225 protein-coding genes, 2 tRNA genes and 5 pseudogenes (2 of these 232 only partly in view) are annotated in these 221976 nt (G+C 64.8%); 109 read left to right on the top strand and 123 right to left on the bottom strand.

Features of this window, described 5'->3' with window-relative positions; genetic code table 11:
* Positions 1-834 (top strand): annotated as a pseudogene (locus KDC96_RS13170) (long-chain fatty acid--CoA ligase) (it extends 854 nt beyond the left edge of the window).
* Positions 835-864: 30 nt separating this feature from the next.
* Here the strand turns inward: KDC96_RS13170 and KDC96_RS13175 are convergent.
* Together KDC96_RS13175 and KDC96_RS13180 are read right to left on the bottom strand one after the other, a co-directional pair.
* Positions 865-1284, bottom strand: a complete 420-nt coding sequence (locus tag KDC96_RS13175) for a polymer-forming cytoskeletal protein (RefSeq protein WP_212448855.1) — start codon at positions 1282-1284, stop codon at positions 865-867.
* A 4-nt stretch (positions 1285-1288) separates the two neighbouring features.
* On the bottom strand, positions 1289-2386 hold the full coding sequence (locus KDC96_RS13180; protein ID WP_212448856.1) for a peptidoglycan DD-metalloendopeptidase family protein: 1098 nt from the start codon (positions 2384-2386) through the stop codon (positions 1289-1291).
* A gap of 323 nt (positions 2387-2709) precedes the next feature.
* Between KDC96_RS13180 and KDC96_RS13185 the strand changes: the two genes are divergently transcribed.
* The 8 genes from KDC96_RS13185 to KDC96_RS13220 all read left to right on the top strand — a co-directional run bounded on the left by KDC96_RS13185 (position 2710) and on the right by KDC96_RS13220 (position 9420).
* Positions 2710-3987 (top strand): glutamate-5-semialdehyde dehydrogenase, encoded by a 1278-nt coding sequence (locus tag KDC96_RS13185; RefSeq protein WP_212448857.1) that lies wholly within the window; start codon positions 2710-2712, stop codon positions 3985-3987.
* 12 nt (positions 3988-3999) lie between these two features.
* Entirely contained in the window at positions 4000-4647 is a 648-nt protein-coding gene (locus KDC96_RS13190; protein WP_212448858.1) for a nicotinate-nucleotide adenylyltransferase, read from the top strand.
* Positions 4648-4725: 78 nt separating this feature from the next.
* Positions 4726-5139 carry a ribosome silencing factor gene (gene rsfS, locus KDC96_RS13195; RefSeq protein ID WP_212448859.1) on the top strand — a complete coding sequence of 138 codons (414 nt, stop codon included), beginning with the start codon at positions 4726-4728 and terminating at the stop codon, positions 5137-5139.
* Between the two features lie 94 nt (positions 5140-5233).
* On the top strand, positions 5234-5656 hold the full coding sequence (locus KDC96_RS13200) for a 23S rRNA (pseudouridine(1915)-N(3))-methyltransferase RlmH (RefSeq protein WP_212452703.1): 423 nt from the start codon (positions 5234-5236) through the stop codon (positions 5654-5656).
* Positions 5625-6926, top strand: coding sequence for a murein hydrolase activator EnvC (locus tag KDC96_RS13205; RefSeq protein ID WP_249171800.1), 1302 nt, complete (start codon positions 5625-5627; stop codon positions 6924-6926). The genes KDC96_RS13200 and KDC96_RS13205 overlap by 32 nt, the downstream gene beginning before the upstream one ends.
* A 158-nt stretch (positions 6927-7084) precedes the next feature.
* Complete coding sequence (locus tag KDC96_RS13210) at positions 7085-8422, top strand: S41 family peptidase (protein WP_212448860.1); 1338 nt, start codon at positions 7085-7087, stop codon at positions 8420-8422.
* 18 nt (positions 8423-8440) lie between these two features.
* Positions 8441-8902, top strand: a complete 462-nt coding sequence (locus KDC96_RS13215; RefSeq protein WP_212448861.1) for a disulfide bond formation protein B — start codon at positions 8441-8443, stop codon at positions 8900-8902.
* On the top strand, positions 8899-9420 hold the full coding sequence (locus tag KDC96_RS13220) for a demethoxyubiquinone hydroxylase family protein (RefSeq protein WP_212448862.1): 522 nt from the start codon (positions 8899-8901) through the stop codon (positions 9418-9420). Before KDC96_RS13215 ends, KDC96_RS13220 begins: the two co-directional genes overlap by 4 nt.
* A 124-nt stretch (positions 9421-9544) precedes the next feature.
* Here KDC96_RS13220 and KDC96_RS13225 read toward each other — a convergent pair whose 3' ends face one another.
* On the bottom strand, positions 9545-10888 hold the full coding sequence (locus KDC96_RS13225) for a nucleotide sugar dehydrogenase (protein WP_249171801.1): 1344 nt from the start codon (positions 10886-10888) through the stop codon (positions 9545-9547).
* A 173-nt stretch (positions 10889-11061) separates the two neighbouring features.
* On the opposite strand from KDC96_RS13225, the gene KDC96_RS13230 reads away from it, so the two are divergent.
* Complete coding sequence (locus tag KDC96_RS13230; RefSeq protein WP_212448863.1) at positions 11062-11724, top strand: hypothetical protein; 663 nt, start codon at positions 11062-11064, stop codon at positions 11722-11724.
* Positions 11725-11730: 6 nt separating this feature from the next.
* On the opposite strand, the gene KDC96_RS13235 is transcribed toward KDC96_RS13230, so the two are convergent.
* Positions 11731-12744 carry an NAD-dependent epimerase/dehydratase family protein gene (locus tag KDC96_RS13235; RefSeq protein WP_212448864.1) on the bottom strand — a complete coding sequence of 338 codons (1014 nt, stop codon included), beginning with the start codon at positions 12742-12744 and terminating at the stop codon, positions 11731-11733.
* 95 nt (positions 12745-12839) lie between these two features.
* Here KDC96_RS13235 and KDC96_RS13240 point away from each other — a divergent pair, with 95 nt between their 5' ends.
* Positions 12840-13331 carry a hypothetical protein gene (locus KDC96_RS13240; protein WP_212448865.1) on the top strand — a complete coding sequence of 164 codons (492 nt, stop codon included), beginning with the start codon at positions 12840-12842 and terminating at the stop codon, positions 13329-13331.
* An 8-nt stretch (positions 13332-13339) separates the two neighbouring features.
* Here the strand turns inward: KDC96_RS13240 and KDC96_RS13245 are convergent, their stop codons facing one another.
* From KDC96_RS13245 to pseB, 38 genes and pseudogenes are all read right to left on the bottom strand, one after another.
* On the bottom strand, positions 13340-14569 hold the full coding sequence (locus KDC96_RS13245; protein ID WP_212448866.1) for a hypothetical protein: 1230 nt from the start codon (positions 14567-14569) through the stop codon (positions 13340-13342).
* Positions 14569-16782 carry a polysaccharide biosynthesis tyrosine autokinase gene (locus KDC96_RS13250; RefSeq protein WP_212448867.1) on the bottom strand — a complete coding sequence of 738 codons (2214 nt, stop codon included), beginning with the start codon at positions 16780-16782 and terminating at the stop codon, positions 14569-14571. Before KDC96_RS13250 ends, KDC96_RS13245 begins: the two co-directional genes overlap by 1 nt.
* A 15-nt stretch (positions 16783-16797) precedes the next feature.
* Complete coding sequence (locus KDC96_RS13255) at positions 16798-17520, bottom strand: polysaccharide biosynthesis/export family protein (protein WP_249171802.1); 723 nt, start codon at positions 17518-17520, stop codon at positions 16798-16800.
* Complete coding sequence (locus KDC96_RS13260) at positions 17517-19019, bottom strand: O-antigen ligase (protein ID WP_212448868.1); 1503 nt, start codon at positions 19017-19019, stop codon at positions 17517-17519. The genes KDC96_RS13255 and KDC96_RS13260 overlap by 4 nt, the downstream gene beginning before the upstream one ends.
* Before the next feature lie 4 nt (positions 19020-19023).
* A complete protein-coding gene (locus KDC96_RS13265) occupies positions 19024-20154 on the bottom strand; it encodes an NAD(P)-dependent oxidoreductase (protein WP_212448869.1) in 1131 nt (376 codons plus the stop codon).
* Positions 20151-21059: a hypothetical protein gene (locus KDC96_RS13270; protein WP_212448870.1), complete on the bottom strand. Its 909-nt coding sequence runs from the start codon at positions 21057-21059 to the stop codon at positions 20151-20153. The genes KDC96_RS13265 and KDC96_RS13270 overlap by 4 nt, the downstream gene beginning before the upstream one ends.
* A complete protein-coding gene (locus tag KDC96_RS13275; RefSeq protein WP_212448871.1) occupies positions 21056-22102 on the bottom strand; it encodes a Gfo/Idh/MocA family protein in 1047 nt (348 codons plus the stop codon). The genes KDC96_RS13270 and KDC96_RS13275 overlap by 4 nt, the downstream gene beginning before the upstream one ends.
* A 109-nt stretch (positions 22103-22211) precedes the next feature.
* Entirely contained in the window at positions 22212-23003 is a 792-nt protein-coding gene (locus tag KDC96_RS13280; RefSeq protein WP_212448872.1) for a WecB/TagA/CpsF family glycosyltransferase, read from the bottom strand.
* An 18-nt stretch (positions 23004-23021) separates the two neighbouring features.
* Positions 23022-23992, bottom strand: a pseudogene (locus KDC96_RS13285) (GDP-L-fucose synthase family protein).
* A gap of 4 nt (positions 23993-23996) precedes the next feature.
* On the bottom strand, positions 23997-25067 hold the full coding sequence (gene gmd / locus KDC96_RS13290) for a GDP-mannose 4,6-dehydratase (RefSeq protein ID WP_212448873.1): 1071 nt from the start codon (positions 25065-25067) through the stop codon (positions 23997-23999).
* Between the two features lie 36 nt (positions 25068-25103).
* Positions 25104-25832, bottom strand: a complete 729-nt coding sequence (locus tag KDC96_RS13295) for an FkbM family methyltransferase (RefSeq protein ID WP_212448874.1) — start codon at positions 25830-25832, stop codon at positions 25104-25106.
* An 85-nt stretch (positions 25833-25917) separates the two neighbouring features.
* Entirely contained in the window at positions 25918-26361 is a 444-nt protein-coding gene (locus KDC96_RS16630; RefSeq protein ID WP_212448875.1) for a DapH/DapD/GlmU-related protein, read from the bottom strand.
* Positions 26358-27326 carry a hypothetical protein gene (locus KDC96_RS13305; RefSeq protein ID WP_212448876.1) on the bottom strand — a complete coding sequence of 323 codons (969 nt, stop codon included), beginning with the start codon at positions 27324-27326 and terminating at the stop codon, positions 26358-26360. The genes KDC96_RS16630 and KDC96_RS13305 overlap by 4 nt, the downstream gene beginning before the upstream one ends.
* Positions 27327-27345: 19 nt before the next feature.
* Positions 27346-28635, bottom strand: a complete 1290-nt coding sequence (locus KDC96_RS13310) for an O-antigen ligase family protein (protein WP_212448877.1) — start codon at positions 28633-28635, stop codon at positions 27346-27348.
* A complete protein-coding gene (locus KDC96_RS13315) occupies positions 28632-29228 on the bottom strand; it encodes a DapH/DapD/GlmU-related protein (RefSeq protein WP_212448878.1) in 597 nt (198 codons plus the stop codon). The genes KDC96_RS13310 and KDC96_RS13315 overlap by 4 nt, the downstream gene beginning before the upstream one ends.
* A 30-nt stretch (positions 29229-29258) precedes the next feature.
* The gene (locus tag KDC96_RS13320) at positions 29259-30509 is read right to left on the bottom strand and encodes a lipopolysaccharide biosynthesis protein (RefSeq protein WP_212448879.1); all 1251 of its coding nucleotides are present in this window, start codon (positions 30507-30509) and stop codon (positions 29259-29261) included.
* A 141-nt stretch (positions 30510-30650) separates the two neighbouring features.
* Positions 30651-31415, bottom strand: coding sequence for a hypothetical protein (locus tag KDC96_RS13325; RefSeq protein WP_212448880.1), 765 nt, complete (start codon positions 31413-31415; stop codon positions 30651-30653).
* A 16-nt stretch (positions 31416-31431) separates the two neighbouring features.
* Entirely contained in the window at positions 31432-31953 is a 522-nt protein-coding gene (locus KDC96_RS13330) for a DapH/DapD/GlmU-related protein (RefSeq protein WP_212448881.1), read from the bottom strand.
* Between the two features lie 30 nt (positions 31954-31983).
* Positions 31984-33393: a hypothetical protein gene (locus KDC96_RS13335; protein WP_212448882.1), complete on the bottom strand. Its 1410-nt coding sequence runs from the start codon at positions 33391-33393 to the stop codon at positions 31984-31986.
* 26 nt (positions 33394-33419) lie between these two features.
* The gene (locus KDC96_RS13340; RefSeq protein ID WP_212448883.1) at positions 33420-34493 is read right to left on the bottom strand and encodes a Gfo/Idh/MocA family protein; all 1074 of its coding nucleotides are present in this window, start codon (positions 34491-34493) and stop codon (positions 33420-33422) included.
* Positions 34490-35497 (bottom strand): zinc-binding alcohol dehydrogenase, encoded by a 1008-nt coding sequence (locus KDC96_RS13345; protein WP_212448884.1) that lies wholly within the window; start codon positions 35495-35497, stop codon positions 34490-34492. The genes KDC96_RS13340 and KDC96_RS13345 overlap by 4 nt, the downstream gene beginning before the upstream one ends.
* Positions 35494-36741, bottom strand: coding sequence for an N-acetyl sugar amidotransferase (locus KDC96_RS13350; protein WP_212448885.1), 1248 nt, complete (start codon positions 36739-36741; stop codon positions 35494-35496). Before KDC96_RS13350 ends, KDC96_RS13345 begins: the two co-directional genes overlap by 4 nt.
* A complete protein-coding gene (locus tag KDC96_RS13355; protein ID WP_212448886.1) occupies positions 36738-37514 on the bottom strand; it encodes a HisA/HisF-related TIM barrel protein in 777 nt (258 codons plus the stop codon). The genes KDC96_RS13350 and KDC96_RS13355 overlap by 4 nt, the downstream gene beginning before the upstream one ends.
* On the bottom strand, positions 37511-38119 hold the full coding sequence (gene hisH / locus KDC96_RS13360; RefSeq protein WP_212448887.1) for an imidazole glycerol phosphate synthase subunit HisH: 609 nt from the start codon (positions 38117-38119) through the stop codon (positions 37511-37513). The genes KDC96_RS13355 and hisH overlap by 4 nt, the downstream gene beginning before the upstream one ends.
* Complete coding sequence (locus KDC96_RS13365; RefSeq protein ID WP_212448888.1) at positions 38119-38859, bottom strand: hypothetical protein; 741 nt, start codon at positions 38857-38859, stop codon at positions 38119-38121. The genes hisH and KDC96_RS13365 overlap by 1 nt, the downstream gene beginning before the upstream one ends.
* Positions 38859-39290 (bottom strand): hypothetical protein, encoded by a 432-nt coding sequence (locus tag KDC96_RS13370; RefSeq protein WP_212448889.1) that lies wholly within the window; start codon positions 39288-39290, stop codon positions 38859-38861. Before KDC96_RS13370 ends, KDC96_RS13365 begins: the two co-directional genes overlap by 1 nt.
* A 112-nt stretch (positions 39291-39402) precedes the next feature.
* Positions 39403-40149 (bottom strand): GDSL-type esterase/lipase family protein, encoded by a 747-nt coding sequence (locus KDC96_RS13375; protein ID WP_212448890.1) that lies wholly within the window; start codon positions 40147-40149, stop codon positions 39403-39405.
* A 12-nt stretch (positions 40150-40161) separates the two neighbouring features.
* Complete coding sequence (locus KDC96_RS13380; RefSeq protein WP_212448891.1) at positions 40162-41130, bottom strand: hypothetical protein; 969 nt, start codon at positions 41128-41130, stop codon at positions 40162-40164.
* Positions 41105-42550, bottom strand: a complete 1446-nt coding sequence (locus KDC96_RS13385; RefSeq protein WP_212448892.1) for an MBOAT family protein — start codon at positions 42548-42550, stop codon at positions 41105-41107. Before KDC96_RS13385 ends, KDC96_RS13380 begins: the two co-directional genes overlap by 26 nt.
* Positions 42551-42598: 48 nt before the next feature.
* Positions 42599-43474: a hypothetical protein gene (locus tag KDC96_RS13390; protein ID WP_212448893.1), complete on the bottom strand. Its 876-nt coding sequence runs from the start codon at positions 43472-43474 to the stop codon at positions 42599-42601.
* A complete protein-coding gene (locus tag KDC96_RS13395; RefSeq protein ID WP_212448894.1) occupies positions 43455-43982 on the bottom strand; it encodes a GNAT family N-acetyltransferase in 528 nt (175 codons plus the stop codon). The genes KDC96_RS13390 and KDC96_RS13395 overlap by 20 nt, the downstream gene beginning before the upstream one ends.
* 2 nt (positions 43983-43984) lie before the next feature.
* The gene (locus tag KDC96_RS13400; RefSeq protein WP_212448895.1) at positions 43985-45262 is read right to left on the bottom strand and encodes a DegT/DnrJ/EryC1/StrS aminotransferase family protein; all 1278 of its coding nucleotides are present in this window, start codon (positions 45260-45262) and stop codon (positions 43985-43987) included.
* Complete coding sequence (locus KDC96_RS13405; RefSeq protein WP_212448896.1) at positions 45259-46257, bottom strand: Gfo/Idh/MocA family protein; 999 nt, start codon at positions 46255-46257, stop codon at positions 45259-45261. Before KDC96_RS13405 ends, KDC96_RS13400 begins: the two co-directional genes overlap by 4 nt.
* A gap of 7 nt (positions 46258-46264) precedes the next feature.
* Positions 46265-47308, bottom strand: coding sequence for a pseudaminic acid synthase (pseI, locus tag KDC96_RS13410; RefSeq protein WP_212448897.1), 1044 nt, complete (start codon positions 47306-47308; stop codon positions 46265-46267).
* Between the two features lie 13 nt (positions 47309-47321).
* Positions 47322-48839: a UDP-2,4-diacetamido-2,4,6-trideoxy-beta-L-altropyranose hydrolase gene (gene pseG, locus KDC96_RS13415; RefSeq protein ID WP_212448898.1), complete on the bottom strand. Its 1518-nt coding sequence runs from the start codon at positions 48837-48839 to the stop codon at positions 47322-47324.
* Between the two features lie 4 nt (positions 48840-48843).
* Positions 48844-49542 (bottom strand): pseudaminic acid cytidylyltransferase, encoded by a 699-nt coding sequence (pseF, locus tag KDC96_RS13420; protein WP_212448899.1) that lies wholly within the window; start codon positions 49540-49542, stop codon positions 48844-48846.
* A 1-nt stretch (position 49543) separates the two neighbouring features.
* Complete coding sequence (pseC, locus tag KDC96_RS13425) at positions 49544-50707, bottom strand: UDP-4-amino-4,6-dideoxy-N-acetyl-beta-L-altrosamine transaminase (RefSeq protein ID WP_212448900.1); 1164 nt, start codon at positions 50705-50707, stop codon at positions 49544-49546.
* Positions 50708-50723: 16 nt separating this feature from the next.
* Positions 50724-51734, bottom strand: a complete 1011-nt coding sequence (pseB, locus tag KDC96_RS13430) for a UDP-N-acetylglucosamine 4,6-dehydratase (inverting) (protein ID WP_212448901.1) — start codon at positions 51732-51734, stop codon at positions 50724-50726.
* A 335-nt stretch (positions 51735-52069) separates the two neighbouring features.
* Here pseB and KDC96_RS13435 point away from each other — a divergent pair, with 335 nt between their 5' ends.
* Positions 52070-53368, top strand: a complete 1299-nt coding sequence (locus tag KDC96_RS13435; protein ID WP_212448902.1) for a sugar transferase — start codon at positions 52070-52072, stop codon at positions 53366-53368.
* A gap of 95 nt (positions 53369-53463) precedes the next feature.
* Here the strand turns inward: KDC96_RS13435 and fabI are convergent, their stop codons facing one another.
* From fabI to KDC96_RS13450, 3 genes are read right to left on the bottom strand one after another with little or no spacing between them, the layout of a single operon-like run.
* Positions 53464-54270: an enoyl-ACP reductase FabI gene (gene fabI / locus KDC96_RS13440; RefSeq protein WP_212448903.1), complete on the bottom strand. Its 807-nt coding sequence runs from the start codon at positions 54268-54270 to the stop codon at positions 53464-53466.
* On the bottom strand, positions 54267-55331 hold the full coding sequence (locus KDC96_RS13445) for a YihY/virulence factor BrkB family protein (protein WP_212448904.1): 1065 nt from the start codon (positions 55329-55331) through the stop codon (positions 54267-54269). The genes fabI and KDC96_RS13445 overlap by 4 nt, the downstream gene beginning before the upstream one ends.
* 11 nt (positions 55332-55342) lie before the next feature.
* Positions 55343-56311, bottom strand: a complete 969-nt coding sequence (locus KDC96_RS13450; RefSeq protein ID WP_212448905.1) for a DnaJ C-terminal domain-containing protein — start codon at positions 56309-56311, stop codon at positions 55343-55345.
* Positions 56312-56543: 232 nt separating this feature from the next.
* Between KDC96_RS13450 and pdxH the strand changes: the two genes are divergently transcribed.
* Genes pdxH through KDC96_RS13465 form a run of 3 tightly spaced genes read left to right on the top strand, consistent with a single transcriptional unit; the run spans position 56544 to position 58955 of the window.
* Positions 56544-57209, top strand: coding sequence for a pyridoxamine 5'-phosphate oxidase (gene pdxH / locus KDC96_RS13455; RefSeq protein ID WP_212448906.1), 666 nt, complete (start codon positions 56544-56546; stop codon positions 57207-57209).
* 13 nt (positions 57210-57222) lie between these two features.
* Positions 57223-58152 carry a cation diffusion facilitator family transporter gene (locus tag KDC96_RS13460; protein WP_249171803.1) on the top strand — a complete coding sequence of 310 codons (930 nt, stop codon included), beginning with the start codon at positions 57223-57225 and terminating at the stop codon, positions 58150-58152.
* Positions 58152-58955: a PhzF family phenazine biosynthesis protein gene (locus KDC96_RS13465; RefSeq protein WP_212448908.1), complete on the top strand. Its 804-nt coding sequence runs from the start codon at positions 58152-58154 to the stop codon at positions 58953-58955. Before KDC96_RS13460 ends, KDC96_RS13465 begins: the two co-directional genes overlap by 1 nt.
* 63 nt (positions 58956-59018) lie before the next feature.
* On the opposite strand, the gene KDC96_RS13470 is transcribed toward KDC96_RS13465, so the two are convergent.
* Positions 59019-60158: a serine hydrolase gene (locus tag KDC96_RS13470; protein ID WP_212448909.1), complete on the bottom strand. Its 1140-nt coding sequence runs from the start codon at positions 60156-60158 to the stop codon at positions 59019-59021.
* A 32-nt stretch (positions 60159-60190) separates the two neighbouring features.
* Between KDC96_RS13470 and KDC96_RS13475 the strand changes: the two genes are divergently transcribed.
* Positions 60191-60529 (top strand): hypothetical protein, encoded by a 339-nt coding sequence (locus KDC96_RS13475; RefSeq protein ID WP_212448910.1) that lies wholly within the window; start codon positions 60191-60193, stop codon positions 60527-60529.
* 3 nt (positions 60530-60532) lie between these two features.
* On the opposite strand, the gene mnmA is transcribed toward KDC96_RS13475, so the two are convergent.
* The gene (gene mnmA / locus KDC96_RS13480; RefSeq protein WP_212448911.1) at positions 60533-61705 is read right to left on the bottom strand and encodes a tRNA 2-thiouridine(34) synthase MnmA; all 1173 of its coding nucleotides are present in this window, start codon (positions 61703-61705) and stop codon (positions 60533-60535) included.
* A gap of 166 nt (positions 61706-61871) precedes the next feature.
* Between mnmA and KDC96_RS13485 the strand changes: the two genes are divergently transcribed.
* The 8 genes from KDC96_RS13485 to KDC96_RS13520 all read left to right on the top strand — a co-directional run bounded on the left by KDC96_RS13485 (position 61872) and on the right by KDC96_RS13520 (position 70370).
* A complete protein-coding gene (locus KDC96_RS13485) occupies positions 61872-62243 on the top strand; it encodes a hypothetical protein (RefSeq protein ID WP_212448912.1) in 372 nt (123 codons plus the stop codon).
* A complete protein-coding gene (locus KDC96_RS13490; RefSeq protein ID WP_212448913.1) occupies positions 62240-62539 on the top strand; it encodes a DUF1153 domain-containing protein in 300 nt (99 codons plus the stop codon). The genes KDC96_RS13485 and KDC96_RS13490 overlap by 4 nt, the downstream gene beginning before the upstream one ends.
* 102 nt (positions 62540-62641) lie before the next feature.
* Positions 62642-62908 carry a GlsB/YeaQ/YmgE family stress response membrane protein gene (locus KDC96_RS13495; protein ID WP_212448914.1) on the top strand — a complete coding sequence of 89 codons (267 nt, stop codon included), beginning with the start codon at positions 62642-62644 and terminating at the stop codon, positions 62906-62908.
* 252 nt (positions 62909-63160) lie between these two features.
* Positions 63161-64360: an efflux RND transporter periplasmic adaptor subunit gene (locus KDC96_RS13500; RefSeq protein ID WP_212448915.1), complete on the top strand. Its 1200-nt coding sequence runs from the start codon at positions 63161-63163 to the stop codon at positions 64358-64360.
* A 69-nt stretch (positions 64361-64429) separates the two neighbouring features.
* Entirely contained in the window at positions 64430-67954 is a 3525-nt protein-coding gene (locus KDC96_RS13505) for an efflux RND transporter permease subunit (RefSeq protein ID WP_212448916.1), read from the top strand.
* 120 nt (positions 67955-68074) lie between these two features.
* Positions 68075-69295, top strand: a complete 1221-nt coding sequence (locus KDC96_RS13510) for a DUF445 domain-containing protein (protein WP_371815561.1) — start codon at positions 68075-68077, stop codon at positions 69293-69295.
* Positions 69296-69359: 64 nt separating this feature from the next.
* A complete protein-coding gene (locus KDC96_RS13515) occupies positions 69360-69842 on the top strand; it encodes a hypothetical protein (RefSeq protein ID WP_212448918.1) in 483 nt (160 codons plus the stop codon).
* 138 nt (positions 69843-69980) lie between these two features.
* Complete coding sequence (locus KDC96_RS13520; protein ID WP_212448919.1) at positions 69981-70370, top strand: hypothetical protein; 390 nt, start codon at positions 69981-69983, stop codon at positions 70368-70370.
* 58 nt (positions 70371-70428) lie between these two features.
* On the opposite strand, the gene KDC96_RS13525 is transcribed toward KDC96_RS13520, so the two are convergent.
* Positions 70429-71361 carry an electron transfer flavoprotein subunit alpha/FixB family protein gene (locus KDC96_RS13525; protein ID WP_212448920.1) on the bottom strand — a complete coding sequence of 311 codons (933 nt, stop codon included), beginning with the start codon at positions 71359-71361 and terminating at the stop codon, positions 70429-70431.
* Positions 71362-71390: 29 nt separating this feature from the next.
* Positions 71391-72137 (bottom strand): electron transfer flavoprotein subunit beta/FixA family protein, encoded by a 747-nt coding sequence (locus tag KDC96_RS13530; RefSeq protein ID WP_212448921.1) that lies wholly within the window; start codon positions 72135-72137, stop codon positions 71391-71393.
* Between the two features lie 461 nt (positions 72138-72598).
* Here KDC96_RS13530 and KDC96_RS16485 point away from each other — a divergent pair, with 461 nt between their 5' ends.
* Positions 72599-73321, top strand: a complete 723-nt coding sequence (locus KDC96_RS16485) for a DUF6265 family protein (protein WP_249171804.1) — start codon at positions 72599-72601, stop codon at positions 73319-73321.
* Between the two features lie 70 nt (positions 73322-73391).
* Here KDC96_RS16485 and sucC read toward each other — a convergent pair whose 3' ends face one another.
* Positions 73392-74591 carry an ADP-forming succinate--CoA ligase subunit beta gene (gene sucC, locus KDC96_RS13545; protein WP_212448922.1) on the bottom strand — a complete coding sequence of 400 codons (1200 nt, stop codon included), beginning with the start codon at positions 74589-74591 and terminating at the stop codon, positions 73392-73394.
* A 143-nt stretch (positions 74592-74734) separates the two neighbouring features.
* Between sucC and KDC96_RS13550 the strand changes: the two genes are divergently transcribed.
* A complete protein-coding gene (locus KDC96_RS13550; RefSeq protein ID WP_212448923.1) occupies positions 74735-75514 on the top strand; it encodes a 3'(2'),5'-bisphosphate nucleotidase CysQ in 780 nt (259 codons plus the stop codon).
* Between the two features lie 25 nt (positions 75515-75539).
* Here KDC96_RS13550 and KDC96_RS13555 read toward each other — a convergent pair whose 3' ends face one another.
* The gene (locus KDC96_RS13555; protein WP_212448924.1) at positions 75540-76235 is read right to left on the bottom strand and encodes an OmpA family protein; all 696 of its coding nucleotides are present in this window, start codon (positions 76233-76235) and stop codon (positions 75540-75542) included.
* Positions 76236-76432: 197 nt separating this feature from the next.
* Between KDC96_RS13555 and KDC96_RS13560 the strand changes: the two genes are divergently transcribed.
* Positions 76433-77746: a hemolysin family protein gene (locus KDC96_RS13560; RefSeq protein ID WP_212448925.1), complete on the top strand. Its 1314-nt coding sequence runs from the start codon at positions 76433-76435 to the stop codon at positions 77744-77746.
* 108 nt (positions 77747-77854) lie between these two features.
* Here the strand turns inward: KDC96_RS13560 and KDC96_RS13565 are convergent, their stop codons facing one another.
* From KDC96_RS13565 to KDC96_RS13605, 9 genes and pseudogenes are all read right to left on the bottom strand, one after another.
* Positions 77855-78265: a DUF3035 domain-containing protein gene (locus KDC96_RS13565; RefSeq protein ID WP_212448926.1), complete on the bottom strand. Its 411-nt coding sequence runs from the start codon at positions 78263-78265 to the stop codon at positions 77855-77857.
* A gap of 2 nt (positions 78266-78267) precedes the next feature.
* A complete protein-coding gene (gene lspA, locus KDC96_RS13570) occupies positions 78268-78810 on the bottom strand; it encodes a signal peptidase II (RefSeq protein ID WP_212448927.1) in 543 nt (180 codons plus the stop codon).
* Positions 78807-81947, bottom strand: coding sequence for an isoleucine--tRNA ligase (locus tag KDC96_RS13575; RefSeq protein ID WP_212448928.1), 3141 nt, complete (start codon positions 81945-81947; stop codon positions 78807-78809). The genes lspA and KDC96_RS13575 overlap by 4 nt, the downstream gene beginning before the upstream one ends.
* A complete protein-coding gene (locus KDC96_RS13580) occupies positions 81940-82881 on the bottom strand; it encodes a bifunctional riboflavin kinase/FAD synthetase (RefSeq protein ID WP_212448929.1) in 942 nt (313 codons plus the stop codon). The genes KDC96_RS13575 and KDC96_RS13580 overlap by 8 nt, the downstream gene beginning before the upstream one ends.
* A complete protein-coding gene (locus tag KDC96_RS13585; RefSeq protein WP_212448930.1) occupies positions 82881-83402 on the bottom strand; it encodes a dihydrofolate reductase in 522 nt (173 codons plus the stop codon). The genes KDC96_RS13580 and KDC96_RS13585 overlap by 1 nt, the downstream gene beginning before the upstream one ends.
* A pseudogene (locus tag KDC96_RS13590) lies at positions 83399-84471 on the bottom strand (5-(carboxyamino)imidazole ribonucleotide synthase). The gene KDC96_RS13585 and the pseudogene KDC96_RS13590 overlap by 4 nt, the downstream one beginning before the upstream one ends.
* A complete protein-coding gene (purE, locus tag KDC96_RS13595; RefSeq protein ID WP_212448931.1) occupies positions 84468-84947 on the bottom strand; it encodes a 5-(carboxyamino)imidazole ribonucleotide mutase in 480 nt (159 codons plus the stop codon). Before purE ends, KDC96_RS13590 begins: the two are co-directional and overlap by 4 nt.
* 14 nt (positions 84948-84961) lie before the next feature.
* Complete coding sequence (gpmA, locus tag KDC96_RS13600; protein ID WP_212448932.1) at positions 84962-85648, bottom strand: 2,3-diphosphoglycerate-dependent phosphoglycerate mutase; 687 nt, start codon at positions 85646-85648, stop codon at positions 84962-84964.
* Between the two features lie 38 nt (positions 85649-85686).
* Positions 85687-85836 (bottom strand): hypothetical protein, encoded by a 150-nt coding sequence (locus KDC96_RS13605; RefSeq protein ID WP_212448933.1) that lies wholly within the window; start codon positions 85834-85836, stop codon positions 85687-85689.
* A 90-nt stretch (positions 85837-85926) separates the two neighbouring features.
* Here KDC96_RS13605 and KDC96_RS13610 point away from each other — a divergent pair.
* From KDC96_RS13610 to KDC96_RS13640, 7 genes are all read left to right on the top strand, one after another.
* Positions 85927-86001, top strand: a tRNA-Thr gene (locus KDC96_RS13610).
* Between the two features lie 105 nt (positions 86002-86106).
* Complete coding sequence (locus tag KDC96_RS13615; RefSeq protein ID WP_212448934.1) at positions 86107-86796, top strand: hypothetical protein; 690 nt, start codon at positions 86107-86109, stop codon at positions 86794-86796.
* Positions 86797-86863: 67 nt separating this feature from the next.
* Entirely contained in the window at positions 86864-87628 is a 765-nt protein-coding gene (locus KDC96_RS13620; RefSeq protein WP_212448935.1) for an SDR family NAD(P)-dependent oxidoreductase, read from the top strand.
* 33 nt (positions 87629-87661) lie between these two features.
* On the top strand, positions 87662-88630 hold the full coding sequence (locus KDC96_RS13625) for a thiamine pyrophosphate-dependent dehydrogenase E1 component subunit alpha (RefSeq protein WP_212448936.1): 969 nt from the start codon (positions 87662-87664) through the stop codon (positions 88628-88630).
* 1 nt (position 88631) lies between these two features.
* Entirely contained in the window at positions 88632-89618 is a 987-nt protein-coding gene (locus tag KDC96_RS13630) for an alpha-ketoacid dehydrogenase subunit beta (protein WP_212448937.1), read from the top strand.
* A gap of 12 nt (positions 89619-89630) precedes the next feature.
* Entirely contained in the window at positions 89631-89861 is a 231-nt protein-coding gene (locus KDC96_RS13635; RefSeq protein ID WP_212448938.1) for a biotin/lipoyl-containing protein, read from the top strand.
* Positions 89862-89865: 4 nt separating this feature from the next.
* Positions 89866-90252 (top strand): nuclear transport factor 2 family protein, encoded by a 387-nt coding sequence (locus KDC96_RS13640; RefSeq protein ID WP_212448939.1) that lies wholly within the window; start codon positions 89866-89868, stop codon positions 90250-90252.
* A 163-nt stretch (positions 90253-90415) separates the two neighbouring features.
* Here KDC96_RS13640 and KDC96_RS13645 read toward each other — a convergent pair whose 3' ends face one another.
* Both KDC96_RS13645 and KDC96_RS13650 read right to left on the bottom strand, forming a co-directional pair.
* Positions 90416-91168 carry an SDR family NAD(P)-dependent oxidoreductase gene (locus KDC96_RS13645; protein ID WP_212448940.1) on the bottom strand — a complete coding sequence of 251 codons (753 nt, stop codon included), beginning with the start codon at positions 91166-91168 and terminating at the stop codon, positions 90416-90418.
* Positions 91169-91313: 145 nt separating this feature from the next.
* Entirely contained in the window at positions 91314-92744 is a 1431-nt protein-coding gene (locus KDC96_RS13650; RefSeq protein ID WP_212448941.1) for an SRPBCC family protein, read from the bottom strand.
* 100 nt (positions 92745-92844) lie between these two features.
* Here KDC96_RS13650 and KDC96_RS13655 point away from each other — a divergent pair, with 100 nt between their 5' ends.
* Positions 92845-93378: a VOC family protein gene (locus KDC96_RS13655; RefSeq protein WP_212448942.1), complete on the top strand. Its 534-nt coding sequence runs from the start codon at positions 92845-92847 to the stop codon at positions 93376-93378.
* Between the two features lie 249 nt (positions 93379-93627).
* Here the strand turns inward: KDC96_RS13655 and KDC96_RS13660 are convergent, their stop codons facing one another.
* Positions 93628-94437, bottom strand: coding sequence for a LuxR C-terminal-related transcriptional regulator (locus KDC96_RS13660; protein ID WP_212448943.1), 810 nt, complete (start codon positions 94435-94437; stop codon positions 93628-93630).
* A gap of 137 nt (positions 94438-94574) precedes the next feature.
* Between KDC96_RS13660 and KDC96_RS13665 the strand changes: the two genes are divergently transcribed.
* A complete protein-coding gene (locus KDC96_RS13665) occupies positions 94575-96194 on the top strand; it encodes an AMP-binding protein (protein WP_212448944.1) in 1620 nt (539 codons plus the stop codon).
* A 186-nt stretch (positions 96195-96380) separates the two neighbouring features.
* Here KDC96_RS13665 and KDC96_RS13670 read toward each other — a convergent pair whose 3' ends face one another.
* The 13 genes from KDC96_RS13670 to KDC96_RS13725 form a co-directional block, all read right to left on the bottom strand.
* Positions 96381-97280 (bottom strand): SDR family oxidoreductase, encoded by a 900-nt coding sequence (locus tag KDC96_RS13670; protein WP_212448945.1) that lies wholly within the window; start codon positions 97278-97280, stop codon positions 96381-96383.
* Between the two features lie 136 nt (positions 97281-97416).
* Positions 97417-98625 carry an acyl-CoA dehydrogenase family protein gene (locus KDC96_RS13675; protein WP_212448946.1) on the bottom strand — a complete coding sequence of 403 codons (1209 nt, stop codon included), beginning with the start codon at positions 98623-98625 and terminating at the stop codon, positions 97417-97419.
* Positions 98626-98641: 16 nt separating this feature from the next.
* Positions 98642-99397 carry a ThuA domain-containing protein gene (locus tag KDC96_RS13680; RefSeq protein WP_212448947.1) on the bottom strand — a complete coding sequence of 252 codons (756 nt, stop codon included), beginning with the start codon at positions 99395-99397 and terminating at the stop codon, positions 98642-98644.
* A gap of 4 nt (positions 99398-99401) precedes the next feature.
* Entirely contained in the window at positions 99402-100172 is a 771-nt protein-coding gene (locus KDC96_RS13685; protein WP_249171805.1) for an SDR family NAD(P)-dependent oxidoreductase, read from the bottom strand.
* Entirely contained in the window at positions 100173-101333 is a 1161-nt protein-coding gene (locus KDC96_RS13690; RefSeq protein WP_212448948.1) for a thiolase family protein, read from the bottom strand.
* The gene (locus tag KDC96_RS13695; protein WP_212448949.1) at positions 101330-101755 is read right to left on the bottom strand and encodes a Zn-ribbon domain-containing OB-fold protein; all 426 of its coding nucleotides are present in this window, start codon (positions 101753-101755) and stop codon (positions 101330-101332) included. Before KDC96_RS13695 ends, KDC96_RS13690 begins: the two co-directional genes overlap by 4 nt.
* A 10-nt stretch (positions 101756-101765) precedes the next feature.
* The gene (locus tag KDC96_RS13700; protein ID WP_212448950.1) at positions 101766-102848 is read right to left on the bottom strand and encodes an acyl-CoA dehydrogenase family protein; all 1083 of its coding nucleotides are present in this window, start codon (positions 102846-102848) and stop codon (positions 101766-101768) included.
* Complete coding sequence (locus KDC96_RS13705) at positions 102845-104098, bottom strand: cytochrome P450 (protein WP_212448951.1); 1254 nt, start codon at positions 104096-104098, stop codon at positions 102845-102847. Before KDC96_RS13705 ends, KDC96_RS13700 begins: the two co-directional genes overlap by 4 nt.
* Before the next feature lie 89 nt (positions 104099-104187).
* Positions 104188-104568, bottom strand: coding sequence for a limonene-1,2-epoxide hydrolase family protein (locus KDC96_RS13710; protein ID WP_212448952.1), 381 nt, complete (start codon positions 104566-104568; stop codon positions 104188-104190).
* Positions 104565-105329: a ThuA domain-containing protein gene (locus tag KDC96_RS13715; protein ID WP_212448953.1), complete on the bottom strand. Its 765-nt coding sequence runs from the start codon at positions 105327-105329 to the stop codon at positions 104565-104567. Before KDC96_RS13715 ends, KDC96_RS13710 begins: the two co-directional genes overlap by 4 nt.
* Entirely contained in the window at positions 105329-106063 is a 735-nt protein-coding gene (locus KDC96_RS13720; protein ID WP_371815562.1) for a zinc-binding dehydrogenase, read from the bottom strand. Before KDC96_RS13720 ends, KDC96_RS13715 begins: the two co-directional genes overlap by 1 nt.
* Positions 106063-106338 (bottom strand): hypothetical protein, encoded by a 276-nt coding sequence (locus KDC96_RS16725; protein ID WP_371815491.1) that lies wholly within the window; start codon positions 106336-106338, stop codon positions 106063-106065. Before KDC96_RS16725 ends, KDC96_RS13720 begins: the two co-directional genes overlap by 1 nt.
* A 28-nt stretch (positions 106339-106366) precedes the next feature.
* Positions 106367-108505, bottom strand: coding sequence for a molybdopterin-dependent oxidoreductase (locus KDC96_RS13725; RefSeq protein WP_212448954.1), 2139 nt, complete (start codon positions 108503-108505; stop codon positions 106367-106369).
* A gap of 132 nt (positions 108506-108637) precedes the next feature.
* Between KDC96_RS13725 and KDC96_RS13730 the strand changes: the two genes are divergently transcribed.
* Positions 108638-109639, top strand: coding sequence for an NADP-dependent oxidoreductase (locus KDC96_RS13730; protein WP_212448955.1), 1002 nt, complete (start codon positions 108638-108640; stop codon positions 109637-109639).
* A 113-nt stretch (positions 109640-109752) separates the two neighbouring features.
* Here the strand turns inward: KDC96_RS13730 and KDC96_RS13735 are convergent, their stop codons facing one another.
* Genes KDC96_RS13735 through KDC96_RS13745 form a run of 3 tightly spaced genes read right to left on the bottom strand, consistent with a single transcriptional unit; the run spans position 109753 to position 111034 of the window.
* Positions 109753-110310 (bottom strand): molybdenum cofactor guanylyltransferase, encoded by a 558-nt coding sequence (locus tag KDC96_RS13735; protein ID WP_212448956.1) that lies wholly within the window; start codon positions 110308-110310, stop codon positions 109753-109755.
* Complete coding sequence (locus tag KDC96_RS13740; protein WP_212448957.1) at positions 110276-110617, bottom strand: putative quinol monooxygenase; 342 nt, start codon at positions 110615-110617, stop codon at positions 110276-110278. The genes KDC96_RS13735 and KDC96_RS13740 overlap by 35 nt, the downstream gene beginning before the upstream one ends.
* Positions 110618-110629: 12 nt before the next feature.
* Entirely contained in the window at positions 110630-111034 is a 405-nt protein-coding gene (locus KDC96_RS13745; protein WP_212448958.1) for a nuclear transport factor 2 family protein, read from the bottom strand.
* A gap of 121 nt (positions 111035-111155) precedes the next feature.
* Between KDC96_RS13745 and KDC96_RS13750 the strand changes: the two genes are divergently transcribed.
* A complete protein-coding gene (locus KDC96_RS13750; protein WP_212448959.1) occupies positions 111156-111968 on the top strand; it encodes an SDR family NAD(P)-dependent oxidoreductase in 813 nt (270 codons plus the stop codon).
* Here the strand turns inward: KDC96_RS13750 and KDC96_RS13755 are convergent.
* Together KDC96_RS13755 and KDC96_RS13760 are read right to left on the bottom strand one after the other, a co-directional pair.
* The gene (locus KDC96_RS13755; RefSeq protein ID WP_212448960.1) at positions 111965-112234 is read right to left on the bottom strand and encodes a ribosomal protein L7/L12; all 270 of its coding nucleotides are present in this window, start codon (positions 112232-112234) and stop codon (positions 111965-111967) included. The genes KDC96_RS13750 and KDC96_RS13755 overlap by 4 nt on opposite strands.
* Positions 112235-112246: 12 nt before the next feature.
* The gene (locus KDC96_RS13760; protein WP_212448961.1) at positions 112247-113035 is read right to left on the bottom strand and encodes an SDR family NAD(P)-dependent oxidoreductase; all 789 of its coding nucleotides are present in this window, start codon (positions 113033-113035) and stop codon (positions 112247-112249) included.
* 106 nt (positions 113036-113141) lie between these two features.
* Between KDC96_RS13760 and KDC96_RS13765 the strand changes: the two genes are divergently transcribed.
* A complete protein-coding gene (locus KDC96_RS13765) occupies positions 113142-114761 on the top strand; it encodes an FAD-dependent oxidoreductase (protein ID WP_212448962.1) in 1620 nt (539 codons plus the stop codon).
* Between the two features lie 115 nt (positions 114762-114876).
* Here KDC96_RS13765 and KDC96_RS13770 read toward each other — a convergent pair whose 3' ends face one another.
* Positions 114877-116154, bottom strand: coding sequence for a cytochrome P450 (locus tag KDC96_RS13770; protein ID WP_212448963.1), 1278 nt, complete (start codon positions 116152-116154; stop codon positions 114877-114879).
* An 89-nt stretch (positions 116155-116243) separates the two neighbouring features.
* Between KDC96_RS13770 and KDC96_RS13775 the strand changes: the two genes are divergently transcribed.
* Entirely contained in the window at positions 116244-116756 is a 513-nt protein-coding gene (locus KDC96_RS13775) for a nuclear transport factor 2 family protein (RefSeq protein WP_212448964.1), read from the top strand.
* On the opposite strand, the gene KDC96_RS13780 is transcribed toward KDC96_RS13775, so the two are convergent.
* Both KDC96_RS13780 and KDC96_RS13785 read right to left on the bottom strand, forming a co-directional pair.
* Positions 116753-117106, bottom strand: coding sequence for a nuclear transport factor 2 family protein (locus KDC96_RS13780; protein ID WP_212448965.1), 354 nt, complete (start codon positions 117104-117106; stop codon positions 116753-116755). The two genes, KDC96_RS13775 and KDC96_RS13780, sit on opposite strands and share 4 nt — an antisense overlap.
* Positions 117107-117129: 23 nt before the next feature.
* Entirely contained in the window at positions 117130-118722 is a 1593-nt protein-coding gene (locus KDC96_RS13785; protein ID WP_212448966.1) for a fatty acid--CoA ligase, read from the bottom strand.
* An 88-nt stretch (positions 118723-118810) separates the two neighbouring features.
* Between KDC96_RS13785 and KDC96_RS13790 the strand changes: the two genes are divergently transcribed.
* On the top strand, positions 118811-119227 hold the full coding sequence (locus KDC96_RS13790; RefSeq protein WP_212448967.1) for a PaaI family thioesterase: 417 nt from the start codon (positions 118811-118813) through the stop codon (positions 119225-119227).
* Here the strand turns inward: KDC96_RS13790 and KDC96_RS13795 are convergent.
* Together KDC96_RS13795 and KDC96_RS13800 are read right to left on the bottom strand one after the other, a co-directional pair.
* Entirely contained in the window at positions 119224-119763 is a 540-nt protein-coding gene (locus KDC96_RS13795; RefSeq protein ID WP_212448968.1) for a nuclear transport factor 2 family protein, read from the bottom strand. The two genes, KDC96_RS13790 and KDC96_RS13795, sit on opposite strands and share 4 nt — an antisense overlap.
* Complete coding sequence (locus KDC96_RS13800; RefSeq protein WP_371815492.1) at positions 119760-120788, bottom strand: NADP-dependent oxidoreductase; 1029 nt, start codon at positions 120786-120788, stop codon at positions 119760-119762. The genes KDC96_RS13795 and KDC96_RS13800 overlap by 4 nt, the downstream gene beginning before the upstream one ends.
* A gap of 131 nt (positions 120789-120919) precedes the next feature.
* Between KDC96_RS13800 and KDC96_RS13805 the strand changes: the two genes are divergently transcribed.
* Positions 120920-121867 (top strand): SDR family oxidoreductase, encoded by a 948-nt coding sequence (locus tag KDC96_RS13805; RefSeq protein WP_212448969.1) that lies wholly within the window; start codon positions 120920-120922, stop codon positions 121865-121867.
* 247 nt (positions 121868-122114) lie between these two features.
* Here the strand turns inward: KDC96_RS13805 and KDC96_RS13810 are convergent, their stop codons facing one another.
* From KDC96_RS13810 to KDC96_RS13825, 4 genes are all read right to left on the bottom strand, one after another.
* Positions 122115-123311: a DUF418 domain-containing protein gene (locus KDC96_RS13810; RefSeq protein ID WP_212448970.1), complete on the bottom strand. Its 1197-nt coding sequence runs from the start codon at positions 123309-123311 to the stop codon at positions 122115-122117.
* 208 nt (positions 123312-123519) lie between these two features.
* Entirely contained in the window at positions 123520-124752 is a 1233-nt protein-coding gene (locus KDC96_RS13815) for an aromatic ring-hydroxylating dioxygenase subunit alpha (RefSeq protein WP_212448971.1), read from the bottom strand.
* 132 nt (positions 124753-124884) lie between these two features.
* Positions 124885-127347 carry a TonB-dependent receptor gene (locus KDC96_RS13820; protein WP_212448972.1) on the bottom strand — a complete coding sequence of 821 codons (2463 nt, stop codon included), beginning with the start codon at positions 127345-127347 and terminating at the stop codon, positions 124885-124887.
* Between the two features lie 225 nt (positions 127348-127572).
* A complete protein-coding gene (locus KDC96_RS13825) occupies positions 127573-128874 on the bottom strand; it encodes an aromatic ring-hydroxylating dioxygenase subunit alpha (RefSeq protein ID WP_249171807.1) in 1302 nt (433 codons plus the stop codon).
* A gap of 133 nt (positions 128875-129007) precedes the next feature.
* On the opposite strand from KDC96_RS13825, the gene KDC96_RS13830 reads away from it, so the two are divergent.
* The gene (locus tag KDC96_RS13830; RefSeq protein ID WP_212448973.1) at positions 129008-129787 is read left to right on the top strand and encodes an SDR family oxidoreductase; all 780 of its coding nucleotides are present in this window, start codon (positions 129008-129010) and stop codon (positions 129785-129787) included.
* On the top strand, positions 129759-131054 hold the full coding sequence (locus KDC96_RS13835; RefSeq protein ID WP_212448974.1) for an MFS transporter: 1296 nt from the start codon (positions 129759-129761) through the stop codon (positions 131052-131054). Before KDC96_RS13830 ends, KDC96_RS13835 begins: the two co-directional genes overlap by 29 nt.
* Here KDC96_RS13835 and KDC96_RS13840 read toward each other — a convergent pair.
* Complete coding sequence (locus tag KDC96_RS13840; protein WP_212448975.1) at positions 131051-131818, bottom strand: SDR family NAD(P)-dependent oxidoreductase; 768 nt, start codon at positions 131816-131818, stop codon at positions 131051-131053. The two genes, KDC96_RS13835 and KDC96_RS13840, sit on opposite strands and share 4 nt — an antisense overlap.
* Positions 131818-132162 carry a glutathione binding-like protein gene (locus KDC96_RS13845; protein WP_212448976.1) on the bottom strand — a complete coding sequence of 115 codons (345 nt, stop codon included), beginning with the start codon at positions 132160-132162 and terminating at the stop codon, positions 131818-131820. Before KDC96_RS13845 ends, KDC96_RS13840 begins: the two co-directional genes overlap by 1 nt.
* Before the next feature lie 431 nt (positions 132163-132593).
* Here KDC96_RS13845 and KDC96_RS13855 point away from each other — a divergent pair, with 431 nt between their 5' ends.
* Genes KDC96_RS13855 through KDC96_RS13875 form a run of 5 tightly spaced genes read left to right on the top strand, consistent with a single transcriptional unit; the run spans position 132594 to position 137922 of the window.
* Positions 132594-133787, top strand: a complete 1194-nt coding sequence (locus KDC96_RS13855) for an acyl-CoA dehydrogenase family protein (protein ID WP_212448977.1) — start codon at positions 132594-132596, stop codon at positions 133785-133787.
* 39 nt (positions 133788-133826) lie between these two features.
* A complete protein-coding gene (locus tag KDC96_RS13860) occupies positions 133827-134357 on the top strand; it encodes a PH domain-containing protein (RefSeq protein ID WP_212448978.1) in 531 nt (176 codons plus the stop codon).
* On the top strand, positions 134354-135937 hold the full coding sequence (locus tag KDC96_RS13865) for a PH domain-containing protein (RefSeq protein ID WP_249171809.1): 1584 nt from the start codon (positions 134354-134356) through the stop codon (positions 135935-135937). The genes KDC96_RS13860 and KDC96_RS13865 overlap by 4 nt, the downstream gene beginning before the upstream one ends.
* 42 nt (positions 135938-135979) lie before the next feature.
* Positions 135980-136999 carry a low specificity L-threonine aldolase gene (locus KDC96_RS13870; RefSeq protein WP_212448979.1) on the top strand — a complete coding sequence of 340 codons (1020 nt, stop codon included), beginning with the start codon at positions 135980-135982 and terminating at the stop codon, positions 136997-136999.
* Complete coding sequence (locus tag KDC96_RS13875; RefSeq protein ID WP_212448980.1) at positions 136996-137922, top strand: DMT family transporter; 927 nt, start codon at positions 136996-136998, stop codon at positions 137920-137922. The genes KDC96_RS13870 and KDC96_RS13875 overlap by 4 nt, the downstream gene beginning before the upstream one ends.
* Before the next feature lie 95 nt (positions 137923-138017).
* Here KDC96_RS13875 and KDC96_RS13880 read toward each other — a convergent pair whose 3' ends face one another.
* Both KDC96_RS13880 and KDC96_RS13885 read right to left on the bottom strand, forming a co-directional pair.
* Positions 138018-138800 carry an NAD-dependent epimerase/dehydratase family protein gene (locus tag KDC96_RS13880; protein ID WP_212448981.1) on the bottom strand — a complete coding sequence of 261 codons (783 nt, stop codon included), beginning with the start codon at positions 138798-138800 and terminating at the stop codon, positions 138018-138020.
* Positions 138797-140044, bottom strand: a complete 1248-nt coding sequence (locus tag KDC96_RS13885) for a M48 family metallopeptidase (RefSeq protein ID WP_212448982.1) — start codon at positions 140042-140044, stop codon at positions 138797-138799. Before KDC96_RS13885 ends, KDC96_RS13880 begins: the two co-directional genes overlap by 4 nt.
* Before the next feature lie 184 nt (positions 140045-140228).
* On the opposite strand from KDC96_RS13885, the gene pepN reads away from it, so the two are divergent.
* The 8 genes from pepN to KDC96_RS13925 all read left to right on the top strand — a co-directional run bounded on the left by pepN (position 140229) and on the right by KDC96_RS13925 (position 150041).
* Positions 140229-142883, top strand: a complete 2655-nt coding sequence (gene pepN / locus KDC96_RS13890) for an aminopeptidase N (RefSeq protein WP_212448983.1) — start codon at positions 140229-140231, stop codon at positions 142881-142883.
* A 4-nt stretch (positions 142884-142887) separates the two neighbouring features.
* The gene (pgeF, locus tag KDC96_RS13895; RefSeq protein WP_212448984.1) at positions 142888-143643 is read left to right on the top strand and encodes a peptidoglycan editing factor PgeF; all 756 of its coding nucleotides are present in this window, start codon (positions 142888-142890) and stop codon (positions 143641-143643) included.
* A 241-nt stretch (positions 143644-143884) separates the two neighbouring features.
* A complete protein-coding gene (gene petA / locus KDC96_RS13900) occupies positions 143885-144469 on the top strand; it encodes a ubiquinol-cytochrome c reductase iron-sulfur subunit (protein WP_371815493.1) in 585 nt (194 codons plus the stop codon).
* 59 nt (positions 144470-144528) lie between these two features.
* Complete coding sequence (locus KDC96_RS13905; RefSeq protein WP_212448985.1) at positions 144529-145896, top strand: cytochrome b/b6; 1368 nt, start codon at positions 144529-144531, stop codon at positions 145894-145896.
* 50 nt (positions 145897-145946) lie between these two features.
* Positions 145947-146795: a cytochrome c1 gene (locus tag KDC96_RS13910; protein ID WP_212448986.1), complete on the top strand. Its 849-nt coding sequence runs from the start codon at positions 145947-145949 to the stop codon at positions 146793-146795.
* A gap of 82 nt (positions 146796-146877) precedes the next feature.
* Positions 146878-147429, top strand: a complete 552-nt coding sequence (locus KDC96_RS13915; protein ID WP_212448987.1) for an adenine phosphoribosyltransferase — start codon at positions 146878-146880, stop codon at positions 147427-147429.
* A gap of 87 nt (positions 147430-147516) precedes the next feature.
* Positions 147517-149424: a sodium:proton antiporter gene (locus tag KDC96_RS13920; RefSeq protein WP_212448988.1), complete on the top strand. Its 1908-nt coding sequence runs from the start codon at positions 147517-147519 to the stop codon at positions 149422-149424.
* Positions 149425-149435: 11 nt separating this feature from the next.
* Positions 149436-150041, top strand: coding sequence for an OmpA family protein (locus tag KDC96_RS13925; RefSeq protein ID WP_212448989.1), 606 nt, complete (start codon positions 149436-149438; stop codon positions 150039-150041).
* Here the strand turns inward: KDC96_RS13925 and KDC96_RS13930 are convergent.
* The 4 genes from KDC96_RS13930 to KDC96_RS13945 form a co-directional block, all read right to left on the bottom strand.
* Positions 150021-150758, bottom strand: coding sequence for a 3'(2'),5'-bisphosphate nucleotidase CysQ (locus KDC96_RS13930; RefSeq protein ID WP_371815494.1), 738 nt, complete (start codon positions 150756-150758; stop codon positions 150021-150023). The two genes, KDC96_RS13925 and KDC96_RS13930, sit on opposite strands and share 21 nt — an antisense overlap.
* Positions 150759-150769: 11 nt before the next feature.
* A complete protein-coding gene (cysN, locus tag KDC96_RS13935; protein WP_212448991.1) occupies positions 150770-152695 on the bottom strand; it encodes a sulfate adenylyltransferase subunit CysN in 1926 nt (641 codons plus the stop codon).
* Positions 152695-153645 (bottom strand): sulfate adenylyltransferase subunit CysD, encoded by a 951-nt coding sequence (cysD, locus tag KDC96_RS13940; protein WP_256439013.1) that lies wholly within the window; start codon positions 153643-153645, stop codon positions 152695-152697. The genes cysN and cysD overlap by 1 nt, the downstream gene beginning before the upstream one ends.
* A 65-nt stretch (positions 153646-153710) precedes the next feature.
* Positions 153711-153784 (bottom strand) — tRNA-Gly (locus KDC96_RS13945).
* Positions 153785-153999: 215 nt separating this feature from the next.
* On the opposite strand from KDC96_RS13945, the gene KDC96_RS13950 reads away from it, so the two are divergent.
* Together KDC96_RS13950 and KDC96_RS13955 are read left to right on the top strand one after the other, a co-directional pair.
* Positions 154000-155064, top strand: a complete 1065-nt coding sequence (locus KDC96_RS13950) for a bifunctional nicotinamide-nucleotide adenylyltransferase/Nudix hydroxylase (protein ID WP_212448993.1) — start codon at positions 154000-154002, stop codon at positions 155062-155064.
* Between the two features lie 58 nt (positions 155065-155122).
* Positions 155123-156505, top strand: a complete 1383-nt coding sequence (locus KDC96_RS13955) for a nicotinate phosphoribosyltransferase (RefSeq protein ID WP_249171810.1) — start codon at positions 155123-155125, stop codon at positions 156503-156505.
* On the opposite strand, the gene panC is transcribed toward KDC96_RS13955, so the two are convergent.
* Positions 156502-157356, bottom strand: a complete 855-nt coding sequence (gene panC / locus KDC96_RS13960) for a pantoate--beta-alanine ligase (protein ID WP_212448994.1) — start codon at positions 157354-157356, stop codon at positions 156502-156504. The genes KDC96_RS13955 and panC overlap by 4 nt on opposite strands.
* A 121-nt stretch (positions 157357-157477) precedes the next feature.
* Between panC and KDC96_RS13965 the strand changes: the two genes are divergently transcribed.
* The 8 genes from KDC96_RS13965 to KDC96_RS14000 all read left to right on the top strand — a co-directional run bounded on the left by KDC96_RS13965 (position 157478) and on the right by KDC96_RS14000 (position 166714).
* A complete protein-coding gene (locus tag KDC96_RS13965; RefSeq protein ID WP_212452726.1) occupies positions 157478-158287 on the top strand; it encodes a division plane positioning ATPase MipZ in 810 nt (269 codons plus the stop codon).
* Between the two features lie 4 nt (positions 158288-158291).
* Positions 158292-158618, top strand: a complete 327-nt coding sequence (locus KDC96_RS13970) for a J domain-containing protein (protein WP_212448995.1) — start codon at positions 158292-158294, stop codon at positions 158616-158618.
* Positions 158619-158695: 77 nt separating this feature from the next.
* On the top strand, positions 158696-160123 hold the full coding sequence (pgmG, locus tag KDC96_RS13975; RefSeq protein WP_212448996.1) for a phosphoglucomutase/phosphomannomutase PgmG: 1428 nt from the start codon (positions 158696-158698) through the stop codon (positions 160121-160123).
* Positions 160113-161489, top strand: coding sequence for a hypothetical protein (locus KDC96_RS13980; protein ID WP_212448997.1), 1377 nt, complete (start codon positions 160113-160115; stop codon positions 161487-161489). Before pgmG ends, KDC96_RS13980 begins: the two co-directional genes overlap by 11 nt.
* A 93-nt stretch (positions 161490-161582) precedes the next feature.
* The gene (locus KDC96_RS13985) at positions 161583-162431 is read left to right on the top strand and encodes a DUF2059 domain-containing protein (RefSeq protein ID WP_212448998.1); all 849 of its coding nucleotides are present in this window, start codon (positions 161583-161585) and stop codon (positions 162429-162431) included.
* 27 nt (positions 162432-162458) lie between these two features.
* Positions 162459-163391: a DUF2059 domain-containing protein gene (locus tag KDC96_RS13990; protein ID WP_212448999.1), complete on the top strand. Its 933-nt coding sequence runs from the start codon at positions 162459-162461 to the stop codon at positions 163389-163391.
* A gap of 34 nt (positions 163392-163425) precedes the next feature.
* Entirely contained in the window at positions 163426-165915 is a 2490-nt protein-coding gene (locus tag KDC96_RS13995) for a ligase-associated DNA damage response DEXH box helicase (RefSeq protein WP_249171811.1), read from the top strand.
* Between the two features lie 127 nt (positions 165916-166042).
* Entirely contained in the window at positions 166043-166714 is a 672-nt protein-coding gene (locus tag KDC96_RS14000; RefSeq protein ID WP_212449000.1) for a CPBP family intramembrane glutamic endopeptidase, read from the top strand.
* A gap of 69 nt (positions 166715-166783) precedes the next feature.
* On the opposite strand, the gene KDC96_RS14005 is transcribed toward KDC96_RS14000, so the two are convergent.
* The 5 genes from KDC96_RS14005 to KDC96_RS14025 all read right to left on the bottom strand — a co-directional run bounded on the left by KDC96_RS14005 (position 166784) and on the right by KDC96_RS14025 (position 170099).
* Positions 166784-167254 carry a biopolymer transporter ExbD gene (locus KDC96_RS14005; RefSeq protein ID WP_249171812.1) on the bottom strand — a complete coding sequence of 157 codons (471 nt, stop codon included), beginning with the start codon at positions 167252-167254 and terminating at the stop codon, positions 166784-166786.
* 183 nt (positions 167255-167437) lie between these two features.
* Positions 167438-167905, bottom strand: a complete 468-nt coding sequence (locus tag KDC96_RS14010; RefSeq protein WP_212449001.1) for a biopolymer transporter ExbD — start codon at positions 167903-167905, stop codon at positions 167438-167440.
* A gap of 33 nt (positions 167906-167938) precedes the next feature.
* The gene (locus KDC96_RS14015) at positions 167939-168469 is read right to left on the bottom strand and encodes a biopolymer transporter ExbD (RefSeq protein ID WP_212449002.1); all 531 of its coding nucleotides are present in this window, start codon (positions 168467-168469) and stop codon (positions 167939-167941) included.
* Positions 168470-168559: 90 nt separating this feature from the next.
* Positions 168560-169354: a MotA/TolQ/ExbB proton channel family protein gene (locus KDC96_RS14020; protein ID WP_212449003.1), complete on the bottom strand. Its 795-nt coding sequence runs from the start codon at positions 169352-169354 to the stop codon at positions 168560-168562.
* Between the two features lie 70 nt (positions 169355-169424).
* Positions 169425-170099, bottom strand: coding sequence for an energy transducer TonB (locus KDC96_RS14025; RefSeq protein ID WP_212449004.1), 675 nt, complete (start codon positions 170097-170099; stop codon positions 169425-169427).
* 362 nt (positions 170100-170461) lie between these two features.
* Here KDC96_RS14025 and KDC96_RS14030 point away from each other — a divergent pair, with 362 nt between their 5' ends.
* Together KDC96_RS14030 and KDC96_RS14035 are read left to right on the top strand one after the other, a co-directional pair.
* The gene (locus tag KDC96_RS14030; RefSeq protein ID WP_212449005.1) at positions 170462-171352 is read left to right on the top strand and encodes a hypothetical protein; all 891 of its coding nucleotides are present in this window, start codon (positions 170462-170464) and stop codon (positions 171350-171352) included.
* Positions 171353-171437: 85 nt separating this feature from the next.
* A complete protein-coding gene (locus KDC96_RS14035; RefSeq protein ID WP_249171813.1) occupies positions 171438-172778 on the top strand; it encodes a homoserine dehydrogenase in 1341 nt (446 codons plus the stop codon).
* A 29-nt stretch (positions 172779-172807) separates the two neighbouring features.
* Here KDC96_RS14035 and KDC96_RS14040 read toward each other — a convergent pair whose 3' ends face one another.
* Both KDC96_RS14040 and KDC96_RS14045 read right to left on the bottom strand, forming a co-directional pair.
* Positions 172808-173356, bottom strand: coding sequence for a hypothetical protein (locus KDC96_RS14040; protein WP_212449006.1), 549 nt, complete (start codon positions 173354-173356; stop codon positions 172808-172810).
* Positions 173357-173415: 59 nt separating this feature from the next.
* Positions 173416-174060 (bottom strand): hypothetical protein, encoded by a 645-nt coding sequence (locus tag KDC96_RS14045; protein ID WP_212449007.1) that lies wholly within the window; start codon positions 174058-174060, stop codon positions 173416-173418.
* 61 nt (positions 174061-174121) lie between these two features.
* On the opposite strand from KDC96_RS14045, the pseudogene glpX reads away from it, so the two are divergent.
* The 3 genes and pseudogenes from glpX to KDC96_RS14060 all read left to right on the top strand — a co-directional run bounded on the left by glpX (position 174122) and on the right by KDC96_RS14060 (position 176622).
* A pseudogene (gene glpX / locus KDC96_RS14050) lies at positions 174122-175131 on the top strand (class II fructose-bisphosphatase).
* 91 nt (positions 175132-175222) lie between these two features.
* Positions 175223-176158: a ribose-phosphate pyrophosphokinase gene (locus tag KDC96_RS14055; protein ID WP_212449008.1), complete on the top strand. Its 936-nt coding sequence runs from the start codon at positions 175223-175225 to the stop codon at positions 176156-176158.
* A 113-nt stretch (positions 176159-176271) separates the two neighbouring features.
* Positions 176272-176622, top strand: coding sequence for a ribose-phosphate pyrophosphokinase (locus KDC96_RS14060; protein ID WP_212449009.1), 351 nt, complete (start codon positions 176272-176274; stop codon positions 176620-176622).
* Positions 176623-176635: 13 nt separating this feature from the next.
* Here KDC96_RS14060 and KDC96_RS14065 read toward each other — a convergent pair whose 3' ends face one another.
* Entirely contained in the window at positions 176636-177559 is a 924-nt protein-coding gene (locus KDC96_RS14065) for a helix-turn-helix domain-containing protein (RefSeq protein WP_212449010.1), read from the bottom strand.
* 161 nt (positions 177560-177720) lie between these two features.
* Between KDC96_RS14065 and KDC96_RS14070 the strand changes: the two genes are divergently transcribed.
* The 14 genes from KDC96_RS14070 to KDC96_RS14135 all read left to right on the top strand — a co-directional run bounded on the left by KDC96_RS14070 (position 177721) and on the right by KDC96_RS14135 (position 190765).
* Positions 177721-178497 carry an inositol monophosphatase family protein gene (locus KDC96_RS14070; RefSeq protein WP_212449011.1) on the top strand — a complete coding sequence of 259 codons (777 nt, stop codon included), beginning with the start codon at positions 177721-177723 and terminating at the stop codon, positions 178495-178497.
* Positions 178498-178658: 161 nt separating this feature from the next.
* Entirely contained in the window at positions 178659-178862 is a 204-nt protein-coding gene (gene rpmI / locus KDC96_RS14075) for a 50S ribosomal protein L35 (protein ID WP_212449012.1), read from the top strand.
* Positions 178863-178885: 23 nt separating this feature from the next.
* On the top strand, positions 178886-179245 hold the full coding sequence (rplT, locus tag KDC96_RS14080) for a 50S ribosomal protein L20 (RefSeq protein WP_212449013.1): 360 nt from the start codon (positions 178886-178888) through the stop codon (positions 179243-179245).
* 125 nt (positions 179246-179370) lie between these two features.
* Complete coding sequence (locus tag KDC96_RS14085; protein WP_249171814.1) at positions 179371-180261, top strand: AraC family transcriptional regulator; 891 nt, start codon at positions 179371-179373, stop codon at positions 180259-180261.
* 10 nt (positions 180262-180271) lie between these two features.
* The gene (locus KDC96_RS14090) at positions 180272-181180 is read left to right on the top strand and encodes an AraC family transcriptional regulator (protein WP_212449015.1); all 909 of its coding nucleotides are present in this window, start codon (positions 180272-180274) and stop codon (positions 181178-181180) included.
* A gap of 100 nt (positions 181181-181280) precedes the next feature.
* A complete protein-coding gene (gene pheS, locus KDC96_RS14095; protein WP_212449016.1) occupies positions 181281-182435 on the top strand; it encodes a phenylalanine--tRNA ligase subunit alpha in 1155 nt (384 codons plus the stop codon).
* Positions 182432-184843 (top strand): phenylalanine--tRNA ligase subunit beta, encoded by a 2412-nt coding sequence (pheT, locus tag KDC96_RS14100; RefSeq protein ID WP_212449017.1) that lies wholly within the window; start codon positions 182432-182434, stop codon positions 184841-184843. The genes pheS and pheT overlap by 4 nt, the downstream gene beginning before the upstream one ends.
* A gap of 18 nt (positions 184844-184861) precedes the next feature.
* Positions 184862-186394 carry a peptide chain release factor 3 gene (locus KDC96_RS14105; protein WP_212449018.1) on the top strand — a complete coding sequence of 511 codons (1533 nt, stop codon included), beginning with the start codon at positions 184862-184864 and terminating at the stop codon, positions 186392-186394.
* Positions 186395-186431: 37 nt separating this feature from the next.
* A complete protein-coding gene (locus KDC96_RS14110) occupies positions 186432-187301 on the top strand; it encodes an alpha/beta fold hydrolase (RefSeq protein ID WP_212449019.1) in 870 nt (289 codons plus the stop codon).
* Positions 187298-187663, top strand: coding sequence for a GFA family protein (locus tag KDC96_RS14115; protein ID WP_249171815.1), 366 nt, complete (start codon positions 187298-187300; stop codon positions 187661-187663). The genes KDC96_RS14110 and KDC96_RS14115 overlap by 4 nt, the downstream gene beginning before the upstream one ends.
* Positions 187663-188232, top strand: a complete 570-nt coding sequence (locus KDC96_RS14120; protein ID WP_212449020.1) for a pyridoxamine 5'-phosphate oxidase family protein — start codon at positions 187663-187665, stop codon at positions 188230-188232. The genes KDC96_RS14115 and KDC96_RS14120 overlap by 1 nt, the downstream gene beginning before the upstream one ends.
* A gap of 46 nt (positions 188233-188278) precedes the next feature.
* Positions 188279-188953, top strand: coding sequence for an endonuclease/exonuclease/phosphatase family protein (locus tag KDC96_RS14125; protein ID WP_371815563.1), 675 nt, complete (start codon positions 188279-188281; stop codon positions 188951-188953).
* A gap of 148 nt (positions 188954-189101) precedes the next feature.
* The gene (locus tag KDC96_RS14130; protein WP_034955711.1) at positions 189102-189440 is read left to right on the top strand and encodes a P-II family nitrogen regulator; all 339 of its coding nucleotides are present in this window, start codon (positions 189102-189104) and stop codon (positions 189438-189440) included.
* A 65-nt stretch (positions 189441-189505) separates the two neighbouring features.
* Positions 189506-190765 (top strand): ammonium transporter, encoded by a 1260-nt coding sequence (locus KDC96_RS14135; RefSeq protein ID WP_212452737.1) that lies wholly within the window; start codon positions 189506-189508, stop codon positions 190763-190765.
* 141 nt (positions 190766-190906) lie between these two features.
* Here the strand turns inward: KDC96_RS14135 and KDC96_RS14140 are convergent, their stop codons facing one another.
* The 3 genes from KDC96_RS14140 to KDC96_RS14150 are packed head-to-tail and all read right to left on the bottom strand — an operon-like array spanning position 190907 to position 193871.
* Positions 190907-192490: a GMC family oxidoreductase gene (locus KDC96_RS14140; protein WP_212449021.1), complete on the bottom strand. Its 1584-nt coding sequence runs from the start codon at positions 192488-192490 to the stop codon at positions 190907-190909.
* Between the two features lie 24 nt (positions 192491-192514).
* The gene (locus KDC96_RS14145; RefSeq protein WP_212449022.1) at positions 192515-193462 is read right to left on the bottom strand and encodes a sterol desaturase family protein; all 948 of its coding nucleotides are present in this window, start codon (positions 193460-193462) and stop codon (positions 192515-192517) included.
* Positions 193455-193871: a hypothetical protein gene (locus tag KDC96_RS14150; RefSeq protein ID WP_212449023.1), complete on the bottom strand. Its 417-nt coding sequence runs from the start codon at positions 193869-193871 to the stop codon at positions 193455-193457. The genes KDC96_RS14145 and KDC96_RS14150 overlap by 8 nt, the downstream gene beginning before the upstream one ends.
* Before the next feature lie 73 nt (positions 193872-193944).
* On the opposite strand from KDC96_RS14150, the gene KDC96_RS14155 reads away from it, so the two are divergent.
* Positions 193945-195369 carry an amidohydrolase gene (locus KDC96_RS14155; RefSeq protein ID WP_212449024.1) on the top strand — a complete coding sequence of 475 codons (1425 nt, stop codon included), beginning with the start codon at positions 193945-193947 and terminating at the stop codon, positions 195367-195369.
* A gap of 6 nt (positions 195370-195375) precedes the next feature.
* Here KDC96_RS14155 and KDC96_RS14160 read toward each other — a convergent pair whose 3' ends face one another.
* Positions 195376-195807, bottom strand: a complete 432-nt coding sequence (locus tag KDC96_RS14160) for a TIGR01244 family sulfur transferase (RefSeq protein ID WP_212449025.1) — start codon at positions 195805-195807, stop codon at positions 195376-195378.
* Positions 195804-196619 carry a TerC family protein gene (locus KDC96_RS14165; protein WP_371815495.1) on the bottom strand — a complete coding sequence of 272 codons (816 nt, stop codon included), beginning with the start codon at positions 196617-196619 and terminating at the stop codon, positions 195804-195806. The genes KDC96_RS14160 and KDC96_RS14165 overlap by 4 nt, the downstream gene beginning before the upstream one ends.
* A gap of 232 nt (positions 196620-196851) precedes the next feature.
* Here KDC96_RS14165 and KDC96_RS16635 point away from each other — a divergent pair, with 232 nt between their 5' ends.
* The 7 genes and pseudogenes from KDC96_RS16635 to KDC96_RS14200 all read left to right on the top strand — a co-directional run bounded on the left by KDC96_RS16635 (position 196852) and on the right by KDC96_RS14200 (position 203724).
* Positions 196852-197619: a cold-shock protein gene (locus KDC96_RS16635; RefSeq protein WP_212449026.1), complete on the top strand. Its 768-nt coding sequence runs from the start codon at positions 196852-196854 to the stop codon at positions 197617-197619.
* A 119-nt stretch (positions 197620-197738) separates the two neighbouring features.
* The gene (locus tag KDC96_RS14175) at positions 197739-198938 is read left to right on the top strand and encodes an aspartate aminotransferase family protein (protein ID WP_212449027.1); all 1200 of its coding nucleotides are present in this window, start codon (positions 197739-197741) and stop codon (positions 198936-198938) included.
* Positions 198938-199881, top strand: a pseudogene (gene argF / locus KDC96_RS14180) (ornithine carbamoyltransferase). The gene KDC96_RS14175 and the pseudogene argF overlap by 1 nt, the downstream one beginning before the upstream one ends.
* Before the next feature lie 58 nt (positions 199882-199939).
* A complete protein-coding gene (locus KDC96_RS14185; protein WP_212449028.1) occupies positions 199940-200848 on the top strand; it encodes an Hsp33 family molecular chaperone HslO in 909 nt (302 codons plus the stop codon).
* Between the two features lie 85 nt (positions 200849-200933).
* Positions 200934-201347: a hypothetical protein gene (locus tag KDC96_RS14190; RefSeq protein ID WP_212449029.1), complete on the top strand. Its 414-nt coding sequence runs from the start codon at positions 200934-200936 to the stop codon at positions 201345-201347.
* A gap of 55 nt (positions 201348-201402) precedes the next feature.
* The gene (gene queC / locus KDC96_RS14195; RefSeq protein ID WP_212449030.1) at positions 201403-202086 is read left to right on the top strand and encodes a 7-cyano-7-deazaguanine synthase QueC; all 684 of its coding nucleotides are present in this window, start codon (positions 201403-201405) and stop codon (positions 202084-202086) included.
* A gap of 57 nt (positions 202087-202143) precedes the next feature.
* Complete coding sequence (locus KDC96_RS14200; protein ID WP_212449031.1) at positions 202144-203724, top strand: MFS transporter; 1581 nt, start codon at positions 202144-202146, stop codon at positions 203722-203724.
* A 366-nt stretch (positions 203725-204090) separates the two neighbouring features.
* On the opposite strand, the gene KDC96_RS14205 is transcribed toward KDC96_RS14200, so the two are convergent.
* The 4 genes from KDC96_RS14205 to KDC96_RS14220 all read right to left on the bottom strand — a co-directional run bounded on the left by KDC96_RS14205 (position 204091) and on the right by KDC96_RS14220 (position 206739).
* Positions 204091-205233 (bottom strand): OmpA family protein, encoded by a 1143-nt coding sequence (locus KDC96_RS14205; protein WP_212449032.1) that lies wholly within the window; start codon positions 205231-205233, stop codon positions 204091-204093.
* 183 nt (positions 205234-205416) lie between these two features.
* Entirely contained in the window at positions 205417-205770 is a 354-nt protein-coding gene (locus tag KDC96_RS14210; protein ID WP_212449033.1) for a DUF2793 domain-containing protein, read from the bottom strand.
* Entirely contained in the window at positions 205703-206266 is a 564-nt protein-coding gene (locus KDC96_RS14215; protein ID WP_371815496.1) for a terminase large subunit domain-containing protein, read from the bottom strand. Before KDC96_RS14215 ends, KDC96_RS14210 begins: the two co-directional genes overlap by 68 nt.
* Complete coding sequence (locus tag KDC96_RS14220) at positions 206263-206739, bottom strand: hypothetical protein (protein ID WP_212449034.1); 477 nt, start codon at positions 206737-206739, stop codon at positions 206263-206265. Before KDC96_RS14220 ends, KDC96_RS14215 begins: the two co-directional genes overlap by 4 nt.
* Before the next feature lie 220 nt (positions 206740-206959).
* Here KDC96_RS14220 and KDC96_RS14225 point away from each other — a divergent pair, with 220 nt between their 5' ends.
* Positions 206960-207616, top strand: coding sequence for a YqaA family protein (locus KDC96_RS14225; protein ID WP_212449035.1), 657 nt, complete (start codon positions 206960-206962; stop codon positions 207614-207616).
* Between the two features lie 20 nt (positions 207617-207636).
* A complete protein-coding gene (locus KDC96_RS14230; RefSeq protein WP_212452748.1) occupies positions 207637-208290 on the top strand; it encodes an MIP/aquaporin family protein in 654 nt (217 codons plus the stop codon).
* A gap of 82 nt (positions 208291-208372) precedes the next feature.
* On the opposite strand, the gene KDC96_RS14235 is transcribed toward KDC96_RS14230, so the two are convergent.
* Both KDC96_RS14235 and KDC96_RS14240 read right to left on the bottom strand, forming a co-directional pair.
* Complete coding sequence (locus KDC96_RS14235; protein ID WP_212449036.1) at positions 208373-208885, bottom strand: rhodanese family protein; 513 nt, start codon at positions 208883-208885, stop codon at positions 208373-208375.
* A gap of 13 nt (positions 208886-208898) precedes the next feature.
* The gene (locus KDC96_RS14240) at positions 208899-209219 is read right to left on the bottom strand and encodes a helix-turn-helix transcriptional regulator (protein WP_212449037.1); all 321 of its coding nucleotides are present in this window, start codon (positions 209217-209219) and stop codon (positions 208899-208901) included.
* A gap of 67 nt (positions 209220-209286) precedes the next feature.
* Here KDC96_RS14240 and KDC96_RS14245 point away from each other — a divergent pair, with 67 nt between their 5' ends.
* Entirely contained in the window at positions 209287-210165 is an 879-nt protein-coding gene (locus KDC96_RS14245) for an MBL fold metallo-hydrolase (protein WP_212449038.1), read from the top strand.
* A gap of 13 nt (positions 210166-210178) precedes the next feature.
* Here KDC96_RS14245 and KDC96_RS14250 read toward each other — a convergent pair whose 3' ends face one another.
* Entirely contained in the window at positions 210179-210859 is a 681-nt protein-coding gene (locus tag KDC96_RS14250) for a Crp/Fnr family transcriptional regulator (RefSeq protein ID WP_212449039.1), read from the bottom strand.
* 49 nt (positions 210860-210908) lie between these two features.
* Between KDC96_RS14250 and KDC96_RS14255 the strand changes: the two genes are divergently transcribed.
* On the top strand, positions 210909-211748 hold the full coding sequence (locus KDC96_RS14255) for a sterol desaturase family protein (protein ID WP_212449040.1): 840 nt from the start codon (positions 210909-210911) through the stop codon (positions 211746-211748).
* Between the two features lie 49 nt (positions 211749-211797).
* Here KDC96_RS14255 and KDC96_RS14260 read toward each other — a convergent pair whose 3' ends face one another.
* The 3 genes from KDC96_RS14260 to KDC96_RS14270 all read right to left on the bottom strand — a co-directional run bounded on the left by KDC96_RS14260 (position 211798) and on the right by KDC96_RS14270 (position 213801).
* Complete coding sequence (locus KDC96_RS14260; RefSeq protein ID WP_212452751.1) at positions 211798-213030, bottom strand: aminotransferase class I/II-fold pyridoxal phosphate-dependent enzyme; 1233 nt, start codon at positions 213028-213030, stop codon at positions 211798-211800.
* A 25-nt stretch (positions 213031-213055) separates the two neighbouring features.
* Positions 213056-213298, bottom strand: coding sequence for an acyl carrier protein (locus KDC96_RS14265; RefSeq protein ID WP_212449041.1), 243 nt, complete (start codon positions 213296-213298; stop codon positions 213056-213058).
* A 128-nt stretch (positions 213299-213426) separates the two neighbouring features.
* Complete coding sequence (locus KDC96_RS14270; protein ID WP_212449042.1) at positions 213427-213801, bottom strand: response regulator; 375 nt, start codon at positions 213799-213801, stop codon at positions 213427-213429.
* A 55-nt stretch (positions 213802-213856) separates the two neighbouring features.
* On the opposite strand from KDC96_RS14270, the gene KDC96_RS14275 reads away from it, so the two are divergent.
* The 5 genes from KDC96_RS14275 to KDC96_RS14295 are packed head-to-tail and all read left to right on the top strand — an operon-like array spanning position 213857 to position 217092.
* Positions 213857-214144 (top strand): DUF3572 domain-containing protein, encoded by a 288-nt coding sequence (locus tag KDC96_RS14275; RefSeq protein WP_212449043.1) that lies wholly within the window; start codon positions 213857-213859, stop codon positions 214142-214144.
* Positions 214141-214770: an HAD family hydrolase gene (locus KDC96_RS14280; RefSeq protein ID WP_212449044.1), complete on the top strand. Its 630-nt coding sequence runs from the start codon at positions 214141-214143 to the stop codon at positions 214768-214770. Before KDC96_RS14275 ends, KDC96_RS14280 begins: the two co-directional genes overlap by 4 nt.
* A complete protein-coding gene (locus KDC96_RS14285; protein WP_212449045.1) occupies positions 214767-215225 on the top strand; it encodes a RidA family protein in 459 nt (152 codons plus the stop codon). Before KDC96_RS14280 ends, KDC96_RS14285 begins: the two co-directional genes overlap by 4 nt.
* Positions 215222-215950: a glycerophosphodiester phosphodiesterase family protein gene (locus KDC96_RS14290; RefSeq protein WP_212449046.1), complete on the top strand. Its 729-nt coding sequence runs from the start codon at positions 215222-215224 to the stop codon at positions 215948-215950. The genes KDC96_RS14285 and KDC96_RS14290 overlap by 4 nt, the downstream gene beginning before the upstream one ends.
* Positions 215947-217092 carry a GNAT family N-acetyltransferase gene (locus tag KDC96_RS14295; protein WP_212449047.1) on the top strand — a complete coding sequence of 382 codons (1146 nt, stop codon included), beginning with the start codon at positions 215947-215949 and terminating at the stop codon, positions 217090-217092. Before KDC96_RS14290 ends, KDC96_RS14295 begins: the two co-directional genes overlap by 4 nt.
* A gap of 9 nt (positions 217093-217101) precedes the next feature.
* Here the strand turns inward: KDC96_RS14295 and KDC96_RS14300 are convergent, their stop codons facing one another.
* Positions 217102-217431, bottom strand: coding sequence for a sel1 repeat family protein (locus KDC96_RS14300; protein WP_212449048.1), 330 nt, complete (start codon positions 217429-217431; stop codon positions 217102-217104).
* A 319-nt stretch (positions 217432-217750) separates the two neighbouring features.
* On the opposite strand from KDC96_RS14300, the gene dksA reads away from it, so the two are divergent.
* The 6 genes from dksA to kynB form a co-directional block, all read left to right on the top strand.
* The gene (dksA, locus tag KDC96_RS14305; protein ID WP_212449049.1) at positions 217751-218209 is read left to right on the top strand and encodes an RNA polymerase-binding protein DksA; all 459 of its coding nucleotides are present in this window, start codon (positions 217751-217753) and stop codon (positions 218207-218209) included.
* A gap of 186 nt (positions 218210-218395) precedes the next feature.
* On the top strand, positions 218396-218770 hold the full coding sequence (locus KDC96_RS14310) for a PilZ domain-containing protein (RefSeq protein WP_212449050.1): 375 nt from the start codon (positions 218396-218398) through the stop codon (positions 218768-218770).
* A 71-nt stretch (positions 218771-218841) separates the two neighbouring features.
* Entirely contained in the window at positions 218842-220308 is a 1467-nt protein-coding gene (locus tag KDC96_RS14315; protein WP_212449051.1) for an ABC transporter substrate-binding protein, read from the top strand.
* A 44-nt stretch (positions 220309-220352) separates the two neighbouring features.
* Positions 220353-220742 carry a DUF4112 domain-containing protein gene (locus tag KDC96_RS14320; protein ID WP_212449052.1) on the top strand — a complete coding sequence of 130 codons (390 nt, stop codon included), beginning with the start codon at positions 220353-220355 and terminating at the stop codon, positions 220740-220742.
* 36 nt (positions 220743-220778) lie between these two features.
* Complete coding sequence (locus KDC96_RS14325) at positions 220779-221570, top strand: tryptophan 2,3-dioxygenase (protein ID WP_212449053.1); 792 nt, start codon at positions 220779-220781, stop codon at positions 221568-221570.
* Positions 221567-221976, top strand: partial view of an arylformamidase gene (gene kynB / locus KDC96_RS14330; protein WP_212449054.1) — the 5' portion only. Its footprint extends 217 nt past the window's final position; the window shows 410 of its 627 coding nt (coding positions 1-410); its start codon is at positions 221567-221569; its stop codon lies beyond the right edge, outside the window. The genes KDC96_RS14325 and kynB overlap by 4 nt, the downstream gene beginning before the upstream one ends.

Here is a 221976-nt window from a genome sequence, read left to right on the forward strand (position 1 = left end):
CGGTTCGACGCGGCGCAGGTGCTGGAGACGATCGAGAAACACCGCGCGACCGGTTTCCCTGGGGTGCCAACCATGTTTCAGGCGCTGCTTGACCATCCCGACCTCGCCAGGACCGACCTGTCATCGCTCAAGGTCTGCATTTCGGGCGGAGCGCCGATGCCGGCGCAGGTCCATGAGCGGTTCGAGGAAGCGACCGGCGTGCGCCTGGTCGAAGGCTACGGCCTGACCGAAAGCTCGGGCGTCGTCTCGGTCAACCCCTATGCCGGGACCCGCAAGCGCGGGACGATCGGGCAGGTGCTGGCCCGGACCGAAGTGATCCTGCTCGACAAGGAAGACCCGTCGCGGCTTGCGCCCGACGGCGAGCCCGGAGAGCTGGCGATCCACGGACCGCAGATCATGCGCGGCTACTGGAACCGGCCCGAGGCCGCCGCCGAGGTCTTTGTCGAGCGCGACGGAAAGCGATACCTGCGCACCGGCGATGTCGCGGCGATCGATGCGGACGGGTTCCTGTCGATCGTCGACCGGATCAAGGACATGATCGCGGTCGGCGGGTTCAAGGTGTTCCCGAGCGTGGTCGAGGATGCGATCCTCAAGCACGAGGCGGTGAAGGAAGCTCTGGTTATCGGCGTGCCCGACGCATATCGCGGCGAAAGCCCGCGCGCCTATGTCACGCTCGAGGACGGCGCCGATATCGCTGCCGAGGCCCTCAAGGGCTGGCTCAACGAGCGGGTCGGCAAGCACGAACGGGTTGACCGGGTCGTGATCCGCGAAGAACTGCCGAAAACGATCATCGGCAAGCTCGATCGCAAGGCGCTGCGCGCCGAAGTGCTGTGAGGTGATCGCTGCCGGTTCGTCGGCTGCGGATCAGGTCGCGATCTTCAGCTGCGCCTGATCACCGTTTTCGGGCTTCTGTTCCGCCGGACGTGCGGCGGGGTTGGGCGCGGTCGCCGCTTTGCGCTGCGCATTCGGAGCGAAGCGCCCGTCGACTTGCGCACCCTGCTCGATCGTCAGCGCGTCGTAATGCACGTCGCCCTGGATCTCGGCGGTCTTCAGGATCACCAGTTCACGCGCCGTGATCGAGCCGTTCACCCGGCCCGAGAAGCGCGCGCTCTCGGCGTGGACGCCGCCCATGATCTGGCTCGATTCGCCCTGGACGAGCGAGGCGCACTTGATGTCGCCCTCGATGGTGCCGTCGACATGCAGATCGGCGGAGGCGGTGATGTCGCCCTTGATCTTGATGTCGGAGCCGATGACGGAAAATGTCGAGTTGGAACCGTTTGGCATGGCTTTACCCTGCGATCGCTGTGGTGGTGGGGCGGGCCGATCCGGCTCCGCGGACTTCTTTGAGAACATCGGGGGCGGCCTCCAGGAATTTGCGCGGATTGACGGGGCGTTCGTTGATACGGACTTCGAAATGCAGGTGCGGGCCGGTCGAACGGCCGGTGCTGCCGATCCCGCCGATGGTCGCGCCGGCCTCGACCGACTGGCCGACCGCGACCGAGAAACGCGACATGTGCGCGTAGCGGGTCATCATGCCGTTGCCGTGGCGAATTTCGATCACCTTGCCATAGCCGGATTTCCAGCCGGCAAAGGTCACCACACCCTTGGCCGCGGCATAGATCGGCGATCCGACCGGACCCTTGAAATCGATCCCGCTGTGCATCGCGCCGCCGCCGGTGAACGGATCGCGGCGATAGCCGAAGCCGGACGAAATGTTCTGCCCTGCCGGGACCACCTGCGGAATACCTTCGAGTGCACGTTCAAGCGCCGCCATGCGCGCCAGGCTAAGGCCGAGCCGCTCGAAACGCGGATCGAGATCGCCATTGGTCGAGGTCGCCAGCACTTCGAGCGGACCACCGATCGCGGCGCTGGCGTTGCGCGTCATCGCGCGAGGATCGAGGTCGAGCTTGCGCATCGCCTCTTCGGCTTTCCGGGCGCGATAGTCGGCGAAGCGGGTGATGCGCTCGACAAAGGCCAGCTGTCGCGCTTCGACTTCGGCAAGTCCGCGCGCCTGCGGAACCATCGCGCCGACTTTCTTGACGGTCTCGGTGGTTTCCTGGGACGAATCGGTGACGTTTACGCCGGCGTCGCGAATTTCCTCGGGCAGCATCGGCAGCATCGCGTCGAGGAACTTCTGGCGTTCGTCGAGCTCGTCGATCACGCGCTCGAGATCGTTGCCGTAGGCATCGATCCGTTCCTGGGCCGAGGCAACCTTGGCCTTGTCCTGCTCGAACGATGCGAGCTCGGCTTCGGCCTGATACTGGCTCCAGGCCATGACGCTCATCGAACCGGCCCAGCCGAGCAACAGAGCCGCTGCGCAGGCGGCACCGGTCATCTGGATCTTCGACGAAATCTTGATGAAGCGAACCTGACCCTGGGAGCGCATAAAAAATTCGCGATCGGGAAACCAATCGCGAACGCGCTCGATCCACGGTCGTTTGGTGGATTTATCTGACAAAGCGGCCCCGTCCATTTCTTATCTTGTGAGGGGAGGCGCTACCAATCACCGACCTGCGCGTCGAATCGATGCGTTAACGGAACCGCCGAGTCGATACGGAATCGCGGTGAAACGTTCTCAACCCCGGAACGAATCCCGGAATCGCCGGAGAATCGCGGGAAACCGCCGGTTCTGACCCCTTCGAGAACGTTAACAAATCCCGCGATTCGGAGCACCTGACAGGCCCTTTCATCGCTGCTAATGCGCAGGTCATGACGCTGCATTCCCCCGTTTCTGCCGAAGACCCGATCGCGCTGGTCGCGAATCTTGCGGGTGCCGGCCGCGCGGCCCAGCGCAGGCTGGCGGCGATGTCGAGCGCGGCCCGCGCGGCGGCGCTTCGCCGCGCTGCAAACACCCTGCGCGCGGCATCGACGACGGTGCTCGAGGCGAACGCGCGCGACATGGCTGCGGGCGAGGCGCGCGGCCTTACCGCAGCGATGCTCGACCGGCTGATGCTCGATGCCGGGCGGATCGAGGGGATCGCGACCGGAATCGAGGCGGTGGCGGCGCTGCCCGATCCGGTCGGCCAGGTGATCGACCGGACCGAACCGCCCAACGGCCTCAAGCTCAGCCGGGTGCGGGTGCCGATCGGGCTGATCGGGATCATCTACGAAAGCCGCCCCAACGTCACCGCCGACACCGCCGCGTTGTGCGTGCGCGCGGGCAATGCGGTGCTGCTGCGCGGGGGCAGCGAGGCGGTCCATTCCAACCGCGCGATCCACGCCGCGCTGGTCGCCGGCCTGGTCGAAGGCGGAGTGCCCGAGGCTGCCGTCCAGCTGATGCCGACGCAGGATCGCGCGGCGGTCGGCGCGATGCTGCAGGCGCACGGGGCGATCGACATGATCGTGCCGCGCGGCGGGCGCGGACTGGTCGAACGGGTTCAGGCCGATGCCCGGGTCCCGGTGCTCGCGCATCTCGACGGGCTGTGCCACACCTACATCCACTCTGCGGCGGATCCTGCAATGGCGAGGGCGATCGCGCTCAACGCCAAGCTGCGCCGCACCGGCATTTGCGGGGCGATGGAAACGCTGCTGATCGATGCCGGGTTCGCGCAGGCGGGCGAGATCGTCGGCGCGCTGATCGATGCGGGCTGCGAGGTGCGCGGCGACGCCCGGATTTGCGCGCTCGATCCGCGCGTGATCGCCGCGAGCGACGCGGACTGGGACACCGAATATCTCGATGCGATCCTGTCGGTGGCGATGGTCGACGATCTCGAAGGCGCACTGGCGCACATTGCCGGACATTCGTCCGACCACACCGAGGCGATCATCACCGAAGACGCCGCTGCCGCGGATGCGTTCTTCGCCGGGGTCGACAGCGCGATCGTGATGCACAACGCCTCGACGCAATTCGCCGACGGCGGCGAATTCGGGCTCGGCGCGGAGATCGGGATCGCCACCGGGCGGCTGCACGCGCGCGGGCCGGTCGCGCTCGAAGGGCTGACGACCTACAAGTGGCTGGTGCGCGGCACCGGTCAGTCGCGGCCCTGACGCCGCGCGCCGATGGGCACCCGCACCGGACTTCTCGGCGGCAGTTTCAATCCCGCGCACGGGGGGCATCGCCGCATCACCCGGTTCGCGATCGACGCGCTGGGACTGGACGAGGCGTGGTGGCTGGTATCGCCTGGCAACCCGTTGAAATCCGGCAAGACCATGGCCCCGCTGACCGCGCGGCTCAGATCCGCAGAGCTCCAATCCCGGCGCGCGCCGATCGTCCCGACCGCGATCGAGGCGCAGCTCGGCACCCGCTACACGGTGGATACGCTGCGTCAGCTCAGGCAGCGCTATCCCAAGCGCGATTTCGTGTGGCTGATGGGCTCAGACAACCTTGCCCAGTTCCACCAATGGAAGGATTGGCGCGGCATAGCGCGGACAATGCCGATTGCGGTCATCGCCCGGCCCGGCTATAACGCGGAAGCCATGACGAGCCCCGCCATGGCCTGGCTGCGACGCTATCGAGTGCCGCTCGCCAGCTTTCGGAAACGGGGGCAAAGGAGCGCACCGGCACTGGTGTTCATGCGTTTCGATCCGGACCCGAGATCGGCCACGGCCATCCGCCGTGACAACGCCGATTGGGCTTCCCGCTATCACGACGCAGCGGTGCGCGATCGGCTGACATTTCGTCGGATTACCGCCAGGGAGGATGCATGAGGCGCTTGTCTCGCGCACCTTGCTCCCTATTTGCTGACCAGCAACACTTCCCCGCAAATCGGAGACTATTGCTTGCCTATGACTCAGGCACAGACGGCGTCGGCTTCGGCTGGTGCGACAGAAAACGCGGCCATCATGGCTGCTAGGATGACCGCCGAGGATCTGCACGAACTGGTGCTGAGCCAGCTCGACGACGATCAGGCGCAGGATGTCGTCTCGATCCCGCTCGAGGGCAAGAGCTCGATCGCCGATCACATGGTGATCGCGAGCGGGCGTTCGACCCGGCAGGTCGCAGCGATCGCGCAGAAGCTGGCGGAGAAGGTCAAGCAGGCCGGGTTCGGACCGGTGCGGGTCGAAGGCCTGCCCGCCGCCGACTGGGTGCTGATCGACGCCGGCGACGTGGTGGTCCACCTGTTCCGCCCGGAGGTGCGCAGTTTCTACAACCTCGAACGGATGTGGTCGTTCGAGGGCGGGGAAGCGGCGGCTTCCTAGATTCGCGCACCCTGTCCGGGGTGAGCGCTCCGCAGGCCACGCCCCGCTGCGGCCAGCTGCGCCGGTCGAGGTCCGAGCATGGGGGTTATTCACGATTCTCCTTCACGTCATCGCCCGCGGAAAGATTGCCCGATCGCCCGAGGCGGCGCTGGTCGACCGCTACGAAAAGCGGCTGACCTGGCCGGTCAGGCTCACCGAATTGCCCGAGACGGGCGGGAAGACTCCCGATCCGCAAACCCCGTGCAAAACGGTGCTGCTCGACGAACGCGGGCGGACGCTGACTTCGGAAGATTTTGCCGCACTGCTGGAGCGGTGGCGTGACGATGGCGTGCGCGAGGCGCGCTTCGTGCTGGGCGCGGCGGACGGCCATTCGCCGCAGGAGCGCGCCGACGCCGACCTGCTGCTTGCCTTCGGCCCGGCGACCTGGCCGCACCTGCTGGCCCGCGCGATGCTGATGGAGCAGCTTTATCGTGCGACGAGCATTCTTGCCGGGCACCCCTATCATCGGGCAGGGTAGCGGCGTGAACCATCGCGCGATTTTCCTTTATGCAATCACAGCGGCGGTGCTGGCTCCGGTTGCGATCGGCATCTCCGACAGCATCGCCCAGCGCGATGTGTCGGTGATCGAACCCGACCAGGCCCAGGCCGAGTTGCAGCGCGCCACGCGCGAGAGCCAGCGCGCCGAAGCGCGTGCCGAGCGTTTCGAGCGACAGGCCGAAGCTGCGACCGAGGCCGCCGACAAGACCGCGCGCGAGGCCGCAGCGCTCGCCGCCCGGATCCAGAGCGCCGAGGCCGATATCGTCGCCGCCCAGGCACGCTATTCGCTGGCGCAGTCGGCGCGCGAACGGCTGTCGGCGCGGTTGTCCGAGCGGCGCAGACCGCTGGTGCGGCTGACCGGGGCGCTGCAGACCACCGCGCGCCGCCCGCTCGCCCTCTCGGCGCTGCAGCCGGGCTCGCTGAAGGACGTCGTCTATGTCCGTGCGGTGCTCGCCAGTGCCGTGCCCCAGATCCGCGAGCGCACCGCAGCCCTGCGCGGCGAGCTCGAACAGGGGCGGCGGCTCGAGCGGCAGGCGCGCCTGGCGCTCGTCTCGCTGCGCGAGAGCGAGACCGACCTGCAGGCGCGCCGAGCCGAACTGGCCCGGCTGGAAACCCGGCAACGGCTGGCATCGCGCGCGGCACGCGGTACCGCCGTGCGCGAAAATGAGCGCGCACTGGCGCTGGCCGAGGAAGCGCGCGATCTCGACGGGCTGATCGAGCAGATCGATGCGGCGGCGGGCCTGCGGCGCGAGCTGGCGGCCTTGCCGGGCCCCGTTCCGCGTCCCGCAGGGCTGAAACCGGCGGATCGGGCGGCAATCGCGGAAGCGGCATCGGTGACTGGCGATCAGGCCGACGGTGCATCGCGGGAAACCGCCAGTGCGGCGCCTCCTGGCGATTTCCAGCTGCCGGTGCAGGGCCGCACACTCACCGGTTTCGGTGAAATGCGGGCCAGCGGGCTGCGCAGCACCGGGCTTTCGCTCGCCCCGGCTCCGGGGGCGCAGATCGTCGCTCCGGCCAGCGGTCGAATCGCCTTCGCCGGACCGTATCGCGGATTCGGACAGATCGTCATCATCGAACACGACGGCGGCTGGACCTCGCTCGTCACCGGCCTCGCCCGCAGCGAGGTGGCGGTGGGCACGCGGGTGTTCGGCGGCAGTCCGCTCGGCGTCGCCGCACGGGAGAATCCGGTCATTTCGGTCGAATTGCGGCGTGCCGGGGAGCCGGTCAACCCGCTGCGATTCATCGGCTAGCGGCGCCGCCGTCGAGACAATCGGGCGCTTCGACGAAATTAGCGCCCGCCCGCTCGCGTGCCCCGCTACGGGACGCCGGATGCGTGCGCTGCGCCAATCATCTGGCGTTAAGCCGCGCAAAGCTATACGAACGGGTTCGAAAGGAGCCTCTCTTTCCCATGAAAATCGCCGGATTTCTGCGCAGCGCAGCGCTCGTGACCGCAGTCGCCCTGATTCCCGCCACCACCGCTTCGATGGCGCAGATCGATGGCCGTGCCGGTCCCGAATTCTCGAAACTGTTCGCCACCTACCAGCGGATCAAGGCGAGCTATGTCGAGGACGTGAAGGACGAAGTGCTGGTGCGCGGCGCGATCGACGGGATGCTGGCCGCGCTCGATCCGCATTCCGCCTATCTCGACGGCAGCGACCTGCAGCGGCTCGAAACCATGATCGACGGCAATTATTCCGGGCTCGGCCTGTCGGTCGTGATGGAAGACGGCGCGGTCAAGGTGATCTCGCCGTTCCGCGGCAGCCCGGCCGACGAGGCCGGTATCAAGGCCGGCGACTTCATCACCCATCTCGATGGCGATCTGATCTATGGCGGCAGTCTCGACGATGCGGTGGCGCGGATGCGCGGTCAGGCCGGGACGTCGATCACGCTGACGATCTTCCGCCCCGGTCGCGACGAACCGCTCGAAGTGCCGGTAACGCGCGGTGTGATCGAGCTCGAGCCGGTCACGTATTCGCTCGAAGCGGGCAATATCGGGGTGATCTCGGTCAACGAATTCTCCGCCGATGTCGGCGCCGATGTCTACAACGCGTGGACCGACATCCAGAAGGAGGCCACCGGACGCGTGAGCGGACTGGTGCTGGACCTGCGCTCCAACCCGGGTGGTTCGCTCGACGAGGCGGTGGCGCTGTCCGACCTGTTCCTCGACAAGGGCCGGATCGTCTCGCAACGCGGCCGTGCGCGGGGCGAAACGCTGCTCTACGATGCGGAAACGGTGTTTCGGGGCGACATGGCCGAAGGTGTGCCGGTGATCGTGCTGATCGATGCCGGCTCGGCTTCGGCATCGGAAATCGTCGCGGGCGCGCTTCAGGATCATCGCCGGGCGCTGATCATGGGCGATCGCAGCTTCGGCAAGGGCTCGGTCCAGTCGCTGCTGCCGCTGGGCGCGGATGCGGCGCTCAAGCTGACCACCGCACGCTATTTCACGCCCATGGGCAAATCGGTGCAGGAAGGCGGGATCAAGCCCGACATCAAGGTACCGCAGCTGTCCGATCCCGATCTCGCGCTGCGGCAGAAATACCTGACCCGCGAATCCGACCTGCGCGGCCATCTCATCAACGAGCTCGGCGTGAAGGACGAGGAGATGGAGAGCGACAAGGTCGACGATCCGCGCTTCCGTCTCACCGCCGAACAGCTCGAGGAGCAGGGGATCGAGGATTTCCAGCTGCACTATGCGCTCGAAACCCTGCGCCGGACCACCAGAAGCTCGGTGGCGCTGCGCCGGTAAAGCGCGTAGGGGCGCGACATGGCTGGATCGATCAAGGCCCGCCTCCTCGCGCTAGCCCTTCCGGCGGCGCTGCTGGGCGGGGCCTATATTTCGCAATACGTGTTCGGGCTGTACCCGTGCGAGATGTGCTGGTGGCAGCGCTGGCCGCATTTCGCTGCGCTGGGCTTCGCGCTGCTCGGCCTGGCGATCCCGCCGCCACGTTTGTGGACCGGTCTTGCGGCGCTGGCGATCATCGCCTCCGGGCTGATCGGCGGTTTCCATGCCGGGGTCGAATATGGCTGGTGGCAGGGGATTACCGGCTGCGCGACCACCCAAATCGGCGCGATCGACGTGATGGATCCGACGGCCGCCCCCCTGATCCGCTGCGACGTCGCGCCGTGGACCCTGTTCGGGATATCGCTGGCAGGGTGGAATTTCCTCTTTTCAACGCTTGGCGGGCTCACCATCTTGGCCCTGATGCTGAAACAGGAGCGAGCATGAACCGCGATGAACTACACCGGATGATCCGGGTCGATCAGGCCGGAGAATTCGGTGCGACGCGGATTTACGAAGGCCAGCTCGCGGTGATGGGCGATCGCGGACCGCATTCCGCCGAAATCCGCCACATGGCCGAACAGGAAGAGGGCCACCGCGCCAAATTCGATGCCTTGATGGCCCGGCGCGGCGTGCGCCCTACCGCACTGCAGCCGTTCTGGTCGGCGGCGGGCTATGCGCTGGGAGCGGGAACGGCGTTGCTCGGCCCCGAAGCCGCGATGGCCTGCACCGCGGCGGTCGAGGAAGAGATCGACAGGCACTATTCCGAACAGCTCGATCGGCTGGTGGAATCCGGCGAAGATCCGGAACTGGCCGAAATGATCGAGGATTTCCGCGAAGACGAGCGCGAGCATCGCGATGCCGCGCTGGCGCACGGGGCCGAGAAAGCCCCGGCCTATCCGCTGCTGTCGGGCGCAATCCGGCTCGGCTGCCGGATCGCGATCAAAGTCAGCGAACGCTTGTGACATTCAGTGATTTGTGGTGATCGGCGTCAGAGACGCCGCAAGGCCGACTGGCCGCCCGCAGCGACGCGATCTTTGATCGCATGAGCGAGGAAGTCGCGCGCCCGGATGGGCGTGCGGAAACAGATCAAAGCGCCCAGTAGTTTAGCTCTTTTGGAAGCTGATTCCGATCCAGAGCCGACTTCACGTCGATCAGGACTCCGCTGGACTTGATCCGCTTGGCGAGCTTTGCCCCTTCAGCGACGTAGTCGGCGTGATCGACAGCGAGGATCAGCGCGTCCAGATCGGTCAGCGTCTCCATTTCGCTCAACTCGATCCCGTATTCATGCATCGCTTCCGCCGGGTCGGCCAAGGGATCGGCCACCGTCGGCCCGATCCCGTATTCGCGCAGCTCGGCGATGATGTCGGGCACCTTGGAGTTGCGGATATCCGGAACGTCCTGCTTGAAGGTCAGCCCGAGCACCCCGACCCGCGCCTCGCCTAGCGGGGAATCCAGCGATTTGAGCAGCTTGATCGTCTTCTGCGCGACCGCCTGTCCCATCGAATCGTTGATCCGGCGCCCGGCGAGAATGACTTCGGGGCGGTAGTTCAGGCGTTCGGCGGCGGCCGTCAGGTAATACGGATCGACACCGATGCAGTGCCCGCCGACGAGGCCGGGCGTGAACGGCAGGAAGTTCCATTTGGTCCCCGCCGCCGCGAGCACGTCGCGGGTCGGGATTTCCATCCGGTCGAAGATCAGCGCGATCTCGTTCATCAGCGCAATGTTGAGGTCGCGCTGGGTGTTCTCGATCACTTTCGCCGCTTCGGCGACCTTGATGCTCGGCGCTTCGTGCAGTCCGGCATCGACGATCGCACCGTAGATCGCGCGCATCCGCGCCAGAGCTTGCGGGTTTTCCGCCGCGATGATCTTGGTAATGCTTTCGAGCCGGTGGACCGTGTCGCCGGGATTGATCCGTTCCGGGCTGTAGCCGAGCGCAAAGTCGCGCCCCTGCTGCAGGCCCGAATGCTGCGCGAGCAGCGGTCCGCAGAATTCCTCGGTCGCGCCCGGGAAAACGGTCGATTCGAACACCACCAGCGCGCCTTCGCCGAGCCGCGGGCCGATGGTTTCGCAGGCCGAGCGCAGCGGCGCGAGATCGGGGCGGCGTTCCTCGGTAATCGGAGTCGGAACGGTGACGATGATCGTGCTCGCCCCGGCCAGCGCCTCGGGATCGTCCGACACGTCCAGCCCGCATTGCGCCAGCCGATGATCGTCGATTTCGCGGGTGTAATCGTGCCCGGCGCGCAAGCTTTCAATGCGGCGCTGCGAGATGTCGAAGCCGACGATGCGTCCGCCCGTCTTCCCCAGCCGTTCCGCCAGCGCCACCGCGACCGGCAGCCCGACATAGCCGAGCCCGACGACCGCGATCGTTTCCGTGATCGCGGCTCCGTGCGCCACCGGCATGGCGTCGTTCTTGCGGAAAGGTGCATTCATGCCAGCCCCTTAACCCCCGGATGCTCTACATTTCGCTAACCATTCGGCGCGCGGCGATTGACATGGAGCAATGACGCGGCTTCACACCCGGTTCACTCGCCCGTGCGTATCGCCGCACACGTGGAACAGCGCCCGGCGCATACGCCGCCGCAGCCGATTTGAGAGGTAGGAAGATGCAGCCGTCCCGGTTCAAGACATGGACAAGCGCCCTCGTTGCCGCGGGGTTTGCGCTCGCCACGCCGCTTGCGGCGCAGGACGATTCGCTCACCGACAACCGGCCCCCGCTCAGCGACGACGTGCAGATCGCCTATGTCTATGGCGACGACGAGGCCCCGCCCTGCCCCGAAGGCGATATCTGCGTGTTCGCCCGACTGCCCGAGAACGAACGGTTCCGGATTCCGCCCGCGCTGCGGTTTTCCGACAGCCCGCAGAACAACGCCTGGGCGCGCCGGGTCGAAAGCCTCGAACTGGTCGGTGCCTTTGGCGCTTTCTCGTGCAGCCCGGCCGGAGCGGGTGGGTTCACCGGCTGCACCCAGCAGCTGATCAACGACGCCTATCGCGACCGCAAGGAAGGCGAGGACGTGCGGTTCAGCCAGCTGATCGAGCAGGCGCGGCGGGACCGGCTTCAGAGCATCGATGCCGATGCCGCAGCCGAACAGGAGCGGGTCGAGCAGATCGAGCGCGAATATCTGGAGCGGCTGGAGCGCGAACGCGCCGGAGCGCTTCCGGGTGAGGTGGAAAACGCGGCGGGTCCGCCATCGCTGAATGACGACGAGGAAACGCCGTCCGACACGGCAGAGCCCGACGGCAATCCCGACGACACCCCGCTGCGCTAGGGCCGGTCAGACCGCGTAATAATCGCGGTACCAAGCGACGAACTGGCGAATGCCCTCGCGCACGTCGGTTTGCGGGGCATAGCCGGTCAATTCCTTCAGCAGCGTCGCATCGGCCCAGGTCGCGGGCACGTCGCCCTTTTGCATCGGCATGAAGTTCCTGATCGCCTCGCGCCCGCATTCTGCTTCGATCGCTTCGACGAAGTCCATCAGCCGCACCTTGTCCGAATTGCCGATATTGACGACCCGCCACGGCGCGACCGGTGACAGGCTGTCCCATTCGGGAATATCGTCCTTGCTTTCGGGCCTTTCGGGCGCAGCGTCGATCAGCAGCCGGATGCCGCGCACCAGATCGCTGACATAGGTGAAGTCGCGGAACATCTCGCCCTGGTTGTAGATGTCGATCGGCGTCCCTTCGAGGATGCCGCGCGTGAACTTGAACAGCGCCATGTCCGGCCTGCCCCACGGGCCGTAGACCGTGAAGAAGCGGAACATCGTGGTCGGCAGGTTCCACAGATGGGCATAGGAATGCGCCATCGCCTCGTTCGCCTTCTTGGTCGCGGCATAGAGCGTCAGCTGCGTGTCGCACTTTTCGCGCTCGTCGAACGGCATGTCCTCGTTCGCGCCGTAGACCGAGCTGGTCGAAGCCATCAGCAGGTGATCGACCTCCAGCTCGCGCGCGCATTCCATCACGTTGAACGTGCCGATCAGGTTGGCATCGACATAGGCACGCGGATTCTCGAGACTGTAGCGCACCCCCGCCTGCGCGGCGAGGTGGACGATCACGTCGGGCTGTTCCGCCATGGCGAGCGCGTGCAGCGTCTCCATGTCTTCGAGCATGCCGACCGTGCAGGAAAAGTTCGGGTTCTGCAGCAGCATCTGATGCCGCCGCTGCTTTAGCCTTACGTCGTAATAGTCGGTGATCCCGTCATACCCGACCACCCGAAAGCCCTCGGCGAGCAGCAGCTGCGCGAGGTGGTAACCGATGAACCCGGCCGAACCGGTGATGAGAACCGTGCGCATTGCCCCGTGGGCCTCCCGTCGCTGTGCCGCGTCCAGTGGGCGCGGGCGTCGCACAAGTTCTGGACAAAGAAAAGCCGCTGCGACAAGAGCGCGCCATGACTATCCCCCTTTCGCGCCTCCCGATTTCGCTGTTCGCTCCGTGCCTGATCGCGCTCGCCATGACGGCCTGTTCATCCGGCGGAGGGGGCGCTGCCGTGCCCGAGCCGGAAGCGAGCGATCCACCCGGTGCCGCGCTGCCGCTGTCGATCGGCGGGCAGGCGGCAGCCGAAGGCGAGGGCACGTTCGAGATCGCGGTGAACTGCGCCGCCGCGCTCGATCTCACCGCAGAGCGGCTGGCGCAGATGTCGGCCAATCCGCAATCGCGCGAGATCGCGCTGCTCGGCCGCGCCGAGGATCATTTCGAAACGCGCGCGCAGGCGGCGCAGGCGGCGGATCCCGACATTATCGTTTCGCCCGCCGCAGCGATCGCACGGCGGCGCACCGAAAAGGCCGAGAGCACCACCGAGCAGGCGCAGCTGGCAATCGCGTGCCTGCGGCGTTTTGGTGACGATGTCGGCGCCACGACCGGCGTGCAGGCCGCGTCCTAGCCTGCCGATCAGGAGGCCGGAACCAGGCGCGCTTCGGCAAGGACGAGCGTGACGTAGCCGCTGCGCACCATCGTGGCGGCAGACACCAGCACCAGCTGCACCGGGCATCCGGCCGGGACCGTGAAGCCGGCACCGATCTCGATCGTCTCCTCAAAGTCGAACTCGGCATCCACCAGCGGTGCGGCACCGGTTGAGGCGGGGCAGACGATCCGCCAGCTCCCACGGTCCTGCGTGCCGAAATCGTCGGACCGCAGATTGGCGGTAAAGGCGTAGCGACCGGGTTTCAGAGCGATCAGCTTGCGCGCCACGGGGCCGCTGTAGCCGGCTTCCATTTCGGCTTCGATTTCGACCCTGCCCTCGCCTGCGGGTGAGGCGAGCACGAACGGTTCGATCCCCTCGATCGAAAACTGCTGCCAGGTGATCGGACTGTAGGCTTCCGAGGTCGATTCGCCGGTCAGCGCAAGCGTGCGCGGAACGCTCTGATCGGCCGCCCCTATCCGGGCATAATGCGCGATCGCCGCCTCGTAATCCTCGCTCGCGACCAGCTGGGTCAGCAGTTCCCGGTCGAGCGAGGAATAGGCCGCACCGTCGGGAAACCCGCCCGAAAGCCGCGCCAGGTCGGCGACGGCGACCGGGTCCCTGGTGTTCGACACCGCGAACCGCAGGAAACTTTCGAGCCACGGGGGCGGGGCCTGCATGTAGGGCACGAAGCGCTCCCGGATGGTCTCGCTTTCGAGCGCGTCGGTCAGCACCGGGTAGAGCACCGCGCGGGTCGACTGTTCGATCCGCAGCGCGGTGTCGTAGTGCCGCAGCGCTGCGGCGACATCGTTGCGCTGCACCGCGTCCTCGATCAGCCACAATTGCGCGGCGGCGTCGCGCCGCTCCATCCGCTCGGAAACCGCCATCTGCTCGCGCACGCCGGGCAGGTCCGCGTTGGTCGCGCTGGCGAGGCCGTAGAGCCGGAACGCGGGTGCATTGATCGGCTGGTCGGAAACCGACCGGCGGACGATCCCGAGGATCGCATCGTTGCCCCCGGCTGGCATGTCGCCCGCGGCGAGATCGATCTGCGCATTGCGGACCAGCGCAACCGGATCGTCGCTATCGATCGACAGCGCGACTGCGGGAAGCTTGGTATGAAACACGTTGACCGCCGCGCTGGTGGCCGCGCCATAGGCGACCAGCAGGGTGCCGGCGATGAAGCCAAGCAGACGTCCCGAAGGACGGGGCAGGCGGGCCATCAGTCCTCTTCCCGGTCGCGCCCGTAGCCATAGCCGTAGCCATAGCCATAGCCATAGCCTTCGAGCCCGGTGCCTTCGAACTTGGTGAAGATCGCCCCGACCAGCGGCGCCTTGCCCGAGCGCAGCCGATCAAGCGAATTGTTGATGCCGCGCGCCGCGACACCGCGCGCTTCGACGACGAACACCACCCCGTCGACCGCCTGGGCGAGCAGCGGTGCATCGGCGAGGCCGAGCAGCGGGGGTGCGTCGACGATCACATGGTCGAACCGTTCGGTGAGCGACTGGAACAGCGCCTTGACCTGATCGCCGCTGAGCAGTTCGGCCGCGCTCGGCGGGATGCCACCGGCGGAAATCAGGCTGAGATTGGTGAACGCGGTCGGCTGGATCACGTCCTCGGCCCGCGACTGACCGGCGAGGACGTTCGAGAACCCGGCCGCGTTGGGCAGGTCGAGCAGCTTGTGCGCCGATGGCGAGCGCATGTCGGCATCGATCATCACCACGTTCTTGCCCGTCCGTGCGAGCACCGAAGCGATCGCGAACCCGGTGGTGCTCTTGCCTTCGGCGGGGCGGGTGCTGGTCACCATCAGGGTGCGGGGAATGCCGTGCGAGGTCGCCAGCGCGAGGTTCGATCGCACGGTGAGATAGGCTTCGGACACGTCGGATTTGGGATCCTGCACCATGTCGATCACGTCGTCGTGATGCGGCGTGGCCGGAATCACCCCGAGCAGCGGCAAGCCGGTCAGCGGGGTGACCTGCGCCGGATCGCGGATGCCCTCCTCGAACTGTTCGAGCGCGAACACCGCAGCGCCCGCGACCGCGAGTCCGCCGAACAGCGCTACCAGCAGGTTGAGCGGCAGCCTCGGCGAGGACGGACCGCCGGGCACCTGCGCTTCGTCGACGAGCGTGATGTTGCTGGCCGAGACACCGGCGACGCCGATCTCCTTGTAGCGCTGGAGCAGCCCGTCGTAGAGCTCGCGGTTGGTGTCCACCTCGTTCTGGAAGATGGTATACTGGATGCGGTCGCGTTCCTGCAGGTTGAGCCGGTCGGTCAGCGCCGCCACCTTGCCGCGCAGGTCGCGCTCGCGATCGAGCGCAGCGCGGAAATCGGCCTGGGTGCTGCCGCGCACCCGCGATTCCTCGCGTCCGATCGCCCGTTCGAGCTCGGCGATCTGGACTTCGAGCGCACGAGCGGCGGGATAGCCGGGCTCGAACTGCACCATCAGCTTGGCGTATTCGGCTTCGGCAGCCGATTTTTCCTGGCGGAGCGCGTTGATGGTCGAATTGTTGACCAGATCGGCGTTGGTTCCGCCTGCGGCGCGGGCGCGCGCCTCGAGCTGGACGCGCTGTTCGGTCGCTTCGAGCAGCGCCTGGTTCATCGCCTGCAGATCGACCTGGACGAGAGTGGGTGCGGCCACCGTACGGCCTTCGCGTTCGACCCGGTCGAGCACGACGATGCCCTTTTCATTGGCGTAATTGACCAGCTGGGTCTGCGATTCCTCGACCCGTTGGCGCAGCTCGGCCAGGCGGCGTTCGAGGAAGCTGCGCGCATCGGCGGTCGATTCGAACCGGCGGTCCATGCTGTCGGCCATGAACTGCTTGCCCCATTCGTTGGCGACCTGCGCCGCCAGCGTGGGATTGGCGCTGGTGTAGCTGATATCGACCAGCGCCGAGCGCGGGATGGGCGAAATCGCGATATGGCCGAGCAGCAGGCCGACCGCCGCCTTGCGCCGCGTCTCGAGCGTTTCGCGGCTGGTCGCAGCGTCGGGCGAGCCCAGCCACGGGGTGGTTTGCGGATCGATGCCGTGGGCTTCGAAGAACGCGAAATTGTTGGCGAGCCGCAGTTCGCGCGCCACCCGTTCGGCGACGCTGCGCGCGCCGAGCAATTCGTACTGGGTGTCGTAGAATTCCTGGTCGAACCGCCGATCGGTGTCTTCCAGTCCTTCGACATTGGTGACGCGCTGATCCTGCCGGCTGATCTCGATCCGCGACGTGGCGGTGAATTGCGGCGTCATCATCAGGGTGCTGACGAGTCCGGCGAGCAGCGCCACCGCGACGATCCCGAGGATCACCCATTTGCGCCGCTCGAGAATGCCGAGATACTCGCGCACCAGCGGCAGTTCGCGTCCGGCTTGCTCGTAGCCGCCACCGGAATCCGAGGCGGAGAAGATCGCGTCGCCCTGATCGGCGGGTGCGGCGGGTTGAATGGCGTTCACGGGTTCCAGCCTGGCTTAGCGGTTCAAGAGGATGGTCAGCGGGGTGACGAGGATCGTGGCCACGCCGACCACGTCGTCGAACAGGCGGCGGGCGTCGGAATCGCCGACCACAACGGTATCGTTGGGATAGATCCGGGGATCGTCATACGCCCCGCGACTGATGGCATCGAGGTTGTAGAGCGTCGCCATGCGTTGCCCGCCGACGGTCCGGAAAACGATCACGTCGCGGGCATTGCTGTATTGCGACAGCCCGCGCGCGGTGGCCACCGCTTCGATCAGCGTGGCTTCGCCTACCACCGGGAACACGCCGGGCTGGTTGACTTCGCCATAGACCGTGAAGGTGCGGTTTTCCGAGGACACGAGGTTGGTGGTGACCTGCGGATCGCGGATGAAGCGACCTTTCAGACGACCCTCGATAGCCTGCGAAATCTCGGCCGTCGACAGGCCCGATACGCCGATATTGCCGATCAGCGGAAAGCCGATTTCGCCGTTGGCATCGACCCGGACCCGGCGATTGCTGAGTTCGGGAATGCCGAACACGTCGATCGTCAGCGTGTCGAACGGGCGAATGCCGCCGAAATCGGCGCTGGCATAGAGATCGGCGGGGGTAGGAGGCGGCAACTCGCCCTGCACCACCTGCAGGTTGGGCGAGCCGCCAAGCGGACCCGGCCCCGATTTGCAGCCAGCGAGCGCCAGCGCGCCGAGCGCCAGGATTGCCGTATTGCGAATTGCCCTCATCCTACCCGCGTTCCTTCGTTTGCTCTAGTTGACGGGCGCGTGGCGAACGACCCTTCGGATGACATAAACACAGGCTTTCCAGCGCTTTGTCCAGATTGTGCCCTGCCCAAGCCCTGTAGCGCCTGATTGGCACGAGGGAAAGCCATCCACACCGATGCCAGAGCGGCGACGACAGCCAGCGCCGGGACGCGCAGGGGGTAATCGACCGCGCTCCAAAGGCCAAGGACAAAAAGGATGATCGCGCCCGCCAGCCCCAGCTGCACCCCGAACCGCCCGGTATGTGCGAGCGACAGCAGCGCGAACGCACCGCGCACGAACGCGACCAGCGCCACGATCATCAGCAGGACGGCGGGAATCCCGCCTTCGAGCGTCCATTCGAGCCAGTCGTTGTGCGCGTGGTTCCAGTAGCTCGTGCCGAGCATCGCGCTGGGTTCGTGCACCTGGAAGATCTCCACGAAGGATCCGATCCCTGAACCGAACGGCAGATATTGCGGCAGGAATTCCACCATCGTCTCCCATACGAGGAACCGGTATTCCTCGACCGGGCTGGTGCCGGATATCCGTTCGAAGCTTTGCGAGCGGGTCAGCAGCAGCGCGAAACCGCCCAGCATCGCCGCGCCGAACCCGGCAAACGCGAACGGCACCCAGCGTTGCCGCTGGTCGCGCCGCCGCAGCGCGTTGTTGTGGCGCGGGCGCGCATTCCAGACCAGCCAGCTTGCCGCGAGCGCGACCAGCGCCAGCGCGATCCCGGCGCGCGATCCGGTTGCCGCCGCCATCATCACCGCGAGCACCGCGATGGCCGCGCAGGCCGTCTGGATCAGCCGCATGCGCGGCCCCTTGGCGCGCGCGGCGATCAGCGCCAGCAGCGGCAGGATGCAGACCTGCATCGCGGCCATGTGGTTGCGATTGGCGAAGAAGCCGGTGGGCGAATCCGAATTGGTCACGTCGTAGAAATACAGGCCCGGCCCGAACCCGCCGATCGCCTGGACCATGCCCCACAGCGCGCTGGCGATAGCTGCCGCGATCAGGACATAGAGCAGCTTGCGATGATCCTCGCGGTCGATCTGGACCGCCAGCACCATCGCCGCCGCAGGGACGAGCATCGCGTAGAAAGCATTCCACCCGCGATAGGGCACGAGGCTCAGCTCGCGCCACGGCTGGATGCCGCCGGCCGCTTCGCCTGCCGCAATCGCGAGTTCCCGTCCGGGGATGGCTTGCCAGATTGCAGGCGGCAACGGGATCAGGTGAAGCAGGATCAGCCCGATGATCGCCGCCATCATGCCGAGCGGGAGTCTGAACGCCCGCCATTGTTCGCCGGTCAGGCCGTAGAGGCCGATGCCGAGGCAGATCACCGCGATCGGGCGCAGCGCGATCAGCGAGACGATATCGTCGCGTGATCCGCCGCCGAGCAGGAACGCGCTCGCGAGCAGCACGGCCAGCGCAACGAAGGGCACATGCGTGCGCAGATAGGCAACGGGGGAGGGGCGCGATCGGGGCATCGGATTACTTCAGCAGGCCCTTTTGCCGCATTTCATCGAGGCTCGCTTCATAGGCGCTGGCTTGCGGTCCCGACGCCTTGGCCCAGGCGACCAGTTCGGCGATGCCGCGCTCGAAATCGTATTCGCATTCGAAGCCGAGCGCCGCCTGAATCTTTGCCATGTCGGCGTAATTGTGACGGATGTCGCCGAGGCGGAAATTGCCGGTCACTTCGATCGGCACGTCGGCTGCGAACAGCCGCGCGAGCGTCTGCGCGACTTCCATCACGCTGACGGGCACGCCGGTGCCGACATTGAACACTTCGTTCGCGGCTGCCGGATGGGTCAGGGCGAGGGCGGTGGCGCTCACCACGTCCTCGACGAACACGAAATCGCGGCTTTCGGTGCCGTCTTCGAAAATGTTGATCCCCTTGCCCTGCATGATCAGGTTCGAGAAGATCGAGAGGATGCCAGTGTAGGGGTTGGACAATGACTGACCCGGCCCGAACACGTTCTGGTAGCGCAGCGCGACGCCCTCGATGCCGATCGAGGGACAGACCGTCATCACCAATTGCTCCTGCACCTGCTTGGTGATGCCATAGACCGAGCTGGGGTGGATCTTGCTGTCTTCGTCGGTGGCGACGAGTTCGAGTTCGCCTGCGACTCCGGGATATTTCACCGCGAAATCGCCCGCCTCCATGTCCTCGCCGGAGCGTTCGGTGGGATAGACATATGTGCCTTCGGGCGTGCGATAGCGACCTTCGCCATAGATCGAGCGCGAGCTTGCGACCACCACGCGCTTCACGCCGTGTTCCTGGTTGGCAAGGATATCGAGCAGCAGCGCCGTGCCGCCGATATTGACCGAATTATACCGCTCGATCTGGTACATCGATTGCCCGGTGCCGGTTTCGGCTGCGAGGTGAACGATGGCGTCGTGGTTGGGGACCAGCTGTTCGAGCGCGGCGCGGTCGGTCACGTCGCCGCGCACGAGGTTGGTCGAGGCGGCGAGCTTCGCGTAGAGTGCGGTCTCTTCGGGCGCATCGCCGTGGACCTGCGGCAGGAAGTTGTCGAGCACGGTCACCCCGTGCCCTTCGCCCACGAGGCGAAGCGCCAGCCGCGAGCCGATAAAGCCCGCACCGCCGGTGATCAGGACGTTCATTCAGCCGCTTCCTTCGCCGCCGGTTCGATCAGCGACACGGTCTGCTTGATATTGCCGGGCGAGGAAGCGCCGAACACCACCGACTGGATGTTGAGCCGGTTGATGTAGTCGTAAGCCTCAGGGGCAGGGACTGCACCGCTCGCAAGCGTCGACATCGCCATCACCGGGTATTTCGACCCGTCATTGGTCGCGAGCAGCGCCTCGTATTCGGGCACTCCGGGCGACATCAGGTAGCCGATCTTGTTGATCGAGGCGCAGATCACCACGCCTTCGATGCCCCATTCCTCCAGCTTGGCGCGCAGGAACGGCAGGTTCTGCGTGATCAGCCCCGGCCACGCGCCGTAGCGCTCGCGGATATACGCGCAATAGGCGACGAACGGGTCGGGTACGTCGTAGCCGAGCATCAGGTCGACGATGATGTTCTGGAGAAACACGACCCGGGTATCGAGCCCGTCATAGATCGCCATTTCCTCGTCGATCAGCATCTTCATCAGCTTGAACGGGTCGAGCGTCAGGACCGCGCTGGCCCCGCGCGCCATCTTGCCGAGCGCCGATTTCGCGCCTTTCGCGAACAGGATTTCCTGCACCGCGCCGACCATCCCCTTGTCGTTGACCATGGCCGCGTATTTGTGCGGGTAGGGGATCGAGGGATACCATTTGAGGTGGCCGTATTTCGCCGGATTCGCCCGGAACGCGTCGCAAATGCCCTTCGCGCGATCGTTGCTGTTGAGCATGATCGCGTCGATCCCGGCATCGATCGCGTGGTCATACACCGCCATCACGTTTTCGAGCTTGGCGAAGCGTTCGGCGCGTTCCTGCGCCTTATCCTGGCTCATGTGGTTGATGCCGAAGAACTGGTTGTCGCCGAAAATGATCCGGTCGATCGGTTGGTCATACGCGCTCATGCCGCTGCTCCCGCGCGGCGTATCGCGGCATCGTCGGCGAAGATCTGTTCGATCACGCGCAGGTTCGCGGCCGCATCGGCAAAGGTGCAGCGCACCGGAGCCTTGTCGCGGATCGACGCGGCGAAATCGGCCAGCTGCGCGGTGTATTCGATCCCGCGGACGTAGAACGGCACGGAGGAATGCACGTCGGTGATGTAGAGCTGGTTCCAGCCCTCTTTCAGCCCGTGCTTTTCGTTCGCGGCCTTGAGATGAATCTTCGCGCCGTGCTGGTCGACCTGGAGCTTGCCTTCGCTGCCGAACACTTCGAACTTGTTGGTCGGCTTGCGGAAGCTCGCATCGGACCAGTTGACGTACATCGTGCCCGCTAGCCCGCCGTCATAGAACAGCGACGTGCTGACGATATCCTCGACCTGCTTCGAATAGACCTTGGACAGGCTGGTGCCGCCGACCCGGTCGGGCGCGCCGAAGAAATAGGCGATCAGGTCGATCGCGTGGCTCGCCATCTCGAACACTGCGCCGCCGCCATTGGCGTGGCTGGCGCGCCATCCGGCATCGCCGACATCGCGGATGATCGTGGGCGAGAACATTTCGCTGCGGAATCGCAGCGGCTTGCCGATCAGCCCGTCCTCGACGAGCCGCCTGGTGTGGGTGAACATGTCGTTCCAGCGGTTCACATAGCCGACCTGGTTGACGAGGCCCGCCGCGTCATAGGCCGCGGCAAATCGCGCTCCGTCGGCGGCGTTCAGCACGAACGGCTTTTCGCAGAAGACGTGCAGGCGACGTTCGAGCACCGCGTCGAGGATTTCCGGATTGAAGGCGGGCGGGGTGCAGACCAGCACGCCGTCGAGCTCCTCGCCTTTCAGCAGGCCCTTGTAATCCTTGTAGGTCGAGACCTTGGCATATTTGCCGAGCATCGTCGTGATCAGCTTCGACGGGTCGGCAACCGACGTCACGCTCACGCCATCGAGCGCGTTGGCGATCGAGAAATGGGTAATTCCCATGCGCCCGGCGCCGATAATGCCGAGTTTGAGCGGAGTGGTCATGAAGATGATCCGAGTGAAACGATGTTTGTCGGGCGCGATGCGGCCCGCAGATGCAACTCTGGAGCGCTCTCTAGCGTCCTACCGGGGCAAGTCAAAGCCGTGAAATCGCTCATGAGCCGATCCGTTTTTTGCCACCGCCGAGCCGCCGTGCGAAACCGCGCCCCATCGCGCCGAACATCCACGCGAACGACCAGTACAGCCGCTTGGCGCGCGCCTTTGGCTGGACGATCAGGCGGAACAGCCATTCCATGCCGGTCTTGCGGATGATCCAGGGCGACCACGGGATGCGGCCCGAATGGTAATCGAACGCCCCGCCAACGCCGCTCATCCACGGCACCTCGAGGTCGTCGATGAGGTCGGCAACCATCGCTTCCTGCTTGATGAGGCCGAGGCCGACCCAGACGATATCGGCCTTGCTGCGCTTGATATCGGCGATGACTTCGGCGCGCTCTTCCTCCGTGAGCGGGCGGAACGGTGGTTCGTAGATCCCGGCGACGATCATTCCGGGAAACTGTTCCTGCAGGCGCTTGCCCATCTCCGCCGCCGAACCGTCCGCCCCGCCGAGATAATAGTGCCGCCAGCCGCGCGAAGCGCCGTAGCGCGAGGCATCGAGCTGCAGGATCGGTCCGTTGTAACGGGTCACATCATCGCCCGCCGCTTTCGCCGCGATGATGACACCCACACCGTCGCACAGCGAGAAATCCGCCCCGCGTATATACTCACCGTGCGAGGTAATGCGGCGCGCGTGATAGATGCTTTCGGTGTTGGTGATCGAGATATAGTGCCCGGTCGAGCGCTCGCGGATCGCTGTGTCCATCGCCGCCAGCACATCTTCGTGATCGTCGACGTCGATGGGAAAGCCATCGACCATCACCCGCTTTTCCGGCGTCGCCTTACCCATTTTCCTGGCCCCAGGGCATCAGCCCACTTCGCGCATCGCGCCCGCTTCGAGGCTTGCGCGGAACCAGTCGTAGGTTTCGGCGATGCCCTGTTCGAGCGGGATCGACGGGGTCCAGCCGATTGCGGTGAGCTTGCTGGTGTCGAGCAGCTTGCGCGGCGTGCCATCGGGCTTGGACAGGTCGTGCTCGATCGTCCCTTCGAAGCCGACGATACGGTTCACCAGCTTGACGAGATCGAGGATCGAAATGTCCTCGCCGCAGCCGACATTGACGTGTTGCTCTCCGGAATATGCCTTCATCAGGAACACGCAGGCATCGGCGAGATCGTCGACATGCAGGAATTCGCGCTTGGCAGAGCCCGTGCCCCACAGTTCCATGCTCGGCGCGCCGGCCAGCTTGGCTTCATGCGCCTTGCGGATCAGCGCGGGGAGGACATGGCTGGAGGTGAGGCTGAAATTATCGCCGGGCCGTAGAGGTTGGTCGGCATGGCGGAGATGAAATCGCGCCCGTGCTGCTTGCGATAGGCCTGGCCGAGCTTGATCCCGGCGATCTTGGCGATCGCGTACCATTCGTTGGTGGGTTCGAGCTCGCCGGTCAGCAGCGCGTCCTCGGTCATCGGCTGGGCGGCGAATTTCGGATAGATGCACGACGAGCCGAGGAACAGCAGCTTTTCGACATCGTGGCGGTGCGCCGCTTCGATGACGTTCGCCTCGATCATCAGGTTGTCGTACAGAAAGTCCGCCGGATAGCTGTCGTTGGCGAGGATTCCGCCAACCTTGGCCGCGGCGACGAACACCGCATCGGGCCTTTCGCGCGCGAACCATGCGCGGGTCGCGGTCTGATCCATCAGGTCGACGTCCTGCCGGGTCGCAGTGAGGATCTCGCAATTCTCTTGTCCCAGCCGCCGCGCGATAGCAGAGCCTGCCATGCCGCGATGGCCCGCGACGAAAACGCGCTTGCCGGACAGGTCGTAGGTTTCGCCGAGGGCCATGGCCTTATGCGTCCCCGTTGGTCGGGTCGGTGCCCTTCATCACGATCATGTCGGCTGCGACCATTTCGCGCGCCAGTTCGCGCGGGCCGGTTTCGTGGACCCAGCCGAGCTTTTCCCTGGCCTTGGTCGGATCGCCCAGCAGCAATTCGACTTCGGTCGGGCGGAAATAGGCCGGGTCGACCTCGATCAGGCAGCGACCGTCGGCTTTCGCATAGCCCTTCTCGTCGATGCCTTCGCCCTTGAACTCGACCGGGATGCCGGCGTCCTCGAACGCCCAGCGCACGAATTCGCGCACTTCGGTCGTCTCGCCGGTGGCCAGCACGTAATCGTCGGGCTCATCCTGCTGCATCATCAGCCACATGCCGCGCACATATTCGCGCGCATGGCCCCAGTCGCGCTTGGCATCGAGATTGCCGAGATAGAGCTTGTCCTGCTTGCCCAGCGCGATCGCGGCGGCGGCGCGGGTGATCTTGCGGGTGACGAAGGTTTCGCCGCGCAGCGGGCTTTCATGGTTGAAGAGGATGCCGTTGGAGGCGTGCATGCCGTAGGCTTCGCGGTAATTGACCGTGATCCAGTAGGCGTACAGCTTGGCGGCCGCATAGGGCGAGCGCGGATAGAACGGCGTCGTCTCGCTCTGCGGGACTTCCTGCACCAGCCCATAAAGCTCCGAGGTCGATGCCTGATAGAACCGGGTTGTCTGCTCCATGCCGAGGATGCGGATCGCCTCGAGCAGGCGCAGCGTACCCACCGCGTCGGCATTGGCAGTGTATTCGGGGGTTTCGAAGCTGACCGCGACGTGGCTTTGCGCAGCGAGGTTGTAGACCTCGTCGGGCTTCACTTCCTGCATGATGCGGATCAGGTTGGTGCTGTCGACGAGATCGCCGTAATGCAGCACGAAGCGCTGGTTGTCGGTGTGCGGATCCTGGTAGATATCCTCGATCCGGCCGGTGTTGAACGAGGACGAGCGCCGCTTCACCCCGTGCACCTCGTACCCCTTGTCGAGCAGCAGCCGCGAAAGATACGCGCCGTCCTGCCCGGTAACGCCGGTGATGAGGGCTTTCTTGCCAGTGGTCATGAGAAGCTATTTCCGAACTTGTTGGGGTTGGGGCGCTTAGCCCTTGAAACTGTCGCTGGCAAAGACGGGATCGTCCTCGCGTGCGAACATCAGGTCGATCTGCCACAACGCCCCGTCGCGCGGGCGGTTGAGCACGTCGACGAGATGCGTGACGCGGAAGCCCTTGGTCGCCATGAACGCGATCATCTCGTGGAACAGCAATGTTTCGGGCGTGTGGCGGAAATTGTAGGCTTCCATCACGACATAGCGTGTTTCGGCGAGCACCTTCTCGGCGCTGCGCAGGATCGGCATTTCGAAGCCGTGGGTGTCGAATTTGAGGAAGTAGGGGCCGTTGAGACCCTTCATTTCGGCAATGGCGTCAACCGAATGGACCGGGACGGTGCGGCTTTCGCCTTCGCTGCCATGCACGCTCGATCCGTCGAGATCATCGGTGACTGCAAGCTCGACCATGCCGCCATCGTCCTCGCCCGCGACCGCCGATACGAAATCGAACCGGTCGTTTTCGCGCTTGAGCTGTTCCAGATAGGGCAGTCGTTCCTTCAGCGGGTCGACACCGACGATACGTGCCTGCGGGAACATGCCGAGCGCCATGCGGCTCCAGTCTCCGCGCGCCGCGCCGAGGTCGAAGATGCTGGCGATCGCGTGGTCGCGCCCCGCCAGCCAGCCGAGCGCGTATTCCATGTCGATTCCCGCGCGGTAAAGCTGCGCCCCGGTCGGGGCGAGCACGCGGTTGGCGGCCTGCAGGATTTTCTTCTTTGCGCTCATGATTTTCGATCGTTCCCGGTCCGCGCGCGGCCCTACACTCGGGCGGCGGACCTGACAATCCGCATCGTGTTGCGACTGCGAACGACTAGAGATGGATACCTTCCATCTCGATCCCTTCGCGCACCACTCGCGCCGGATTGCCCGCGACGATCGTGCCCGAGGGGACGTCCTTCGTCACCACCGCGCCCGACCCGACCACGCATTCGTCGCCGATTCTCACGCCGCCCATGATCACCGCGCCGATCCCGATGACACACCATTCGCCGATGTGGGTGTGGCACTTCTCGCCATCGTAGCGTCCCAGGCTCTTGCGCGGGATCAGCTTGTGGCTGAGGATCGTCACCCGGCTGGTCAGGATCGTGTGCGCCCCGACATGGATTCCCTGCGGGAAATAGCGGTCGAGGTTAAGCCCGCGTTCGAGCTCGCAGCTGGGGTGGATGTCATAGCCCGCCAGCTTGTAGCGATACCAGCGCAGCCACTGCACGCGCCGGGCGACGAATTGCCGCAGCCCCCTGGTCTCTTCGCTCATGCGGCTGTCACCTTTTCCCGCTCGACCAGTTGCCGCGCCCAGCTGTCGATGCTGAAGGCGTGGACGTCGAGCTCGGACGTAATCGGGCGGGCGAGGAATTCCGGCACCTGCGAAAAGTCATGCCCGTCGACCAGCAGGAAGCGATCGTCGCGATAGAAAGGCTCGTCGAGGATGCGCGGGTTCTCGGTCACGATCTTGCGGCCCGCGCACATGTTCTCGATCAGCCGCATCGTATAGCCGGACTGCCTGTGATTGGCGAAATCGAAGGTCCCGCGCGATGCCTCCAGCATGTCGACGATCTGATCGAAGCTCAGGCTCTTTCCGGTCACGCCGGGCAGCGACTTGCGTTCCCTGAGCAGGGTTAATTGCATCACCGGCGAGCATTTGAGATGAAACCGCGTGGTCAGCCCGTTCGCTTCGCAAAAGGCATGCAGCCGCTCAAGCGCCTCGAAGCGGTGCAGGGTTCCGATCGCCCCGACGAAATAGAGGTCCTGCGCCATTGGTCGCGCATGGTCGATTGCGAAGAAGCGCGGAATCGCGAACAGCGGCAGATATCCGATGCCCAGCGCCTCGGCATCGGCCGGATCGAAAGTCGCGGCGTGATCGAAATGGTCGAGCCATGGGCGGTAATCGTGGGTGCCGAGCGAATCCCAGTTGTACAGCACGAAGCGCGCCTGCGGATGTAGCGCGCGCAAACGCTCCAGCGCCGCATGCTGCATATGGTGACACTGGATGAACAGGATCGTGTCGTAACCCTTGCCCGCGCTCTCCGCGATCACCCGGTCGTGATAGGCCGCGAGCCTGCGGGCATAGGCGCCACCGGCGAATTTCTTGGCCGTCTTGCTGGCGAACCCGGCATTTTCGATCGGATGATAATCGACCGCGTGGCCCAGCCGCTCGAGCGCGGCGCAGATTTCCTTCGCGTAGGCGAAATAGTTGATACCGATGAACAGGATGCGCGACACGCGTTGTGGCTCCGATCCGTCAGGCGCTCTGCGGCCGGACCGGAGCGGTCGCGGGTCTGCGCCTAAGCAGCCGCGCGATGCGTCGCGGCTGGATCAGCAATCCGCTGAATGCGATCATCAGCACGATCGGCGTGAAAAACAGCGATTCGGCTATCAGCGACAGCAGGATCAGCGCCGCGAACAGCAGCCGCGGGCGGAACATCCGCTGGAACACGATGCCGAGAAGGAAGATCAGCGACAGCGGAATGCCGACGCTGAACAGCAGCACCACGATCCCGTTGGTGTTGCCGCGTTCCGTGATGTTGTCGCGCGACAGGTTGGCTTCACGATAGCCGACCCGGGCCGACACATCGAAATACTTCTGGTAGTCGAATCCGATCCCGGTCACCGGGTGCTCGAGCGCCACGCTGATCCCGGTACGCAGATCGTATTCGCGCGCCTCGGCGGAACCGCTCAGCGCGCCGTAGAATTTCTGCGACAGGTTGAAGCTCATGTACGCGGCAAGCGGCAGCAGCAGGATCGGCACGAACACGAACACCCCGACCTTCTGCCGCCGGCTGGCGGTCTTGAGCCACTGGAAATAGGCCACCGCGAACTGCAGCATCATGATGACGACCCCGGTAGTCGACTGGGTCGCCACCACCGCCAGCGCGGCCAGCACGATATCGAACAGCCTCTGCTTGCGGACGAACAGGCCGATGAACAGCAGCATGTTGAGGTAGATCTGGAACACGCCGGGTTCGAAGAAGAATCCGTCGGGGCGCTTGAGGATCGATCCGGTGTCGACCAGTTCGTGATAGGTGAAGACGTACAAGAGCGTGTGATAGGTCGTGTCGTAGACCTGGAAGGTGGTGAACAGCCCGCTCGCGAATAGGTAGGCGAACGGGGTCAGGATCGCCTGAAACGCCATCAGTTTGAGTATCGGGAACAGGTCGTTCGCGAGCGTCGTCCGGCTTTCGCCGACATACACCAGCAGCAGCGCCAGCCCCGCAATGAAGTTCGCATAGCGAATGGTCATTGGCAGCAGCTGGAAGCTCTCGCCCCCGACCAGCGCCATCGCGCCGGTCGCGAACAGCAACAGCCAGACAAGCAGGAATTCGGCGCGGAGCAGGCGCAGCGGATTGTTCAGCATGAAGCACAGGACGAGCACCATCACGATCAGCGGTTCGCGCGGGATCGAGAGGATGCCGCCCGAAATCAGCATCGCTGCAAACAGCGCGAGCTGCCGCAGCCGCTCGCGCAGCACGGGATTGGTGATCTGTCCGGCCTTGCGCACCGGCGGGCGGGCATGTGCCGCAGAGCCGTTCATTCGCTGAATTCTCCTTCCGGATCGGTGCGATACCATCCCTTGCGGCTCTCGCAATAGCGCTTGACGATCCGCGCCGGCGCTCCAGCGGCGACGCACAGGTCGGGGATGTCGCGGGTGACGACGCTGTTGGCCGCGATGACGCAGTGCCGTCCGATCGACGCGCCCGAAATGCAGACGTTCTCGCCGATCCAGCTGCCGTCGCCGATCCGGACTTCCGCAAGCTGGGTCAGGCCCTGATCGCGGATTGGAATCGCGGGATCCTCGAACGTATGGCGATTGTCGGCGACGAACAGCCGGTCCGCCGTCAGTACGCTCTCACCGAACTCGACCTTGCGGGTGACGACGATATGCGCGTGGTTGCCGATCATGGTGCGCGCCCCGACCTTGAAGACGGGCGGCTCGTCATGCTCGTTGAGCGCGGCGATATAGGCCCCGAACTGCAGCACCGCCTCGTCGCCGAAATGGCAGTATCTCGCGCCGAAAATCCGCAGCGGCCGCACGATCCGCACCCCGCGTCCCATGCTTGCGAAGAAGCCGCCGATCAGCCGGTAGAACAGGATCGAAAGGAAATCGCGAATGCGGAAATGCAGCATGGGCTCGCCGTTGGTGGTGCGGTTGCGCGCCTACACGCTGTTCCGGCTGCCAGCAAGCGGGCGAAACCCGCGATGGTTGCGGCTCAGGCGCCACCACCCGGCCACCAGCAGGACTGCCATCAGCGCGTAAATGCCGCTGCGCAGCATCACCACTCTGTCGAGGCTGAAGGCCTGCCCGGAAAGCAGCGCGGCTGCAAAAGCGATCACGGTGGCAACCACGCTCGCGCCGTAGCCGATCACGTACCAGCGATAGTCGATGATGACGTTGAACATCAGCGCGAACGGGGCCGACAGGGTGAACACGATCAGGCCCGGCGCGAGCAGATAGACCCAGCGCAGGTCCGGCACGTATTTGGGCAGCACTAGCTCCAGCAGCGGCGGCGCGATCAGCCACAGGGCGAGCGCCGCAAGCGCGCAATAGCCGACCACCAGCATTATCAGGTTGACCATTTCGGCGCGCACTGCGCTCTCCTCACCCGCCTTGTGAGCCTTGACGATGCTCGGCAGGAACACCTGTTCGAGCAGTGTCGGCACCATCTGGAACAGGTTGAGGAACAGGAACGCGAGATACAGCCGACCGAGCGGTTCAAGTCCCAGCTCGTTCGAGACGTAGCTGCGTTCGAGCAGGCTGTTGAACTGGATCGCGATCCCGGTGAGGAACAGCACGAACCCGGTCCGGAAGATCACTTTGACCAACCGCTTCGGCATGCGCAGCCTGCTTGGTCGCAGCACCGCACCCGATGCGAGCGCGACGACAACGAACACCACCGGCTGCGCGACGATCGATCCGACCGCAACCAGCGTCGGCGCCAGCGGCAGCAGCGCGAGCAGGCCGAGCGAGACACCGATCGACACCGCGTTGGTGAGGTTGGCTGCCTTCAACCTTCCGGCGGCAACCATCTCGTTCATCGTCCATGCCCGCAACAGCGTCGCCAGCGCGCCGAGCGCGGTCATCCCGGCCACGGCGCGATACTCTCCGGTGTCGAGCTGGCTGGCATAGACCAGCGCGAGCGCGACGAAGATCGCGGCGAGCGAAGCGAACGCGGTGTAGGCGAGATCGATGATGCGCTGCCGGTGCCGGGGGCCCGCGTTGCACAGCAGCCGGTAGCCGCCGTTGAGCAGGCCGAAATGCAGCAGCCCGCCGAACAGGATGTAGGCCTGCACCAGCGCAACGAGGCCCAGCCCGTTATAGTCGAGCACCAGCATCAACAGCACGCCGCGCCCGAGGACGAGGAAATTGATGGCGAGGCCGATCACCACGAAGGCGAGGCGTGAATTCATGGATTCTTCGCGTTAATGGGTCCGGCGCCGCGTTGCAGCGTCAAATCCCCAGCACCGTGTCGATATAAGCGCCGGGCAGGTCGGGACGCACCTTGCGCGCTTCCGCTGCGGCCTGCCTGCGATTGCCCGACAGCGGCTCCATCATCCCGGTATAGGGGTGTTGGTGTTGAAGGTGATGAACACCGCCGTACGCGGCGTCTTGCAGCGGCTGCCGAAATGATAGCAGACCGCCGGATCGACCAGCACCGCCTCGCCCGACTTGCCGTAGAACGTCTCGAACCGGTCGTGCCCGATCTCGGCGGCGATCTGCGCGTCGGTCAGGCGCCGGATGAACGGCGAGCGCTTGACTGTGCGGCTGGTCGCCTTGTCGATGAACACGAACGGGCCGCCCTCGTCGTCGAGCACGTCGTTCACATACATGACGAAATGCAGCGACTTGCTGTCGCCGTAATCGCGGTGCCAGAACTGGCTGGCGCGCAATTCGCCCTCGGTCGGGAAGGAATGCAGCACCTGCATGCTGTCGAACAGGAACCGCCCGCCGAAATAGGCTTCGGCTGCGCCCAGGATCGCGTCGGAAAAGGCGAGGCGGAACACCGGGTTGTCGGCGGTGAAATCCTCGGCGCGCATGATGTTTTCGAACGGATGGCCGCCTTCACGGGGGACGACCTGTTCGCCGCGCGGCAGATAGATTTCCCTGATCTGTGCCACCGCGTCCGGATCGACCGGTGCAGCCATCGTGTAGCCGTCACGCTCTACTGCCTGCGCCCGCCCGCGGTCGAGCGTGAGCGCCGCTTCGGGCGTTGGCGCGGGGCCTGCCAGCACGCTCTTCAGCTTGCCGAGCATGCGCACGGGCACCAGTCGCCAGCGCAGGAAACCGACCGTGTCACGCAGGTAAGCCGTCGCCATCACTCAAATCCTCGTTTCAACCCGCCACCCACGCATCGTTCGGCACCTCGGCGTTGATGCGCTTCGCAGGAATGCCGACATAGGTGCCGGGTTCGGTGATCGACCGGTTCACCAGCGACATCGCGCCGATTACGACGTTGTCGCATATCTCGACCGGGCCGACGACCACGCTGTTGGCCCCGATAATGACATTGTCGCCCAGCCGGAAGACGTCGCCGGTCGCGTGACGCGCGAGATAATCCGGATCGTCGGGAGCGGGGCCGACGAACTTGACCCCGGCCATCACCGCGACGCGCCCGTCGGATACGATCCCGTTGCCGCCCAACAGAATTCCCGCCGGGTGCGAAATCTTCAGCTGGCGCACCTTGATCCGGTAGGACGTGACGTCGAGCGAAAAGCGCGTCAGCAGGCTGCGATCGAGCAGCATCGCGACATAGCGCCCGATGCCCGGCACGCGCGTGTGCCACCAGGTCGACCACCGGATCGTGCGCCGGATGCTCGGCTCGACCATCCACCAGGACAGTAGCAGGCGTTTCATCGCGCGGTGGTTCCCATAATGCCGCGCGCTTTAGCCGACCGGTTCGGCTGGCACAATTCCGGCGCCGATCGCGACCGCGTTGCGCACCCGCTGGATATTCGTGCGCGAATAAAGCTCGGGATAGGGAAACGGGTTTCCGGGGAAGGAATTTTCGACCATCGCCGCCACAAATCGGCGGGCGGTCTCCGGCTCGACCCGCTCCATCGCCTCGATCGGTGTGCGTAGCGCCTCGCGCAGTTGCGGCCAGGTCTCGATCCGACGGATCCCCGGCAGCCGATCGTAGAATATCTCGCCCATCACGCACACGCTCTTGCCGATCAGCGCCGCTTCCCAGCCGACCGTGCTGGTAAGGGTGACCACCCGCTCGCAGCGCGACAGCACCTCGCGCCCGTGCACTTCGGCGGGCAGGAACCGCAGCGCCGAATAGCTTTCGCGCAGCACACGGAACTTGGGCCGCAGCAGCGCGCCCTTGTCGACCGGGTGCTCCTTGACCACCAGCACCTGGTGCGGGCCGAGGCACTTCATGATGTTCTCGATCGTCGCGACCTGGTTGGCGTTGAATTCGCTCATGTAATTGAGCGTCGCCTCGGGTTCCTGGTGCAGCGGGTAGAAGACGATTTCGTAGCTTTCGGGAATGTCCTCGAGCTGGTCGTATGCGTGCCGGAAGCTGGCGGCGAAGACCTGTCCGCGCTTGGAATATTCCTCGGTGTAGGTCTCGTAGCGGAACGATGCGGCCCGTGCCGGGTCCGCAGAGCGCCAGTCGCGCCAGCGCCAGAGCGCGGACTTGGCGAGCCCTGCCAGCAGCGGTTTCGCCGCGCGCCGACCGGCGAGATTCTTGACGTAGAAGGGGCGGTAATCCTTCTGCTTCAGCTCGGCGAGATAGGCATCGGCCAGCGCCAGCGACGCCTCGCTCGGCTCGGGCAGGTCGAAGGTCCCGCCCGAAATCGTCATCGGATCGGGCAGCCAGTAGAACCAGTCCTCGACCACGCAGTTCATGCCCGCGAGGTAGGGAATCCCCGCCGCGCGCGCTTCGATCAGCAGCACTTCGGAAATCTCGATCGCGACCAGTTCGTTGAGCACGGCCGCCGGCTGGAACCGCGCGATCAGGTCGCGCCAAAAGGCGATTTCCTTGCCGAGGATGGTGAGCCGGGTCGCCTGATCGTAGCGTCCGAGAAAGCGTTCGGACATGAACGAGGTGATCAGGTAGTGCTCGGGCACATCGGCGGGCTCGATCGTGTCGAAATCGCGCTCGAAGCAGGCGACCACGTCCTGCCCCTTGGCCCGGACCTGCTGCGCTTCGGCCTCGGTCATGGTGACGAACACCGCTTCGTAACGATCGTCGACCAGTTCGGGGAAGAACTCCGCCTGGTAGCCGCGCGCGAAAGCGAGGATGCGCGGGCGCTCCGGATTCGTTTCGGCGGGGGATGCGGGGGCGCTCATGGTCAGGTATCCGTCGTCTTCACAACCTAGGCGTAGAACTGGCCGGTGCGGCCCTCGATCACCATCGCCGGGTCGATATCGTTCAGGGAAACCGCCCGCCCGCCTTCGAGATGCGATTGCACCATCGCGAACAGCGCCTTCTGGCCGCGGAGGATATCGCGTTTCAGCGCGGAATTGGCGGCCCTCGCGGTCTCGTTCCCATTCAGGCACGCCACAAGTTGCAGGATCGGAGCCAGCGCGCCCTGCGGCACGTCACCGGCGTCGAACTCCTGGCGCTGCGGCTCGGGATAGGGATTGTCGCCCGCTTCACCACCGCCCGATTGCCACAGCGCATGCCCGTCATTGAGCACCGCGACGCTGCCGAGCGAGCCGGAAAGCGTGAAATCGGTGCCGAACCCGCGCGCGAATTGGCCGACGAAGCCGTCGTCGAATTCCAGCGTGGCCTGCAGCACCACCGGGTCGTTGCGGATCACTGCCCCGTCGCGCCCGACCTCGCCGAGCCGTGCGCTGACCGAAACGAGCTCGCGCTCTCCTGCCGCCAGCAGCAGCAGGTCGACCGAGTGCGGGTGGGTCCACAGCAGCGCGCCCTGGCCCATGTCGACCCGGGCCTCGAACAGATTGCCGATCGTGCCATCGGACGCCCGCCGGATCGCCTCGCCGTAGATCGCGAAATGTCGCCGCACCGCGCCGAGCGTCGCAAACACGTCGTCGCGCGCGAACAGCGCTTCGAGGTCGTCGAGTTCCGCCATTGAATTGCAGATCGGCTTTTCGATGTGGAGCGCGCGCGTCCCCGCTGCAGCGCAATCGGCGATGATCGCGGCTCGGCCCAGCGTGCGGGTGGCGATACCGACCAGATCGGGCGCGCCCTCGGCGAGCATCGCTGTATGATCGGCATAGGTCCGGCCTGCGCCATAGAGCTTCGCCGCTTCGGACAGCCGGTCGGGATCGGGGTCGACCAAAGCTTCGAGCGAGACGCCTTCAGCCGCGACGATCGCTTCGGCATGCGCGAGCGGGAACCACGCACGGGGCGCGTATTGGCGTACGCCGTCGCTGGTGAACGCGCCCATGCGTCCGCACCCGATCACCGCCGCGTGGATCATTCCGACCATTCCAGCAGGTAGGTCAGGGCATCGTCCTTGCGCGCATCGAGATCGGCATAGGCCTGCGCGATATCCTCGCCGCGATAGCGACCCGACAGGATCGGCGCGGGATCGAGCCGCCCATCCATGATCGCGCGCGCGATGAAGGCGATGTTGGCGCGTTCGTTGAAGCGGTTGAAACCGCGGCTGTCGTCGTGCTCGGGCGACCAGCCGACCGCCTCGATCCGCAGCTGCTTCATGTAGAAATGCTCGCTCGCCAGCGGGTTGAAGTCTGGTGCCGGTTCGCCGCGCCCCGGAAAGCCGAGCGTCGCGATGACCCCGTTCTGCCCCGCAAGCCGCAGCGCCATGGCGAAATCACTCCAGCCATTGGTGGTGGAGACCACCACGTCGGCACCGAAGGCGAGCGCGGCTTTGAGTTCTTCCTCTTCGTCGCGGGCAAACACGCCGCGCGCGGCATAGCCTTTGGCGATTGCGGCGGAGCTTGCGTGCCCGGACACCGCCCAGACTTCGGCTCCGGCCAGCGCGGCCATCGCCACCGAGGTCAGTCCGAGCACGCCGAGCCCCTGCACCAACACCCGGCTTCCTGCCCGCACATTGCTGCGCAGCACCGCGTTGTAGCCGAGGTGGAACAGATAGGCTGCGACCACTCTGTCGGCGTCGGCCTCGGCAGGCAGGCGGTAGAGCGCATCGCTTGCCGGCATTACGAGGTGGCTGCGATGCGAGGTGAAACTGAGAACCCGGTCGCCGACAGCGTGGCCTTCGACCTGCTCGCCCACCTCGATCACGCGCGCGACGTTGCAGTATCCCTGCAGCCGCGGATAGGCGACGCCCGGGCGCAGCGGCGGCAGGCCGCGCCATGCGGCCAGCTCAGTGCCAGGCGAGATTGCACTGACGATGGTTTCGCACACGAGGTCGTGCGGGCCGGGCGCGGCGAGGCTTTCCTCGCGCAGCGCGAGCTTCCCGGGCTCCTCGAGCCAGACGACCTTGGCGGTCCGCTCGCTCACAGTGGGTAGCCCTTGCCGATGGTGATGTAGCCGTGCTCGCGGTCGCGGTTGAGCGGGGCATGCGCTGCAAAACCGAGCGCTTCTTCGGCAGCTTTCACCGCTGCTTCGTCCGCTTCGGCGACGTTCCGACGTCGGAAACGATTGGGCTGCACCTCTTCCCAGATGACCGGGTTGCGGTGCTGGTTGACGATGAACTCGAGCCCGCCGCGCTCGACCCCGAGCCATTGTTCGAACAGCTCGAGATGCTGCAGCGGCTGCTCTTCGTAATGCGCCACCAGCGCCTGCGCCGCCTCGCGGGTCAGCCGCCCATGGCGGATTTCGCGGCAGGCGTGGTCGGTCACCTTGGAATAGCCGTGTTTCACCAGCTTCAGGTGATCGTGCAGGTCCATGTAGTTGTAGCAGTCGACATAGTCGTAAGTGTCGAAGGTCCGGGCGAAGCGCGCGCCCTGATAGCCGTGGCTCTCGACCATCTGTTCGTGCTGCGCTTTTGGATCCCAGCGAACGTAATTGCCGAGATAGATCCCGCGCACCCCGACCCGCGACAGGTCGGCATCGTCGGGATAGCGGTATTGCCACACATCCTCTTCGCCCAGCGTATCGAAGATCGAGAGGATATCGTCCGCCTCGTGCCCCATCAGATCGTGATCGCGGCGATAGCGGCGGGTCATCTCGACTTCGTGCTCGTGGCTGAACATGCCGACCTGTTCGAGCCCCTGATGCGCGCCCCAGATTATCAGTGGCACCTCGTAGCGCACCGCTGTCTGCACCGGGAAAACCGTCTGCCCGGCAAGGCACGGCCAGTAGGCGCTGCCGAACATGCGCAGGGTTGTGCGGGTGATGTTCTTGACCGACACCGGGTTCACGTTCTGGACCAGGATGTCGCAGTCGAACTTGATCCGCAGGTTGGCGAGATTGCGGATGCCCAGCGGCGTGTTGAAATACTTGTTGTAGGTCACCAGCAGCGGGTTGAGGCCCAGCCGCTCCTTCGCGACGTGCACGATAAAATGCGAATCGTGCGCGCCGGTGACGGGGATGATGCAATCGTAATTGCGCCCGCTTTTGGAACGATAGGGCTCGACCAGTGCTTTCAGCCGATCGAACCGCTCGTCGAAATCGAGCTGGTCCTTCTCCTCGTGAATGCGGCAGCCCGAGCAGATGCCTTCGTCATCGATCACGAGGCCGAGCGCGTGGCCGGTCGAATAGAGGCACCGCCGGCAGGTTTGCGGGTTTTCTGCGGCGCTCATGAATACACCGTCCGGTGATATTGCGCGGGGCGGACCGGGACTTCGAACAGCGCCTCTTTGTAAGCCTGCACCGCGTGTTCGCGATAGCTGAGGAAATTGCCGACTGCGACCGCGGCGACCTGCGAATGCTTGAGCAGCGATGCCATCGCCTGCACCTCGGAGATGCCGCCGAACGCGATCAACGGAACTTCGCTGGCGAGCCCGCAATCGAGAATCGCGGGATCGAACGCGCCGGGATGCCCTTCGTGGCGGTGGTCGATCAGCATCGCTTCGGAGATCGTCCCGTCATTGAGCGCCGCAACGACATCGCCTGGCAGATCGGCGTCCTTGCCGGTGCGATAATCGCGCCACAATACCGCGCCGTCGTCACCGACGCCCAGCGGCAGCGAGGCGATCACGGCCTGCGCGCCGAGCTGGTAGCCCATCTTCACGACCTCGCCGAGATCGTCGTGCAGCAGCGCGTCGACCGCGATCCGGTCGGCGCCGATATTCACCGCTTCGCGCGCCTGGTCCGCGCTCGTCACCCCGCCGGCATAGATCAGCGGCGTGGCGATCCCGAGCGTCGCCACCCGGTCGAGCAGCGCGAAATCCGGTCCTTCGCCCGAGCTACTCCGATCGATGCATTGCAGCAGGATCTCGTCCGCGCCCCAGCGATCGAGGTTCTGCACCAGCACTTCGGGCCGGCCAAGCGGCAGGTAGCGGCCATAGCCGAACGATTGGACCGCCCATCCGCCGCGCACGGTGACCACTCCGACAAGGCGTTTCTTGATCATCGGCACAGGCCCTCGACCAGCGAGCGTAGCAGAGCGCGCCCCGCCTCCTGGCTCTTTTCCGGGTGGAACTGCATGCCGACAAGGTTGCCGCGCCGCACGCCGACCGGGAACACCGCGTCGGTGCGCGCGGCATAGACCTGGTATTCGCGCGGCGCGCGGAAGATGAAGCTGTGGTTGAAGTACATCGCCATGCCGTCGCAGGCGGCGAACAGCGGATCATCGCCGATCCGCTCGATCGCGTTCCAGCCGATATGCCAGCCGCCGCCGTCGAACGGCACGACTTCGCCCGGGATCAGCCCCAGCCCGGCGGTGAGGCCGTGTTCGTGCGAGCGTTCGGCCAGCAGCTGCATGCCGAGACACAGGCCGACGAACGGCTTGCCGCCATGCGCCGCCTGCTTGAGATAGCCGACCAGATCGTGCGCATGCAGCTGTTCCATCGCCGCCGGGAACGAACCGACGCCGGGCAGGAAGAGGATATCGGTCTCGTCGAGCTTGGCCGGATCGCTCGACACGCGGCAGCGATAGCCGAGCTGGTGCAGCGCGCGCCAGACCGAGGCCTGATTGCCCACGCCGTAATCGACGATGCCGATCGTGCGCCGCGGCATTACAGCCCGACCCCGACTGCGAACTTGCGCTCGATCCGGCCATCGTTGTGGACCGTGAACAGGTCGCGGTTCACCGAGGAATGGACCTGGTTCCAGAACTGCTCGGTGTCGATCCCGATATAGTCGCAGAATTGCGCGATATATTCGGGCGAGCAGCTGTCATCATAGGCTTCGACCAGCGCAATCCCGTCTTCGCGCTTCATGTTGCCGTGGCGGATTTCCTCGTTGCAGTAATCGGTCACACGCCCGAACCCGAACTTGTAGTACTTGATCATCTGGTTGAGCGTCACCCAGTCCTCGTCGAGCGAGGTCACGCCTCTCAGGTCCCCGGTGTTCTCGACCGCATCCTCGCGGATTCTCAGCCCGTTGGCGGCGGAATACATGCCGTTATTGGTCAGCGACCAGTCGCCGAGGAACCAGCCAAGATAGACGATCTGCAACTGGTGCCGGTCGAACTCGTCGAGCGTCGGGTACTGGTAGGGGATCACCTCGTTGAGATCGACACCGCTTTCCAGCATCCAGTCGAGCGCCGCGCCCGACAAAGTGTTCATGTTGCGCAGGTTGTTGCCGTCGTACCCGGTCTTGCCCAGCGTCTTGAGATCGCCCAGCTGCAGGCCCGGATTCTCGCCCCACAGGATCAGCGGGATATTGTAGCGGATCGCCAGTTGCGGGACCGAGCTGAACAGCGCGAGCTCGGTCGATTTCGCCCAGTTGGTGAAGCGGTCGAAGGCGCTGCGCATCAGCTTCTGCCACACGCCAGGCGCGGGGCGGACATAACGAGGTCGAAACCGTGCTCGATCAGGGTCGAGACATTGTCGACGCCGCGCTCGGTCACTTGTTCGGGCGGATAGGTCAGCGTCACCAGCAGCGGGCGCAGGCCCAGCTTGTCGCGCACCCACAGCGCCTGCCGGGTCGAATCCTTGCCGCCCGACACGCCGATGATGCAGTCCCAGTGCTGCCCCGGTCGGCGCGGATAGTTGGACAGCAGGTCTTCGAGGATCTCGTAGCGCTCCTGCCAATCGACATCGCGCAGCCGGTCCCAGTAATCGCACGCAGGGCAGATTCCCTCCGGTGTGAACACCGTGTTGGGCCGCGTGTCCGGCTGGAGGCAATTGCTGCAATACTTCATCGAAAATCCGGGACCTTTGATCGCCTGTGCGCCCTTCACCACGCGTCCGACAAATTCAAGACATAATCAAAGCGATGCCGGGGCTTCGCGGCACCTCGCGCTGCCCGAAACCTGTTGCTCGCCGAGAGCGCCAGGACCCGCAGCGGGTGGCAAATCAGTCTCGGTCGCGTTGCACTTCGTCGATATACGGGGCGAGCAACCCCCGCCAATGCGCGAATCCCGCGCTGCCGGGATGCACGCCATCGAGGCTGTAACGGGCGAGGAACCCGTTGGTATCGGCCATGCTGGCGGCGAGATCGATATATCCGACCTCGCTTTGCGCAGCCATCGATTCCAGCTCGCGGTTGAGCGCGAAGGCCTGGTCGCGCATCGCCCGAGTGCACGATCCGAGCGGATGATCGCGGCAGGGGAGCACCGATTGCACGAACACCTGCGCGCCGCCCGATTTCAGCGCATCGACGATCCTGCGGTAGCGTTCGACGATCTGCGCATTGGTGTTTCCCGCCGCGATATCGTTGATCCCGATCATCACGAACACCGCCTTCGGCTCGGCGCGCAGGATCGCATCGGTGCGCCGCTCGAGACCGCCGACGAGATCGCCGTTGACGCCGCGATTGACGATCGAGACCTCGGGAAACAGTTCGTCCCAGCGCCCGCTGGCGGTGATCGAATCCCCCGCCATGACGATCTCGGCCCGGGTTTCGAGCGCCGCATAGCGCTCCGCCGAAATCACCGGAATTTCGGTCATGGAATACGGGCGTGCGCCCGGCTCCTCAGGTCCGAACACCCCCTGCTTGGCCGCGCGCAGCTGCGGGTAGGGGAACAGATCGTACGCCCCGGCGGCGAGCCCCCAGCCGAAGGCGGCGCATACCAACGCGGCAAGTCCAATCCATCGAGCCATCCGCGCGCTCTGTCAGTTTGTCGCCGGACCGGCAACCGCCTGCTCCAGCACGCTGCGCACATTGGCGGTCTGGATCACGCGGCCTTCGCGGTTGAGGTGGCCCGCTCCGTCGAAGAACAGCTCGGCGGGCAGGCAGAAGCGCGCGAGTTCGGGCGGAGCGGCATCGACGGTGCTGAGCGCGCTCAGCTGCGCGGCAATTGCGTCCACCTCGCGCCAGCGGCACGCGGGTTCGGGCATCGCGGCGGGGACATAGAGCACGTCGAACCCGCGCCCGATCAGCTCGTCCTTCACATAGGTTTCGAACCGGTCGAGCTCTTGCGGGGTGATGTCGGGCAGGCGGTATTCGCCGAAGTCGGGCGGCGGTCGGTCGATCGCAAGGTGCGAGGTCAGGTCGCCGACCGCGTTGAAGCCGGAACGGCGATAGACCGCGTCGACGGAAGTGTTGCCGGTGAGGTGATAACGGACTTCCTCGTAGGTGCGATGGATTACGTTGGGGAGGCAGCGCGGCTGTCCGATCAGCCGTTTCAGGTCCTTGCGAAGGTAGACCACATCGCACCACGTCGCCGAATAGCGCGCGTCTTCGGCCAGCAATTCGAGCTCGGGCAGCAGCACGATCAGGTCGTTCTCCGGGTCGAGATGCGGGGCGTAGAGGTCCATCAGGTTGCGGAATCCGATCCCGGCCTGAATGCCGCCGTTGAAGACCGGGCGACCGAGTTCTTCGCCGAGCGCTTCCGCCGAGATCGAGAATGCCGCGCCCGACCCGCCGATCAGTATCACGCGCCCTTCCTGCCCCTTGCTGCGCTCCAGCATGGCAAGGTGATCGTCGACCGCCGCGAGATAGCGTCCGGTGCTGACCGGGGTGAGCGGGATCGCCTGCCACAGCACGAGCGCCGCCGCGTTGAGCAGCGCGAATGCGCCCGCCAGCGCGAACAGCGCGCGTTTGGCCGCCGAGCCGTCAGAACTGGAAGTAGATGAAGGCACTGGCTTCCTGACGGGTAGCTGCGTTGACCAGGACGAGGATCAGCGCGGCGGCGAACAACAGGGTTTCGGCAATCTCCTTGCCCGCGCGGCCCAGCCACGCAAGCCTCAGGCCGGAATCGAGCCGGGTCTGCCCGCGCCACAGCGCATCCATGGCGAAGGCGAGCGCGACGAACAGCAGCCCGAACCGCTCGCCTTGCGGCAGGCCGAATTCGGTGATCGAGCGCGCGTACATCGTCCACGCGGTGCCGAAATCTGGGCTGCGGAACAGCGCGGACAGCACCACGAACAGGCCGAACGTGTAGACCCAGCCCGACAGCTTGAGCCACGCCTTCTCGCCCAGGGTCACCGCCGCGCGCCAGCGCCGTTCGAGCACCAGCAGCACGCCATGCGCGGTGCCCCAGACGATGAAGGTCCAGTTGGCCCCGTGCCACAGCCCGCTGACGAAAAAGGTCGCGATATTGGCAAAGGCGATGCGGCTTTCGGTGCGCTTGCCCCCCCTCTTCGTAGTGCGCAATTCGGCATAGACGTAGTCGCGGAAGAACAGGGTGAGCGTGATGTTCCAGCCACGCCACAGCGCGCTGATCGAACTGGCCAGGAACGGTGTCGCAAAATTGGTCGACAGACGCACGCCCATCATTGCGGCCAGTCCTATGGCGATCGAGGAATAGCCCGCGAAATCGGCGTAAATCTGGATCGAGAAATACAGCATCCCGAGCAGCAATTCGCCGCCCCCCAAGGTCGCATGCGCGGTCCAGATGCGATCGACGAAGGGCGCGAGATTGTCGGCGATGACGACCTTCAGGAACAGGCCCGCGATAATCAGCCGCACGCCCTGATTGATCGAAACCCAGGTCGGCGCGGCAAGCACCGCGAATTGCGGGATCAGGCTTTTTGCCCGCTCGATCGGTCCGGCGACCAGTTGCGGGAAAAACGCGACATAGGTGGCGTAGCGCAGCAGGTTCCGCTCGGCTGGAGCGCGCTTGTAGTAGACGTCGATCGAATAGCTCAGCGTCTGCAGCGTGTAGAACGAGATCCCGACCGGCAGGATGATATCGAGCGTGGTCCAGTTGGCTTCGATTTGCGCTGCCGTCAGTCCGCGCCTGAGTTCCTCGGAGAAGAACCCGAAATACTTGAAGAAGCCCAGGATCGCGAGGTTGGCGAACACCGACAAATGCAGCCAGCGTTTGCGCGCGGGGCTGTCGCCGCTGCGCTCCATACCCAGCGCGGCGACATAGTCGATCAGGGTCGAAACGACGATCAACCCGAGAAACCGCCAGTCCCACCAGCCGTAGAACACGTAGCTCGCCGCCAGCAGCAGTGCGTTCTGCACCGCGACCGAGCGCAGCGTCAGCCGGTTCGCCGCCAGCAGCGCGAGCACCACCGGGAAGAACAGCCAGAATGTGCCGGTTGAGAAAAGCATCGACCCCCGCCTTGAAGCGCGCGCTTTGGCGCAATCCCTTGGGAAAGGCTAGATGTCGCAGAGCCTTGTGATGGCGGATTGCGGCAGGACGCAGGGCGGGGCGTGCGGCGGAAGCGCGCTGATGACGGTGCGGCCCGCCTCGAGTGCGACAACCAGTCCGGCGGAGTTCATGCCCACCACCCAGCGCGCTTGAGCGAGGGCGCTGCCCATGGCGCGCGCGGTGTCGAGCGCGGTGCCCGGATGTTCGGCAATCCAAGGATCGAACTTGCCGGCCGGATCGGAGGGGTGCGGGCGGAGGCGGATCGGCGTGTTTGCTGGAATGCCTGCCGCCTTGCGCCGCTCCATCAGGTAGTCGAGCGCCTGGAACTCGCCCGGCCTGTCCTTGCCCCAGTCGCTGCGCGCGGGTTCGAGCAGGAACAGCACGTCCCCATCCTCGGGAACCGGTCCGGCCGCGTGGGCCTGTTCGGCGAGGTAGTGGTTGGGTTGCTGTTCGACCGTGACGGTGGGGAACTCCACGCGCGCAATAGCAACTGCATCATCGTCGCCGACCCAGATGCAATCGGGCAGTTCCACCGCGCCATCGCGTTCGAAGCGCATCGCGTAGTTCACCCAGTGATCGATCACCGCGACCGAGTGGATCTCGACCTGCGCCGCTGCAACTCGCGCCCGGTGCTCAACGTCGCTGGCCCAGCCAGTGCCGCTGAGCAGGCAGGCCATCCCGTCGAGCGCATCAGCATCGTCGCTGAGCGCCACGTCCGCGCCGAACCGCGCGCGCCAGATCGCCGCTGCCGGACCCGCCGCGATCACCCGCTCGGGCGGCGCGCTGGCCGCCGCTACCCACGCAGCGATCATGTTTGCTGCGCCCGCATCGTGCATTGCCACGGCTAGCGGGCGGGGCAGGGTATCAATCGGCGAACTTGGCATAATGCACGATGTCGACCGGTTCGCCGTCGACCAGTTCCTGGGCCTTGCGCACGCCATCGGGGACCATGCCGGAGCGCTCCATCAGCTTCACCATCCCGCCATTGGTGGCGAGGCAGCCAGCGGTCAGTTTACGCGCGCCAGCAACGTCGATCAGCCAGCCGGTCAGCAGGTTCCACGCCTCCTGCCCGTATCCTCCGCCCCAATAGTCGCGCTCGCCGATCATGATTCCGACATCGCACGTGCCGTGGTCGAGGTTGCGATAGGCGGTCATGGTGCCGATCGCCTTGCCGCCCTGCCGCTCGCGCACGTTGACGAACAGGTTCCGCGTGCCCGCAAAGCTCGCGAGATAGGCCTCGCAGCTTTCACGCGTGTGCGTCCGAAACCGCTGGTTGGAATAGCGCGTGACTTCGGGATCGTTCAGCCAGCCGAGATAGGCATCGGTGATGTCGCCCGAACCGAACGGTCGCAATGTGACCTTGTCGCCGGAGAGTTCGAGGAACTCCGCCACGCTCAGCCCCGCAGCGAGTCCATATTGGCCCAGACTCTCTGGAAGCCCTCGACAATCTTGGCCACGTCCTCGCTCGGCAGCTGGTGGACGCAGACCGCAAGCCCGAGGAAGCTCGCATCGTGCAACTCCTCCGCCACCGGGCAAGTGCCGCTGCCATAGGCGAAGTTGCGGTCCTCGCGCAGGGTCCAGGGGAAGCCCTTGGTTCCGTAGGCGATCTGCTCGGTGAAGACCGGCAGCCGGTGGATGTTCTGGTAGCCGGGCATCAGCGCGGGCACGCCCTCGGCCTTGAGCGCTTCGACGATCTTGGCACGCGACACGCCGAGCGCCCCGGTGTCGAGGGTCATGCCGTAGACGTAGTAGACATGCGTCGCGCCCTCGGCGACCTTCGGCGTGGTCAGACCTTCGAGCCCGGCCAAGCCTTCGTTGAGTTCCGCCGCCACGCGCTGACGGTCGGCAACCCGCTCGGCCAGCTTGTCGAGCTGCACGCTGGCAATCGCCGCCTCGATCTCGCCCATCCGGAAGTTGTAGCCGATCATGTTGGCGAGCTGGTTGCGATCCGTGGGTCTGAGCACGCTTTCGGCATGGTTGCGGATCAGCGCAAGCCGCTCGGCCAGCGCATCGTCATTGGTGACGAGAATCCCGCCTTCGCCGCAGTGGATGTGCTTGTGATAATTCAGGCTGAAGCCGCCGATATCGTAGCCGGTGCCGGTGTGGCTGCCGCCGTTGAGCGCGCCCGGGGCCTGCGCGGTATCGCCCAGCAGCTTGAGCCCGTGCTCGTCGGCAATCGCACGCAGCGCGGCGACGTCGGCGGTTTGCCCGAAGATATCGACCGCCATGATCGCCTTGGTGCGCGCGGTGATATTGGCGCGCACGCTTTCGGGATCGAGGTTGAAGCTCTGCCGGTCGATATCGGCGAAGACGGGGATGGCGTTCCAATGCAGGATCGCCATCGCCGTCGCGCTCATGGTCCAGGGCGAGGTGATGATCTCGTCCCCCGGCTCGACTCCGATCGCGCCGACTTCGGCAATCAGCCCGCTGGTCCAGCTGTTGACGCCGAGCGCGTGCTTGACCCCGAAATACTCCGCTGCCTTCTTCTCGAACGCGCGCACTTCGGTGCCGCCCATGAACAGCTCACCCGGAGCGCCGATATAGGCCGAGAGCACGCCCGAGCGCACAACGCGCGCCGCGGCTTCTTCTTCGTCGCGTCCCATCGATTTGAACGCATCTAATTCGCGGCTGATGACAGGGGTGCCGCCGTGAAGGGCGAGTTGATCGGTCATTCTTGGTACTTTCTGAGATATTGGAGTCCGGCCGCGCGGATTTCTTCGCAAATGGCCTGTGTTTCTGCCGCACTTGAGCCACTCACTTTTGGATAGGCTTTGCGGGCAATCACTTTCGCAAGATTCTCATAGGCAAGGGTCATGGCTTCTGAATAGCGACCGGGGATGCTTTCGGGCGCACCTAGTTGGCGATAACCCTTGAAATGCGGATTTTCCTCTACTCGTCGTATTTCGATCCGCATCCCGCCATCGCGCATTGCGATCTCACCTAGATCATAATTCAACACCAGCTCAAACTGGGTCACCGCTTGAGCATCGCCGCTAACCAGGTGCAGCGGCTGGCCCATATCATTGGCGGTGAGAATGGCCGAAACTGACGGATCGTCATCCCAACAATCAAGTAACGCTGGCCCAGCGCTGTGAAGCCGGACTGGGCCGACAAACATCTCCATGAGGTCGACCATGTGAGAGCCGTTATGCACGGCGCCCTTTGTATAGGTGCCGACTGCGCCAATAAGTTCTCCCCAGTCTTCATTTTCGATCTCTTCGACGAGTCTGTTGAGGTCTGGTGCCCATCGGCGGGTAAAATTCACGGCAAGCGGGGTTTTTGCAGTTTGATAATCGAGCGCCAGTTTGCGTGCTGATTGCGCGTTCTCGGCGAGCGGCTTTTCGCAGAAGACCGCTCGTGGCTCCATGGTAAGCGCCCATTCGAGATGTTCGGCATGGTGCTGGGTGGGAGAGGCTATGACGATCAAGTCGAAGTCACCAGGTTTTGCTGAGAGCCCCTCAAGCGAGGCTTCGGCTACTGACGCATTCCAACGTTCTGCAAATCGCTTTCGCGTCCCTATCACCGGGTCGACGCAAGCGACCAGCTCAAACCGTTCATCCCGCGCAATCGCCCCGGCATGGCTCAGCGGCCAGTCGTCAGGGGAGCGCTCGGCATCGTAACCGCCCGCAATGGCTCCGCAGCCGATGATGAGGACTTTATACGCCATCAACGCCTCAGGCGATCAGATCCCAGCTGACCGGGGTGCCCTTGGGGCATGCGCGGTTCACGCGCTTGCCGAGCAGCACGTCGTAATGCCGCGGCGGGAGGCCGAAGCCGGGACGGACCGAGCGCAGGTTCGTCTCGGTGAAGACGTCGCCCTCGGCCATGTCCTGCGCAACATAAAGCGAGCGGCGGAACTGGCGCGAGCCTTCCTCGGCCATGGTTCCGCCATAGGTGACCTGACCCAAGGCCTGCCACGCGCGCTCGGTCTCGTCGCGCAAGGCCTGGAATTCTGCGGGTTCGAGGCTGAAGGCGCTGTCCACGCCGCCATCGGCGCGGCGCAGGGTGAAGTGCTTCTCGATCAGCACCGCGCCCAGCGCCACCGCGCCGACCGCGACGCCGGTGCCCATCGTGTGGTCCGACAGGCCGACTTCCACCCCGAACGTGTCGCGCATGTTGGCGATGGTGCGAATGTTGGTGTTCTCCGGCGTCGCCGGATAAGTGCTGGTGCATTTGAGGATGCAGAGCTGTTCGTTGCCTGCTTCCTGCGCAGCGCGGATCGCTTCGCCGATCTCGACCACGCTCGCCATGCCGGTCGAGATGATCATCGGCTTGCCGGTCGCAGCGACCTTGCGGATCAGCGGCAGGTCGATGCTTTCGAAGCTGGCGATCTTGTAGGCAGGGACGTCAAGGCGTTCGAGAAAGTCGACTGCGCTGTCGTCGAAGGGCGAGGAGAAGCAGTCGATGCCGTGTTTCCGCGCGCGCTCGATGATCGGGCCGTGCCAGTCCCACGGCGTGTGCGCCTCGTCGTAGAGTTCGTGCAGCCGCCGCCCATTCCAGAGCGAGTTTTCGTCCTCGATGACGAAGCCCGGCCCGTCGCAATCGAGCGTGATCGTGTCGGCGGTGTAGGTCTGCAGCTTGATCGCATCCGCGCCGCTCTCCGCCGCCGCGTCGACGATCTCCAGCGCGCGGTCGAGCGAGTGATTGTGGTTCCCGCTCATCTCGGCGATCAGATAGGGGCGGGCGTCGAGGCCTATCGGGCGTCCATTGATCTGCATGATGCGCAGGCCTTTACAGCGTGGCCTCTGGGCTGGGCAAGCGGTGCTTTTCGTAAGCGGTCGGGCCGGTCCTGGTGTAGCCGCACCTTTCGAACAGCCGCTGCGAGGCGCGGTTGCCCTCAAGCACCGTCGCATCGACGATTGCCGGGTTGGCGGCTGCTTCGCCTGCCAGCAGCAGGTGCGGGCCGAGGCCAAGCCCGTGCAGCGCCGGATCGAGGTAGAGCGACACTTCAGCGCGGGCGTCGGTCGAGAAATCGAACCGGATCACTCCAACGGGTCGCCCGCCGATTGCGCCGACGAACAAGTTCCGCGACGGGTCGTCGAGCACGCGGGAGAGCCATGCGACGTGATCGTCCCACACGAGCTCGTCGGAATCGAGCGAGACAGCGCGGGTGGCCGGATCGCCGCGCCAGTCGAACATCATGCGCGCGTCGGCTTGCGTTGCGGGGCGGACGGTGAGGCTGCTTGCGAGGATGCCAAGCGCGGCGCGGGTCGCGCCAAGCCCGTCGACAAGTTCGCGCGACTTTTCGGCAAGCGCCCGGCGGCGCGCGGCATCGTCGATCAGCGTGACGATATGGCCGGCGAGCGCTTCGGGCGCGGGGTCGGGCGCGAAGGCGGCGATCCCTGCTTCGGCCAGCAGCGGCGCGACCGATAGCTGGTTGGGCGCGACCACCACCAGCAGGGTCGGCACGCCGATGCAGCAGCGCTCCCAGCTCGCCCCGCCGCCCGCGCCGACTTGCAGGTCGTGCCGGGCGAAGAACGCGGCGAGATTGGGCAGGTCGAGCGATAGCTTGGTGTCGGCGCGCCCGGCGATCCGTTCGCGCAAGTCGCCGAGATGCGGATTGGCCGTGGTCGCGACCACTTCGACCGCACCCTCGAAGCCGATCGCGTCGAGCGCATCGAGCACGCCGAGCGAATGCCCGCCCGCATCGACCCCGCCCAAGAACATCCCGATCGAGCGCACGTCGTCGTGGAATTCGTAGCGCGGCGCATCGGCATAGGCGGGGCCTAGCAGGGCATAGCGAGGACCGCCCAGCAGCCGCGCCGAGCGCGGCAAGACGGCGGCGTATCTGGCGCGATGATCGGGCGCATAGGTGTGGTCGATCAACAGGTCGCACGCGAGTGTGCGGTCGGCGAGGTCGTCGATCTGCGCGATTTGGCAACCTAGCCCCGCGCGCACCCCTTCGTGCCACTTCGCGTCGAAGGCGTAACTGTCGAGCACGACCCAGTCGGGCGCGAAGGCGCGCAGCGCCTCGACCGTTTCACCCACATCGCGGGTGCAATCGACCTGCGCCCAGTCCGAATGCGGCACGTCGCGGTCGGGGGTGAAGACGTTGCCCGGCGGGCCGAGCAGACTGGTGTGATCGAAGCCCGCGCCTGCCATCATTCCGACGCTGTCGACGCCGAGCGAGCGAGTGACGAAGCGCACGTCGCCGCCCAGCGACCGCAACGCTTCGGCCAACGCAAGCGAGCGGCGAACATGCCCGGTGCCGATCTGCGCCGAAGCATCGACCCGGATGGCAATCCGCATCAGATTATCCTGCTGCGTTGATGGCGCGGTGTAGCGCCTCGGCGCGGTCCCAGTCCTCGGGCGTGTCGATATCGACCACGCGCCATTCGGGCAGCACGATGGCGCGGCCATTGGCGTGGATGTTGGCCCCGCTCAGCCAGGTCTCGGCGCGGCCCCAGTAGAATTGGCCGGCATCGAAATAGGCCGGTTCGAGATCCTGCGTGCGGGTGTTCACATGGCTCGGATCGAACGGAGCCACGCCCCCGCTCGCATCGCGTTTCAACGCGCGCTGGATCGGGGAGGGGAAGCCGGTGACCGGGAAGGTGTATCCCTCGCCGCCGTGTTCGATCAGCAGCGCGAGCGCCTCGGCAAGGTCCTCGGTGCGGATGAACGGCACGCCGGGATAGATGCAGCAGGCATACTCGAATGCGAACCCGCGCGTGCGGCAGGCCTGGATTGCGTGCTGGATCACCGGGACAGTCGGCGTGATGTCGTCGGCTAGCTCAGCCGGGCGGCGGAACGGGACTTCGGCGCCGAAGTCCTCAGCAATCGCGGCGATCTCGTCATCGTCGGTGGTGACCACGACGCGCCCGATTGCTTCGCAGGCCAGCGCCGCCTCGATCGCGTAGCCGATCATCGGCTTGCCCGCGAAGGCCCTGATATTCTTGCGCGGGATCCGCTTCGATCCGCCGCGCGCCGGGATGATGGCGATGTTCTCGCTCATCTCAGGCCGCCAGCGTCATCATGGTCTCGACCACGCGGTCCTGCTGCGCGGCGGTCATCGCCGGGAACAGCGGGATCGACATGGCGTGGTCGTAATAGGCGACCGAGTTGGGGAACTGCTCGCGCGCGAAGCCGAGCTTCTCGTAGAACGGCTGGGTGTGGATCGGGATGTAGTGGACGTTCACGCCGATATTGGCCGCGCGCATCGCCGCAAACATCTCGGCGCGGCCCATTCTGGCGTCCTGGGTGAGCTCGACCGCGTAGAGGTGCCATGACGACACCCGATCGTTGAACCGCGCCGGGCGCTTGAATGGCCCGTCGGCCAGCAGCACGTCGTAGCGGTCCGCCAGCCGTTCGCGCGCCTCGCGCCATTCGTCCATCCGGGTCATCTGCGACAGGCCGAGCGCCGATTGCAGGTCAGTCAGGCGGTAGTTCCAGCCGAGATCGACCATCTCGTAATACCACCCGCCTTCCGAGACGCGCTGCAACAGCGCATCGTCGCGGGTCACGCCGTGCGAACGCAGCAAGCGCAGCTTTTCGGCGAGAGCATCGTCCTGCGTCACGATCATCCCGCCTTCGCCGGTGGTGACGATCTTGACTGCGTGAAAGCTGAACACCGTCGCATGCGCATGGGCCGAGCCGGTCGGTTCGCCCTTGTAGCTTGCGCCGGTCGCATGACTCGCGTCTTCGAGGATCTTGAAGCCGTAGCGGTCGGCCAGAACGCGCATTTCGGCGAGGTCGCAGGGCAGGCCCGAGAAATCGACCGGGATCACCACGTCGGGCAGTCTGCCGGACCTGTCCGCTGTTTCGAGCTTCGCGGTCAGCTCGTCGAGCGACATGTTTCGGGTTGCGGGATCGGTATCGACGAAATCGATCTCCGCCCCGCAGAACACCGCGCAATTGGCGCTGGAAACGAAACTGTTGGGGCTGGTCCAGACGAGACTGCCGGGGCCGACGCCCATCGCGAGGCAGCCGATATGCAGCGCCGCGGTCGCGTTGGAGACGCCGATTGCGTGCCGGACGCTGTGCCGTTCGGCGAAGACCCGCTCGAATTCGCCGCCGACCGGCCCCTGTGTCAGGAAATCGGAGCGCAATTGTGCGCTCACGGCGGCGATATCGGCGTCGCTGATGTCCTGTCGGCTGTAGGGGATGAATTCGTCTGCCATCGTCCCGTTCGGCAAATTAGTCGATCGTCTGCCCGACGACATGCTCGTCGATCAGCGCGCGGATCTGTTCGACGTCGAGGAAATCGGGGTTGCTGCCGGAGGAATAGGCGAATCCCGGTTCGACCGGTTCGCCGCCGTGTTGCCTGCAGTAATCCTCGATCGAGTATTCGGCGCTGACCGGCAGGATCGCGTAATATTCGCCCATGTCGACCGTGTTGAAGCTGTCCGAAGCGGTGATCATTTCTTCGTGGATCTTCTCGCCCGGGCGGATGCCGATGACCTTCTGTTCGGCCTCGGGCGCAATCGCGGTGGCGACGTCGCCGATCCGGTAGGACGGGATCTTGGGCACCAGCACTTCGCCGCCGATCGCGTTCTCGATCGACCACAGCACCATCTCGACCCCGTCCTGCAGCGAGATGTTGAAGCGGGTCATGCGCGGATCGGTGATCGGCAGCACGCCATCGCCCTTCTTCGCCATGAAGAACGGGATAACCGAGCCGCGCGAGCCCATGACATTGCCGTAGCGGACCACTGAAAACCGGATATCGCGCGCGCCCTTGATGTTGTTGGCGGCGACGAACAGCTTGTCGCTGCACAGCTTGGTCGCGCCGTACAGGTTGATCGGCGCAGCGGCCTTGTCGGTCGAAAGCGCGACCACCCGCTCCACCTTGCTGTCGAGGCATGCCTCGATCAGGTTCTGCGCGCCCAGCACGTTGGTCTTGATGCATTCGAACGGGTTGTATTCGGCCGCCGGCACCTGCTTGAGGGCCGCCGCGTGGACCACCACGTCGATCCCTTCGAGCGCGCGCCGCAGCCGCGCCTCGTCGCGCACATCGCCGAGGAAATAGCGCAGCGCCGGATAATCGGAGCGCGGAAAGACCTGCGCCATCTCGAACTGCTTGAGCTCGTCGCGCGAGTAGATCACCAGCCGCCTGATGTCCGGATAGCGGGCGAGCACCGTGCGCACGAACGCCTTGCCAAAGGAGCCTGTGCCCCCGGTTACGAGAACGGATTTGTCATTGAGCATGTCGAAAATGGGCTCGCCAAACGATTGAAGACGCGGACGATCGCATGCCGCGACCGGATTGGCGGCCCCTCTACAGCCCGGCCCCGCGCCAAGGCAACCGCATAATTGGCCCCGGCTCGGCTGCGGCGTGCGGTGCGGGAATGCTCCGATTCGGCGCAAATGATCGCCGTGACGGGGTGTCGCAGCCGCGCTATCCGCGCGGTTTGCAAGGGTTTCTCCCGCCTCTGCGCCGCCGCTGCCTTCGCCTATCGCCGCCCTTGCCCGCCCGTTCGGCGGGTTTAAGGGCGGTTTCGGGGCCTGACCGGATTGTCGGGGAACGCGCAGGTATAACAATAATGATATTCGAACCGATCACTTCGGCAGCGCGCATGCGCGGTCGCAACGATCCTATCACCTCCATCATCCGGTACGGAGTGGCGTGGACCGTCGTCGTGTTCGCGCCGCTGATGCTGTACGACCTGCTGGGCATCACCGAAGCCTTCATCGATCCGACCATGATCAACACCGGCGTGGCGGCGACCGTGGCGCTGTTTTTCGGCATGTACCTCGCTGGTCGGGTGCTCGATTTGCCGGGAACGCGCGGGACGGTGCACGGCGTGCCGATCATGTGGACGAGCTTCATCATCGCGGTGATCGTGATGTTCGCACTGCGCACCGACTACAGCCGTGTGATGTTCGGCTATTCGGCGGCGGTTTCGACGCTGATCGCGATGCAGCTGCGCTGGAGCAACCGCACAATGCGCCAGCAGCCGTTCTATCTCGTCCCGTTCGGCAAGGCGATGCTGATGGAGGAGATCGAAGGGTTTCCGGTGCGCCGGCTGTCGCGGCCCGAGATTCCCAACGATCGCGCCGCGAATATCGTCGCGGATTTCCGCGCCGACCTGCCCGACGAATGGGAGCGTCTGCTGGCGCAGGCATCGCTCGCCGGGGTGCCGGTCTATCATTACAAGCAGCTGACCGAATCGCTCACCGGGCAGGTGAAGATCGAGCACCTGTCGGAAAACTCGCTCGGCTCGCTGGTCCCGAACCAGTCCTACACCCCGGTCAAACGGCTGGTCGACATCATCGGCAGCCTCGCCGCGATCGCGCTGACACTGCCGGTCATGTTCGCGCTGGCGCTGGCGATCTGGCTGGAAGACCGCGATTCGCCGTTCTTCGTCCAGAGCCGCACCGGCATGGGTGGCAAGCCGTTCCGGATGTACAAGTTCCGCTCGATGTCCAATCGGGCCGCACCGGAATGCGACGACAGCGCGCGTGAGGACGCCATCACCAAGTCCGAAGATGCGCGCGTCACCCGGATCGGCAAGTTCATCCGCAAGTTCCGGCTCGACGAGCTGCCGCAGCTGTTCAACGTGCTGAAGGGGGAGATGAGCCTGATCGGCCCGCGTCCCGAAGCCAACGCGCTGGCCGAATGGTACGAGGACAACCTCGCGTTCTATTCGTACCGCAACATCGTGAAACCGGGGCTGACCGGCTGGGCGCAGGTCAACCAGGGCCACGTCGCGACGCTCGAGGACATCGACATCAAGCTGCAGTACGATTTCTACTACATCAAGTATTTCTCGTTCTGGCTCGACGTGCTGATCGTGATGCGCACGATCCACACCATCGCGACCGGATTCGGCTCGAAATAGAAGGTGGTGCCACCGCCGTTCGTGTCGAGCGCGGTCGAGACACATGTACGCGGACGCCTCTCGACTTCGGTCAAGGCGAACGGAGAAGTGGTGGGCTACGTCTCCAGGGTAAGGTCGGGCGCGTCGACCTGCTTCATGCCAACCGTGTGATAGCCGGCATCGACATGGTGGACCTCGCCCGTCACGCCCGAGGACAGGCCCGACAGGAGGTACAGCCCCGACCCGCCGACATCGTCCAGGGTGATCGTGCGGCGCAGCGGCGAGTTGTACTCGTTCCATTTGAGGATGTAGCGGAAATCGCCGATCCCGCTCGCCGCGAGCGTCTTGACCGGCCCGGCGCTGATCGCGTTCACCCGGATGCCCTGCGGGCCAAGATCGTTGGCGAGATACATGACGCTGGTCTCCAGCGCGGCCTTGGCGACGCCCATCACGTTGTAGTGCGGCATGACCTTTTCCGCGCCGTAATAGGTCAGCGTCAGGATGCTGCCACCATCGGGCATCATGTCCGCCGCGCGCTTGGTCACGGCCACCAGCGAATAGGCCGAGATGTTCATCGTCAGCAGGAAATTGTCGAGGCTGGTATCGACGTATTTCCCGCGCAGCTCATTCTTGTCGGAAAAGCCAATCGCGTGGACCACGAAGTCGATCGTGTCCCAGCGCTGCTTCAGCGCCGCGAATGCCGCGTCGAGCGACTCCATGCTCGACACGTCGCATTCGAAGGTGAAATCGCTGCCGAGCTGTTCGGCGAGCGGCTTCACGCGCTTGGCCAGCGCCTCGCCCTGATACGAAAACGCCAGCTGCGCACCGTGTTCGGCGAGCTGCCTGGCGATGCCCCAGGCCAGCGACTTGTCGTTGGCGAGCCCCATGATCAGCCCGCGCTTGCCTTCCATCAGACCGCTCATGACGCACTCCCTTCCTGCATTTCGCCCTCACGTGCGAGGGCCCGTTCCATGGTTTCTTCCTTGCACGGTTCCGGTTCGGCCAGCGCCGCGTTCAGCTCCGCCCCGATAACGAGGCCGAGCCCGACGAGCCAGAAAAAGAACAGCGCGATGATGATCCCGGCGAGGCTGCCGTACGTCAGGTTGTAGGCAAAGACGCTGCGCAGGATCGGGGGCATCGCAGTGGTCACCCCCAGCCACCACACGGTCGTGAACAGCGCGCCGGGCCATTTCGGATAGCCCCGCTTGCGATATTCCGACGGCGTCAGCGTATAGAACAGCATGTACAGCGACAGGCCGAGCCCGATCGCGGGGATGATCCGCGAGACCTGGAGGACGGCGATCGCTTCGGAGAGCTGCGGCAGTGCCGCATCGATCACCTGCTGCGCGGTGCCGATCACCACATGCGCAAAAAGCGATGCCATCAGCAGCACCACCGCGCCCAGGATCAGCCCGGCCGACAGCAGGCGGTATTTCCAGAAAGCGTAGATCGACCGCGTGCCATAAGCGCGGCGCAGGATGTCGCGAATCGTTTCGACCAAGCTCGATACGGTCCACAGCGCCACCGCCGCGCCGAACCACAGCAGCCAGCCCTCGCGCGCGCCCATCACGTCCTGCGCCACCGGAGCGATTGCGCTGGCGACCGTGGGCGGCATCGCCATCACCACGGTATCGACCAGCGCGTTGGTTTGTTCGCGCCCTCCGATCAGTTCGAACGCCGCCGCGCCGAGGATGAAGAACGGGAAGATCGCCAGCATCGACAGATAGGCGAGATTTCCGGCGTGGATGAAGCCATCGTTATAGGTGCCGACGGCGGTGCGCTTGACCACTTCGAAAGCCCGGGTGCCCGGCCCGGCGAGAGCGACGAGCCGTTCGGCGAGGGTGCGCCTGGCGGGGCGCTCCGGATCGATTCCGCTGCCGACGAGCGCGTGAATGCGCGAGCGGGAATGCCGCCGGCGCGCTTCGGGTGTGAGCGAGATGACCTCGCGCTCGTCGGGGGGAGGAATGGTGGGGGGAACTTCCATGACGCCGGGCGTCAAAGCCCGAATTTCTCGCGTGGTCTTGCCGGATCGACCCAGTCGCCTAGCTGTTGTTCGAGCTTTTCGAGATCTTCGGGCAGCTGGATTTCGAGCGTGACCAGCTGGTCGCCGCGCTCGACGCCGCCGGGCCCGGTCTTTCTGGTCCAGCCCTTGCCCGCGAGCCGCATCACCGTGCCGCCGCTGGTGCCGGGCTTGATCGTCAGCATCACCGGGCCATCGACGGTCGGGCATTTGACCTTCGCGCCGCGGATTGCCTCGCTCAGCGTGATCGGCAGATCCATGCGGATATTGTCGCCGTCGCGGTGGAAGAACGGGTGCGCGCCGATTTCGATCACCACGATCCCGTCGCCGGGCCCGCCGGGCCCGTCGTGACCCTTGCCGCGCAGCCGCATCTGCGTCCCGTCGGTCACGCCGACCGGCAGCTTGAGATTGATCGCCTTGCCATCGGCCAGCGTGATCCGCTGATCGCGACCGGCGGCGGCATCGACGAACGGCACGGCGAGCCGGTACTGGATGTCGGCCCCGCGCCGGGGCGGGGGAGGCGGTGGTCGCTGGCCGAACCCGCGCCGGGCCCCGTTGCCGCCCGTGCTGCGCGCCTTTCCGCCGCCGAACAGTCCTTCGAACAGGTCGCCGAGATCCATCTCTTCGGCCCCGAACCCGCCGAAATCCTGCTGACGATAGCCGCGCGCGCCCGACCCGCCGGCAAATCCCCTGCCGCCCATTCCCGCGAACGGGTTGAGCGGATTGCCATCGGCATCGATCTCGCCGCGATCGAACTGCGCGCGCTTGTTCTTGTCCGACAGCAGGTCGTAGGCCTTGGTCACGTCCGAGAACCGCTCGGCCGCGTTGGGCTTGTCCTTGTTGCGGTCGGGATGCAGCTCCTTGGCGAGCTTGCGATAGGCGCTCTTGATGTCGGCCTCCGAGGCCGTGCGCGCTACACCAAGGGTGCCATACGGGTCTGCCATGGTGTTTTAGCTAGGTGAGGCAGTGCGCGGGTGCAAGCGTGCGATGCAATGTGCAAACAGTCGGGTTAAGGTGCGGGGCGGTTTCCTATGGCGTTCCAGAGGCGTAGGAGAACGCGATGTGCAGCGGTTTCGTCAACTTGGCCCTTGCCAAGCCCGCGCTCTTGCCGCTTGGCAGTCTGAGCGTTTCAGGACTGTGTTTCATGTGTTCCAACCCTGCATCAGGTGCCACGAAATGAGTGAATCGACCCACCGTCCCGCCAGCCTCGATGAGGCGCAGCTGGCCGATAGCCACATCCCCGGCGGAGCCGATCCCTACGTCCTGTTCGACGAATGGTTCGCGCTGGCGCAGGAAAGCGAGCCCAACGATGCCAACGCGATGGCGCTCGCCACCGCAACGCCCGAGGGTGCGCCTTCGGTGCGGATGGTGCTGCTGAAGGGGCATGGCGCGCACGAAGGCGGCTTCACCTTCTTCACCAATGCCGAAAGCCGCAAGGGCGAGGAGATTCGCGCCAACATGCAGGCCGCGTTGCTGTTCCACTGGAAGAGCCAGCGCCGCCAGATCCGCATCACTGGCCCGCTGGTGGAGGTCTCGCCCGAGCGCGCCGATGCCTACTTCCATTCGCGCCCCTACAAGTCGCAGGTCGGTTCGGCAGCGAGCGACCAGTCGCGTCCGCTGCCCGACCGCCAGACTTATATCGACCGGGTCAAGGCGCTGTGGGCGCAGCATCAGCGCGCGGGCGAGGTCCCGCGTCCGGCGCACTGGACCGGCTTCACGCTGCGGCCCGAGCGGATCGAATTCTGGATGGACCGCGACAACCGCCTGCACGATCGCCGCCTGTTCACCCTGTCGGGCGCGGGCGATGCGCTCGAGTGGACCGATACGCTGTTGTACCCGTGATCGGGCTGTTTCCTTGAGCGACAACGCCAGCCTGACGCGCAGCGCCGCCTATGCGTCGATCGCGACGGCGCTGTTCCTTGCCGCGATCAAACTGTGGGCGACCGCGCGCACCGGCTCGACCGCGATGCTCGGCAGCCTCGCGGACACCGCGCTCGATCTCGTCGCCTCGATCGCGACGCTGATCGGCGTCACCATCGCCGCGCAGCCGCCCGACAAGAAACACCGGTTCGGCCACGGCAAGGCGGAATCGCTCGCGGCGATGTTCCAGGTGATCCTGATCGCGCTGTCGGCGGCGGGGATCGGCTTTCGCGCGATCCTTGCACTGATCGAGGGGCAACGCACGACCGCGGCGCAGGAGGGGATCGCGGTGTCGCTGGTCGCGATCGTCGCCACGCTGGCGCTGCTGGCATGGCAGCGCCACGTCGTGCGCAAGACCGCATCGGTCGCGATCAAGGCCGATCACGTTCACTACCAGTCGGACCTGCTGCTCAACCTCGCGGTGATCGCCGCGCTGGTGGCCGACCAGATGCTCGGCATTCCGGGAGCCGATCCGTTGTTCGGCCTCGCTATCGCCGGGTGGCTGCTCTGGGGGGCATGGGGCACGGCGCGCGAGGCGGTCGATCACCTGATGGATCGCGAATGGCCCGAGGACAAGCGCCGCAAGCTGGTCGAGCTGGCCGCCAAGCACCCGGAACTGGAGAGCCTCCACGACCTGCGGACGCGCACCAGCGGGACGCGTGATTTCGTGCAGTTCCACGTCGACCTGCCGGGCGACATGACGGTCGCACAGGCGCACGACATCATTGAGCGCGTCGAGGCAGATCTCGAAAGCCACTTTCCCAACACCGACCTGCTGATTCACATCGATCCCGAAGGCCATGTCGACGAGCCGGGCAACCCGCTGCAGGAAGCCGACGAGTTCGACAAGCTGGAGGACGAGTGATGCCCGCCATTCCCTACTGGCATGTCGATGCCTTTGCCGCGCAGCCCTTCGGCGGCAATCAGGCGGCGGTGATGGTGCTGGACGCGTGGCTGCCCGACGATGTGCTGGTAAAGATCGGGGCGGAGAACAACTTCGCCGAGACCGCCTTTCTGGTGCGCGACGAGACGGGTCAGGCGGATTGGGAATTGCGCTGGTTCACGCCGACCAATGAAATCCGCCTGTGCGGCCATGCGACGCTCGCAAGCGGGCACACGCTGTTGACGCACTTTGCGGAATATGCCGATTCACCGAACGTCACCTTCCTCACCCGCAAGTCCGGTTTGCTGGAGGTGCGCAGCGAGGGGGATGCCTACGAGGTTGGTCTACCCGCCATCCCCACCGAGCGCGAAGACTGGGCTGACGCGGCCGATGTGCTCGGCGGGAACCCGGACGAGGCATGGCGCAATCCGCTCGGCTACAACCTGTTCCTGTACGAAGACGAAGCGGCGATCCGCGCGCTCGCGCCCGACTTTCGCAAGCTGGCGGCGCTCGGGGATCACCTGTTCGTGTGCACCGCGCCGGGCACGGCGAGCGATATCGTCAGCCGGGTCTTTGTCCCCGCGCACGGGATCGACGAGGACCCGGTAACCGGCGGCGCGCATGCGGTGCTGACCCCATTCTGGTGCGCGCGGCTGGGTCGGGGCACCTTCACCGCGCACCAGGCCAGCGCGCGGGGGGGCGATCTGACGTGTCGTCTCGATGGTGACCGCGTCTGGCTCGGCGGGCCGTGCGTGACGGTCGTGGAGGGGGTGTTCCATTTGTGAGTTCCTGCGAATGCAGGAAACCAGCCTCATCCGGCGCAACTGGACTCCTGCTGTCGCAGGAGATCACCTCGCCGGATAGAGCGCCAGCACATCCGCCGCCTGTTGCAGCATCGGCGGGCGCTGTTCGCTGGTCGAGTGGCCCAGCCGCACCAGCGTGAGCCGTTGCTCGGGCGACACCAGCACATACTGGCCCATGTGCCCGATCAGCGAGAACAGGCTGTGCGGCGCGCGGTCGGGGAACAGCGGGTGGCCCCATTCGGAGCCTTCCTTGCCAAGCGGGCGGTTGAGCCAAGTCTGAAACCCGTATTGCTGCGCCGTCGGGCTGGGCTTCGTCATCGCCTCGATCCAGCGGCTCGGCACCAGTTGCTCGCCGCCCGGCGCGCGGCCCTTGCGGCGCATGAACTCGCCGAACTTTGCCCAGTCGCGCGCGGTCGCATGCATCAGGCTGCCACCGATCAGCGTGCCCGAGGCGTCGTATTCGGGCACCATCGAACTCATCCCGAGCGGATCGAACAACCGCTCGGCCAGATACCCGCCGACCGCGCGGCGCCGGGCATCGGGATCGCTGCTTCCGGTCAGCGCGCGGGCGGCGATATCGGCGAGAATCACGGTGGTGTTGGAGGAATACTCGAATCGTTCGCCCGGTTCGGATTCGAGCGGTTGCTCGGTTGCCCACCGCGCCATGTCGTCGCGCCCGTCGAGGAACAGCATCCGCACTTCAGAGGATTCGTAGGGCGGATCGCCTGCTTCGGTATGCCGCAGCCCGGCGCGCATCTGCAGCAGGTGGCGCAAAGTGATCTCGGCGCGCGGATCGCCCGGGCGCTGCCACATCGGCTCCGGCGCGGGGTCGTCGAGCGTCAGCTTGCCGTCCGCTACCAGCATGCCGATCAGCACCGCGGTGATGGTCTTGGCCATCGACCACGATACGAACCGCGTGTCGGCATTGTAGCCCTCGCCGTAGCGTTCGGCGGCGATCTTGCCATCGGCCATCAGCACCACCGCGCGGGTTTCGCCCAGACCTTCGATCGTGAACAGGTCGTCGATTTCGCGGGCGAGCTGGTCTTTCGGCGCGCCGGCGTCCGCTGTCACCGCCGCCAATGCTTCGTCGCTCAGCGGGGGCGGACCAGGCGTCGGCGCGTTGCCACACGAAGCTAGGCTTGGCAGGACCGCCACAGCGACGATAAGGGGAAACGGGCGCAGCATGATCGCGCCCTCAATTCCCCAAGCTTTTCGGAATGGCAATGGCAAAACCGCAGCGTTCGACATCCTCCCGTTTCGGCCTGTGGCTGCTGCTGATATTCGGGATTGCCATCGCGGGCGCGCTCTATGCCTGGCGCGAGCCGATCCACGGTTATGCCTCGGTCGGGACGTCCTATGCTGCACGTGTCGCGTGCTCGTGCCGCTTCGTCGCCGGTCGAGCGATGGAGGATTGCGAAAAGGACAAGCTTGCCGGAATGGAGCTGGTCACACTGGTCGACGACCCGGAGGCGAAGAGCGTCACCGCGCGCTTCCCGCTGGTGACGTCCAGCACCGCTACCTACCGCGAGGGCTATGGCTGCGTACTGGAGCCGTGAGGGCTAACTGGCTACCGGCGTGGTCGCGTCGATCCAGCCGCCGCCGACCACGCGCTCGCCGGCATAGATCACCGCTGCCTGTCCGGGCGCGACGCCGAATTCGGGCTCGGCGAAGCGGATCGTGGTGCTGGCGCCATCTCCCAGCGGCCCGTCGAGCGTTATCGGTACTGGCTTGGCAAGACTGCGAACCTTGGCGGTCAACTGTTCGTCAGGGATCGGGCCGATGCGGTTGGTTTCGATCAGCGCCGCGCTTTCGACCGCCAGCATCCGCTTGGGGCCGACACGTACCTCGCGGTTCTCGGCATCGAGGCCGATGACGTAGAGCGGTTCGGGCTGGCCGCCGATTTCCAGTCCCTTTCGCTGGCCGACGGTGAAATGGATGATCCCCTTGTGCTCGCCCAGCGTCGCTCCGGTGGCGGCATGGACGATAGCGCCCGGCACACCGCCTTCGGGGCGCAGTTTGGTGACGATCTTGGCGTAGTTGCCATCGGGAACGAAGCAGATGTCCTGGCTGTCGGGCTTGTCGGCGTTTCTGAGGCCCGCCTTCTCCGCCAGTTCGCGCACCTGCGTCTTGGGCAGGCCGCCCAGCGGAAAGCGGATGTAGTCGAGCTGTTCCTGCGTGGTCGCATAGAGGAAGTACGACTGGTCGCGCGCCGGATCGACCGCGCGATAGAGGTGCGGGCCGCCCTCGTCCGCCTCGACCCGGCGGACATAGTGCCCGGTCGCGAGGCAATCCGCGCCCAGCTCGCGCGCCATGCGGAACAGGTCGGTGAACTTCGGCCCCATGTTGCAGCGGATGCAGGGCACCGGTGTGCGCCCGGCGAGATACTCGTCGGCGAACTGCTCGACCACGTCTTCGCGAAACGCGCTCTCATGGTCGAACACGTAATGTGCGATGCCCAGCCGATCGCACACGGCGCGCGCATCGCGAATGTCGTCGCCTGCGCAGCACGCACCCTTGCGCCCGGTCGCCGCGCCGTAATCGTAGAGCTGCAAGGTGATGCCGATTACCTCCGCTCCGGTGTTGTGCGCGAGCGCGGCCACAACCGACGAATCGACGCCGCCGCTCATCGCCACCACGATCCGGCATTCGGACGCGGGGCGGGGCAGGTCGAACAGGCCGACCGTGTCGAGCCCGAAGGCCGGACCGGTATCGAGAGGCGATGCAGTGTCCATGGAAGCGCGGCAATATAGGCAAACGACCGCCGATGCGCCAGTCCGGCGGGGCGGGAACGGGCTGCAAACGGCAAGAATCCGCTTCCGGTTCGACCCGCGCTATTCCTAAGGGGTGGTAAATTGCGGTTTTACCCGATCTTGACGACCGCGCTCTAAACCGACCGGCATGTTTGAGAATCTGACGCCGATTTCTAAAGCCCTGGACAGAGATGACGTGCCTGGCGACCTGCTGGTCGGCAGCCGCGATCCGGTGCCTGGACGGGGCGGGGATGCGCTGCGCGCGATGCAGTGGAGCGAGCTTACCGCCCGGCTAAACGCCGCGCGCGACCTGCGCCGCGTCCTGCGCCGCGACGCCCGACACAACATCGCCAGCGCCGCAGCCAGTTTCGGTGATGCCGCCGCGACCTATTTCGAGTCGCTCGGAAATGGCGAACGGGCCGTTAACCCTGTTGCTTTAGGGGCCTCTAAAGCCTCTTGCGCCACATTTTGTGAACCGGGAGCCGACGCGGCATCAGGCGATACGAGAGACATGCGATGATTGAGAACCAGGACATCCGGCCGGCGCAGGTGATCGGTCCGCTCGGCGAGCCGCTGACGCTCGACGACCTGCCCTCGCCCCAGACCAAGCGCTGGGTCGTGCGTCGCAAGGCCGAAGTCGTCGCTGCGGTCAATGGTGGCCTGCTGACGATCGACGAAGTGCTCGAACGCTACAGCCTCACGCTTGAGGAATTCGCCTCGTGGCAGCGCGCGGTCGACCGGTCGGGCATGCAGGGCCTGCGTGTCACTCGTATCCAGCACTATCGCGACCTCTACGAACGCCAGCTCAAGTACTGAAAAAACCACAAAAATCCGAGTAGCCGGATCGATTATCCAGCCCGGACATTTCCTTATTGCTGCGCTTGCCCTAGGTAACGCTGCACAAAAAGGAGGACTGTCATGGGTTGGATTATTGCGCTTGTCGTCGGGGGAGTTGCGGGTTGGCTCGCCAGCTTGGTCATGAACCGCGACGCATCGATGGGAATTTTCTGGAATATCGTGGTTGGCTGCGTGGGCTCGATCGTCGGTAACGCCATCGCCGGACCGCTGCTGGGAATCACCGGCAGCGTGCAGGAATTTTCGATCACCGGCCTGATCGTGGCCGTGCTGGGTGCGGTGGTGCTGCTCGGTGTGGTCAACCTGATCCAGCGGGGCAGGGTGCGCTAAGCGCGCCTGAGGCTTCGCTTCAGCCGAATTTCGACGACGGCGCGGCCAGAACCGGCCGCGCCGTCGTTTTGTTTGTTTGGTTTCAGCGCGCTGCGACCACCGATCGGCGCGCTTAACCTTCGTCTAGGCTCAAAGTCGTCAGTCGAACCGTGGATTGCCCCGACAGCATGCGAGTCCTAAGACCTATTGCGCCTAGTGAGTTATACCGATAATACACCCAAGTCATTCCGGCATGCCGTTTAAGGGAACCGCATGAATTTCGAGACCACCATCACGGCCGAAGCCGCCGACAATGTCGCCGCCGATGTCGATGGCGGAACCGCCGACCCGCGCAACCGGCGTTCGGGCGTCGGGCGCTGGTTGCTGCTCGGCGGAATCGGCATTCTCGGCCTGCTGCTCGCGATCGCGGCCTATTTCGCACTGACTACCGGGGAACCGGTGGGCGCCGGCGACGACGAATCGCAGGCTCCGGTAGTAACCGTGATCGCCCCGGGCCGGACCACGATCGAAGGCGTGATCGAGGCACCCGGAACCATCGCGGCGCGGCGTGAAATGCCTGTCGGCGTGGTCGGCGAGGGCGGTCAGGTCCTGACGGTGAGCGTCGATGCGGGCGACTGGGTCAATGCTGGCCAGGTGCTGGCGGTGATCGACCGCTCGGTGCAGACCCAGCAGGCCGCCGCGCAGGCGGCGCAGGTCGAAGTGGCGCGCGCCGATGCCGGGATCGCGCAGTCCAATCTCGACCGTGCGCTGCAACTGGTCGAACGCGGCTTCATTTCCAAGGCCGATGTCGACCGGCTGACCGCGACGCGCGACGCCGCCGCGGCCCGCGTCAAGGTGGCCGAAGCGCAGCTGCGCGAACTGCGCGCCCGCAACGCCCGGCTCAACATCATCGCCCCGGCCTCGGGCTACGTGCTCGAACGCAATGTCGAACCGGGCCAGACGGTCGGCGCGGGAAGCCCGGCGCTGTTCCGCATCGCGCGCGGCGGCGAAATGGAAATGCTTGCCGCGCTCAGCGAAACCCAGCTGGCGGGAATTTCGCAAGGCGTATCGGCGCGCGTCGTGCCGACCGGGTCGGACAAGGAATTCACCGGGCAGGTGTGGCAGCTTTCGCCGGTGATCGACCAGCAGAGCCGCCAGGGCACTGCCCGGATCGCGCTGTCCTACGCTCCCGAACTGCGGCCGGGCGGGTTCGCCACGGCCCGGATCAACAGCGGGACCGTGACCGCCACGGTGCTTCCCGAAAGCGCGGTGCTCGCCGACGATCAGGGCGCGTTCGTCTACATCGTCGACAAGGACAACAAGGCGAGCCAGAAACGGGTCAAGACCGGGATGGTGACGCCGCAGGGTATCGCCATCACTGAAGGGCTTTCGGGCACCGAGATGGTGGTGGTGCGCGCAGGCGGCTTCCTCAACCCGGGCGAAACCGTCAATCCACGGCGGCAGCAAACCTAGACGCCATCCGGACGCAGATCCGGTGCGTATCACAAAGGGCAAACGACGCGAGAGACAGGCAGACCAGACATGAATTTCCGTAATCTTTCCGCCTGGTCGATCCGCAACCCCGTGATCCCGCTGGTGATCTTCACCGCGCTTTTGTTTGCGGGGCTTGTCTCGTTCTCGCGCATGGACGTCACCAACAATCCGGATGTCGAATTCCCCGGCGTGCAGATCGGCATCTCGCAGCCCGGTGCCGCGCCGACCGAAATCGAAAACCAGATCACCCAGCGTGTCGAAAGCACGCTGGCCGCCATCAACGGCGTGAAATCGATCAATTCGACCGCGAGCGAAGGCAGTTCGAACACCTTCGTCGAATTCGAAATCGGTACCGACCCCGACGATGCAGTGGTCGAGGTCAAGAACGCGATCGACACCGTGCGCGGCAGTCTGCCCGACGGCATCCTCGAACCGCGGATCACCAAGGCGGAGATCGCGGGCGGCTTCCTTGGCATCTACGCGGTGCAGGCCGACGACATGACGATCGAACAGCTGAGCTGGTTCATCGACGATACCGTTGCCAAGCGGTTGCAGGACATTTCCGGCATGGCCGAGGTCGGTCGCTGGGGCGGGGTCGACCGCGAAATCGAAGTGATCCTCGACCCGGCGAAAATGCAGGCGCTGGGCGTCACCGCGTCGCAGATCAATTCGGTCCTGCGCCAGTCGAATGTCGATGCGGCAGGCGGGCTGGCCGAGGTGGGCGGGACGCGCCAGTCGCTGCGCGTGCTCGGAAACACCGACACGGCATTCGAACTGTCGCAGCGGCAGATCCAGCTCGGCGGCGGGCGCACGATCCGCCTCGCCGACATCGCCACCGTGCGCGACGGTTTTTCCGAGCGGACCTCGATCGGCGAGGTCGGCGATCGTGAAGTCGTCAATTTCTACATGAGCCGTGCGCGCGGCGCGTCCGATGTCACCGTGTTCGACGAGGCCAAGGCCGAAATCGAGAAGATCGAGGCGGAAAACGAGGGCATCAAGTTCATCCCGCTGTTCAACACGGTGGTCTACACCGAAAGCCAGTACAAGAGCTCGATGGCGGCGCTGATCGAAGGCGCGCTGCTCGCGGTGGTGGTGGTGTTCCTGTTCCTGCGCGATTGGCGCGCGACCTTCATTTCCTCGGTCGCGATCCCGCTGTCGGCGATCCCGACCTTCTTCTTCATGGACCTGCTGGGGTTCAACCTGAACTTCCTGTCGCTGCTCGCGCTGGCGCTGGTCGCGGGCGTGCTGGTCGACGATGCGATCGTGGAGATCGAGAACATCGTCAGACACATGCGCATGGGCAAAACCGCCTACCAGGCCAGTATCGACGCGGCCGACGAGATCGGTCTGCCGGTGGTGGCGACCAGTTTCTGTATCGTCGCGGTGTTCCTGCCGGTCGGCCTGATGCCGGGCATTTCCGGGCAGTTCTTCCAGAACTTCGGCCTCACCGTGGTGGTCGCGGTGCTGATGTCGCTGGCGGTCGCGCGGATGATCACGCCGCTGATGGCGGCGTATTTCCTGTCGGCCAAGGGCCACGCCTCGCACGGCGAGGGCACGTGGATGGATCGCTACATGCGGGTGCTGCGCTGGACGCTCGAAACCGGCAAGATGAAAGCGCGTCGGGGCGACACAACCAGCCCGCGTTCGCGGTTCCTGTATTCGCTGGCGCTGCTGATCGCGGTGATCGTGATCCTCGGCGTTACCGCCGCAGCCATGTTCGGCGCCTTCGGAGCGCTGTCCGAGTTCGAGATCCCGAACCAGGTGGCAGGCGCGGTGTCGAGCGATTCCAATTCCTGGCTGTATTTCCTGGTGTCGAAGCTGTTCGAGATCATGCAGGTTGCCGCCGTCACCGCCGTCGCCTTCATCGCGGGCTGGCTGGTGTTCAAGGTATTCGAGCTGCCGTCGCGCTCGAACGGCAGGTTCGGACAAGGCGTGCGCTACCTCACCGCCCGGTTCTACGATCACCGCATCTGGATGCTCGGGGTCGGGTGGTTCTCGCTGCTGATTACCGTGCTGCTGTTCGGCCAGATTCCCGGGCAATTCCAGCCTTCGATCGACGATTCGAACAGCACGGTCGATATCGAGATGGTGCCGGGCACCACGCTCGAGACCACGAAGGGCGTGGTGAAGCAGGTCGTCGCCGTTCTCGAACAGCAGCAGGAAGTCGAGCTGATGCTGGAGCGGACCCGGATCGGCAACGCCAACATCTACATCACGCTCAAGGAAGATCGCGAACGCAGCTCGATCGAATTCGAGCGCGAAGTCGGGCCGCTACTGCAGGATATCCCCGACGCCCGCGTGCGGTTCGAATCGCAAAGCGGCGGCTTCGGATCGGGTCGCGACCTGACCGTGATGCTCGCCGGTTCCAACCCCGAACTGCTCGAACAGACCGCGACGACGCTGGTCGAGCAGATGAAGGGCATCGAGGACATCGTCGCCCCGCGCATCAGCGCCGACCTCAACCGGCCCGAAATCCTGATCACCCCGCGCGAGCAGATCGCCGCCGAATTGGGCGTGACGACGGTTGCGCTGTCGCAAACGATCCGCATCGCGACTCTCGGCGAAATCGAACAGAATGCCGCGCGGTTCTCGCTCTCCGACCGGCAAATCCCGATCCGGGTCAAGTTGTCGGAAGAGGCGCGCACTGACCTGACCACGATCGAAAACCTGCCGGTGCAGACGCTCAATGGCGGTACGGTGCCGCTGGGCAGGGTGGCGGATATCGAATTCGGATCCGGCCCGACCGCGATCCAGCGCTACAACCAGAACCGCCGCGTGCTGGTCGGCGCGGATCTCGCCAGCGGCGTGGTCAAGGGCGAAGCGCAGCAGCAGGTCGATGCGCTGCCGATCCTGCAGGACCTGCCGACCGGCGTGATCCGCGACGTGGTGGGCGAGGACGAATGGCAGCAGGAGATGCTGCAGAACCTGATGGTGGCGATCGTCGCCGGGGTGCTGCTGGTGTTCGCCTGCCTGGTGCTGCTCTACAAGCGGTTGATGAGCCCGCTGGTCAACATGACCTCGCTCGCGCTCGCCCCGCTCGGCGGAATCCTGCTGCTGTGGCTGGTCGGCATGCCGCAGACCATGCCGGTCTATATCGGCATCCTGCTGCTGCTCGGGATCGTGTCGAAGAACTCGATCCTGTTGATCGACTTCGCGATCGAGGAAATGGCGAAGGGCACCGGCAAGCTCGAATCGATCATGGAAGCCGGGCACAAGCGCGCGCAGCCGATTGTGATGACCACCGTGGCGATGACGGCGGGGATGATCCCGACCGCGATCTCGCTCACCGGTGACGGTGCCTGGCGACAGCCGATGGGGATCGTGGTGATCGGCGGCCTGATTATGTCGACGCTGCTCACGCTGCTGATCGTGCCGGCGGGCTTCAGTCTTGCCGACGGGTTCGAAAAGCGCGCCGGGCCGTGGCTGCGCGAACGCATGCTGACTTACAAGCCGGGCGACGATACCAGGCCGCATGCTCCCCCGGCCGACGATCAAGCGCCCGACGTGCCGTATCCGGGCGCCGGCGCGACACCCGCCACGCGGTTGCCACCGGGTGCCGAACCGGCCGAATGAGCCGGGGATGCGTGACGGATCGTTCATTTGACGGCTATTAGGACGCCTATGGCGACCAAGGCGCGGCCTATCCCCCTCAAGTTCGGCGGCGAACCGCTGACCGCCGATCGTGCCCGGCGCATGCGCTGGACCGCGACCGGGCTGCTGGCGGCGATGGCGGTGCTGTTCTTCACCAGCCATGGCCTTGTGCCGCAGCATCCGGCGTGGGGCTACGTCAATGCCTTCGCCGAGGCGGCGATGGTCGGCGGGCTGGCCGACTGGTTCGCGGTGACTGCGTTGTTCCGTCATCCGCTCGGCCTTCCGATCCCGCACACCGCGATCATCCCCGAGAACAAGGACCGCATCGCCGACACGATGGCGCAGTTCCTGCAGGAGAATTTCCTCACGCCCGCGGTGGTCGCGCGGCGCATGTCGGGGATGAACATCGCCCGTGCAGTCGGCGATTTCCTGGTCGCCAGTCCGGAGGAATCGGGCCTCGACACCCGCTCGCGCATCACCGGCGGCGCGGCGGAGCTGTTCGCCGAACTGCTCGAATCGCTCGACCCCGACCGGCTCGGCAACCAGGTGCGTTCGGGACTGGCGGGCCAGTTTGCCAAGATCGATATCTCCCCGCTCGCCGGGCGCATGCTCGAGGGCGCGATCGCCGACCGGCGGCACCTGCCGCTGATCGACGGATTTATCCGCTGGGCCGGCCTGACGATCGAGGACAACGAGGAAACCGTACGCGAGATGATCCACAAGCGCGCCAACGCAGTGCTGCGCTGGACCGGGCTCGACGAGCGGATTTCGGCGAGCGTGCTCGACGGGATGTACAAGCTGCTGGCCGAAGTGCTGGTCGATCCCGAACACCCGCTGCGCCACAAGATCGAGGAAGGTCTCGAAAAGCTCTCGCAGGATCTCCAGCACGATCCGGTGACTCGCGAGCGGGTCGAGGAAATGAAGCGCGACCTGATCGAGAACCCGGCCGTGGCCGAATGGTGGATGGGCGTTTGGGAACGCATCCGCCGCGCGCTGATCCGCCGCGCGCGCGAGGCCGACAGCCCGATGGGGATCGAAATGCGCAAGGCGCTGGGCGATCTCGGCACTGCGCTCACGCAGGACGAGCGGCTGCAGGTGCAGATAAACCGCTTCGCCCGGCGCACTGCGGTCGGCATCGCCACGCGCTACGGATCGGAGATCGTCACGCTGGTGTCCGACACCGTCAAGCGCTGGGACGCGACCACGATCACCGGGCGAATCGAGAATGCGGTCGGGCGCGACCTGCAGTTCATCCGCATCAACGGCACGCTGGTCGGCGGGCTGGTCGGCATGACCTTGCATTTCATCGTCAGCTTCCTTTGACCCGGCAGGTAGGTAGTCGTCCGCAATAGATCGGCCCTGCGCCCGGCCGTTCTTCTATCGTGCGATGGAACTTTCGAACGACAATTTGCCGCCGCAGCGGATCGTGCTTGCCGAAGGCGCGCAGGCGGTGATCAACGGCGCACTGGTGACCGCTCTCGCCCCGTGCACGATCGAGGTGGGCGCGGGTGCGTTCGTGCTGAGCGGTCGCGCGCTGTCGGTCAGCAACCCGCTGCGCAACCCGCGCGAGGAGCTGTATTTCTCCGCGCTCGAAGCGGGCACCGATGCCGCGCGGTTCGACGATGCGCGGTTCCGTCTGTTCAATTTGCTGGCACAGGTCGTGGCGCACGAACCCAGCTATCAGGGGCAGCGCGAATGCGCCGCATGCGCTGCGGCGCTGATGGCGGGCAATGCCGACGATACGATCCGCAGCGCCGCACGGCTGGCGTCCGAGCGGCTGGCAGAGCCGCGTGGGGAAAGGTTTGGAGCGGTCTGGCGCTCCGGCTCGCGCCGGACATCCGCGGGCGCCGCGATGGAGGCAAAACCTTAGTCGCGTAAAATCGGGATGAGGCGCGCAGCGTGAGCGCCGTCACGGACAGGAATTTCGCAAATCCGGAGAATGGCCCTTCCGATCGACTTGTGCGGCTTGGCGCAGGCGGTCGCCACCGAAATCTGGAAGGACCCAATCATGAGCGAACAGACACTCGAATTCCGGAACGGCCATTGCGTGACCGAAGGCCAGCATGATCTCGAGAAGACCGACGATTGCTTCCGCTGCTTCACCGCGATCCAGGACGTGCCCCCGCAAAAGACGCTGTTTCTTTCGGTCGACGGCGAAATCCTGATCGGCAACCCTGGCATCGATGTCGAGCTGACCTACGCCGTGCCGCAGGGGATCAACCCCCACATCCTGATCCTGCGGGCCGACCTGATCCAGAAACCGGGCTTCTGGCCGCAGGTGATGACGTGGAAGCCGGCGCGCTATCGTTCGGGCATGGTGCAGGACGGGCAGTATGCCGAGGTGCAGATCATGGCCCCGTTCGGCGATCACACTGTCAAGGTGACCGAACGCCAGTAAGTGGCGGTCGCGGACGGGGGCGAGCCGCTCTGCAACCCGCCCCTTCGCAGCCTCCGGTCTAGCCGAGCGCCCCGGTCAGTTCCGGCACGGCGTTGTAGAGGTCTGCCACCAGGCCGATATCGGCGACCTGGAAGATCGGCGCGTCCTCGTCCTTGTTGATGGCGATGATGACCTTGGAATCCTTCATCCCCGCAAGGTGCTGGATCGCGCCGGAAATGCCGATCGCGATGTAGACTTCGGGGGCGACGATCTTGCCGGTTTGGCCGACCTGGTAATCGTTGGGCACGTACCCGGCATCGACCGCGGCGCGCGAAGCGCCGATCGCCGCGCCGAGCTTGTCGGCGAGCGGGGTGATGATCTGTTCGAAGGTTTCGCTGTCCTTGAGCGCGCGGCCACCCGAGACGATGACTTTCGCGCTCGTCAGTTCGGGACGCTCGCTCTTGGCGATTTCCGCACCGACGAAGCTGGAGAGACCAGAATCGCCCGGGCCGCTCGCGTCTTCGATCGAAGCCGAACCGCCTTCGGTTGCGGCCTTTTCGAATGCGGTGCCGCGCACGGTGATGACCAGCTTGGGATCGGACGATTCGACCGTGGCGATCGCGTTGCCGGCGTAGATCGGACGGGTGAAGGTCTTCGGCCCTTCGACCGAGAGAATGTCCGAAATCTGCATCACGTCGAGCAGCGCGGCGACGCGCGGCGCGATGTTCTTGCCGGTGGTGGTGGCAGGCGCGAGGAACGCGTCGTAGCTTTCCATCAGGCCAGCAACCAGCGGCGCGACGTTTTCGGCGAGCGCGTTGGCGTAGGCGGCATCGTCGGCCTTCAGCACCTTCGAAACGCCGGCGATTTTCGCAGCCGCATCGGCGACCGAGCCGCAATCGTGGCCTGCGACCAGTGCGGTGACGTCACCGAGCTTGCCTGCAGCGGTGACGACGGCGAGCGTCGCATCGTTGACGGTTGAATTGTCGTGTTCGACCAGAACCAGAGTGTTCATGTTGCTATACCTTTCCTGTCCGGGCCGCCTCAGGCGATCCCCAGAGCCTTGATCTTTTCAACCAGCGCGGCGACGTCCTCGACCTTTTCACCGGCCTGGCGCACCGGCGGTTCGGCTACGTTGGTGGTGGTGAGACGCGGCGCGATGTCGACGCCGTAATCGCCCGGAGCCTTGGTATCGAGCGGCTTCTTCTTCGCTTTCATGATGTTCGGCAGCGAAGCGTAGCGCGGCTCGTTCAGGCGCAGGTCGGTGGTGACGATTGCCGGGAGCGTCAGCTTGACGGTCTGGAGACCACCGTCGATTTCACGCTTTACGGTGACGCTGTCCCCATCGACCTCGACGGTGTTGGCGAAGGTGCCCTGCGGACGGCCCATCAGCGCGGCGAGCATCTGGCCGGTCTGGTTCGAATCGTCGCTGATCGACTGCTTGCCGAGCAGGATCAGGCCCGGCGCTTCCTCATCGGCAATCGCCTTGAGGATCTTCGCGACGGCCAGCGGCTCCACCTCCTCATCGGTTTCCACGAGGATCGCGCGGTCGGCACCCATCGCGAGCGCGGTGCGCAGCGTTTCCTGCGCCTTGGCCGGGCCGATCGATACGGCGACGATTTCCTCGGCCTTGCCCGCTTCCTTGATCCGGATCGCTTCTTCGACCGCGATCTCGTCGAACGGGTTCATGCTCATCTTGACGTTGGCAAGATCGACGCCCGAACCGTCGGCCTTGACCCGCGGCTTCACGTTGTAATCGATCACCCGTTTGACGGGGACGAGGATTTTCATGGGTTCGTGTCCTTCCCTTTGGTCACCCGAACTCTCGGGGCCTTGCTGTGCGAATGCGTTGGTGCCGAACTAGCTCGCGTTTACGTAAACGTCAAGTAGCGGCGACGGCTGGGTTCTCTTTTGCGTGTCTGTCGAATCGAGGTCTCGCGCTACGTCGTTGCTGCGTCAACCCTCCCATTTGCTGCACTTTGCGTTAGAGTTGCACGGGGGAGAACAGTGCGGACGGGAGAGCGTGTAATGTTTGCAATCGAGCGCATATTGGGAGCAGCTCTGGCCGCACTATTGCTGGCCGGAAGCGCGGGCGCGCAGGAATCGCCGCTGGAAACCAGGCTCGGGGAGGAGGGCTTCGAATCGCCTCCGGCGACTCTCGCGCAGATGGATTGGCTGGTCGGTCAGTGGACCGGGGAAGGGATCGAGGGCGCTGCGGCAATGGAAAGCTGGCTGCCCCAGCTGGCGGGACGATGGTCGGCACCTTCGTGCAGGAGACCACCGACGGAGCGATCATGTTCACCGAGCATCTCTACCTGATGGAGGAGAATGACACGCTGGCGCTGCGCTTGAAGCACTTCAACGCCGACCTGACCGGGTGGGAGGAGAAGGACGACATGCTCACCTTCCGCCTCGTCGCGATCGAGCCTTGTGCGGCCTATTTCAACGCGCTGACCTTGCGCTGCGTCGATCCAGACAATCCCGGCAGCGGAATCGTCGCAGCGGTGCGGATGAAGAGCGACAAGCCCGAGCCGCAGGAGCTGGTGTTCCGTTTCGAGCGCATGGGGGAGCCCGGAAGGACCATCTGCCCGGACTCGACGACGACGCTCGACATGAATCAGTGCTACGCCGACATCGCGACCGCGTCCGACGAGCGCCGCAAGCGCTATTTCGACGCGGCCATCGCGCGCGAGACCGAGAGCGCGGCAGAGACGGAGCGAATGCTGGGCGAGACCGAGCCGGACACGCAGCACATCGCGCAAATGCGTGCCAGCGAAACGGCATTCGAGGCCTATCGCGAGGCCGAGTGCGGCGCGGTGTGGGAAAGCTGGAAGACCGGCACGATCCGCACAATCATGGCGCTCGGCTGCCAGATCGAACTCACCGACCGGCGCACGCACACGATCTGGCAGAATTGGCTGACCTATATGGACAGCACCCCGCCGACCCTGCCGGAACCGATGCCGAGCAGGTAGGAATACGTCTGACTCCTGTCGGTCGTGCTAGCGCCGAGGACGCCCGCCCGGATGGGCGGGCGTAACGAAATCACGCAGCCTGCTTGACCTCGGCGACGATCTTCTTCGCGGCGTCGCCCAGATCGTCCGCCGGGACGATCGGCAGGCCGGAATTGGCGAGGATGTCCTTGCCCTTCTGGACGTTGGTGCCTTCGAGGCGCACGACCAGCGGAACCGACAGATTCACTTCCTTCGCCGCCTGCACGATGCCTTCGGCGATCACGTCGCACTTCATGATCCCGCCGAAGATGTTGACGAGGATGCCCTCGACCGCCGGATCCTTGAGGATGATCTTGAACGCTGCGGTCACCTTCTCGGTGGTGGCACCGCCACCCACGTCGAGGAAGTTCGCCGGGAACGCGCCGTTGAGCTTGATGATATCCATCGTCGCCATGGCAAGGCCCGCGCCGTTGACCATGCAGCCGATGTTCCCGTCGAGCTTGATGTAGGCGAGGTCGTACTGGCTCGCTTCGACTTCGGCCGGGTCTTCCTCGGTCTCGTCACGCATCTCCTCGATCGCAGGGTGGCGATAGAGCGCGTTCGAATCGAAGCTCATCTTGGCATCGAGCACCAGCAGTCTGCCGTCCTCGGTCTCAACCAGCGGGTTGATCTCGAGCATCTCCGAATCGGTCGCGACGAAGGCATCGTAGAGCTGCCTGGCGAGCTTCTGCGCCTGCTTGTTGAGATCGCCGCTTAGCTTCAGGCCGAATGCGACGGCGCGCCCGTGATGCGGCATGAAGCCCTGAGCCGGGTCGATAGTGATGGTGGAGATCTTCTCGGGCGTGTCGTGCGCAACCGCCTCGATATCCATGCCGCCTTCGGTCGAAACGACCATGGCGACGCGGCCCGTGGCGCGGTCGACCAGCAGCGAGAAGTAATATTCCTTGGCGATATCAACGCCATCGGTGACGTAGAGGCGATTGACCTGCTTTCCTTCGTCGCCGGTCTGGATCGTCACCAGCGTGTTGCCGAGCATCTCACGCGCGTTGGCTTCGACTTCCTCGACGCTCTTGGCGAGCCGCACGCCGCCCTTGGCATCCTCGGGCAGCTCCTTGAACTTGCCCTTGCCGCGCCCACCGGCATGGATCTGCGCCTTGACCACGTAGAGCGGGCCGGGAAGCTGCCTGGCTGCCGCCACCGCCTCCTCGACCGAAAGCGCCGCGTGTCCGTCCGGCACGGCGATCCCGTGTTCCTTGAGCAGTTCCTTGGCCTGGTATTCGTGGACGTTCATGAGCGCGTGATCCCTTGCGTGATGGAAGCCCTGCCGTTTCGCTCCGAGCGGAGGCAGGCGGGAGGAGAAGAATTGCGCAGGGCCTAAGCACGGATCGCATGGCTTGAAAAGTGGGGTTTGTGCGACCACGACTGATGGCGACCATGATCGACCGGAATCGCCTGACAGAGATCGCCCGCGAAGCGGGCAGGATTGCGCATTCGCGCTGGCCCGGCGCGGGCCATCGGGTCGAGTCCTGGGACAAGAGCCCGGGCAACCCGGTGTGCGAGGCCGATCTGGAGGTCGATGCATTTCTGCGTCGCGAGCTGGGTGCCCTGCTTCCCGCAGCCGGATGGCTGTCCGAAGAGACCGCCGACGATCCAGCGCGGCTGAAGAACGACCTGCTGTGGCTGGTCGATCCGGTCGACGGGACGCGCGATTTCGTGCGCGGGCGACCGGGCTGGGCGGTGTCGATCGCGCTGATCAGCGCCGGCAAACCGCTGATCGGGCTGCTTTCCGCGCCGGCACGCGGCGAGGAATGGTGCGCGGTGGCAGGGCAGGGCGCGACGTTGAACGATGCGCCGATCTCCGCCAGCTCGCGCGCGCAATTCCCGGGGGCGCGGGTGCCGATCGACCAGCTGCCGAAGGCGGATTCGGACCTCGTCGCGGTCGAAAAACCCAACTCGATCGCGCTCAGGATCGCGATGGTCGCGGATGACCGGGCAGATCTGGTGGCGACTCTGCGCTGGGGTTTCGAATGGGACGTGGCGGCAGCGACCCTGATCGCGCGCGAGGCGGGTGCGGAGGTCTCGGACGCGTTCGGCAGGCCGCTTGCCTACAACAAGCGTGATCCGCGCGACTTCGGCGTGCTCGCCTGCTCGCGCAAGATCCACGGCGAGGCGGTCAGTCGCCTTGCGAAAAGGGCGGAATCGCTGTCCAGATGATCCCGCCCTCTCCCGATTCGATCGGTCAGTTGCTGCGCGCGGCGGAGACGTCCTCCTGACTGATCGGAATGATCTTGATCTCGACCCGACGATTGAGCGGTTCGTTCACTCCGTCGCCGGTCTTGACCCGCAGGAAGTCGTAGCTTTCCCCGTAGCCGCGGGTTTCGATCCGGCTGCGCGCAACCCCGCGCGAAGCGAGATAGTTCGCGACCGCTTCGGCGCGGCGTTCCGACAGACCCTGGTTCAGGGCTTCCGAGCCGGTCGTATCGGTGAAACCATACACGTCGATCAGGCTGTTGGGATACTTGATCAGACTTTCCGCGACCGTGTTGAGCGTGTCGTAGAAACCGGGATTGATATCGGCAGAGCCGCGCGCGAAAGTCACGCCGTCGGGCAGGCGCACCAGGATCGCGTCGCCATCGCCCACTTCCTCGACATCGACGCCGCTGCCTTCGGTCATTTCGTCGAGCTCGCGGATCTGGTCGTCGAACTGCTTGCCGATTACCGCACCGGCGCTGCCGCCGATGCCGGCACCGATGATGCGTGCGGTGTTGCCTCCGATTGCGCCACCCAGCAGATAGCCGAGCGTGCCGCCGATACCGGCACCGATGGCAGTGCGCGAAATCTTCTGTTCGCCGGTATTGGGGTCGGTGACGCAGGCGCTGGTGCCGAGCAGCGCCAGCGCGGCGGTGCCTGAAAGCAGGATCCGGGATGTTTTCATTATGGTTCTCCTCCATTTAACCGTTTGATATACAAACAAAGCGCGGAAATGACGCTTGTTCCCACAATTCGCGTGTGAGCGAGCGCGGTTTGCAGCCACCTTAACCGAACGCGAAAGGCGGCAAACGGCAACGGCGCTGAGGATGACGATTCCACTGGCGGCTGGCAAGGCGTAGCAATTGTGCTAGCGCATCAGCCGTGACTCCTTTTCCCTGGACCGACCTTATCATCATCGCCGGACTGATCGTGATCAACGGCGTGTTTGCCATGTCCGAGCTGGCGATTGTCTCGGCCAAGACCTCGACGCTCAAGACCAAGCGCGACGAGGGCTCGGTCAGTGCGCAGATCGCGTTGCGGCTGGCGGCCGAGCCGGGCAAGTTCCTCTCGACCGTGCAGATCGGAATTACGCTGATCGGGATCATCGCCGGCGCCTATTCGGGCGCGAGCCTCGGCGAACCGGTTGGCCAACGGCTGGTGTTGCTGGGCCTGCCGCCGGAGCTTGCTAGCGAGACCGGGTTCGCGGTGGTGATCGCGCTCACGACCTATTTCAGCCTGGTGATCGGCGAGTTGGTGCCCAAGCAGCTGGCGCTGCGCTCCGCGATCCCGATTTCGCTGGTGATGGCGCGCCCGATGCAATGGATGGCCCGGGTCGCCGCGCCGCTGGTGTGGGTGCTCGACAAATCCTCGGCGATGCTGATCGCGCTGTTCGGCATTCGCCAGAAGGGCCAGCATTCGGTCACCGCAGAGGAACTGCAGATGATTTTCGCCGAAGCGACCCGATCGGGCGTGATCGAGGCGGACCAGCACCAGATCCTGACCGGCGTCGTCCGGCTCGCCGAACGTCCGGTGCGCGAAGTGATGACCCCGCGAACCGAGCTCGACTGGATCGATCTCAACGCCGACGAGGCGGCGATCCGCGAAACGATCGAGGACAGCCCGCATTCGCTGCTGCCGGTGGCAGACGGCTCGCCCGATACGATCCTCGGCGTGGTCAAGGTGCGCGAATTGCTCGGCGCAATGGTCGCAGGCGAGCCGGTCGCGCTCAAACGGATGATGCGCAAGGCCGAGGTCGTGCCCGACCAGCTCGACGCGATGGATGCGCTGCGGGTGCTGCAATCGGCCGAGGTCGCGATGGCGCTGGTGCACGACGAATACGGCCATTTCGAAGGGGTGGTGACCCCGGTCGACCTGCTGACCGCGATGGCGGGCGGTTTCGCCAGCGATCAGGACGATGGCGATGCGCCGCAGGTGGTCGAACGCGAAGACGGATCGCTGCTGATTTCGGGTGCGCTGTCGGCCGATGCCCTCGCCGACCGGCTGGGCCTCGATTACGCCGACGATCGCGAATTCGGCACCGCTGCCGGCTATATCCTCTCGGTGCTCAAGCAGCTGCCGGCCGAGGGCGACCACTTCACCGATCAGAACTGGCGGTTCGAGGTGGTCGACATGGACAACCGCCGGATCGACAAGATCCTGGTGCAGAAGGAAGTTGTCGCTCTGCCGGAGGAATAGCCGGGGTTCGGCGCACTCTGCCCACCGCTCGACCGCTCATCGCAAGGCGATCTCCGCACCCTAAACGGGCGAGGCTTTCGCACGCCCGAGAGCGCGCGCAAGCAAGACTCAGCCCGGGATCAGGGTCTGCGCGTTCTGGCCGTCGCCTTCGGGCGCAGCGATGATATCGCGGGTCACGCGGCCCTTGGCCACGGTGTTGGTGCCCGGATCGCCCACGGTCGAGCGGATGCTGGGCGCGGCAGAACCGGCGCGGTCGAGCGTGCTGGTTTCGATCTGGCTGCGCGGAGCCGGGCCGCCGAACAGCGCGTCGAGCGCCTGTTCGGCCGCAGTGCCTTCGGCCGGGCGCGGGGCACCGGGCGCGGGCGGGGTAAGGCTGAAATCGGGCGGCACCACCAGCGGGGCCTGCCGTTGCACCGCGAATTCATCGGGCCGGTCGCGGTTGAAGATCCCGCCGCCGCCGCACGCGGCGAGCATGGCACAGCCGGAGCCAAGCAGGATGACGGATTTCAGGTTACGCATGTCTAGCTCTCCACGGGCCGCTCGACGGACGGCTCTTCGGTATCGGTTTCGTCCTTTTCGCGCAGGAGAAGGCTGCGCGCAAGGATGATGACCACGCCGATGGTGATGGCAGCATCGGCGATGTTGAAAACAAGGAACGGGCGGAAGGTGCCGATGTGAAAATCGGCGTAATCGATGACGTATCCGAGATCCCAGCGATCGCGGATATTGCCGATCGCGCCGCCGAGGATCAGGCCGAGCCCGATGATGTCGCCCAGCAGTTTCTCGCGCATCATCCACACTAGCACCACCAGCGCGATCAGCGCCGTAAGCCCGACCAGCAGCCAGCGCATCTCCATGCTGGTCGCCTGCAGCATCCCGAGCGAAATGCCGCGGTTCTCGGTGTATGTGAGGTCGAAGAACGGCAACAGGTCGATCTTCTTGTTCGGCTGCGAGCGCAAGGCGAGCGGCCCGATCACGTACCATTTCACGACCTGGTCGATTACGGCGATGAACGCCGCGAGCGCGAGGCCGATCACGCGATTACGGGTGAACCATTCGCTCATGCCGCCACCTCGTCCAGCGCCGAGACGACGCTGTCGCACCGCCCGCACAGCGCGCCGTCTTCCGGCACGTCGGGCAGCAGACGCCAGCAGCGGCCGCATTTGGCGTCGGTGGATTTGGCGACGATCACCTCGTCCCCATCGCCGCGCGTCACTGTCCCGGTGATGAACAGTTCGGCGAGCTGCGCGTCGGTCACGCCTTCGGGCACCGCACCGGCGGGCACGGTGACGGTGGCTTCGTTGCTCGAACGGATCACCTTGTCGCGGCGCAGCGGCTCGATCGCTTCGGTGACGCGTTCGCGCAGGGCGCGCAGTTTGTCCCACTTGGCGCGGTCGACGGTGACGGCGGGGACGCTCGGCCATTCGAGCAGGTGGACGCTGCCGACCTGCCCATCTTCATCCGGCATGTCATCTTCGGGATAGCGCGAGTTCCACACTTCCTCTGAGGTGAAGACCAGCACCGGCGCGGCCCAGCGGACCAGCGCGTGGAACAGCAGATCGAGCACCGTGCGATAGGCGTTTCGGCCTGCGCTGTCGCCGCCGTCGCAATAGAGCGTGTCCTTGCGGATATCGAAGAAGAACGCCGACAGGTCCTCGTTGCAGAAATCGACCAGCAGGCGGGTGTAGGTGTTGTAGTCGTAATCCTCGACCGCCTGGCGCAGCTTGCCGTCGAGCTCGCTCAGCAGCGAGAGGACGTAGACTTCCAGCTCGGGGATTTCGCCCGCATCGGACATGTCGCCGACAAACCCGTCGAGCGCGCCGAGCAGGTAGCGGAAGGTGTTGCGCAACCGGCGATACTGGTCGCCGACACCTTTCAGGATTTCATCGCCGATGCGGTGGTCTTCGGTGAAATCGACCGAGAGCGCCCACAGCCGGATGATGTCCGCGCCGGTCGTCTCCATGATCTTCAAGGGATCGACGGTGTTGCCGAGCGACTTCGACATCTTCTTGCCCTTGGCGTCCATCGTGAAGCCGTGGGTCAGCACCTGATCGTAGGGCGCGCGGCCGCGCGTCGCGCAGCTTTGCAGCAGCGAGGACTGGAACCAGCCGCGATGCTGGTCGGAACCTTCGAGATACAGATCGGCAGGCCATTGCAGGTCCGGCCAGCGGCCGCTTTCGAGCACGAAGGCGTGGGTGCAGCCCGAATCGAACCAGACATCGAGGATGTCCATGACCATCTCGAAATCGTCGGGATTGTGCGCGTTGCCGAGGAATTCGGCCTTGCGCGCCTCTTCCCACGCATCGACGCCGTCCTTCTGTACGGCGGCGACGATCCGGGCGTTCACGGCGGGGTCTTGCAGGTAGCTGCCATCGGGGCGCACGAAGAGCGTGATCGGCACCCCCCAGGCGCGCTGGCGGCTGAGAACCCAGTCGGGCCGCCCTTCGACCATCGAGCCGATGCGGTTGCGGCCCTTTTCGGGCACGAAGCGCACGCGGCCGATTTCGGACATGGCGCGAGTTCGCAAGGTATCTCGTTTGCCCTCAGCTTGTTGCAGGGCATCATTGCCCGCAGCTGCCGCCTCGATCTCCTCGATACTCGCCGAATGCAGCGAGGATGGCTTGGCGACCGGCTCAAGCTCCTTGTCCATCGGCACGAACCATTGCGGCGTGCAGCGGAAGATCACCTTGGCCTTGGACCGCCAGCTGTGCGGGTAGGAGTGCGCGTAATCGGCGGAGGCACTGAGCAGCGCGCCCGCTTCGCGCAGGTCGGAGCAGATCGGCCCGTCGGGCGCGTTGAAGGGCTTGTTGATGACGGATCGGCGGCGCTCGTCCGAGCCGCCGAGCCATTCCCAGTCGTCGCGATAGCGGCCATCGTCCATGACCGCGAAAACGGGATGGATGTCATTGGCCTTGCACAGATCGAAATCGTCCTCACCGTGATCGGGCGACATATGGACGAGGCCGGTGCCGCTCTCGGTGGTGACGAAATCGCCCGCGAGGAAGGGGCGGGGCGTGGCGTAGAACCCCCCCAGATGGTGCATCGGATGGCGGACCTTGGTCCCGGCAAGGTCAGAGCCCTTAATAAGACGAGTTTCGTCAAATGTGAAATCAATCACCACGCCTTTGAGCCCGTGCTCACTCCAATCTATCTGTCTAACGCTATTGGCAACCCTTGCGTTGAGGGCTTCGACAAGATCTCTTGCTATCAAAACGACCTTCGGCAGGCTTGAGAAGCCGGTGGCCATCATTGCGGGCTCGATCTTCTCGTTTGCGTCGTTCAGATACTCCCAAGCCTCTTCCGTGAGGCCGTGCTTTGTAGACTTGTCGATAACCTCGTCGGACGTGAAGTCGAAATTGCGACCACCATCACCATCAAAGCCAGAAAAGCCCGTGCCGCTCTCAGCCAACACATACTCAACATCCGGCCCATAGGCCAAAGCCTGATTGACCGGGATCGTCCACGGCGTCGTCGTCCAGATCACCGCGTGCGCGCCGACCAATTCCTCGATCGGGCTTTCGACAATCTCAAACGCCACATCGACCTGCGGCGAATCCGTCAGGTCCTCATATTCGACCTCGGCCTCGGCTAGCGCGGTCTTCTCGACCGGCGACCACATCACCGGCTTTGACCCGCGATAGAGGTTGCCCGCCTCAGCGAACTTCAGCAGTTCGGCGACAATCGTCGCTTCCGCCTGGAAATCCATCGTCAGATACGGATTGTCCCAGTCGCCCATGATGCCGAGCCGTTTCAGCTGCTCGCGCTGGGTGTCGACCCAATGCTGCGCATAGGCGCGGCATTCGGCGCGGAATTCCTTGGCCGGAACCTCGTCCTTGTTCTTCTTCTTCTTGCGGTACTGCTCCTCGACCTTCCATTCGATCGGCAGGCCGTGGCAGTCCCAGCCGGGGACATAGGGCGCATCCTTGCCGAGCAGATTCTGCGTGCGGCAGACCATGTCCTTCAGGATATGGTTGAGCGCGTGGCCGATATGCATATCGCCATTGGCGTAGGGCGGGCCATCGTGGAGGATGAACTTCTCGCGCCCGCGCCGCGCCTCGCGCAACTTCTCGTAAAGCCCGATCTCGCGCCAGCGCGCCTCGATGCCCGGCTCCTTCTGCGGAAGGCCGGCCTTCATCGGGAAGTCGGTCTTCGGCAGGAAGACGGTATCCCGGTAATCGCGCTTCTGAGTCTCTTCAGTCATGGCCGAGCGCGCTTAGAAGCCGCCGCGCCTCGGCGCAATCCTTGTCCATCTGCGCGATGAGATCATCCAGATTATCGAACTTGGCTTCGCCGCGCAGGAAATGGTGAAACGCGACTTCGATTTCCTGCCCGTAAAGATCGCCGGAGAAGTCGAAGAAATAGGGTTCGAGCAGTTCCTTGGGCGGCTCGAATTGCGGGCGGATGCCGATATTAGCCGCGCCTTTCAGCACCTGCCCTGTAGCGAGGATCCGCCCGCTGACGGCGTAGACCCCGTATTTGGGCCGCAGATACTTGTCGATCGCGATGTTGGCGGTGGGATAGCCGAGCTTGCGCCCGTTCTTGTCGCCATGCTCGACGATCCCCCGGATCGCGAAGGGGCGGGTGAGCAGATCGGCGGCCAGTTGCGGATCGCCTGCGCGCAGGGCCTCGCGGATGCGGCTGGAAGAGACGACTTGGCCTGCGCCTTCGACCGCCTCGACCACGCGCGAGTGCAGGCCCAGTTCGCCCCCGAGCGTTTGCAGCAGCTCGACATTGCCCTTCGCGCCCTGGCCGAAGGTGAAGTCGTTGCCGGTCACCACCCCATGCGCGCCGAAGCGTTCGACCAGGATCGTGCGGATGAAATCCTCCGCCGAAGTTCCCGCCAGCTCGCCGTCGAAATGGAACACCAGCATCGCGGTCGCGCCCGCCGCGAGATACAGCTCCTGCCGCTGTTCGAGCGTCGTCAGCCGAAACGGCGGGACATCGGGCCGGAAGAACCGCACCGGATGCGGATCGAAAGTGGCGATGATCGAAGGCCTGCCCTCGGCATGCGCCCAGTCGATCGCTTCGCCTGCGACCGCCTGATGCCCGCGATGAAACCCGTCGAAATTGCCGAGCGCGATCACCGCGCCGCGTAGCGCCTCGGGCACGGGGTCGCGATGATCGAGCCACCGCATTATTCCGCGCCCTCTGCGGTGTCCTCGTCGTGACGGTGGTAGGTGACGAAGGAATAGGCCGGGAATCCTGCCTCCGCGGGATGGTCATCGCGCGCTATAGCCTTCCAGTCGGCACCGAGCGGTTTCATGAAGGCATCGCCGGGATAATCGGCGTGGATTTCGGTCACCTCGATGCGCTGGGCGAGCGGGCGGAACACGTCGTAGACCGCCGCTCCGCCGACCACCGCGATCTGGCCGGTATCGTTGTCTCTCCGCGCGAGCGTCAGCGCCTCCTCGACCGAATGCGCGATCTCCGCCCCGGTCGAATCCCACGGTTCGCGCCGGGTCAGGACGATGTGCCGGCGACCGGGCAGCAGGCCGGGCAGGCTCTCGAAGGTCTTGCGCCCCATGATCATCGGCTTGCCCATGGTCAGCGCCTTGAAGCGCCTGAGGTCGGCGGGCAATCGCCACGGCAGGGTGCCTTCGTGCCCGATCGCGCCATTGGCAGCGCGGGCGTAGATCAGGACAATCTCGTGGTTCACGGCTGACCGTGGCTCACGCGGGTGACGTGCCCCATCTTGCGGCCTTCGCGCACTTCGGCCTTGCCGTAGAGGTGGAGATGCGGTTCGCCAGCTTCGGAAAGGATCCGGTGCGCGGTGAGTGCCTGCTCGCCGACGATGTTGCGCATATCGATACCGGCAAAGCGCGTTTCGGTTCCGCCCAGCGGCAGCCCGGCAACCGCGCGGATGTGGTTCTCGAACTGGCTGGTGGCCGCGCCCTCGATCGTCCAGTGCCCCGAATTGTGCACCCGCGGGGCCATCTCGTTGAACACCGGGCCGGACTTCGTGGCGAAGAACTCGAGCGTCAGCACTCCGACATATCCGAGCGCGTCGGCGGTCTTGCCCGCGAGCGCGCGGGCCTCATCCACCTGCGCCGCCACCAGATCGCCCGCGGGAAACACCGAATGCGACAGCATCCCGCCCTCATGCGTGTTGGCGGTCGAATCCCAATACCGGATTTCGCCTGCAGCCGATCGTACGAGGATCACCGAAAACTCGGTTTCGAACTCGACCATGCCTTCGTAGATGCACGCGCGCCCCGGAAACCGCACGCCGGCGGCGTCGCGGCGGCTGGCGATGCGCCACTGGCCCTTGCCGTCGTAGCCGTCGCGCGCGGTCTTGAGGATGCCCGGCGTGCCGATCCGGTCGATCGCGCGCATCAGGTCCTCGTCGCTGTCGACCCGCAAATAGGGGCACAGGCCCCACCGAGCTGCTCGACGAACCGCTTCTCATTGAGCCGATCCTGCGCGATCTCCAGCGCCTTGGACTTCGGCACAAGCAGCCGCTCGGGGACGACGCCGACGGCGCTCAGCGGCACATTCTCGAATTCCCAGGTAACCACGTCGCAGCGGCTCGCAAAGGCCGCGAGCGCGTCTTTCTCGCCCCAGCCGTTCTCGAAGAAATCGGTGCAGGCCGCAGACGCGACATTGTCCCCAGGCGGAGCATAGCCGATACAGCGGTAGCCAAGCTGCATCGCCGACATGGCGAGCATTCGCCCGAGCTGGCCGCCGCCGAGAATGCCGATGGTGGAGCCGGGAGGCAGGGACGTCATTGCGGCACCTCGCCCACCGCCGCGCTCTTGGCCGCGCGCCAATCCTGCAAACGTTCGGACAGGTCTTCGTCGCTCAAGGCCAGGATCGCCGCTGCCAGCAGCGCCGCGTTTTTCGCACCCGCTTCGCCGATAGCGAGCGTGCCGACCGGGATGCCGGCGGGCATCTGCACGATCGAGAGCAGGCTATCCAGGCCGCTCAGCGCTTTCGATTGGACGGGCACGCCGAGCACCGGAAGGTGCGTCATGCTGGCGATCATGCCCGGCAGATGCGCCGCGCCGCCCGCACCGGCGATGATGACATCGAAACCGTCGCCTTCAGCGCCCTTGGCGAAGGCGCTCATCCGGTCGGGCGTTCGGTGGGCGGAAACGATCCGCGCCTCGTGCTCGATTTCGAGCTCGTCCAGCACCTCGGCGGCGCGTTGCATGGTCGGCCAGTCGGACTGGCTCCCCATCACGATCGCTACTTTGCCTCCCATTGGACCCGCGCCCCTCAGCTATCCTTCAGGTAGTACCGTTCGCCCGGCACCATGTTGTCGTCAAAGTCATAGATGATCGGCTGCCCGGTGGGAATCTCCAGCCCGGTGATGTCCTCATCGGAGATTTTCGAGAGGTGCTTGACCAGCGCGCGCAAGGAATTGCCGTGCGCGGAGATGATCACCGTCTCGCCACTGGCGAGCACCGGAACGATTGCCTCTTCCCAATAGGGCAGCACCCGCTCGATGGTGAGCTTGAGGCTTTCGGCCTTGGGCACGTCGACGCCGGCATAGCGCGGATCGCCCGACAGGTCGTATTGGCTGCCCGGCTCGATTGGCGGCGGCGGCGTGTCGAAGCTGCGGCGCCAGATATGCACCTGCTCGTCGCCATGCTTGTCGCGCATTTCCTGCTTGTTGAGCCCGGTCAGCCCGCCATAATGCCGTTCGTTGAGCCGCCAGTGCTTGGTCACCGGGATCCACAGCCGCCCGGCCTGGTGCAGCGCAAGGTGCAGGGTGCGGATCGCGCGGGTCTGGACCGAAGTGAAAGCGACGGTCGGCAGCACGCCCTTGTCCTTGAGCAGAACACCTGCATCTTTCGCTTCCGCGATACCCTTGTCGGTCAGGTCGACGTCCCACCAGCCGGTGAAGCGGTTTTCGAGGTTCCACTGGCTCTGGCCGTGGCGGACCAGGATCAACTTGGGCATGGGAGAATGCGCTCCTGCTGTATCGGGAGCACCACGCGTTAGCTCTCGCTATCCCCTTTGGAAAGCCCGGTATCGCGTGATTCGGTGGCTTGCGCCCGGCTCTGTGCCTTTCGCCGACGCAGGTTATCGCGCAGTTTCGCCGCGAGCCGCTCTTCCCGCGACATATTCTTGCCGGTCTTTTCATTCATGCGAAATGCCTTGGCGCCAGACGCTGCGCGGTTCAAGCTTGGCTTGACTTTCCCCCGCTGCGCGACAATAGCGCGCGCCTGTTTCGGTACGCTGCTGTAGCTCAGTGGTAGAGCGCACCCTTGGTAAGGGTGAGGCCGAGAGTTCAATTCTCTCCAGCAGCACCATTTTTCAGCGACCTAGGCGACGCTGAAGATCTTCTTCTGCAGAATTCCCGCGCCACCAGTGGTTGCCGCTCGACAACGCCCTATGCTTTCACCAGTGTCGATCGGATGAAGTCCAGCGTGCAGGATCAGCTTCTTACCTGGCCTCGGCTGGCGTGGCTGTCCGCAGCGCTGGCCGGCATCGTGGCACCAGCCACGGCCATGCTTGTGCTTGTGGATGCATCCGCTCCCGCTTCGTTCGCGTCATTTGGCGGTCCGATCCTCGCAATCGGACTGATGGGGGCCGGCATGATAGCGGCTGCCGCAGCCGGTCGTCTGTGGATCGGAGTCCTTCTTGCCATCCTTACCGGCACCGGCCTTACCTTGCTGGCGCACGCGCTCGGTGTGCCGACCCTGCCTCATCTGCTGGGCATTGGGTTGGCGATCTTCATTGCCAGCATCAGCTTTTCCGCAAGGGGCGCTCTGTTTGCCAAGAGCGCAAAGGGCAAAGGTTGGTGGATTGCCTTGGCCGTGGTCGCTGGCGAGGCGGCTGTTGTCCTGACCGCTGCGGCGGAGCCGGGCGTGTGGCCCGACTGGCTGCTGGCCCTGTTGCCCGCGCAGTGGGCCAACATGGCGATCCAGGCGACGCTCAACGGGACCGGCGCCCTCGCGGCCAGATCCGCCCTGATTGCCCTCGGTGGCACGGCGGCCGCGACGCTGTTTGTCACTCGGTTATGGCCGCGCCGGTGGCCCTACTTGATCATGTTCACGACGTGGCTCGGACTCGCGGCGCTCGTCTACCACTACCCCCACTTTTGACGAGTGCGCGCGCTGCCCTCGCTCCGCTATCTCCCTTGCATCAAACATTGGCGATGGAGAGATGGCTATGGATCTGGGACTAAAGGGCAAGAAAGTCATCATGAACGGCGGCGCGCACGGGCTGGGCCTCGCCTCGCTCAAGCTGTTCGCTGCCGAAGGCGCCGATGTCGCCTTCTTCAGCCGCAAGGACGACAAGATCGAAGCCGCCAAATCGGCCATCGACGCGGCGGGGCCGGGCAAGGTGTTTGCCGAGGTGTTCGACATGGCTTCGGGCGGCGACGCCTACAAAGCGTGGCTTGAGAAAGCGGCGGGCGAACTGGGCGGCTGCGATATCTTCATCCACACCGCGTCGAGCTCGGGCACCGGGGGCACCGGCGACTGGCAGAGCACGCTCGACATGGACATCATGGGTGCGGTCCACGGGGTCGAGGCGCTCACGCCGCACCTCGCCAAATCGAGCAGCGGCTCGATCCTCTTCATGAGCTCCACGGCAGCCTTGGAAACCTTCATCGCCCCGCAAGCCTTCAACGCGCTCAAGGCCGCGCTCATCACCTACGGTTCGCAGCTGTCGCAGGCGCTCGCGCCGCAGGGGATCCGGGTCAACTGCGTCTCACCCGGCGCAATCTACTATCCGGGCGGCAACTGGGAAGTGATCGAAGGCGCCATGCCCGAATTGTTCCAGGGCACGCTCGCAAAAATGCCGATGGGCCGGTTCGGCAACGATCAGGAGGTCGCCAACGCGATCGTCTTCGTCGCCAGCCCTGCAGTCCCCTACATGACCGGCGCGAATATCGTCGTCGATGGCGGGTTTACGCAGCGCGTCCAGTTCTAAGCACCTTGTTTCAAAGGGAAAGGGCCTCTCCCCATGTCTGAAATAGATCGCGACAAGCTGCTCGATATCTACACCCGCACAATGAAGGTAAACCGCACCGACGAGAAGTTCCGCGCGCTGCTGATGCAGGGCAAGGTCGCGGTGATGTATTATTGCGTGCGCGGGCAGGAGCTGGTCTCCGCCGCCGCCATGGCTGCGCTCGAGGACGACGATTACGTCGTGTGCACCTATCGCGGTCAGGGCGAGCAGACCGCCAAGGGCATCCCGATCGAGAAATGGTGGGGCGAATGCCTCGGCAAGGCGACCGGCACCTGCAAGGGCAAAGGCGGCACGATGCACATCACCGATCCCGAAACCGGGATCATGGTGACGACCGGCGTGGTCGGGAGCGGCCTGCCGATCGCCAACGGCCTTGCGATGGCGAGCCAGAACAGTGGCGATGGGCGGGTGACGCTGGTCAGCTTCGGCGATGGCGCCGCGAACATTGGTGGCTTTCACGAGGCGATGAACATGGCCCAGCTCTACAAGCTGCCGGTCGTGTTCTTGTGCCAGAACAACCGCTATGGCGAGCATACCGCCTACGCCGATCACACCAACAGCAAAAGCATCGCGTCGCGCGCGGAAGGTTACGGAATGAGGGGCGTTACGGTGGACGGCAACGACGTCAACCAGATCTACCCTGCGGTGAAGGAAGCGGTCGATCGCGCGCGCGCCGGGGAGGGACCGACGCTGGTCGAGGCGATGTGTTACCGCATGATGGGACACTTCTTCGGTTCGGACTTTTCCTACATGCCCAAGGAACACCTCGCGGAAATGCAGGCCGAGGATCCGCTGCCCAAGCTGCGCGCGGTCATGCTCGAACGCCAGTTTTCCGAGGAGGAGCTCGACCAGATCGTTGCCGATATCGACGCGGAGATCGACGCGGCGGTCCAGCACGCGCTCGATGCGCCGCTGCCCGACACCGACGAAATCTATAAAGACGTGCTCGAGGAGGTGAACTGACATGGCCGAGATCACCATGACGCAGGCGCTGAACCTCGCGATCGACGAGGCGATGGCTGAAGATGACGGCGTGTTCTGCCTCGGTGAGGATGTCGCGGCGAAGCAGGGCGGCGGGGTGTTCAAGATCACTTCGGGCCTGACCGAGAAATATGGCGAACACCGCATCCGCGCGACGCCGATTTCCGAGACCGCGATCATCGGCGCGGCGGTGGGCGCGGCGCTCGCGGGCCAGCGTCCGATCGCCGAGATCATGCTGATGAACTTCGTCGGCGTGTGCATGGACCAAATCGTCAACCACGCGGCCAAACTGCGCTTCATGTCGGGCGGGCAGACGCCGTGTCCGATCGTGATCCGCACCACCACCGGTGTCGGCGTGGGCTTCGGTGGCCAGCACTCGGACATGCTGGAGGCGTGGTTCGCGCATGTTGCGGGCATCCACACCGTTACGCCGAGCAACGCCGCCGATGCGCGCGGGCTTATGCGCTCGGCGATCGATGCCAACGACCCGGTGATCTTCATCGAGAACATCCTGTGCTACGGGCTCACCAGCGAGGATCCCGGCCCTGGATACCGCGTGCCGCTCGGCAAGGCGGCGGTGGCGAAGGAGGGCAGCGACCTCTCGATCATCACCTATGGCCGCACCGTGCTCGACGCGCTCGAAGTGGCGGGCGAGCTTGAGAAGGAGGGCATCAGCGTCGAGGTGATCGACCTGCGCACGATCGCGCCCTACGACGAGGAGACCGTGCTCAAATCGGTCCGCAAGACCGGCCGCGCGCTGACCCTGCACGAAGCGGTGCGCCCGTTCGGCACCGGCGCGGAGATCGCCGCGAATATCCAGGAAAAGTGCTGGGATGACCTCAAGGGCCCGGTGCGGCGGATCGGCGGGACGTTCTCGGCAGTGCCGTTCGCGAGCCATCTCGAGCAGGCGTGGATTCCGACCAAGGCCGAGATCGTCGAACAGATCAAGGCGAGTGTTGGCAGGGTTTAGGGGCAAGGATTGATGGCTGAGGAAATCCGCATCCCCAAGCTCGGCATGAGCGCCACCGAAGTCACCCTGTCCGAATGGATGTTCGGTGACGGCGAGACGGTGGCAAAGGGCGACATCATCTACACCGCCGAAACCGACAAGACGACCGTCGAGATCGAAGCGCAGGCCAGCGGGACGATCCGCCCGACCGGCGAGGAAGGCACCAAGTACAAGGTCGGCGACGTGATTGGGACGATCGAGTAGGCCCATGGCTAGTCCGCGCGAAATGCTGTCAGCCGTTTACGCGGCCGCCGGTGCGCGCGATTGGGAGAAAGTCGAAAGCCTGATCCACCCCGATTTCGTGCTTTACGAAGCCGAATGCCTGCCCTTCGGCGGCGAATGGCGCGGCAAGGACGCGCTGCAACGCTGCGCGGCGGCGATGTACGGCACCTGGGCCGAAGCCACAGTCGACATCCACGACATCACCGGCGGCGACACGTGGGCGGTCACGGTACTGACGCTGACCATGACGTCGAAGCGCACCGGCGAGACTTTCTCGCAAACGGTCAATGAAGCGGGCACCTTCGAGGACGGCCTGCTGAAAGAACTGCGCATCCACTATTTCGACGCGGCGGAGGTGGCGGAGAAGGCGTGAGCCAAGAAAAAGAAAGCCCGATCTCGGACCAAGTCCGGGATGACGTTGTGAGTGGGGAATCGGTCGCGCAGCGACCGCAAGAGCGACCGCTCGCCCGCAGTTGCTCGAACCCGCAGGGTTCGAAACAGCACCGAGGAGTTCGCCCGGATGGGCGAACGCAAACCTACAACGTCTGCCCGTCATCCAGAACGAAATCCGCGCCGGTCACATATTCCGCGGCGTCCGAGCACAGGAACAGCAGCGGGCCGTCGAGGCCTTCCTCCGCCATCAGCCGCCGCTTGGGGAAGCGAGCGATCTGTTTCTTGCCGGGTTCGGTGTCGAACCATGCATCGTTGATCGCGGTGCGGATGTAGCCGGGAGAGATGGTGTTCACGCAGATGCCGTGCCGCGCCCATTCGCGGGCCATGCTGCGCGCGGCCTGTACCACGCCTGCCTTGCTGGCCGAGTAGGCGACGAGGCCGGGGGAGGGCTCGAAGGCGGTGATCGAGGCGATCATCACGATGCGCCCTTTCGTCACGCCCGACGCCATCATCCGCTTCGCGCCCTCGCGCGCGGTAAGGATCGCGCCCTTGAGGTTGATCGCGAGCGTGAGCTCGATCTCTTCCTCGGGCATGTCGGCGATCATGCCCGCGCCATCGATCCCGGCATTGGCGATGACGGTGTCGACCGTTCCGAAAGCCGCTTCGGCTGAGTCGAACCCGGCGACGATGTCGGCTTCGCGCATCACGTCCATTTCGATCGCGGCGGCCTGGTCGCCGATCTCGGCTGCCAGCTCTTCGAGCCGGTCCTTGCGCCGCGCACCCAGCGTCACCTTCGCTCCGTTTGCGGCAAGGATGCGCCCGAACCGCGCGCCAAGGCCCGAGGACGCGCCGGTAATGAGCGCGGTGCGCCCGGTGAGGTCGACGGAGATGGTCATCTTGGTAGGTTTCCACCCTTCGTCATTGCGAGCGCAGCGAAGCAATCCATGGCCCGCCAAGTCGACAGCCACAACCGATGCAATGGCTCGCAGGTCTTGTTCCATGGATTGCCGCGTCGCTGCGCTCCTCGCAATGACGAAGAAATCAAGCCGGCAACTCGCCGTCGATATATTTCCGCAATGTCGTCTGGAAATGCCGAACGCGGCTGTCCTGGTAGTGGCCCAGCTCCATCATCCCGTCGCGCATGGCCTTCATGCCCTCCTGGACGTAGGGCAGGTTGGACATGTCCTGATCGAACACATTGGCAAGCTGCGGACCCATCACGTCCGCCGCCCACGCGAACGGCTCATCGTCGGGGATGTAGGTCAATGCGACCGCGCGCGGGCGCTCCTCGCCCTTTGGCGTGGGGAACAGCAGGCGGATTTCCATGATGCACCAGTCGGGCGTGTCGCCGGGCAGCCAGCGATAGGTCAGCGTCGGCAGGTAGCCGATCCACGGCGCAAAATTTGGGAAGATGTTGTAGGTGAAATTATCGAGCAGTTCGCTGTCCGAGGCGTCTGAATAATCATGCCCGTACTGCTCGGCGAAGCCCTGCCGGCTCGCTTCGGCCAGCACCTTGCGCGCGCTCAGCGGATCGGCGGGGTCGAATTCGTCGCCGCTGTCTCCGGCGGCAAAGCGGCGGTTGGTGTCGGCATCTGCGCCGCCCGAAAACTCGTTCATCTTCTCGAGCACGTAGTTGGAATCCTTGCCCTTCATGTGCGGGCTGAGGACGCCCGAGGGCGTGATCGCACGGTTGAAGTGATCGCCGATGTGATCGTAGCGGGTGTTGGCGTCGCCGAGGAACGGCAGCAGCTGAGGGTGCGTGGTGACCGAATGCCAGGCTTCCATGAACGCTTCGGCGGTCGCTTTCCAGTTGGCGGGAATCCTCTTCTGGATCCACATCCCGGTGTAGCGGTTCTCGAAATCGTAGCGCTCGTAATGCGACGCCGCCGGGCCGAGCCAGGTCTTGAAATCGGGCAGGTCGGCGTTTTCGGTGATCATCACGAACCCCTGCCACAGCTCGACGCGCGCTTCGGGCAGGCTCATGTCCTTGCCGTCGAGATGCTTGAAATCCCACGCGCAGGGAATTTCCTTGAGGCTGCCGTCGTTGCGCCAGGTGAAGCCGTGGAACGGGCACCTGAGCTGGATCGAGTTGCCGCCTTCGGTGCGCAGCTTGCGCCCGCGATGGAGGCAGGCATTGTAGAACGCCTTCACGCCGCCGTCCTTCTGCCGGATCAGCAGGAAGCTCTTTCCCGCGATCTCGAACACGACGCTGTCGCCCGGATCGGGCATTTCGTCTTCGCGCGCGGCGAACAGCCAGACGTTGGGGAACACCCTTTCGCGTTCGAGCCGGGCGAATTCCTCGCTGATGTAAGGATCGACCGGGATCGGGTCGTCGGGCATGTCCGCGACGGTTTCCTCGAACAGGTAATCGGGCGGCGTGCGCGTATCCCCTTCGAGCATGTCGGTATAGGTAATGCCGGGGCAGCGATCCGCCTTGTCTGCTTCGCGGGCGACGTCTTTGATCTCGTTCATGGCCGGTGTCTCTCGATCCCTCGCACTTTGCGCAGTGTCCTGACCGCAGAATATTCCACACCTTGCCGCAGGGGTCACCCTAGCGGATTGGAGAGGACGCATGGCGCGTGAGCAAGGGATTGCAGGTCTGGGCGAGGTGATGCAGCTCGCCTTCGTGCCGGAGGATTTCGACGCGGCGGTGAGGCACTGGACCGAGGTGATGGGCGTCGGGCCGTTCTTCCTGATGGAGGGCATCCAGCTCGAAGGGATGAAATACCGGGGCGAGCCGACCGAGGCGGCGTTCGACCTCGCTCTGGCCTATTGGGGCGATATCCAGATCGAGCTGATCCGCCCGCGCGACGCCCACCCCTCGATCTACTCGGGCGAATACGCCGATGTCGGAGGCGGGCTCCACCATGTCTGCATCCTTGTCGACGATATCGAGCAGGCGCGGCGCGTATGCGGCGAGCAGGGCGCGGAAATCGTCATCGAAGGCGCGCTGGGCGACAGCAAGGTGATCTATGTGGATCCGGGGCGCGGCCCCGGCAGCCTCGTCGAGATCCTCCAGCAGGGCGAAGGCGGCCCCGGCCTGTTCGCGATGATCAAGCAGGCGGGCGAGGGCTGGGACGGCTCGGAGCCGTTGCGGAGTCTTTGATCTGCGAACGCCCATCCGGGCGTTCGTCCTCGGCGCTGTTCCTCCGCTTCGCTACGGGCGCCTGCGGGCGGCCAGTCGGCCTTGCGGTCGCTATCGCGACCGTGCTCCGCCACCAAGCCGCTAATTCAGAGCTGGCTCGACGCCGCAGGCGTCGCAAGGGCGACCGCCCGCCCGCAGCGGGTCCGTAGCGAAGCGAAGGACGACTAGCGAGGACGCGCCCGCGGATGCGGGTGCGAAAAGCAGACAATCCTAACTATTCGCCCCCAGATAGCCCAGTTGCCCGGCCTTGAAGATCGTCTGCGCGCGGTTGACGCTGTCGAGCTTCTCCCCCGCGCGGTGGATGTGATAGCGGATCGTGGCGTGCGAGCGTTCAAGGATCATGCTGATTTCCTTGTCGGTCTTGCCGATCGCTGCCCAGCGCAGGCACTCGACTTCGCGTTTCGACAGCACGCAGTCGGATGGAATCCGCCGCTTCGTGCGATGCGCCTGCACGTAGCCCGCGACAAACCGCCGGGTCAGCTGCGAGAACAGCGATCCGTACTCGATAAACTCTTCCGACAAATCCTCTTTCTCGCGGTCCATGCTGATGAAGCTGTTGGCCGAGATTTGCCCGAACGGCAGATGCACCGGGATCACGATCGCCGCCTTGCACAGCGAGCGTTTCTCGAAATCGGCGAGGTCCAGTTCTTCGAGGTAGGAATTGCGCCAGCGGGTGTTGAAGCCGTGCCGGTTGACCCAGAATGGCTCGCTTTCGTAGCGGCAGGCGCGCGGCAGCGGCGAATGCAGCGCGAGGCGATGATCCTCCCACCAGCGCGCACCATCATCGAGCCAGCGGAAAATGTCGGCGTTGAGGATCGTGCCCTCTGCATCGACCATCGGTTCCTTGGACGAAATGTCGTCGCACACCGCGACCTGCATTCCGCGTTCCTGCGCCACCCGCGCCAAGGCGACCGCGGCGTCGTGTATATCCTCGGGGCACGTAATGGTGACCGATTCGAGCAATTGCTCCAGATGCTCGCGGCCTTGCGGAGTGCGCAGTTCGATGACGTTGGCGGCCATTTTCTGGCTCCTTTCTCTCCTCAACTCCCGTCGCGCGCAGCGTATCCTATCTCCGGCCGATTCGCCTCATACTTTACGCAGGGGAATTGCGGGCTATCGCTGGCTACGCCGCAATGGTCTGAAGGGAGATTCCGGCGATGGTATGGCGGGGCGAGAATTTCGGCACTGCGCTCAAGGCATTGGCGGACGCGATCAAGCCCGGCAGGCCGGCGCTGGTGCATGGGGATCGGATCGTAAGCTGGGGCGAGCTGGACGATCAGACCGACCGGATCGCGGCGGCCTTGCGCGAGCGCGGGCTGAAGCGAGGCGACATTGCCGGGCAGATGCTGCGCAACACGCCCGATTACCTGCTGGCCTATTTCGGCTGCATCAAGGCGGGGGTGGTGCCGGTCAACGTCAACTACCACTACCAGCGCCGCGAACTGGCCGACATTTTCGAGCGGTTCGGGTTGAAGGCGCTGTTCACCGAAAGCGACTTTGCGAAAGTCGGTTCGCAGGCCATGCCCGAGGGCACGCTGACCGTCGATGTCGGGTCCGACGAATGGCAGGGGATGCGCAATCACAGGCTGCCGGACGATTTCGCTGTCCATGACGATCCCGAGGCGCTGTTCCTGACCGCGACCGGCGGCACCACCGGCATGCCCAAGGCGGTGATGTGGCCGATGGTCGAGGCGTGGCAGGCGTTCAGCATTGCGGTGTGGCAGACCGGGCTGGGCGAACCACCCTTCGTCGCGGAATCGCTCGCGAAACAGGCCGAGCGCGCCGCCACGATCGGCCCCGATCACCCGGCCAGCACCTCGCCGCTGCTGCTGCTCAGCCCGCTGATGCACGGGGCGGGGCAATTCACCGCGGTGATCCACCTGCTCAAGGGCGGGACGCTGGCGCTGCTCCCGGCAGACAAGTTCGATGCCGATCTCGCGCTCGACGAAGTGAAACGGCTCGGTGCGCGTGGCATTTTCATCGTCGGAGACGCCTTCGCGCTGCCGCTCGCCGACCGGCTCGATGCGCGCGGTGACGGGGGCGAGGTGCTGGCGAGCCTGCGCTCCATCACCTCTTCGGGCGCGGTGTTCTCGGCGGGTCTCAAGCAGCGCCTGCTGTCGCATCACCCGCAGATGGCGATCATCGACGCGCTCGGCTCGTCCGAAAGCTCGGGCACCGGCATCGTCATCACCACGGCTGCGGGTTCGACGGGTGGTGGAAAGTTCCAGCCCTTGCCGGGCCGCGAGACCAGGCTGTTCGACGAGAATCTGAAAGAGATCAAACCGGGCGAAGACGGAGTCGGCATCGTGGCGCGCACCGGGCCGCTGCCATTGGGCTATCTCGGCGAGACCGAGAAGAATGCACAGACCTTCCCCGAAATCGACGGCAAGCGCTGGCTGATGACCGGCGACCGCGCGCGCTGGGGCGCGGACGGGACGATGGAGTTCATCGGCCGCGACAACATGTGCATCAACACCGGCGGTGAGAAGGTCTTCCCCGAAGAGGTCGAGAAGGTGCTGATGGAGCACCCCGCCGTGCACGATGCGCGGGTCGTGAGCCTGCCCGACGAACGATTCGGCCGCAAGGTGGTGGCGGTGATCCAGCCCGAAGGCTTTGCGCCCGACGCGCTAGAGGATGCGCTGGACGGGCACGCACGCGAGGAACTGGCGGGATACAAGATCCCGCGCCTCTACGTCTTCACCGACCAGTCGCTGCGGCTGAATAATGGCAAGCCCGATTACAAGACCGCCCAGAAATTGGCGGACGAGGCTGGATAACCAGAAGAATACTCGTTTCGGTTCTGTTGGGCTGGCCTTGGCGCAATATCCTTCGACAAGCTCGGGTTGAGCGGGGTAGGCGCTGGTTCGGCGCGGAGCGGCGCAAGGCCGACCGACCGCCCGCAGCGATGCGGCCTTCAGGCCGCGTGAGCGAGGATATCGCGCGCCCGGATGGGCGTGCGCAAATCAAACACTCCTTTCGGCCTTGTCCTTCTCGTTCGTGCCCTTGATCATTGCGCGCATCTGGTCCCATTCGGCATCGCCGAGCGCGTGGAGCATCGGGTAGAACGTCCCGCCGGTCGCCTGGAATCCGGCGCCGTCGATCGCGATGGTCTGGCCGTTCACATATTCCGCGCCCGGCCCCATCAGGAAGGCGGCGAGGTTGGCGATTTCGTGCATTTCGCCCGCGCGGCCCATCGGGTTCATCGCGTTGTTCGAATTGCCGCCCGACCCGCCGGGATTGAGCCGCGCGCTCATGCCCTTGGTCGGGAAGAGGCCCGGCGCAATCGCGTTGAAGCGCAAGCCATAGCGGCCCCATTCGGTCGCAAGGCTCTGCGTCATGGCGTGGATCGCCGTCTTCGACATGGCGCTAGGAACCACGAAAGCGCTGCCCGACCACACCCAGGTGGTGAGGATCGAGAGGAAGCTTGCGGTCTTCTTCTCCGCGATCAGTCGCTTACCGATGTCGAGCGTGACGTAGAACGTGCCGCGAAACACGATGTCGGCGATCGCGTTGAAGCCGTTGACCGACAGGTCCTCGGTGCGGCTGATGAAGTTGCCCGCCGCGTTGTTGACCACCCCGGTCAGCGCGCCGCCATCGGCCCAGATCGCATCGACCATGGCATGGATCGCATCCGGATCGCGGATGTCGCAGGCCATGCCGACGATTGTGCCGCCGTGCTTCTCCTGCAGTTCGGCGGCGGTCTCGTCGAGTTTCCCCTGCCGCCGGCCGCAGATGTAGACGGTCGCGCCGAGCTTGAGGAAACCCTCGGCCATCTCCTTGCCCAGCCCGGTGCCGCCGCCGGTGACGAGAATGCGCTCGCCATCCATCAGCCCGTCGCGGAACATCAGTTTCGATACGTCCATTAGTCTTTCCTTCAGTTACCCGTCATTGCGAGCGCCGCAGGCGCGCGGCCATCCACGGCCCATCGGTCTCGGATGCGAGCGTCGGTCCATGGATTGCTTCGTCGTTTCACTCCTCGCAACGACGAAGAAGCGTGTGTCAAAGCCCCAGCACCGTCTTCGCGATGATGTTCTTCTGCACCTCGTCCGACCCGCCAAAGATCGTCGCGGCGCGGTTGTTGAGGTATTTGCCCATCGCCGTCTGCGCGAACTCGCTGCCGACCGGCTCGGGCGCTTCGTTGCCGTAGAGCGGGCGCTCCAATGGCAATTGCAACGCGTCGGGGCCGCACAAGTCGAGCCGCAAAGTGTCGACCTGCTGGCCGATGTTGGATGCGAGCAGCTTCACCAGCGAGGTTTGCGGGCCCGGCGCACGGCCTTTCGCCAGTTCGGCAAGGATGCGCAGCTCGGTGAATTCCAGCGCTTCGGCTTCGAGCCGCGCACGCGCCAACCGGTCGCGGAACCGCGCATCGTGCGCCATCGCGCCGTTGACGCCGGAGGGCTGCTCCTTGGCCAGCTGCTCGAGCTTTTCGATCGACTGGATCAGCCGCGGGGCAAAGCACGATCCGCCGCGTTCGTTTTCGAGCAGGAACTTGGCGATCGCCCAGCCCGCGCCCTCTTCGCCGATGCGGTTGTCGACCGAGGTGCGCGCGTCGGAGAAGAACACCTGGTTGACCTCGTGGTCGCCCGACATCGAATGGATCGGGGTAACCTCGACCCCGTCCTGGTCCATCGGGATCAGCAGGAAGGTGATCCCGGCCTGTTTCTTGCCCGAATTGTCGGTACGGACCAGCGCGAAGATCCAGTTGGCGTGATGCGCGTGGGTGGTCCAGATCTTCGAGCCGTTGACGACATACTCGTCGCCTTCGAGCCGCGCGGCGGTCTTGAGCGATGCAAGGTCTGATCCGCTGCCCGGTTCGGAATAGCCCTGGCACCAGTAATCCTCGCCCGAGAGGATGCGCGGCAGGAACCGTGCCTTCTGTTCCGGGGTGCCGAAGGCGCAGATCACCGGGCCGACCAGCTTGAGGCCGAGGATCGACAGCGCCGGGGCGCCTGCGAGCGCGCATTCCTTGTCGAAGATGAACTTCTGCACCGGGCTCCAGCCGGTTCCGCCGTCCTCTTCCGGCCAGAGCGGCGCGACCCAGCCCTTCTTGGCGAGGATGCGGTGCCATTCCATCCCGATATCGGGTTCGACGAAGACGCCCGGCGTGCGGCGCGCGCCGTCCTTCAAACGGTCGGGCAGCTTTTCGGCGAGAAACGTCCGGACCTCTTCGCGAAAGGCGAGGTCTTCAGGGGAGAAGTTCATGTCCATGGGCTGCGTCCCTAAGTCAGTCACCTTCCCGCATCGCCCAGCCAATCGAGCGTCGCAGGAGGTCGTAGTAAACATCGTAATTCCACGCGCACATCTCCTTGTGCGGGTAGAAATCCTGCATTCCCGGCAGGTCGTAATGGCCGCGACAATGGCCGAGCGTGTTGTAGACGATCCGCCCGTTGCCGATGTCGCGGGTGTAGAGGATCGGCACTGCCGTCTTGTCCCAGTGGCCATCGACGAATCCGGTCGCTTCGCCTTCGAACGTGGTCTGCATCAGCGTGTCGATATCGGCGGTGGTCTTGGAGAGATAGAGTTCGTCGACCACTTCGAAATCGTCGATCCCGCGCGTGAGTTCGTGGTCCTTGTTGACGACCTCCACTTCGAACGGGCCGATCGGCGGGTGCGCCTTGAACTGGGTGCCGAGCATGTCGAACACGTCGGGGCGGTTCTCGGGCGCATCGACGAGGCCGTCTTCGGTGAAGACGAGGATCGAATTGGTGCCGTGCAGCGCCAGCCACTTGCCGCCGCCTTCGAGCCAGGCGCGCAGCTGTTTCGCCTGATTCTCGGTCGGCATCAGGTCGCAGGTGTAGGTGACGAGGAAGCGGCACTGGTCGAGCCGATCCAACCCCGAATAGTCGCACGCGACGGTGGTGCGGATATGCGGGTGCTCCATCAGCAGCTTGAGCACTTCGAGCCGCGCATAGTCGATATCGTGATACTTGCCCGCAGCGACGAAATGGGCGTCGATCCTTTGTGCTGGTTGCTCGCCCATAGGCCTAACTCCTGATCGATCCGCCACCATCGACAGTAAAGTCGCAGCCGGTGGTAAAGCTCGCTTCGTCGCTGGCAAGGAACATTACTGCCTTCGCGACTTCCTCAGGCTCGCCGATGCGGTTCATCGGATGCGTCGCGGCGAAATTGGTCTCGATGTTCTCCGGCGTGTCGGCGCCCGAATATTTGTAGCGGTCGTACATCGGCGTGCGGATCGCGCCGGGGTGGACCATGTTCGCCCGGATCGGCACGCCGCGCTCGGCACAGTCGAGCGCGACGCTGCGGGTGAGGCCGAGCAGCCCGGCCTTCGACGCGCTGTAGGCGGCAACGAACGCCGCCGCGCGGATCGCGATCATCGAGCCGATATTGACGATCGCGCCCGGCTCGCCCGCCGCTTCCATCGCCGGGAGCGCGGCGCGCATGCCGTAATAGGGCCCATTGAGGTTGATATCGATGGTCCGCTCCCACGTGTCGATCGGCCCGTCGACCACGTTTCCTGGTTCGGAAATCCCGGCGATGTTGCACAACACATTGAGCTTGCCGAAATGCTCCTGCGCGGCTTTCACCGCCTCGTGCCACCGATCGAGATTCCGCACGTCGAGTTCGAACGCTTCGGCGTTCTCACCCAGCTCCTCCGCCAGCGCCTGCGCCTTGTCGATCTGCACGTCGCACAGCAGCACCTTGCCGCCTTCCGCGACGATCATCCGGCCGACCGTGGCCCCGATCCCCTCCGCGCCACCGGTAACCAGCGCGACCTTTCCGCTCATCTTGCCCATTCAGCGCTCCAATATCGCCACGGCAGAGAGGCCGGGTGCGCCGTAGACGTGGGAATAGCCCGTCTTCGGCGCCCCCCCGTGCGGTTTGGTGACCTGCCGTTCCCCCGCACGGCCTCGCAATTGCTCGACATTCTCGTAAACCTGCCGCAGGCCAGACGCCCCGATCGGCTCACCGCAGGCGAGACAGCCGCCATCGGTGTTGATCGGCAGCTTGCCCGTGCGTTCGGACCAGCCATTGGCGAGCCATTCCTCCTGCTCGCCGTCCTTGCAGAAGCCGTTTTCGGCCATGTGCATGATTTCTGCGCCGCTCTCGGTGTCCTGCAATTGCGCGACCTCGATGTCCTCCGGGCCGATCCCTGCCCCCTCGAATGCGGCCTTGCTGGCGAGCACGGTCGGCTTGCCGCCTTCCTTCACGCTGACGCCTGCCTGGAACACTTCGAAACTGTCGGGCGGCCGCGTGCGCACGGCGATCTTGGCGATCTTCACGCCGTCCGCGCCGAGTTCCTTCATCTTCCTCTCGCTGGCGAGGATGAGCGCAACGCCGCCCTCTGCGGGGGCGCAGAACATGAACTTGGTGAGCGGATCGTTGATCATCGGTGCGTTCATGATCGTTTCGAGATCGATTTCGCTGCGCCGCCAGGCATGCGGCGTCACCGCGCCGTTGCGGAATGCCTTCTCGGCCACCCTGCCCAAGGTGGTGCGGCTGATCCCGTGGAGCTGCATGTAACGCTGGATCTTGAGCGCGAAGAACTGCGTGGTCAGCATCATCCCGGTCTGCCCGTACCATTCGGGCAAACCATAATCGGCTGGCTTGGCGTTGAACGCGCCGCGCGGGTGCTTGTCGAAGCCGACCGCGAGCGCGAGATCGTACATTCCGCTCGCAATCGCCATCTGCGCGGAGACCAGCGCGCTGCCTCCGGTCGCGCAGCCATTGGCGACATTGGTGAAGGGCAGCGACGTCAGGCCCAGCTCGTTGACCATGATATCGGCATTGCCTGCCGCCGCCGAGCCGCCATAAGCGCATTCGATATCGGGCCAGTCGAGGCCCGCATCCTTCAGCGCTTCGCGCACGGCATAGACGCCCTGTTCGCGGCCCGAACGTTCCTCGGTCCGACCGAAGGGATGGATACCCGCGCCGATGATGTAGACATTCTCGCTCATGCGGCCTGCTCCTGAGACTGGGCGATGGGGTGGAAGGCGAAAGTGTCGTAGCGGTTGTTGAACGGCACGATGCAGAATTCGAGCGGCATATCGAGATGCAGGTCTTCGAGCTTTGCGCCGACGATGCGGCTTTCGACGATCACTTCGCCGGGCAATTCAACATAGCCAAGCAGGAACGGCACGAAGGCGGGCGGGCCTTCATCGGGTCCGGAGCCGGGGCCTTCATAGGGTTCCTTGGGCAGGAAGCCCTGCGTGGTCCACGACCACAGCTTGCCGTGGCGCGACAGCTTGTAGGGTTCGACGTCCTTCGCCGCGTCGCCCTGCGGCATCGGGAACACGATTTCACCGGAGGATAGTTTCCCGCCCATCAGGTGCGGTTCGGGATCGTCGCTCCACAGGTCCGGATCGATCTTCTCGCCCATGCTGTACCCCTCAGGCCGCGATCGCGTTTTCGGCGAGCCCATATTCCGCCAACAACGTGTCGGTGTCGCCGAACAGCCGTGCGAGCACCATCACGCGCTTCATCGCATGGCCGATCGCAAGCTCATCGGTAATGCCCATGCCGCCATGCATCTGCACCGCTTCGCGCGCGATCGCATCGACATTCTCGCCGATGAATGCCTTTGCTCCCGCCGCGGCGCGGATCAGCGTCTGAGTGTCGGCGCGGTCGGTCAGCGCGGCGCGGTAGAGCATCGAGCGGCACTGCTCGATCCGCGCATAGGCCTCGACCATGCGGTGCTGCAGCGCCTGAAAACTGCCGATCGCGACCCCGAACTGCTCGCGCTCCTTGATATAGGCGAGCGTATCGTCGAGCAGCCGCTGGCCCAGCCCGACCATTTCGGCTGCGGCGTAGAGCCGCGCTTCGGCGACGATTGCGTCCAGCGCGCTGGCGGTGACGTCGATCTGCGTCCCCGCAGCGCGGGTCAGCCTGAGCTCTCCGGCAATGCTCCCGTCGGCCAGCCGATAGGCGCGGACGTCGACTCCGTCGGCATCGCCCGGAACGAGGAAACAGGCCGTTTCGCCTTCAAGGTCTGCGGTGACTACGAACAGGTCGGCGAGCAACGCGCCCATCACGAACGTCTTCTCGCCGCTCAGGGTGGTCCCTTCCGCCTTCATGGTCTTCGCCGTCAGGCTGTAACGCTGCGCCCGCTCGGCCCAAGCAAAGCCGGCAATCTGGTCGCCGCCGAGCACCTTTTCGAGCGCGCCGTCCGCGCCGCCCCGCTCGAGCAGCAACGCCGGGATAACACCGTTTTCCAGCCACGGATCGGGCGAATTGGCCTTGCCGATGGCCTCCGCCACCAGTGCGAGATCGACGGTCGATCCGCCCATCCCGCCAGCCTCTTCCGATGCCGCCAGCGCGATCAGCCCCAGTTCGGCCAGCTGCGTCCAGCGCTCGCGATCGTAGCCGATTGGCGAGAGCCGCAGCTTGCGTCGTGCCTCAACGTCGATCGGCGCGGCGAACCGCTCGACGCTGGAGCGGAACAGCTCCTGTTCTTCGGAAAGGTCGAAATTCATGCCGCCTTCCTGTTGAAGGTGATCGGCAGCCGGGTCACGCCGCGCAGCAGAATGTTGGGCAGGACTTCGATCCCGCTTTCATCGGCAATCGCAAAATCGTCGAGCCGCTCCAGCAGCTCGTCGAAAGCGACCAGCATCTCCTTGCGGGAGAGCATGTTGCCGACGCACATATGCGGACCCTTGCCGAAGGCGAGATGGGCGCGGGCATTGGTGCGCTCGACGTCGAATTTGTCCGGGTCTCCGAACTTCTTCGGGTCGCGGTTGGCTGCGGCGTAGCGCAGCTGCACGACCGTGCCAGCGGGCATCGCAACGCCGCCCAGTTCGGTATCCTCTTTCACGATCCGCCACATCCCCGCAGTCGGGGTCTCGTAGCGCAGCGCCTCTTCGACCATGTTGCCGATCAGCTTGGGATCGCGCCCGCCCGCCGCCGCCCTGGCCTTTTCCATCTGGTCGGGATTGCGGATCAGCTGCAGCAGGCACCCGGCGATGGTCGAAGTGGTGGTCTCGTTCCCGGCGACCATGAATTGCTGCATGATCGACATGATCTCTTCGTCGGTCAGCGGGGTTTCGCCCTCGACCCGCGCTTCGACGAGGTCGGTCAGCAGGTCATCGCCGCCATGCTCGCGCCGCTCCGCGATCTTGCCTTTCATGTATTTCTGGTACTCGACGAAGGCCCGCGCGCATTCGAGCTGGCGCTCGCGCGTCGCCAGCTGGCTAAACCGGTCGACCGCCGCGTCCGACCAGTACTTGACCTGCTTCGGATCGTTGTCGAGCCCGATCTGCTGCGCGATCATCGCCACCGGCAGCGGGATGGCGAAGGCTTCGACGAACTCGCACTCGCCCTTGTCCGCCATCGCTTCGATCAGCTCGATCGACTTGGCGCGCATGTCAGCCTCGATCGCGTTCACGCGCGGGGCCGAAAAGGCGAGGTTGACGAGCTTGCGGTTGCGGGTGTGGACCGGGTGGTCGGCGGTCAGCAGGGTCGGCGGATTGTCCCAGCCATCGGCCAGGATCGCCTTGATCTCGTCATCCTCCGCGCCCATCAGCACGGTGAAATCGTTGGAGAATATTTCCGGCTTGCCGGTCGCCTCGCTGCACAGGTCGTAGCTGTAGACGACGAAGGCGTTCATCTCGGGCAGGTGCTCGATTTCGATCCCGGCATCGTGGATCGCGCGGTAATAGGCGAACGGGTCGATCAACGTTTCCGGCGCGAAGACGCTGGTGTCCTTGATCGCTTCGGGCTTGTTCATGGCGGCGGCTTTCATCCCACGAAATGGCGAGTGTGATTCCTAGCCACAGGCAGGGGCGCGATGCGATGCGCGAATGTGTTAGGGTCGGCCTAGCCCTCGGCCAGATCGCCGAATTCGCGCTGGAATTCGGCGCTGTCGAAATAGTCGCGCCATTTGGCGATCTTGCCCTCGTCGTTGAGCTCGAACGTGCCCATCACCTTGATGACGCGTTTGCGACCTTTCATCTGGAACCAGTCGGTGCGTTCGGTCAGCACGACATTGCCGTTGGCCGCGATGTGGTGCGTGTCGAACCCGCACGCCTCGACCCCCGGGAACATCGCCATCTTGGCGCGCACCTGGTCGATGCCGTTGACGGTCGAAAGCGGCATGTCGGTCCACTCGATATCGTCGGCCATGAACGAATAGATCTCTTCAAGGTCGTATTCGTCCCATGCGGCGATGAAGGCTTCGATGGTCTCGATCGGGGTCATTTCTGTTCTCCGGCGGTGTAGCTGAGCGCGTTGGCGATGATCTGGCGGACATGCGGGTTGGCGTAGGTCTCCGGCCCGTCGCCGAATTGCAGGTAGACGAGCGGGGCGGCTAGAGCTTTGGCTTCCCACCCGACGAGGCTGGAGCCGGGCGGATGGTCCCAGCCTTCGCGGCTGAACATGGCGCCCGCAACGGCGTTGGCGGCAGAATGAAAATTGTCGCTGGCGAAGGCGAAGCCCTCGGCCCGGATCAGGGGGGTGACGGAGGCCTCGTCGATCGGGCAGAGATAGAGCTCATCGGTGGCCGGGAAGGTCTCGGGCACGCTTTCGGTCACTGGATGATCGGTGAGCACCTTTGCCGTGTAGGTCACATCGTGGCGATAGCCCGAATCGGGGCCATGGCTGCCGGGCTGGTAATGAAACTGCCCGCCGAGCCATTGGTGCCATTCCGGCCAGTCGGCCCATCCTGCCAGCGCGTGATGCATCGCCACCGCGCCCTTGCCCGCAGCGAAACGGCGTGTGAGCGCGGCTTTGTATTCCTCAGACGGCGGTCGGCTTGCCACAGTCCCGTCTGCGAAGGTGTAGCCCGCCATGTCGTAGAACAGCAGCGCATCCGCCGAGTCCGCCGCGCCGTTGGTCACCGCCTGTTCGGCGTCGGGATGGACCAGGTGGGCGACATCCCAGTCACCCAGGGAATGGATCAACTCGTCGAAGGGCTCTTCCTCGTAGGAGTGACCACCCGACAGGACGAGCAGCGACCGCATCAGGCGATCTTGAGGATCATCTTGCCGTCGTTGGTCCCGGCGAACAGCCGCATGAAGCTGTCGAACGCGTTTTCGAGCCCTTCGTCGATATGCTCGTCGATCGTGAGCTTCCCGGCGGCGGCCCATTCGCCCATTTTCGCCGCGCCTTCCGGGAACCGCTCGACATAATCCATGACCAGCAGGCCCCGGATCGAGGATCGCGTAACGATCAGGTTCCAGAGATTGCGCGCGCCGCGCGGCCGGGTGTTGTATTCGCTGATCAGCCCGCACAGCCCGACGCGGGAATAGAGGTTGAGGTTCATCAGCCCCGCATCGAGGATGATTCCGCCGACATTTTCGAAGATCACGTCGACGCCAGCAGGGCAGTCTTGCTTGATGGCTGCGGTAAGCGCGGCTTCGTCTTTCCCCTTGTAGTCGATCGCAGCGTCGAAGCCGTATTTTTCGGTCAGCCGCGCGCATTTCTCCGGACCGCCCGCGATGCCGACCGCGCGGCAACCGTGGATCTTGGCGAGTTGCCCCACCAACGAACCGACCGCGCCTGCCGCGCCGGTGACAAGCACGGTCTCGCCTTCCTTCGGCTCGCACACTTCGAGGAACCCGAAATAGGCCGTCATTCCGACCGCGCCGAAGATCGACAGGTAGTTGGTGACGCTCGGCACCAGCGACGGGTCGATCGGCTGGGTAAACCCGCCCGCGACGCCGATCGAATAGTCTTCCAGCGCGTTGAGGCCCATCACCCACTGGCCCGGCTCGAACCCTCGGCGCGGCTTTCCTCGACGACGCCGATCGTGCTCGCGCGCATCGACGCGCCGAGCGGGACCGGCGGCATGTAATTGCCCCCGGCGTCCATCCATCCGCGCATCGCCGGATCGAGCGAGGCGTAGTGGTTGCGGATCAGGAACTGCCCCTCGGCCAGCGAAGGCGTCGGTTCGGTGACGAGGTCGAAATCCTCGGGCACCGGCTCGCCATCGGGGCGACGCTGGAGGAGGAAGCGCCGATTGTCGGGCATGGGAATTCCTTGGTTCAGATTGAGTGGTTCAGGCCGCGACCAGCTTCACCGGGATCGCGCTTTGCAGCGCTTGCCCGGTGATCGGGTCGTAATCGACCGAGTCGCTGGTCAGCCGGTTGGTCGATGAGCCGCGCGTCCGAACATCCTCCTTCGAGGCATCGGCATCGCCATAGGCATGCGCCATCGATACGAGGCCCCGGCGCACCTTGTCGCTGGCCTTCACAACCCCGTGGATCGTCGCGTGCGGAGAGGTGATCTCGACGATCCCGTCTTCTTCCAGCCCCAAAGCCGCGATGTCGTCGGGGTGGATGTAGGCCGGGTTGGTGGTGGCCTTTTCCTGCAGTTTCTTGAGCGGGTGGCCGATCGAGTTGAACCGGGCTTTCGAACGTCGGCTGATCAGCTTGAATTCGTAGCCCTCGCGCGCCGCCGGATTGTCGGCATAGCGCAGCAATTCGCCCGGCATGTCGCCGACCGACAAGTCGAAGCGATGAAACTCGCTTTCCTCGACCGGGCCGACCACCGGGTGCCTGTCGTCGTAGATCACCGCAGCACCGCCTGCCGCCTGCGCATCCTTTCGCACCTGGCTCGGCGGCACCAGACAACCGGCGGTCATCAGGTCGAGAAACTCTTCTTTCGATGGCTTGCGATCCATCGGCAGCGGACCGCCAGCGAGCTGCATCGTGACGCCCAGGTGCTGCGCCAGCGTCCAGAACATCTCGTATTCGTCGATCACGTCGCCCGGCGGAGTCGCGATCGCCTCGACATATCGAGCATAGGCGTCCTCGTGCCACCATTCGGACAGGTTGGTGATGTCCTCGCGTTCGAGGCATTGCGACGGGGCGAGCACCACATCGGCGCGCTTGGCGCTGGCGCTTATCCATGGGTCGATCTGGACGAACAGGTCGAGATCGTCGAGCGCGCGCACCATCTTGGCCTGATCGGGGAAGCCGACTACCGGGTTTCCGCCGACCGAAATCAGCGCGCGCACCTGGCCATCCCCGGGCGTCAGGATTTCGTCGGCGAGCACATTGCACGGCATTTCGAAGCCGAGCTGGCCGAGATTGCGGAAGCGCGATTTCGCCATGCCCTCGGCGCCAAACATCGGCACCGGCGGGCCGACCTGCGCCCTCCTGGGCCCGTTGGTGTTGGTGAACACGCCGGGGATCGCGGCTCTCTCTCCCTCCTGCTTGAAGCGGCCAAGAATCGTGTTGAGGCAGGTGACGAGGTATTCGGTGAGCGTGCCGTTTCCAGCCATTTCCGGCCCGGTGCCGGTCACCGCGCAGCCCTTCGATCCGCCCGCGAACATCCGCGCGGCAGCGACCAGCTGGTCCTTCTCGACCCCGGCGCGCTCGGCGGCAATCTCGGGGGTCATCACCTTCACCGCTTCGGCCAGTTCGTCGAACCCGTCGACATGCGCGGCGACGAAATTGCGGTCGTATAGCTCTTCGGAAATGATGACGTTGAGCATCCCCGCCAGCAGCGCGGGGTCCTCGCCCGGCTTCACCGGCAGGTAGATATCCGCCAGCCGCGCGACGTCGCTCTCGCGCGGATCGGCGACGATCACCTTCATCCCGCGCTCCTTGGCATCGCGGATGCGTCGCGACGGGCTGAACGGCGGCACCCCGCCCGGCGGCGAATAGTGCGAGACGATTGGATTGTTGCCGATCAGCAGCGTCACGTCGCTTTCGCTGAACGTGTTGGTCCCGCCCATCCACTTGCCGTAGCGCGCGGTGGTAAACACCTTGGCCGGTTGGTCGAGCGTGACCGAAGTATAAAAATTGCGGGTGCCGATCGCCTGCGCGAAGCTCAGCGAAGCGGCCATCGCGGCGCTGTTCTGATAGCCGCCCGATCCCATGAACACCGCGACCGAATGCGGGCCGTGCTGGTCGATGATCCGGCGCAACTCGCTGGCGACATGCGCAAGTGCTTCGGGCATCGGGGTTTCCTGGAATTCGCCGGTTTCGTCGCGGACAAGGCTGTGGTGGAGGCGATGCGCGGCGTTGTGCGAATCCGGCAGTTCGCGACCCTTGAGGCAGGTGTAGCCGCCAAAGGCAGGGTCGTCGGGATCGCCGCGTACTTCGAGCACCTTTCCGTCTTCGACATCGACCACCATCGCGCAATTGGCGTGGCAGAAGCGGCAGAAGGTCTTGTGTGTCTCGACACCCATCGCGGTCTCTCCTTTGCTGGAAAAGATACCAGAAGCCGCCGGTGCAGCGACTGACACTTTTGCCGACTGACACTTTTGTCCGTGGAGGCGGCGCGCGGTGGTCCGCATTAGAGCAGGCAAAGGAGACGCCCCATGCCCACCACCACTCGCCAATGGCTCTTGAACGGCCACCCGCGCGGCCGCGGAATCGCGGAGGACGATTTCAAGCTGGCCGAGACCGAGCTTGCCGATCCGGGCGAGGGCGAGATGCTGCTGAAGACGCACTATCTCGGTTTCGACCCGGCGCAAAAGGGCTGGATGGAGAACATCGCCGATTACGTCGCGCCGATGAATATCGGCGACGTGATGCGCGGCAGCGGGATTTGCGAGGTGGTCGCGTCGAATGGCGGCAAGTTTGCGGTCGGCGACATGGTGTTCGGCACGACCGGCTGGACCGAATATCTCGTCCACAATGGCGAGGGGCTGACCAAGGTCGAGACGAAACTTTCGCCCACCGCAGTGCTGTCAGTGCTCGGGACGACCGGGCTGACCGCCTATTGCGGGCTGTTCAAGGTCGGCAAGCCGGTCGCGGGCGATACCGTGCTGGTCTCCGGCGCGGCGGGAGCGACCGGGAGCGTCGTCGGCCAGCTCGCCAGGATCGCCGGATGCCGCGCGGTCGGCATCGCGGGCGGCCCGGACAAGTGCAAATGGCTGGTCGAGGAAGCCGGATACGACGCCGCGATCGATTACAAGGCCGGCGATGTGAAAGCGCAGATCAAGCAACACTGCCCGCGCGGCGTCGACGTGATCTACGACAATGTCGGCGGCACGATCCTCAACGACATGCTGGCCAATATCGCGACCGGCGCGCGCGTGGTGATCTGCGGCGGAATCAGCCGCTACGAGACCGGAAGTCTCCCCGCAGGCCCCGAAAACTACTTCAACCTCGTCTTCCGACGCGGGACCATGGCGGGGTTCATCGTGCTCGACTGGGCTGCGGAGTTTCCGGCAATCCGTAAGCGGCTCGAAGGGTTCGTGCAGGACGGACGACTGCGGTACCAGGAGGATATCCAGCAGGGCTTCGAGAATGCGCCGGATACCTTGCAGCGGCTGTTCACGGGCAAGAACCGCGGGAAGCAGATGCTGAAGCTGTAGACTTGCTCGTCATTGCGAGCGAAGCGAAGCAATCCATGGACCGAACGCATCAGCCGAGGGCAACGGCCATGGATTGCCGTGTCGCCTTCGGCTCCTCGCAATGACGAAAAGGATTAGCCCGGCAAATCGCCAGGCGAATTCACGTTAATCAGCGGCGGTTCGACCGCGATCCGCCGGGCTTCGATGCGGTCGGCGAAGCCATAGAGCGCTCTCCCACCCTCGGCGAGAAATTCGACCAGATCGGCTGCAATCGCGACCGGCCATAGCCCCACAACCGGCTGATCCTCGATGATCGCCGCACCCTCGCCAGCCAGTTGCGCTGCAAGGTCGGCGGGCAGGTTCGGGCAATCCACACCCGCCGTCAGCACATGGGTAAACCCATGCGTTTCGGCAAAATCGAGCGCAGCGTTCAGCCCGCCCAGCGGACCCAACCCGGGCGCGGGCAGATCGGGAATGCAGCCGAAGCCGGGTTCGTCGCGACCGCATACAATCAGCGCAGTCGTTTGCGATCCCAGCGCGTCGGCGACCCTGTCGATCAGCCTGACGCCGTCGATCAAGGCATGCGCCTTGTCGCTGCCGAAGCGGCGCGCCTGCCCTCCGGCAAGGATGGCTCCGAGGATGTTCAGTCGGACGCCCCTATTCGAAGCTTTCTGTGGCGACGCCCTCGGCATTGTAGACCGGGCCTTCGGCATCGACGCGATACTTCTTGCTCGCCGCATTGGTGAGGCCGAACTGGCCGATATGGTCGCGCATCCCGGCATAGGCGGCGTTGGCGAAGTGGTGCGCCAGCGCTTCCTCGCTCTCCCACTCCTCGAACACGTTGACCCGCGCCGGATTGTTGCCGTCGGCGCTCCAGTCGTAATGGATGCAGCCCGGCTGCGCGAGCGCGGCGTCGATATGCGGCTTGGCGCTGCGAAGCGCTTCCTCGCGTCGTGCTGGATCGAGATCGATCTGCGCGGAAATGACGATCTTGGCCATATTGTCTGCCCCTTATGCGCCGTATTCGGCGACGATCTTGAATACGCGTTTGGTGAAGCGCCACTCGCCGTCGATCTTGGCGAGCTCGTCTTCATACAGCCCGCCCACATGTCGGGTCGTGCCGTCCTTCATCTTGAGTATTTCCTGCGTCTGGACGCGCGCGGTAGCGGTGTCGCCGGTGACTGCGATCATGCAGGGCACGTTGATGAAACTCACCGCGTCGAGCCCGCTTATCGCCTGCTCCCAGAAGCCGACGATGGCTTCCTTGCCGTCGACCGTGTTGCCCATCAGGTTCCAATGCGCATCCTCGGCCCAGACCGAACCCCACGTCGCGGCATCGAAGCGCACCACGCCATCGGCATAGGTGCCGTTCAACTCGGCGATCGCCTGGCGATCTGCGGCTGGTCCTCGAAACATGGCGTCTCTCCCTTGTGTCGCGCGGCTATCGAACGGGGCCGCGTCGCGAACAATGGACACTTTTGGGAAGGGTAGAGGTCGCACCCGTCGTGATAGGCCTCTCACAACAAGGAGAGAGAGGATGGGCCAGCTTGAGGGCAAAAGCGCGGTGGTGCTGGGCGCAGCGTCGAAGGGCAATATCGGCCAGGTGATTGCGAGACTGTTCGCCAGCGAAGGTGCGAAGGTGATGGTGGCTGGCCGGCACGAAGACGTGTTGGCCGAAATCGCCGAGGAAATCGGCGGCGCCTACGCCCTGTGCGACATCACCAGCCATGCGCAGGTCCACGCGCTGGCGGACAAGGCGAAGTCCGAATTCGGGCGCGTGGATGCCGCGATCAACACCACGGGCTGGGGTTTGCTCTCCAACCTGCTTGAGACCACCGAAGAGCAGCTCGACCAGATTTGCGCGCTGCAATTCAAGGGTGTGCATCACTTCCTGCAGGCCTTCGTCAAGGTGATGAGCGAGCAACAGCCGACCGGCGGATCGATCATCTCGCTATCCTCGGCGACGACCAAGGCGCTCATCAACAATCACGCGGCCTATATCGGCACCAAGCGCGCGGGTGAGGCGATGATCGAATGTGTAGCCAACGATTTCGGGCATCTCGGCATCCGCGCGAATTCCGTTTCGCCAGCCTTCACCGAAAGCCCGATGACCGAAGGCGCCTTCGCAACGCCCGGCCTCGTCGACGCCTTCACGCCGCGTTACCCGCTGGGGAGGCTGAACACTTCGGAAGACGTCGCCCATGCGTGTCTGTGGCTGTGCACCGATTTTGCCTTTGTCACCGGGCAGAACATCCAGCCCAACGGCGGCCTGACATTGCGCGGCAATCCGCAGGCGAAAGATATCGAAGCGGCTGTAGGTGCGGCGATGGCGAAGATGCAGGAAGGTTAGGAGCCGCTGCTCGATTCCCATGTGTCGATCACGGCCTTGGCGTCCTTGAGACCCAGCCCGGTGTCGGCGCGCAGGATCTTGATTGCCTCGATCTTCGCATCGCGTCCCAAAGCCTGCTCGATCTGCTGACGCGCACCGCTCGATATGGTCGATCTGTCGAAATCGAGCGGCGCTGTCGGCGAGCTGTGGATCCGCGCCGCGAGCAGGTACCCGGCGACGAACACCGCGATCGACCAGATGGCGAAGGACCAATCAAATTCGCTCATGATGGCACCACCCTAATATTGCGCCGTTCCCCCGTCCACGCTGATCTGTGCGCCGGTGATCCCGGCCCCCTCCTTGCTCGCAAGCAGCAGCGCGACGGCGGCGATTTCCTCGACCGTGTTGGGACGCTTGATCGCGGATTCCTGCGCGAACATGTCGATCATGGCGTCGAATTCCATGCCCATCGCCTTGGCCGTGGCGGGGCCGTTGTTCTTGATGATGTCGGTGACGACCAGGCCGGGGCAGATCGAGTTGACCGTCACGCCCTGCGCGCCGACTTCGCGGGCCAGCGACTTGGTGATCCCGTTCACCGCGTGCTTGGCGGCGGTGTAGGCGGTGAAGACCGGCTTGCCGTGCTTGCCCTCCATCGAGGAGATGTTGATGATCCGCCCGTCGCCCTTCTCGAGCATCGTCGGCAGCGCGCGGCGGGTGGCCCAGAAGGTCGAATAGACGTTCCACTTCATCGCCTCGTCGAACGCCTCGTCGGACAGGTTCACCAGCGGCTGGAGATCGCCCGCCCCGCCGGCATTGTTGACGAGGATATCGATCGTGCCGAATTGCTCGATCGCCTGGTCGATGAAGCTTTCGACATCCGACTGGTTCATCACGTCGCCGGCAACGAACATCGCGCGGTCCGGGCCGGAGCGGTTGACGCGCATTTCCTCGATCACCCGCGCGCCTTTCTCGGGATTGCGCGCGAACAGGGCCACCTTCGCGCCCTCGGCCAGGAACGCTTCGGCGATCCCACGCCCCAGCCCTGCGGTTCCCCCCGTGATCGCGGCGACCTTCCCTTCAAGTTTCATCGCTTACTCTCCCACTCGCAATGACGATCTAGATGCAACCGGTTTCGGGCACACCTTGCTAAAATGAGCAATTGCCGCTCCGACATGTGACGCGATGATACCGGCGATGACCGAAACCGACGTGATCGTCCTGGGCTGCGGCCCCGCCGGCATGACTGCCGCGCTCGCCGCGCATGAAGCGGGCGCAGAGGTCGCGATCATAGAGCGGTTCGACCGGATCGGCGGAACCGGCGCGATTTCGGGCGGGGTGATCTGGGTGCCCGACAATCCGCGCCAACGGGCCGCCGGGATGGCCGACAGTCGTGAGGAGGCGCTCGCCTATTTTCGCGCGCTCGATCACGGCGATCTGGTCGACGCAACGCTCGAGGCGTTTGTCGACCAAGGGCCGGAGGCGCTGGCGTTTCTCGAGGATGCAGGTGCGCTCAAGGTCGCGCTGCTCGAAGGCTATCCCGACTACTATCTCGACCGTCCGGGCGCGAAGCCCGAAGGCGGGCGGGCGCTGGACCATGACCTGTTCTCGCTCGATGAACTGGGCGAGTGGGCCGGGCGCATCACCGCGATCGAAGAGCCCAAGCCGATGATGCTGCGCGAAACGCCATTGGGTGGCGGCAGCGGCATTGTTCCGCCCGAGGAGTTGCAGCGCCGGATCGCGAGCAACGAACGCGGGTTCGGGCAGGCGATGGTCGGTCGCTTGCTCAAGGCGTGTCTCGATCGCGGGATCGAGCCGGTCCTCGACGTCGAAACCAAACAGCTGCTGCGCGACGGCGAAAGGATCGTCGGCATAGCGGGGAAGCGCAATGGCGATCCCTTCGAGCTTCGCGCGCGCTCGGGCGTCATCCTTACCACCGGCGGGTTCGAGTGGGACGAGGACAAGCGCCAGACCTTCCTGCGCGGCCCGATGGATGCGCCTGCCAGCCCGCCCACCGCGCAAGGAGATGGCCTCGCGCTGGCGATGGCGAGCGGGGCGAAGCTCGGCAACATGACGCAGGCATGGTGGGCGACGACACTGGTGATCCCCGACAATCCGTGGCCGACCGGAGAACAGCGCGCCGCGCCGGTGCTGATCGAGCGCACCGTTCCGCATTCGCTGATGGTCAATCGCAAGGGCGAGCGGTTCTGCAACGAGGCGGCGAACTACTCGGCGCTGGCGGGGGCATTCCACCAGTTCGATCCGCAGAGCTACGACTACCCGAACCTGCCCGCATGGCTGGTGTTCGACGAGGACTATGTGGAGCGCTACCCGATCGGCCCGCGCTTGCCCGGCCAGCCAGTGCCCGACTGGGTGACGCGCGCCGAGACGCTGGTCGAACTGGCCGAGGCGATCGGCGTTCCGTCCGGTGTGTTTTCGACAACCGTCGCGCGGTTCAACGCCCATGCGAAGGAAGGCCACGATCCCGATTTCGAGCGCGGCGCATCCGCCTACGATCACTTCTACGGCGACCGCTCCCGCGAAGGCACGTCGGTTACGCTAGGCCCCGTCGCGCGAGCGCCGTTCTACGCGGTCGAAATCCGCATGGGCCTGCTCGGCACCAATGGCGGCCCGCGCACCGACGGGCAGGCTCGGATACTCGGTCACAATGGCGAGCCGATCGCGGGTCTATATGGAGCGGGCAACGCGATCGCCTGCCCGACCGGCGGGATCTATGCGGGTGCGGGAGGGACGCTCGGCCCGGCGCTGACTTTCGGTTACATCGCGGGGCGGAGCGCGGCGCGGGCGAACCGGTAATTCGTCATGACAAACGGAGCGGATGCGAAGCAGGCCGAAGGCCAACCAATCCAGAGCGTTTGTGTTCTGCGGCCCTGGATTGCCGCGCCGCTTCGCGGCTCGCAATGACGGATGGCTAGGGCTTCTTCGGCTCAAACTCGATATGCAGCTCTTTCAGCGAGCGGAGCAGGAAGTGCGGGTGGTATGCGAAGTCGTTCCTGCCTTCGGCGAACCACATATCTTCGAACCGGTCGACCACCGCGGTAAAACCCCAGATGAGCTCGCGCCGGGCGAGCGGGGCGCCGAGGCAGTGATGCGTCCCTGAGCCGAACCCCATGTGAGCGCCCGCGCGGGGCCGGTCGAGGTCGAGCTTCTCGGGGCATTCGAACGCGCGCTCGTCGCGGTTGGCGGCGGCGAAGCGGATATTGATCATCGCGCCCGCCGGGATCGTCACGCCGGCCAGCTCGGTCTCCTCGCGCACGAACCGCATCAGCGACTGGACCGGGCTTTCAAGCCGCACGACTTCCTCGACGAAGGTCTTCATGTATTTGTCGGGGTCGGACTTGAGTTGCTGCCAGACATCCTTGTTCTCGATCAGCAGTTTCATCCCTGCAGCCAGCGCGTTGGTGGTGGTCTCGCTGCCGCCGACGAAGGTATCCGCCATCATCTCGGCGTGGAGTTCGTTGTCGGTGAGCGGTCGGCCCCATTCCTCGATCACGGTGTTGACGAGCACGCTGATGAGCGAGTCGTCGGGATGCTCGCGCAGCCGCTCGAAGATCGGCTGGAAATAGTGCTGCGCCTCGATCTCGCGGTCGACCATTTCCATGTGCCGGTCTTCGGGCAGCATCAGCGAGATGCGCTGGAAGAACGCGTCGGTCCAGCGCTTGATCCGCCACATATCCTCGCGTTTCGCGCCCATCTGTTCGCCAATGATGAACAGCGGCAGCGGCACGCAGAACGCCTTCACCCACTCGCACTGGCCGTCCTCGATAAAGCCGTCGATCAGCTCGTAGGCCAGCGCTTCGACCTGCGGATCGATCTCCTTGATTGTCGATGGCTTGAACGCCTGGTTGAACATGGCGCGCATCTGCTTGTGGCCCGGATCGTCGCGCCCGTTGAGCGTCGGGGCGGGGACCCAGCCATTTTCCTCGAACCGGGCGGCGACCTTCTGCGCGCGTTCCATGTCTCCGGCGCTCGCGCGAAACTGGCTGTCGGCGGAAGAGCTGGGGAAGCGCTGCGGGTCCATCAGCACTTCGCGCACGTCGTCGTAGCGGCTGACGACCCACATGTCGGTGCCGGGGATGTTGTAGACCGGTGCCTCGTCGCGCAGCTGCTTGTAGGCGTCGTAAGGGCATTGCTGCAGTTCGGGATCGAACAGGTTGATGTTCAGCCGATCGTCCGCCGCACTTGCCACTGTCGCACTCCCGAATTTGCCACTGGTCTTGGCCGCAGCATCCCCGCGATACTCGCTGCGCACAATTGGCGGATTGGGGAGGATGTGGAGTGGAACGGACCGTTCAGGAACTCATCGACAAGCAGGCGATCGGCGAGGTGATCCAGCGCTATTGCCGCACGCTCGACTGGCTCGACGAGGAAGGGCAGGCGAGTTGCTACTGGCCCGACGCGCAGATCGAATACGGATTCTTCACCGGTCGCGCCGAGGACTTCCTGCCGGTAGTGATGGAGACCGAGCGCAATCTCGCGCGGCGCTGGCACATGCTGTCGCAGCCGCTGATCCGGTTCCACTCACCGACCAGCGCGAGCAGCGAATGCTACGGCATTTTCGGCGGCGGGCGCTGGCAGGAGGATGGCAGCATCGCGGGCGACCTGATCGGCGGGCGTTATCTCGACGAGTGGGAGAAGCGTGACAACGAATGGCGCATCTCGGCGCGCACCTACATCCTCGACTGGAAAAGCCCGCTGACGGCCCAGCCGCTGTTCGAGCCCGACCCGGATTTCCCGCTGCCGACCTTCCGGATCGATGCGGGCGGGCACCCGGAGTATCGCGAGCTCTAGCCCTCGGCGGGCGGGTCCATGTAGTCGCGGTAATAGGTCAGCTGGCCGTCCGCGACCTTGTAGATGCCGACCCCGCCCCTCGATCCCTCCGGAGAGTGCATGGTCCAGCGCGCCCACACGGCGTGATCGTCGCCGCAGATTTCGTCGACGGTGAAGTGGATCTTCCGCTCGCCCATTTCCTTCACCATCGTGGTCATGAAACCGAGGATCGCCTCGCGCCCTTCGTAGCGGCCCCAGATCGGGTCTTCGAGCAGCGCGTCTTCGGCAAAGAGGGGCGCTAGTTTGGTGTAGTCGCCTGCATCCTGGATTGCCCAGAATTGCTCGATCACGCGCTGTGCTTCGCCTGCCATTGGTGTCTCCTCGATTGATCGCCCTAATTGACGGCGCGGTCTTTGCCTTCCCAATAGGGCGCGCGCAGCTCGCGGCGCAGGATCTTGCCCGAGGGGTTGCGCGGCAGGGCGGCGATGAAATCGACCGATTTGGGGCACTTGTATCCGGCGATATGCTCGCGGGCGTGGGCGATGATTTCGGATTCGGTCAGTTCCTCGCCGTCCTTCACGACGACGCAGGCCTTCACTTCCTCGCCCCATTTTTCCGAGGGGATGCCGATCACCGCGACATCGGCCACCTTCGGATGCGCGTAGAGCGCGTTCTCGACCTCGGCCGGGTACACGTTCTCGCCGCCGGAGATGATCATGTCCTTCACCCGGTCGTGAATGTAGAGATAGCCGTCCGCGTCGAGATAGCCGGCATCGCCGGTGCGCAGCCACCCCTCGGCGTCGATCGTTTCGGCGGTGGCCTGCGGGTTGTTGTAGTAGCCGCGCATGTTCTTGCTCGAGCGCGTGGCGATTTCGCCAACCGTTCCGGCCGGCACTTCCGCGCCGGCCTCGTCGATGATCTTGATCTCGACGCCCGGCAGCGGCGTTCCGACGCTGCGCATTTTCGGTGAGCCTTCGGGGACGTGATCCTCGGGATCGAGCGCGACGATCGTGCCGCTGGTCTCGGTCATCCCGTACATCTGCACGAAGCCGCAGCCGAGTATCCGCATCGCCTCGCGCATCAGTTCGAGCGGGATCGGAGAGGCACCGTAGGTGACGTATTTGAGGCGGCTGAAATCCACCTGTTTCACGCGCGGATGATTGAGCAGGATCTGGATCGCGGCGGGGACGAGGAAGATCTTCGAGATGTTGTAATTCTCGATCAGGTCCAGCGCCCTGGTCGGATCGTATTCGGGCAGCACGATCGCGTTGGTACCTGCGATCATCGTCGTGATACCCGATCCGGTGCCGCTGATATGAAAGCACGGCATGGCGAGCAGCGTCACGTCGCCCTCGACCGGCTGCTGCCACTGGCGGACCAGCGCATCGTACTGCGGGTCGCGGCTCGAAAGGATCGATCCGTGGGTGATGACCGCGCCCTTTGGCTTGCCGGTCGTGCCCGATGTGTAGAGCTGGAGCGCGTCGTCATCGAGGGCGATCCGGACATCCGGAGCGTCGGCTTCGAACCCGTCGCGCCAGCTGCGATAGTCGGTACCGGAATGGTCGGGCGCGTCGATCCCGATCACGTGTTCGACCAGCGGGGTGTCGGCCCGTACCTGCGCCAGCACATCGGCGAAACCTGCGCCCACGAACACGACGCTCGCGTCACAATTGTCGAGGATGTAGGCGACTTCGGGCGGGGCGAGCCGCCAGTTCACCGGGGTCATCACCGCGCCGATCTTCGCTGCGCCCAGCAGCGCCTCGAAATAGAGCGGGTGGTTCTTGCCGAGATACGCCACCCGGTCACCCTTGCCCACGCCCAGCGCCATCAGCCCGTGCGCGGCGCGGTTGCTGCCGGCATCCAGCTCGGCGAAGGTGATCGTTTCCTCGCCGAAGGTGAAGGCTACGGTGTCGCCGCGCGCGCGGGTATGATCGCGAACGACGTCGCAGAACGAGGCGGCGGCGAGGGTGTGCGGAGCTTCTGTCATTGCCGGCGAAACTAGGCGAGCACCCGTAGCGGGGGGATTGGCACAATTCATAGCCCTCGCGTCGCGGCCGGTTGCGCTAAAGAAGGGCATGGCCGAAGAGCACACCCCCGATGGCTTCGAACGCGCGCAATTCTCGCCGGGGTTCCTCGACCATGGCGGACCCTACTTTCTCAAGCACAGGGAAGGCGGACCGCAGATCGTCGGATTGAGGATAATGCCGCATCACATCAATTACCGCGACGCGGCGCACGGCGGGGTGATTTCGACCTTCGCCGACGTCGCTTTGAGCCATGCCGTCTACGATGCCGAACGCCCGCGCCTCACGCCGTCGACGATCACTCTCGGGGTGAATTACCTGCACGCGGCCAGCCTTGGCGACTGGCTCGAAGCGCTGGTGCGGATCGATCGGCTTGGCGGGCGGACCGCCTATACGTCGGGCGAAATCCTGCGCGATGGAGGCCCGATCGCGACGATGACCGGCGTATTCGCAATCAAGCGAAGCTAGCCCAGCCACCTCTGCACCACCGGCGTCGAGGGGTCGCGTGCGTCGTGGTACCCGCATGATCCTTCGGGCATCTCAGACAGGTCCACGCCGTCCACCTTGCGGAACTCGCGCCAGTCGTAGAGGCCGGTGCGCTGCGCAATGCGCCATTCGCCGTCTCGTCTTTCGAACCGGTCAACATAGCGCCCGGCGATCACCGCCGAGTAGACTGTGCCCTTGTCGGGAAACACGTCGGGCACGGGGTAGCCTGCCGGAATTGTGTGCATTGCGGTCATGTAGGTCTCGGTGTGGCAGATGGAGTCGCCATGAAAGCCGAACTGCACCTGCCCCAGCTGGTGTTGGGTGGCGAGGCAGGGGTCGATAATCGCGCGGGCCTGTTCGACGAAGCCGCGCCAGTCGCCGAGCACGGTGCCGAACTGGAACTGCGCGTCGTCATGGAACAGGCTTTCCATCATTTTCCACCGGCGGCGGTCGATCGCGTGGGCATAAGCGGCGATGATATCGGCGATTGCGGCGCGGTCTTCGAGCGATCCGTTCATTGCTCCAGCTCCACGATGACCTTGCCGATATTGCCGCCGGTGAACATCTTGCCATAGGCGTGGAGAGTGTTCTCCAGCCCCCGCGTGACGTCGTACGGCATCGCCAACTCCCCGCTCTCCACCCATTCGCGCAGCTGCGCGGTCAGGCGCTCGCCCTGGTCCATGAAATCGGGCGAGAAGAAGCCCTCGATCCGCAGCCGCCGCATCAGCACCTGGTCGAATTCGCGCGGGGCAGTGCGCGTGCCCAAACCGTAATCGGCCAGCAGGCCGCAGACCGCTATCCGCCCGTAGTGGTTCATCCGCGTGAGAACCGCGTCGAGCAGCGACCCGCCGACATTGTCGAAATATACGTCAATCCCGCCTGGCCCGGAACAGGCCGCGTCGAGCTGGTGGTCGAAATCGGCCGCCTTGTAGTCGACCGCGCCCGCGATTTTGAGATTGTCTTCGAGAAACCCGCACTTTGCCGCGCCGCCGGCGATGCCCCAGGCTTCGCAGCCAATGATCCTCGCAATCTGGACCGCGAGCATCCCGGTCGCTCCGGCCGCGGCGGAGACGAGCACCCGTTCGCCCGGTTTGGCCGCGCCCGTTTCGGTGATGCCCCACAGCGCCGTCCAGCCATTCATCCCAAGCGGCCCGAACCATGCGCGCCTGTCCTCGACGGAGGGATCGAGCTTCATCGCGCCGGACAGCGCCGCATCGACCTGGCTCATTGCTCCCCACACCCCGAATGCGCGAACGAGATCGCCTTCGCGGAATCCTTCGGCCTTGCTCGCCATGACTTCGCCGAGCACGAGCCCGGTCATCGGCGATCCGACCGGAAGCGGCGGCTGGTACCCGTCCTCGCGATCGGTCAGCCACATCCGCGTGCCCGCATCCATCGACAGCATGGCGTTCCTGATCCGGATTTCACCGTCGGCGAGTGCGGGCAAGGGCGCTTCGACCAGCGCCAGCGCGCTCGAAAAATCGGTGCCCTCGGGACGGCGCTCGATGCGCCAGAAGCGGTTCTCCATGGCGTCGCTTCTCACGACCCTCCGCCGTTACGGCAAGGGCCGCTTTTGCTAGTTTGAACCCTCAGTTTTGACAGCGCTATCACTTTGGCGCGGTGCGCGCGGCGGGTGCGATTTCTAGTCTCCGCAGCAACGGAGGAGGAATTCAGATGGCACTCATCACGGTAATCGGCGCATCCGGGCGGCAGGGCATGGCGCAGGTGCGGCAGGGGCTGAAAGCGGGCTATGATGTGCGCGCGATCTCGCGGCAGGAAGACCCGTTCGGCGGGGCCAGGATCGACGGGATCGAACGCGTCGAGGTGCGGCCGATGGACCTCTACGATCCAGCGACTTTCAAGCCTGCACTCGAAGGCACCGATTACATCTTCTACACCCACCCGCTGCAGGCGCGCGCTGACCGAGCGGTGCTGATCGGCGATCTCGGCAAGGTCGGCGCGGAGCTGGGGGTCAAGCGGCTGGTGTGGAACACGTCGAGCTGGATCCCCGATCGGCCGGGCGACCCCTTCACCTATGGCGAGAACACCAAGGGGATCAATGCGCTGTGGCGCTCGGGCTGCCCGGGCACGGTGTTCGGCAGCGTGCTGTTCATGGACAATCTGCTGACCAACTGGGCGCGGCCCTTCATCGTCAACGAAGGCCGCTACGTGTATCCGCACAACCCGCAGCTGGAAGCCAATTGGATCAGCCTGGATGACGTGGCGAGGTTCATGCTCACCAGCCTCGAACGCCCCGACATGGAGGGCGCGTGGCTCAATATCGGCGGGCCGGAACGGCTGGTCGGCAAGCAGGTAACGCAATATCTGTCCGAAGCGCTCGACAAGGAAATCCGGTACGATCCCTGCACGCCGGAGGAATTCGGCAAGTATCTCGTCGACGCTGCCGGGGACACCATGCCGGAAGAAATGCGCGCAGACTTCGCCGCCGGGATCGCGGCGTTCTACGAATACAACAACACCGCGCCGACCAAACCGTTCGAAGTCGATATGGACTACGTGCTGGAGCGCTTCCCCGAGCTTGACGGCGAACTGGAAACGCTGGGCGAATGGACCAAGCGACAGGATTGGGGCGAGTCGAACTTCCGGCCGGCGTTTGGCTAGGTTCACACCGAGCCCACCCCGCTGCGACCAACTTCGCCTCCGGCTCAGTAAGTCTCGCTCCCCTCCCGCTTGCGGGAGGGGCTGGGGGTGGGCAACTTCCTCGACCGCTTTGCTCTGATCGCCGCCTGACAGCGGAATGTCGATTAACGACCCCAATGTCAGCCATGAACTCCCGCCACTTTTTTGCCAAAAGCGGACACAGCTTGCGCTATCTCCTTGAGATGAAGACGTCGCAGGGCTTAACCAGTTAAGCTGGTTGAACACTCTTGCGCAGCGGCACTTTCCAGTCGTTCAGGGTTGCCGCGCGCCAAGTCCATTCCAGCGGTCCATAGCGGTATCGAGCATACCACCAATGGGCGAACACGATCTGCAATCCGAAAAAGGCGATTGCGAGCGAGATTCTCGTTTGCGTGTCCCACACCTCAGCCATTCCCAGACCGAATTGATACAGGATGGGAACGGCGATGAATGAATGCGCAACGTAAAGCGTAAGAGTCATTCGCCCGGGCCCCCTGAACAGGCCAACGAGCCATTGCACTGGCGAATTCCACAAAAGCGCCAGCAGCCCGACTTGCGCTGTTATTGCGCTGATCCCTATCCACTGGAACAGGATTGCCCGCTCGGTAAAGGGTCCGATCGCAAACGTGCCGTCTGATGCTGATCCGGGGACCATCGGCTTCACGACGAATTCCAGGATCGCGAAGATGATGCCGGCAATGAGAAACAGAGCCGATGCAATCCCTCGATCTTTCGCAATGCGGGCGAAGAAACCTGTGCGCTGAATGACAACGCCAACGGCAAACAGTCCGGCAATCTCGCATACCCTGCCAAACGACCAGTTTATTGACCACTTGACGAGGTTGCCCTCGATCAAATTCGCACTGATGAGTTCTCCCAAGCTGCCGTTTTTGAAGACATCCCAAAGGTTGGAGCTGGCAAAATAGGGTTCTGATGCTGCAAAGGCATTGCCCCAATTGGCCAGCTGCCATTGAATCAGCAGCGGGATCTGAAGGAAAAGCAGGGCCGCAATTGCCATCAGTGCGTAATTGCTGCGAATTCTGTCCAGCGGGATCAGCAGAAGGCCCAGAAACGCGAGCAACCGGAGAATCTCGGGGGAATACAGCAGCGAGTGGACAAATCCGATCCCCAAGAGGAGCAACAGTCGCCATGCAAAACGGCCTGTGAAATCGACGCCGCGTCCGCGCTGGTTGGCCATGATTGTTGCGAAGCTGAACCCAAAAAGTAGCGCAAATATCGCGAAAGCCTTGCTGCCGAAGAGGAAGAAAATGGCCTGCCCCCACGGATCGTCGGTCGATCGCGATAGACCCACGCCAAATGCTTCAGCCGCATGCACCATGAGCAATCCGAACAAGGCGAAACCTCGAAGGGCATCGACAAATTCAATTCGTTCAGGTCGAATCTGCACACCGCTTGCGTCGTTCATCCAATTCCCCCTTTGGATATCCGGCGCGACCCGGATGGAATAGGATCTACGTAGTCTTGTTTGTCAAGGTGAGGCTCCGGAAGACTGCGTCCACATTGATTGCCTTGAGTTGCCAGTGCAGACCGTCCGCTTCCCACCCCAGTCCCGGACCTCCAGACCAAACTCCACAAATCACATAAGCAGTCATTCCGAATGCGAGGCCGAACGCCTACTCCGCCGCTTCCCTTTGCTCCGGCGCGAAGATCTCCAGCAATTCCTCGTCGCTCGCATGAGTAAGTTTCGCGGCCCACTGGTGAAACACCTGCCCGCCACGCTCGTTGCGACCGAACAGCACTTCCTTGAGCAGCCCCGATTGCAGCGCCGCGTGCTGGCGCTTTCCGGTCTTGTAGTCCTCGTCGCGGACCACGATTTCGAGGAAGTCGAACTGCTCGTGCGCCGATTTCACGTCGGCCTCGGTCTCAGGCTGGTTCTCCATGACATAGAATTGCGTGGTGTAGCTTTCGCCAACCGCGTCGCCCGGGAACAGCTGCGAGATCATCGCCCCGCGCTGCCCGCCGCCATAAAAGCTCGCGATCGAGATGTGCGGGAAGATCGTCCACACGCCCTGCACCAGCACGTCCTGGGGCAGTTCGTCGTCGCTCAGTTCTTCCAGATCAAGCTGCTGATCGTCGTCGCTCGATACCTTGATCGCAAATTTCGACGGGGTGGAGAGTCGCTGATGCGGGCCCCATGCGAAGAAGTTGGCGCGGTTGTAGAAGTCCGCCCCGAACGTGTCCTTGTGCAGCACCGGCAGGTGGTAGAAATCGAGATAGCCGTCATAGGCGGTCTTCCAGTTCGGCCCCGACAGCGTGCGCTGGCTGAACAGCGTCCACCCGTCGAACTCGAACGCGGCGAGCAGCTCGTCGTAGCCGCACAGATAGTCAGCGATCGAAAGCTTCGAGTCCGCATCGAGCGTCGCCCAGATCAGCCCCGCGCTTTCGTAGACCGGGAACCGCTTCAGGCACAGCGCCGCCTTGTCGACCGCGCCGAAATCCTTCGGGCTCGCAACGCCCACCAGGTCGCCATCGTTCTTGAAGGTCCAGCCATGGTAGCCGCAGGTGAAGCGGGTGCCGTTGCCGGTTCCGTTCGGCACCACCGGGTTGCCGCGATGACTGCACATGTTGAGGAACGCGCCGACCGTCCCGTCGCGCTGGCGGGTGAGCAGCAGCGGCACTCCGCAAATGTCCATCGCCTTGTAATCGCCCGGCTCGGGCAATTCGCATGACGGGGCGACCATCAGCGGCAGGCGACGGAAGATGTTGCGCTTTTCGAGTTCGAACAGGTCGGGATCGGTATAGGTGCTGGCGGGCACCCGCACGACCTCGTCGGCATACTCCATCGTATCGGCAGCCCCGTGCGCCACCAGATTGCGGGTCATGGCGATCAGTTCTTCGCGCGACATGTCGATCCTCCAATCAATGGGTTCAGGATGCGCCCGCAGGTGCTCCGCTCGCAATGCTCACTTTTGTGAGAACGCCAAAGCAAACGGGCGAACCTCGCAAGGTCCGCCCGCTGGTGACGATCCCTACGAAATCTAGAACTTGAAACGTGCTTCCACGAACACCTGCCGCCCGCGGTTCTGCGTCAGCACCAGGTCGTCGCCCACCGGCAGGCCGTTGAGGTTGCCCGGAGGCGCGAGGAACGGACGCCCGCCCGAGGTGATGACGAAGATCTCGTCGGTCAGGTTGGTTCCGATCAGCGACAGCCGCCAGTTGCCGTCCGGATGGCCGATTCCGACCGTCGCATCGAGCGTCCAGAAGCTCGGCTGGACGAAGTCATTCAGAGTCGCCTCGTCGGTGATGTAGCCATCGTTGTAGGCAGCGTTGCCCGAAACGAGGAACTCGATGCTGTCGTTCACCGGCACTGCCCAGTCGAATGCGATGTTGCCGGCCCATTCGGGCGACTGGCTTGCGCGCCGCCCGTCGAGATCGATGGTGCCACCCGCGCCGCCCGGTTGCAGGAACTGGTCGGTATACTGCGCATCGAGGTAGGAGAGGTTCCCCGACAGGTTCAGCCCTTCGACCGGGGTGCGCCAACCCCATTCGACATCGACGCCCTTGGTCGTCAACTCGCCGGCGTTGCTGGTGACGAACTGGATCGTCGTCGCGTTGAAGTTCTGCACCTGGAGATCGGTGAAGACATAGTAGTAAGCGGTGGCGTTAAGCGTGAACGTGCGGTCGGCGAACTGCGACTTGACGCCGATTTCACCGCCGATCGCCTCTTCGGAATCGAAGATCAGCGAGCTGAAATCGCCCGATAGAGCGGCGGCGCTGAGGCTGTTTGAAGGCAGCGCCGAGTTGTCGATCCCGCCGGATTTGAACCCGGTCTTGAACGAGGCGAAGATGTTGATGTCGTCCGCCGCCTGGTAGCGCAATGTCACTTCGGGCGAGAAATTGTCATCCTGAAAAGTGATCGGACCCGAGAAGAAGCCCGGAGCCACGAAGCCCGGTCCTTGCAGGAACAGATGCAGGAACGGGACCTCGATCGTCTGGATCTTGGTCTCATCGGTCCACCGCACGCCGCCCGACAGCTCGAGCTGGTCGGTCAGGTCGATGATCGCGCTGCCGAAGAACGAAAGGGCTTCTGTCTTGGTCGTATGGGTCTTGTCCCAGTCGTAGGTGAAGCCGGTTATCGGATCTGCTGCGAGGAACGAGATGTTCACCCCGTTCTGCGCGGTGTCGAAGATAAAGGTCCGGTCTTCGTAGAATGCGCCGAGCATGAAGTTGAACGCACCGTCCAGATCGGACGTCAGCCGCAGTTCCTGCGTCAGCTGTTCGAGCGAGTTGATCGGATCGGAGCAGCCGACGCCGCCCGGGACTCCGCCCGGGAACACCCCGGCATAGGAATAGCAGTCGAAATCGACCGCATCCATGTCGAGAATGCCGGTGGTCGACGTGAGCGCGAGGTGATCCGACAGGTTGAGCTCCCACAACAGGCGACCGAACCAGATTTCGGTCTCGCCGAACGGCACGCCGTTGCGTCCTGCCGCTTTCGACGGGGTGGGAATGCCGGGTGCGAGCTGCGGCGCAGCGTCGGGCAGGAAGTAGCGCTGGTCGGAGGTGTTGCAATCATAACCAGCCGGTATCACGAGCCCGCCCTGGAGCAGGAACACTTCGTCCGCGCGGCCATTGGCACCGCAGCTGATCTCTGCCGTGCCGATGGCGCCGTCATTCTCGTTCTTGGTGTATTGCACCTTGAGATTGGCCTTGAACCGGTCGTCCGGCTCCCATTCGAGCGTCGCGCGTGCGATGAAATCCTTCAGCCCGCGCTTCTGGTTCACAGCCGGGGTCCCGGGCTGCAGGATCTGGAATTCGTCGATGTCGTTGAACTGCGCGGCGAGCCGGATGCCGACCGTGTCGCTGATCGGGCCGGAGATATAGCCGCTGACGAGGTAGCCCTCTTCCTCGAACTCGTAGGATGCGCGCGCACCCACCTCCCAGTCGGAGGTCGGATTGGCCGAGCGGATCGAGAATACGCCCGCCGTCGCCGATTTCCCGAAGAACAGCGATTGCGGGCCCTTGAGCACGTCGATCTGCTGGGTATCGAAGAAGCCCGCCTGCACCAGGCGCATGGTCGATACCTGAACCCCGTCAAAATCGAACGCGACGGCGCTGTCGAACGCGGCGGAAATGTTGGATGAGCCCACACCCCGCAGGCTCAGCTGGCCACCCGAGCCCGATCCGCCGACCTGCACATTGAGCGTCGGCACGCGGCTGGTGACGTCGGCGACATTGTCGACGCTGAATTTGTCAAGCGTATCGCCGCCGATCGCGGTCACGGTTACCGGGACTTCCTGCAGGCTTTCGTCCTGACGCCGCGCCTGAACGATAATGACCCGATCGTCGTATTGATCTGCGGCCTCGTCGGTTTCGGCATCCTGCGCGAAAACGACGCTGGGCATTCCGACCAGGCTTGCAGCTGCGGACCCCGCCAGCAAGGCGCGTCGCAGCAGCCGGGCGTGGTCACCAGAGGCAATTCGGGTGTGAAGTCTGGTCATCGTGCTCTCTCCCTTGGAGCCTCGGCTCGGGCCGAGCGCCCCATTTCCCCAACCTTCGATAGCGCGCCCTCTCGAGACGCCTTCCGGTATGCCTCGATGTGTATGGGTCGGGGTGGGAGCGCTCATCTAGCAAAAGCGCTAGGGAAGGCGGCAAAGTGCGGCATTCTCGCCACATGGCGACGCCAAAACACGGTTTCCGTAGCGTAATTGTGCGCTGCAGCGCGATCACTCGGCGGCCTGGCGCGCGGCTTCCATCTGCGCGATGCGCGGATCGTTGGGCCAGATCCAGTCCTCGCCGATCACCTGTTCGATCCGCAGTTCGGGCGGCACAGTGTCGATCCCGATCATCCGGTCGCAGCTCTGGTGGAAGGCGTATATCCGCGCTTCCTGATAGGACAGCGGCACGCTGCGAAACGCCGCGCTCTGCATCGAACGCTGGATCGCTTCGCCGAATTGCGTGTCCTCGAGGATGATCGGGCTCATCTGCCGGCCGTTGAGCTGGGTCTCCTCCGGCACGGTCCACAGGTCGGGCGCAGGTCCGTCTCCCCAGTCGAGCGCCATCGTCACCAGTTCGAGCCGGGTGGTGGTGAGCGACGTGGGCCAGAACACCAGCGGCGGGACGAAATAGTTCGACAGCGGCGAGACCCAGTTGGGAAACAGCGTATAGCTCTGCGTGCAGGTGCGGCCGAGTTCGCCGACGCTGTCGATTGGCTGCCATTCCGGCGGGCTGTCGATCGCGCGGACATGCTCACGATCGGTCCGTTCGGGCGGCGGGGCGAGCATCCGGGCGTGGCCGTTCGGATACATCGTGTTGAGATTGCGCCTGCTGTCGACCAGCGGCGCGACGGTGGTCGGATGGATATAGGGCACATGGTAGACTTCCATGTTGGCCTCCATCGCGACCTTCCAGTTACAGTTAAGCTCGAAACTGTGCCGCGCGGCAAGGCGGATCCTATCGAAGGCGAACTCCTCCCATTCGTCCCACAAAGGACCGAGCCAGTCTCTCAGTGGCATGGCGTCGTCGTCGAAATTGACGAAGATGACATTGCCCAGCAGCTCGCAGCGGACCGGGATCAGGCCCCTGCAGCGCATGTCGAAATCGGGCGGGAAGTCCTGCCGCTCGGGCACCCCGACCAACGTCCCGTCGGTCTTGTAGGTCCAGTTGTGATAGCCGCACATCAGGCGCGAGGATTTGCCGCGATCCTCGGTCACGACCGGCGCACCGCGATGGCGACAGGTGTTGTAGAACGCGCGCACCGTGTGATCCATCCCGTGCACGATCACGATCGGATCGCCGGCATTGTGCCAGCGCATGTAGCAGCCCGGCTCAGGGATTTCGTCGATATGGCCGGCGAACAGCCAGCTCTTGCGGAAGATGTGCTGCTGCTCGAGCGCGTAGTATTCGGGCGACGTGTAGCGTGCGGCGGGCATGTCGGGCAGCGTGGGGAAGCCTTTGGGCGGGGCGCTGCGGCTCGCCTCCCATTCCATCAGCGCGCGCAGCCGCGCGACTTCGGCCTTGTCCATCATCGCCACTCTCCGGCGTCCGAAGATACCCGGCTGTGAAGCGGGCGCACCTCACATTTTTCCCATCGCTTTAGCCAGTGGCGCGCCGCCGCGCCGCGAATAGGCTGCGTGCGAAGTGGAGATTGGGGAGAGTGTGATGGCGGGACGGGTCGAGGGCAGGATAGCGCTTGTGACCGGCGGCGCGATGGGGCTGGGCAAGGCCGATTGTGAGGCGCTGGCGCGCGAAGGCGCCAAGGTGATCGTCACCGATCGTGAGGTCGAACTGGCGCACCGGGTGGCGGATTCGATCGGCGGCGATGCGATGGCGCTCGATGTGACCGACGAGCAGCAATGGAAGGACGTGGTGCACGCGGTCGAAGAGCGCCACGGCGGGCTCGACATCCTCGTCAACAACGCCGGCAACGTGATCTTCGAAAGCATCGAGGACTGCTCCCTCGATCACTTCAAGCTGCATCTCGACATCCATGTGGTCGGCACGTTCCTGGGCTGCAAATACGCGTTGCCGCTGATGAAGCATCGTCACAAGACCAATGGCGGCAACGGGTCATCCATCATCAACATGGCCTCGACCGCGGCGCTGATGGGGTACGGCAATATTCCGGCCTACACCGCGGCGAAGGGCGGCATATCCTCGATGACGCGCAGCATCGCGGTGCATTGCCAGGACGAAGGCTACGGCATCCGCTGCAACGCGCTCGCGCCGGGCGGGATCGAAACCCCGATGGTGCGCGAGGTTTCAGGCCGCGCGGGCGAGGAGCTGATGGACATTCCCGACGGCCCGCTCGCCGCCGATGCGCTCGGCGCGCCGCAAGACGTGGCCAATTGCGTGCTGTTCCTCGCTTCCGACGAGGCGCGCTTCCTCAACGGGCTGACGATCCCGGTGGACAATGGCCTCGACGCCCGACCGCATCACTGAGCCGGGCGGCTACCGCTGGTATGTTCTGGCGCTGCTGACGGTCGTCAGCCTGTTCTCGATCGCCGACCGTCTGGTGTTCTCGATCCTGATCGAGGACATCAAGGCGGAATTCACGCTGACCGACCTGCAGCTGGGCCTGCTCGGCGGACTGGCTTTCACCGCGACCTATGTCGTCGCCGGTTTCCCCGCCGCACGGCTCGCCGACCGGTCGGTGCGCAAGAACATCGTCGCCGCCGCGATCTCGTTCTGGAGCCTGATGACCGCGCTGTGCGGCCTCGCGGCGGGGTTCTGGACCCTGTTCTTCGCGCGCACCGGAGTGGGCGTGGGCGAGGGATGTTCGGGACCGGCGTCGCAGAGCCTCATCGCCGACTATTTCCGGCGCGATGAGCTGGCGCGGGCGATGGGGTTCCTCACGCTCGGGGCCACGCTTGGCACGGCGACCGGGCTGATCGCGGGCGGATTGCTCGCCGAAGCGTTCGGCTGGCGCTGGGCGTTCGTCCTGATGGGCTTGCCGGGATTGCTGATCGGCGCTGTGCTGTATTTCACTGTGCAGGAGCCCGAGCGCGGACGCTACGCCCCTGCCGGGTCGACCGTGAAGCAAGTGACCTTGTCGCGGACCATCGGGCTGATCGGCGGCAATCGCGTGTTCCTGGGCCTCGCGGCGGGATGGGCGCTGCAGATCGTGATCGGCTACGCGCTTGCCGTATGGATGGCGCCGGTGATGATCCGCAGCTTCGAATTCTCGACCGGCGATATCGGGCTGTATCTCGGCCTCACCTTTGCACTCGGCGGGATTCCGGGCCCGATACTCGGCGGCTACCTGACCGAATGGCTGACCCGGCGCGACGAGCGCTGGCGCGCCTGGTTACCGGGGCTGGTCAGCCTTTTCTGCCTCGTCCCGCTCGCATTCGCGCTGACGTCCGACAATTTCTGGACGTTCCTCGCCTGGTTCGCGCTCGCGTACGCGATCTACGTCGCGAGCCAGGCACCCATCCTGTCGGGAATACAGGCGGCGGTGGAGCCAGCCAATCGCGGTTTCGCGGTCGCCACCGCGCTGTTCTTCAACAACCTGATCGGGCAGGCGATCGGCCTCGCGGTGATCGGCGGGATCAGCGATGCGCTGGCGCAGGAATACGGTACGGGCAGTCTCGCCATCGCGCTGTTCGGTGTGAGCGTGGTTGCAGGAATCCTCGCGATGATCGCCTTCGCGTGGACCGCCGCTCAGATGGGTCCGAGCGGGTACCTGGAGAAGATGGGCCGGGCCTAGAAGCCCGGATGGATCGACAGCGCTCCGCCATCGACCAGCATTTCCGCACCGGTCATGAACGGGCATTCGTCGCTGGCGAGGAAGGCGATCGCGGCGGCGGTCTCGGCTGGATCGGCCAGCCGGTTGAGCGGCGAGGTCGCGGCCACGGCAGCCATCAGGCCGGGCATCTGTTCTTCCGCCGCGGTGAGGATTCCCGTCTCTGTCGCGCCCGGGATCACGGTGTTGCAGCGGATGTTGTAGCCGTGCTTGGCGCAATGCGTCGCCACCGACTTCGAGAGCACCCGCACCGCGCCCTTGCTGGAACAGTAGGCGACATCGCTCGGCAGCGCCGCCATGGCGGAGGTCGACGCGATATTGACGATCGCGCCCGACGACCCGTCTGGATTGTCCTTCATCGCTGCAATCGCCGCGCGGCAACCCGCCATCGTGCCGGTGACGTTGATCGCGTAGATCCGCGCCCACGCTTCGTCGGTCACATCCTCGATCGATAGCGAGGACACCGTCCCGGCATTGTTGACCAGAATGTCGAGCCGACCCCAGACATTCACCGCCCGGGAGACGATCTCCGGCCACAGCGCCACATCGGCGACGTCCTGCTCCGCGAACTGCGCGCCAGCCTGCTCGCACAGCGCCGTGCCCGCGTCGACGGCGATATCGGTTCCGAGGACGTCGGCCCCGTCCGTGCGCAGCCGCCTGACGGTCGCCGCACCAATCCCGCTGGCGCAGCCGGTGACGATCGCGACCTTGCCCGAGAGATCGGGCACTATTCGGTATCCTGCCACACCTTCGCGCTCTCGCGTCCGTTGTGCCGATCGATGAAGCGCGCGAGATTGGCGGTGCCCTGGGGTAGCTTCCAGCCTACCGTGAAGCCGAAATTCGCAAAACAGAACACGATCAGGTCGGCAAAGGTAAAGCGGCCGAGGACGAAATGGTTTCCGGAGCCGAGCGCGCTGTCGAACCAGCGCCATTTTTCGTCCGCCATGGCGGACAGTTCGGCACCGGCATTGGGGCTGACCACCGGCATGCGCGGTTCGAACATCGGCCGCCCGCCGGTGGCGCGGAACCCCATGGTCATCGGCACCACCACTTCCTGGTCGAACAGCCGCACCCATTTGCGGACTTCGGCGCGTTCGCGCGAGGAGCTGCCGAACAGGTTGGGCTGCGGGTGCTCTTCCTCGATGAATTCGCAGATCGGCCAGCTTTCGGTGAGGCAGGTGCCGTCGTCGAGCTCGAGCGTCGGGATCGTGCCGAGGGGTTCTTGGCCAGGTAGGCCTCGTCCTGCCGGTTTTCGCCGGTGATGATGTCGTAGTGGACGCGTTGGAAATCCTCGCCTTCGACGAGACCCTTTTCGATCAGGAACATCCGCACCAGACGCGGATTGGGGCCAAGGCTCGAATGCAGGGTGGTCATGGGTGTACTCCGCTGACTGTCATGGTGCGACCCGGGGACCTGGGTTGCTGTAGGCGACACATTGTTTCGCGTCGCCCTCACAATTGCGCTAGGCGACGGAACGCAGCTACACCACGTTTAAGGCAGGATATGGACTTCAATCTGACCGACGAGCAGCGCGAACTGCAGGATACCGCGCGCAAGTTCGCTCGCGCCGAATTGCCCGCTCTGGCCCGCGACATGGAGCACAGGGACTATCCTGTCCCGCACGACATGCTGCGGACTTACGGGGAGATGGGATTTCTCGGCATCAACCTGCCGGAAGAATACGGCGGTCTGGGGCTGGGCCATCTCGAAGCGCTGCTTGTGCTCGAGGAATTCGCGCAGATCTCCAATGCCGTGGCCTTCCCGGTGTTCGAAGCGCTGGTCGGCCCGGTGCGCACGATCGAGCGGTTCGGATCGGACGCGATGAAGGCGAAGGTCCTCCCCGAAGTCATTCGCGGCGAGAAGGTCGTCGCGGTGTCGATGTCCGAACCCGATGCCGGGACCGCGCTGACCGACCTCAAGACCAGTGCGGTGGCAGACGGCAACCCCGGATCGGGGTCCGGGGCAGGCGGCTACGTCGTCAACGGCACCAAGCGCTGGACCAGCGGCGGCGGGCACTCGGACTATTACGTGACCTATTGCCGGTTCACCGATGATCCCGGCGCGAAGGGTATCGGCGCGATCCTGCTCGAAAAGGACATGAAGGGGATGAACTTCGGCAAGCGCGAGGAGCTGATGGGCTTTCGCGGCATCCCCACTGCCGACATTTCGATCGAGAACGTGCAGGTGCCCGGCGAGAACGTCATCGTCGGCGCGGGCGGGTTCGGCAAGCTGATGAGCGCGTTCGGGCTGGAGCGGTGCGGCAACGCGACGCAGGCGCTCGGTCTGGCGGCGGCGGCCCTGGAACAGGCGCTCGCCTACACGCAGGAGCGCGAGGCGTTCGGCAAACCGATCGTCGATTTCCAGGCGGTGCAGATCAAGCTTGCCGAGATGGCGATGAAGGTCGATGCGGCGCGGCTGCTGATCCACCGGGCGGCGGCCAACGCTTCGGCGCAGCCCGATGGCCTGCCCACGGTCTACGAAAGCTCGCTCGCCAAATGCTACGCCAACGAGATCGTGCGCGAGGTCACCGCGCTCGGGATGCAGGTGATGGGCGGCTATGGCTATCACAAGGATTACGGGATGGAGCAGCGCCTGCGCGACGCCTATGCCTGGGGCATCGCCGGCGGGGCGATCGACGTGCAGAAGACCAATATCGCCGCGGCGATGATCGGGCGGCGATTCGACCAGCGGCGATAGAGCTTGCGCGCGGGGGCTGTGTTGCTCATGTAACGCAGCATGGAATCGACGCTCACCGCCACGCCCGCTTCGCCTGCCGCTGCGACATTCGCCGACCCCGATGGCGAGCTGACCAGGGTTCATCCCAACTACAAATCCGCGCTGCGGGTGCGGGCGACGATCACGGCGATCCCGTTCGTGATCGTCGCGCTGATTCTCGAGACGATTTTTCGCGAGCAGGAATTGCTGGTCTCGGGCGCGATCGCGGGGCCGGTGCTGCTGATCGCCATCGCCTTCATCATCCGGCTGCCCTCGCGGCGCTACACCGCGCGCGGCTATGCGATGAGCGCCGACCGGCTGCGGGTGGTGCGCGGCCTGCTGTTCCGCTCCGACACGGTTGTCCCGTTCGGGCGGGTGCAGCATATCGACGTCGACCAGGGGCCGATCGAGCGGTTCTTCGATATCGCGACGCTCACCCTGCACACCGCCGGAAGCCACAACGCCTCGGTGCATCTGCCGGGCCTGCAGCAGGACCTCGCCCGCGACATGCGCGAAACGATCCGCGCGCATATCAGGCGGGAAAGCCTGTGAGCGTGTCAGACGGGCAGGCCGCTAAAGGCGTGCCGGTGCCGGTCGCGGGTGCGCGCGGCGAAGCCGAACCCCGGCCCGAGGCCCGCAATACCGACCCCAGAAGCTTTCTGGTCCGCGGCATTGCAATGCTGGGCCAGCTGGTGATCCCGATCGCGATCGCCAGCTTCACGATCTTCGATGACGGCGCGGCGGCCGGGTTCATCAGATATATCGTGCCGGTTGTCGCCGCCGTGCTCGCGTTCAATTTCGGCATGGCCTATCTGCAATGGCGGCGGCTCACCTACACGATCGGCACGCAGGACATCCGGGTCGAGAGCGGGGTGCTGAGCCGCTCGGCGCGCTCCGTTCCGTATGAGCGGATCCAGGACGTCAGCCTCGAACAGAAGCTCATCCCGCGCCTGTTCGGTCTCGTCGCGGTCAAGTTCGAGACCGGTGCAGGTGGCGGCGACGATCTGTCGCTATCCTACCTGTCCGAGCAGACGGGGGAAGAGCTGCGGCAGCTGGTGCGCGAACGGCGCGATGGGCCGGTCGAGGCTGAACGCGGCAAGCCCGCCACGCCTGACTCCGCTGCCGAACCCGAGGCCGAAACCCTGTTCGCCATGGATCCGCGGCGGCTGCTGATCTTCGGCACGTTCGAATTCTCGCTCGCCGTGTTCGCGGTGCTTGGCGGCCTGCTGCAATATGCCGACAGCTTCATCGATTTCGAAATCTGGGACCCGGACCTGTGGCGCGGCTGGATCGAGCAGCAGGGCAGTTTCATCTCGGGTTTCGGCCCGTACGCGCAGGTCATCAGCGCAATTGCCGGTCTGATCGGCGTGTTCGTCATCGGTTCGGCAACCGGCATGATCCGGACCTTTACCCGCGAGTGGGGCTTCATCCTTGAGCGCACGGCGAGGGGGTTCCGGCGGCGGCGCGGGCTGTTCACGCGTACCGACGTGGTGATGCCGGTGCATCGGGTGCAGGGCCTCAGGATCGGCACCGGGCTGCTGCGCTATCGTTTCGGCTGGCACAGCCTGCGCTTCGTCAGCCTTGCCCAGGACGCGGGCTCCGCCAGCCATGTGGTGGCGCCGTTCGCGCAGCTCGACGAGATCGCGCCGATCGTCGCGGCGGCGGGGTTCCACCTCCCGAACGAGGAGGCCGACTGGCATCGCGCATCCGAACACTATGCCTTCGACAGCGCCGTGATCGATGGCGGGTTCTTTCTGCTCGTCGCGATTCCGGTCGCGATATTCGCGCCGCTCTGGGCCCTGCCGATTCCGCTCGCTCTCGCCGTTCTGTTCGCTGCCGCTGCGCTCTATTCGTGGCGGTTCAAACGCCATGCGATCGACGCGTCGCAGATCATGGCGCGGGCCGGGTTGCTGTCGCCGCAGAGCCAGATTGCCACCCGTTTGAAGCTGCATTCGGTCGAGATCGCGCAGGGCCCGATCGCGCGCTGGCGTGGCTATGCGACGCTCAACCTGGGGCTCGCCGGGGGCGAGTTCGATATTCCCGGGGTCCCGATCGACCGCGCGCGCGAGGTCCGGCGGGAAATCCTGGAAACCATCGCCGCGACCGATTTTTCGCAGCTCGAACACGCCTGATCGGCTTGCCAAGCGCGCCGCGTGCGATAGAGGCGAAGCGCAATGACCACGCCCAGACCATTCCTGTCCGACAATGCCGCCGCGGTGCACCCCTATGTCTGGGACGCGATGCGCGCAGCCGACAACGCCGACAATCCCTATGACGGCGATACGCTTTCGGCGCAGCTCGACGAACGTTTTTCGGCGCTGTTCGGGCGCGAATGTGCCGCTGTGTGGGTCGCCACCGGAACCGCCGCCAATTGCCTTGCACTGGCCACCATGGTGCAGCCGCATGGCGGGGTGGTGTGTCACGAGGAAGCGCATATCGAGGTCGATGAAGGCGGGGCGCCGGGGTTCTACCTCCATGGCGCGAAGCTGATGCTGGCGGGCGGTGAGGGCGCGAAGCTGACCCCTCAGGATATCGCCGCGCTGATCGATCCGATCCGCGACGATGTGCACCAGGTGCAGCCGCACGCGATCGCGATCACCCAGGCGAGCGAATACGGGCGCAGCTATACGCCCGGCGAGCTGGCGGTGCTGGCCGAATTTGCCACCGCCCGCCGCCTTGGCCTGCACATGGACGGCGCGCGGTTCGCCAATGCGGCGGCGTTTCCGGGCGGTACGGCGCAGGAGGCCGCCCGCGCGGCTGCCGGCCCGGTCGACAGTCTCGCGTTCGGCTTCATCAAGAACGGCGGGATGAGCGCGGAGGCGGTGATCCTGTTCGATCCGCAGCAGGCCGATCTCGTCAAGTATCGCCGCAAGCGCGCCGGGCACCTGCAATGCAAGGGCCGCTATCTCGCAGCGCAGATTCTGGCCATGCTCGACGACGACCTGTGGCTTGCCAATGCGCGCCACGCCAATGCCGCAGCGCAGGAGATCGCCGCCGGCTGCGGTCAGCGGCTGCTGCACCCGGTCGAGGCCAACGAGCTGTTCGTGCACCTTACCCCAAAGGAGCGCGAGGCGCTGCGCGGTCAGGATTTCGCCTTTTACGACTGGGGTGACGATGCCGCCCGGTTCGTCACCGCCTGGAACACCGAAGACGCCGACGCCGTCGCGCTGGGACGGGCCATCGCGGCTCTATGACAACCGCCGAGCAGGGCATGCTGCGTGCCCGCGTCATCCTCCCGTTCCTGATCACCGGCACGATCTGGGGATCGACCTGGTTCGTCATCACCGGCCAGATCGACGGTGTGCCCGCTGCCTGGTCGGTGTTCTACCGGTTTGCGCTGGCGACCCCCGCGCTGTTCCTGGTCGCCTATCTGATGAAGCGGCGGCTCAAACTGACGCGGCCCGAACACCGGCTTGCCGCGCTGGTCGGGATCTTCCAGTTCAGCGGCAACTTCCTGTTCGTCTACCATTCGGAGCTCTACGTCACCTCGGGCATCGTCGCGATGATGTTCGGGTTGCTGATGGTGCCCAACGCGATTTTCGGGCGCATCTTCCTGGGCGAGCGGGTGCAGGGCGGGTTCCTGCTCGGCAGCGCGGTCGCGATCGTCGGCGTGTCGCTGCTGCTGGTGCACGAATGGCGCGCCAATCCCGATGCCGGTGTGGTGGGCGGGAACGTGGCTCTGGGAATCGGTCTCGCGATGTTCGGCATCCTCGCCGCGTCGCTCGCGAACGTGATCCAGGCCAACCCGACCGGGCGGGGTGTTCCGATGGTGAGCCTGCTCGCCTGGGCGATGCTGTACGGGACGGTCTTCGATCTCGGCTTCGCCGCGCTGACTGCAGGTCCACCGCCGCTTCCGGCCAACCGGGAATACTGGGCGGGGATCGTCTATCTCGCGCTTATCGGATCGGTGATCACGTTTCCGCTGCACTACAATCTGGTGCGCGAAATCGGTGCCGGTCGCACCGCTTACAACTCGATCCTCACGATCTCGGTCGCGATGCTGATCTCGACGCTGTTCGAGGATTACCGGTGGACCGGGCTGACGGCGAGCGGAATGGTGCTGGCGGTAGTCGGGATGGTGCTGGCGCTCCGATCAAAGCAGAAGAAGACGGTGTAGCCACCTCGTCATTGCGAGGAGCCGAAGGCGACGCAGCAATCCGGAGCCGCCTCGCAATCCGCGCTGGATTGCTTGTCTTCGCTCGCAATGACGGGTCAACTTAGCGCAGCCAATCCTTCGACATAGGTCGGATAGAGCGGATGCCATCCCAGCACCCGCCTGGCCTTGCCGTTCGCGACCCGGCGGTTCTCCATGTAGAACCCGAGCGCCATGTCCGAAAGATTGGCGTCTTCGAGCGTTTCCAGCGGCGGCGGGTCGACGCCGAGCAGGCGGCACGCCTGTTCGGTCACCGCGTTGCCGCTCGCGGGGAGATCGTCGCCGAGGTTGTAGGCACCGGGCGGGGCATCCTGTTGCAGCGCAGCGACGACGCCGCTGGCGATGTCATCGACATGCACACGGCTGAACACTTGCCCCGGCAGATCGATCCGCCGCGCCTTGCCTTCGCGCACCCGGTCGAGGGCGCTGCGGCCCGGCCCGTAGATGCCCGGCAGGCGAAACAACTGCGCTTCCATCGCCAGCCAGCGCGCATCGGCCTCGCTTCGCGCATTGCGGCGACCCGTGCCGGTGGGCGAGCTTTCGTCGACCCATGCACCTTGCTGGTCGCCATATACGCCGGTTGAAGAAAGATAGCTGAGCCGCTTGCCCGCGATGTCGGCGCCGTAGCGGTCGAGCACCGGATCGCTCAGGCTCTCCCGATCGGGCGGGACCGAGGACAGTACGTGGCTCGCCCGGCCCAGCGCCGCTCGCACCGCAGCGTCATCGACAAAGTCGATATCGCCCGCGCTCCCGGTCGCTTCGACGCTCCAGCCGCGCGCTTCGAGCGCCGCCTTGATCCGCAGGGCGGTGTAGCCCAGGCCGAAGATCAACAACTGGCTCATTCGGTTTCGAGATAGCCCGCTTCGGGAACCACGATCTGCGGGTCACTCACATTCCTGGCCTTCCAGTCCATCGCCATGCGCACCCGGGTCGCGCCCGAGGGGTGGTCGAAGAACAGCATCTCTTCGATCGGGCCGGGCTCGATCTTGCGGTATTCGGACAGCCGCATTGCCACTCTGGCAAAGCCATCGGGCTCGCGCGCGGCTTCAAGCCCGAAGGCATCGGCATCGCTTTCGGCCCAGCGCACCAGCGAATTGAGGACCGGGGTTGCGAGGAAGAAGGCAATCGTCATGAGAATTCCGATCACCGGCAAGGATGCCGGATCGGCCAGATCGCGTACGCCCCAGCGCGAACCGAACCGGGCAATCAACGCCGGTGCGATCCGCGAGATCGCAAAGAAACTGATCCCGATAACCAGCAGCATGATGGCGATGATCACATAGACATGGTTGAGTTTGTAGTGCCCCATCTCGTGCCCCATAACCGCGAGGATTTCCTCCTCGCTGGTGCGTTCGAGCAGATTGTCGTTGAGCGAAATGCGGATCGTCGGGCCAAGTCCTGAGACATTGGCCGAAATGCGTTTGTGCTGTTTCGACTGGTCGAACACATAGATGTGCTCCGCAGGAATGTCGTATTTGGCGGCAACGGCCTCGATCTTGTCGCGCAGCGGCCCTTGTTCCATCTCGGTGTAGTCGTTGAACAACGGCGAGACGAACACCGGCGCGAGCAGCATTCCAAAGGCAAGGAACACGCCGACAACCCCGGTGCTCCATGCCCACCAGCTGCGCGGCGCGCGCCGGATCAGCGCGTAGACCGCGACCACCAGCAAGGGCGCGACGATCAGTTCAACCGCAAGCCCGGTGAGCTGTTCGCCAAACCATCCGCCGAAATCGAGGTCGAGCAGGCCATAGGACTTCTCGCGGAAGAATTCGGTGTAGATTACCCACGGCAGCAACAACGCATAGGCCACCAGCGAGTAAAGCAGCGCGGTAATCCATGTCACCACCGAGGGACGGCGGCTGATCTTCTCGCCAAGGCTGCGGAATGCAGAGGAGAGGCGGAAATTGAGGATCAGCCAGTCGACCAGCACCGCGACAAGCGCCGCCCAGACAATCAGCCAATACCCGCCTTCGAAATAGGCGTCGGACTGCGCCCGCGCCGGTCCCCGCAGCGTGTCGAGATAGGCGCGCGTGGCGGTCTCGACATCGAAGCCGCCCGTGGCGTTTGCCAGTATTTCCAGCATCATTGTGGCCCGCCTCCCTCTGGCCGCCACCGGTGCGCCGGAGCGGCGCGCCTGTCAATCGCGCGCTGCGCAGCGCATCTGCAGGCCGCCGTTCGCAGCCGACAAATGACACCGCCCGGCACGGCGGCGGTTGGAGGAGCGCCGGTTTCGGCCTACATCGCGGGCGAAAGCAGCGAAACGGAACAGCATGGACATCGCAACCACCCCCACTACCCCCGAAGGCAACCCCGAACTCGCCGACGCGGCGCGCACGCCGGTCGATCCGCCGGTAATCCGGCGCGAGGATTACAAGCCGTTCCCCTGGCTGGTACCCGGGATCGACCTGCATTTCGATCTCGGGCTCGACAAGACCCGGATCGTCTCGACGCTGAGTGTCGAACGCAATCCCGATGCGGAGCCGACCGGTGAACTGCGGCTCGATGGCGACGGGCTGACACCGGCGGGCGTCAAGGTCGATGGCGAGCCGGTGAACGACTGGGCGATGGACGGCTCCGACCTCGTCCTCGCGCTCTCCGGCGACAGTCATCGGGTGGAGATCGCGACCGAGATCGATCCGAGCGCCAACACCCAGTTGATGGGCCTCTACGCGTCTAACGGGATGCTCTGCACCCAGTGCGAGGCCGAAGGGTTTCGGCGGATCACCTTCTTCCCCGACCGGCCCGATGTGCTGTCGATCTACCGCGTCCGGATGGAAGGACCGAAGGAGCAGTTCCCGATCCTGCTGTGCAACGGCAACAAGGCCGCCGAGGGTGAGGGCGACAACGGGATGCATTGGGCCGAATGGCACGATCCGTGGCCCAAGCCGTCCTACCTGTTTGCGCTGGTGGCGGGCGACCTGGTCGCCAATTCCGCCCCGTTCACGACGATGTCCGGTCGCACAGTCGAGTGCAATATCTGGGTCCGCAAGGAAGACCTCGCGCGCACCGACCATGCGCTCGAATCTCTCCACCGTTCGATGAAATGGGACGAGGAGACCTTCGGACGTGAATACGATCTCGACCTCTACAACATCGTCGCCGTTTCCGATTTCAACATGGGGGCGATGGAGAACAAGGGGCTCAACGTCTTCAACACCAAATACGTGCTGGCCGACCCCGATACCGCGACCGACGCCGATTTCGACGCGGTCGAGGGCGTGATCGCGCACGAATACTTCCACAACTGGTCGGGCAATCGCATCACCTGCCGCGACTGGTTCCAGCTCAGCCTGAAAGAGGGCTTCACCGTGCTGCGCGACCAGCTGTTCTCGCAGGACATGCGCGGCGAGGCGGTCAAACGGATCGAGGATGTGCGGATCCTGCGCGCGGCGCAGTTCCCCGAGGATGCGGGGCCGCTGGCGCACCCCATCCGCCCGGACAGCTACCGCGAAATCAGCAACTTCTACACCGCCACGGTCTACAACAAGGGTGCCGAGGTGATCCGCATGATGCGCAGCATGGCGGGTGCTGAACGGTTCAGAGAAGGCACTGACCTGTACTTCAACCGCCACGACGGCGAAGCCGCGACCTGCGAGGATTTCATCACCGCGATCGAGGATGGGGCGGGGCTGGACCTCTCGCAGTTCCGCCTATGGTATCGCCAGGCCGGAACCCCTGTGGTCACCGCCTCGGTCCTGCACTCGGCTGAGACAACGCTGCTGACGCTTTCGCAGAAGGTTCCGCCGACCCCCGGCCAGCCCGACAAGCAGCCGATGCCGATCCCGCTCCGTGTCGCCATGTTCGATCGCGAGACCGGCGAGCACAGCGGCGAGCAGCTGGTCATGCTCGATGCCGCGCAGAAGGGCGTGAACTTCAAGGGGTTCGCCAAACCTCCGATCCTGTCGATCAACCGCGGCTTCACCGCACCGGTCATCATCGATCGTGCGGTGAACAGCGAGGACCTGGTGTTCCTCGCCTCGCACGACGACGATCCGTTCGCCCGCTACGAGGCGCTGCAGGAGCTGGCGGTGCGCCACCTGGTCGCCGCGGCATCGGGCGAAGACGCAGGAGACGGCGAGGCCGCGATCGTGTCGGCCTTCCGCGCGATCCTCACCGACGACGCGCTCGACGATGCGATGCGCGGCGAGCTGATGGTGCTGCCGAGCGAGACCTATCTGTTCGAGGCCATGGCCACGGGGGAGCGCAAGGCCGATCCCGGCGCGATCCATGCCCAGCGCGAGGCATTGAAGGCGGCGCTCGGGCGCGATCTGGCGAGCGAGTTCCACGCGCTTTACGACCGCTGCGAAAAGGTCGGCTTCGACGATCCCGCCGGGCGCGGTGCGCGCAAGGTCAAGACGCAGGTGCTGGCCTATGCCGCGGCCTCCGATCCGGCCAAGGCGGCCGAGCTTGCCGCCCACCAGTTCGACCGGGCCGACAACATGACCGACCGGCAGGGCGCGCTGATGGTGCTGTGCGGGCTCGATACGCCCGAACGCGACCGCACGCTCGACGCGTTCTACGATCGCTACGCGGGCAATGCGCTGGTGATCGACAAGTGGTTCACGCTCCAGGCGCTGTCGCTGCATCCGGACGTCATCGCGCAGGTCGAAGCGCTGGCCGGGCACCCCGATTTCACCATCAGGAATCCCAACCGCGTGCGCTCGCTGTACATGGCGTTTGCCGGGAACCCGCAGGGCTTCCACGATCCGGACGGCAAGGGTTACCGGATGATCGCCGACCTCATTCTTGCGCTCGATCCGATCAACCCTCAGACCGCCGCGCGGTTCGTCTCGCCGCTGGGTCGCTGGCGGCGGATCGAACCGGGCCGGGCGGCGCTGATGAAGGCCGAGCTCGAACGGATCGCCGGGGCCGATAAGCTGTCGCGCGATACCTACGAACAGGTCAGCCGCAGCCTCGAAGGTTAGGGCCTTGGCGGGTGATTTCGATATCGCGCGGTCCGAAGCGCTCGGCGGAGTGCCGCACGGCTTCTTCGGGCATTCGGGCGAGCGCCATCAGTTCGGGTACGGCGGACCGGGCGACGCGGCGAGCGTCGGCGCGACGCGGGCTGCGGCGGCTGAGGCGCTGGTGGGCGGTGCGCCGCTGGTCGCGCCGCACCAGGTGCATTCGCCTGACGTGGTCACCGTCATCGAGGCGTGGGACGATGCCGCGACGGGCCGCCCCACCGCCGATGCGGTCGTCACCGCGCGGCGCGGAATCGTGCTGGGCATCGTCACCGCCGATTGCGCGCCGGTGCTGTTCGCGGACTCTACGCGCGGCGTGGTCGGTGCCGCGCATGCCGGATGGCGCGGCGCGCAGGGCGGAGTGCTCGAGAACACGATCGCCGCGATGGAAGCGCTCGGTGCGCGGCGCGCCGATATCGCTGCCGCGATCGGTCCGACAATCGCGCGCGCCAGCTACGAGGTCGATGCACCGTTCAGGTCGCATTTCACGCCGGAAGACGACGCGCAGTTCACGCCCGCACCCGAGCGGGATGGCTCTGCGCGCTGGCATTTCGACCTGCCCGGCTACATCGCCGCGCGGCTCGCCCGGGCGGGTCTCGAGCAGGTCAGCGACATCGCTCGGGATACATTCTCGGATTCGGAGCGTTATTACTCCTACAGGCGCGCCGTGCAGCGCGGTGAGCCGGATTATGGACGTCAAATCAGTCTGATAGCGATTGGCTGACAGGCGTGCGCAAGCCGGCTTGCAGCAAAGCGAACAGACGATGCTGAAAAGACGGTTGGACTTGGCGGATATTGTGGCTATTTGCGCCGCGCCGACGGTAGAAATTGGGCAGTAAAGCTGTCAGAGACGTTCACAGGGCCATTCGGCCGGGAACATTCCGATCGAACCGGCAAGAGACGAATTCAACATGATGCCGCATCGGCGTTTCCCCGGGGCGGCAATATGAACAAGGTAGTGAGACATGGCTGACACGGGCGGCACCGCGACGATCACTGGCGGTCCGGACATGGCAGAGGGCGGCGAAACCGGTGTTCGCCGCCGCGACTGGATCCACATTGCCGCGATCGGCACGGCAGGTGTGGGCGGCGCTTCGGTGCTGTTTCCGCTGATCAGCCAGATGGCGCCGACCGCCGACGTGCTGGCAGCGAGCACCACCGATGTGGACGTTTCGGCGATCCAGGCCGGCCAGGCCATCAAGGCGACGTTCCGCGACCAGCCGCTGTTCGTGCGGCGCCTCACCCCGGAAGAGATCGCAGAAGCGAATTCGGTCGAGGTCTCCAGCCTGCGCGATCCCCAGACGCTGGCCGAACGCACCAAGGAAGGCAGCGAAGACCTGCTCGTGACGCTGGGCGTGTGCACCCATCTGGGTTGCGTTCCGCTGGGCGCAGCGGCCGGCGAGGACAGGGGCGACTTCGACGGGTATTTCTGTCCGTGCCACGGTTCCCACTACGACACCGCAGGCCGCATCCGCAAAGGCCCGGCTCCGACCAACCTCGAAGTACCCGAATATGCCTTTACCACGGACAGCGTCATCCGGGTCGGGTGACGAATCGTATTTGAATTGAGCTATTCTGCTGTAACGCTGAGTAAATCCGAGAGAACATCATGAGTTTCGCCTGGGCCAAACAGTACGAACCGCAAACCGCCTTCACCAAGTGGCTGGACGAGAAACTTCCGTTCCCGCGTCTGGTCTACAACGCGGTCGGGGCCGGCTATCCGGTGCCGCGCAATCTCAACTACATGTGGAATTTCGGCGTGCTCGCCGGGTTCTGCCTGGTGCTGCAGATCATCACCGGCGTGGTGCTGGCGATGCATTACGCCGCCGATGTCTCCGTTGCGTTCGGTTCGATCGAGCACATCATGCGCAACGTGAACTGGGGGTGGGCGCTCAAATACGCGCACGCCAACGGCGCGAGCTTCTTCTTCATGGTGGTCTACCTGCACATTTTCCGCGGGCTCTACTATTCCTCCTACAAGCCACCGCGCGAGATGATCTGGCTGCTTGGCGTGGTCATCTTCCTGCTGATGATGGCGACCGCGTTCATGGGCTACGTGCTTCCCTGGGGTCAGATGAGCTTTTGGGGTGCGAAGGTGATAACCGGCCTGTTCGGCGCGATCCCGCTGATCGGCGAGCCGCTGCAGGTGTGGCTGGTGGGCGGTTTCGCCCCGAACGATTCGACCCTCAACCGCTTCTTCTCGCTGCACTTCCTGCTGCCGTTTGTGATTGCGGGCGTGGTTATCCTGCACATCTGGGCGCTGCACATTCCGGGTTCGTCGAACCCGACCGGCGTCGAAGTGAAGCAGGAAAGCGACACGGTTCCGTTCCACCCGTACTACACCGCGAAGGATGGGTTCGGGCTCGGCGTGTTCCTGATCCTGTTCGCGCTGTTCGTGTTCTTCCTGCCGAACGCGCTCGGCCACCCGGACAATTATGTCGAGGCAAACCCGCTTTCGACCCCGGCGCTGATCGTTCCGGAATGGTATTTCTACCCGTTCTACGCGATCCTGCGCGCCTTCACCGGCGACCTGACGATCCCGTTCACCGGCATCATCCTCGTCCCGGCAAAGCTGCTCGGGGTGATCGCGATGTTCAGCTCGATCCTGGTGTGGTTCTTCCTGCCGTGGCTCGACAAGAGCCCGGTGCGCTCGGGTCACTATCGTCCGCTGTTCAAGAAGTTCTTCTGGTTCGGCCTGATCCCGTGCATGGCGGCGCTGTTCTATCTCGGCGGCGCGCACGCCGAGGAACCGTACATCGTGCTCAGCCAGATCGCGACTTCCTACTACTTCCTCCACTTCCTGGTGATCCTGCCGATCATCAGCCAGATCGAGGTGCCCAAGCCGTTGCCGTTCTCGATCACGCAGGCCGTGCTTGCGTCGGACGACGTGCCCGGCGGGACCGATGGCGGCGGCGACAACCCGCAGGGCGCGGTCAAGGACCTGCCCGGCGGCCCCGAGCTGCAACCCGCCGAATGATCGCGTTCGCCGACACCCATACTGACCCGAGAACGAGAAAGAGTTAGGTCATGACAATTCGTCTTGCAGGCATCCTGGTGGGCCTCGGTTTGACCGCGGTGCTGGTGCTGTGGTCGCTGGTGCCGGGGCTCGTGAACTTCGCGCTGCCCGAACGGCCGGACTATTACGCCTTCCAGGAAGAGCATATCCAGCCCGAAGGCGGGTTCTCGTTCGATGGTCCGCTCGGCAAGTGGGATACCGCCCAGCTGCAGCGCGGATATTCGGTCTACAAGCAGGTCTGCTCGGCCTGCCACAGCCTCAAGTACGTCGCATTCCGCAATCTCGAACAGCTCGGCTATTCGGAAGCCGAAGTGCGGGCTGAGGCTGCGTCGTGGAATGTCCCGGGCATCGATCCGCAGACCGGCGAGGCGACGACCCGTCCGGGCGAGCCGACCGATTATTTCCCGAGCCCCTATCCCAACGCCGTGGCGGCGCGCGCGGCGAACAACAACGCCTATCCGCCCGATCTCTCGTTGATCACCAAGGCGCGGCACGACGGTTCGAACTACGTCTATTCGCTGATGCTGGGCTACAACGAGCCCGATCCCGCAGACGTCGCCAAGTCGCCCGAATTCGAGACCCCGACCGGGCTGTATTTCAACGAGTACTTCTACAACATCAACATCGCCATGCCGCCGCAGCTCAGCGATGATCTGGTGTCCTATCCCGATGGCACAGCGGCGACCAAGGAGCAGCTGGCGCAGGACGTTGCCGCGTTCCTGACCTGGACTGCCGAGCCTTCGCTGGTCCAGCGCAAGCAGACCGGCTGGTTCGTGCTCGGCTTCCTGCTGTTCGCGACCGCGCTCGCCTTCCTGTCGTACAAGCAGGTGTGGGCCGGCGTGAAGCCGAGGAAGAAGTAGCAGGCCGTATCCGGCAGCAATTGCATCGCGCGCCCCGTCATCGCATGCCGATGGCGGGGCGCTTTGCTTTGGGAGACAAGACGTGAGCGCACCCCCCCTTTCCCCCGCCGAGCTTCGGCAGCTGGTGCGTACCGTCCCCGACTTTCCCGAACCAGGCATCCAGTTTCGCGATATCACCACCCTGATCGGACATCCGCAGGGGCTGGCTTCCAGCATGCACCACCTCGCCGAGATCGCGCGCGCGGCGCAGGCGCAGAAAATCGCCGGGATGGAAGCGCGCGGCTTCATCTTCGGCGCGGCGGTCGCGGTGCAGCTGGGGCTGGGCTTCGTGCCGGTGCGCAAACCGGGCAAGCTGCCGGTCGCGACGATCGGGGTCGATTACGCGCTCGAATACGGGACGGACCGGCTCGAGATGGACCCGGCGGCGATCGTGCGGGGAGAACGGGTCGCAATCGTGGACGATCTCATCGCAACGGGCGGCACCGCGCTGGCCACGGTGCAATTGCTGCGCGAGGCGGGCGCGGTGGTGGAACAGGCGCTGTTCGTCATCGACCTGCCCGATCTGGGCGGTGCGGCGCGGCTGCGCGATGCCGGGGTCGAAGTGCGCACGCTCCTGCAATTTGACGGAGCCTGATTACTGGGGCATCACGCGCCAGGGGCGACGGTTTCGGAACCGGGGCGTGTCTCGACCATTGCCTGAGCGAGGACCCAAGCCAAAACGATGGAATCGCAAGCTCTTGTAATCGCCATGATCGGCGTGCTCGGTATCGGCGCGCAGTGGATCGCCTGGCGCACCGGCTGGCCGGCCATCGTGCTGATGCTGGCGGCGGGATTTCTCGCCGGCCCGGTGGCGGGCGAGCTGGGTTTTCGCCTGCTCGATCCCGAAGGCGCGTTCGGCGACCTGCTCGAACCCATGATCGGGATCGGGGTCGCGCTGATCCTGTTCGAAGGCGGATTGAGCCTCGATTTTCGCGAACTGAGGCATTCCGGACAGGCGGTGATCCGGCTCGCGACCGTCGGGGTTCTGGTCGGATGGGCCTTGGGGGCCGCCGCCGGATTCTACATCGCGGGGCTGGTCTGGCCCGTTGCGATCCTGTTCGGCGGCATCCTGATCGTGACCGGGCCGACCGTGGTGCTGCCGCTGCTGCGGCAGTCGAACGTCCAGACGCGGCCTGCCTCGGTGCTCAAGTGGGAAGCGATCGTTAACGATCCGACCGGCGCGCTGTGCGCGGTGATCGCCTACGAATATTTTCGCAAGGTCGCCGAAAGCCCCGGAGCGTCCGTGGTCGAAGTCGTCCCGCCGCTGATCATCGCAGCGATCGTGGCCGGGCTGATCGGCTACGCCGCCGCGCGCGTCATCGCCTATCTGTTCCCGCGTGGTGCGATCCCGGAATACCTCAAGGTCCCGGTGCTGTTCATCGCCGTTATCGGGGTGTTCGTGCTCACCAACCAGATCGAGCACGAGGCGGGCCTCGTCGCGGTGACGGTGATGGGCGTCGGGCTGGCGAACATGAACGTTTCGAGCCTGCGCTCGATCCATCCGTTCAAGGAGAACGTCGCGGTCCTGCTGGTGTCGGGGATCTTCATCGTCCTCGCGTCCAGCCTGCGGGTTGAAGACCTTCAGTACCTCAATTGGCGTTTCCTCGGGTTCCTGCTGGCGCTGCTGTTCCTGGTGCGCCCGATCACGGTGTTGGTGAGCCTGCTGGGCACGTCGTTGCCGTGGAACGAGCGCCTGCTCGTCGCGTGGATCGCGCCGCGCGGTATCGTTCTGGTGGCGATTTCGGGTCTGTTCGCGCTGCGGCTGACCGAGATCGGTTACAGCGACGGCAACGTGCTGATCGGGCTGAGCTTCGCGGTGGTGGTCGCTACCATCGTCGCGCACGGATTTACCCTCAATCTCGTCGCCAAATGGCTCAACGTGAAAGGCACCTCGCGGCCCGGCCTGCTGATCGTCGGATCGACCCCGTGGACGATCGCGCTCGCCAAGGAAATGCAGGCGCTCAAGACCCCGGTGATGGTCGTCGATTCGAGCTGGCAGCGGCTCGGCGCGGCACGGCGCGAGGGGCTGCCTTTCTATTATGGCGAAATCCTCAACGAGGCGACCGAGCACAACCTCGATCTTGCGCCGTACCAGGTGCTGGTCGCGGCGACCGACAACGAGGCCTACAACGCGCTGGTGTGCAACGAGTTCGCGCACGAGATCGGGCGCGACAGCGTCTACCAGCTGGGCGAGAGCGGCGACGAACACGACAAGCACGCGCTGCCCGAATCGATCCGCGGCCGGGCGCTGTTCGAAACAGGATTCGGCGTCACCGATGTCAACGAGCGGCAGGCGCAGGGCTGGGTATTCCGCAAGACCAAGCTGTCCGACGAATTCGACTTCGAGGACGCGCAGGAAAAGCTGCCCGACAGCGCCAACAAGCTGCTGCTGATGCGCAAGAGCGGCACGCTGCGGTTCTTCACTCACGCCGCCGTGCCCGAGCCGCGAGCCGGCGACACGATAATCTCCTTTTCCCCGCCCAGGCAAGGACGCCCGAGGAAATCGCCGCCAAGCGCGCGGCGAAAGAGGCGGGCAAGGGCGGGGCACGGGACGCCACACCAAAGCCGCAGGCAACCTAGCCTGCGATGAGAGAGGACGGAATGAAGCGAGTAGCGATGATCTTGGCGCTTTCGGCGATCGGAACCCTTACCGCGTGTGGCTCGGGCTCCGGCACCCGCGACGCAGCTGACGACGGTGCCGAGGCGACGCCCAGCCCCGAAGAGCCGGTTTCGATCCTGCGCCAGGACATCGAGCAGCCCGAAGCGCCCGCGCCGCAGCTCGAGCCGCTCAACACGACCATCGGTTTTCCCGAAGGCGGATCCGAGCTCGATGCCAAGGCGATCGCAGCGCTCGAGACAGTGCTGGCGTCAGAGCAGCTGGCGACGGGCGCACCGATCGTGCTGCGCGCGCACAGTGATGCCGGCGGCAGCGACGATGCCAACGCCCGTGCCTCGCAGGCGCGCGGTCTCGCCGTGGCGGGCTGGCTGATCGACAAGGGCGTGAGCGATGACCGGATCGACGTCATCGTGTTCGGCGAACAGAACCCGATCCAGCCCAATGCGCTGCCCGATGGCTCGCCCAACGAAGCGGGCCGCGCGGCCAATCGCCGGGTCGAAATCGTCATCAGTCCGCCGGTCGCCAAGGGCGGGAGCGCCGCTGCGACGCCCGCGCCCGCCGCGAGCGAATCAGCCGCGTCCGGCGACTAGTTCGAGCACCCGCGCGGCATATTCCCGGCGACAGATCAGCAGGTCGGGCATGTACGGATCGCGCCGGTTGTAGACCAGCGGGCTGCCATCGATCCGCGAGCAATGCAGGCCATGCGCCCGCGCCACTGCGACCGGTGCGCAGCTGTCCCATTCGTATTGCCCGCCCGAATGCAGGTAGATTTCCGCGTCGCCGCGGATCACCGCCATCGCCTTGGCCCCGGCGCTGCCCATCGGCACCAAGTCGCCCCCCATCGCCGCGCAGACGGCCTGCGCCTCGGTGGCTGGGCGGGTGCGACTGACGACGAAGCGCGGCTGCGGAGCCGGATCGGGCAGGGCGACGGGCTGGTCGGTGCGCAGCACCACGCCGCCATCGAGGCCCGGCAGCGCCACCGCCCCGCTGGTGGCCACGCCGCCGATCGACAGCCCGACATGCACCGCCCAATCGCTGCGTTCCTCGCCATATTCGCGGGTCCCGTCGACCGGGTCGACGATCCAGGTGCGCTCGACCGAGCAGCGCGCGGTGTCGTCCTTTTCCTCTTCGGAAAGCAGGGCATCGTCGGGGCGCGCGGTGCGGATCGCGTGGCACAGGAATTCGTTGGCGGTGGCGTCGCCCGCCTTGCCGAGCGCCTTGCCTGCGAACACGCCGCTCTCGCGCACATCGATCAGGATGCGTCCGGCAATTTCCGCCAGATGGGCCGCCAGCTGCGCGTCGGTCATCGCGGCGCCGTTCATTTGAGCGGCATGATCTGCTGGATCACGTAGTCCGCTGCCTCGGCCGGGGTCATTTCGACCGTGTTCACGCGGATTTCCGGGGCTTCGGGTTCTTCATAGGGGCTATCGATCCCGGTGAAGTTCTTCAGCTCGCCCGCCCGCGCCTTCTTGTAGAGGCCCTTCACGTCGCGCGCTTCGGCGACTTCGAGCGGGGTGTCGACGAACACCTCGATGAATTCGCCTTCGCCCATCATCTCGCGCACCATCCGCCGCTCGGCGCGGAAGGGGGAGATAAAGGCGGTGAGTACGATCAGTCCGGCATCGGTCATCAGCTTGGCGACTTCGCCGATCCGGCGGATGTTCTCGATCCGGTCGGCCTCGGTAAAGCCCAGATCCCTGTTGAGCCCGTGGCGGACATTGTCCCCGTCGAGCAGGAAGGTGTGCCGGTTCATCAGCGCCAGCCGCTTTTCGACCTCGTTGGCGATGGTCGACTTGCCCGATCCCGAAAGTCCGGTGAACCACAGCACGCGCGGCGTCTGGTTCTTCATCGCCGCGTGATCGGCGCGGGTGACGGTGACCGGCTGCCAGTGGACGTTTTGCGCGCGGCGCAGGCTGAAATGGATCATCCCGGCGGCCACGGTGGCGTTGGTGAATTTGTCGATCAGGATGAACCCGCCGAGCTGTCGGCTGTCGGCATAGGGTTCGAACGTGATCGGGCGATCGGTGCGCATCTCGGCAACCCCGATGGCATTGAGCTCGAGCGTCTTGGCCGCGAGATGCTCGAACGAGCCCATGCAGATTTCGTATTTCGGCTCGGCAATCGTCGCGGTGACGGTCTGCGTGCCCAGCTTCAGCCAGTACCCGCGTCCTGGCTTCAAGGCCGTCTCGTCCATCCAGACCAGGCTGACCTCGAACTGGTCGGAAGCCTCGGGCGGGTTGTCGGCGGCGGCGATCACGTCGCCGCGGCTGCAATCGATTTCGTCCGCGAACGTCAGCGTCACCGATTGGCCTGCCACCGCCTCGTCGAGCGGCCCGTTGAACGTCTCGATGCTCTTCACGCTCGAGGTCTTGCCCGCCGGGACGATCCGCACCTTGTCCCCCGGCTTCACCACGCCCTGGCTGATCAGCCCGGCGAACCCGCGAAAATCGAGATTGGGGCGGTTGACCCATTGCACGGGCATCCGGAACGGACGGTCCTGCGCGGCGGTCTCGGCCAGCTCGACGCTTTCGAGATGGTGGATCAGGCTGGGCCCGTCGAACCACGGCGTGTTGGCCGAAGGCGCGGAGACGATGTTGTCGCCCTTGAACCCCGAGATCGGGATCGCAGTGAAGTCTTCGATCCCGATCGTCTCGGCGAAGCCGCGATAATTGTCGACGATTTCGTCGAAGGTCGCCTGATCGTAATCGACCAGATCCATCTTGTTCACCGCCAGCACCAGGTGTCGGATGCCCAGCATGTGCGCAATGTAGCTGTGGCGCTGGGTCTGTTCGAGCACGCCCTTGCGCGCATCGACCAGGATCACCGCGGCATCGGCGGTCGATGCGCCGGTCACCATGTTGCGGGTGTATTGCACGTGGCCGGGGGTGTCGGCGACGATGAACTTGCGCTTTTCTGTTCCGAAGAACCGATAGGCGACATCGATGGTGATGCCCTGTTCGCGCTCGGCGGCGAGGCCATCGACCAGCAGCGCGAAATCGATCTCCTGCCCCTGCGTGCCGACCCGCTTGCTGTCGCTTTCGAGCGCGGCGAGCTGGTCTTCGAAGATCATCTTCGAATCGTAGAGCAGCCGCCCGATCAGCGTCGATTTGCCGTCATCGACGCTGCCGCAGGTGATGAAGCGCAGCAGCTGCTTGTTCTGATGCTGGTTGAGATAGGCGTCGATATCCTCGGCGATCAGCGCGTCGGTTTCGTAGGCGGGGTGGGTGGCGGGATGATCGGCCATCAGAAATAGCCCTCCTGCTTCTTCTTCTCCATTCCGGCGCCGCCCTCGTCCTTGTCGATGACGCGGCCCTGCCGCTCGCTGGTCGCGGTCAACAGCGTTTCCTGCACCACTTCGGACAGGGTCGAGGCGGTGCTTTCTACCGCCCCGGTCAGCGGGAAGCAGCCCAGCGTGCGGAACCGCACCGATCGCATGGTGATTTCGGGCTTCTTGCCCAGCACCTGTTCCAGCCGATCGATATCGTCGGCCATGAACAACCCTCCGTCCCATTCGTAGGTCGGGCGCTCTGCCGCAAAATAGAGCGGGACGATCTCGATCGCTTCGCGCATGATGTATTGCCAGATGTCGAGCTCGGTCCAGTTGGACAGCGGGAAGACCCGGATGCTTTCGCCCTTGGTCTTCTTCGCGTTGTAGAGGTTCCACAGCTCGGGCCGCTGGTTCTTGGGGTTCCAGCCGTGGCTTGCCGTGCGGAACGAGAACACGCGCTCTTTCGCGCGGCTCTTTTCCTCGTCGCGCCGCGCGCCGCCGAAGGCCGCGTCGAAACCATAATGGTCGAGCGCCTGCTTCAGCCCCTGCGTCTTCCACATATCGGTATGCAGCGGGCCGTGCTCGAACGGGTTGATGCCGCGTTCGGCGGCTTCCTCGTTCTGCCACACCAGCAGTTCCATGCCGGTCTTCTCCGTCACGGAATCGCGCAGCGCATACATCTCGCGAAACTTCCAGGTCGTATCGACGTGCAGCAGCGGGAAGGGTGGCGGGGCCGGGTGAAACGCCTTGCGCGCAAGGTGCAGCATCACGGCGCTGTCCTTGCCGACCGAATACATCATCACCGGGTTTTCGGCCTCGGCCACGACTTCGCGCATGATGTGGATGCTTTCGGCTTCGAGCCGTTCGAGATGGGTCAGCGTGCGCATGGCAAGACAGCTAGACGTGTTGCGGTGCGAAACAACCATAGAAATGGTTGAAGGGGGTCAAGTCTGTGGATGCCGTCGCCCCCCGCTCAGTCGGAAGGAAATCGTGGAGCGGGTAGGGGGAATCGAACCCCCCTAGCCAGCTTGGAAGGCTGGAGCATTACCACTATGCTATACCCGCCCGCTCTGAAGCAGCGCCATTGCCACCGATCGCGCCGCCGCGTCAACGTGGTTTTTGATCGGGTGGCGACGGTGCCGACAGGCGCAATCCATTCACTTTTTTGCAACACACCGCTGCGATCTTCGCGTTTGACCGGGCGCAAGGTCCGGCGCATATCACCCATTGGCAACCGGGGAGTCCGATTGCCGTTCACACCCATCGAGGGAGTCTCGATCATGGCCAAAAAGCCAACCTTCGGCGTCTTTGTCGGACGCTTCCAACCCCTTCACATCGGCCACGAATACGTCATCCGGCAGGCGCTGGAGCAGGTCGATCGGCTGATCGTGCTGGTCGGTTCCGCCAATGTCGCGCGCGATCCGCGCAACCCCTTCACCTTCGACGAACGCGCGCACATGATCCGCTCGGCCTTTGCCTACGAGGTGGCGAACGGGCGGCTGATCGTCGAGCCGCTGGATGATCACCTCTATTCCGACACCGCCTGGACCGCCGAGGTTCAGCGGCGGGTGCACGACATCGTGCTGGACGAGGGCAACAACGGCTTCGCCGCCAACGGCCTCGATGATTTCGCAATCTCGCTCGCCGGATTCGGCAAGGACAATTCGTCGTTCTACCTCAAGCTGTTCCCGGCCTGGGGCAATATCCAGATCAATAGCCAGTACGGCACCTTCAGCAGCAGCGACATTCGCGAACGCTATTTCGCGCGCCTTTCCGACATCCCGCAGCAGGTCCTGTCCCCCGGCGTGGTCGAACAGCTCGAAGCGTTCAAGCTGAGCGAGGAATTCAAGGCGCTGCTGGCGGAGCGCGAATATCTCGACGCCTATCCGCAGGAATGGGGCGAAGGTCCGTTCGTGACCGCCGATGCGGTGGTGATCCAGTCGGGCCATATCCTGCTGGTCGAGCGGGGGCGACTGCCGGGCAAGGGCCAGCTCGCGCTGCCGGGCGGTTTCGTCAATCGCGACGAGCGCATCCGCGATGCCGCGATCCGCGAGCTGCGCGAGGAAACCGGGATCAGCGACGCCAAGGGTCAGATTCCGCCGGCGATGCTGGCGAGCTTCATCGAGGACAGCCGCACCCGGGTATTCGACGCCCCGCAGCGATCGCTTCGTGGCCGGATCATCACTCACGCCTTCCTGTTCCGCCTGCCCGACCGGCGCAAGCTGTTCGCCGTGAAGGGCGGAGACGATGCCGCGCATGCGCGCTGGTACCGGCTCGGCGAATTGCGACCGGAGATGCTGTTCGAAGATCACTGGTCGATCATCGAGCAGATGGCCGATCTTTGAGACCCGCTGCGGGGGAGCCCCGCAGCACTTTCCACCGCACATGTGAGGAGTTCACATCATGACCAATCTTGTTCTCGCCACCGACAGCTACAAGCAAAGCCACTTCCTGCAATATCCGCCGGAAGCGCGCGCGATCAGCGCCTATGGCGAAGCGCGGCCCAATCCGTTCAGCGAAGAGGTGCTGTTCCTGGGCCTGCAACCGTTCCTGATCGATTATCTCGCCCAGCCGATTACGCAGGACAATATCGAGGAAGCGGCGGAGATCTGCGCCGCGCACGGCGTCCCCTTCAACCGCAATGGCTGGCAGGCGGTGCTGGACGATCACGGCGGCCACCTGCCGCTGGAGATCAGCGCGCTGGCCGAAGGCACCATCGCGCCGACCGGAGTGCCGCTGTTCCAGGTGGTCAACACCGATGACAGGATGCCGTGGCTCACCACTTTCATCGAAACCGCGCTGCTGCGGGCGGTGTGGTATCCGACTACGGTCGCAACGCTCAGCCGGAAATGCGCCCGGATCATCGGCGCGGGCCTGGCGAAAAGTTCCGACGATCCCGACGGGCAATTGCCGTTCAAGCTGCACGATTTTGGCGCGCGCGGGGTGAGTTCGGGCGAGAGCGCGGCGCTCGGCGGGATGGCGCATCTCGTCAATTTCGCCGGGACCGACACGCTCGAAGGGATCATGGCCGCGCGCCGGTATTACGGCGCCGACATGCCCGGCTTCTCGATCCCCGCCGCCGAACACAGCACCATGACCAGCTGGGGCCGCGAGCGCGAGGAAGCCGCCTATGCCAACATGCTCGACGCGTTCGAAGGCGAAGGCGCGCTCGTCGCGGTGGTCTCCGACAGCTACGATCTCGACAATGCGGTCGACAACATCTGGGGCGGATCGCTCAGGGACAAGGTGCTGGCGCGCAAGGGCACGCTGGTGGTGCGCCCCGACAGCGGCGACCCGGTCGAAACCCCGGCGCGCACGCTCGCCAAGCTGTGGGACATCTTCGGCGGGACCACCAATGCCAAGGGCTATCGCGTGCTCAACGATCGCGTCCGCGTGATCCAGGGCGACGGGATGAATGTTGCAAGCATCGCGCGGCTGGTCGACCGGGTGATTGCCGACGGGTTTGCGGTCGACAACATCGCCTTCGGCATGGGCGGCGGTCTGTTGCAGTCGGTGACGCGCGACACGCTGCGGTTCGCGATGAAGGCCAACGCGATGCGCGATGGCGAAGGCGTGTGGCATGACGTGTCCAAGGACCCGGCGACAGATCCGGGCAAGGCGAGCAAGGCCGGGCGTCAGGCGGTCGTGGTCGAGGATGGGAAGATGGTCGCGCACCGCGCCGATGCGGTCGATCCTTCTGCAGACCTGCTCCGGCCGGTGTGGCGCAACGGCGAACTGCTGGTGCGGCACACATTCGACCAGGTGAGGGAGCGGGCGAAAGCTTAGCCTACCGCCATGTTGTCGATCAGGCGGGTGCCTCCGATCCGGGCTGCGACCAGCAGCCTGGCGGGGGTGCCCGCCAGGTCTCCGAGAACCGCCAGCGACCTGGCGTCGGCAAGTTCGGCGTAATCGACGCTGCTGAACCCGGCCGCGATCAGGGCTGCCTTCAGTTCGTTCAGCGACGCTTCCACGGCCGCGCCGCCTTCGATCTGCGCGATCGCCCGTTTCATTGCCGCCGGCAAGGTTGCCGCTGCCGCGCGGTCCGCTTCGGACAGGTACCTGTTGCGGCTGCTCATCGCCAATCCATCGGGCTCGCGCACCGTCGCCACGCCGACGATCGCGTGCACATGCGGGTGCGTAAGGTCGAGATCGCGCGCCATCGAGCGGATCACCGCCAGCTGCTGGAAATCCTTTTCGCCGAAGAACGCCATGTCGGGCCGAACCTGATTGAACAGCTTGCACACCACCGTCGCCACGCCGTCGAAATGGCCGGGCCGGTCGGCACCGCAGAACCCTTCGCTGACCTTGCTGACCGAGATGTTGGTGACGAACCCGTCGGGATACATCTCGGCGACACCCGGTGCCCACAGCAGCGCGCACCCTTCGCTTTCGAGCATCGCCGTATCCTCGGCCAGCTGGCGGGGATAGGCGTCGAGATCCTCGTTCGGGCCGAACTGCGTCGGGTTGACGAAGATCGATGCGACGACGTGATCGCATGCCTCGCGGGCGCGGCGCACCAGCGTCAGGTGCCCTTCGTGCAGAGCCCCCATGGTCGGGACCAGCCCGATCGTGGCACCGTCAGAGCGCAGTTTTGCGACCGAATTGCGCAAGGCTTCGAGCGTTGTGGCCGTTTGCACGCGGGACATCCCTCCGATAGATATTGACCACCTGCTTAGCCCGCTGCCATGGCGCGGCCAAGCTTGCCGACCACACCAGACACAAGGCCCCGCCGATCCCGTGACCGACGCCGTTTCCGCCATGCCCAACAGCGCGCACCGGATCGTGTTCGCCAACGAGAAGGGCGGCACCGGCAAGTCGACCACGGCGGTGCATATCGCGGTGGCGCTGAGCTATCTCGGGGCGAAGGTGGTCGCACTCGATCTCGATCCGCGCCAGCGCACCACGCACCGCTATATGGAGAACCGTCAGGCGACGATGGAAAAGCGCGGCATTCGCTTGCCGACGCCTCGGTGCGAGGTGTTCGGGGGAGCGGGCGAGGCCGATCTCCTCGCCGAGCTGGAGCGGCTGGGCGAAGGGTTCGATTTCCTGATTGTCGACAATCCCGGCCGCGACGATCCGCTCGCGCGGACGGCCGTGGAGAACGCCGACACGCTGGTCACCCCGATGAACGACAGCTTCGTCGATTTCGACCTCATCGGGCAGGTCGATGCCGAGACGTTCAAGGTCAAGAAGCTGTCCTTCTTCGCCGAGCTAATCTGGGAGGCGCGGATCAAGCGCAGCCGCGCGACGATCGAACGCACGCGTCCGGAAATGGACTGGATCGTGGTCCGCAACCGCACCGGTCACGTCGAAGCGCGCAACATGGCGCGGATCGAGCAGGCGCTCACCGAAATGTCCAAGCGCGTCGGTTTCCGCGTGGCGCAGGGCCTGTCCGAGCGCGTCATCTATCGCGAGCTGTTCCCGTCGGGCCTGACGCTGCTGGACAAGGGCCATCTCGGCGAACTCGGCACCAGCCATCTGGTCGCCCGTCAGGAATTGCGATCGCTGCTCAAGTCCTTGCGGTTGCCCGAATTTTCTCGCGGACAGACCGAAATGCAGCTAGCCTGACACAATGCTGCGGATCGCCTTCATCCTCCTGCTGGTCTGCGTCATCTGGCGCTGGGCGTTCGGCCAGTGGCCGTGGGCGGCGCTGAGCGCGAAGCCGACCCGCAGCCAGGCGATCTTCAACGCCCGCAAGCTGCTGGGTGTCGAAGCCGGGGCTGGCCGCGACGAGATCAAGGCCGCGCACAAGCGGTTGATCGCGCTGGTCCACCCCGATCGCGGCGGCAGCAACGGGCAGGTGCACGAAGCCAATGCCGCGCGCGACCTGCTGCTCGACGCATTGCCCGACCGGGGCGCGGACATCCGGGTCGAGACCGACGAGCACCGACCGGATTGAGACATTTTGAGGCCGCTTGCGCCTTGCGCTAGGACTTCGCGCGGCAGACGAACAACCGAAACAGGATTTTCCCGCCCATGACGCACCAATTCGATCCGACCGTGCTGCGCGAATACGATATTCGCGGGATCATCGGCGAAACGCTGGGGCCGGACGATGCGCGGGCGATCGGGCGCGGGTTCGGTTCGCTGCTGCGCGAGGCCGGCGGCCGGACCGTGGCGGTCGGGTATGACGGGCGGGTCAGCTCGCCGATGCTCGAGCACGCGCTGGTCGAAGGGCTCACCGCGAGCGGTTGCGACGTGGTCCGGATCGGCATGGGGGCGACCCCGATGCTGTATTACGCCGAGGCGTCATCCGAACAGATACAGGGCGGCATTCAGATAACTGGCAGCCACAATCCCCCCAATTACAACGGCTTCAAGATGGTATTTCAGGGGCGGCCGTTCTTCGGCGCCGACATCCAGAAGCTCGGGAAACTGGCAGCAGCGGGGCAGTGGCTCGACGGCGCCGGAACCGTCACCACGCGCGACATCCTCGGCGAGTATGTCGAGCGCATGCTCGAAGGGCTGGCCGGGATCGACACCGCCGCTCTTGCGGGGCTCAAGGTCGGCTGGGACGCCGGGAACGGTGCCGCCGGCCCCGCGCTCGAAGCGCTCGCCGCGCGCCTGCCGGGCGAGCATCATCTGCTGTTTACCGAGGTCGATGGACATTTTCCCAATCACCATCCTGATCCGACTGTCGAAGCGAACCTCGCCGATCTGCGCGCGCTCGTCGCGGACAAGAACCTCGATTTCGGAGTGGCTTTCGACGGCGATGGCGATCGGATCGGCGCGATCGATGGCGAAGGCCGCGTGATCTGGGGCGACCAGCTGCTGATGATCTATGCCGAGGACCTGCTCACGAACGGCGGCGAGAAGGGCGCGAATGCGACGATTATCGCCGATGTGAAGGCCAGCCGCGCGCTGTTCGATCACGTCGCGGCGCATGGCGGCAAGCCGCTGATGTGGAAGACCGGGCACTCGCTGATTAAGTCCAAAATGAAGGAAACGGGTTCGCCGCTGGCGGGCGAGATGAGCGGGCACGTGTTTTTCGCCGACACCTATTACGGTTTCGACGATGCGCTTTATGCCGGGGTGCGGCTGATTGCGGCGTCGGCGCGGCTGGGCAAATCGGTGACCGAATTGAAGTCGGCCATGCCCAACATGCTCAACACGCCGGAAATGCGGTTCCAGGTCGATGAGAGCCGGAAATTCGCTGCGATTGCCGAGGTAAGCGAGCGCCTGACCACCAATCCCGGACCGGACGTAGAGGAAGTCAATGCCACCGATGGCGTGCGGGTGAACACGAAGGACGGCTGGTGGCTGCTGCGCGCGTCGAACACGCAGGACGTGCTGGTCGCGCGCGCGGAAAGCGAGACCGAGGAAGGCCTCGAACGCCTGCTCGCCTCGATCGATGAGCAGCTGGCACTGTCCGGCCTGGAACGCGGGGAGAGCGTTGGTCACTAGTTCCGAGTCAGGCGGGTGGCCGTGGTCGGCGCTTGGCATATCCGAAACCACCGACAAGGCCGCGATCCGCGCCGCCTACGACGCGCGCCGTGCCGATCTCGACGCACAGGCGATGCGCATTTCGGCTTTCGCCGAGCTGACCGAAGCGCGCGAGAAGGCGCTGTTCCTCGCCTCGGAAATGCTGCGCGAGCAGGAGCGGTCCGGCACGGCAACGCCGGTTGACGCCGTGCCCCCGTTGCGGGAGGCGACTGCCGAACCCGAACCCGAACCCGAACCCGAACCCGAACCCGAACCCGAACCCGAACCCGAACCCGAACCCGAACCCGAGCCCGAGCCGGAGCCGGAGCCGGAGCCGGAGCCGGAGCCGGAGCCGGAGCCGGAGCCGGAGCCGGAGCCGGAGACTTCAGCCGAACCTGCGTGGGAACCGGGCGGGCGCTACACCTCCGAGGACGACCTGCTGCGAGGTTTCGACCTCTCCGAACCGGCTGACCGGGACGAAGAGAGCGAGGTGCAAGATGACGGTGATCGCTATCGTCCGTGGATGGCGGGAGCGACCTTCGCCGCCCCGCCGCCGAGCGATGGCCCGACCCCGTTTATCCAGCGCTATTCGCTCGACAAATACTGGCTGTGGTGGGCGTTTGGCGCGATGATGCTGGTGACGATGTGCACCAGCGGAGGCAACGACGAGGCCGAGCCGGAACGCGCGTCCCCGCCCGTTGCTTACCGGCAGGTGCCGGAATCGCCCGCGCCGGTCGATCTCGACCTGTCGCCGGATGAACTGCGGGATGCGGAGGCGATGGTGTCCGAATTGTTCGGGCCGGCGCTTGCCTATGCCGACCTGATCGATTCCGATCCCGCTCTGGCGGGGGCGTTGGTCGAACGGCTGCGGTCGCGTTCGAACGGGGTTGAGGAAGCGCGGGCCTATCTCCGCCTGCAGATCCTGCGCGTCCGTGCCTCGGCCTCGCGCGATCAGGCGCTCGCGATTGCCGAACTGCACCTTGCCTGGCTCCAGAGCGCTCAGGCATCGGGCGGCGCCAACTGCCGCGAAGTGACCAGCGATCTGTTCTTCAACGGTGTGCCTGCAATGCGCGAGGACTGGCTGGCATTCGAACGCAGCCTCGCCGCCGATCTGCTGCGCAACCGCACCTTTGCGGGCCCGCTGCCCGCCGATACCGGGCCTGCCCCGCCGATTCCGGACTGGCTGGTTGCCGCTGCGGCGGCGCGGGGCGGCCTCGATGCTGCGACGATCCGCGCTGCTATGACCAACTTTGCGCATCCCGCCCGGTGCGCTTCGGAAATCGCCCTGCTCGAGGCGTTGCTCGCTCGCCGTGATGAAGCGACAGGCGCGATCGTGGCCGCAATCTGACTGCCGGAAACGCAACAGGACTTGCGTGTTTTGGGGGCTGGCAAGCGCACCACCTCTCGGGCATTAAGGCTTGGAAACATGGGGAGACATTCGATGATCAAGCACAGCATTCTGGTCGGCACCGCCGGCTTCGCCCTGCTCGCCGCCGCGCCGCTGACGGCGCAGGACGAGGGGGTGGAAACCGAGGCGACCGATATGCAGGCGCCGGGCGCACCGACGACCGACATGTTCGCCAACATGTTCGGCGAGGCCGAGCCACTGTCCGCAGAGCAAACGGCGCGCCTGCCTGCCGCCGAGCTGGTGGTCGAACGGATATTTCCCGCGGGCACCTATGCCAGGATGATGGAAGACACCATGAAGCCGATGATGGACGGCATGATGGGATCGTTCATGGATCTTCCGATCAACGAGATCGCGAAGCTGACCGGCCTCTACACCGAGGACATGCCCGAACTGGGCGACGGATCGGTGAACGAGATCATGGCAATCCTCGACCCGGCGTTCAGGGACCGTTCCCGGATGATCGCGGACACGACGATCCAGCTGGTGAGCGACACGATGTCGCGGATCGAGCCGTCCTATCGCGCCGGTCTCGCGCGCGCCTATGCGGTGCGGTTTACCGAGGCCGAGCTGGCCGACCTCAACGCCTATTTCGCCACACCGACGGGCGCCAAATATGCCGGGGAATCGATGCTGATCTACACCGATCCACAGGTGATGAGCGCGATGAACGAGATGATGCCGGCGATGATGGGCATGATGCCGGAAATGATGGAACAGATCGCCGCCGCGAACGAACAGTTCCCGCCGGCGCGCACCTATTCCGAACTCAGCCCGCAGGAACAGGCGCGACTGTCCGAATTGCTCGGCGTGTCGCCGGAGGAGCTGCGCGCCAGCGAGCCCGAGACCGGGACCGAAAGCGGGGACGCGGACCCGGCCTGAACTCCACGGCTGAACAGGGGACAATCGATGGCCGACCGGACCATGCTTTTGCCGATCGCTGCAATGGCGCTGATCGCTGCGCCAGCGGTCGCCGCGGCGCAGGACCATACCGGGATCAGTGCGGCGGCGGAGGCGGCTGAGCCCGATCAGCCGCACGGCGAGACCTTCGTCTTCAAGACCGAAGAAGAGCAAGAGATCGCGGCTTTCGAGCGCGAGATGGCCGAAGCCTTTGCGATCTTCGGCGAGATACTCCCGGCAGAACCGCTGACCGCGGAGCAGGAGGCCCTGCTGCCGCTCGCGACCCAGATGAGCGCTGCCATCGTGCCCGAAGGCGCGCTCGTCGAGGCCACCGAGCAGACGATGGCACCCATGATGCAGATCATGATGGCCGAAGAGGTCAGCGATGCACGCACCCGGCTCGCCGAGGTTACGGGCGTGGAATCCGACGAACTCTACCTGCTGGAGGACGCCGCGACGCAAAGCGCGCTGAGCGTCTTCGATCCGAATTTCGCCGAACGGACTGAGAAGACCAACGCCATCCTGCTGTCCACCATCACGCGCCTGCTCGCGGCGCTGGAACCGGCCTATCGCGAGGGGCTGGCCCGCGCGCTGACCCTGCGGTTCGACAAGGCGGAAATGAGCGAGCTGCTGGCTTTCTTCGCGACGCCCGTGGGCGAAAAATTCGCCCGCGAAAGCTTCCTTGTCCACCATGATCCGCAGATGTTGGGCGTGATGGAGCAGATGGCCCCGGCCATGGTCGAAATCCTGCCGAGCCTGATGGAGGAATTCGAAGCGATCGAAGCCGATATCGAGAATGTCAGGACGTTCAGCGAGTTGAGCCAGGCCGAGCGCGCCGAGGTGGCGCGCCTGCTCGAAAAGCCGGAGAGCGAGCTCGATGCGCTCGCGCCGCAGGCCGACACCGAGGTGCTCGAAACCGAGGACGGCGAACCGGTGATCTGACCGGCCCCGGCGCGCGGCCCTTGCGACGCGGGCGGTGAGCCGCCACATCGCGAGGTGTGACCGCGTCCGCTGCCCCGATCCCCGCGAAATCGCTGCATGGTTCGATGCGCGCGGCTGGCGCGTTCGGCGGCACCAGTCCGACATGCTGGCCAAGGGACGCGAGGGCCGCCATGCCTTGCTGGTGGCTGATACCGGCGCGGGCAAGACGCTTGCCGGGTTCCTGCCGACCCTGTGCGACTTCGCCCCTTCGAGCGGCGGTGAAATTCACGACGGGCTGCACACGCTCTACGTATCGCCGCTGAAGGCGCTGGCGCACGATGTGAAGCGCAACCTTCTGACCCCGATAGAGGAGATCGGGCTGCCGATCAGCGTCGAAACGCGCAGCGGGGATACGTCCTCGGACAAGAAACGCCGCCAGCGCGAAAAGCCGCCGCACGTCATGCTGACGACGCCGGAGAGCCTGTCGCTGCTGCTGTCCTATCCCGAAAGCCTTGATCTGTTTCGCGGGCTCAAGCGGGTGGTGATCGACGAGGTCCATGCCTTTGCCACCGGCAAGCGCGGGGATTTGCTGGCACTGGCGCTGGCGCGGCTCAACACGATTGCTCCCAAAGCCCAGAGAGTTGCGCTTTCGGCGACGCTTGCGAACCCGCTCGCATTCCAGGAATGGCTCGCACCGCAACCCGTCGACGGCACCGGCGAGATCCACGCCGCCGATCTGGTGCTGGGCGAGAAGGGCGCCGAGCCCGAGGTCGAAATCCTGCTGCCGATCGAGGAGCGCGTGCCGTGGGGCGGGCATGCCGGACGCTGGGCGGTCCCGCAGATCTACGAAGCGATCAAGGCCAACCGCACCACTCTGGTCTTCACCAACACGCGCTTCCTTGCCGAATTCATCTTTCAGTGCCTGTGGGATGTGAACGAGGATAATCTCCCGATCGGCGTCCACCATGGCAGCCTGTCGAAAGAGGCGCGGCGCAAGGTCGAGGATGCGATGGCGGCGGGAAGCTTGCGCGCGCTGGTCTGCACCGCGAGCCTCGATCTCGGGGTCGACTGGGGCGATATCGACCTCGTCGTGCAGATGGGCGCGCCCAAGGGCTCCTCGCGGCTTTTGCAGCGGATCGGGCGCGCGGGCCACCGGCTCGACACGCCGAGCCGCGCGGTGCTGGTCCCCGGCAACCGGTTCGAATTTCTCGAAGCCATGGCGGCCAAGGATGCGGTCGACGAAGGCCAGCGCGACGGCGAGGACTTTCGTCCGGGAGGCCTCGATGTGCTCGCGCAGCACGTGATGGCCTGCGCCTGTGCCGCCCCGTTTCACGAAGACGCGTTGCTCGCCGAAATCCGTTCATCGGTTTCCTATGCCTGGGTCGATGAGACCGCGTTCCGGCGCGTGCTCTCCTTCGTCGAGAATGGCGGCTATGCCCTGCGCGCCTACGACAAGTTCAAGCGGATCGTGCGCAGCAAGGACGGCGTGTGGCGGCTTGCTCACCCCAATCAGGCGCAGCGGCACCGGATGAATGCCGGGATCATCGTCGATTCCGAAATGCTGATGGTGCGGTTCAAGAATGGTCGCCAGCTCGGCAAGGTCGAAGAGCGCTTCGCCGCGCAGCTATCGACCGGCGACACGTTCTTCTTCGCGGGCCTGAGCCTCGAAGTCGAAAGCGTGAAGGACATGGACGTGATCGTCCGCGCGGCCAAGACCAGCGCCTCGATCCCCTCGTACGGCGGGCTGCGCCTGCCGCTGACCACGCATCTGTCGAGCCGGGTGCAGGAAATGCTCGACGACCGCGCGGGCTGGGGGCGGTTTCCCGACGATGTGCGCGAATGGCTCGAAGTGCAGGACTATCGCAGCCGGTTGCCCAAGCCCGGCGAGCTGCTGGTCGAAAGCTTCCCGCATGGCGGCAAGCACTACACCACCTACTACACGTTCGAGGGCTGGAACGCGAACCAGTCGCTCGGCATGCTCATCACCCGGAGGATGGAGGATCGCGGGCTGATGCCGGGCGGTTTCGTCGCCAACGATTATTGTCTGGCGGTGTGGGGATTGAAGGCGGTCAGGGACCCTGCGCCGCTGCTCTCGCCCGATATCCTCACGCACGAATTCACCGACTGGGTGACGGAATCGCATCTGCTGCGCCGCGCTTTTCGCGAGGTGGCGGTGATCAGCGGGCTGGTCGAGCGCCAGCATCCGGGCAAACGCAAGACCGGCAAGCAGGTCACCTTCTCGACCGACCTGATTTACGACGTGCTCAAGAAATACGAACCCGACCACGTGCTGCTGGAGGCCGCTTGGGCCGATGCCCGCGCGCGGATGACCGATGTCGGGCGTCTGGCCGACCTGCTCGAGCGCTCGCAGCGCGAGCTGGTGCATGTCGAGCTGGAACGCGTCTCGCCGCTGGCGGTGCCGGTAATGACCATGATCGGCCGCGAGGCCGTGCCGCAGGGCGCGGTCGACGACGAACTGCTGCTGGAGGCGGAGACGCTGGTGGGCGAAGCGATGCGGATCGATGCGCCGCTGGAGGGGGACTGATCGATACTTCGCTGACAAAAGGTGAGGTTGCGAGTCAGATTGCGGACGTTCTAAGCAGGTGAGTATGTCTTGAAAGCTGCCGCAAACTCTGCGTAAGCGATTCCAAGGACATCGAAGGATTTGTTGAGTGCTTGCGATCGCCCTTTCCGTCGCGCTCTTCTCGCCGATTGTCCTCATCTTCGCACTTCGAGCATCAGGGAAAACAACGCTGAGTTGGTCAGCTCGCGTGCCGTTCTGGTTTTTCGGCCTTGTTTGTTTCTTGCTTATTGCGACTCAACTAGGAACGGCAGAAGCTTGGCTCGCTATTGGTTTGAGGCCGATCACGCTGAGCACGCTGTTGTTCGCGGCTGGGACTACGATTTGCCTTATCGTGGCAGCGGGCTTGCTTTCCGTTTTCCAGCGCCTCCTGAAACTGCCATTGGGGGACCGTGAGAATTTCGCGGAAATCGCAACCACTTCGCTTTCTTTTCGAATTTTCATCGTGCTTACAGCCGGAGTTATGGAAGAGCTGCTGTATCGCGGTGTCGGCATAGGCGTGGGCGCGGAAGTTTTCGGCAACAGTATTTCGGCGGCTGCGCTTTCAACGACCGCTTTTGTGCTGGCCCACTTTCGTTGGCGGAAGGCCCACCTCTTGCAGGTGGCGATGGCTGGCACGGTTCTTTCACTGACCTTCTTGATGACTGGCGATCTGTGGTCCTGCATCTTTGCGCACTTGCTGGTCGATGGGATTGGCTTCCTTCTAATGCCAGTGCTGGTCGCGCGGAGAAAGGCTTTCAGGAGAAAGCCGGAGAGCCTGTGAAGGTCTGGATTCGTTTACGTGTTGACGAAAGCCGACCGTCCGCTCCCCACCCCATTCTCGAAGATCATGTCAACGCCCGAACTCCCGATGCCGTGCATTGCCGACGAAGGCGAAGCTCGCGGCCCCTTCTTCCCTGATCAGCGCGATTGTCCGGGCTGACAGGTCGTAGCTCGCCAGCGCATCGGGTTCGAAGCGGAGCAGCGGTTGCTCCGCCATCGTGCTCGCCGCGGCAACCTGAGCGCGGAGCTGTTCGCGCGTGACGCTCGTGCCGTTCCACAGGATATCGTCCTGGGCGGTGATGAAGACGGTATTCTGCTCGGGGTCGAGCACGCAGGTGGTGCACCGAGCGCTCGGCAGGTCGACGCTGGTCTCGTGCACCCGAATCGGGATGGCCATGATCAGCATGATGAGCAGGACCAGCAGCACGTCGATGAACGGGGTGACGTTCATCTCGCCCATCGCCTGCCGTCGATGGCTGCGGCCGCGCGGGTCGTAGGCGTCGGAAAAGCGGCTGCGGCGGGCAGTGGGGGCGAAGCTCATGAAACGTCTCCTTTGCGATCACGCGACGCCCGAAGAAGCGCCGACGCAGAGACTGTATAACATAACTATCAGGTTGCCTAACGCGTACCGGTATGTCGATCGCTACCGATTGCACTCGCGCACGAAAAAGGGCGGCCCCGGTTTCCCGGAGCCGCCCTGTGTCTCTTCGCGTGTGGTCGCGCGTTACCGAGTGCCGCCCAGTCCACCCGCACCGGGTCCGCCGGTGCCGAACTGGCGATACTTCTCGTTGCCGACGAAGCCGAACTTGGTCACGCCCGAGTTCTTGATGATCTGCAGCACCTTGGCCGAGATATCGTAGCTCGCCTGCGCTTCGGGTTCGAACTGCAGCTCGGGCTCGACCGCCATCTGCGTGGTTTCGGCGAGGATCGTGCGCAGCTGGCCCGCGTCGATCGGCTCGGCGTTCCACAGGATCTGGTCCTGGGATGACAGCACCAGCTTGTTCTTGACCGGATCGATCTGGATATCCTCCGGCGGCGGGTTGCCCTGCGGCAGGTCGATATCGACCGAGTGCGTCGCCACCGGGATGGTGATGATGAACATGATCAGCAGAACGAGCAGCACGTCGATCAGCGGCGTCATGTTCATGTCGAGCATCGGTTCGCCGTCGAGTTGGCCTCCCGTCATACCCATGTCAGTTACTCCTTGATTTCAGTCCGAGCCGGATCAGATGCCGGGCTCGACGGGGTTCGAGATGAAGCCCACGGTCGGGTAACCGGCCGCCTGCACATTGTAGATCGCCCCTGCCACGCAGCGCCACGGCGCGTTCACGTCGCCACGGATATGCACCTGCGGGATCTGGTCCGGATCTTCCATGATCGCTTCCGGCCCGCCCGCGCGCTGCACGATGTTGTCGAGGCGGGTGAATGCCTGGTCGTACAGCTCTTCGGACGTCACCGGAGTGACGTTGTTGAAGTAGACCCGGCACTCGCCGTTGCGCGCAGCTCCTTCGAAACCCGGTTCGCCCGCGCTGCGCCCGGCCTCATCGGTGGTGCTGACGGTGAGCAGAAGGTTTTCGACCTTGTTCTTGGACTCGACCGATTCGAACACCGGAATCTCGAGCTTCTCGATGGTCTGGATCGCCACCGGAACCGCGATGAGGAAGATGATCAGGAGCACCAGCATCACGTCCACCAACGGGGTGGTGTTGATGTCGGACATCGGCGTCTCGCCGCCGCCTCCCATCGAAATCGCCATTGCCTAATTCCTATCCCTAATAAACTTCTGTCGTCGTCTGCGTGGCACGGGGCCGGGCGCTTGCCGCGGCCCCGCGCGATGCGGCGTGTCTTACGACTGCGCGGGCGGAGTGCGAACGCCGCCGGTCGTCGTGGCCGGCTTCGCAGCGCCCGCCTTGGCAGCAGGAGCGGCGGTAACCGCCGGCTTGATCGCCCCGTTCGAACCGATGTTGGCGACGATATCGTTCGCGAAGTCGGTCATGAGCGCGTTGATGCGACGGTTGCGCGACTGCAGCCAGTTGAACGCCAGCACCGCCGGCACCGCGACGAGCAGGCCGATCGCGGTCATGATCAGCGCTTCACCGACGGGCCCTGCGACCTTGTCGATCGAGGCCGAGCCCGAGATGCCGATGTTGATCAGCGCGCGGTAAATCCCGATCACGGTGCCGAGCAGACCGATGAACGGTGCGGTCGCGCCGACGGATGCGAGGAACGACAGACCGCCGTTGAGGCTCTGGTTGATCGTATCCTGCGAATGCGCGAGTTCTTCTTCGACGAAGTGAATCTCGTTGCCCGCGCCTTCCATCTTGCCGTGGTGCTCCTGCGCGGTCACGGCGTCATCGGCAAGCTGGCGCCACGCGCTGTTCTTTTCGAGCTTGGCGGCGCCTTCCTTGAGCGACGGTGCCCGCCAGTAGGCCGACTTCACGCTCTTGTACTGCCGCATCACCTTGTTCTGTTCGAACAGCTTGGTGAACAGGATGTAGAACGAGCCGACGCTCATGATCACCATCACGGTGAGGATCGACCAGGCGACCGGGCCGCCTTCTTCCATCGCCTTGAAGAAACCGAATTCGTTGACCGGGGCGTCCGTGGCGGCAACTCCGGCCGCGAGATAGTAAAGGTTCATTGCGAATAGTCCTCTTGAAAAAGTGTCCCGATGGCTCCGGTCCGCTCAAGGGCCGTTGCCGTTATTCTTATCAGTTCAAACGGTATGTGATCCGGGTGCTGTAGCGGCCCGAGGTCGGGTTCCCGTCACGATCGAGCGCCGGGTTGAACCGGGCATAACGCTCCATCCCGCGGCAGGCGGCATCGTCGAGAATGCTCGAACCGCTGGAACCCGTGACCGAACAGCCCGAAACCCGGCCGTTCGCGTCGATCGTCACGTTGACGCCGACGGTGCCCTCTATCTCCTCGCGCAGCGCGCGCGACGGATAGTTTTCCTGGATCCGGCGGGCCCAGCGGCTCTGACCGTCCGGGGTCGCATCGCGAGCCCGCGACGGAGCCGGCGGCGGCGGCGGTGCCGGCGGCGCGATCGGCGCAGGCGGCGGAATCCTCAGCGCGGGCGGAGCCGGCGGCGGAATCGTGGGCTGCGTCTGAATCCGCGGCGGCGTCGGCGCGATGCTGATCGGCGGCGGCGGCGCTACCGGCGGCGGGGGAGCCGTATCCTGCGGCTGCTCGGGCGGCGGCTCGTCGGGTTCTTCAGGGGGCGGGGGTTCCTCGATATCGACCGTGGTGACACGCTCAATCACGGCCTGCGCGCCTTTAATCGCCAGGCCAGAGATCAGCAGCCACCCGATCAACACATGGATCAACGCCACGATAACGATGGAAACAACCTTGTTCCCACTCATTTGTTGGTCAGCGTAGGCCATCCAGCTGTATTCTCTCCATTCGTTCAGGCCGGTCGAAACCGGCTCTACCCTCGCAACCGGTCACGCGAACCGGACTGCGAATCCCACAATACTGGTCCTCCCGAACCGGGCAAGAAACCCTACTTATCGAAGTCGGTCCCGGTTCGGCTGGCCCGAGCGCGAGTGCACGCGGGGCTCGGCCCTTGTCTCTTGATGGTCTTGTCCCCAACTCCATCGCAAGCACTTCGGGCTTTAACGGTCAAGACCTAGGCAATCAAACGCTTTATCGGTTCAGCGCCGATTCACTGCCTCTGGCCAGGACTGTTAGGGTGGCGGAAAATCGCCGCGCGACAGGAACCGGAAATACGCAGAGTTGGATCAAGATGACGAGCGTTAACAAAAATTTAACCAGCGATTTCAAGCGCGTTCTTGCCAGCGCGGCGACCGGGCTGGCGCTTGCGGTGGCGGCCGCCCCGGTCTTGGGACAGGCCCCGCAGGCGAGTGGCGCGAGCGCCGCCGAAGCCGCGACCTACGCCGACCTTGCGACGCTTTCGGAGCGCAGCGAGCTTGTTATCCGGGCGCAGATTCGCCGCCAGAGCCGGGTCAAGGACGAGCGTTCGCCCGGTCTCGCGCCGGGATTCGCGCGGCTCTATATCGAGGCGGACACGCTGGCGCTGATCGCCGGCAGCCGCAGCGTCGGCGAATCGCTCGCCTACCTGGTCGACGTCCCGCTCGATGCGAAGGGCAAGGTGCCCAAGCTCAAGAAGCGCGAGGTGCTGCTGTTCGCCAACGTGGTGCCGGGGCGACCGGGATCGATCCAGCTTGCGGCGAAGGCCGCGCAATTCGACTACGCGCCCGAACTCGAAGCCCGGCTGCGCCCGATCCTGCGCGAACTGGTCGCTGCCGATCGGCCCCCGACGATCACCGGGATCGCCGATGCGCTCGCCGTGCAGGGCACGCTGACGGGGGAATCGGAGACGCAGGTGTTTCTCGCCAGCGACAGCGGCGCGCCGGTCTCGCTCAGCGTGATCCGCCGTCCGGGACAGCGCCCGGCCTGGGGCGTGTCGTGGGGCGAAATCATCGATTCGTCGGCGCGCCCGCCAGCCCCGCAGACCTTGCGCTGGTACCGGCTCGCCTGCGCGCTCCCCGCGCAGCTGCCCAGCAGCGCCAATCTCGCGCGCGACCCCGCCGCACGGCGTCTCGCGGCGCAGGATTACGCGTTCGTGATGGAGCAGCTGGGGCCGTGCTCGCGGCGCATCACCGAGCCGGCCTGATCGCCGACGCCTCCGCGCGGCGCTTGACCGGCGGGCAATCGCGACTAAGGCCCCGGCTTCGCACCAATCAGCCGGAGCTCTCGACGTGTCAGACCCCGCCACCACTCACCGCCTGCGGATCGCGATCGCCGGTCTCGGAACGGTTGGCGCGGGCGTCATCCGCCTGCTCGGCACCAATCACGACCTGATCGCCGCACGCGCCGGACGGCCGATCGAGGTTGTCGCGGTGAGCGCGCGCGACCGCAACAAGGATCGCGGAATCGATATCGCGCCATATGCCTGGGAAGACGACATGACCGCGCTAGCCGCGCGCGACGATGTCGATGTCGTGGTCGAACTGGTCGGCGGCGCGGACGGGCCGGCGCTGGCATGTTCGCGCGCCGCGCTGGCGGCGGGCAAGGGACTGGTGACCGCCAACAAGGCGATGATCGCGCATCACGGGCTGGCCCTTGCGGAACAGGCCGAATCGGTCGGCGCGCCGCTCAAGTTCGAAGCCGCCGTCGCTGGCGGCATCCCGGTGGTGAAAGGGCTGCGCGAAGGAACCAGTGCCAACGCGCTGACCCGCATCTACGGTATCCTCAACGGCACCTGCAATTACATCCTGACCGAAATGGAAGCGACCGGTGCAGACTTCGCCGAGACGCTCGCCGAGGCGCAGAAGCTCGGCTATGCCGAGGCCGACCCGACCTTCGACATCGAAGGGATCGATGCCGCGCACAAGCTCGCGATCCTGGCCGCGATCGGGTTTGGCGCGAAGATCGATTTCGACGCGGTGCATACCACCGGTATTGTCCAGGTCCGCGCCGCCGATATCGCGCAGGCCGATGCGCTCGGATTCGTCATCCGCCTGATCGCACAGGCCGATGTCGAGCCCAATGGCGACGGGGCGGATCACCTGCTCCAGCGCGTGCGGCCCTGCCTCGTCGCCAAGGATCATCCGCTCGCACCGGTCGACGGACCGACCAATGCGGTCGTTGCCGAAGGCAATTTCTCGGGCCGCCTGCTGTTCCAGGGCGCGGGCGCGGGCGACGGCCCCACGGCCAGCGCCGTGGTCGCCGACCTGATCGATATCGCCCGCTCGTTCGGCAAGGGAGGCGAAGTCGGTGCGCCGTTCTCGATGCCGGTGGCGCAGCTCACCGCGCTGCCGCCTGCTGAGCCGGGGCACCGGATGGAACGCACCTATATTCGCTTCACCGTCAACGATCGCCCCGGCGTGCTTGCCGAGATCACCGCCGCGATGCGCGATGCGAATGTCTCGATCGAAAGCCTGATCCAGCAGGGCCGCCCGAACGAAGGCGGCGAGGTGCTGGTGGCGATGGTCACGCATGAGGGGCCGGAAGGCCATGTCCGGCGCGCGCTCGAACTGCTCGAAGGGTCGGACAGCCTGACCGCCGCTCCGCTGGTGCTGCCGATCCTGCCCAACTGAGGGCAAGCAACGGGGGAAGCCCGCAGGATTTACTCCGGCGCGATTTCGCCTGACTTGCCCGTCTGGCCCGGCGCCTCGCGACGCGCCGCCTCTTCCCGATAACTGCGGTCCAGGTCCTTCCCGAGCGGCGGCAATCCGCGTGCGATCCGGTCCGCGTCCGAACCCGGCGGGGCCTCGGGCAGCGCGCCGATATCGATCAGCAGGGCTGGCGGGCGGACGCGCCCGGGCCTTATCGAGACCGTTATCGCAATGAGCGATCCTTCCCCCGGCAGTTTCAGCCCGCTGCCATCGACGTTCGGGGTCTTCATCCCCTGCGTTGCGGCGGCATAGCGGCGTTCCCAGTCGGCCTTGTCGAAGGCGCCGTCGCTCGCTTCGCCCAGGTCGCGACACACCACGATCTCGCCCGCAATCCGCGCCGCGTCGGCCTCGTCATCGCAGCGTTGCTCGAGCACCGGATCGCGGCTTAGCGTCTCGCGCGCCTCTCCGATGTCCAGCGACAGCGTCCCGCCTTCGGGGATCGGAGGGTCTGGTTCCCCGGTTGTCTCTTGCGCGAAAACCGGGTTCGTAGCGAACCCCATCGGCAGGATCGCCCACGCAGCGCTTCGCGTAGCGTGCCGCAGTAGCGCCCCGTCAATCGCTACTCCGGTGGTTGCTCGAACCGCGGCGGCGGCAGGCCGAGCGCCTCGCGGCGCTTGCGGATTTCGTCTTCGGTCAGGTTCTCGTCCTGCCCCAGCGGCGGGAGTCCGCGCGCGATCCGGTCTGCGTCGGATCCTTCGGGCGCTTCGGGCAGCGCCTCGACATCGATCAACAGCGCCGGTGGCGGCGGGCAGGGCGGGATCAGGCACTGGCCGGAAATCGTCGCCGGGCCGCGAAAGATGCCGCCGCCCGCCACATCCGGCGCACGGATGTCGCCCGCGAACGCGGTCTCTTCGGCATAGCGCTTTTGCGCTTCGGTGCGGCTGCCGCTGTAGGAATTCTCGCCGCTGTCACCCAGTCTGCGGCACACCACGATATCGCCGCTTATCGTCGCCGCGTCCTCGCGGTCCTCGCATTCCTGCGCCTGCGCCTCGTTGACCTCGCCGCGCGGGACGGTGATGAGGATGTTGATCGGGGGGGACGCGCGAGGCGGCGACGATTCCTCCGCTGCGCCCTCGGCAGCGTCCGCAGAGGCAACCGTGGCGGCCTCGTCCTGCGCGCGCGCCGGGCTGGAGAGGAGAACCGCTCCGCAAACGCTCAGACACACCGCATAACTGCGAAAGACGGGCGCGGCATTGCTCGACAAGCCCGTCTCCTTCGGCGTAAGCGCGGGGACCCGATGAATGCGAGCGGAGGCTGAATTTCGCATGAATATTCCCGATACTACCGATGTGCTCGCCGCGAAGGAACCCGCCGGCAACAACGCGCTTGACCGGGTGCTGGTGCTCGAAATGGTGCGGGTGACCGAAGCGGCTGCGGTCGCGGCCTCGCAGCTGATCGGGCGCGGCGACGAGAAAGCTGCCGATGCCGCCGCGGTCGAGGCGATGCGGCGCGCGTTCGACACGCTGTACATGGACGGGACGGTGGTGATCGGCGAGGGCGAACGCGACGAGGCCCCGATGCTCTATATCGGCGAGAAGGTCGGCGGAGCTCCGGGGAAGGGGCCCAAGATCGATATCGCGCTCGACCCGCTCGAAGGCACCACCATCACGGCGAAGGCCGGGCCGAACGCGCTGGCGGTGCTGGCGGCGGCGGAGCAGGGCTGCCTGCTCAACGCGCCCGACGTCTACATGGACAAGATTGCGGTCGGCCCCGGCTATCCCGAGGGGATCATCGATCTGGCCAAAACCCCGACCGAAAACGTGACGGCGGTAGCCGGGGCGAAGGGGGTCGCACCGGCCGACATCATCGTCTGCGTGCTCGACCGTCCGCGCCATGCCGATCTCATTGCCGAGCTGCGCGCGCTCGGTTGCGGCGTCGTCCTGATCGGCGACGGCGATGTCGCCGGGGTTATCGCGACGACCGACGAGGACACCACGATCGACATGTATATGGGCCAGGGCGGCGCCCCCGAGGGCGTGCTCGCGGCGGCGGCGCTGACCTGTGTGGGGGGCAGTTCAACGGGCGGCTGGTGTTCCGCAACGACGACGAGAAAGCGCGCGCGCGCAAGTGGGGGATTGAAGACCTCGATCGTATCTACACCCGTCAGGATCTGGTGAAGGGCGACTGCATCTTCGCCGCCACGGGCGTGACCTCCGGTTCGCTGCTCGACGGGGTCAAGCGCCTGCGCGGCGGGCGGATGACGACCCACAGCGTTGTGATGCGCGCGTCGAGCGGGACGGTGCGCTGGATCAGGGGCGAGCACCGCGCCGGGTAGCGCGGTTCTGGAAAAAGCGCGCCCACCCTCTGTTGCGTTTCCATGACTCTCGGCTAGGCGAGTGCCAGTCCATCCATCGGGGATTCGCATCATGAAAATCATGTCGGGCAATTCGAACCTGCCGCTCGCCCGCGCGATCGCGGCCTATCTCGAAATCCCGCTTACCGATGCCAGCGTCCGCCGCTTCGCCGACGAGGAAGTGTTCGTCGAGATTCACGAGAATGTCCGCGGCGAGGACGTGTTCCTCGTCCAGCCGACCAGCTTTCCGGCCAACGACAACTTGATGGAACTGCTGATCTGCATCGATGCGCTGCGGCGAGCTTCGGCGAAGCGGATCACGGCGGTCGTCCCCTATTTCGGCTATGCCCGGCAGGACCGCAAGCCCGGCCCGCGCACGCCGATCTCGGCCAAGCTGGTTGCCAATCTGGTGACGCAGGCCGGGGCCGACCGGGTGCTCGCGGTCGATCTCCACGCCGGGCAGATCCAGGGCTTCTTCGATATTCCGACCGACAATCTCTACGCCGCGCCGGTGATGGCCGCCGACATTCAGGCGCGCTACGGTGATCAGGACCTGATGGTTGTTTCCCCCGATGTCGGCGGTGTGGTGCGCGCCCGCGCGCTCGCCAAGCGGCTCGATAACGCGCCGCTGGCGATCGTCGACAAGCGCCGCGACCGGCCGGGCGAGAGCGAAGTGATGAACATCATCGGCGACGTGCAGGGCCGGCACTGCATCATGATCGACGATATCGTCGATTCGGGCGGAACGCTGTGCAACGCCGCCGAAGCGCTGCTCGAAAACGGTGCGAAGTCGGTCGCCGCCTATATCACCCACGGTGTGCTGTCGGGCGGCGCGGTGGCGCGGATCGACGGGTCGGCGCTCAAGGAGCTGGTCATCACAGATTCGATCCGCCCGACCGAAGCGGCGGACCAGTCGGAACGCATCCGCATCCTCACCATCGCCCCTTTGGTAGGCGAGGCGATCCGGAGGATTGCGGATGAGAGCTCGGTCTCCAGCCTGTTCGATTGAGGGATGGTGACGGTCGCGCAGCGACCGCAAGCGCGACGGCGCGCCCGCAGCGACGCGATCTTTGATCGCATGAGCGAGGAGACCGCGCTCGCGGATGCGAGTGCGGAAGTCGAATGAAATTCGACAAAAAAGAAATCCGTGAAATCCTGATCGGAGCGGCGCGCGCTCGCAATCCGCTGACCTATTCGCAGATGCTGGGCCTGCTAGGGCATCGCTTCACCCGCCCGTTGATGCGGCAGTTGTGCACCGTGCTCGACGCGATCGACGAGGACGGGCGCGTGGCTGGGGAACCGGGGCTGGCGGTGCTGGTTGTGCGGCAATCGGATGGATTGCCCGGGCAAGGCTGGTTCGTCTCGCGCTCGCACCTGGCGGATGATTTCCCGCTGGAGTGGGAAGGAGCGGAGGCCAAAGCCTATATCGCTGAGCGCCAACGCGAAGCCTACGCCTACTGGGCCGATCGCTAGCGGTCCGGCAATCCTAGTCCCGCTTGCGCCACGGCGGCAGCTCGCCCGGCTGGCTTAGCCCCAGAACTTCGTGCCGGCGCGCCTGCCGGGCTTCGAGCGTCATCGTCATGAACGGCTGCGGGGTCGCCGCGAATTGCCGCGGAGTCATGCCGAAGAACGCCTGGAACTCGCGGATCATGTGCGACTGGTCGAAGAATCTGAGCGCCGCCTCCTCGGCCTCGTTGTCGTCGGCCACACCGCGCAAGTGCGCCGCGATATCGAGCGCGCGCGCGCGTCGCAGAACCTGCTTCGCGGTCTGGCCATAGGCACGCTTGATCAGCCGCTCGAAACTCCGCGTCTCGATGTCGTGTTCGGTAACGAAGTCGCGGATCGACAGATTGGGATCGGCGAACACCGCCTTGTCGAACTCTTCGATGATCGGATGCGGCCGTTCGCCGCCCGCACGCTCGACCAGCTGGCGCAGCAGCTTTTCAGCAACGGTCAGCCAGCGATCGGGAGGGCCTTCCGTGCCGAGCCATTCGATCATTTGCGCGCTCGTGCCCCACTCCCGGTGCCCGTAGATATGGTCGTACAGGATGATCCGGTCGAGCGTTTCGGACACTTCCGGCCCGCCCAGCGCGGTCACCGCTCCGGGCTTCAGCGCAATTCCGATCGTTTCGAAGCTGCCCTTAACCGTTACCGCCATGCGCTTCGTCTGCGCGCCGAAAAACAGCGCCGAAGGGCCGTAGCGCCCGTTGCCGTCGCGGGTCTGCGCGGTCCAGTCGCCGGAAAACAGCACCCGCAAGATCGGCGTGTCGGCGAGCAGCCCGCAGCTGATCACGTCGTCCGGGCCCATCTCGACCTTGGTCGCGTAAACCTGCGCGATCCATGGCGCGAGATCCACTGCAGGCGCGCGGTTGGCCGACAGCGGTTCGCCGGTCGGGGTCTGGCCGAGCATCGAGCGAATCGAGGGACTTGTGGAGGAGCCACCTTCGCGCCTATCGCTGGTTGCGGTCATTGTTATCGTGCCCCCGAAGGCGACCCCTCGATGCACCGGGCAACGAAACATCAATGGGTTATCTGCGATCCCGGCTGATCCTATAGCGCGTCTGGAGCGAAATGAGAAATTCCGATCTGGCTCTCGCCAACCGCCTCGCCGATGCTGCGGGAGAAGCCATCCGCCCGCTGTTCCGTGGCGACTGGCAGGCAGAGACCAAGGCGGACCATTCGGCCGTGACCGATGCCGACCGCGCTGCCGAAGCGGCGATGCGCGCGATCATCGAACAGGTCTGTCCGGACGACGGGATCATCGGCGAGGAATACGGCACCCGAAACGAAGGCGCCGGGCGGCAATGGGTGCTCGATCCGATCGACGGCACGCAAAGTTTTGTTGCTGGCAGGGCGATGTTCGGCACGTTGATCGCGCTGATGCAGGATGGCTGGCCGGTGCTGGGCGTGATCGACCAGCCGATCCAGCGCGAACGCTGGGTCGGGCGTATCGGCGACGGCACCCTGTTCAATGGCAAACCGGTCAAAACCCGATCGTGCCCGGCGATCGAGGGCATGTCGGTCGCCACCACCAGCCCGCATTGTTTCGACGCGCAGCAATCCGATGCCTATCTCAACATCATTGCCAACGCCTATCCCAAGCGCCCGTGGCCGGTTTATGGCGGCGATTGCTACAATTACGCGCTGCTGGCCAGCGGGCACCTCGATCTGGTGATCGAGACCGGGCTCAAGGTCTACGATTACGCCGCGCTGGTCCCGGTGGTCGAAGGGGCGGGCGGAATGATGGCCGACTGGCAGGGCAACCCGCTCGACGCGGGCAGCGACGGAACGGTGCTGGCGCTGGGCGACCCCGCGCGGCTGGAGGATGTGCTGGAGGCGATGGGGTAGGTTTCCGCCTTTGCGAGCGCTTCCGAATGGGCGCAAAACGCTTGCCTACGAGCGGTCTCGCCCTTATGTGCGCGGCCTTCAACGACACGAATCACACGACCTGCCTGGCTGAAAGGGCTGCCAGGGCCGGTTTCTACGTGTCTCTGACCAAGGAGATGAAAATGCCCAAGCTCAAGACCAAGAGCGGTGTGAAGAAACGCTTCAAGATCACCGCAACGGGCAAGGTCAAGCATGGTGTCGCGGGCAAGCGCCACCGTCTGATCAGCCACAACGCGAAGTATATCCGCCAGAACCGCGGCACCACCGTCCTGTCGGACGCCGACACCAAGACGGTGAAGAAATGGGCCCCTTACGGGCTCGATTGATCGCGATCTAAGGAGAAGCTGATATGCCTCGCATCAAACGCGGCGTGACCACTCGCGCCAAGCACAAGCGACTGCTGGACCAGGCCAAGGGCTATCGCGGTCGTCGCAAGAACACCATTCGTATCGCGCGTCAGGCGGTCGAGAAGGCCGGCCAGTACGCCTATCGCGATCGCAAGATCAAGAAGCGCAACTTCCGCGCGCTGTGGATCCAGCGCATCAACGCGGCAGTGCGCGCCGAAGGTCTCACCTATTCGCAGTTCATGCACGGCGCGAAGCTCGCCGGGATTGAGCTCGACCGCAAGGTGATGGCCGATCTCGCGATGAACGAAGAAGCCGCCTTCAAGGCGATCATCGCCCAGGCGAAAGACGCGCTTCCCGCCTGACCGGGCGCGCGGACGCTACGGAAACGGGGGCGTCGGTCGTTGTGACCGGCGCCCCTTTCGCTTGTAGGATTGCGCCAAATGGCTTGTAAAAATGCGCCACATCGCGCACACCAGTCGCGATGGGGTTGGGTGAAGCAAACGCGACGGGCGCGAAGGAAACGGTAGTCAGCCGCTTCCACCAGCCGCCGAGCCAGTTCGACGGCTGCTTTACGACGTTCTACCACCTGACGCTCGACGTGCCCGATGGCGGGACGATTCACGATTACCTGCTGCCCGAATGGGCCAACGTCCGGTTCTTCTCGGGAAGCCTCCCGATCGCCAGGATCGGCCGCTCGCAGGTCGGCGGGGCGCGCTTCAGCGCCACCGGGCCAAGCTCGTTGCCGTGCGAGTTCGAGCTGGGAAGCTCGCGAATGTGGGGAGTCGGCCTGCTCCCGCTCGGCTGGGCGCGGTTCGTCGATGCCGAGGCCCGCGAGTTCGCCAACACCGCGTTCGACGGAACGACGCATCCCGCCTTCGCCCGGTTCGACGAACTGTCCGAGCCGCTGTGCGATCCGGCGCTCGATGTCGAGAGCCAGCTCGAGGCGATGATCGCCATCCTCGGTCGGCTGATGCGCCGCAACCGCGATGAAGCCAAGATCGTCCGGGTCAACGACGCGCTGGTCTCCGGCTCCTTCACCGCGGTTGGCGATATGGCCGATGCATGTGCGATGAGCATCCGCACGCTCGAGCGGGTGTGCCAGCGCTATTTCGGCTTCACCCCGAAGCTCCTGATGCGGCGCCAGCGCTTCATGCGCAGCCTGACCAGCTACATGCTGCATCAGGGCACCCGCTGGACAGAAGCGATGGACCGCGATTATCATGATCAGGCCCAATTCACCCGCGAATTCCATGAGTTCATGACGATGAATCCGAGCCAGTACGCCAGCCTCGACCACCCGATCATCGCGTCGTTCATGGAGGCCCGGGCGCGGGTCTGGGGCAGCGCGGCGCAGACACTCGACCGTCCATCGCGATGATCCCGGCGTCATGAATGCTGCAGTCGATGGTCCGGCAGTCACGATCCGTTTTGCGCTTCCCGAAGAACGGCTTCGCCCGTTCATAACGACCTATTACCGGACCGAAGTGCGCTGCTCACCCGGCGAGCCGTGGCTCGAGGATCGGCTTCATCCCGAATGGCCGAACTTGCGCTTTCTGCCGGCCGGTTCGACCGAGGGATCGATCGGTTCGGCGCTGTTGGAACCAATGCCTGCTTTCGCGGTCACCGGCCCGACCAGCCGCGCCTGTCGCTTTCGCGTCGCGTCGGGCGGAAGCTGGGGCATCGGCCTGATGCCGCTCGGCTGGGCCGCGTTCATGGGCGGCGAGGCGGGCGATTACGCCGACCGCGTGGTCGATGGCCTGTCCGACCCGGCGTTCGCGCGGTTCCACTCGCTCGCCCGGGCGCTTGCGACAGGGGCTGGCGGGTTCGCCGACGGCCTGAAGTCGATCGAGACGCATATGGCCGGGCTGGCCGACGCCGCGGCCACGGGCACGCTGCGGAACGCCGCCGCGATCACCGCGGTCAACGCCGCGCTGGTAGATCCGGAGACCGCCACGGTTGCCGATCTCGCGCAGCGGGTCGACATGAACGTCCGATCGCTCGAACGGTTGTGTCGCCGCGCTTTCGGCTTCACGCCCAAACTTCTGCTGCGGCGGCAGCGATTCCTGCGGAGCCTCGCGCAGTTCATGCTCGATCCCTCGCTCAAATGGCTGAGCACGCTGGATCACCGTTATCACGACCAGGCGCATTTCGTGCGGGACTTCAAGCGCTTCATGGGCATGGCGCCGACCACTTACGCCAAGCTCGACAAGCCTCTGCTGGTGGCGGCGGCGCGCGCGCGGATGGAGATCGCGGGCGAGGCGGTGCAAGGCCTGCACGAACCGAAGCCGGCAGACTGATTGGCCACGCGGTACGGGGAATCGCGGCAAACAGGCCAAACGCGCTTTGCAACTCGGGGCAATTGCCGCTAGCGGACCCGCTCAATCGACTGAGCACATCATGACTGATCTGACACCACAGAAAGAGGCGGCGCTCGCCGCTATCGAAGAAACCGATTCGCTCGACGCGCTCGATGCGGAGCGGGTGGCTGCGCTGGGCAAGAAGGGATGGGTAAGCCTTGCCCTGAAATCGCTCGGCGGGATGAGCCCCGACCAACGCCAGCAGGCGGCACCCGCGATCCAGGCCGTGCGCAGCGCCATCGCCGACGCGATCGAGAGCAAGAAGGCCACGCTCGAAGCCGCCGCGCTCGAAGCGCAGCTGGCTAACGAGACGATCGACCTGACGCTGCCCGCGCCGGTCATGCCCGTCGGCACGATCCACCCGGTCAGCCAGGTGATGGACGAGCTGGCGGAAATCTTTGCCGATCTCGGTTTCGCGGTCGCGACCGGGCCGGAGATCGAGGACGACTGGCACAACTTCACCGCGCTCAACATGGACGAGAGCCATCCGGCGCGGGCGATGCACGACACTTTCTACTTCCCGGACACCGCGCCCGATGGTGGCGACGCGGCCTCAAGTAGCGAAGCGGCAGGCCAGAAACGAATGCTGCTGCGCACGCACACGTCGCCGGTGCAGATCCGTACGATGAAGGAAATCGCTGCCGCCAATCCCGGCGGCGCGCCGGTGCGCATCATCGCGCCGGGCCGGGTCTACCGCTCCGATAGCGACGCGACGCACACGCCGATGTTCCACCAGGTCGAAGGTCTGGTGATCGACGAGGGCATCCATCTCGGCCACCTGAAATGGACGCTCGAGACCTTCCTCAAGGCGTTTTTCGAGCGCGAGGATATCGTGCTGCGGCTGCGCCCCTCCTACTTTCCGTTCACCGAACCGAGCGTCGAAGTCGATGTCGGCTATGCCAACGAGAACGGTCGCCGCGTGGTCGGCGGCCACGGCGATGACGAAGGTCACGACTGGATGGAGCTGCTCGGCAGCGGCATGGTCAATCGCCGCGTGCTCGAAATGGGCGGCTTCGATCCCGACCGGTGGCAGGGCTTTGCCTGGGGGCTGGGCGTCGATCGGCTCGCGATGCTGAAATACGGCATGGATGATTTGCGCGCCTTCTTCGACGGCGATCCGCGCTGGTTGGCGCATTACGGCTTCTCGCCGTTCGACCAGCCGACGCTCTCCGCTGGAGTGGGAGCACGCGCATGAAGTTCTCGCTCACCTGGCTGAAGGACCACCTCGAAACCGAGGCGTCGCTTCAGGAAATCGTAGATGCGCTCAATGCCATCGGCCTCGAAGTCGAAGGCGTCGAGGACCCGGCCGAGCGGCTCGCTGGCTTCCGCGTGGCCGAAGTGCTGACCGCCGAGAAACACCCCGATGCCGACAAGCTGCAGGTGCTCACCGTCGACACCGGCGAGGGCGATCCGCTGCAGGTCGTGTGCGGCGCGCCCAATGCCCGCGCCGGGATGAAGGGCGTGCTCGGCCTGCCGGGCGCGGTGGTGCCCGCCAACGGCATGGAGCTGCGCAAGAGCGCAATCCGCGGCGTCGAGTCGAACGGCATGATGTGCTCGGTGCGAGAGCTCGAGCTTGGCGACGAGCACGACGGCATCATCGAGCTGCCCGAGGATGCGCCGGTCGGCCACAGCTTTGCCGATTACCAGGGCTCTTCGCCGGTCATCGACGTGGCGATCACGCCCAACCGCCCGGACTGCATGGGTATCTACGGCATCGCCCGCGACCTCGCGGCGGCGGGGCTGGGGACATTGAAGCCGATAGCTTTCCCCGAGTTCACGGCTGAAGGCTCATGCCCTGTCGAAATCCGCACCGACGATCCGGCAGGCTGCCCGGCCTTCTATGGCCGCGTGATCACCGGCGTTAAGAATGGACCTTCACCCGACTGGCTGCAACAGCGGCTCAAGAGCGCGGGCCAGCGCCCGATCTCGTTGCTGGTCGATCTCACCAACTACCTGATGCTCGCCTATGGCCGCCCGGCGCACGCCTATGACCTCGCCAGGCTGCACGGTGCGGTGGTCGCGCGGCGCGCCAAGCCGGGCGAGCAGGTGCTGGCGCTCAACGAAAAGACCTACACGCTCGATGAGACCATGACGGTCATCGCCGACGAGAAGGAAGTTCACGATATCGCGGGGATCATGGGCGGCGAGAATTCGGGGGTGCAGGACGACACCACCGATGTGCTGCTCGAGATCGCCTATTTCGATCCGCCGACGATCGGGGTGACCGGGCGCAAGCTGGGCCTAGCGAGCGATGCGCGCACCCGGTTCGAGCGCGGGGTCGATCCCGAATTCCTTGCTGACGGGCTGGACCTGCTGACCGGGCTGATTGTCGAACTGGCGGGCGGCACGGCGAGCGAAGCCGTGCATGCGGGCGCACCGCCGAGCGAGGCCAAGGTGCTGCAATTCGATGCCGGCCAGACCACACGTCTGGGCGGCGTAGAGGTGCCGCCCGAGGAACAGCGTCGCATCCTCGAAAACCTCGATTTCGCGGTTTCGGACCCCGGATCAAGTCCGGGGCAGGCGTGGCAGGTCACCTGCCCGCCGCGCCGCCACGATATCGAAGGCACCGCCGATCTGGTCGAGGAGGTCGTGCGCATCCACGGCCTCGACACAGTCGAAAGCGTGGCATTGCCCCGGGCCGAAGGTGTCGCCCGCCCGACCGCCTCGCCCGAACAGGTTACGGAGCGCAAGCTACGCCGCGCGGCTGCGGCCAGCGGGCTCGACGAAGCGGTGACATGGTCGTTCCTGCCCGAGGCGGAAGCGGCGCATTTCACCGCGACAGACGATCTGTGGACGCTCGCCAATCCGATCAGCGAGGACATGAAGGTCATGCGCCCCTCGCTGCTGCCCGGCCTGTTGGTCGCTGCCAAGCGCAACGCCGATCGCGGTGCGGCGGGCACGCGGCTGTTCGAGCTGGGGCGGCGCTATTTCCGCGGGCAAGACGGGATGAGCGATGAGCGCGCGACACTCGGCATCGTGCTCGCGGGTGAGAAGACCGCACGCGGCTGGGCCAGCGGCAAGGCGACCCATTTCGACGCGTTCGACGCCAAGGCGCTGGCGCTGTCGCTGCTCGAAACGGCGGGTGCCCCGGCCGACAAGCTGATGGTGATGGGTGAGGCTGGCGAGCAATTCCATCCCGGCCAGTCGGCAACGCTCCGGCTCGGTCCGAAAAAGGTGCTGGCGCGCTTCGGCATGCTGCATCCGGCGACGCTGAAGGCGTTCGATCTCGATGGTCCGGTCGCAGCGGTCGAGCTGTTCCTCGACGCGATCCCCGCGAAGAAGGGAGCCGCCGGATTTGCGCGCGCCACCTTTGCGCCGCCCGCGCTGCAAGCCGTCACCCGCGACTTCGCGTTCGTGGTGCCTGCGGATCTTCCTGCAGGCGAGTTGCTGCGCGCGGTCAGGGGCGCGGACAAGTCCAACATCGTCGACGCCCGCATCTTCGACCAGTTCACCGGCGGCAGCCTGCCCGAAGGCACAAAGTCGCTCGCACTCGAAGTGACGCTGCAACCGCAGGACAAAAGCTACAAGGACGCCGATCTCAAGGCGATTTCGGACGCGGTTGTCGCGGCGGCGGCGAAGCAAGGAGCGGAGCTGCGCGGTTGATCCGCGCGCCGAATTCGTATGTCCAATCGCCGAACCTTCGCGATCATCTCGCACCCCGACGCGGGCAAGACCACGCTGACCGAGAAGCTGCTGCTTCAGGGCGGCGCGATCCATTTAGCGGGTGAGGTCAAGGCGCGCGGGCAGCAGCGGCGAGCGCGCTCGGACTGGATGAAGATCGAGCAGCAGCGCGGTATCTCGGTCACGTCGTCGGTGATGACGTTCGAGAAGGAATACGAAGGGGAGACGATCACCTTCAACCTGCTCGACACGCCCGGTCACGAGGACTTTTCCGAAGATACCTACCGCACGCTGACCGCCGTCGACAGCGCGATCATGGTGATCGATGCGGCCAAGGGGATCGAGCCGCAGACGCGCAAGCTGTTCGAAGTGTGCCGGTTGCGCTCGGTGCCGATCATCACCTTCGTCAACAAGGTCGATCGCGAGGGCCGTCCGGTGTTCGAGCTGCTCGACGAGATCGCCGACATGCTCGCGCTCGACGTCAGCCCGCAGATGTACCCGGTCGGAATGGGCGGGCAATTCCAGGGCGTGCTCGATTTCGCCACCGGCAAGGTCGCGGTGCCCGAAGGCGGAAGCAAGGAGTTCCTCGGCACGCGCAAGAGCGATTTCGAGCTGCCCGAAGAGGTTGCCGAGAATGTCGAACTCGCGCAGATCGGCTACCCGGAATTCGACCTCGAGGCCTATCGCAATGGCGATCTCACCCCGGTCTATTTCGGCTCGGCGCTAAAGAATTTCGGTGTCGAGGAACTGATCGATGCCATCGCCAGGCACGCCCCGCCGCCGCGCGCGCAGCCTGCGGGTGAAGAGCAGATCGAACCGACCCGCGACGAGGTGACCGGCTTCATCTTCAAGGTGCAGGCCAACATGGATCCGAACCACCGCGACCGGATCGCGTTCATGCGGCAGGTTTCGGGCACGTTCAAACGCGGGATGAAACTGACGCCGAGCGGTCTGGGCAAACCGATCGCGATCCATTCGCCGATCCTGTTCTTTGCGCAGGACCGCGAGATCGCCGACACCGCCGAGGCGGGCGACATCATCGGCATTCCCAACCACGGGACGCTGCGAGTGGGCGATACGCTTTCCGAAAAAGATCAGGTGCGGTTCACCGGCCTGCCGAACTTCGCGCCGGAAATCCTGCGCCGCGTGCAGCTCAAGGATCCGACCAAGACCAAGCAGCTGCGCAAGGCGCTCGACGACCTGTCCGAAGAGGGCGTGATCCAGGTGTTCTATCCGGAGATCGGCGCGAACCACATCGTCGGCGTGGTCGGCCAGCTCCAGCTCGACGTGCTGATCGCGCGGCTCGAGGCCGAATACAAGGTCGAAGCCGCGCTCGAAGCCTCGCCCTTCGCCACCGCGCGCTGGATCAAGGGCGAACAGAAAGCGCTCGACGAGTTCGAAAGCTTCAACCGCGCAAACCTCGCCAAGGATCGCGACGGCGATCTCGTGTTCATGGCCAAGAGCCCGTGGGACGTGAACTACCAGGTCGAAAAGAACCCGGAGCTGACCTTCTCAGCCACCAAGGAAAGGTGAGGTTGCGGGAGACGCAACTTCGCGGCATGGCGCGGACATGACCATCCCCGGCCCCAATTCCCAGACCTTCATCTCGCAGCGCCTGCGGCTCAACTATTTCGACTGGGGCAATGAGGGCAAGCCGCCGCTGGTGCTGGTCCATGGCGGGCGCGACCATGCGCGCAGCTGGGACTGGACCGCCGAGCAGCTGATGCAGGACTGGCACGTGGTCGCGATGGATCACCGCGGGCACGGCGACAGCGACTGGGTGTCGGACGGCAATTACAATTCGAACGACATGGTCTACGATCTCGCGCAGTTGATCCACCAGCTCGGGCGCGGGCCGGTGACGATCGTCTCGCACTCGATGGGCGGCAATGTCGCGCTGCGCTATGCCGGGATGTTCCCCGACATGGTGACCAAGCTGGTCGCGATCGAGGGGCTCGGCCCGTCGCCCGAATGGAAGGCCGAGGAGCGCAAGACGCCCTATCCCGAGCGGATGCGCGAATGGATCGAGAAGAAGCGCAAGGCCGCCGGTCGCACCCCGCGCAAATATGACACCATCGAAGCCGCTTTCGCGCGGATGATCGAGGAGAATTCCTACCTCACCGAGGATCAGGCCCGGCACCTGACGATCCACGGGGTCAACCGCAACGAGGACGGGACCTACAGCTGGAAGTTCGACCCGCACCTCAATGTCTGGGGCGTCGAGGATGTCGCCGACGAATTCATGGAAGCGACCTGGGGGGCGATCACCTGCCCGACCTTGCTGCTCTACGGCGCCGACAGCTGGGCCTCGAACCCGGAAAAGGACGGTCGGCTCGAACACTTCAACACTGCCAGCGTGATCGAGTTCGAAAAGGCCGGACACTGGCTGCACCACGACCAGTTCGATCGCTTCATCGGGGTGCTGCGGGACTTCCTGTGAGCGGTGCGCGGCCCCGACAGCGGCTGACCGGGAGCTGCCATTGCGGCGCCGTACAGTTCGCGATCACCACCGACTTCCCCGAACTCACCACCTGCGACTGCTCGATCTGTGCGCGCAAGAACGCGCTGATGGTGAAGGTGCACGAAAGCGATTTCGAGCTGCTCGCGGGCGACGATGCGCTCACCGAATACCGGTTCCACACCATGACGGCGCGGCACTTTTTCTGTTCGACTTGTGGTATCTACCCGTTTCACCGCAAGCGGGTGACGCCGGACTTCGTCGGGATCAACGTCTTCTGCCTCGATGATTTCGACCCGGCGGGTATCCCGGTGCGGGCGACGATTGGAAAGGGAATGGACTGATGGCCGACTTCTTCGATGCGCTGGACCCCAAGCACGTCGCGATGATCGAGAAGCAGCCGGTGTTCTTCGTCGCGACGGCTGCGAGCGAAGGGCGGATCAATCTCAGCCCCAAGGGCTACGACGCGTTCCGGGTGCTCTCGCCGACGCGGGTCGCCTATCTCGATCTTGGCGGGTCGGGCAACGAGACCCATGCGCACCTTGCCGCCGCCCAGACCGACAAAGGCCGGCTCACCCTGATGTTCTGCAACTTCGAGCGGCCCGCGCTGATCCTGCGCATCTACGGCACCGGCAAAGCAGTCCTGCCGCAGGACGAGGGTTGGGACGAGCTCGCCGCGCATTTCACGATGATGCCCGGCACGCGGCAGATCTTCGATATCGCAGTCGAGAGCGTCCAGACATCATGCGGGTGGGGCGTGCCGTTCATGAGCCTCGAAGGCGAGCGCGAAACGCTCAAGAAGGCGCACCGCCAGGCCGATCCGGCGGAGTGGGAAGCCAAGATGGCAACGCGCGTCACCAGCATCGACGGGCTGCCGACCCGCGCCACCGATCGCTTCATCGCTGGCGAGTAACGCACGGGGAGCAGGTTCCATCGAGCTCACGTTCGCGACCTACAACATTCACAAGGCGGTCGGGCTCGATCGGCGCCGCGATCCCGAGCGCATCATTGCGGTGCTGCGCGAGATCGATGCCGACATCATCGCCCTGCAGGAAGCCGACCTGCGGTTCGGCCAGCGGCCCAGCGTCATTCCGCGCGCGCTGCTCGACGACACCAGCTGGGTCGCGCTGCCGGTCGCCAAGCGCCGGCGCAGCATCGGCTGGCACGGCAATGCGCTGTTGCTGCGGCGCGATATCGATTTCACGCTGGCCGGGGCGCTGGACCTGCCGGTGCTCGAGCCACGCGGCGCGGTGTTCACGGAGCTGCGGCTGGGCGGTCGGCGGTTCCAGGTGGCCGGGGCGCATCTCGACATTTCCGGTTTCCGTCGCAGCGACCAGGTGCGCGCGATCGTCGCGGCGCTCGAACGCAACGGCACGACCTGCCCGCAAGTCGTGATGGGCGATTTCAATCATTGGGGCCGCGACGGCGGTGCGATGCGCGAATTCGGACAAAGCTGGTCGATCTGCGCGCCCGGCCCGTCGTTCCCTTCGCGCCGACCGATCGCCCGGCTCGATCGGATCATCGTCTCGAGCGAATGGAAAGTGATCGATGCCGCAGTGCATCACAGCCGGCAGGCGATGCAGGCATCGGACCATCTGCCGGTATGGGCACGGCTAGAATTGCCTAAAAAGTAACCAGCAGGTTAAAACTTAGGCACGTGCTTTTGTGCAGCTGCGAAGGAATCTGCCGATTCCGTCGCGTCACCCGACAGTTCCAGACATGGCACGGCTCTTGCTGCCTGTGGCCTGCCGGGAGGAACCCGGCGAGCCAAAGGGGGCACGGATGAAGTTCATCATCGCCATCATAAAACCATTCAAGCTCGATGAGGTCCGCGAAGCGCTGGGCGCCATCGGGGTCGCCGGGATGACCGTTTCCGAGGTCAAGGGTTTCGGTCGCCAGAAGGGCCAGACCGAGATTTATCGCGGAGCGGAATACTCGACCAACATGCTGCCGAAAGTGAAGCTCGAGATCGCCGCCAGCGACGATATCGCCGCGCAGGTGGTCGAAACGATCCAGCAGACCGCCAACACCGAAGCGATCGGCGACGGCAAGATCTTCGTGCTCGATCTCGCATCGGCAACCCGCATTCGCACCGGCGAATCGGGCGAAACCGCACTCTAACGGGGGACCATCAAGTGAAGCGTTCTATCCTGACTTATGCCGCCCTCGCCACCGGTGCGGGCCTTATGGCGACCCCGGCGCTCGCCGCAGCACCGGCGGCGGTACCCAATCCGGGCAACAACGCCTGGATGATGACCGCGACCGTGCTGGTCATGCTGATGATCCTGCCCGGCCTCGCGCTGTTCTATGGCGGTCTGACCCGGTCGAAGAACATGCTTTCGACCATGACCCAGATCGGCGCGACCGCGTGTCTTGCGATGCTCGTCTGGGTGATGTGGGGCTATTCGACCGCGTTCGGCCCGGAAGGCAATGCCTTCTTCAGCTGGGGCGTGCCGTTTCTCAAGGGCATCACCGCCGCCAGCACGGCTGCGACCTTCACCGACGAAGTGATCAGCGAATTCGTGTTCATCAGCTTCCAGATGACATTCGCCGCGATCACCGCCGCGCTGATCCTGGGCGCGACCGCCGAACGCATGAAGTTCGGTGCGGTGATGGCATTCGTCCCGATCTGGCTCACGATCGTGTATTTCCCGATCGCCCACATGGTGTGGGCCGGGGGCGGCCTGCTGTTCGAAGACGGCGCGCTCGACTTTGCCGGCGGCACCGTGGTTCACATCAATGCCGGCGTCTCGGGCCTCGTGCTCGCCTACCTGCTGGGGCAGCGTCGCGGCTATCCGGCCGAGCCGATGCCGCCGCACTCGATGACGCTGACGATGGTCGGCACCGGGCTGCTGTGGGTCGGCTGGTTCGGCTTCAACGCCGGTTCGGCACTCGAAGCGGACGCTTCGGCCGGCCTCGCCATGATCAACACCTTCGTCGCCACCGCGGCGGGCGCGCTGACCTGGATGGTGATCGAGCGGGCTGCGGGCCACAAGGGTTCGGCGCTGGGCTTCTGCTCGGGCGTCATCGCCGGTCTTGTCGCGGTGACCCCCGCAGCGGGCAACAGCGGGCCGTTCGGCGCGATCCTGCTCGGCATCGCCTCGTCCGCGATCTGCTACGTGTTCGTCGCCAAGGTGAAGCTGAAGCTCGGCTACGACGACTCGCTCGATGCCTTCGGTATCCACGGGATCGGCGGGATCGTCGGCGCGATCGGCACCGGCATCGTCTACCAGCCGTTCCTCGGCGGCCCCGGCGATGGGTCGACGGCGCTCGGCGCACAACTCTGGATCCAGACTTTCAGCGTGCTTGTCACGATCGCCTGGGCTGCCATCGGCACCTTCCTGGCGGCGTTCCTCGTCAAGCTCGTCATCGGCCTCAGGGTCGACGAAGAAGCCGAGGTCAACGGGCTCGACATCTCCGAACACGGAGAACGCGCCTACAACTGACACCCGGATTGGCGGGGGAGCCTCTCTCCTCTCCCTCTTCCCCCGCCTCCACTTGTTCCTCCTGCGAACAACCAGACTGACGAAGGCCGGAGCGGCGAGTTCGCTCCGGCCATTTTTTATCGGGGGGTTGGCGCGCAGGCCCTATTCGGCGGCTTTGACGAAGTCGGCGCAGCGTTCGCCGATCATGATGCTGGGCGCGTTGGTGTTGCCGCTGACGATCCTGGGCATGATGCTGGCATCGGCGATCCACAGCCCGTCCAACCCATTGAACCTGAGCGTCGGGTCGACCACCGCATCCGCGTCCGAACCCATCCGGCAGGTGCCGACCGGGTGATAGACGGTGTCGGCGCGCTCGCGGATCATATGGTCGAGCGCGGCATCGTCATCGAGATCGACCGGGTGCCGGTCGGTCGGGCCGTAGGCCTGCAGCGGCGGTGCATCCGCGATCCGGTGCGACAGCCGGACACCCGCGCGCAGCACCGCGATGTCGCGCTCGTCGTCGAGGAAATTGGGATCGATCAACGGCGCAGCCGCAGCATCGCTCGAGCCGAGCCGCACGGTCCCCCGGCTTTCCGGTCGCAGCACGCAGGCGTGGAGCGAAAAGCCGTAGCCCTTCACATTCTCGCGCCCGTGGTCCTCGAGCACCGCGGGCACGAAATGCCACTGCACGTCGGGCGTTTCGGCATCGGGCATGACTTTCCAGAAGCCGCCGGCCTCGGCGTAGCAGGTCGTCATCGCCCCGGTGCGCTTGCGGCGGTGTTCGAAGATCGCCCCCGCCATCTTGAGCGTGCCCTTGATCGTCCCGCCGATCGGCACGTCGGATTCGGTCTGCCAGCCGGAAACGTAATCGATATGGTCCTGCAGGTTCGATCCGACCGCAGGCTTGTCGAGCACCACGTCGATTCCGTGCGCCTTCAGGTGCTCCGCCGGGCCGATGCCCGACAGCATCAGGATCTGCGGCGAATTGAACGCGCCCGCCGACAGGATCACGCCGCACTTGGCATAGAGCATTTCGGAGCGTTTGCCCGTACGCACCATCACCCCTGTCACGCGGCCGCCCTCGACCACCAGCTTGTCGACCAGCGTGTTGGTGCGGATGGCGAAATTGCCCTGCTCGCGGATCGGCTCGACATAGCCACGCGCCGCCGACCAGCGTTCGCCGTCCCGCTGCGTGGTCTGGTACAGGCCGAAGCCTTCCTGCCGTTCCCCGTTGAAATCCTCGTTGGTGCGCAGTTGCAGTGCCGCGGCGGCTTCGACGAAGGCATGGCTGGTCGGGTTGGGGGAGAGCTGGTCCGAAACGAACAGCGGCCCGCCCTCGCCATGATACTCGTCCGCACCGCGCTCGTTCGCTTCGCTCTTGCGGAAATAGGGCAGCACGTCGTCATAGGCCCAGCCGGTGCAGCCCATCGCGGCCCAGTTGTCGTAGTCCCAGCGGTGCCCGCGAATGTAGACCATCGCGTTGATCGCCGAAGAGCCCCCAAGACCCTTGCCGCGCGGCTGGTAGCCGATCCGTCCGTTGAGACCCTTCTGGGGGACGGTATCGAACTTGTAGTTCGAGGAATTGCGGATGAAGGGCATGAAGCCCGGCGTCTTGATCAGGATATTGTCGTTGCGTCCGCCGGCTTCGACGAGGCAGACCCGGCGCGTGCCGTCCACTGCGAGCCGTCCGGCTACCGCGCTGCCACCGCTGCCGCCACCGATGACGATATAGTCGAAACTGTCCATTTTCTCTCCTCTTGGACGAAGAGACTAGGCAGCTTCCGCAGTGTCCGCAATCGGGTTTCGAGGCGCAACCGATTGAGCCTGCGCCTGGCGAGCGAGCCAGCGCGCGCGGATCGTGTCCGACGTGTCGCGGCTGCCATCGTGCGTCCAGCCGGGCTCGCGCAGAAGATAGGACAGCTTGTGCTTCCACGGCGCGCGCCAGATATCGGCGACCATTCCGATCCATTCGTGGAACACCGACCACAGCAGGTTGAAGCTGCCCAGCTGCTTGACGATCCCATAGCGGATTTGCTCTGCGTCGGTCTCGGGTTCGAAGGTGCCGAACAGCTTGTCCCAGACGATGAAGACCCCGGCGTAATTGCGGTCGAGATAGCGCGGGTTGGTCGCATGATGAACGCGGTGGTGGCTGGGGGTGTTCATTACCGCCTCGAACCAGCGCGGCATGCGGTCGATCGCCTCGGTGTGAATCCAGAACTGGTAGATGAGATTAAAGCCGCCGCAGATCGCGATCATCGCCGGATGGAAGCCGAGCAGCACCAGCGGGATCGCGAACAGGACGCCGAAGGTGAAAGCCCCGGTCCAGGTCTGCCGCAGCGCGGTCGACAGGTTGTAGTGCTGGCTCGAATGGTGGTTTACGTGCGCCGCCCACATCCAGCGGATGCGATGCCCGGCGCGGTGCACCCAGTAATATTTCAGGTCGTCGAGCACGAAGCACAGCGGCCACGCCCACCATACCGTCCACCATTCCGGGCCGAAGTCGAATATGCGATACTCGTAGGCCGCGATGAAGACTGCCAAGGCAAACCCGCCGAACAGCGCGCCCGCCACCGTCGAGCCCAGCCCGAAGGTGAGGCTCACCAGCGTGTCGCGCGGCTCGTAAGTCTCTGGCCGCTTGAGCCGCGCCCAGACCATCTCCGCCAGCACGGCCAGCACGAAGAACGGCACAGCGTATTCGGTCGGTGAGAAGTCAGGCATGGTGATGTGTATCTAGTGCATTGATCGCCGCTTCCCAAGCGGCAGCATCGTCGATCGTAAGGGAAACGCGGCCGAACCGCGCTTCGCCCGAGTCCACCTCGAGCGTATCGCCCGCAACCGAAGCGCTTGCGGTGGGCAACAGAATGCGTCCGGTGAATTGATTGCCGTGTCGCTTGATCAGCATGATGCGCCCGTTCGCATCGTCCAGCAGCGCAGCCGCGCCGTCCCGATCGAGCGCGATCCTGTGCGGCTGGTATCCGTCCCAAACCTCGCTAGCGGCTTCGCGGGCGTCTTCCTCGGTCGCAAGCACGGGCGTGCCGCCGAGCTGCAGCAACCGGGCAAGCCCAGCGAGTGCGAGGATCGCGATCAGCGAACCGGCGAACAGCAATATCTGCGGGTGAATGTCCATCGTTCGAGAATCCCTGAACAATGGATTGGCATGCGCGGCGGTTTGCGGCAAGCAGGCGGGCAAGGAGATGTCGATGAAGTTTTTCGCCCGGACCGCTTGTGCCGCCCTGCTGATCGGTGCCAGCCCGCTCGCCGCCGACGATCACGATCCTGCCGCGACGGTAGAGGCCGAGGCCGAACGCACCGCGCGGGTTGCGCAGCAACTGTGGGAATTTGCCGAGCTCGGCTATCTCGAGACGCAATCGTCCGGGCTGCTCCAGGCCGAACTTGCGAACGAGGGCTTCGCCATCACCGGCGGAATCGCCGAAATTCCCACGGCGTTCGTCGCCGAATGGGGCGAAGGCGGTCCGGTGATCGCCATCCTCGCCGAGATGGACGCTTTGCCCGGCATCAACCAGTCGGGTGCACCGACCCGCGATCCGGTCGCGGGCAAGGGCGCGGGCCATGCCTGCGGGCACAATCTGTTCGGCGCCGGTTCGCTAACGGCGGCCATCGCGGTCAAGCGCTGGCTCGAGGCGACCGGTACGCCAGGGCGCATCCGGCTTTACGGCACGCCTGCGGAAGAGGGTGGTTCGGGCAAGGTCTACATGACCCGCGCAGGGATGTTCGACGATGTCGATATCGCGATCCACTGGCACGCCGATGACGAGAACAGCGCGGCGGCCCGTACCAGCCTCGCCAATCGCTCGGCCAAGTTCCGCTTCACCGGGATATCCGCCCACGCGGCGGGTGCTCCGGAACGCGGTCGCTCCGCGCTCGACGGGGCCGAAGCGATGAACATGATGGCCAACATGATGCACGAACACATCCCGCAGGATGCGCGGATGCATTACGTCATTACCAGCGGCGGCAACGCGCCCAACGTCGTCCCCGACTTTGCCGAAAACTTCTATTACGTCCGCCACCCCGATCCCGAAGGCGTCGAGGAAATCTGGGAGCGGCTCGAAAACGCCGCCCGCGGCGCGGCGCTCGGCACCGGCACGAAGGTCGAGTGGGAAGTGATCCACGGCAACAACCCGCTGCTGGTCAACGAGACACTGGCACGGGTGATGCACGAGAAACTGAGCGCGGTCGGCGGGGTGACCTACACCGCAGAGGAACGCGCCTGGGCCGAGGAGATCCGGAAATCGCTGGGCGATGCGGCCAAGCCGCTCGAAAGCGCGGCCGAGATCGGCGCCTATGGCAAGAGCCTCGGCTACGGCTCCACCGATGTCGGCGACGTCTCGTGGGCGACCCCGACCGTGGGCGTGCGCACCGCGACCTGGGTTCCGGGGACGAGCGCGCACAGCTGGCAGGCAGTGGCGGCGAGCGGGCATTCGATCGGTCACAAGGGCGCGCAGGTGGCGGCCAAGGCGATGGCGCTGATGGCGGTGGAACTGTATCAGAATCCCGAACTGCGCGCTGCGGCAAGGGCCGAATTCGACGCGGCGCGGGGCGATGATTACCAATACAGGTCGCTGCTCGGCGATCGCGCGCCGCCGCTCGATTATCGCAAGTGAGGCATCCTAGCGCGCGGCGAGCATGTCCAGCATCGGGCGGATCGGGCTGATATCGTAGCCTGCGCCCGCAGCCGCGGCCGCGATCCTTTCGGGGGCCATGCCCTTCTTGGCCTGCGCGAGCGACCACAGGAAGGTAGAACGGGTGCCCGAGCGGCAATAGCCGAGCACGGTACCCTCCGCCGCGTCGAGTGCGGCGATCAGCTGGTCGATCTGCACTTCGCTGAATCCCGAATGCCCGATCGGAATGGCGACGTAGCCGATCCCCGCATCCTTCGCGGCCGCCTCGATTTCGTCGCCTTGCGGCGCAGAAGGTTCCTCGCCGTCGGGGCGATTGTTGACGATCAGCGTCACGCCCGCCGCCCTGGCCGCCGCGATATCGTCCAGCTCGAGCTGCGGACAGGCAAGGAACGCCGGCGAAACTGCGCGAAAATCGCTCACGCTGCCGCCTTCTTCTCGGCTTTCTTCATCGCCGAATTGCGCTTCGCCATGTTGAGCAGCTCGACCGCGATCGAGAACGCCATGGCGGCGTAGATATAGCCCTTGGGCACATGGAAGCCGAACCCGTCGGCGATCAGTACCAGCCCGATCATCACCAGAAATGCGAGCGCAAGCATCACCAGCGTCGGGTTCTTCTCGATGAAGTGCGCCAGCGGATCGGCGGCGATCAGCATGATGCCGACCGTGATCACGACCGCAGCAACCATGATCGGGATCTGGTCGGTCATGCCGACCGCAGTCAGGATCGAATCGATCGAGAACACCATATCGAGCGCGATGATCTGCGCGATGGCCGCTCCGAACGTGAGCTCGCCCACGCTCGGCTTGTCTTTCTTCATGATGTCCTTGGCTGGATCGGCCGGTTCCATCGCGTGGTGGATTTCCTTGGTCGCCTTCCACAGCAGGAACAACCCGCCTGCGAGCAGGATCAGGTCGCGCCCGGAAAACGCGGTTTCGAACGTCGGTTGACCATACGCGCCGGGCGATCCGGTGATGCCGAGATCGAACAGCGGGGTCTGCAGGGTCACGATCCAGCCGATCAGCATCAGCAGCCCGATTCGCATGCCGAGCGCCAGGAACAATCCGATCCGGCGGGCCTTCTGCTGCTGGTGTTCGGGTAGCTTGTTGGAAAGGATCGCGATGAAAATCAGGTTGTCCACCCCGAGGACGACCTCGAGCACGATCAGGGTGAGAAGCGCGGCCCAGGCGGCCGGATCGGAGAGCAGAGCGAGTATGTCCATGGCTACCGTCATGCCCAACCGGGTCCTGCCGTGCAAGCAGCGCGAATGTCCGAAAAGCTCATAATTTTCGCGGAATGCGGCCCGCAGCAGTTAAATCGTTCGCTTGGCGAGGCTTTCTGCGCTATGCCGTCGGCTTGATGGGTGGGTTCCGGCGACTCGGTTGGCCACCAGCGTCTGTCGCGGCACACTGTCCCCGCTACGGCGCTTTGGAGGGCGGGCAGTGTGATAAGGTACGTACTGAATTATGGGTTACGATAGAGGACGTCGGCGCAGCCGGGACAAGCGCGACGGATTCGGCGAAGACGGTTTTGATCCGTTTGGCGGCGGCATGGATGGATTTCCGCCCCCTTCTGACTACAACAATGATCGTGGTGGCGGTGACCGTTACGGCGGTGATCGCGGCGGCGACCGTGGTGGCGACCGCTTCGGCGGTGGCGGCGGTGGCCCGCGCGGCGGCGGGGGCGGTGGCCCACGCGGCGGCGGTGCAGGCGGTGGCGGGGGCGGTTTCAACCGCATGCCCGCTCAGGTGGTCGGCACCGGCAAGGGTGTGGTCAAGTTCTTCAATGGTCAGAAAGGCTTCGGGTTCATCCAGCAAGAGGGTGGCGGCGAAGACGTGTTCGTCCATATCAGCGCGGTCGAACGCGCCGGTCTGGAAGGACTCGCCGAAGGGCAGGAGCTCGAATTCAACCTCGTCGATCGCGGCGGGAAGATTTCCGCTCAGGATCTGCAGGTTGTCGGCGACGTGATCGCCGTGGAGCAGGCCGCCAGCGCCGCGCCCAAGCGCGAGCTGACCGGTGAAAAAGCCACCGGAACGGTCAAGTTCTTCAACTCGATGAAGGGCTTCGGCTTCCTCGTCCGCGATGACGGCCAGCCCGATGCGTTTGTCCACATCAGCGCGGTCGAACGCTCCGGCCTGACGGCAATCAACGAAGGCGAACGCTACGAGTTCGATCTCGAAGTCGATCGACGAGGCAAGTATTCGGCGGTCAATCTGGTGCCCGCACAGGGCTGACCGGATCGACCAGATGGCCGTTTGACCCTTACGGAGAGCGGCCCTAAACCTTATGCGAATGGCGGCTCTTCATGAGCCGCCATTTTGCTTTCCCAGATCAAGCCATTCGAGGTTCCGACATGTCGATTTCACCGCTCATGCCCGTCTATCCGCGCTGCGGCGTCCGGCCGGTTCGCGGCGAGAACTGCCACCTGATCGACGAGGACGGCACGCGCTATCTCGATTTTGCCAGCGGGATCGCGGTCAATCTGCTCGGGCATTCGCACAAGGGGCTGATCGAAGCGATCCAGAACCAGGCGGAAACGCTGATGCACGTGTCCAATCTCTACGGCAGTCCGCAGGGAGAGAAGCTGGCGCAGACACTGGTCGACAACACCTTCGCCGATACCGTGTTCTTCACCAATTCGGGAGCCGAGGCAGTGGAAGGCGCGATCAAGTGCGCGCGCGCCTATCACCAGAACGCCGGCGACGAGGGCGACAAGGATCGGTTCGAGCTGATCACCTTTGCCAACGCCTTTCACGGGCGCACGATGGCGACCATCAGCGCATCGAACCAGACCAAGATGCACCACGGGTTCTCGCCGCTGCTCGACGGGTTCAAGTATGCCGAGTTCGATGATCTGGACGCAGCCAAAGCGCTGATCGGTCCGCATACCGCGGGGTTTCTGGTCGAACCGATCCAGGGTGAGGGCGGCATCCGCCCGGCGTCGGAAGGCTTCATGAAAGGTTTGCGTGCGCTCGCCGACGAACACGACCTGATGCTGGTGCTCGACGAGGTGCAATGCGGCGTCGCCCGGACCGGTACGCTCTACGCCTACGAGCAATACGGGGTCGAACCCGACATTCTCGCAACCGCCAAGGGGATCGGTGGCGGCTTCCCCCTCGGTGCGCTGCTTGCGACGGAGAAAGCCGCGCGCGGAATGACATTCGGGACCCATGGATCGACCTATGGCGGCAATCCGCTGGCCATGGCCGCCGGGAGCGCGGTGATGGAAGCGGTGGCGAACGAGGAGTTTCTGGCCAGCGTGCGCGACAAGGGCGAGCGTATCCGTGCGCGGCTCGAACAGTTCATCGGCAACTATCCCGAACTGTTCGAATTGGTGCGTGGAAAGGGATTGATGCTGGGCATCAAGATGAAGGTCGAAAGCCGGCCGTTCTTCGTCCACCTCCGCGACAATCACAAGCTGCTCACGGTGGCGGCAGGCGACAACACCCTGCGACTCTTGCCTCCGCTGGTAATCGAGAACGCCGAGATCGATGAATTCTTCGAGAAGCTCTCGGCCGGCGCGGCGGACTTCAAAATTCCCGAACCGGCCTGATGGCGCTCCGCGATCGGCAGCGCCACTTCCTCGATCTCGGCGATGCCGGGGCCGATGCGATCGCGGCGATGATCGGCGATGCGATCGACCGCAAGGCTGCGCGGGCAGACTGGCCCAAGGGGCAGGCCGATAGCGACGCTCCGCTCGCCGGGCGGGTTCTGGCGCTCGTGTTCGAAAAGAACTCGACCCGGACCCGCGTGAGCTTCGACATCGCCATGCGTCAGCTGGGGGGACGGTGCTGATCCTCGAATCCGGATCCAGCCAGCTCGGGCGGGGCGAGACCATCGCCGACACGGCACGGGTGCTCAGCCGGATGGTCGATGCGATCATGCTCCGCACGGATGATCACGACAAGATCGAGGAAATGGCGCGGCACGCAAGCGTTCCCGTCATCAACGGGCTGACCGATCGTTCGCATCCGTGCCAGATCGTCGCCGACCTGCTGACCGTGATCGAGCACGGCAAGGCGCTGCCCGGGCTTGAGGTCGCCTGGTTCGGTGACGGCAACAACGTGCTTCACTCGATTCTCGAAGCCGCCGGGCTCTTCAAATTCAATGTCAGGGTCGCGACGCCCGCCGGTTATGGGCCCGAACCCGAGTTCGTCGAGCTGGCGCGCGCGGGCGGGTCCACCGTCACGCTAACGCAGGACGCCGGGGCGGCGGCCGACGGTGCGGACGTGCTGGTCACCGACACCTGGATCTCGATGGGCCAGACCGATGCGGTAGCGAAGCGCGCGGCGATGGAGCCGTACCAGGTGAGTTCGTCCCTGCTTTCACTCGCGAAACCCGATGCGCTGTTCCTTCACTGCCTGCCGGCGCATGTCGGAGAAGAGGTGAGCGAAGACGTGTTCGAAGGTCCGCAATCGGTGGTGTTCGACGAAGCCGAAAACCGCATTCACGCGCAGAAATCGGTGCTGTTGTGGAGCTTCGGCCTGCTGAATTGACCGGTCCGTCGCAAAACGGGCCTTATCGTTTGCACGCACTGCCACCATATTGCGACCCATGGAATTGACGTCGCAAAACCCCGATACCGCCGAAACCTTCGCCGACAAGCTGCTGGGCTTCACGCTGCCCGGGCGCAATGCGCGCGGGCGCGCGGTGCGGCTCGATCGCGTGCTCGACGAGGTGCTGTCGGCGCACGATTACCCCGCGCCGATCGCGCATCTGCTGGGAGAAGCGCTGGTGCTGGGCGCGCTTATGGGCGGCCTGTTGAAGGGCGAGCAGGGGCAGCTGACCATGCAGGCGCAAACCACATCGGGCGCGGTCAGCCTGCTGGTCTGCGATTACCGGGCAGGCGAGATGCGCGGCTACGCCGAGTTCGATCCCGACGAGCTGGAAGGGCTGGGCGCCAATCCGACGCTGGGCGCACTGTTTGGCGAAGGCTTTCTCGCGATCACTTTCGAAACCGGCGGCGGCAAGCGGTATCAGGGGATCGTCCCGCTCGAGGGGGATACGCTGGCGCAGGCGTGCGAAAGCTATTTCATGCAATCCGAACAGGTGCCGACCCTGATCCGCTTTGCCAGCCGCAAAGGCGGAGCGGGCGCGCTCGCCGGTGGCTTGCTGGTTCAACACCTCGCTGAAGGCGAAGAGGGACGCGAACGCCTGCATGTTCGCCAGGATCATCCGGATTGGGAGCATGTCGCCGCGCTCGCCGGCACTCTCGGTCATGACGAATTGCTCGATCCACGTCTGTCAATGGAGGCGATCGCCTGGCGATTGTTCCACGAAGAGGAGGAAATTCGCATCCAGCCTGGTGCGGAGCTATCCCGCGGATGCCGCTGCAGCCCGGCACACTACGATGCGATCATCGCACGGTTTCCGGCTGAAGAACGTGATGCGATGCGTGACGACAGCGGCCGCATCATCGTCGATTGCGCATTTTGCTCGAAGCAGTTCGAGCTGGGAATTTAACCATTCACCGCTATTCAGCAACGGCTCATCGGGATGACGCGATAAAGTGCAAGCAATTTTCCCGTGTTTTTGGCGAGGTTTAGGAATGCAGAGAGTTCTACATCGCAAGCTCAAACGTTGGGGCGCGGTTTCCGCGGCGGTTCTGCTTGCTTGCGGTGTTCCTGCGCTGGCCCAGTCGGGCAGCCTCGCAATGCTCGGCAATCTTGCCAAGGGCGAATGGACGATCAAGTATCGCGACGGTTCGCCCGACCGGCGCATCTGTGTGCGCAGCGGGCTGGAGTTTATCCAGCTTCGTCATTCTGAGCCGAATTGCAGCCGCTTCGTGGTCGAGGACGGCGCTTCGAAGGTGACGGTGCAATACACCTGCCAGGGCAACGGCTATGGGCGCACCAACATCCGCCGCGAAACCGGATCGCTGGTTCAGATCCAGAGCCAGGGTATCGCGTCGGGCCTGCCGTTCCAGCTCGATGCAGAAGCGCGCCGCACGGGCAGTTGCTGATCGACGCTTCCCTTCGCTGATTGCCAAACGCGGCAATCGACCCTAGCCAACAGCGATGATCGAGCGTTCCAAGACTGCCGTAGTGCTGCTGTCCGGCGGACTCGATTCGATGGTGACCGCCGCGCTGGCCAAGGAACGCGGGTTTGCGGTGCGGGCGCTCAGCGTAGATTACGGCCAGCGTCACCGCTGTGAGCTCGATTCGGCCAGGCGGATTGCACAGCGGCTCAACCTGGATGGCCATGTCGAGATCGCGCTCGACCTGTCGGCCTTTGGCGGTTCGGCGCTGACCTCCGACATCGACGTTCCCAAGGGCGGTGTGGGAGAGGATATTCCGGTCACCTATGTCCCGGCGCGCAATCTCGTATTCCTGGCGTTAACGACGGCATGCGCCGAAGCGGCCGGTTCCAGTGATGTCTTCATCGGCGTGAATGCGCTTGATTATTCCGGCTATCCCGATTGTCGTCCGGAGTTCATCGCCAGCTTCGCAGAAACCGCGAGGCTCGGGACCAAGGCGGGAGTGGAAGGCGTTCCTTTCGCTATTCACACGCCGCTTCAGCATATGACCAAGGCCGATATTGCCAGCGAGTGCGCGCGGCTGGGTCTTGATCCGGCGTGGAGCTGGTCCTGTTACGATCCGACCGATGACGGGCTCGCATGCGGGCTGTGCGATTCATGCCGCTTGCGAAAAAAGGGATTTGCCGAGGCGGGGATAACCGATAGCACCAGCTATGCCGACTGAGCGCAGCGCCTGCAGCGCCGCGACGACGACGGACCACCAGAAATTGGGGAGCGATACTTGAGCGATCACAACGAAGCGCTGGGAGAGCAGGCAGACCAGTCGGTTCCCGCCTACAGCTGGTATGCCCTCGGGGTCCTGGTCGTCATCTACGTCCTGAATTTCGTGGATCGCAACATCATCTCGATCCTGGCCGAATATATCAAGGCCGACCTGGGTCTGCGCGACGACCAGATCGGCTTCCTCTATGGCACCGCGTTCGGCGTGTTCTACGCGCTGTTCGGCATCCCGCTGGGGAAGCTGGCTGACAGTTGGCACCGGGTGCGATTGATGACCGTCGGGCTGGCGGTCTGGTCGGCGTTTACGGCGCTATCGGGCTTCGCCAAGAACTTCACGACCCTTAGCGTCGCGAGGATCGGCGTCGGCGTCGGGGAAGCGACGGCGAGTCCCAGCGCCTATTCGCTCATCTCCGACTGGTTTCCGAAAAAGATGCGCGCCACCGCGCTCGCGATCTACAGCTCCGGCCTCTATATAGGCGGCGGCGTTTCTCTGCTCATTGGCGGGGCCATCGTCGAACGCTGGAACGCGGCCTATCCCTCGGGCGCGCCGCTCGGGCTGGCGGGATGGCAGGCGGCCTTTATCATCGTTGGCCTTCCGGGACTGTTGCTCGCCTGCCTCGTGTTTACCCTGCGCGAGCCGCTGCGTGGCGAAAGCGAGGGGATTGTCACGCCACCGCCGAAGGACCCTTTCCGCGGATTCCTGCGCGAACTGGTTGCCGTGATCCCGCCGTTTACCCTGATCGGTGCGGCGCAGGCAGGGCCGCGCGGGATCGCGATCAATCTGGCGGGGGCCGCTGTTATCGGCGGCATCGCCTACGCGATGGCGATCGCGACCGACAATTACCAGCAATGGGGTGCGATCGGCATCGGCTATTATGCGATCTACTCGTGGGCCTCGACGCTGAAGGGGCGCGATGCACCGACTTTCAAGCTGATCTGGGGCACGCCCGCATTCCTGACGACGATCCTGGGATACGGGATGGTCGCGTTCATGTCCTACGCGGCATCGTTTTGGGCGGCGCCCTACGCGATCCGTATCCTCGAAGAGGCGCCATCGACCGCGGGGTGGTGGATTGGCGGACCCGGCGCGATGGGCGGGTTTCTCGGTGTCATTCTGGGAGGTCGAGCCGCCGACTGGCTGCGCGAACGCAACCCGGCAGGCCGGCTGCTTGTGGTGGCATTCGGTCTAGCTGCCGCTGCGCCGTTCCTGTTCCTGATGTTCACCACCGAGAGCACGACCGTGTTCTACTTTGCGGCGTTCATGCAATCGCTGTTCGGGAGCTCCGCGCTTGGCGGCGCGGCTGCAACCACGCAGGACCTCGTCCTGCCGCGTATGCGCGGCACGGCGACAGCCACCTTCTTCCTGGCGACGACGCTGGTTGGCCTGGCTTTGGGCCCATATATGGCGGGGCAGGTGTCGACCGTGACCGGCAGCCTATCGACCGGCGGCCTCAGTCTGCTGATCGCGGTCCCGATCGGGCTGGTACTGCTGTTCGTCGCCTACCGGACAGTACCGGCTGCGGAACGGACACTGGTCGACCGTGCACTGGCCGCAGGGGAAAGCCCCGCAACAGGCATGTAGAGCTGGAGTGAGTCAACGGCCCTGAGAGAAGCGGGGTATGGCTGTCCGCCGCGTACGCCATCGGCTTGTCGCACTGCAGGAAGGCTTTGGGCCGGGTGCGCCGGGTCCGCCCGCCTCCGACGCACGGATCGCTCCGGCTAGTGACGACGCGCGCCAGACTGCAACCGACCGGCTGACACGAGCGAATGACCTTGCGCGGGTCTGCTCGGCAATTCTCGAAAGCAGTCGCGACAGGCAGTCGCTGATCTGCACCGCCTCGGACCTGTCGGTCTCCCGGCCGCTCATCGGCAGACCTTTTGGCGCAGCCAAAGAAAAAGGGGCCGGATCGCTCCGGCCCCTCTTCATGTCGTGGCTGTGTAGCCGGTCTTACATGCCCGATCCCGGACCGTAAGTGACTTCCACGCGGCGGTTCTGCAGTTCGCGAACACCGTCGGCGGTGGCAACGCGCGGTTGCGATTCACCGAAGGCTTCGCTGCTGATCCGGCCACCCGGAACGCCGCGACCGGTGAGATATTCACGCACCGACGAGTTGCGACGCTCTGCCAGACCCATGTTGTAGGTCACGCTGCCCGAACGGTCGGTATGACCGGCGAGCATCACGCTGGCCGAGCCGCAGTTGGCGTATGCCGTGACTGCGTTGTCCAGGATCGTTGCCGCTTCTGCCGTGATGGCCGACTCGTCCCAATCGAAGAACACGATGTAAGGGCCGGTGTTGCACGGCGGCGGAGGAGGCGGAGCCGCTGGTGCCGGCGGAGGCGGCGGCGGGGGCGGCGGAGCCGGCGGAGGAGGCGGCGGCGGCGGAGGCGGCGGAGCCTCTCCACCGAAGTTGTAGATGATCGAACCCAGGATCGAGTGCGAGCTCACATCGGTTTCGAAGTCGAAGCCGCGAGTATCGATGATGCTCACGTTTTCGGCGTTGAAATACCGATACTTGATGCCGACGTCCCAGCTGTCGCTGAGCGGGGCGCGAATGCCTGCCAGCAGCTGCCAGGCGAGACCCGTGTCGGAATCGTCGAAGGCACCGGGGCCGCTGAGTGCAACCGTACCGTCGAGATCGACGCGCGCGACACCCACACCGCCACCGAAGAAGCCCTGGATGCCATCATCCGAGCCGAAATCGAACAGGCCGTTGAGCATGAAGCTCAGCGCGTTGTATTCACCTGCTGCCGGGAGAGTCTGGCCGAACACCGAAGTGCCAGCGCCGCCGGCGGGGTTGCCAGCCTGCAGACCAACCGTTCCAGCCTGGAGTTCATCCAGACCGGCAGCGCGATAGCTCGCTTCTGCTTCGAGACGGAAAGCACCGAAGTCGTGACCGACCGCAGCGCCGAAGTCGTAACCTTCGTCGTAACCGGCTTCGGCATCACCCGCGTTGCCGTTGACGTCGAAGACGATATCTTCGACCAGCATGGCCCCACCGTCACCCTGGATATACCACTGGCCTTCACGGGCCATGGCGGGTGCAGTGAGCGCTGTCGAAGCCATCGCCATACCTATGACGAATTTGCGCATTCTTATATTCCCCTTATTGCGAACTTTGAGGCACAGTGGGTCTCTATCTTCTCCCCCTGATAGTGGCAAGCGATCAATCGCCCAAACCTGTTGCAAGAATGTCTCTATTTGCACGGGTTATTGAGATTTTTCGAACTAACCCGCGCCTATTGCGCCGGTGCTGCACCGCATCGGACGAGCGGATCACGCGGGCGGGACGATACCCGCCGCCCGGAGCGTTTCGGCAATTTCCGCAATTGCAGTTCGCGCCTCGACGTCGATCACGCCGCCTCCTTGCGGCGGTGCGGCCGCACTCGCTGCATGCCAGCCGTCGCGAAAGAGGATGAATTGTCCTGCCTGCCGGTCGTAGACGCGCATGCCGTGCCGCGGGAGGACATATCGCCACGCTCCCGCCAGCCAGATCGCCAGCTGATCGTCGCGACCCGACCAGAAGCCCGACGCGCCGGACGCGATCCGGAACACATCGCCGTCAGCCGGGTCCGCTGGTGGCGCCGCCAGCGATGCCGAAACGCTCGGCTGAAGCAGGGAGTCGATCAACGCAAGCGCCTGATTGACGAAGAATTCCTTTTGCGATTGGCCGGGAAGCGTGCGAATGCTGGGGCCCTCGCAGGCTCTCAGGCTCAGCCGCGGAAAACAGCTGTGCCTGCGCCCCGTTGGGCCAGCGCAGCCGCTTCAAGGACGGCTCGAACACCGGTTCGCGGCCCGGCGGGGAGCTGGCGATGATGCCGCTCTCGCCCTCGACCATCACCGCGCGTGCCTCGGCGAGCGAGGAGGAGACGAGCGCGATCCGCGCCTCGCATTGCGCTTCGGCGATCATCCGCACCCACTCGGCACCCGCGCGGGTCTTGCCGAAGCCGCGCCCGGCCATGATCAGCCAGATGCGCCAGTCTCCCGGCGGCGCAAGCTGCGCTTCGCGGGCGTGCATCTCCCAGTGGAAGTCGAACTCGTTGCGCTCGGCCTGGTCCATCACCCTGGACAGCCGCCCGCGCGCCGATTCCGGGACTTCCTCCAGCCACTCGGTAAACCGCGTCACTTGCGCGCGGCCTCGCGGCGTTTCTCGTCCTGGACCTGCTTGCGGATCGCCTCGACCTTGCGATCGATCGAGGCGCGGACCTCGGCGGCGCTGACATTGCGCTGTTCGGCCTGCGCCCGCGCGGCGTTGTCGCGGTGGGCGCCCAGCAGGCGGATGGCGTTGGCGAAATCGTACTTGTCCTTGGTATCGGTCTGGAAGTCGCCTTCGCGCAGGCGCCGGAGAACTTCCATCTCGAGGTGCAGATAGCCTTCGAACAAAGCGAACAGCCATTTGCGCGCGAACTCGGAATCCTGTCGGCGAACCATGTAGGCGCGGCTGGGATTGACGCCGGCGACCTTGGCCGACTCGGTGACATTCGAGCTTTCGGCGAGATGATCGAGAAAGTGCTTCTGCCAGTGGCGGGTGAGCGTCTCCTTTTCGCCCTCTCTCACATGCGCCGGAATCTTGACCTGTCGCTTGCCATTTCTGGCCATGTGCGGTTCTCCAAACGCCAGCGAGGAAAGCGGCGCTTCCGGTGGGAAGGCCGCTGGATGGGTTGCCCCTCGGGGCGAATCACAGTTTTGCGATGTTGCCCTCTGATAACCAAGGAGCGTGACGATGTCAAGAAAAATAACCAAATAGGTTATCAATTGCCGGTTGCGTGGGGGAAATGGCTGCCCTAACGCGCCGCAAACCTTTGCTGGGGCAATCTCGATGCGGTGGCTGCGCAATCTCTACGACTGGACGATGGACAAGGCCGCGCATCCGCATGCGGTGTGGTGGCTCGCGTTCTTCAGCTTCATCGAATCGAGCTTCTTCCCAATCCCGCCGCATCCGCTGCTGGGCCTGATGTGCCTGGCGGAGCCGCGCAAGGCGATCCGCTTCGCGCTTGTCGCGACCGTTTTTTCGGTGTTCGGCGGGCTGCTCGGTTACGCGATCGGCTACTTGCTCTACGAATCGATCGGGGTCTGGCTGCTCGGGATTCTGGGACTCGCCGAAAGCTTCCCGGTCGCCGCCTGCTACATCCGTGAGCAGGGTGCGCTGGCGGTGTTCTTTGCTGCTGGCACGCCGGTGCCGTTCAAGCTGATGACGATCACCGCCGGATTCATCGAGATGAACCTGCTGGAATTCACCCTCGCAGCCATCGCCGGTCGGGCCCTGATCTTCATGGTCGTCGGCATCCTGTTCCAGATCTTCGGCGCGCCGATCAAGGCGATCATCGACAAGTATCTCGGCTGGGTGACGACGCTGTTCGTCGTGCTGGTGGTGGGAGGATTCGTCGCAATCACCCAGCTCGCAAACGGCGAAGATAACGGCGGGGAAACCCATGTCTGCGACACCGCGACCGAGGTGCAGGGCGACGCACTGTGAGCAACGATGCGGTGCCGGCCGTGTCGCGACAGCTTGGAGCCGAACCGCTCGGCAGCTTTTTCCTGTTCGCAGCCGTGATCGGGTCCGGGATCATGGGCGAGAGCCTGGCGGGCGGAAATATTGCCATAGCGCTGCTGGCCAATACGCTGGCGACCGGCGCGATCCTGTTCGTGCTGATCGCGATGCTGGGGCCGATTTCCGGCGCGCATTTCAACCCCGCGGTGACCTTTGCGTTCTGGCTCCGCCGCGAGATCGGCGCGGCCACAGTCGGGCCCTACGTGTGCGCCCAGTTGGTCGGCGGAGCGCTGGGCGCATTTGCGGCGCATCTGATGTTCGACCTGCCGATCCTGCAATTTTCGACCAAGGCGCGCGCCGGGATCGGGCAATGGAGCGGCGAACTGGTCGCGACGTTCGGGCTGGTGCTGACGATCCTGTTGCTGGTGCGCCTCCGTCCAGGCGCAATCCCCGCTGCCGTCGGGCTGTATATCAGCAGCGCCTACTGGTTCACCTCATCGACCAGCTTCGCCAATCCCGCGATCACCGTGGTGCGCAGCCTGAGTGATACATTTGCCGGGATAGCGCCTGTCGATGTGCCGTTGTTCGTGGCGATGCAGTTCGTCGGCGCAGCGCTGGCTGTCGGCTGTTCCGCGTGGCTCACGCCCCGCGAAGTTTAGCCGATCCACTCCATCGGCACGATCGCCGACCCGATCAAAGCACCCGCCAGCAGCTCCGCGACGATCGCGGTCGGCTTCAGCGTCAGGTCGCGGCCTCGCGGTTCCACGGCATCAGCATCAGGAGGTTTGCCATGCCGCACCAGCCGGTCGCACCGGCAAACAACAGCCCGGCTCCCACGAACGCCGAAAGGCCGTACCAGAGCGGCGTGGTCAGCGACCCGAGCAGCACGCCGACCAGGATGAGAATTCCGGCCGTTATCTGGACCTGCCGCATGATCTCGAGCGGTTGCGACGGATCTTCATGCACCGGCAGCCCCGCGCCCTGCCAAGCATCGAGCCCGCCGTCGACGATGTAGGCCTCGCCGCTGCAGCACCCTTCGAGCCGGGGCGCGTTGGTCCGGGTGCGCATGCCGGACTTGCACATGAACACGACAGGTCGAGCGTCCTCGAATTGGTCAAGCGCTTCGAGCGGCTGGTTTTCCGCCCCCTTGGCCTTCGCTCGGCGAAACTCGTCGGGGGAACGGATATCGACCAGCCGCGCACCCTGGGCGGTCAGCGCGATGGCATCGGCGGGGGAAATGGTCCGGATTGGCATGGGAGTGCCTCCTTCAGGAGCAATAGAGTTGGTAGAGTGTCGCCAGCAGGGTCTCGCAGCGCGGATCGGCAATGCGATAGAACACCACCTGCGCGTCCTTGCGGGACGCCACGAGAGCCTCGGCGCGCAGCTTGGCAAGGTGCTGCGAGAGCGCCGACTGCGAGAGCCCGACATCGGTCGCAAGCGCTCCGACGCTGACCTCGCCATGTTCCGCGAGCTTGCACATGATCATCAACCGACGCTGGTTGCCCAGCGCCTTGAGCAAAGCGGCAACCTCGTCGGCCCGCGCCGCAAACTCGACCGGATCGAGGGGAGGATGGATATTCCGTTTCATAAGCGCTTGCTAAATAAGCATCGCCTAATATATGTCAAGCGCTACGCATTGATTCAGGGAGGACGCCGTGAACGAGCCGGCCATCCGCGCATTTTTCAACGAGCCGACCAATACCGTGAGCTATCTGGTCTGGGACAGGGCGACCGGCACCGGAGCTGTCATCGATCCGGTGCTGGACTTCGACCTGCCATCCGGAGCGGCCGACACGCGCTCTGCCGAAGCGATCCTTGCGGCCGCGGCCGGAGAGGGCGTGACCGTCGCATGGGTGCTGGAGACTCATGCCCATGCGGATCACCTTTCCGCCGCGCCGATGATCAAGGCCCGCACGGGCGCGACGATCGGGATTGGCGAGCACATTCGCGAGGTGCAGAAGATCTTTCGGCCGATCTTTGCCGACGAGACGCTGAGGACCGACGGCTCGGATTTCGATCGTCTGTTCGCGGATGGCGACCGGTTTGCCCTTGGCGAGCTGGACGTCGAAGTCCTCCACGTTCCAGGCCACACTCCTGCCGATATCGCCTACCGGATCGGCGATCACGTGTGGGTTGGCGACACGCTGTTCATGCCCGACTACGGAACCGCGCGGGCGGATTTCCCCGGCGGCGATGCCCGCCAGCTCTATCGCTCGATCCGCCGAATTCTGTCGCTTTCCGAAGCGACCCGACTCCACCTGTGCCACGATTACAAGGCGCCGGGCCGTGAGGAATACCAGTGGGAAACCACGGTCGGCGAACAGCGCCGGGAAAACGTGCACATCCATGACGGTGTCACCGAAGAGGAGTTTGTGGCGATGCGCGAGGCGCGGGATGCAAACCTCGCGGTGCCGCGCCTGCTGCTGCCGTCGATCCAGGTCAATATTCGCGCCGGGCGCTTCCCTGCGGCGGAAGCCAACGGGGTCCATTATCTCAAGATCCCGATCAAGTTTGGCCAAGAGGCCGCCGGGTAACGTCCCGATTGCGCTAGCCGAGTGCGGCGACCTCGAGTTCGGTCCGGTCGATGACGTCGATGCGACCATAGCCGCGGCGGATCGCCCCTGCCGCCTCGTACTCGCGCAAGGCGGAGTTGACCGTCATGCGGCTGAGGCCGAGCAATTCGCCTAGCTCCTGCTGCGACAGCTCGATCGAAGCGGGCAGTTGCAGGCGGCTCGCGAGCGTCGCCAGCAGCCCCGCAACCCGAGCCTTGGCCGACCCGCTGCGAATACCTGCGGTCACGTCGAGGATTTCCTGCAATTGCGACGACAGCGCGCCCAGCAGCGGTCGCATGGCGGTGGGATGATCGCTCAGCAGCTTTTCGAAAGCCTCTTTCCGAACGTGCCGCAGCGAGCAGACCGACCGGGCGACAGCGTCGACCACCCGCGGCCGTCCGGCGAACATCGCGAGTTCACCCCAGGAATCGCCGGGGCCCAGCACCGCTACTGCGCGAAAGTCCCCGTCGGCGAGATACTGGCCGACCGCCACCGATCCCTGAATGATCAGCCAGAAGCCATCGGCGCGCTCGCCGCGTTGCTGGATGATCTGCCCGGCGGAGTAGGAGCGCGGCGACGCTTCGGCTTCGAGTGCGCGCTGCAAATCGCCTGGCAGCGCCGAGAACAGCATCGGCGCCGTAAGCGACCGCGCATCCAAATGTAAGATATCTGACATTCTTGACCGGAATTATCGCATATCTCGATTCGGGTCAAAGGAGAGACCGATGCCCAGCTATTCGATCGCAATCCTCGCCATCTATGCCGGTTTCGGCCTGCTCGAACTGTGGCGCTCCAACCTGCTGGCCAAGCCCGAACAGACCCGCGACGACGGAATCGTCGAAGCGGTCAGCATGGCGATGCTGCTGGTGGTGACGCAGCCGATGATCCTGTTCGGATCGGCGACGCTGATGGGCTTCGTCGCACCGCAATGGGCGGGGGCACTGGCCGACATCAACGTGTTTGCCGCGATTGCGCTGTTCCTCGTGCTCGACGACATGACCCAATATTGGTGGCACCGCGCGAGCCACAGCTTCGCGTGGCTCTACAACCTGCACCGCGCGCACCACAACGCGCGCTACATGTCGATGCGGCTCGTCTACCGCAACAACCTGTTCTACTACGCAATGATGCCGGGCCTGTGGCTGTCGGGCGTGCTGATCTACCTCGGGCTCGGCTGGGTCTATGCCGGGTACCTGATCGTCAAGATGACGGTGATCATCGGGGCGCACAGCGACGTCGCCTGGGACAAGCCGCTTTATCGCATCAAATGGCTCTCACCGGTGATGTGGCTGGTCGAGCGCACGATCTCGACGCCCGCCACGCACCACGCGCATCACGGCCGCCACGCCGACGATCCGGCGGTTCATTACAAGGGCAATTACGGGAACCTGCTGTTCTTCTGGGACGTGCTGTTCGGCACCGCGAAGATCACGCGGACTTATCCGCACAGCTACGGGGTAGAGAACCTGCCCGAAGCGACGCTGGGCCAGCAGCTGATGTGGCCGGTGTTTGCGGAAACCAAAAACAACGAGGTTGGGGAGAGGGTAGCCGAACCGGCTGCCTGAAAGGGATGGCGATCGGGACTGGAGAGGGTCCCGGTCGCCAGACCTTTTCTCAGATGATCCCCACGGTCTTCCCGGCGCGCTCGAACATCGCGAGGATCGTTTGCACTTCCTCGGCGGTATGTTCGGCGCACAGCGAGCAGCGCAGCAGCGTCATGCCCGCCGGGGTCGCCGGAGGCCGCGCGAGGTTGACGTAAAGGCCTTCGCGCAACAGCGCTTCCCACATCATCGCGCCTTGCTGGAGATCGGGCATGATCACCGCAACGATCGCGCTTTGCGGTTCGCTGGTGCCAAGCTCGAAGCCGAGATCGGCCAGCCCTTTGTGAAGCGTCTTCGAGTTCTCCCACAGATGCGCGCGCTTGTTCGCGCCGTGCATCAGCTTGCGGATCGAGGTCGCCGCAGTGGCGACCACGCTCGGCGGCAGGCTGGCGGTGAAGACGTAGGGGCGGCACACCAGCCGCAGGATGTCGAACTTCGGGTGGTTCGAAACGCAGAACCCTCCGACCGTGCCGACGCTCTTCGAAAAGGTGCCGATGATGAAATCGACATCGTCGATCACGCCCTGCTCTTCGCACACGCCGCGCCCGTTTGCGCCGATAAAGCCCATCGAATGCGCTTCGTCGACCAGCACCATCGCGCCATGTTTCTTGGCGATCGCCACCATTTCCTTGAGCGGCGCGACGTCGCCGAGCATCGAATAGACACCTTCGAGCACCACGAGGATACCGGCGCCTTCGGGAATGCGCTTGAGGCGCTTTTCCATCGCTTCGATATCGTTGTGCTTGAACGGCACGACCTCGGCCTTGCCCATCGCGCAGCCATCGTAGATCGAGGCATGGCTATCGATGTCGAGGACGATGTAATCGCCCTTGCCGGCGATGGTCGAGATGATGCCGAGGTTGGCCTGGTAGCCAGTGGAAAAGACCATCGCGTGGTCCATTCCATAAAACTCGCGCAGCGCGTCCTCGCATTCCTTGTGGCCCTGATACGTGCCGTTGAGAACGCGGCTGCCGGTGGTGCCCGATCCGTAATCGGCCAGCGCCTGTTTGCCGGCATCGAGCACGTCGGGATCGAAGGTCATCCCCATGTAATTGTAGGTGCCGAGCAGGATCGTGTCGCGCCCGTTGCAGATCGCGCGGGTGGGCGACAGCACCTTCTCCATCACCAGGTTGTACGGATCCTCGACCCCGGTCGCGAGCAGCGTCTCGCGGGTCTGGATCAGGCCGTCGAACTTGGAAAACAGGTCGCCCTGCGGAGCCTCGGTGGCGGCACCGGCTTCGGTCATCGTATCGGTCATGAAAGGCTCTGTATCAGCTATCTTGCAGCTTGTGGACTGCCGCGACCAGCTGGCCATAGGTTTCGATCTCGGCCTGCTGGTTCATGCTGATGATCACGTCGAATTCGTCCTCGATCTCCGCGACGAAATCCATGACGGTGAGACTGTCGAATTCGAGATCGTTCTGGAACGTGGTATCGTCGGTGATGTCCACGCCCTTCTTGTTGAAGGGTGCGATCAGGTCGCGAATGCGCTTGTCGACTTCGGCGCTGTCCATCGGCGTCTGGCTTTCTGTTGGTATCGGATCGTCGCTATGCGGCGTGTTTGTGGCTGAAAAGCGGCTCGAAGGTCCGCTTGTCAAGCCTGCGCATAGATGGCGAGCGTCGGGCGCAGATCAAGCGCGCTTCAGGCATCGACCCCGATCAGTTCCCTCACAGCGGTCATGAACGGCGTGATCGACACCGGTTTCGCCAGGTAGCCCGAGGCACCGGCAGAGCGGATGCGCTCCTCGTCGCCCTTGGCGGCAAACGCGGTGACGGCGAGCACCGGGATCTGTCGCAGAAGCATGTCCTGCTTGGCCGCCTCGATCAGATCGACGCCCGACATGCCGCCGAGCTGGATATCCATGATGATGAGATCGGGCGAGATTTTCCGTGCCGTGTCGAGCACCATGCCGCCATCGGCGACCGGCTCGACCTCGAAACCATTGGCCGTGAGCACATCGCAGAACAATTTTCGATTGAGGTCGTTATCCTCGACAACCATTATTCGCTTTGCCACACCGCGCCCCGTATCTGCCCCGATTTCTGGATATCCGCACCAGGAGCCAGCGACAATGCCCAATTCGACCGAGCCGGATTCGCGCGACGCCGCGTTGTCGCCGCACACCCTCGCCCTGGCGGCGCTCGGCTGGGTGCTGGAAGATGGCGATCGCGCCGCGCGCTACCTTGAATTGACCGGACTCGATCCCGATACTCTGCGGGCAGGGTTGGGCGATCCGGCGGTGCTGGCCTCGACGCTCGATTTCCTCGCCAACCATGAACCCGACCTTGTTCGCGCGGCCGAGGCGCTGGCCGTTACGCCCGAGGAACTGATCGCCGCGCGCCAGGAGTTGACCCGATGAACCGCCCGCTAGTCATCAGCGATTGCGACGAAGTGATCCTGCACATGGTCGCGCATTTCAAGGACTGGCTGGAAGAAAGCCAGGGGGTCGATTTCAACCTCGACAACGGCAATTTCGCCAAGGCGCTGACATGGCGCGAGACCGGGCAATTCCTGCAGGCCGACGAGGTCTGGCGAATGCTGGGCGGGTTCTTCGACACCGAGATGGACCGCCAGCTGCCGATCGCCGGCGCGGTAGAATCGATCAACGCGCTGGCCGAACATGCCGATGTCGTGATCCTCACCAACCTGGTCGACAAGCGCCGCGAGCGCCGCGCCGAACAGCTCGCCGCGTTCGGGATTCACGCAGAGGTCTACACCAATCAGGGGCCGAAGGGTCCGGCGCTGCAGCGGATCATCGCCGAACACGCGCCGAGCCGTGCGCTGTTCATCGACGATCTCGCGCAGCATCACGCCTCGGTCGCCGAAACCGCGCCCGAGGTGGTGCGGCTGCACATGTGCGGCGAGCCGATGATCGCGGGCGCGATCGATTGTGCGCACAAGGCGGGCCACGCCGATGCGCGGATCGACCGCTGGTCCGAAGCGTTGCCATGGGTGATCGAACGTCTGGAACAGGAGCGGGTATGAGCATCGAAGCGCGATTGCAGGAACTGGGGATCACTCTGCCCGAAGCGGCGGCGCCGGTGGCGAGTTACGTCCCGGTGGTGGCGCATGGCGGCATGGCGCATGTTTCGGGCCAGTTGCCGTTCGTAGGCGGCAAGCTCGTAAGCGGGCGGCTGGGCGAAGACGTGAGCCTGGAGGACGGAATGGCCGCAGCGCGCGCGTGCGGGCTGATGATCCTTGCACAGCTCAAGGCGGCGGGCCTGCTCGAACGGGTCGAGCGCGTGGTCAAGCTTGGCGCATTCGTGAATTCGACCGGCGATTTCACCGACCAGCCCAAGGTTGCCAACGGTGCGTCGGACCTGATGGCCGAGGTGTTCGGCGACAGGGGCCGCCACGCCCGCGCGGCGGTCGGCGTGCCGGTGTTGCCACTGGGGGCGGCGGTCGAGGTCGATGCCGTGATCGCGATCGCGGAGGGGTGAGGAAACGCCCGGCCCCCGACTGGTTGACCGAATGGGAATACGCCCATCGCGGCCTGCATTCGGACAGCGTCCCGGAAAACTCGCTGGAAGGCGCGCGGCTGGCGATCGCGGCGGGAATGGGTGTCGAATGCGATATCCAGCGCAGCCGCGATGATCACCCGATGGTGTTTCACGACTGGGAACTGCGGAGGCTAACAGGCGCTGAGGGCCTGACCGAAGGTTCGACGGCGGCCGAGCTCAGGCAGGTCCGCTATCTCGGGAGCGCTGAAAGCCCCGCCACGCTTGCCGATCTGCTCCAGCTGGTGGAGGGGAAGGTCCCGATCCTGATCGAGATCAAGTCGAAGCGTGGGTACGATGTCGAACGGAGCTGCCTGCGAGTCCGCGACGCCTTGGCGCGATACTCGGGCATGCACGCCGTCATGAGCTTCGATCCGCGCGTGGCGCGCTGGTTTCGCCGCCATTCGCCCTCGACCCCGTGCGGCCTTGTGATGCGCGAGGACGAACACGGCTACACGCAAAAGGCCTGGCAACGCAGGCTTGCGCTGCGGATCGCGAAGCCAGATTTCCTCGCCTACCATATCCTCGCCCTGCCCAGTCGCTGGGTCGCGCGGCTGCGCGCAAACGGGCTTCCGATCCTGACCTGGACGGTCAGCACGCCCGACTTGCGGGCACGGGCACAAGAGCACGCCGACGGCTTGATCAGCGAACGCGAGGGTTTGGCGTGAGCGACGGACGCGACGATCTGACCGTCAAACTTGCCCCCTCGGTCGGCCAGTTCGACCGCGATCAATGGAACGCGCTCGGCGGCGATCGCAATCCGTTCGTGAGTCACGAATTCCTCAGCGCGCTCGAAGATTCGGGCAGCGTCGGCCCGGGCACCGGTTGGGACCCGGTCCCGGTCGTCATCACCGGTGCCGACGATACGCTGCTCGCCGCCTTGCCCAGCTACGCCAAAGGGCACAGCCAGGGCGAATACGTGTTCGACCACAACTGGGCCGACGCATTTCAGCGGGCTGGCGGCCGCTACTATCCCAAGCTGCAGATTGCCGCGCCGTTTACGCCTGCGACCGGGCCGCGCCTGCTTCTGTCCGATCCCTCGCTTGCGCTGCATCTGCTGAAGGGTGCCGAACTGGTGTGTCAGCAGAACGGCCTGTCGTCCGCCCATGCGACCTTCATCGAGCGTGCGCAGGTGCCGCTGTTCGAGCAGGGCGATTGGCTGGTCCGCAACGACATCCAGTTTCACTGGCTCAACCGCGACTACGGATCGTTCGACGATTTCCTCGGCGAACTGGCTTCGCGCAAACGCAAATCCTTGCGGAAGGAGCGCGCGGCGGCGCAGCGCGGGCTCCGCATCGCACGCCTCGGCGGCGATGACATCAGGCCCGAACATTGGGATGCGTTCTGGATCTTCTACCAGGACACCGGAGCGCGCAAATGGGGCACGCCTTACCTGACGCGCGAGGCCTTCACCCTGTTCGGCGAACGGATGGGCGAGCGGCTGGTGCTGATCCTGGCCTATCAGGACGATCAGCCGATCGCAGGCGCGCTCAACTTCGTCGGGGCCGAAGCGATATACGGTCGTTACTGGGGATGCACCCGCGACGTGCGGTTCCTGCATTTCGAGCTGTGCTATTATCAGGCGATCGACATCGCCATCGAGCTGGGTCTGCCGCGTGTCGAGGCCGGGGCGCAAGGCGGGCACAAGCTGGCGCGCGGATACGAACCGGTTCAGACCTATTCCGCGCACTGGCTGGCCGATCCCGGCTTTCGCGCGGCGGTCGCCGACTTTCTCCAACGCGAGCGGGAAGGCGTGGCGACCGATCAGCTGTTCCTGGGTGAGCGGACGCCCTTCCGGAAGGGTGATTGAGCGCCTGGATCAGGCGGCGCGGCGACGTCCTTCGGCCAGCCATTCGCGCGCCCGGCGCTGTGCCTCGGCGATTTCGCGCGCGGTCATCTCGTCCGAAACGTCCGACCGGCACCAGGCGGCTTCGTCGTGGCCCTGCGCAGCGGCGAGGTTGAACCATTTGTGCGCTTCGACGAGATCGCAGGCCAGCCCGTTGCTGCCGGTCGAATAGGCAACCCCGAGGTCGAAAAACGCCGAAACGTCTCCCTGCGCTGCAGCGGCGAGACATTTCGCCACGATCATGTCCGGCTCGTTATTGTCGAGCGGTTCGAATTCGCCTCGGTCGATCGGCGTGAGTTCCATCGTGCATTCCCCCGTACTTCGCAATGCGGCCCCCCGCCGATCGCTTGACCCAAGACCTCACCCCTCATGGTCAACAAATGGTTAACACTGCTGCGAAATTTTTCTGGCAGCGGCGCAATTGCAGCCGATCGGGCGTCGCGCGATGATCCATTCATCGCAGGTTGGGACAACCGCCCGCAAAGCGGCTTGTGCCGCCGGGACCGCGCGCCTATAGGCCCGGCAGCGCTTCGACTTGCTGGGGTCAAGCTGGCCGAAAAGAACCGTTTTTCGGCCAGGACGGGGACAGTCTCGCGGGAGTTGAACGGGCGAAGAGGACTACATGGCATCGGCGGCGTCTAACGATACTGACATCCTGAAAAACGCGAAGAAAGTTCTCGCGCCGGATTACGTTCCGAACGAGGACGAAGAGTATATGAACGAGCGGCAGCAGCACTATTTTCGGGTGCTGCTGATCGAATGGAAACGCTCGATCCATTCCGCGGCCGACCAGACGCTTCAATCGCTCCAGGATGGCCCGATCCGCGAAGCCGATCTCAACGACCGGGCATCGAGCGAAACCGATTGGGGCATCGAGCTGCGCACCCGCGATCGCCAGCGCAAGCTCATTTCCAAGATCGATTCCGCGCTGCGTCGCATCGATGCCGGGGAATACGGCTATTGCGAAGTGACCGGCGATCCGATCGGCCTCAAACGACTCATCGCCCGTCCCGTTGCGACCATGACGGTCGAGGCGCAGGAAGCGCACGAGCGGCGCGAAAAAGTCTCGCGCGACGACTGATCGCTAAACGAACCGGCAGGTCGGCGTGTCAGATTGATACGGCAGCCTTCAAACCTGCCCGATCCCTGCCATTGTTAACCACGGATTAGCCTTCTCTGCCTATCGCGGACCTTGCGGGTCGCTGGAGAACAGCCAACAATGGTCTGGCTTCAGCAGCATAACGATAAGCAAGGAGAAAATCCGGACATGACGGGTGTCGAAACACGGAGCGTATCGCGCGATAGCCTGTTTCTGCTCGCCAACATTCGTGTCGAGCAGGGCGAGGAAACCCATCGCGTGCGGGTACGCAACCTGTCGGATGGCGGGATGATGGGCGAAGGCAATCTCCGCGTGAAGCGCGGCAATCGCCTGCAGATCGAATTGCGCAACATCGGCATCGTCGCCGGCAGCGTCGCGTGGGTCCAGGACAACCGGTTCGGGATCGCGTTCGACGACGAAATCGATTCGCAATCCGCCCGGGCCGGCAATCCCGAAGCCCATGACGACGCCGCTGTGGTCCAGCGTTCGTGGCAGCACAAGGCGCCTAACGCTCCCAATCCGCTGCAATTGCGCAAGGTCTGATATCCTTCCTACCGTCAAAGACGCGCATCTGCGCTGACCGGATCGCATCAAGCTGCTAATCGCAGCACACGATGCGATTCTGTCTTCCAGCCCTGGCGGCGGTGTTTGTTGCCGCCTGCGGTCCCTCCGGCGACAACGGCCCGGTCGAAGTCGCCATTGTCGGGCAGCCCGAAAACCTGTTCGAAACCGGCGTTCGGCTGTCTCCGGCCGCGCAGCATATCCGCGGGGCGACGGTCGAGGGGCTGGTCGCGCTCGACCCGGCGGGCCAGATCGTGCCCGCCATCGCCGAACGCTGGATCGTGACCGACGACGGGCTGAGCTACATCTTCCGCCTGCGCGCTTCCGACTGGCCCGACGGCCAGCCCATTACTGCCGTCGATATCCGCGATCTGCTGCGTGCGCAGATTGCCCGGCTCGAGGGCACGTCGCTGGGCCTCGACATAGCGAAAGTCACCGATATCAGGGCCATGGCGGGCCGGGTGGTCGAACTGCGCCTGTCGAGCCCGATGCCCGAATTCCTGCGTCTGCTCGCGCAGCCGGAACTCGGGCTGGTCAGAAGCGGAGCCGGTTCCGGCCCTATGGTCCTCGCCCGCGAAGGGGAATCCGCGGTCGCGCGCCTGATCGCCATCCCGCCGGAGGAGCGCGGCTTGCCCGCGCGCGAAGACTGGCAGGAGCTTGCCCGCCCCCTCACGGTGCGCGCCATGCCGACTGAAATGGCGGTCGAGGCCTTTTCGAACGGCGACATCGATCTGCTGATGAACGGTCGCCTGTCCGGCTTTCCGCTCGCCGAACTCGGCCCGCTTTCGCGCGGGGCGGTGCAGGTCGATCCGGCGCTGGGACTGTTCGGACTGGTGTTTCGTAGCGAGGATGGTGTGCTGGCCGATCGCGGGCGGCGCGAAGCGCTCTCGCTCGCGATCGACCGGTCGGCGCTGATCGAGCCGTTCGGACTGGGCGGATGGCAGCCGACCTCGTGGGTCGTGCCCCCCGAACTGTTCGACCTGGTGCCCGTGCGACAGGATCGCTGGTCGGAGCAAAGCCTGGCGGCGCGGCGCAGCGTGGCCGCGCAGCGGATCGCCCAATGGCGTGCGGCGCAAGGGCGGCCGGCCGAAATCCGGGTCGCGCTGCCGCCCGGACCGGGAAGCGACCTGCTGTTCCGTCAACTGGCGCGCGACTGGGCGACGATCGGGGTTACGGCGATCCGCGTCGCTCCCGACGAAGGCCCCGATCTCGAATTGCGCGATCGGCTGGCGCGCTACTCCTCCCCGCGCTGGTATCTCAACCAGTTCAACTGCGAGCTCGAAATCGGGCTGTGCTCCCCCACGGCGGACGCGCTCGTCGCCCGGTCACTCGGTATCCGCGACCCGCTCGCCAAGCAGCAGACGCTTGCCGAGGCGCACGCGGCACTGATCGCCGACGAGGTGTTCATCCCGCTCGGTGCCCCGGTGCGGTGGTCGCTGGTGCGCGGAGCGATCGACGCCTACGTTCCCAACCAGTGGGGCCTCCACCCCTTGTTCCCGCTCTCGCAACCCACCATCTAGTGCCGATGGAAAGCGGATCCGACCGTCCCCAGAGGGCCCAGACTATGCAGGTTAGCCTGCCGACCGGCACCGATCCGGCCTCGATCCGTGCCCGGGTCGAGGCGCTCGAAATGCTGCTCGAGCGGAGTTTCCGCATCCCCGGCGTCAACATACCGGTCGGCCTCGATGCGATCATCGGCCTGGTGCCGGTGCTGGGCGATATCGTGACCACCGCGCTAGGCGCCTATATCGTGTGGGAAGCGCGCAATCTCGGCATGTCGAAATTCCAGCTGGTGCGGATGGGCGGCAATGTCGCGTTCGATACGGTGCTCGGACTGGTGCCGCTGGTGGGGGATGCGGCGGATTTCGTGTTTCGTTCCAACACCCGCAATCTGCGGATCATCAAGAAGCACCTCGACAAGCACCATCCCGAAACCCGCGTGATCGAGGGCTAGTTTCCTCGCGGAGCAACACGCGCTAGGGCATCGGGCATGGCCCGCGACGTCACCTATTCCAGCTACCTCGACCTCGACAAGGTGCTCACCGCGCAGCACCCCGCTTCGGGTGCGCATGACGAGATGCTGTTCATCGTCGTCCACCAGGCAAGCGAGCTGTGGCTCAAGCTATGCCTGCACGAGCTGACCGAAGCGCGCGATCATATCGAGCGCGACGATCTGCGCCCGGCGTTCAAGATGCTGGCGCGGGTGGCGCGCGCGCAACAGCAGCTGATCCAGAGCTGGGACGTGCTGAGCACCATGACCCCGCACGATTATTCGCGGATTCGCCCGCATCTCGGGGCGTCGAGCGGGTTCCAGTCGGCGCAGTACCGGATGATGGAATTCATGCTCGGCGGGCGCGATGCGAAGCATGTTCGCCTGCACGAAGGCAATGCCGACTGGTCGCAGCGGCTGAAAGCGGAACGCGGCCGCGCGAGCCTCTACGACGCCGCGATCCGGCTGCTGGCGCGGCGCGGTTTCGCGATCGACCGCAAGGCGGCTGAACGCGACCCAAAGGCACCCTACGAGCACAATGCAAGCGTCGAAGCGGCGTGGGCGGCGATCTATCGCGACCCGCAGGATCACTGGGACCTGTACGAGCTCGCGGAAAAGCTGGTCGACCTCGAATACCATTTCCAGCGCTGGCGCTTCGGACACCTCAAGACCGTCGAGCGGATCATCGGCTTCAAGCGCGGCACCGGCGGCACTCCCGGCGTGCCGTATCTCGCGGGGGTGCTGAAGCAGGCGTTCTTCCCCGAGCTGCTGAGCGTCAGGACCGCGATATGAGCCGCCGCATCTGGGACATATCGCAGCGGCTGCGCCCCGAGCTGCCGGTCTGGCCGGGGGACACCGCGTTCGAACAGGCACGGACCTGGCAGATGGAGCAAGGTTCGCCGGTCAATGTCTCGGCGCTGACACTATCGACGCATTCCGGCGCGCATGCCGACGCACCGCTGCATTACGAGCAAACTGCGCCCGATATCGCCTCGGTCGCGCTGGAGCCGTATCTCGGGGAATGCCTCGTCGTGGATGCGCGTGGTGTCGGGGCGCTGATCGAAGTCGGCGACCTGCCGCATCTCCACTCCGCCGACCGGGTGCTGTTCCGCACCTTCGAGCGCTTCCCGCATGAAGAGTGGGTGGAGGACACCACCGCCATCGCGTCCGAGACGATCCACTGGCTCGCGGCGCAGGG

The sequence above is a fragment of the Erythrobacter sp. JK5 genome, assembly GCF_018205975.1.
Classification (GTDB): domain Bacteria; phylum Pseudomonadota; class Alphaproteobacteria; order Sphingomonadales; family Sphingomonadaceae; genus Erythrobacter.

What these genes read in the sequence shown, in the direction of transcription:
- KDC96_RS13175 (WP_212448855.1), bottom strand. Translation starts at nt 1,284, where the DNA reads ATGCCAAACGGTTCCAACTCGACATTTTCCGTCATCGGCTCCGACATC.
- KDC96_RS13180 (WP_212448856.1), bottom strand. Translation starts at nt 2,386, where the DNA reads ATGCGCTCCCAGGGTCAGGTTCGCTTCATCAAGATTTCGTCGAAGATC.
- KDC96_RS13185 (WP_212448857.1), top strand. Translation starts at nt 2,710, where the DNA reads ATGACGCTGCATTCCCCCGTTTCTGCCGAAGACCCGATCGCGCTGGTC.
- KDC96_RS13190 (WP_212448858.1), top strand. Translation starts at nt 4,000, where the DNA reads ATGGGCACCCGCACCGGACTTCTCGGCGGCAGTTTCAATCCCGCGCAC.
- rsfS (WP_212448859.1), top strand. Translation starts at nt 4,726, where the DNA reads ATGACTCAGGCACAGACGGCGTCGGCTTCGGCTGGTGCGACAGAAAAC.
- KDC96_RS13210 (WP_212448860.1), top strand. Translation starts at nt 7,085, where the DNA reads ATGAAAATCGCCGGATTTCTGCGCAGCGCAGCGCTCGTGACCGCAGTC.
- KDC96_RS13215 (WP_212448861.1), top strand. Translation starts at nt 8,441, where the DNA reads ATGGCTGGATCGATCAAGGCCCGCCTCCTCGCGCTAGCCCTTCCGGCG.
- KDC96_RS13220 (WP_212448862.1), top strand. Translation starts at nt 8,899, where the DNA reads ATGAACCGCGATGAACTACACCGGATGATCCGGGTCGATCAGGCCGGA.
- KDC96_RS13225 (WP_249171801.1), bottom strand. Translation starts at nt 10,888, where the DNA reads ATGAATGCACCTTTCCGCAAGAACGACGCCATGCCGGTGGCGCACGGA.
- KDC96_RS13230 (WP_212448863.1), top strand. Translation starts at nt 11,062, where the DNA reads ATGCAGCCGTCCCGGTTCAAGACATGGACAAGCGCCCTCGTTGCCGCG.
- KDC96_RS13235 (WP_212448864.1), bottom strand. Translation starts at nt 12,744, where the DNA reads ATGCGCACGGTTCTCATCACCGGTTCGGCCGGGTTCATCGGTTACCAC.
- KDC96_RS13240 (WP_212448865.1), top strand. Translation starts at nt 12,840, where the DNA reads ATGACTATCCCCCTTTCGCGCCTCCCGATTTCGCTGTTCGCTCCGTGC.
- KDC96_RS13245 (WP_212448866.1), bottom strand. Translation starts at nt 14,569, where the DNA reads ATGGCCCGCCTGCCCCGTCCTTCGGGACGTCTGCTTGGCTTCATCGCC.
- KDC96_RS13255 (WP_249171802.1), bottom strand. Translation starts at nt 17,520, where the DNA reads ATGAGGGCAATTCGCAATACGGCAATCCTGGCGCTCGGCGCGCTGGCG.
- KDC96_RS13260 (WP_212448868.1), bottom strand. Translation starts at nt 19,019, where the DNA reads ATGCCCCGATCGCGCCCCTCCCCCGTTGCCTATCTGCGCACGCATGTG.
- KDC96_RS13265 (WP_212448869.1), bottom strand. Translation starts at nt 20,154, where the DNA reads ATGAACGTCCTGATCACCGGCGGTGCGGGCTTTATCGGCTCGCGGCTG.
- KDC96_RS13270 (WP_212448870.1), bottom strand. Translation starts at nt 21,059, where the DNA reads ATGAGCGCGTATGACCAACCGATCGACCGGATCATTTTCGGCGACAAC.
- KDC96_RS13275 (WP_212448871.1), bottom strand. Translation starts at nt 22,102, where the DNA reads ATGACCACTCCGCTCAAACTCGGCATTATCGGCGCCGGGCGCATGGGA.
- KDC96_RS13280 (WP_212448872.1), bottom strand. Translation starts at nt 23,003, where the DNA reads ATGGGTAAGGCGACGCCGGAAAAGCGGGTGATGGTCGATGGCTTTCCC.
- gmd (WP_212448873.1), bottom strand. Translation starts at nt 25,067, where the DNA reads ATGACCACTGGCAAGAAAGCCCTCATCACCGGCGTTACCGGGCAGGAC.
- KDC96_RS13295 (WP_212448874.1), bottom strand. Translation starts at nt 25,832, where the DNA reads ATGAGCGCAAAGAAGAAAATCCTGCAGGCCGCCAACCGCGTGCTCGCC.
- KDC96_RS16630 (WP_212448875.1), bottom strand. Translation starts at nt 26,361, where the DNA reads ATGAGCGAAGAGACCAGGGGGCTGCGGCAATTCGTCGCCCGGCGCGTG.
- KDC96_RS13310 (WP_212448877.1), bottom strand. Translation starts at nt 28,635, where the DNA reads ATGAACGGCTCTGCGGCACATGCCCGCCCGCCGGTGCGCAAGGCCGGA.
- KDC96_RS13315 (WP_212448878.1), bottom strand. Translation starts at nt 29,228, where the DNA reads ATGCTGCATTTCCGCATTCGCGATTTCCTTTCGATCCTGTTCTACCGG.
- KDC96_RS13320 (WP_212448879.1), bottom strand. Translation starts at nt 30,509, where the DNA reads ATGAATTCACGCCTCGCCTTCGTGGTGATCGGCCTCGCCATCAATTTC.
- KDC96_RS13325 (WP_212448880.1), bottom strand. Translation starts at nt 31,415, where the DNA reads ATGGCGACGGCTTACCTGCGTGACACGGTCGGTTTCCTGCGCTGGCGA.
- KDC96_RS13330 (WP_212448881.1), bottom strand. Translation starts at nt 31,953, where the DNA reads ATGAAACGCCTGCTACTGTCCTGGTGGATGGTCGAGCCGAGCATCCGG.
- KDC96_RS13335 (WP_212448882.1), bottom strand. Translation starts at nt 33,393, where the DNA reads ATGAGCGCCCCCGCATCCCCCGCCGAAACGAATCCGGAGCGCCCGCGC.
- KDC96_RS13340 (WP_212448883.1), bottom strand. Translation starts at nt 34,493, where the DNA reads ATGATCCACGCGGCGGTGATCGGGTGCGGACGCATGGGCGCGTTCACC.
- KDC96_RS13350 (WP_212448885.1), bottom strand. Translation starts at nt 36,741, where the DNA reads ATGAGCGCCGCAGAAAACCCGCAAACCTGCCGGCGGTGCCTCTATTCG.
- KDC96_RS13355 (WP_212448886.1), bottom strand. Translation starts at nt 37,514, where the DNA reads ATGATCAAGAAACGCCTTGTCGGAGTGGTCACCGTGCGCGGCGGATGG.
- hisH (WP_212448887.1), bottom strand. Translation starts at nt 38,119, where the DNA reads ATGCCGCGGCGCACGATCGGCATCGTCGATTACGGCGTGGGCAATCAG.
- KDC96_RS13365 (WP_212448888.1), bottom strand. Translation starts at nt 38,859, where the DNA reads ATGCGCAGCGCCTTCGACCGCTTCACCAACTGGGCGAAATCGACCGAG.
- KDC96_RS13375 (WP_212448890.1), bottom strand. Translation starts at nt 40,149, where the DNA reads ATGGCTCGATGGATTGGACTTGCCGCGTTGGTATGCGCCGCCTTCGGC.
- KDC96_RS13385 (WP_212448892.1), bottom strand. Translation starts at nt 42,550, where the DNA reads ATGCTTTTCTCAACCGGCACATTCTGGCTGTTCTTCCCGGTGGTGCTC.
- KDC96_RS13390 (WP_212448893.1), bottom strand. Translation starts at nt 43,474, where the DNA reads ATGCCAAGTTCGCCGATTGATACCCTGCCCCGCCCGCTAGCCGTGGCA.
- KDC96_RS13400 (WP_212448895.1), bottom strand. Translation starts at nt 45,262, where the DNA reads ATGACCGATCAACTCGCCCTTCACGGCGGCACCCCTGTCATCAGCCGC.
- KDC96_RS13405 (WP_212448896.1), bottom strand. Translation starts at nt 46,257, where the DNA reads ATGGCGTATAAAGTCCTCATCATCGGCTGCGGAGCCATTGCGGGCGGT.
- pseI (WP_212448897.1), bottom strand. Translation starts at nt 47,308, where the DNA reads ATGCAGATCAATGGACGCCCGATAGGCCTCGACGCCCGCCCCTATCTG.
- pseG (WP_212448898.1), bottom strand. Translation starts at nt 48,839, where the DNA reads ATGCGGATTGCCATCCGGGTCGATGCTTCGGCGCAGATCGGCACCGGG.
- pseF (WP_212448899.1), bottom strand. Translation starts at nt 49,542, where the DNA reads ATGAGCGAGAACATCGCCATCATCCCGGCGCGCGGCGGATCGAAGCGG.
- pseC (WP_212448900.1), bottom strand. Translation starts at nt 50,707, where the DNA reads ATGGCAGACGAATTCATCCCCTACAGCCGACAGGACATCAGCGACGCC.
- pseB (WP_212448901.1), bottom strand. Translation starts at nt 51,734, where the DNA reads ATGCTCAATGACAAATCCGTTCTCGTAACCGGGGGCACAGGCTCCTTT.
- KDC96_RS13435 (WP_212448902.1), top strand. Translation starts at nt 52,070, where the DNA reads ATGATATTCGAACCGATCACTTCGGCAGCGCGCATGCGCGGTCGCAAC.
- fabI (WP_212448903.1), bottom strand. Translation starts at nt 54,270, where the DNA reads ATGAGCGGTCTGATGGAAGGCAAGCGCGGGCTGATCATGGGGCTCGCC.
- KDC96_RS13445 (WP_212448904.1), bottom strand. Translation starts at nt 55,331, where the DNA reads ATGGAAGTTCCCCCCACCATTCCTCCCCCCGACGAGCGCGAGGTCATC.
- KDC96_RS13450 (WP_212448905.1), bottom strand. Translation starts at nt 56,311, where the DNA reads ATGGCAGACCCGTATGGCACCCTTGGTGTAGCGCGCACGGCCTCGGAG.
- pdxH (WP_212448906.1), top strand. Translation starts at nt 56,544, where the DNA reads ATGAGTGAATCGACCCACCGTCCCGCCAGCCTCGATGAGGCGCAGCTG.
- KDC96_RS13465 (WP_212448908.1), top strand. Translation starts at nt 58,152, where the DNA reads ATGCCCGCCATTCCCTACTGGCATGTCGATGCCTTTGCCGCGCAGCCC.
- KDC96_RS13470 (WP_212448909.1), bottom strand. Translation starts at nt 60,158, where the DNA reads ATGCTGCGCCCGTTTCCCCTTATCGTCGCTGTGGCGGTCCTGCCAAGC.
- KDC96_RS13475 (WP_212448910.1), top strand. Translation starts at nt 60,191, where the DNA reads ATGGCAATGGCAAAACCGCAGCGTTCGACATCCTCCCGTTTCGGCCTG.
- mnmA (WP_212448911.1), bottom strand. Translation starts at nt 61,705, where the DNA reads ATGGACACTGCATCGCCTCTCGATACCGGTCCGGCCTTCGGGCTCGAC.
- KDC96_RS13485 (WP_212448912.1), top strand. Translation starts at nt 61,872, where the DNA reads ATGTTTGAGAATCTGACGCCGATTTCTAAAGCCCTGGACAGAGATGAC.
- KDC96_RS13490 (WP_212448913.1), top strand. Translation starts at nt 62,240, where the DNA reads ATGATTGAGAACCAGGACATCCGGCCGGCGCAGGTGATCGGTCCGCTC.
- KDC96_RS13495 (WP_212448914.1), top strand. Translation starts at nt 62,642, where the DNA reads ATGGGTTGGATTATTGCGCTTGTCGTCGGGGGAGTTGCGGGTTGGCTC.
- KDC96_RS13500 (WP_212448915.1), top strand. Translation starts at nt 63,161, where the DNA reads ATGAATTTCGAGACCACCATCACGGCCGAAGCCGCCGACAATGTCGCC.
- KDC96_RS13505 (WP_212448916.1), top strand. Translation starts at nt 64,430, where the DNA reads ATGAATTTCCGTAATCTTTCCGCCTGGTCGATCCGCAACCCCGTGATC.
- KDC96_RS13510 (WP_371815561.1), top strand. Translation starts at nt 68,075, where the DNA reads ATGCGCTGGACCGCGACCGGGCTGCTGGCGGCGATGGCGGTGCTGTTC.
- KDC96_RS13515 (WP_212448918.1), top strand. Translation starts at nt 69,360, where the DNA reads ATGGAACTTTCGAACGACAATTTGCCGCCGCAGCGGATCGTGCTTGCC.
- KDC96_RS13520 (WP_212448919.1), top strand. Translation starts at nt 69,981, where the DNA reads ATGAGCGAACAGACACTCGAATTCCGGAACGGCCATTGCGTGACCGAA.
- KDC96_RS13525 (WP_212448920.1), bottom strand. Translation starts at nt 71,361, where the DNA reads ATGAACACTCTGGTTCTGGTCGAACACGACAATTCAACCGTCAACGAT.
- KDC96_RS13530 (WP_212448921.1), bottom strand. Translation starts at nt 72,137, where the DNA reads ATGAAAATCCTCGTCCCCGTCAAACGGGTGATCGATTACAACGTGAAG.
- KDC96_RS16485 (WP_249171804.1), top strand. Translation starts at nt 72,599, where the DNA reads ATGGTCGGCACCTTCGTGCAGGAGACCACCGACGGAGCGATCATGTTC.
- sucC (WP_212448922.1), bottom strand. Translation starts at nt 74,591, where the DNA reads ATGAACGTCCACGAATACCAGGCCAAGGAACTGCTCAAGGAACACGGG.
- KDC96_RS13550 (WP_212448923.1), top strand. Translation starts at nt 74,735, where the DNA reads ATGATCGACCGGAATCGCCTGACAGAGATCGCCCGCGAAGCGGGCAGG.
- KDC96_RS13555 (WP_212448924.1), bottom strand. Translation starts at nt 76,235, where the DNA reads ATGAAAACATCCCGGATCCTGCTTTCAGGCACCGCCGCGCTGGCGCTG.
- KDC96_RS13565 (WP_212448926.1), bottom strand. Translation starts at nt 78,265, where the DNA reads ATGCGTAACCTGAAATCCGTCATCCTGCTTGGCTCCGGCTGTGCCATG.
- lspA (WP_212448927.1), bottom strand. Translation starts at nt 78,810, where the DNA reads ATGAGCGAATGGTTCACCCGTAATCGCGTGATCGGCCTCGCGCTCGCG.
- KDC96_RS13575 (WP_212448928.1), bottom strand. Translation starts at nt 81,947, where the DNA reads ATGACTGAAGAGACTCAGAAGCGCGATTACCGGGATACCGTCTTCCTG.
- KDC96_RS13580 (WP_212448929.1), bottom strand. Translation starts at nt 82,881, where the DNA reads ATGCGGTGGCTCGATCATCGCGACCCCGTGCCCGAGGCGCTACGCGGC.
- purE (WP_212448931.1), bottom strand. Translation starts at nt 84,947, where the DNA reads ATGGGAGGCAAAGTAGCGATCGTGATGGGGAGCCAGTCCGACTGGCCG.
- gpmA (WP_212448932.1), bottom strand. Translation starts at nt 85,648, where the DNA reads ATGCCCAAGTTGATCCTGGTCCGCCACGGCCAGAGCCAGTGGAACCTC.
- KDC96_RS13605 (WP_212448933.1), bottom strand. Translation starts at nt 85,836, where the DNA reads ATGAATGAAAAGACCGGCAAGAATATGTCGCGGGAAGAGCGGCTCGCG.
- KDC96_RS13615 (WP_212448934.1), top strand. Translation starts at nt 86,107, where the DNA reads ATGAAGTCCAGCGTGCAGGATCAGCTTCTTACCTGGCCTCGGCTGGCG.
- KDC96_RS13620 (WP_212448935.1), top strand. Translation starts at nt 86,864, where the DNA reads ATGGATCTGGGACTAAAGGGCAAGAAAGTCATCATGAACGGCGGCGCG.
- KDC96_RS13625 (WP_212448936.1), top strand. Translation starts at nt 87,662, where the DNA reads ATGTCTGAAATAGATCGCGACAAGCTGCTCGATATCTACACCCGCACA.
- KDC96_RS13630 (WP_212448937.1), top strand. Translation starts at nt 88,632, where the DNA reads ATGGCCGAGATCACCATGACGCAGGCGCTGAACCTCGCGATCGACGAG.
- KDC96_RS13635 (WP_212448938.1), top strand. Translation starts at nt 89,631, where the DNA reads ATGGCTGAGGAAATCCGCATCCCCAAGCTCGGCATGAGCGCCACCGAA.
- KDC96_RS13640 (WP_212448939.1), top strand. Translation starts at nt 89,866, where the DNA reads ATGGCTAGTCCGCGCGAAATGCTGTCAGCCGTTTACGCGGCCGCCGGT.
- KDC96_RS13645 (WP_212448940.1), bottom strand. Translation starts at nt 91,168, where the DNA reads ATGACCATCTCCGTCGACCTCACCGGGCGCACCGCGCTCATTACCGGC.
- KDC96_RS13650 (WP_212448941.1), bottom strand. Translation starts at nt 92,744, where the DNA reads ATGAACGAGATCAAAGACGTCGCCCGCGAAGCAGACAAGGCGGATCGC.
- KDC96_RS13655 (WP_212448942.1), top strand. Translation starts at nt 92,845, where the DNA reads ATGGCGCGTGAGCAAGGGATTGCAGGTCTGGGCGAGGTGATGCAGCTC.
- KDC96_RS13660 (WP_212448943.1), bottom strand. Translation starts at nt 94,437, where the DNA reads ATGGCCGCCAACGTCATCGAACTGCGCACTCCGCAAGGCCGCGAGCAT.
- KDC96_RS13665 (WP_212448944.1), top strand. Translation starts at nt 94,575, where the DNA reads ATGGTATGGCGGGGCGAGAATTTCGGCACTGCGCTCAAGGCATTGGCG.
- KDC96_RS13670 (WP_212448945.1), bottom strand. Translation starts at nt 97,280, where the DNA reads ATGGACGTATCGAAACTGATGTTCCGCGACGGGCTGATGGATGGCGAG.
- KDC96_RS13675 (WP_212448946.1), bottom strand. Translation starts at nt 98,625, where the DNA reads ATGGACATGAACTTCTCCCCTGAAGACCTCGCCTTTCGCGAAGAGGTC.
- KDC96_RS13680 (WP_212448947.1), bottom strand. Translation starts at nt 99,397, where the DNA reads ATGGGCGAGCAACCAGCACAAAGGATCGACGCCCATTTCGTCGCTGCG.
- KDC96_RS13685 (WP_249171805.1), bottom strand. Translation starts at nt 100,172, where the DNA reads ATGGGCAAGATGAGCGGAAAGGTCGCGCTGGTTACCGGTGGCGCGGAG.
- KDC96_RS13690 (WP_212448948.1), bottom strand. Translation starts at nt 101,333, where the DNA reads ATGAGCGAGAATGTCTACATCATCGGCGCGGGTATCCATCCCTTCGGT.
- KDC96_RS13695 (WP_212448949.1), bottom strand. Translation starts at nt 101,755, where the DNA reads ATGGGCGAGAAGATCGATCCGGACCTGTGGAGCGACGATCCCGAACCG.
- KDC96_RS13700 (WP_212448950.1), bottom strand. Translation starts at nt 102,848, where the DNA reads ATGAATTTCGACCTTTCCGAAGAACAGGAGCTGTTCCGCTCCAGCGTC.
- KDC96_RS13705 (WP_212448951.1), bottom strand. Translation starts at nt 104,098, where the DNA reads ATGAACAAGCCCGAAGCGATCAAGGACACCAGCGTCTTCGCGCCGGAA.
- KDC96_RS13710 (WP_212448952.1), bottom strand. Translation starts at nt 104,568, where the DNA reads ATGACCCCGATCGAGACCATCGAAGCCTTCATCGCCGCATGGGACGAA.
- KDC96_RS13715 (WP_212448953.1), bottom strand. Translation starts at nt 105,329, where the DNA reads ATGCGGTCGCTGCTCGTCCTGTCGGGTGGTCACTCCTACGAGGAAGAG.
- KDC96_RS13720 (WP_371815562.1), bottom strand. Translation starts at nt 106,063, where the DNA reads ATGGGCCTCAACGCGCTGGAAGACTATTCGATCGGCGTCGCGGGCGGG.
- KDC96_RS16725 (WP_371815491.1), bottom strand. Translation starts at nt 106,338, where the DNA reads ATGCCCGACAATCGGCGCTTCCTCCTCCAGCGTCGCCCCGATGGCGAG.
- KDC96_RS13725 (WP_212448954.1), bottom strand. Translation starts at nt 108,505, where the DNA reads ATGGGTGTCGAGACACACAAGACCTTCTGCCGCTTCTGCCACGCCAAT.
- KDC96_RS13730 (WP_212448955.1), top strand. Translation starts at nt 108,638, where the DNA reads ATGCCCACCACCACTCGCCAATGGCTCTTGAACGGCCACCCGCGCGGC.
- KDC96_RS13735 (WP_212448956.1), bottom strand. Translation starts at nt 110,310, where the DNA reads ATGCCGAGGGCGTCGCCACAGAAAGCTTCGAATAGGGGCGTCCGACTG.
- KDC96_RS13740 (WP_212448957.1), bottom strand. Translation starts at nt 110,617, where the DNA reads ATGGCCAAGATCGTCATTTCCGCGCAGATCGATCTCGATCCAGCACGA.
- KDC96_RS13745 (WP_212448958.1), bottom strand. Translation starts at nt 111,034, where the DNA reads ATGTTTCGAGGACCAGCCGCAGATCGCCAGGCGATCGCCGAGTTGAAC.
- KDC96_RS13750 (WP_212448959.1), top strand. Translation starts at nt 111,156, where the DNA reads ATGGGCCAGCTTGAGGGCAAAAGCGCGGTGGTGCTGGGCGCAGCGTCG.
- KDC96_RS13755 (WP_212448960.1), bottom strand. Translation starts at nt 112,234, where the DNA reads ATGAGCGAATTTGATTGGTCCTTCGCCATCTGGTCGATCGCGGTGTTC.
- KDC96_RS13760 (WP_212448961.1), bottom strand. Translation starts at nt 113,035, where the DNA reads ATGAAACTTGAAGGGAAGGTCGCCGCGATCACGGGGGGAACCGCAGGG.
- KDC96_RS13765 (WP_212448962.1), top strand. Translation starts at nt 113,142, where the DNA reads ATGACCGAAACCGACGTGATCGTCCTGGGCTGCGGCCCCGCCGGCATG.
- KDC96_RS13780 (WP_212448965.1), bottom strand. Translation starts at nt 117,106, where the DNA reads ATGGCAGGCGAAGCACAGCGCGTGATCGAGCAATTCTGGGCAATCCAG.
- KDC96_RS13785 (WP_212448966.1), bottom strand. Translation starts at nt 118,722, where the DNA reads ATGACAGAAGCTCCGCACACCCTCGCCGCCGCCTCGTTCTGCGACGTC.
- KDC96_RS13790 (WP_212448967.1), top strand. Translation starts at nt 118,811, where the DNA reads ATGGCCGAAGAGCACACCCCCGATGGCTTCGAACGCGCGCAATTCTCG.
- KDC96_RS13795 (WP_212448968.1), bottom strand. Translation starts at nt 119,763, where the DNA reads ATGAACGGATCGCTCGAAGACCGCGCCGCAATCGCCGATATCATCGCC.
- KDC96_RS13805 (WP_212448969.1), top strand. Translation starts at nt 120,920, where the DNA reads ATGGCACTCATCACGGTAATCGGCGCATCCGGGCGGCAGGGCATGGCG.
- KDC96_RS13810 (WP_212448970.1), bottom strand. Translation starts at nt 123,311, where the DNA reads ATGAACGACGCAAGCGGTGTGCAGATTCGACCTGAACGAATTGAATTT.
- KDC96_RS13815 (WP_212448971.1), bottom strand. Translation starts at nt 124,752, where the DNA reads ATGTCGCGCGAAGAACTGATCGCCATGACCCGCAATCTGGTGGCGCAC.
- KDC96_RS13820 (WP_212448972.1), bottom strand. Translation starts at nt 127,347, where the DNA reads ATGACCAGACTTCACACCCGAATTGCCTCTGGTGACCACGCCCGGCTG.
- KDC96_RS13825 (WP_249171807.1), bottom strand. Translation starts at nt 128,874, where the DNA reads ATGATGGACAAGGCCGAAGTCGCGCGGCTGCGCGCGCTGATGGAATGG.
- KDC96_RS13830 (WP_212448973.1), top strand. Translation starts at nt 129,008, where the DNA reads ATGGCGGGACGGGTCGAGGGCAGGATAGCGCTTGTGACCGGCGGCGCG.
- KDC96_RS13835 (WP_212448974.1), top strand. Translation starts at nt 129,759, where the DNA reads ATGGCCTCGACGCCCGACCGCATCACTGAGCCGGGCGGCTACCGCTGG.
- KDC96_RS13855 (WP_212448977.1), top strand. Translation starts at nt 132,594, where the DNA reads ATGGACTTCAATCTGACCGACGAGCAGCGCGAACTGCAGGATACCGCG.
- KDC96_RS13860 (WP_212448978.1), top strand. Translation starts at nt 133,827, where the DNA reads ATGGAATCGACGCTCACCGCCACGCCCGCTTCGCCTGCCGCTGCGACA.
- KDC96_RS13870 (WP_212448979.1), top strand. Translation starts at nt 135,980, where the DNA reads ATGACCACGCCCAGACCATTCCTGTCCGACAATGCCGCCGCGGTGCAC.
- KDC96_RS13875 (WP_212448980.1), top strand. Translation starts at nt 136,996, where the DNA reads ATGACAACCGCCGAGCAGGGCATGCTGCGTGCCCGCGTCATCCTCCCG.
- KDC96_RS13880 (WP_212448981.1), bottom strand. Translation starts at nt 138,800, where the DNA reads ATGAGCCAGTTGTTGATCTTCGGCCTGGGCTACACCGCCCTGCGGATC.
- KDC96_RS13885 (WP_212448982.1), bottom strand. Translation starts at nt 140,044, where the DNA reads ATGATGCTGGAAATACTGGCAAACGCCACGGGCGGCTTCGATGTCGAG.
- pepN (WP_212448983.1), top strand. Translation starts at nt 140,229, where the DNA reads ATGGACATCGCAACCACCCCCACTACCCCCGAAGGCAACCCCGAACTC.
- petA (WP_371815493.1), top strand. Translation starts at nt 143,885, where the DNA reads ATGGCTGACACGGGCGGCACCGCGACGATCACTGGCGGTCCGGACATG.
- KDC96_RS13905 (WP_212448985.1), top strand. Translation starts at nt 144,529, where the DNA reads ATGAGTTTCGCCTGGGCCAAACAGTACGAACCGCAAACCGCCTTCACC.
- KDC96_RS13910 (WP_212448986.1), top strand. Translation starts at nt 145,947, where the DNA reads ATGACAATTCGTCTTGCAGGCATCCTGGTGGGCCTCGGTTTGACCGCG.
- KDC96_RS13920 (WP_212448988.1), top strand. Translation starts at nt 147,517, where the DNA reads ATGGAATCGCAAGCTCTTGTAATCGCCATGATCGGCGTGCTCGGTATC.
- KDC96_RS13925 (WP_212448989.1), top strand. Translation starts at nt 149,436, where the DNA reads ATGAAGCGAGTAGCGATGATCTTGGCGCTTTCGGCGATCGGAACCCTT.
- KDC96_RS13930 (WP_371815494.1), bottom strand. Translation starts at nt 150,758, where the DNA reads ATGACCGACGCGCAGCTGGCGGCCCATCTGGCGGAAATTGCCGGACGC.
- cysN (WP_212448991.1), bottom strand. Translation starts at nt 152,695, where the DNA reads ATGGCCGATCATCCCGCCACCCACCCCGCCTACGAAACCGACGCGCTG.
- cysD (WP_256439013.1), bottom strand. Translation starts at nt 153,645, where the DNA reads ATGGTTGTTTCGCACCGCAACACGTCTAGCTGTCTTGCCATGCGCACG.
- KDC96_RS13950 (WP_212448993.1), top strand. Translation starts at nt 154,000, where the DNA reads ATGGCCAAAAAGCCAACCTTCGGCGTCTTTGTCGGACGCTTCCAACCC.
- KDC96_RS13955 (WP_249171810.1), top strand. Translation starts at nt 155,123, where the DNA reads ATGACCAATCTTGTTCTCGCCACCGACAGCTACAAGCAAAGCCACTTC.
- KDC96_RS13965 (WP_212452726.1), top strand. Translation starts at nt 157,478, where the DNA reads ATGCCCAACAGCGCGCACCGGATCGTGTTCGCCAACGAGAAGGGCGGC.
- KDC96_RS13970 (WP_212448995.1), top strand. Translation starts at nt 158,292, where the DNA reads ATGCTGCGGATCGCCTTCATCCTCCTGCTGGTCTGCGTCATCTGGCGC.
- pgmG (WP_212448996.1), top strand. Translation starts at nt 158,696, where the DNA reads ATGACGCACCAATTCGATCCGACCGTGCTGCGCGAATACGATATTCGC.
- KDC96_RS13985 (WP_212448998.1), top strand. Translation starts at nt 161,583, where the DNA reads ATGATCAAGCACAGCATTCTGGTCGGCACCGCCGGCTTCGCCCTGCTC.
- KDC96_RS13990 (WP_212448999.1), top strand. Translation starts at nt 162,459, where the DNA reads ATGGCCGACCGGACCATGCTTTTGCCGATCGCTGCAATGGCGCTGATC.
- KDC96_RS14005 (WP_249171812.1), bottom strand. Translation starts at nt 167,254, where the DNA reads ATGAGCTTCGCCCCCACTGCCCGCCGCAGCCGCTTTTCCGACGCCTAC.
- KDC96_RS14010 (WP_212449001.1), bottom strand. Translation starts at nt 167,905, where the DNA reads ATGGGTATGACGGGAGGCCAACTCGACGGCGAACCGATGCTCGACATG.
- KDC96_RS14015 (WP_212449002.1), bottom strand. Translation starts at nt 168,469, where the DNA reads ATGGCGATTTCGATGGGAGGCGGCGGCGAGACGCCGATGTCCGACATC.
- KDC96_RS14020 (WP_212449003.1), bottom strand. Translation starts at nt 169,354, where the DNA reads ATGAACCTTTACTATCTCGCGGCCGGAGTTGCCGCCACGGACGCCCCG.
- KDC96_RS14025 (WP_212449004.1), bottom strand. Translation starts at nt 170,099, where the DNA reads ATGGCCTACGCTGACCAACAAATGAGTGGGAACAAGGTTGTTTCCATC.
- KDC96_RS14030 (WP_212449005.1), top strand. Translation starts at nt 170,462, where the DNA reads ATGACGAGCGTTAACAAAAATTTAACCAGCGATTTCAAGCGCGTTCTT.
- KDC96_RS14040 (WP_212449006.1), bottom strand. Translation starts at nt 173,356, where the DNA reads ATGGGGTTCGCTACGAACCCGGTTTTCGCGCAAGAGACAACCGGGGAA.
- KDC96_RS14055 (WP_212449008.1), top strand. Translation starts at nt 175,223, where the DNA reads ATGAAAATCATGTCGGGCAATTCGAACCTGCCGCTCGCCCGCGCGATC.
- KDC96_RS14060 (WP_212449009.1), top strand. Translation starts at nt 176,272, where the DNA reads ATGAAATTCGACAAAAAAGAAATCCGTGAAATCCTGATCGGAGCGGCG.
- KDC96_RS14065 (WP_212449010.1), bottom strand. Translation starts at nt 177,559, where the DNA reads ATGCTCGGCCAGACCCCGACCGGCGAACCGCTGTCGGCCAACCGCGCG.
- KDC96_RS14070 (WP_212449011.1), top strand. Translation starts at nt 177,721, where the DNA reads ATGAGAAATTCCGATCTGGCTCTCGCCAACCGCCTCGCCGATGCTGCG.
- rpmI (WP_212449012.1), top strand. Translation starts at nt 178,659, where the DNA reads ATGCCCAAGCTCAAGACCAAGAGCGGTGTGAAGAAACGCTTCAAGATC.
- rplT (WP_212449013.1), top strand. Translation starts at nt 178,886, where the DNA reads ATGCCTCGCATCAAACGCGGCGTGACCACTCGCGCCAAGCACAAGCGA.
- KDC96_RS14090 (WP_212449015.1), top strand. Translation starts at nt 180,272, where the DNA reads ATGAATGCTGCAGTCGATGGTCCGGCAGTCACGATCCGTTTTGCGCTT.
- pheS (WP_212449016.1), top strand. Translation starts at nt 181,281, where the DNA reads ATGACTGATCTGACACCACAGAAAGAGGCGGCGCTCGCCGCTATCGAA.
- pheT (WP_212449017.1), top strand. Translation starts at nt 182,432, where the DNA reads ATGAAGTTCTCGCTCACCTGGCTGAAGGACCACCTCGAAACCGAGGCG.
- KDC96_RS14105 (WP_212449018.1), top strand. Translation starts at nt 184,862, where the DNA reads ATGTCCAATCGCCGAACCTTCGCGATCATCTCGCACCCCGACGCGGGC.
- KDC96_RS14110 (WP_212449019.1), top strand. Translation starts at nt 186,432, where the DNA reads ATGACCATCCCCGGCCCCAATTCCCAGACCTTCATCTCGCAGCGCCTG.
- KDC96_RS14120 (WP_212449020.1), top strand. Translation starts at nt 187,663, where the DNA reads ATGGCCGACTTCTTCGATGCGCTGGACCCCAAGCACGTCGCGATGATC.
- KDC96_RS14130 (WP_034955711.1), top strand. Translation starts at nt 189,102, where the DNA reads ATGAAGTTCATCATCGCCATCATAAAACCATTCAAGCTCGATGAGGTC.
- KDC96_RS14135 (WP_212452737.1), top strand. Translation starts at nt 189,506, where the DNA reads ATGGCGACCCCGGCGCTCGCCGCAGCACCGGCGGCGGTACCCAATCCG.
- KDC96_RS14140 (WP_212449021.1), bottom strand. Translation starts at nt 192,490, where the DNA reads ATGGACAGTTTCGACTATATCGTCATCGGTGGCGGCAGCGGTGGCAGC.
- KDC96_RS14145 (WP_212449022.1), bottom strand. Translation starts at nt 193,462, where the DNA reads ATGCCTGACTTCTCACCGACCGAATACGCTGTGCCGTTCTTCGTGCTG.
- KDC96_RS14150 (WP_212449023.1), bottom strand. Translation starts at nt 193,871, where the DNA reads ATGGACATTCACCCGCAGATATTGCTGTTCGCCGGTTCGCTGATCGCG.
- KDC96_RS14155 (WP_212449024.1), top strand. Translation starts at nt 193,945, where the DNA reads ATGAAGTTTTTCGCCCGGACCGCTTGTGCCGCCCTGCTGATCGGTGCC.
- KDC96_RS14165 (WP_371815495.1), bottom strand. Translation starts at nt 196,619, where the DNA reads ATGACGGTAGCCATGGACATACTCGCTCTGCTCTCCGATCCGGCCGCC.
- KDC96_RS16635 (WP_212449026.1), top strand. Translation starts at nt 196,852, where the DNA reads ATGGGTTACGATAGAGGACGTCGGCGCAGCCGGGACAAGCGCGACGGA.
- KDC96_RS14175 (WP_212449027.1), top strand. Translation starts at nt 197,739, where the DNA reads ATGTCGATTTCACCGCTCATGCCCGTCTATCCGCGCTGCGGCGTCCGG.
- KDC96_RS14185 (WP_212449028.1), top strand. Translation starts at nt 199,940, where the DNA reads ATGGAATTGACGTCGCAAAACCCCGATACCGCCGAAACCTTCGCCGAC.
- KDC96_RS14190 (WP_212449029.1), top strand. Translation starts at nt 200,934, where the DNA reads ATGCAGAGAGTTCTACATCGCAAGCTCAAACGTTGGGGCGCGGTTTCC.
- queC (WP_212449030.1), top strand. Translation starts at nt 201,403, where the DNA reads ATGATCGAGCGTTCCAAGACTGCCGTAGTGCTGCTGTCCGGCGGACTC.
- KDC96_RS14205 (WP_212449032.1), bottom strand. Translation starts at nt 205,233, where the DNA reads ATGCGCAAATTCGTCATAGGTATGGCGATGGCTTCGACAGCGCTCACT.
- KDC96_RS14220 (WP_212449034.1), bottom strand. Translation starts at nt 206,739, where the DNA reads ATGGCCAGAAATGGCAAGCGACAGGTCAAGATTCCGGCGCATGTGAGA.
- KDC96_RS14225 (WP_212449035.1), top strand. Translation starts at nt 206,960, where the DNA reads ATGCGGTGGCTGCGCAATCTCTACGACTGGACGATGGACAAGGCCGCG.
- KDC96_RS14235 (WP_212449036.1), bottom strand. Translation starts at nt 208,885, where the DNA reads ATGCCAATCCGGACCATTTCCCCCGCCGATGCCATCGCGCTGACCGCC.
- KDC96_RS14240 (WP_212449037.1), bottom strand. Translation starts at nt 209,219, where the DNA reads ATGAAACGGAATATCCATCCTCCCCTCGATCCGGTCGAGTTTGCGGCG.
- KDC96_RS14250 (WP_212449039.1), bottom strand. Translation starts at nt 210,859, where the DNA reads ATGTCAGATATCTTACATTTGGATGCGCGGTCGCTTACGGCGCCGATG.
- KDC96_RS14255 (WP_212449040.1), top strand. Translation starts at nt 210,909, where the DNA reads ATGCCCAGCTATTCGATCGCAATCCTCGCCATCTATGCCGGTTTCGGC.
- KDC96_RS14260 (WP_212452751.1), bottom strand. Translation starts at nt 213,030, where the DNA reads ATGACCGAAGCCGGTGCCGCCACCGAGGCTCCGCAGGGCGACCTGTTT.
- KDC96_RS14265 (WP_212449041.1), bottom strand. Translation starts at nt 213,298, where the DNA reads ATGGACAGCGCCGAAGTCGACAAGCGCATTCGCGACCTGATCGCACCC.
- KDC96_RS14275 (WP_212449043.1), top strand. Translation starts at nt 213,857, where the DNA reads ATGCCCAATTCGACCGAGCCGGATTCGCGCGACGCCGCGTTGTCGCCG.
- KDC96_RS14280 (WP_212449044.1), top strand. Translation starts at nt 214,141, where the DNA reads ATGAACCGCCCGCTAGTCATCAGCGATTGCGACGAAGTGATCCTGCAC.
- KDC96_RS14285 (WP_212449045.1), top strand. Translation starts at nt 214,767, where the DNA reads ATGAGCATCGAAGCGCGATTGCAGGAACTGGGGATCACTCTGCCCGAA.
- KDC96_RS14300 (WP_212449048.1), bottom strand. Translation starts at nt 217,431, where the DNA reads ATGGAACTCACGCCGATCGACCGAGGCGAATTCGAACCGCTCGACAAT.
- dksA (WP_212449049.1), top strand. Translation starts at nt 217,751, where the DNA reads ATGGCATCGGCGGCGTCTAACGATACTGACATCCTGAAAAACGCGAAG.
- KDC96_RS14310 (WP_212449050.1), top strand. Translation starts at nt 218,396, where the DNA reads ATGACGGGTGTCGAAACACGGAGCGTATCGCGCGATAGCCTGTTTCTG.
- KDC96_RS14315 (WP_212449051.1), top strand. Translation starts at nt 218,842, where the DNA reads ATGCGATTCTGTCTTCCAGCCCTGGCGGCGGTGTTTGTTGCCGCCTGC.
- KDC96_RS14320 (WP_212449052.1), top strand. Translation starts at nt 220,353, where the DNA reads ATGCAGGTTAGCCTGCCGACCGGCACCGATCCGGCCTCGATCCGTGCC.
- KDC96_RS14325 (WP_212449053.1), top strand. Translation starts at nt 220,779, where the DNA reads ATGGCCCGCGACGTCACCTATTCCAGCTACCTCGACCTCGACAAGGTG.